Here is a 230,686-nt window from a genome sequence, read left to right on the forward strand (position 1 = left end):
CCGCCGCGGTGTCGTTCCCGGGTGCTTCGGGTGATTCCGGTGATTCGAGGGATGCGGCCGTCAGTCGCCGAACTCCGCGAGCCCCGCGACCAGCTCCGCCCCGCGCGCCGGCACGTGCACGGCGGGCGCGGTCAGCGAGAACGGCGCGGTGGGCAGCGGCTTCGTGGTGTGCGGCGTGGTCCACGACACGTCGATCCGCGCACAGTCGCCGCGCAGCTGGGCGAGCGACTCGGGCTCGGCCTTCGGCGGCAGGTAGGAACGGACGGGATCGGGCATTCGGGACTCCTTGAAGCGGGGCTCCCAGCCTAAAACGCACGCAGCGTGACCACACCCTCTACTCATTGGTAGTTTTCCGGGCTCCCGGTACCGTGGGCTGGCCTGCCTTCCGGCGGCACCCAGATCCCTCACCAGGAGCCCACACCGTGCGCATCGCCGTAACGGGGTCCATCGCGACCGACCACCTGATGACGTTCCCCGGCCGCTTCGCCGACCAGCTCCTCCCGGAAGAGCTGCACCGCGTCTCGCTGTCCTTCCTCGTCGACACGCTCGACATAAGGCGTGGCGGCTGCGCCCCGAACATCTGCTTCGGCATGGGCTGCCTCGGTCTCAACCCGATCCTGGTGGGCGCGGCGGGCGCGGACTTCACCGACTACCGCTCCTGGCTCGACCGGCACCGCGTCGACACCCATTCGGTGCACATCTCCGAGACGCATCACACGGCGCGGTTCCTCTGCACCACGGACGAGGACCACAACCAGATCGCGTCCTTCTACACCGGCGCGATGAGCGAGGCCCGCGAGATCGAACTGCGCCCGGTCGTCGAGCGGACCGGTGGCATCGACCTGGTGGTCATCGCCGCGAACGACCCCGAGGCGATGCTGCGGCACAGCGAGGAGTGCCGCGAGCGCGGCTACACGTTCGCCGCCGACCCCTCGCAGCAGCTCGCGCGCATGGGCAAGTACGACATCCGCAGCCTGGTCGACGGTGCCGCGTACCTGTTCACCAACGAGTACGAGGCCGCCCTCATCGAGGAGAAGACCGGCTGGTCCGCGGAGGAGATCCTGGACCGGGTCGGCATCCGCGTCACCACGCTCGGCCCGCGCGGCGTGCGCATCGACCGGCGCGACGATGAGCCGATCGTCGTCGCCTGCCCCGAGGAGCGCAGGAAGGCCGACCCGACGGGCGTCGGCGACGCCTTCCGGGCCGGCTTCCTGGCGGGTCTGTCGTGGGGCATCGGCCTGGAGCGCTCGGCGCAGGTCGGCTGCATGCTCGCGACGCTGGTCATCGAGACGGTCGGCACCCAGGAGTACGTGCTGCGCCGCGACCCGTTCCTGGAGCGCTTCGCCAAGGCGTACGGGCACGAGGCGGCCGACGAGGTCGGCGCGCACCTGAAGGTCTGATCAGAAGCGTCTGATCACGCACGCCGGACGAGGTAGGCGGTCCCGCCTGCCTCGTTCGGCGTCTCCCCGAGGTACGCGTTGCCGGTCATGTCGCACCAGGCCGGGACGTCGAGCCGCGCGGCCTCGTCGTCGGACAGCACCGCGACCACCGCGCCGTGCGGCACCTCGCCGATGCGCTTGGCCAGTTCGATGACCGGGATGGGGCAGCGGCGGCCGAGCGCGTCGACGACCAGGGCGGGGGGTTCCGCGGGGCCGGCCGCCTCGTCGTCCGGCTTGTCCTCCGCGACGGCCTCGGGCGCGGGCGCGGCGGCCTGCTCGGCCCCGGCAGCCCTCCCCGTCCCCGTCACCGCGCGCAGGTCCGCGACGATCCCCGGCAGCACCGCGAGGAACCGGTCGACCTCCGCCGCGGGGGTGCCCTGCGGCAGCGACACGCGCACGTTGCCCTGCGTCAACACGCCCATGGCCGCCAGCACATGACTGGGTGTCAGCGTCGAGGACGTGCACGAGGAGCCCGACGACACGGCGAAGCCGGCCCGGTCGAGCGCGGTGAGCAGCGCCTCGCCGTCGACGTACAGGCACGAGAAGGTCACCACGTGGGGGAGCCGGCGGACGGGGTCGCCCACCACCTCGACGTCGGGAACCACCTCGGGGACCCGCGCGCGGATCCGGTCGACCAGCCCGGACAGCCGGCGGTTCTCCTCGTCGTCGCCGGTGGCCACCGCGCCCAGCGCGACCGCTGCCGCCACGATCGCCGGCACGTTCACGAATCCGGGCACGCGCCGCGACTCGCGCTCGTCGTACGGCAGCGGCGAGCGGTAGCGGGTGCCCTTGCGCACCACGAGCACGCCGACGCCGGCCGGCCCGCCCCACTTGTGCGCGCTCGCGGCGAGCGCCGACCAGCCGTCCGGGACCGGCACCCGGCCGACCGACTGCGCCGCGTCGACGACGAGCGGAACGCCGCGCGCGGCGCACAGTTCGGCCGCCTCGGCGACGGGCTGGAGCGTTCCCACTTCATGGTTGGCGCTCTGCAGCGCGACCGCCGCGGTGTCGTCCCGCAGATCGGCCGCGAGCGCGTCGAGGTCGATCCGGCCCGATCGGTCCACCACCGTCCGGGTGATTTCCCCGCCGTGGGCCTCGTGGAGTTCGGCGGCGTGCAGGACGGACGAGTGCTCGACCGCGCTCACCACGACGTGCCGGCCGACCCGGCGGCGCGCGTCCACCGTTCCGAGCAGTGCCAGTTGCGCCGCCTGGGTGCCCGACCCGGTGAACGCCACCTCGTCCGGGCGCGCCCCGAGCACCGTCGCGACCGTCTCACGTGCGGCGTCGAGCAACAGGCGGGCGCGGCGGCCGTCGTGGTACTGCCGCGCGGGATCCGCCCAGCCCTCCTCCAAAGCACTGAGGAAAGCCGCGCGTGCGGCGGGGTGCAGGGGCTCCGCGGAGGCCGCGTCGAAGTACGCCATAAGGGGACGGTAGTCCGCTGTGAGCGGCGGTGGAGAACCGGCGGTTTCACTCGATCGGACGGCGCGTCACATTCCTTCTCTCCGCCACACCGGACCTCGGCGCGCGACCCGAATACCGCTCCAGTAGGGTTGCCCCGCAGAAACATCCAAACCTGCCTGTGCGACGGACAAGCGGGGGGCGAAGTTCCCCCTCAGACCGACGTTATGGGCGAGACATCGGGAAGGCGCTACGTGAGTCCCTACGGCTCCGACCGCTCGCCGCGGCGCTGGATGCGGCGCAGGGTGCCGCAGCTGCTGGCTCTGGGCCTCGTCACCGCGACCGCCACCGGCTGCTCCGTCGACTCCAAGGATCTGCCCAGACTGGGTCTGCCGTCTCCTGCCACCGAGCAGGGGCACCGCGTACTCGCCCTCTGGCAGGGCTCCTGGATTGCAGCACTCATCGTCGGCGCTGTGGTGTGGGGGCTCATCCTGTGGAGCGTCGTGTTCCACCGGCGCAGTCGAACGAAGCAGGAGATCCCGCCGCAGACCCGGTACAACCTCCCTCTCGAGGTTCTGTACACGGTTATCCCCGGCATCATCATCGCGGTCTTCTTCTACTTCACCGCGCGCGACGAGACCAAGCTTCAGGCGACCACCCCGAAGACGGACCCGGCTTTCGCCTCGGTCAACGTCATCGAGGTCGTCGGCTACCAGTGGAACTGGGCGTTCAACTACAAGGACGGCGCGCTGAACTCGGCCGGTCCGGTCTACGAGTCCGGCACGCCCGCCAGGATGCCGACGCTTTGGCTGCCTCAGGGCCAGAAGGTGCAGTTCCTGCTGAACTCGCCCGACGTGATCCACTCGTTCTGGGTGCCGGCGTTCCTCTACAAGCAGGACATCATCCCCGGCAAGACCAACAAGTTCGAGATCACGCCCCAGGTTCTGGGCGAGTACGACGGCAGGTGCGCGGAGCTGTGCGGCGCGGACCATTCCCGCATGCTCTTCAAGGTGAAGATCGTCACCCCCGAGGAGTACCAGAGGCACCTCGCGGAGCTGAAGGCAATCGGCAACACCGGGGGCGTTCGCAGCACGGTCAACATGCCCGCCACGGTGGAGCACACTCCGGGAAGTGAAAAGTGACGATCCTCAACGAGCCACAGAGCGTGGCCGCGGGCGCGTCGGGGGTGCGTCGCAAGGCTCCCGGCAACGCCGTCGTCAAGTGGATGACCACCACTGACCACAAGACCATCGGCAGCCTGTACCTCATCACCTCGTTCGTCTTCTTCTGCATCGGCGGCATCCTGGCGCTCTTCATGCGCGCCGAGCTGGCCCGTCCGGGTACGCAGATCATGTCGAACGAGCAGTTCAACCAGGCGTTCACGATGCACGGCACGATCATGCTGCTGATGTTCGCGACGCCGCTGTTCGCCGGTTTCACGAACTGGATCATGCCGCTGCAGATCGGCGCGCCCGACGTGGCGTTCCCGCGGCTGAACATGTTCGCCTACTGGCTCTACCTGTTCGGCTCGATCATCGCGGTCGCCGGCTTCATCACCCCGCAGGGTGCCGCCGACTTCGGCTGGTTCGCGTACTCGCCGCTGTCGGACTCGGTCCGCTCGCCGGGTGTGGGCGCCGACATGTGGATCATGGGCCTGGCGATGTCCGGCTTCGGCACCATCCTCGGTGCGGTCAACTTCATCACGACGATCATCGCGATGCGGGCGCCCGGCCTGACGATGTTCCGGATGTCGATCTTCTGCTGGAACGTCCTGCTGACCTCGATCCTGGTCCTGCTGGCGTTCCCGGTCCTCGCCGCCGCGCTCTTCGCGCTGGAGGCCGACCGCAAGTTCGGCACACACATCTTCGATCCGGCCAACGGCGGACCGATCCTGTGGCAACACCTCTTCTGGTTCTTCGGCCATCCAGAGGTGTACATCATCGCGCTGCCGTTCTTCGGCATCGTCTCCGAGGTCATCCCGGTCTTCGCCCGCAAGCCGATGTTCGGCTACAAGGGCCTGATCGGCGCGACCATCGCGATCGCGGGCCTCTCGGTCACCGTGTGGGCGCACCACATGTTCGTGACCGGCTCGGTGATGCTGCCGTTCTTCTCGTTCATGACGTTCCTGATCGCGGTGCCCACCGGTGTGAAGTTCTTCAACTGGATCGGCACCATGTGGCGCGGCTCGCTCTCCTTCGAGACGCCGATGCTGTGGACGGTCGGCTTCCTCGTCACGTTCGTGTTCGGCGGTCTGACCGGCGTCATCCTGGCCTCGCCGCCGCTCGACTTCCACGTGTCCGACTCGTACTTCGTGGTGGCGCACTTCCACTACGTCGTCTTCGGCACGGTCGTCTTCGCGATGTTCGCCGGCTTCCACTTCTGGTGGCCGAAGTTCACCGGCAAGATGCTCGACGAGCGGCTCGGCAAGATCACCTTCTGGACGCTGTTCACCGGCTTCCACACGACGTTCCTGGTGCAGCACTGGCTCGGCGCGGAGGGCATGCCCCGCCGCTACGCCGACTACCTCGCCTCGGACGGCTTCACCACGCTGAACATGGTGTCGACGATCGGCTCGTTCCTGCTGGGCCTGTCGATCCTGCCGTTCATCTACAACGTGTGGAAGACGCACAAGTACGGCAAGAAGGTCACCGTCGACGACCCGTGGGGCTACGGCCGCTCGCTCGAGTGGGCGACCTCCTGCCCGCCGCCGCGGCACAACTTCACCTCGATGCCGCGCATCCGCTCGGAATCCCCGGCGTTCGACCTGCACCACCCGGAGATCGCCGCGCTGGACTACCTCGGTGACGACAAGCACGCCGTCACGGCGGGCAAGGACGGTGAGCGGTGAAGTTCACCGGAGCGCTGATGACGCTGGTGGCGATCTTCCTGCTGCCGGTGACCATCATCTACTGGGTCCTCTCCGAGGACCCGACCGGAACCACGGCGCTGGCCCTGGCCTTCGGTCTGTCGATCATGATCGGCTACTACCTCTGGTTCACCGCGCGGCGCAGCGACCTGATGCCGTCGGACAACGAAGAGGGCGACATCGCGGACGACGCGGGCGAGCTGGGCTTCTTCAGCCCGCACAGCTGGTCCCCGCTGATGCTCGCGTGCGGTGGCGGTCTGATGTTCCTGGGCATCATCTTCGGCTGGTGGCTGTGCTACTTCGCGGCCCCGCTCGTCGTCGTCGCCCTGTTCTTCTGGGTCTTCGAGTACTACCGGGGCGAGAACCAGAACCAGTGACCCCGGCGTCCGGAGTCACCGCGCGGTCCGCGCGCCGGTAGCGAACGGACCGCAGCACAACCTGCACGATGCCGCGAGGCCGGCCACCCGAACGGGTGGCCGGCCTCGTGCATTCGCGTCATTGTTGGACTTATCGGTCGTGATCAGGGTGAGTGACGCGGCCGATCAGGGTCCGGATCCCCGGAGTTGTCACCGTTGTGTGACTGTCTCCGAAATCCGGAACCCCCGCGCGCTGAGGGGGCGTCATGCACAGCGCATACGGTTCGCAGCAGGACTGCGTAAGCGGAAGAGGGAGGGATTCGCGTGCCCCGCATATCTGGAGCATCGCGTACGGGGGCCGCCAGGCTGACCGCAGGACTGCTCGTGGTGCCCCTGGCACTACTGACGGCGTGTTCCTCCGGGGGTGGAAAGTCCGACCCCAAGCCCACGGGCAACGGCATATCCGCCGACCCGGCCGGCGGGGGCGGCAAGAACAAGGGCGGCGGCGCACCGGCCGTCCTGGCGGTACAGCCCGCTGACGGCGCCAAGTCGGTGGAGACCGAGGGCACGCTGTCGGTCGCCGTGACCGGCGGCAAGGTCACCTCGGTGACGGTCACCGACGACAAGGGCAAGGCCGTCGAGGGCGCCACGTCGTCCGACGGCGCCAAGTGGACCCCGAAGACCGCGCTCGCCAACGGCACCAAGTACACGGTGGCCGCGAAGGCGGCCAACGCCGAAGGCGCCGAGGTCAGCACCAACAGCAGCTTCACCACGGTGTCCGCGGGCAAGACCTACGAGTACTCGTACCGGCCGGACTCCGACGACGGCGACAAGCTCGGCGTCGGCACGATCATCTCGCTCAAGTTCAACAAGTCCGTCAAGGACAAGGCGGCGGTCGAGAAGCACCTCAGCGTCACCGCCGAGCCGGCCGTCGAGGGCTCGTGGTCGTGGATCACCGACTACGACGGCAGCGACCGCGTCGACTTCCGGCCCAAGGAGTACTGGAAGCCCGGCACCAAGGTGACCTGGAAGGCCGACCTGTCCGGCGTGAAGTCGGCGGACGGCACCTACGGCACCCAGAACCGGTCGGGCTCCTTCACCGTCAGCGACTCGCTGGTCGCCACGGCGGACCTGACCTCCAAGCAGATGACCATCAAGAAGAACGGCGAGGTCGTCGACACGCTGCCCATCTCCGCCGGCAGCGCGGACAACCCGACCTGGACCGGCACCATGGTGGTCCTGGACAAGGTCGACGGCATCGACATGAACTCCGAGACCGTGGGCCTCGGCGACGCGTACAACATGAAGAACGTGCGCTACGCCGTGCACCTGACCACGTCCGGCACCTACGTGCACGCCGCGCCGTGGAACGACGGCAAGTTCGGCAAGGTCAACGGAAGCCACGGCTGCATCGGCATGAGCACGACCAACGCCGGGACGTTCTTCAACATGGTGCACACCGGCGACGTCGTCGAGATCGTCAACGGGAGCGAGAAGAAGGTCAAGGCCGGCAACGGGTACGGCGGCTGGAGCCTGGACTGGGACACCTGGGTGAAGGGCAGCGCGCTGTCCGGCTCGGGTGCGTCGGCGGCGCCCGCCCAGTGAGTGCCGCGGCCTAGCGTTCGAACCCGGCGTCCGAGCGGCGCGACGCGCACGCATTAGTGTGATTTTTGTTCTCGAATGGACGCACCCGGCGGCCGTTCCGGATCACCCGGATGAGACTGGACCAGCAGGTCCAAGATCGTCCACCCTGATCCGGGAGGTGCCGGGTGCGTCGCATATCGGTTTCCCCAGGCCGCCAAGGCGCTCTGCGCCCCGCCGTGTTCGCCTTCGCTGCGATGGTGATCCTCGGCGCGTGCGGCGAGGACTCGGGCGGTGCGGCAAGGCCCACCGTCAGCAGCGCGCGGTTCGTCATGACCCCGCAGGACGGGAACGACGCGGTCGCCCCGGAAAGCGTCGTCACGGTCGGCTCCGGCGGCGGCAAGCTCGCCGAGGTCGTGCTCGTCGCCGGCGACGGCAGCACCGCGTCCGGGAGGATGAGCCCCGGCGGCGCGTCGTGGTACACCGACAAGCCGCTCAGGTACGGCACCAAGTACACCCTCAAGGCGTCCGCCGTGGACGTCTACGGGCTCACGACGAGCACCAGCGAGACCTTCACCACCCTCACGCCCGCGACCATCGTCAGCGCCGAGAAGGTGACCCCCGAGAAGGGCGCCACGGTCGGCGTGGGGATGCCCGTCTCGGTCGAGTTCGACCACGCCGTCAAGGACGTCGCGGTACGCGCCGCGGTCGAGCGGCGGCTGCGGCTGACCTCCTCGACCCCGGTCGAGGGCGCGTGGGGCTGGGTCGACGACAAGACCGTGCGCTTCCGCCCCAAGGACTACTGGCCCACCGGCACCAAGGTCAGCGTCGCCACCGACCTGTACGGGCTGCCGATGGGGGACGGCGCGTACGGCGGAACCGGCGGCGGCGTCTCGGACTTCGTGATCGGCCCCGCGGTCATGACCACCGTGGACTCCGCCGCCCACCAGATGACCGTCACCCGCAACGGCGAGCTCCTGCGCACGGTGCCGGTCACCACCGGCAAGCCGGGCTTCACGACGCGGTCGGGTACCAAGGTGATCCTCGGCAAGGAGGAGCACGTCCTGATGGACGGCACCACCGTGGGTATCGCCGAGGGCAGTTCCGATGCCTACCGGCTCGACGTCTACTGGGCCACCCGGGTGACATGGAGCGGCGAGTACCTGCACGCCGCGCCGTGGTCCGTGGGCTCCCAGGGCGTCGCCAACGTCAGCCACGGCTGCGTCGGGATGAGCACCGAGAACGCGCAGTGGTACTACGGCGTGGTCACCGTCGGGGACGTGGTCAACGTCATCAACACCGACAGCAGCAAGACCATGGAGCCGATCGGCAACGGCTACGGCGAGTGGAACCTCTCGTGGGACGAGTGGCTGAAGGACAGCGCCGCGGGCGCGGTCACGGCGGCGAAGCCGGTCTGATCGACGACGAGTGAGGCCCCACACCCGGCCGGAAGGGGGACTTCGGCCGGGCGGGGGGCCTCGGACTCACGCGTGCGGGGACGGGCTACTGCACGCTTGCCGCGCGTGTGACGGCGCTCTGGAAGAACTCGGGTGTCAGCCCGGATGTGATCAGGTCGCCGTGGCTCTGCTGGTAGAAGAAGGTGACGATGGTGTTCCCCGAGCGGCCGAACGCGACGACCTCGTTGTACCAGGGGTCGGTCCAGCGAACCCCCCAGACCTGCACCGTGTCCGTCACGGAGATCTTGGTGACCTGAGCACCGTTCATGTTCCCGGCGTCCGCGAGCCCCTTGTTCGCGAGCAGGGAGGCGGCGAACTTCGCCATCGCGGCCTTGGCCTCCTCCTCCGACGCGACGGGGACGATCTTCTCGACGAAGTGCCCGCCGCCCGCGGCCTCGGAGAAGTGGTACACCGTGCTCAGGACCGACGTGTCCCCTGGAAGGTCGAGCGTCTCCGCCGTCTTGATGTCGGGGTGGAGCCGGTTCACGAAAGGCGTGGCGAAGCGCGGGAGGAACGTCCCGCTCCCGGTCCCGTTCAGCGTGTCCGCGCGGGTGACCACAGAACCCGCGGCGTCCGGGGCCTGGGTCCACGTCGCGCCGTCGAGCTTCGGCAGGTCCGCCAGTCCGAGCACACGCGGGGAAAGCGGGAGCTTCACGGGATCGGGCTCGCGGAAGTCGCAGGGCCTGCTGCCGTCGGGTCGGGGTGTGCACGACATCTTCGGCTCCGGCAGCGTCGGCAGTGCGCCCGGAACCGACGGCGACACCGAAACCGTCGGGCTGCCGGACGCGGTGGACGCCCGCTGGGCGGAGCCGTCCGGGCTGCCGAGGACCGCGATGGTCGAGGCGATGACGGCTACCGCGGCGACAGCCGCGGCGGCGGCCGTCACCTTCCGGCGGGTGGTGATGCGGCGGCCTCGGGCGCGGGCGTCGTCGGCCCGGCCGATCCGGACGGCCGGTTCTATGTCGTCGGCGAGGCCTTTGAGCAGGCGGTCGAGATCGTCGGTCATGAGGTGACTCCTCCAGGAGTACGGAAACTGGTCGCTGAAGGGGCGGAGGAGGCCTCGGTCTCCGCCGGGTCGGCCAACAGCTCTGCGAGGGCCTGCCGGGCCCGGTGCAGCCGGGTCCGTACCGCGCCGGTGGAGCAGCCCAGTTCGCGGGCCACGGTCTCGGCGGGCAGGTCGTAGACGTGGAACAGGACGACGGTCCGCCGCTGGTCCTTGGGGAGGCGCTGGAGGGCCGCCACGAGGGCGACGTGGTCGGGTCCGAGTTCGGGTACCGCGTCGGAGCGTTCGGAGCGTCTGTGGGCCAGCAGGCGGTTTCTCGCCTTGCGCCACGAACTCACCGCCATGCGCTGCGCGACGACCCGGACCCACGCGGCGGGATCGCCGCCCGCGGTGACCCGGCCCCAGCGGATCCAGGCCCTGGCGTACGCCTCCTGGACCGCGTCCTCCGCGTCCGACAAGCTGCCGGTCAGCGCGTACACCGCGGCGACCATGCGGCGCGCCGTCGCGGCGTAGAACGCGTCGAACTCCGCCTTCGCGTCGTCCCCTCGGGGTATCCCCTCGGGACGCCCGTCTTCCTGCTGCTCCCTCATGCTGTGGCCTGTCCCCGATCGGTGATGTGTGCGTGTCGACGTCTTGTGCACGCCGGGCGGGGCGGCGGTGTTACCGGTCCACGCGGGAAAACGCGGAGGGCCCCGCCGGACGAATCCGGCGGGGCCCTGCGTTCGCTGATGTGGCGTCAGCTTGGGGTGCGGTTCAGGTCAGTGGTGACCGTGGCCGCTGGTGATCTCCTTGAACTCCTCGGCCGTCGGCTTCTCGATCTGCTCGGCGAAGTAGAACTTCGACAGGCGGACCCGGAGCTTCTGGCCCGGCTTGAGCTTGCGCGCGACGCCGTTCTCGTCGACGGCGGGCGGCAGCTCGGCCGGCGCGGGCTGCTCGTGCGCGGTGAGGACGTGCAGCTTCTCGGCGTCCAGCGGCTCGTGGATCTCGATGAACTCGCCGTGCGGGAGCTTCTTGATGATGCCGGTCTCGCGACCGTGCAGCACCTTGTCGCGGTCGCGGCGCTGCAGCGCCATCGCGATCCGGCGGGCCACCACGAAGGCGAGCACCGGGGCGACGAAGAACAGCACGCGCATCGTCCACGTGATCGAGTTGATCGACAGGTGGAAGTGGGTCGCGATGATGTCGTTGCCACCGGCGATCCACAGCACCAGGTACATCGCGATCCACGCGGCGCCGAAGCCGGTGCGGACCGGGACGTTGCGCGGGCGGTCCAGGATGTGGTGCTCGCGCTTGTCACCGGTGACCCAGGCCTCGAGCCAGGGGTAGGCGGCGATGAACGTGAACATCACGCCCGGCACGACCAGCGACGGGATCAGGACGTTCCAGCTGATCGTGTGGCCCCACAGGTTGGTCTCCCAGTTCGGCATGATGCGCAGGGAGCCTTCGAGGAAGCCGATGTACCAGTCGGGTTGTGAACCCGCCGTGATCTGGTCCGGCGTGTAGGGGCCGTACGACCAGATCGGGTTGATCTGGACCAGGCCGCCCAGCAGCGCGGTGATGCCGAACACGATGAAGAAGAAGCCGCCCGCCTTCGCGGTGTAGACCGGCAGCAGCGGCAGGCCCACGACGTTCTTCTCGGTCTTGCCGGCGCCCGGCCACTGCGTGTGCTTCTGGTAGAAGACCAGCGCCAGGTGGACGGTCACCAGGGCGACCATGATCGCCGGGACCAGCAGCACGTGGATCGTGAACAGGCGCGGCACGATGTCGTGCCCCGGGAACTGCCCGCCGAACAGGAAGAACTGCAGGTAGGTGCCGACCAGCGGGATCGCGAGGACGACGCCTTCCGCGATGCGCAGACCGGTGCCGGACAGCAGGTCGTCGGGCAGCGAGTAGCCGGTGAAGCCGTTGACCATCGCGAGCACGAGCAGGAGGAACCCGAACAGCCAGTTCATCTCGCGCGGCTTGCGGAACGCACCCGTGAAGAAGATGCGGAACATGTGGACGAACAGCGAGGAGACGAAGATCAGCGCCGCCCAGTGGTGGATCTGCCTTATCGCCAGACCACCGCGGATGTCGAAGCTGATGTCCAGCGTCGACGCGTACGCCTCGGACATGTGGATGCCCTGCAGCGGCACGTACGAGCCGGAGTAGACGACCTCTTCCATGCTCGGCTTGAAGAACAGCGTCAGCCAGACGCCGGTCAGCAGGATGATGATGAAGCTGTAGAGCGCAACTTCACCGAGCATGAACGACCAGTGGTCGGGGAAGACCTTGCGCAGGTTCTTCTTCGCGACGCCGTAGAAGCCCAGGCGCTCGTCGAAGTAGTCGGCGGTCTTGGTGGCGGCGTTGTCCGGGATCGGCCCGGTCGCCGCGGAGTCCGCGTGCGTCGATGCCATCAGCCACGCTCCCAGAAGCTCGGTCCGACCGGCTCGGCGAAGTCGCCGATGGCCTCGAGGAAGCCGGTCTTCTCGTTCACCGTGATCTTCAGCTGCGGCAGCGAGCGCGCCGCCGGGCCGAACACCACGGCACCGTCATCGGCCAGGTCGAAGGTCGACTGGTGGCACGGGCACAGCAGGTGGTGCGTCTGCTGCTCGTACAGGCCGATCGGGCAGCCCACGTGGGTGCAGATCTTCGAGTACGCCACGACACCGTTGTACGACCACTCGAGCTGCTTCTTGGACTTGATCTCGTCCGGCTCGAGGCGGATGAGGAGGATCGCCGCCTTGCCGATCTCCTCGAGGTAGTCGTGGTTGTCGACGTTCAGGCCCTCGGGCTTGGCCATCACGAGCGAACCCTTGACGATGTGCTCGGGGCGCAGCGGCTTGTTCGTGTTCTCGTTGATGATGAGCGTGCGGCCGTTCTTGCCGTTCTTGCCCCACCACGTGTGGCGCAGCGCGACGCTCGGCAGCGGGCCGAGGTCACGCAGCAGCACCACGCCGGACAGCGGGACCAGCGCCATCGCGCCGATCATCGTGCGGCGGATCATCGAGCGGCGGCCGAAGCCGGACTCGGCGGCACCGCGCTGGAACTCGCGGATCGCGCCCTCGCGGTCCGCGGGGTCCGACTTGAACTCGTGCCGCTCCTGGACGATCTCCTCGTCCGTCATCAGCGTGCGGGCCCAGTGGATCGCGCCCGCACCGATGCAGAACAGCGCGACACCGAGGGTGCAGCCCAACGCCAGGTTGAGCGCGCCGATCTTCCCGAAGAAGAAGATGTCGATGATCTTGTACTTGTCGATGCTCACGTACGACGCGATGAAGCCGATCGTCGCGAGCATCGAGATCACGAACAGCAGGGACACCTGACGTTCGGCGCGCCGGGCGGCCTTCTCGTCGATGTCGGTGACGCGCGGCTCGTGGGCCGGCAGTCCGGGGTCGGCGAACGGGTCGAGAGCCCCGGCCGGAGAGTGCGGCTCCGGCAGCTTCTCTTCTGACATGTCCTGGTGGCTACTCACTTGGTCCTGGCCTTGGGGGTACGGGCGGCGATCCAGATGGTGACAGCGATCACCAGGCCCAGCCCGATGGTCCACACGAAGAGGCCCTCGGACACCGGGCCGAGGCGGCCCAGACCGAGACCGCCCGGGTTCGGCTCGTCCTTCGTCACACCGGTGATGTAGGTGACGATGTTCTTCTTCTGCTCGGGCGGCATGATCGCGTCCGGGAACGACGGCATGTTCTGCGGGCCGGTCAGCATGGCCTCGTAGATGTGCTTCGGGTCGACGTCCTTCAGCGGCGGGGCGAACTTGCCCTCGGGCAGCGCGCCGCCCTCACCGGAGAAGTTGTGGCACTGCGAGCAGTTCGTCCGGAAGAGCTCGCCGCCTTCCTGGATGTTCCCGTTGAGCGCGTACTCGTCCCGGTTCGGCACGGACGGGCCGGCCCCGAGGGACGCGACGAACGCCGCGATCTGGTCGGCCTGCGCCTGCGTGTAGGCGGTGGGCTTGCGGGGCGCCTGCGGGCCCTGCTGCTGCATCGGCATACGGCCGGTCATGACCTGGAAGTCGACCGCTGCGGCACCGACGCCGATCAGCGACGGGCCGTCGCTCGTGCCCTGGCCGGCCTGGCCGTGGCAGGAGGAACAGCCGCTCAGGAACAGCTTCTTGCCCTCTTCGACGGCAAGGGAGGACGGCGCGTCTTCGGCCTGGGCCGACTTGGCGGGCGCAAACGCGGCGTACAGCCCCCCGGTCGCCGCGAGCGCGAAGAGTAGGACGACGATCGCCGCCAGGGGGTGGCGCCGTCGTGCGGAGAGCTTCTTCACCAAAAACCTCGGTTGGTTTCGTCGTTCTTGTCGAGTGGGACCGGCTAGGCGCTACTTGATGAGGTAGATCGTGGCGAAAAGCCCGATCCACACCACGTCGACGAAGTGCCAGTAGTACGAGACGACGATCGCGCTCGTGGCCTGCTCGTGGGTGAAGCGCTTGGCCGCGTAGGTCCGCCCGAGCACGAACAGGAAGGCGATGAGCCCGCCCGTCACGTGCATGCCGTGGAAGCCGGTGGTCATGTAGAAGACCGAGCCGTAGGCCCGCGACGAGAGCGTCAGGCCTTCCTTGACCAGCTCGGTGTACTCGTACACCTGACCACCGATGAAGATCGCGCCCATGATGAACGTGATCACGAACCACATGCGCAGCTTCTTGACGTCGCCGCGTTCGGCCGCGAAGACGCCCAGCTGGCAGGTCGCGGAGGAGAGCACCAGCACTGTGGTGTTCACCGAGGAGAACGGGACGTTCAAGAGCTCGGTGCTCTGATCCCATACCTCGGGTCCTTGGACCGATCGGATCGTGAAGTACATCGCGAAGAGGGCCGCGAAGAACATCAGCTCCGACGCCAACCAGACGATCGTGCCGATGCTGACCAAGTTGGGACGGTCGACCGCCCCATGGGGTGCATGCCCGGTTTCTACTGCAGTTGCTGTCGCCACGGCCGCCATTATTGCGGTCGCCGGATCGGGCCGCGCTTCGGGGGGCATCCTTCGGTGAACGTGTCTAAGCCCGGGTGGTGTTCCCGACTCCCCGGATTCGGCCGAACGAGGTTGGCAAGGCCTTGCGCGGTCCGCCGCTCTGACGGCGTTTCAGGTGAAGACGCACAGGTCCAAGGGGGTACAGGGGGAATTCCCCGACCGGATCAGGAGCCTTCCCCGAGTGCCGCCGCGGAATTGTCCGTGGCTTTAGCGGCGGTACGCGCTACGCGTTCGAGTGAATCTCCCGGGGCACCCGGCCCGCTTCGCCCGAACGAGGGACGGTACGGCGCCGCGGCGGCGGCCCGGTACCGTCGCGGCATGGTCATGTCGGGCATCAGCCGCCTGTTCCGCCGCGCCCGTCCCGAGCCCGAGGCGCCGCTCGTCGACGACGGCTCGCTCGTCGTGCTCGGCGAGAGCTTCGACCCGGCGCGCGCCGACTCGGCGGTGCTCGCCGAGCTCGCGGCGGCCGGCCGGCCGGTCGAGGGGCGCCGGCTGATCCTGCGTCATGTCCTGCGGCTTCCGGACGCGGCGGCCGCCGACGAGGCCGCCCGGCTGCTCGCGCCCGACGGCTGGACGGTCGCGGCCGGACCGGACGGCGTCACGCACGCCGACCGCGTACAAGAGGTCACCGCGCTCGAACTGGCCCGCGAACGGACCCGCATGGCCGGGCTCGCGCAGCGGCTCGGCGGCGACGCCGAGGGCTGGCGGCTGCTCGGGCGCCCCTGAACCCTCTGCGGCGGGCGTCCCCCGCTGTCCGCGCGCGTTCCGGGCCGCCGTTCCACCCCGGTTCACCCCGCCGGTGTGATCGTCTGGTATGTCGGACCCCCGCCAAGAGGGGTAGCATCCGCGATGTTGTTACGCGGATCACAAGCGGGCTCCGCGACCGGCGGCCCGGACGACCTTGGACAGGTGGCAATGGCGCACAGCGGCGACACCATGACCGTCCTCGTGTACAGCGATGACCGCAACACCCGTCAGAAGGTCACGCTGGCGCTCGGGCGGCGGCCCGCCGCGGACCTGCCGCGCATCGAGTACATCGAGTGCGCGACCGAGCCCGCGGTCGTCGACCGCCTGGACCGCCAGAGCGCCCGGATCGACCTGGTGATCCTGGACGGCGAGGCGACCCCGGCCGGCGGCATGGGCGTGTGCCGGCAGCTCAAGGACGAGATCTACGAGTGCCCGCCGGTGCTGGTGCTCGTCGGCCGGCCGCAGGACGCGTGGCTCGCCACGTGGTGCCGCGCCGACGCGGTGGTCTCCCACCCGCTCGACCCGGTCGCCCTCGCCGCCTCCGCGGCGGGGCTGCTGCGGCGCCGCGCGGCCCACGCGCCGGTGGCCTGACGTTCCTCTTTGTTGCTGTCCGCCGTCGGGGTGGCGGCTCGGTTTCCCGGGCTGCCCATCCCTCGGACGGACGGGAATCCGTTTGCTCGCCGCGGCTACGCTGAGTCCGACCTGATCGGACACGTCACGCGGGAGCGGACCTATGAGTGCCTCGGCCTCGGCAGCGGTGGACAGCACCAACCCCGGGCAGGGCCGGTCCTGGCCCGACGTCCTGACGGCACTGATGCGCGGGGATGACCTCGACGCGTCCACCACCGCGTGGGCGATGGACCGCATCATGACCGGTGAGGCCACTCCGGTGCAGATCGCCGCCTTCGTGGTCGCGCTGCGCGCCAAGGGCGAGACGGTCGAAGAGGTCACCGGTCTGGTCGACGCCATGTACTCGCACGCGGTCACCATCGAGGTGCCCGGGCCGATCGTCGACATCGTCGGCACCGGTGGCGACCGGGCCCGCACCGTCAACATCTCCACGATGTCCGCGATGGTGGTGGCCGGTACCGGCGCCACCGTGGTCAAGCACGGCAACCGCGCGGCGTCGTCCGCGAGCGGTGCGGCCGACGTCCTGGAGGCGCTCGGCGTCTCGCTGGACCTGACGCCCGAACAGGTGGTGCGCACCGCGGTCGAGGCCGGGGTGACGCTGTGCTTCGCGCAGCGCTTCCACCCCGCGCTGCGGCACGCCGCGCAGGCCCGCCGCGAGCTGGGCGTGCAGACCACGTTCAACATCCTCGGCCCACTCACCAACCCGGCGCGCGCGCCGCACACCGCGATCGGCGTCGCGGACGCGCGGATGGCGCCGCTGATGGCCGGCGTGCTGGCCCGGCGCGGCACGTCCGCGCTGGTCTTCCGCGGCGACGACGGGCTCGACGAGCTGACCATCACCACCACTTCGAAGGTGTGGGTGGTGCGCGACGGCGAGGTCCGCGAAGACCGCGTCGACCCGCGGGACTTCGGCATCGAGCAGCAGCCGATCGAAGCGCTGCGCGGCGGCGACGCGGCGTACAACGCCGAGGTCGCGCGGCGGCTGCTGGCCGGCGAGCGCGGCGCGGTGCGCGACGCCGTCCTGCTGAACTCGGCGGCCGCGCTGGTGGCGCTGGGCCCCGGCGAGGGCCCGCTGGCGGACCAGCTCGCGGCCGGCATCGCGCGGGCGGCGGACGCGATCGACTCCGGCAAGGCGCAGGCGGTGCTGGAGCGCTGGGTCGAGACCACGCGCTCGTTCGGCTGACCGCACGCGGCCGCGCGTCTCGGCAGAGGGGACGTCGGCGTCTCGTTTCCTGAGACGCCGAATATCCGTGTTGAGAGACGCGCGGCCGTGCGGTAATAATTCCTTCCAGGTCACGAGTGACAGCGTTCAGGCCCCGGCTTGCTGTCCGGCAACCCTCCTCCGCGGTGGGGTGCCCCGGGTGATGACCAGGCCGGACCCAACAGGTGCTCCGGCAAGCGCGGACCTCACCTTCGCCACGGCATCCGGGGTCCCTGTCCCTGGAGGACCGTCGCCTTGACCGCTGTCGCTTTCGCCGATTCGTCGCTTTCGTCCGTTTCTGCGGTGTCCGCCGCCCACCCGGACGGCCCGCTCGCCGTGGTCGGCGGCGACGTCCGCGTCCCGCTCGTCACCGGCGGCGACGTCGAGTACGCGGCCCTCGACTACGCCGCCAGCGCCCCGTGTCTCCAGCGGGTGTGGGACGACGTCTCCGCCTACCTGCCCTACTACGGCAGCGTGCACCGCGGCGCCGGCTACCTCTCGCAGCTGTCCACCGACCTGTACGAGGCCAGCCGCAGGACCGTCGCCGAGTACGTCGGCGCGCGCGAAGACGACCTCGTGCTGTTCACCCGCGGCACCACCGACTCCCTCAACCTGCTCGCCGCCGCGCTCCCGGCCGGCACCGCGGTGTTCGTCTTCGAGACCGAGCACCACGCCGCGCTGCTGCCCTGGCGGCGTACCGCCGACGTCACGCAGCTGCCCGCGCCCGACAGCCCCGCCGCCGCGGTCGCCGCCCTGGACGCCGCGCTCGCCGCCGCACCCGCCGACGGGCCGCGCCTCGTCTGCGTCACCGGCGCCTCCAACGTCACCGGCGAGCTGTTCCCGGTCCGCGAACTCGCCGCCACCGCGCACCGGCACGGCGCGCGCATCGTGCTCGACGCCGCGCAGCTCGCGCCGCACCACCCCGTGTCGCTCACCGGGCTCGACGTCGACTGGATCGCCTTCTCCGGGCACAAGCTGTACGCGCCGTTCGGCGCCGGTGTGCTGGCCGGGCGCGCCGACTGGCTCGGCGCCGCGGAGCCGTACCTCGCGGGCGGCGGCGCCAGCAAGAGCGTGACGGGCGACGGCGTCGAGTGGAACGGCGGCCCGGCGCGGCACGAGGCCGGTTCGCCCAACGTCATCGGCGCCTACGCCATCGCGTCCGCCTGCCGCGCGCTCACCGAGGCCGGGCCCGACGCGCTCGCGGCCCGCGAGAACGCGCTGCTGAGCCGGCTGCGGACCGGCCTCGCGGAGATCCCGCAGGTGCGCACGCTCGACCTGTTCGGCCCCGACTCGGAGCGGGTCTCCGTCGTGTCGTTCGTCGTCGACGGCTGGAACAGCTCGCGGTTCGCCGCGGCGCTGTCCGCGGAGTACGGCATCGGCGTGCGGGACGGGCTGTTCTGCGCGCACCCGCTCGTGCGGCGGCTGCTCGGGGGCAGGGACGACGCTCCGACCGAGTGCGGGGCGCCGGACGCGCCCGCGGGGGAGCAGAACCTCAACGCGATCCGGGTCAGTTTCGGTGTCGGCACGCCCGACGAGCACATCGACCGGTTCGTCGCCGCGGTGCGCGAACTGGTCGCGCGCGGCGCACAGTGGACCTACCGCACCGACGGCGGGCGTTGCGTGCCCGAGTCCGACCCGCGCGGCCCGGCCGCGTTGGCGGGGCTGCGCTGAGCGGGGCCGGGCCCGCCGCGTGCGGGCCCTGAGCCGACGTCGGACGCGGACGTCAGATGCCGTCGTCGAGGCCGATCGCGAACGCCGCCTCCAGGTCGTGCTTGGAGTAGGTGCGGAACGCGATGTGCGTCTCCGTGTGGATCACGCCCGGGACCTTGTTGAGCCGGCCGGGGATCACGTCGGCCAACTCGTCGTGCTCGCGCACCCGCACCATCGCCACCAGGTCGAACTCGCCGGTCACCGAGTACACCTCGCTGACCGCGTCGATCGCGGTGATCGCCTCGGCGATCTCCGGGATGCGGTCGACGGCTGCCTTGACGTGCACGATGGCGGTGATCACAGCGGCGGCCTCTCATGGCTGGGAGCGAGGGGACGAGCCTATCCCGCGCCGGTCACGGGGGTGGGGCCGACGGTGGCGTGCGCGGGGGCAGCGTCGCGGGCGGCGGGATGACCGGTGCCGGCGGCAGCGTGTGCACGTGCGGCTCGACGCGCTGGAGCGGCTCCCTCGCACGGCTGCCGTCGGGGTAGGGCACGGGACGGCCCCGGTAGAGCGCCCACGCGTACACGAACCCGGCCGCGAAGCCCACGAGGTGCGCCGAGTAGGCGACATTGGCGTCGCCGCTCACGCCCAGGCCCTGGAAGTACAGCCACTGCAGCACGAAGTAGAAGCCCAGCACCGCCCACGCCGGGAAGCGCAGCGGGAGGAACAGCAGCAGCGGCACCAGGCTCGTCACGCGCGCCTTCGGATACAGGTACAGGTACGCGCCCAGCACCGCCGCGATCGCGCCGGACGCGCCGACGAGCGGCTGTACCGAACCGGGGTTGAGCAGCGCGAAGCCGTACGTGGCCAGATAGCCCGCGGCCAGGTAGAACAGCGCGAAATGCCCGTGGCCCATGCGGTCCTCGACGTTGTTGCCGAAGACATAGAGGTAGAGCATGTTGCCGATCAGGTGCATCCAGCCGCCGTGCATGAACATCGCGAAGAGCACGGAGAGCGCCGGGATCTTGTCCTTGTCCGGTTTGACGCGGCAGTGCACCGGTCCGCGGTCGGTCGACACGACCGCCGGAGGGGCGACGATGGGGCCGCCGCCGACCAGTTCGCGCGGGACGGCGCCGTACTCGTAGTAGTAGCGGTTCTCCGCGCACACGCGCGCCTCGGGACTGCTGTATCCGTTGCCGCCGAAGCCGGAGAGCGGGCTCACGAGGAAGATCACGACGTTGAGCACGATCAGGGCGTACGTGACCACCGGCGTCCGGCGAACCGGATTGTGGTCGTGCACCGGAATGAGCATGTCCTTATCGTCATGTCATGTCCGGTATGTTGCGGGGCAAGCGGGTGGGCCGATCGGGGTCAGACCGCCTCAGGTTCACTCGGATGGCCGGTGCATTGAAGCAGCCCCGACAGATCGTGCACGCCCGCGCGACGCAGGCGCGCGATGAGGGCGCGCAGGATGTGCGCGGTCGCGCGGGCGTCCGCCACCGCACGGTGCGTCGACGGGGCCGGTGCCTCGAACGCGCGTGCCAGCGTGGCGAGTTTGTAGTCGCTGACCTCGCCCCGCGACACCAGGGCGCGGGCCAGCGCCAATGTGTCCACCACGACCAGGTGCGGCCACGGCTCACCGCAGCCCGCGCACGCCGCGCGCAGGAAGCCGATGTCGAACGGCGCGTTGTGCGCGACCAGCACCGCGTCCCGCGCGAAGTCGCGGAACGCGGGCAGGACATCGCGCAGCGGCGGGGCGTCCGCCACCATCGCGTCCGAAATCCCCGTCAGCGCTGTGATGAACGCGGGAACCGGCACTCCCGGCGCGACCAGCGTCGCGAACTCGCCCAGAACATCCGTGCCGCGCAGCCGCACCGCGGCGATCTCCGTGATCCGGTCCGTCTCCGGCGACAGGCCCGTCGTCTCCAGGTCCACCACCACGAACACCTCGTCGTCCAACGACGCGCCGCGGTCCCACCGGGCGGACGCGTTTCGCGCCGCGAGCGCCGGAACGGTACTGTCCCGCGCGGGTACGCCGGTCGACGGCGGAGCCGCGCCACGCGACCCGATATGCGTAACGGGCTGTGGCACCGAAGGGCCGGGCACCTGACTGCTCATGCAACGGACGGTACGGATCCGCCCTGACACGGGCGCGGGCGCCCCCTCCCGACGGGATGGCGCGCACCCTGAGGCGAAGTCCGAGAGAGGAACGTGCATGTCGGTACCGGCACCCACCGAGGCGACCCGCTGGCGCTGCTCGCTGTGCGGCAACCTGACGCGGTTCGACGTGACGCGGACCACGCGCGCCAAGGAGTTCGTCCACTTCGACCTCTCGGGCGAGTCCCGGGTCGACGAGCGTGAGGTGCTCGAGGACACCATCGAGTCGGTCCGCTGCCGCTGGTGCAACGCGTCCGACTCGGTGCAGCTGGTCCCGCGCCCGGACGCCGAGGACACCGGCGAGACGTCCGGCTGACGACGCGCACAAGGACGGGGCGGGGAGCGGGGCGACCTCGGTCACCGGTAGGCGGGCTCGCGCGGATATGGCGGTTTTGGGTGGCGTAGACCGCCGAGGCACGGCACTCTGGCGAGCCTGACCTGTCCGTCCCGTACTTGTGCATCGGTTCGGCATCGGCGCGGGGAGGCGTGTCCACCCCTCGCGGCGGGCAGGCCATGATCAGGAGCACACACAAGCCGGCCCGGGGCGGGGAGACCGGGCGGAGACGAACCGGAGGACCAGTGGGCGAGTCGGACACACGCGCGGAACCGGGCCACCTCGCCCGCGACCCCGCCACGTCCGCCACCGACCCGACGTGGCCCGCCGCGCCGTCGAAGCCGACCCCGTCGGCGTGGCCCGCCACGGGCACCGCGGCCCCGGCCTTCGGCCACGTGTCGGTCAACGGCACCCCTGCATCCGGTGCATCCGGCGCGTCGGGTCCGTCCGGTGCGTCCGGCGGGCCCGCGGACGGCCGACCCGAGAGCGAACGGGAATCCGCCGAGGAGCAACGCCCCGCCTCTGACGCCCCCTCAGCGAACGGCGGCCAGGCGAACGGCGGCCAGGCGCACGGCGGCGCGTCCGAAGGCGACAAGGCCGCGGACGGCGGAAAGCCGGCGGACTCCGGCACGCCCGACGGCGCCGGGCCGCAGGGCGACGGCGCGGGCCGGGAGCGCCGTGCAGCGCCCGCCGGCGCGTCCGGGTCGGAGGGCGCCGAACCCGAGGTCTTCAAGGGGCCGCTCCCCGACGGCGTGCGGCAGCGGGTCATCGCGCTCGCGGCGGACGGGCTCGGCGCCATGACGGTGGATGAGATCCCGGTCCCGCTACGGCAGTTCGCCCGCTTCACCCCGTCCCGCCGGGCCAAGCTCGCGGCGACGCCGCTGGCCGGGGTGCTGGAGAACGACCCGGTGTTCCGGCAGCGCATAGCGGAGCGGCTGCGCCGGGGGCTGCCGGACCTGGCGGCGGCGTTGGAGAGCGGGCGGACGCCCGCCGCGGCGGACCCGCTGGACGTGGCCGCCGCCGCCTACCTGCTGCGCCCGCGCGGGTGGACGACCCTGCTGGACACCGCCGGCCGGGCCGCGGAGAAGGCGGCCCAGGACCGGGCCGGGGCCGAGGCCGCCGCCGTGGTGGACCGGCTCGAGTCGGAGCTCGGCGGTCTGCGCGCCTCGACCAAGGCCGAGCACGACAAGCTGCGCGCCGAGCTCGAGGAGGCCCGCAAGGAGGCCGAGCAACTGCGCCGGCAGGTCCGCGGGCTGCAGGGCGGCGCGAAGCACGCGGAGAAGGAGGCCAAGCGCGCCCAGGCCGAGTTGGCGACGGTGCGCGCCGAGGCGCAGGCGGCGATCGCGGCGGCCGACAAGGAGACCCGCCGGCTGCGCGGCCGGGTCGCCGAGGTCGAGTCGGCGTTGGAGGCGAGCAAGCGCGCGGCGCGCGAGGGCCGCAGCATGGAGGACACGCGCGTCCGGCTGCTGCTGGACACGGTGCTGGAGGCCGCGCAGGGGCTGCGCCGCGAGCTGGCGCTGCCGCCGGTCGGGATCCGGCCCGCGGACATGGTGGACGCGGTCGCGCCGGAGGCGTCCGGCACGAAGGACATCGCGCAGCGCGCCCTCGAGGGCGACGACCCGGCGATCCTGGACCAGTTGCTGTCGCTGCCGCAGGCGCACCTGGTGATCGACGGCTACAACGTGACCAAGACGGGCTATCCGTCGTTGGCGTTGTCGGAGCAGCGGGTGCGGCTCCTGGGCGGGCTCGCGGTCATCGCCGCGCAGACCGGCTGCGAGATCACCTGTGTGTTCGACGGCGCGAACCTGGACGCGCCGGTGCTGCTGGCCCCGCCGCGCGGGGTCCGGGTGCGGTTCAGCAAGGCGGGGGAGACCGCCGACGAGCTGATCCGCCGGCTGGTCAGGGCCGAGCCGCCCGGGCGTCCGGTGATCGTGGTCTCGTCCGACCGCGAGGTGGCGGACGGGGTGCGGCGGACCGGTGCGCGTCCGGTGCAGTCGTCGATGCTGCTGCGTCGGCTGGCCCGGGGCTGACCGTCCCGGATCGGGCGTCTGTGGTTGACATGTGACGTTGTGTCAGTGCCCGTCCCTACCGTGGTTTCCGTGAGCCCGACGGAACGCCCACGGAAGGGGTTGCACGACCATGCGGATCTGCTGCCGTGTGTGCCGCGCCCGAGGTCCGGCGTGTGCTGATTGTGCGGTCACCGCCATTCTTGATGAAAAATCGGACTTTTCTGGTTATTCGCCACGGTTCTCCGATTCCGGTGTCCCGGCCCCGTGCCGACACGCCGAACACGCCGGGGGATCCCCCGCAAAACGCCCCAGGTCGACCGATTCGGGGGATTCCGCGATCGTCCTGAATTCCGGAATTGCCAGGTGTGTCGACCTTGACGACGAGACCCTCGCCGCTCTCCAGGTGCTCGCCGAAGGCGGCCTCATTCCGCCCCTTCGGTACGACCCTGACCTGCGCGAAGGGCGAGCGGGGCCGCCCGCGCCCGAGCCGCGCGCGCCGACCGTCCAGCCACCCGCGCCGCGCGCGAAGCCGCCGAGAAAATATGAACAGATGGTAGCTCTCTGATCACGCCTCGTGGATCTCGACGGGTTAATCGGGGAGTCGCTCGTAAAAATTTGCGGATTGATTTGAACGGATCACGCGGAGGTCACTAATGTCTCGGGCTGAGTGCCCGCGACGTTGCTCGCCCAGCCAGGGCGACAGTGGGGACTACCGCCGAGTCCGGCGCGGTCGACGGGGGACCGGGTCGGAGCCGGGGAACCACATTCCCTGGGGTGAATCGGCGCGGCATGCCGCGCCGTAGGGCAACTTCCAGCCCGAACCCGTCAGCTCACCCGGTAGGCGGCCGGAGGAAGAAGGAGTTCGCCTGCGTGGCGTCCCACCGACGGCCCAAGAAGCCGAGCAAGACGCGCGTCGGCGTGATCACGGCCGCTGCGGCCGGTGTGGTCGCGCTGTCTCCGGGCGTGTCCGCCCACGCGGACCCGGCACTGTCCAAGGACCAGGTCAAGGCTCAGATCAATGAGCTGACCCACCAGGCGGAGATCGCCACCGAGGAACTCAACGGCTTCCAGGAGAAGACCGAGCAGCTCCAGGGGCAGGTCGCGCAGGTCCAGGAGCGGATCGCCGCCGAGCAGTCCGACCTCGTCGCGCTGCAGGGCACCATGGGCGCCATCGCCAGCGCGCAGTACCGCGGCGCCGGCATCGACCCCACGCTGCAGCTCATGCTCTCCGGCCAGCCGGACGAGTTCCTGCGCCAGGCGGCCGCGCTCGACCAGGTCTCCTCGCAGGAGGCCAACGCGATCCAGCAGATCCAGAGCAAGAAGCGGACTCTGGACCAGGAGCGCACCGAGGCCTCCCACAAGCTCGGCGAGCTCGAGCAGACCCGCAAGAACCTCTCCTCCAAGAAGGCGGAGGTCGAGCAGAAGCTGCAGAAGGCCCAGCAGCTGCTCAACACGCTGACCAAGGCCGAGCGCGACGCGATCCTCGCGGACGACGGCCACGGCGACAGCACCGACCGCGCCTCGCGCAACGACAACCGCCAGCCGAGCACGCCGACGACGCCGGACGCGCCGAAGACCGACGTCCCCGTCAGCGAGCGCGCCGCCGCGGCCGTCGCGGCCGCCGCCGCGCAGATCGGCAAGCCGTACGTCTACGGCGCGACCGGCCCCAGCTCCTTCGACTGCTCGGGCCTGACCGGTTGGGCCTGGCGCCAGGCCGGCGTCTCGCTGCCGCGCACCTCCCAGGCCCAGGCCGGCGCGGGCCGCGCGGTGTCGGTCGACGACATCCAGCCGGGCGACCTGGTCCTGTACTACAGCGGGTACACGCACGTCGCGATCTACGCCGGCGGTGGCCAGATAATCCACGCGCCCAAGCCGGGCACCAACGTGCGCTACGCGCCGCTGAAGTCGATGCCGATCGCCAAGGTCGTGCGCGTCTCCTGACGCGGCCGCGGGTCATCCCGCGCGTTGACTCCCCCGGCTCCGTGCCGGGGGAGCATTCCCCCGTGCGGCACACTCGGCGGGAAACCACCCTCCGGGTCTCGTACGATCGGTGAGTGGACGACCGGAGCCTGACGGTGCGACGGATCCCGCGGTGGCTCCTGGTGCTGGTCGCGTTGTGCGCGACGGTGCAGCTCGGAATCGCCCTGGGCGTCATCGGCCTGGGGTCGGACGGGTCGTCCCCGTCTCCCGCGAAGACCGCCGCCGCACCCGCGCCGCACGGAGCGGAATCCGGCCGTCCCGCCGCGCAGGGCCAGCGGCCCGACGCGCGCCGCGGTGAGATCACCCATTTGCTCGAGCGCCGCGCCGCAGCGGTACGGGCGCACGACAAGGCCGCCTATCTGGCCACGGTCGACCCGCGCGCGGCCGCGTTCCGGGACGCGCAGGCGGCCGTGTTCGACAACGCCGCGCAGGTCCCGTTCGGGGCGTTCGACTTCGAGCTGGTCACCCCCGACCCGTTCAGCCTCCCGTCGGCACGGCGCGCCGAGCTGGCCGCCGAACAGGTGTTCACCGCGCAGGTGGACGTGGCGTACCGGCTGACCGACTTCGACAACGCCCCGGTGCGCAGCAGCCAGTTCCTCACCTTCGTGCTGCGCGACGGCACCTGGTACGTGGCCGCCGACAGCGACGGCCGCCAGGCGGGCCTCAAGCCCGGCCTGCAGCTTTGGGACCTGGGCCCGGTGAACGTGCTGCAGGACAAGACCGGCATCGTGCTCGGCATCGGCAACAAGAACGACCTGAAGTCGTACCAGAAGGACGTCGAGACCGCGGTGCCCGACGTCGCCAAGGTGTGGGGCAGGGAGTGGGCCGGCAAGGCCGTCGTGGTCGTGCCGGGCAACCAGGAGCAGATGGCCCGCCTGCTGGGCGCCGAGCCGCAGAAGTACGCGCGGATCGCCGCGGTCACCACCGGCGAGCGCGGCGCCAGCACCGAGTCGGCGGCCGCCGACCGGGTCATCGTCAACCCCGACGCGTTCCGCGAACTCGGTCCGGTGGAGCGGCGCGTGGTGATGACCCACGAAATCACCCACGTGGCCAGCCGCGCCTTCACCCGCAACTGGACGCCCACGTGGCTGTCCGAGGGCTTCGCCGACTACGTCGGCTACCTCAACTCCGGCCAGACGATCCGCAGCGCGGCGCCCGAGCTGCGCCGCGACGTGCGGGACGGCCGGGTGCCGCAGACGCTGCCGTCCGACCAGCAGTTCGAGACGACGCAGGACGCGCTGCCGCAGGCGTACGAGATGGGCTGGCTCGCCTGCCGCATGGTCGCCGAGCGGTGGGGACAGGCGAAGCTGGTCGCGCTGTACCGCGAGGTGGGCGAGGCGCCGCCGGACGGCACCGGCGCGCCGGACCAGAACACCCGGATGACCGGCGCGTTCGTGCAGACCCTGGGGATCAGCCCGGACGAGTTCACCAAGGCCTGGGTGCAGTACGTCCGCGCACAGGTGAAGTAGCCTCCCGGAGGGCGGGAGGGGCCGGTCCACCCCGTCGTCGGCCGGAACGCTCCGGGCACTCGGGAGGGACCCCGCGGCATGACCGTTCAGAAGATCCTGGTGGTGTGCCTCGCGGTCACCGCCGTCGTGCTGGTCGCGGCCGTCGTGCTGACCACGCCGTGGCGCCCGCTGCCGCACGTGCCCGGCGGCTCGGTGGCGCCGGACGCGGCACGGGACTTCTCCGCCGCCGAGATCGCCCGCGGCCGCGCGCTCGCCGAGCAGGCCCGGCCGCCGGTCTACCTGTCGATGGCGCTGTCGCTGGTGGTGAGCCTGCTGCTCGGCCTGACCCCGATAGGCGCCCGCCTGGTGACCGCGGTGGCGCGCCCGTTCGGCGGGGGCTGGGTGTGGCAGGTACTGCTCGGCGGGCTGGTGCTGATGCTCGTAGGCCGCGCGGTGGCACTGCCGTTCGACGCCCGTCTCGAGGTCGTGCGGCGCAAGTACGGGCTGTCCGTGCAGTCGTGGGGCGACTGGTGGGTGGACGTCGCGAAGGGCTTCGGCATGTCGGCGGCCCTCGTCCTGCCGGTGCTGCTGGGGCTGTTCGCGCTCGTGCGGCACTGGCCGCGCGCCGCCTGGCCGGTCGCCGCGGGGGCGGGCGCGCTGCTGGTGGTCGCGGTGTCGTTCCTGTACCCGCTGCTCGTGGAGCCGGCGTTCAACAACTTCCACTCGATGCCGGAGGGCCCGCTGCGCACGTCGCTGCTGCAACTGGCCGAGAAGGACGGCGTGCCGGTCAAGGACGTGCTGGTCGCGGACGCGTCGCGGCGCACCACCGCGCTCAACGCCTACGTGTCGGGCTTCGGTTCGACCCGCCGCATCGTCGTGTACGACACCACGGTGAACACCGCCGACCAGCGCGAGATCGAGCTGATCACCGCGCACGAGCTCGGGCACGCCAAGCGGAACGACGTGCTGCACGGCACGCTGATCGGCGCCGCCGGGGTGGCCGCGGGGATCTGCGTCGTCGGGCTGCTGATGAACTGGAGTCCGCTGCTGCGCCGCGCGTCGGCGGACGGCGCGGGGGATCCGCGCGCGCTCGCGCTGCTGCTGGCGGTCGTGGCGGTCGTGACGACGCTGTCCGGGCCGGTTCAGATGCTCGTCAGCCGCCGCCTGGAGGCACGGGCGGACGTGCACGCGCTGGACCTCACGCGTGATCCGGACGCGTTCATCGCGATGCAGCGCCGACTCGCGCTGGCCAACAAGTCCAACCTCACCCCGAACCCGGTTCTCCAAGCGCTGTTCGGCTCGCATCCGTCGACGGCGGAACGGATCGCGCTGGCGCGGGACTGGGCGAAACTTCACGGGGTGCCGGAGGGGGCCAATCGGAAGCCCTGAAGGCCGCGGCGGCGCCGACCGGCTCGACGGCCGGCGGGTCGGCCGGTGCGTCGGCCTCGGCGGGGGTGCGCGGGGCGGTCGCGTGACGGATCGCGGGCCGTCCGGCGCGCCACAGCCGTACGGCCGACCACACGGCGGCGGCCACCAGCAGCGCGTTGCGCAGCAGCAGGACCGTGACCGCCTCCGGCTCCCCGGTGATGACCCAGCCGAACCACACCGGGAACTCCCACGTGGTCAGCGGCACCGCCAGCAGGATCAGCGCCGCCACCGGCCGCTGTGAGGTCTCCCGGCGGGTGAGGCACACCGCCGCGAGGCCGACGAGCCACACCAGGTACTGCGGGCTGAGCACGCGGCTGGTCACGACGAACAGCAGCACCGCGGTCAGCGCGGCGTCGAACTGCGTGGCGGGCGTCCACACGCGGGCCCTGATCCGCCACAGCAGCAGCCACATCAGGGCGAGCGCGCTGGCCGCGAGGCTCAGCCGCCCGACCAGCGACACCTGCGGGCCGAGGAACTCCATCGACCCGTAGTTGAAGCTCACCCGGCCCGACCAGCCGTAGAAGCGCGCGATGTGGAACGGCGTCGCGAACACCGACTCCACCTCGACGCCGCGGTCGCGCTGCGCGCTCAGGAAGTCGAACGCGCCGGGCATCGCCGCGGCGAAGCCGCACACCACGGCGGCGGCGCCGATCAGCGTCCACACGGCGAGTTCGAGGAACCGCCGCCCGCGCGGCGCGCCGACCAGCAGCAGCACCGGCCACACCTTCACGGCCGCCGCGACCCCCGTCAGCAGGCCGCCGGCCCACGGCCGCCGGGCCGACGCCAGCAGCGCGGCCACGGCGAGCGCGGTGACCAGCAGGTCGTAGCGGGACAGGATCATCGGGCCGAGCAGCGGTACGGCGGCCGTCCACAGGGCCGCGCCCCACAGCGAGCGGCCGCGCAGCAGGCACGCGAACGCGACGGCGTCCGACAGCAGCATCAGGGTGAAGAACGCGTGCGGGTAGGACATGGGCAGCAGACCGGGCAGCAGCAACACGCCCGCCGCACCCGGCGGGTACTGCCACATCACGTCCTCGATGGGGAACGTGCCGTCGCGCAGCACCTGGAACCAGGGCTCGTAGATGCCCGACACGTCCGTCTTCACGATCGGGTACGGGTCGTACAACACGTCGAGGGTCACCAGGAACAGCCAGCCGCGCGACACCAGCCACGCGGCGACGACGCTCCACCGGAGTTCCCGCCTGCCCATGCTCTCCTCGTCGCCGTCGTGCGTGCCACCGTACCGTCTGGAATCATCGGGGTCCGATGAAGAGCACCGCCAGGACCCTGATCGTCACCAACGACTTCCCGCCGCGTCCGGGCGGCATCCAGTCGTTCGTCCATTCGATGGCGCTGCGGCTGCCCGCGGACAGCGTGGTCGTCTACACCTCGTCGTGGAAGGACAACCGCGAGGTGCGGGCGTTCGACCGCGAACAGCCGTTCCCCGTGGTGCGGGACGCCACCAAGATGATGGTGCCCAATCCGTGGGTGTTCCGGCGCGCGAAGGACATCGCGCGCGCCGAAGGCTGCGACGCGGTGTGGTTCGGCGCGGCGGCGCCGCTCGGCCTCATGGGGGTCGGGCTGCGCGAGGCGGGTGTGCGCAGGCTGGTGGCCACGACGCACGGGCACGAGGCAGGCTGGGCGCAACTGCCAGGCTCCCGGCGGCTGCTGCGGCGGATCGGCGACAGCGTCGACACGCTCACCTACCTGGGTGAATACACGCGTTCGAAGATCGCGCCGGTGCTCAGCCCGGACGCCGCCGCGGCGATGGTGCAACTGCCGCCCGGCGTCGACGAGACGGTCTTCCGGCCCGGCGTCGGCGGCGCCGAGGTCCGCGCACGGCACGGGCTCGCCGACCGGCCGGTCGTGGTGTGCGTGTCGCGGCTCGTGAAGCGCAAGGGCCAGGACACGCTGATCCGCGCCATGCCGGCCGTCCTGCGCGAAGTGCCGGACGCCGCGCTGCTCGTCGTCGGCGGCGGGCCGTACCGGGGCGACCTGGAGAAGCTCGTCGACCAGGTCGGGGTGCGCAGGTCCGTCGTGTTCACCGGCGCCGTGCCGTGGGCCGAACTGCCCGCGCACCACGAGGCCGGCGACGTCTTCGCGATGCCGTGCCGGACCCGCCGCAAGGGGCTCGACGTCGAAGGCCTCGGCATCGTCTACCTGGAGGCGTCCGCGACCGGACGCCCGGTGGTCGCCGGCGACTCCGGCGGCGCGCCCGACGCGGTGCTGGACGGCGACACCGGCTACGTCGTCGACGGGCGCACCCCCGACCCCGTCGCGGCGCGCGTCTCCGAACTGCTGAGCGACCCGGTCAAGGCCGCCGCGATGGGCGAGCGCGGGCGGCGCTGGGTCGAGGAGGCGTGGCGCTGGGACCTGCTGGCCGGGCGGCTGCGCGGCCTGCTCGGGTACGACGGCTAGCGGCGCGGACGCGATTCCGCGCGCTCGTGCGGCGCGCCTCGGCCCGGAAAGGCCGAGGCCGGGCCGTCGCGGGGACGGCCCGGCCTTGTGGCGGGGTGCGCGGTGCGGTGGTCTCAGCCGGCGTAGATGTTCTCCACGTCGCCCGCGAAGTCTTTCATCACCAGGTTCCGCTTGAGCTTCAGCGACGGCGTCAGATGGCCGCTCTCCTCGCTGAAGTTGATCGTGAGGATGCGGAACTTCTTCACACCCTCGGCCTTCGACACGGCCTTGTTGCCCTCGTCGATCGCCTCCTGCACGGACGCGTTCAGGTCCGGGTCGTCGACCAGGTCGGCGACCGTCGCGTCAGCCGGCTTGCCGTGCTGCTCCTTCCAGCGTGGGAAGGTCTCCGGGTCGATCGTCACGAGCGCCGCCACGAACGGGCGGGCGTCGCCGACCACCATGCACTCGCTGATCAGCGAGTGGGCGCGGATGCGGTCCTCGATCACCGCCGGGGCGACGTTCTTGCCGCCCGCCGTCACCAGGATCTCCTTCTTGCGGCCGGTGACCGTCAGGTAGCCCTTGTCGCTCAGCTGGCCGAGGTCGCCGGTGCGGAACCAGCCGTCCTCGAAGGCGTCCGCCGTCGCCGCGTCGTTCTTCCAGTAGCCCTGGAAGACGTTGGCGCCCTTGAGCAGGATCTCGCCGTCGTCCGCGATCCGGATCGCCGAACCCGGGATCGGCACGCCGACGCTGCCGATGCCGACCGCCTTGGTCGGGTTGAGCGCGGTCGCCGCGGTCGACTCGGTGAGGCCGTAGCCCTCCAGGATGGTCAGGCCGATGCCCCGGTAGAAGTGGCCCAGCCGGGCGCCGAGCGGGGCGCCGCCGGACACCGAGAACTCGCAGCGGCCGCCGAGCGCGGCGCGCAGCTTGCCGTACACGAGCTTGTCGAACAGCGCGTGCTTGGCCTTGAGCACCAGGCCCGGGCCGCCCGCGTCCAGCGCCTCGCTGTAGGCGATCGCGGTGTCGGCGGCGGCCTTGAAGATCTTGCCCTTGCCGTCCGCCTCGGCCTTCGCCGTCGCGGTGTTGTAGACCTTCTCGAACACGCGCGGCACGGCGAGCACGAAGGTCGGCTTGAACTCGGCGAGTTCGGCGGTGAGCTGGCGGATGTCCGGACAGTGCCCGGTGCGCACCCGCGCCTGCATGCAGATGACGTGCAGCTCGCGGCCGAGCACGTGCGCCAGCGGCAGGAACAGCAGGCACGACGGGTCCTTGACGCTGAACAGGTCCTCGAGCAGCGCGATCAGGTTCGTCGTCGGCACGAAGAAGTTGCTGTGCGTCAGCACGCAGCCCTTCGGCCGGCCCGTGGTGCCCGACGTGTAGATCAGCGTCGCGATCGACTCGCCGGTCAGCGTCGCGCAGCGCTCCTCGACGGCGCTGTCCGGCAGCGCGGCGCCGGCCGCGGCGAGCACCGCCTCGGCGGTGCCGTCGTCCGCGCTTTCACCCTGCTCGATACGCCAAACGTGCTTCAGCTCGGACAGGTTGCCGCGCACCGACTCGAGGATCGCCTCGTGTGCGGCCGACTCGACGATGACCGCGGTGGCCTCGGAGTCGTTCAGTATCCACTCGACCTGCTCGGCGGACGACGTCTCGTAGATCGGCACGGTGACCGCGCCCGCGCACCAGATCGCGAAGTCGAAGAGGCACCACTCGTAGCGCGTGCGGGACATCAGGCCGACCCGGTCGCCCGGGCCCACGCCCGACGCGATGAGGCCCTTGGCCGCCGCGTACACCTCGACGAGGAACTCCGCCGAGGTCACGTCGCGCCAGCGCCCGTCGACCTTGCGCGACAGGACCGGGGCGTGCGGGGCCTCCGTCGCGTTGGTCCTGATGATGTCGGTCAGGTTGCCCTCGGCGGGTACCTCGGCCAAAGCCGGGACGCTGAACTCGCGCACGGACTGCTCCTCGTTGGCGGTTGCCAGTGGTCGGGCAGACGTTACTGGCAAGTAAGGTGCGAGTGACAGGGGTCGTGACAATCCTGTGCCATGCGTCACCTCACGCGGCGCCCGGCGGGCGCCGCCCCGTTTCGCCGTGCCCTCTATGTCGACTGTGCCCTCCGAGGGTATGGCACACGCCGACCCGCGTGCCCGCGCCGGTACGCTGCGGACATGCGGGTCCATGTGGTCAGTGACGTGCACGGAGAGGCCGGGGCGCTGGCCCGGGCCGGCGACGGTGCGGACGCCCTGGTGTGTCTGGGCGACCTCATCCTGTTCATCGACTACCACGACCTGACGCAGGGGATCTTCCCCGACCTGTTCGGGCGCGACAACGCGGTCCGGCTCGTCGAGCTGCGCACGGCCCGGCGCTTCGAGGAGGCCCGGGACTTCTCCCGGTCGCTGTGGGCGTCCCTCGACACCGACCCGCAGACCGCGATCGAGACCGCGGTGCGGCGGCAGTACGCCGACCTGTTCGCGGCGTTCCCCGACCCCACCTATCTGACGTACGGCAACGTCGACCTCCCCGCGCTGTGGAAGGACTACGTGCGCGACGGCGTGACCGTCCTCGACGGCGCGACCGTCGACATAGGCGGACGCCGGTTCGGGTTCGTCGGAGGCGGGCTCAGGACCCCGATGCACACGCCCTACGAGATCTCCGACGAGGAGTACGCCGCCAAGGTGGCCGCGCTCGGCAAGGTCGACGTGCTGTGCTGCCACATCCCGCCGGCCGTCCCCGAGCTCACCTACGACGTCGTCGCGCGGCGCTTCGAGCGCGGCAGCGAGGCCGTGCTGGAGGCCATCCGCGCCACCCAGCCGGACTACGCGCTGTTCGGGCACGTCCACCAGCCGCTGGCCCGGCGGATGCGGATCGGGCGGACGGAATGCGTCAACGTCGGGCACTTCCAGGCGACCGGGAAGCCGTTCGTGCTGGCCTGGTAGCCGACGCGATAGCCTTCCAGGGACCGCAGCGCCCCCCGACCGGGGCGGCGTGCGAGTTGACGGCTTCCGGAGGGCTGCTGGCGATGGCGGAACGGACCAGATCGACCATCACGATCGACGCCACCCCGGCCGAGGTGATGACCGTGATCGCGGGCTTCGCCAAGTACCCGGACTGGACCGGCGAGGTCAAGGAGGCCGAGGTCCTCGAGGAGGACGAGGCCATCGGCCGCGGCACCCGCGTGCGGTTCCTCCTGGACGCCGGCGCGATCAAGGACGAGCACGTGCTCGCCTACACGTGGGACGGCGACACCGAGGTGCGCTGGACGCTCGTGACCAGCCAGATGCTCAAGTCGCTCGACGGGTCCTACTCGCTGCGGCCGCTCGCGACGGGCACCGAGGTCACCTACGAGCTGCGCGTCGACGTGAAGATCCCGATGCTCGGGATGATCAAGCGCAAGGCGGAGAAGGTCATCATCGACCGCGCGCTCTCCGGCCTGAAGAAGCGCGTCGAACAGCGCCCCGGCGGTGCGGCCGCCTCCGACAAGACCCTCTGAGCGGGATGACACGCGTCCTCCTCGTCACCGGCCCCGGCGGCGCCGGCCGCACCACCGTGGCCGCGGCCACAGCAGCCGCAGCCGCCCGAGACGGCCAGACCGTCCTCCTCCTGGCCGCCGACGGCACAGCCGACGCCGACACGGTCCTGGCCGTCGAACTGACCGGCGACCCGGTCGAGGTGTGGGACGCGACCTCCGACGAGCCCGGGGACGACGCCCCGGACACCCAAACGCCCGGCGCCACCGCCGCACAAGAAGCGGATCGGCGCGGCGTGGACGCTTCGCTTGACGACGACCCCGGTGGCGGGGGACAGGGAGACACCGGTTCCACGGGCGCGTCGGCTGACGGCGCGGCGCCCCGTGGCGGTTCGGGGCGTTCCGCTGGCCGGACGCGCGGTGGCGACGGGCCGGGCTACGCCGGTTCCGCGGGCGCGGACGCCGCACGTGAGGCGGGTCGGCGCGGTGTGGACGCTTCGCTTGATGACGGCCCCGATGGCGAGGGGCAGGGAGACACCGGTTCCGCAGGCGCGGCGGCCGGCGAGCCCGGGGTGTTCTTTGCTGCGCGGGTGGCCGTGCAGGAGGAGTTCGAGCGGGAGTTTCTGCTCGTGCAGGAGCAGTTGCGTGGCCTGCTTGCGCTCGTCGGGGTCGACCCGCTGGATGCGGAGGAGATCACTGCGGTGCCCGGGGCCGCGGATGCGTTGGCGTTGCGGGCGTTGGCGCGGCATGCCGGGTCGGGGGAGTGGGACCTGATCGTCGTCGACCTTCCGCCGGTCGACCGTACTGCGCTCGCGTTGGCGCTGCCTGAGTCGCTTGCGCGTTATCTCGACCGGCTGCTGCCCGTCGAGCGGCAGGCCGCGCGGTCGTTGCGGCCCGTGCTCGCGGCGGTCGCCGGGCTGCCGATGCCCGACGAGTGGGTGTACGACACCGCGCGGCGCGTCATCGCCGAGCTCGACGCCATCCGGGCCGTCGTCGACGGGCCGGACACCGCCGTGCGCCTCGTCACCCGGGCGGGGACCGTCGCGGCCGCCGCCGACCGCCGGGCCGCGTCCGCGCTCGCGTTGTACGGCAGGCGGGTCGACGACGTCGTCGTCAACGGCGGGCATTTCGGCGGGGAGGTGCCGCCCGAGCGGGTCGCCGCGCTGGGGGAGCTGTTCCCGTCGGCGGCCGTCACCGCCGTTCCCGCGCTGGACACCGAGCCGGTCGGGCTCGCGGCGCTGCTCGCGTTCGCGGCCGCGCTGCCGCCGACCGGCGAAGGCGGCGCACGTCCGGCCGACGGGTTCGCGGTGGAGCAGGACGGCGACCGGCTGATCCTCGTCGTGCCGCTGCCCGGCGCCGACCGCGGCGACCTGGACCTGCTGCGGCGCGGCGACGAACTGGTCGTGACCGTCGGCGCGTACCGTCGGCTGATCCCGCTGCCGTCCGCGCTGCGGCGCTGCACGATCGAGGGCGCGGGGCTGCGCGCCGGCACGCTGCGGGTGCGGTTCGTCCCTGATCCGGCCGTGTGGATGCGGACATGACCGCCCGCCGAAAGGGCAGGCTGCCTGCACAGTTCGCACAACCGGTCGACCGCGCGGGAGAATGCGGCGGGTGGAGCCTTCGATGAAGACGACGGACGGTGCCGACGACGCGTGGGCGGCGGTCGCCGACCCGCTCCCGGGCGCGCGTGAGGACGCCGACGGGCCGCGCGGTGAGCGCGGTGAGCGTGCGGGCGCCGAGCCCCCGCCGTCCGACGGGCCGCGTCCCGATCCCGCCGACCGGCTCGCCGAGGAGGCGCGGAAGCTCGCCGAGGCGCTGGCCGGGCAGGCCGCCGTGCTGCGCGGCCGGGTCGTCGAGCCGTTGGTGCGCAAGCATCCCGAGGCCGCCGCGCACCTGGGCGCGGCCGGGTACGAGCTGAAGGCCGCGTACCGCGCGTTCGTCGCCGACAAGGAACGGCGCTGGGCGTCGCGCGCGGCGCGGGCCGAACGCGTGGACCTCGACGACGACTGATCCGCCGCCGCGCCCGCGGGGCTCCACCGCTCCACCGAACTCACCGAGGAAGACATGGGACTGACGATCGGCGTCGACATCGGCGGCACCAAGATCCTGGCGGGTGTCGTCGACGCCGCGGGCGTGGTCCTGGACCGCGTGAAGGTGCCGACCCCGAAGGACCCCGCCGCGGTGGCCGAGGCCATCGGGGACGTGGTCCGGCACCTGTGCCAGGACCGCGCGGGCGCCGTCGAGGCGGTCGGGCTGGGCGCGGCCGGGTTCATCGCGGCGGACCGGGCGACGGTCATGTTCTCCGCGAACGTGTCGGCGTGGGTCGACGAGCCGCTGCGCGACCGGATCCAGGCGCTGGTCGGGCTGCCGGTCGTGGTCGAGAACGACGCCAACGCGGCGGCGTGGGCCGAGGTGCGGTTCGGTGCGGCCGCGGGGCACGACGACGTGGTGTGCCTGACCGTCGGCACGGGCATCGGCGGGGCGATCGTCCAGAACGGCGAGCTGGTCCGCGGCCGGTACGGCATCGCGGGCGAGCCGGGCCACATGCGGGTCGTCCCGGACGGTCTGCCGTGCGGCTGCGGCAACTTCGGCTGCTGGGAGCAGTACGCGAGCGGCAACGCGCTCACCCGCTTCGCCCGTGAACGCGCCGCGGGAGAGCCGCAGGCCGCGGAGAAGCTGCTGGCCTTCGGCGACGGCACGGCCGAGGGCGTGCGCGGCCCGCACGTCACCCAGGCGGCGCGCCTGGGCGACCCGGTGGCGCTGGCCGCGTTCCGCGACGTCGGCGAGTGGCTCGGCCAGGGCATGGCCGACCTGGCCGCCCTCCTCGACCCGAGCGCCTTCGTCCTAGGCGGCGGTGTCTCCGAGGCCGGCGACCTCCTGCTCGCCCCGGCGCTGGCCGCGTACCAGCGCGTGCTGACCCGCGGCCACCGCCCGGCCGCCGACGTCTTGGTCGCCAGCATGGGCCCGGAAGCCGGCCTGGTGGGCGCCGCCGACCTGGCCCGCCGCTGATCTCCGTACCCCGTTGTCCCGCAGGCCGGGCGACGGGGAACACCGTGACTCCGTAGCCGTCCGGTGAACGGTTAATGGTCTGGCACTTAACCTTTGTAAAGATCGGGTTAAGTCCCGCCGGATCCCCTCTGTGCGCCTTGTGGACGCGTGACCGCGCGCCGTAGAACTGCGGCCATCCACAGACGCTTTCGGAGGGGACCACGCATGAGGGCACGCGTTCGGGCCGGGTTGGCCGCGGGGATCGCGATCGCGGGGATGCTGCCGATGACGGCGGCGACCGCCGCGCCGACGGGGCACCCTGACCGCGGCTGCCCCACGTTGGACGCGAGCCTGCCGTGGTACGGCGAGAACCGGGCCGCGCTCCAGGCGTTCATCGACGACGCGGGGCGCTGCGGCGCGGGCCACCGGCACGGACCGCGCCCGCTCGCGCTGTTCGACTGGGACAACACCGTCGTCAAGAACGACGTCGGCGACGCCACGACGTTCTGGCTGCTGCGCCACGACAAGGTCCAGCAGCCGCCGGCCAAGGACTGGACGCGCACCAGCCCGTACCTGACCCAGGCGGCGGCGGCCGCGCTGTCGGCGGCGTGCGGCACCGCGACCCCGGCCGGCGAGGGCCTGCCGACCGGCACCGACACGCGCTGCGCCGACGAGATCCTGTCGGTGTACTCCAACGGCGCCACGACCGGCGGAGCGGTCGCGTTCGACGGCTACGACCACCGCCGCATGGAGCCCGCGTACGCCTGGGCCAACCAGCTGCTGGCCGGCTACACCGAGCGCCAGGTCCGCGAGTTCGCGGCCGCCGCCCGCGCCGAGAACCTCGCCGCGCCCGTCGACGCCACGCAGCAGGTCGGCACCCACCAGGTCGCCGGCTGGGTGCGCTACTACGACCAACAGCGGGACCTGATAGGTACGTTGCGCCGGGCCGGCTTCGACGTGCGGATCATCACCGCGTCCCCGGAGACCGTCGTCCAGGTGTGGGCCACGTCGCTCGGCTTCGACCCGGACGAGGTGGTCGGCATCGAGGCGCGCACCCGGCACGGCAAGCGCACGTACGACATCCCCGGCTGCGGCGGCACCGGCGACAACTCGGTGATCACCTACTCGGACGGCAAGCGCTGCTTTATCAACCAGGACGTCCTGGGGATCCGCGGCGCCAAGGCCAACCAGCAGCAACCGGCCGACCGGCGGCAGAAGTTCGCGGCGGGCGACTCCGACACGGACGCCACCTTCGTGCGCGACGCGACCGGGCTGCGGCTCGCCGTCAACCGCAACAAGACCGAGCTGATGTGCCGCGCGTACGCGAACGACGACGGCAAGTGGCTGGTGAACCCGATGTTCATCGAGCCCAAGGGCAAGAAGAGCTCGCCGTACCCCTGCTCGACCGCGGGCTACGTCAACCCCGACGGCAGCAAGGCGCCGCTGCGCGACGACGCCGGCAACATCGTGCCGGACCAGCTGGACACGGTCCACGGCTGAGCACGCACAGCCGTCGGCTGCGGAGAACGACGAAGGGGACCGGCGCTCGGGGCCGGTCCCCTTCGGGGTTCCACAGGTATGGCGGACGCGTCGGCGGGAGCCGGTCAGACCACCGCGCCGTCGTCCGGGTCGTCCTCGTCGTGGTCGCGCCGCAGCCGCGACACGAGCGCGACGAAGCCGCCGCCGCACACCGCGACGGCCATGAACGTCGTCCACTCGCCGATCGGCCGACCCAGCAGCACCGCGCCGACCAGGAACAACGGCCCGCCGAGCAGCGCCAGCCAGGCCGTCTTGGTGGCGAGGTCCGTCTTGGGGAGCGGCGGCGGGGGCGGCGGCACGAAGTGCGCCTCGGGGTCCTCGTCGAGCTCGTCCGGTTCCCCGTCCTCGGGGCGGCCCTCGTCGGGCGTCCAGTCGCGCGGGCCCGGCGTGGTCACGCCGATGCGGAACGACCCGTCGCCGGGGCGGATGATGCCACTGCCCGGGGTCCCGCGGCCCTTGCCGGTCCTGGTCGTGCCGTCGACGTCCTCGGCGACCGGCCAGCGCGGCACCGGGTCGCTGACCTCGGCGTCGAAGCCGGCGACGATCTGCGCCCAGACCTCGTCCTCGTCGGGCTCGGCGGCGGGCGAGGCGGCCGGCTTCACCGTCGCGGTCGCCCCGTCGCCGGCCGCGCCGGACTCCGCGGCGGTGTCCGCGGGGGCCTCGGCCGGCTCGGCGGCCGCCTTCGGGGGCACGGCCTCGGCGCGCCGCTCGCGCAGCAGCGCCCGGGCGCGCGAGGTCGCCGCCGCGTCCACCCACAGGCGGAGCAGGTCGGGTTCCTCGTCCAGCGGCGTCACATAGGCCGCCACGCCCTCGGTCCGCAGCACGGCGAGCATGTCGTCGGCGAACCCGGGTTCGAGGTCGGTCAGGGGCTTGTACGACTCCGCGTCGAGCCCGTTGCCGCGTCCTGGCACTCTCAGTCCTTCGCGTCGTCCTTGGCGTCGTCGCCGTCCTTACCGTCGAACGCGGCAACACGGCGTACGAATTCCAGGCTTCCGGTGAAGATGCGCTCGGCGTCGTGGTCCAGCGTGGCCACGTGGTAACTGTCCGGCAGCAACTCCGCGGTCACATCGGTCGACGATATGCGCGCGAGGACGGTCTCCGAGTTGGCCGGCGCGACCACGTGGTCCTGCGGGCTGCGGAACAGCAGCACCGGCTGGGTGATCTGCGGCAGGTCCCCCTGCACCACCGGCCACGCCTTCACGAGCGAGTGCAGCGGCTTGAGCGGCGTCCGCGAGTACGCGAGCTCGACGACGCCCTCCTTGCGGATGTCCGAGCCGATCCCGGCGACCGACTTGGCCAGGTGCTTCAGGACCGGCAGCGCCTTCAGCCGCGGGTCGTCCGCGTGCACCGACGGGTTGACCAGCACGAGGCCCGCGACCTGGTCGCCGCGCAGCTCGGCGAGCCGCAGCGCTAGCGTGCCGCCCATCGACAGGCCGCCGACGAAGACCGTCTCGCAGCGTTCGCGCAGCGCGTCGAACGCGCGCTCGACCTCGGCGTACCAGTCCTGCCACGTGGTGAGCGCCATGTCCTGCCAGCGGGTGCCGTGCCCCGGCAGCAGCGGCAGCGACACCGTCAGCCCGGCCGCCGCGAGGTGCTCGGCCCACGGCCGCATCGACTGCGGCGTGCCGGTGAAACCGTGACTCAGCAGAAATCCGACGGGGCCTCCGTCATGCTGGTACGGCTCGGCGCCAGGCAGGATCGACACCGGGCGGCTCCTTCCACATCCTCATGGCGCTCTGTCGGCGGTGGGCTCATCGGGGCCGGGCCCAGGGGAATGTTCCCATGGGTGCGCGCACCCCGTACAGCCGCGTACGCCCGCCCAGGCGACTCGCGAGTAGCCATGCTCTAAGGTTCGAGTCGGTTGAAGAGGAGGCCACGGTTGTTCTACCGGCTGATGAAGGCCATCATCGCCCCGCTGCTCCGGTTGTTCTTCCGCCCCACGGTGGAGGGTAAGGAGCACGTTCCGGACCGCGGGCCGGCGATCCTTGCGAGCAACCACCTGTCGTTCTCGGACTCCTTCTTCCTGCCCGCGATGCTGCCGCGTCGCGTCACGTTCCTGGCGAAGATGGACTACTTCACGGGGCGGGGCGTCAAGGGCCGGCTGACCGCGGCCTTCTTCAAGGGCGTGGGGCAGCTGCCCGTGGACCGCACCGGCGGCAGCGCGAGCGAGGCCGCGCTCAACGCCGGGCTGAAGGTGCTCAAGCACGACCAGCTGCTGGGCATCTACCCGGAGGGCACCCGCTCGCCCGACGGCCGGCTGTACCGCGGCAAGACCGGTATCGCGCGCATGGCGCTGGAGTCCGGCGCCCCGGTCATCCCCGTCGTCATGATCGACACCGAGAAGATCCAGCCGCCCGGCAAGGTCATCCCCAAGGTGATGCGGGTCGGCATCAAGATCGGCGAGCCCCTCGACTTCTCGCGCTACGAGGGCATGGAGGACGACCGGTTCATCCTGCGCTCGATCACCGACGAGATCATGTACGCCCTGATGGAGCTGTCCGGCCAGGAGTACGTGGACGTCTACGCGGCCGACGCGAAAAAGGCCGTCGCCGAGGCGCGCAAGCAGATCGCCGCCGCGGAGAAGGCCGAGAAGGCCGAGAAGACCGAGAAGACCGAGAAGACCGAGAAGGCGGAGAAGGCGGAGAAGGCCGCCCACAAGGGCGGGGACAAGGCCGACGACAAGGCCGAGAAGAAGGACGACACCTCTGCCTGAGGCCGCCGCCCGCCCCCTACCATCGACGCGCGGCGAAGCCGCACCGGGCGGACGAGGGGAAAGCATGTCGGTCGAGCAACCGCTGTGGCGCGCGCTGGCGGTCTTCCGCCTCCTCGCCCTCGGCTACGCGATCGTGCAGTACGTCGGCGTCGCCGACCAGTACCGCTACCCGCTCGGCGGCTGGATGGTCATGGGGACCCTCACGCTGTGGACCGCGTACACCATGTACGCGTTCGAGAAGCCCGAGCTGCGCGGCTGGCCGCTGCTCGGCGCGGACATAGCGATCGCGGTCGGCAGCGTCCTGGCGACCCGCTGGCTCGACGACATCGCCCGCGTCGACGCGGGCAAGATGACGCTCCCCACCGTGTGGTCGTCCGCCCCCGTGCTGGCCTGGTCGATCTTCGGCGGCTGGCGCACCGGCGCGGTCGCCGCGCTCGTCACCGGCGGCGCCAACATCGCCGAACGCGGCGAGATGACGCAGAGCAACCTGCACAACATCGTGCTCCTTATGCTCGCCGCGACCGCCATCGGCTACGTCGTCGAACTCGCCCGGGCCAGCGAGCGCGCGCTCGCCCGCGCCCTCCAACTCGAGGCCGCCACACGGGAACGCGAACGGCTCGCCCGCGACATCCACGACAGCGTGCTCCAGGTGCTCGCCCTCGTGCAGCGGCGCGGCGCCGAGATCGGCGGCGAGGCGGCCGAACTCGGCCGGCTCGCCGGCGAACAGGAGGCGGCGCTCCGCCAGTTGGTGTCCGACGCACCGGCCGAGCTGGACGAACTCGACCTGCCCGGCTCGGGCGTCGGCGCCGAACCGGCCCGTGCCGACGTCCGCACGCTGCTCGGCCGCCTGGCGGGTTCGCGGGTCAGCGTCGCGTCCCCGGGCACACCCGTGCTGCTGCCCACGCCGGTCGCGCGCGAGCTCGTCGCGGCGGCGTCGGCGGCGCTCGACAACGTGTGGCGGCACGCGGGCGAGGACGCGCGCGCGTGGATCCTGCTCGAGGACGAGCCCGACGAGATCATCGTGAGCGTCCGCGACGACGGCCCCGGCATTCCGCCCGGTCGCCTCGAAGAAGCGCGCTCCGCGGGGCGGTTGGGTGTCTCGCAGTCCATCGAGGGCCGGCTCCGGGACGTCGGCGGCACCGCCGTCCTGACCTCCATCCCGGGTCAGGGCACCGAGGTCGAACTGCGCCTGCCCCGGCAGGCCGTCGCCGCCGAGCATGCGTAACCGTCGCGGGCCGAACCGTCACGCAGGGTGCCGTGCCGGGGCCCGCGACGCCGGTCGGGGACGGCCCCGACGGCCGTCCGCGAACCCGCGCTGACCTCGGCGGACGGGCGAAACAGTCGACCCGGTTCCGTCGTTCGCGCTCTGTTACGGTGTGGCCATGGCAGCGCAGCCCCAAGGACCCGCGGACCGGCTCGTCCTCGGCCTGGCGTGGCACGGCGCGATCGCCAACACCCGGATGCGCGCGGCCCTCGGCCTCACCGGGCTCATGCCCCGGCACGTCATGACGCTCCGCTGGCTCGCCGACGGACCGGTCAGCCAGAAGGAGCTGATCGAGCGCCTCGAGGTCGACCCGAGCGTCCTCGTCGCACTGCTCAACGACCTCGAGGACGGCGGGCTCCTCCAGCGCCGCCGCGACCCCGCCGACCGGCGCCGGCACATCGTCGAGATCACCGACTCCGGGCGCGCCGCGCTGGACACCACCGACGCCGCGCTCGACGAGCTCGAGGCCGAGCTGTTCGCGGACCTGACCGCGAGCGATCTGGCCGCGTTGCGGCGCATCCTCGGGCGGCTGCGCAGCTCCGCCGAGCACTTCGAGTGCCAGGAGGGCTGACGCCCGGTCGGGCGGCCGCGGTCAGGTGAGCGGGCGGCGTCCCGCGAAGCCCAGGTCCTGGCGGTGGTACCACGCCAGCGCGCGGTCCCCTTCGAGCCAGCACAGGTGGACCGGCGCGCCGTCCACCTCGGACGGGAAGTCGACCAGCAGCGGCGCGAACCCCTTGAGTTCGGCGCCGGTCGACTGCACCCGCGTCATCAGCTCGTCGAGCCGCGCGTGCATGCCCTTGAGCTCCGGCAGTCCGCCGTGCGGCGTCGGCCCGTCGGCGTGCGGCAGATCGGCGGCCAGCTCCGTGGCGGTCGCGCGCAGCGCGACGATCTCGTCGAGGACCGGCAGCAGGTCGGCGAGGGTGTCACGGGCCTCGTCGATCGTGAACAGGGGCATGGGGCCAGCTTGTCACGTACAAGGAGGGGCGAGCGCGAAGCGCTCTCGAATCGACAAGGCTGGGAGCGAAGCGACGCGAATATGGGTGGTGGGGGGAGACGGGTGGGCGGTGGGGGGCGACGGGTGGGCGAGCGCCAAGCGCCTGGGTGGCAGGCGGGCCCTTCCGCTAAGTTCTGTCCCGGCGCGGCAACGCGTCTGACGATGCATCAGCCGGCGGGCGCCGCCGGCCAGGACGGACGACACGGACCAGCCGGACCGGCTGTGGAGGACCCCCGATGACCGAGACCGCACCGGAGACCACCCCGATCCGCGTACTCGTCGTCGACGACCACCCGATGTGGCGCGACTCCGTCGCCCGCGACCTCGCCGAGGCCGGCTACGACGTCGTCGCGACCGCGGGCGACGGGCCCGAGGCGATCCGGCGGGCCCGCGCGACCGCGCCGAACGTCGTCGTCCTCGACCTCAACCTGCCGAAGCTCAGCGGCGACGAGGTCGCGCGCGAACTCGTCAAGAACGACCCGACGGTGCGCATCCTCGTGCTGTCCGCGAGCGGCGAGCAGGAGGACGTGCTCGAAGCCGTCAAGGCCGGCGCGACCGGGTACCTCGTCAAGTCCGCCAGCGCCGCCGAGCTGCTGGACGCGGTCGCCCGCACCGCGCAGGGCGACGCCGTCTTCACGCCCGGCCTCGCGGGCCTGGTGCTCGGCGAGTTCCGGCGCATCGCCACCACGCCCGCCGCGACCGGCTCGCGCGAACCGGCCGCGCCGCGGCTGACCGACCGCGAGACCGAAGTGCTGCGGCTGGTCGCGAAGGGCCTGTCGTACAAGCAGATCGCCGAACGGCTCGTGCTGTCGCACCGCACCGTGCAGAACCACGTGCAGAACACGCTCAACAAACTGCAGCTGCACAACCGGGTCGAGCTGGTGCGGTACGCGATCGAGCGCGGCCTCGACGACTGACGTTCCGACGCCGGACAGGCCGGACAGGCCGGACGTCCGACGCCTGACCTCCGCTTCGCCTACAGCACCCAGCCCTTGGCCTTCTCCACCGCCATCCGCCACCGCGCATAGGCGCCGTCGTCGCGCGGGCCGGGCTCGAAGCGGGCGTCCAGCTGCCAGGTGGCGGCGAGTTCGTCCGTCCCCGACCACACGCCGGTGCCCAGCCCGGCCAGGAAGGCCGCGCCGAGCGCGGTGGTCTCGCTGACCTTCGGGCGCTCGACGGTGACGCCGAGCTGGTCGGCCTGCATACGGCACAGCAGGCCGTTCTCCGACGCGCCGCCGTCCACCTTCAGGGTGTGCAGGTCGAGGGCCGCGTCGGAGGTCATCACGTCGACGACGTCCCGCACTTCGAACGCGATGGCCTCCAGCGTCGCCCGCACCAGGTGCGCGCGGGTGGTGCCGCGCGTGATGCCGAGGATCGTGCCGCGCGCGCTCGGATCCCAGTCCGGCGCGCCCAGCCCGGTCAGCGCCGGCACGAACACCACGCCGCCGGAGTCCGGAACCGTGCGCGCGATCGGCTCGGTCTCGGCGGCCGCGCCGATCACGCCGAGGCCGTCGCGCAGCCACTGGACCGCGGCGCCGGTGACGAAGATCGAGCCCTCCAGCGCGTACGTCAGGGAGCCGTCGGGCCCGCCCCACGCCACGGTCGTCAGCAGGCCCGCCGACGAACGCACCGGCGTGTCACCGGTGTTGATGAGCACGAACGAGCCCGTGCCGTAGGTGCACTTCACGTCGCCGGGCTCGTGGCACGCCTGCCCGAACAGCGCCGCCTGCTGGTCGCCCGCGATGCCCGCGATCGGCAGCGTCAGGCCCAGGAACGCCACGGGATCGGTGTGCCCGACGACGCCGTACGACGGAACCACCTGCGGCAGCGCGTCCATCGGCACGCCGAACAGGTCGCACAGCTCGGCCGACCAGCGGCCTTCGGTGATGTCGAACAGCAGCGTGCGCGACGCGTTCGACGCGTCGGTGACATGCGTGCGGCCGGCCGTCAGCCGCGCGATCAGGTACGCGTCGACCGTCCCGAGCGCCACCCGGCCCGACTCCACCTCGCGCCACACCGCCTTGTCGTGGCGGGCCAGCCAGGCCAGCTTCGTCGCGGTGAAGTACGGGTCGAGGCGCAGCCCGGTGAGCTCCGCGACGCGCGGCTCGTGGCCCGCTTCGGCCAACTCGGCGCAGACACCGGCCGAGCGCCGGTCCTGCCACACGATCGCCCGGCGCGGCGACGCGAGCGTGCGCCGGTCCCACAGCACCGCCGTCTCGCGCTGGTTGGTGATGCCCACCGCCGTCGGCGTCTCGGGCGCCCCGGCCAACGCCTCGCGGCACGCCTGCAACGCGGCCTGCCAGATCTCCTCCGGCTGGTGCTCGACCAGGCCCGGCTCCGGGAAGTGCTGCTGGAACTCCTGGTAGCCCCGGGACACCACACCGCCGTCCTCGGCGACGACGAGGGCGGTCACCCCGGTGGTACCGGCATCGATCGCAAGGACACTCATGGGACGAGACTTTATGCGGTGGCGGTCCACCCGAACGAGGTCCTCCGAACGGGTTGTTGCGAGGGCGGGGCAGGCGGGGCCGGAGAGGTAGCGTGGAGCACGGGCGTACCGGATAAAGATCCATACGTCCGATCCCGTCTCGGCAGGCGAAGGGAAGCTCGATGCGCGTCGGAGTGCTGACCGGTGGGGGCGACTGCCCCGGTCTCAACGCGGTGATCCGGGCCGTGGTCCGCAAGGGCGTCGCGGACTACGGGTACGACTTCGTCGGATTCCGGGACGGCTGGCGAGGCCCGCTCGAGGCCGACACCCAGACGCTCGACGTCCAGGCGGTGCGCGGCATCCTGCCGCGCGGCGGCACCATCCTCGGTTCGTCCCGCACCAACCCGATGAAGATCGACGGAGGTGTCGACCGGATCCGCGAGAACCTCGCGAAGCTCGAGGTCGACGCGCTCGTCGCGATCGGCGGCGAGGACACGCTCGGCGTGGCCACGCGGCTGTACGAGCACGGCGTGCAGGTCGTCGGCGTCCCCAAGACGATCGACAACGACCTCGGCGCGACCGACTACACCTTCGGCTTCGACACCGCGGTCAACATCGCGACGGAGGCCATCGACCGGCTGCACACCACCGCCGAGTCGCACCGCCGCGTGCTCATCGTCGAGGTGATGGGGCGGCACGCCGGCTGGATCGCCATCCACTCCGGGATGGCGGGCGGCGCCAACGTCATCCTCATCCCCGAGCAGCAGTTCGACATCGAGCAGGTCTGCGGGTGGGTGGAGAGCCGGTTCCGCACCAACTACGCGCCGATCGTCGTGGTCGCCGAAGGGGCCGTCCCCAAGGAGGGCCAGATGGTCACCAAGGACGCCACCCTGGACGCGTTCGGGCACGTCAAGCTGTCCGGCATCGGCGACTGGCTGGCCTCCGAGATCGAGCGCCGCACCGGCCACGAGGCCCGCACCACCGTCCTCGGCCACGTGCAGCGCGGCGGCACCCCGACGGCGTTCGACCGCTGGCTGGCGACCCGGTTCGGGTTCCACGCCATCGACGCGGTGCACGAGGGCGAGTGGGGGAAGATGGTCGCCCTGCGCGGGACGGACATCGTCACGGTCGACCTGCGGGACGCGACGCGCGAGCTGAAGACCGTTCCGCCGGCGCTGTACGACGAGGCGAAGACCCTGTTCGGCTGAGCCGCTTCGGCCCGGCGCGAGCCGTCGGGCCGACGACCGCCTCAGCCGGTCCGAGCCGCCGGGCGTACGGCGCACCATCGCCCGGCGGCCCGGACCGTCGTGACCACGCCGCACGTGTGAACTCTCGCGCGGGGCGGGCGCCGTGCCGCTCGTGGAGCGCTGTCGGTGGTGTACTGGACGGCATGGATCAGCTCGACGCATTCGACGAGGCCATGCGGGAATTCGACAGCCGGGTCCGGCTGGTCGAGCGCGGCCAGTGGGACCTCGGCACACCGTGCGCCGAGTGGTCCGTCCGCGACCTCGTGAACCACGTGACCGGCGAACACCTGTGGGCGCCCTTCCTGTTCGACGGCGCGACGCTGGAGGACGTCGGCGACCGCTTCGACGGCGACGTCCTCGGCAACCACGCGGCCGACACCTGGGCCCGCGCCGCCGCCGCCTCCCGGGAGGCCTTCCACGCCCCGGGCGCCCTCGACCGCCGGGTCCACACCAGCATGGGCCTGATCCCGGCGGCCGACTACGCCTGGCAGATGATCGGCGACCTGGCCGTCCACGGCTGGGACCTCGCCCGGGGCATCGACGTGAACGACCGGATCGACCCCCAACTCGCCCAGACCCTCTACGACTACATGTCCCCGCACGTGCAGAGCTGGCAGGGCAGCGGCGTCTTCGCCGCCCCGGTCGAGGTCCCCGACGACGCCCCGGCCCAGGACCGCCTGGTCGCGCTGCTGGGCCGGCGGCCGTAGGGCGGCGTCACGCCTTCACAGCGCCGCCAGGAGCTCGCGGAGGATCCCCAGGCCGTTCCTCGTGAGCACGGACTCCGGGTGGAACTGGAGTCCGGCCACGCGGAGCGACTTCGAGCGCATGGCGTGGATCTGCCCGGTGCCCTCGGCGCTGCTGAACTCGAGGCCGAACGGCGCGCGGTCCGGGGCCACGGCGGCGAACGTGTTGTAGAAGCCGACCTGTTCGTCGCGGCCGAACAGGTCGATCGTGAGCTGCTTGCCCTGGTACGGGCTGTCCTTGCGGGTCAGGCCGAGGCCGAGTTCGGCGGCGATCAGCTGGTGGCCCAGGCACACGCCGAGCATCGGGCCGCCCGCGTCCAGTCGCCGCCGGACGGCCGCGCCCATCGTGCGCATCTTGCGGTCGAGGACGTGCCGCGGGTCTCCGGGACCCGGGCCGACGAGCAGCAGGTCGGCCTCGGTGACCTGGCGGGCGGAGACGTCGTCGTACGCGCGCACGCTCACGTCCAGCCCGAGCGTGCGCAGCAGGTGGGCGAGCATCGCGGTGAAGGTGTCCTCGCCGTCGATCATCAGCACCCGGCGGTTCGCCAGCTCCGGCGCGCGCAGAGCCTGGTCGTCGCGCGCCGTCATCCAGAACGGCGACAGGTCCGCGTTGCGGGCGGCGAGGAGCTGCGCCACCTCGGGGTCGTCGGCGAGGCGCACGGGGACGCCGGCCGCGGCGGTGCGGACGGAGGAGGGCACCACGCCGAGCGCGGCCAGGACGCCCGCGGCCTTCGCGTGCGTCTCGGCGACCTCGCTCGCCGGGTCCGAGTGCCGGACGAGGGTGGCGCCGGCCGGAACGCGCAGGGCGCCGTCCGGGGTGAGGTAGACCGTGCGGATCAGGATCGGCGCGTCGAGGGTGCGCCGGCCGTCGGCGTCGCGGCCCATGAGCGCGACGACGCCCGAGTAGTAGCCGCGCCCGGTCGGCTCGTGGCGGCGGATGACGCGGCAGGCGTTCTCGAGCGGGGATCCCGTGACGGTCGGGGCGAACATCGTCCCGCGCAGGACGGCCCGCACGTCGAGGCTCGACCGCCCGCGCAGCACGTACTCGGTGTGCGCGAGGTGCCCCATCTCCTTCAGGTACGGGCCCAGGACCCGGCCGCCGAGGTCGCAGACCTCGCTCATCATCTTCAGTTCCTCGTCGACGACCATGAACAGCTCGTCGACCTCCTTGCCGTCCCGCAGGAACGCGAGCAGCCCGTCCCGGTCGGGCCCGTCGGCCGGGTAGCGGTACGTGCCGCTGATCGGGTTCATGGCGACCTCGCCGCCGATCGCGCTGACGTGCCGCTCCGGGCTGGCGCCGACCAGGGTCAGGTCGCCGGTGTGGATCAGGTACGTCCAGTAGGCGCCGGTCTCGCGGGTGAGCAGCCGGCGCAGCAGCGTGCCGGCGGTCGCGGGGGAGTAGTCCTCGATCCGGTCGCGGTAGTCGCGGCGGACCACGAAGTTCGCGCCCTCGCCGCGGCCGATCTCGTCGGCGATGACGCGCTCGACGATGCCGGCGTAGGTCGTGTCGTCGACGTCGAAGCCGCCGCCGGCGAGCGCGACCGGGGTGTCGGGCAGCGCGGCGAGGACCTCGTCCAGCGGCAGCTCGTGCCGGGCGGTGACCTGCAGGCAGCGCAGCGGCGTGCCGTCGTCGTACGCCTCGAAGCCGCGCTCGCGGATCTGCCGGTACGGGACGAGGGCCAGCACGTCGAGCTCGTCGCGCCCGGTGGCGGTCGCGTCGGGAAGCGGGATGCCGTCGAGCGTGTCGGCGTCGGTGACGGTGCCGAAGAGCAGGTCGAGCGCGTCCCGGCCCTCGCGCCTGATCAGCGCGAACGGCGGAGGCGCGGCGGAGAACAGTGGCGCGAGCAGTGCGGCGGTCTCGGCGGCGACGTCAGCGGTGCGCGCGGTGCCGGTCGGGTCCTGCGGGTTCACGGGGTGTCCCATCGGGGTCGGGGACGGTCCCGCCCGCCTGGGCTCCGCTCCCGCGTCCACCGGATCCCCCCGGGACGCAAAAACGGCCGCCCATCGGGCGGCCGTCGGATCGAGGTCTAGAGATCGCGAGCTGAGGCGGCCACCGCGGAGCGGGGCCACCACCAGGAACTGAGCCGGGGTGCGATCATGGGGTCACTGTAGCGGGCCGGTCACCCGTGGGAAAGCACCGTGCCCAGCGGCGCGGCGCCCACCCATAAAAGTCCGAGGTCCGAGACCTGCGTCTCGCTCTACGGTCAGCGAGCAAAACTCCTTGCCCGATTGTTTAACCTGGGCTCGTGACAGCGAACGACATCGACACCTGGCGATCCCTCCCGGCGGCGCAGCAGCCCGAGTGGCCGGACTCGGAGGCCCTGCGCGACGTGCTCGCGGACCTCGCGTCCTATCCGCCGCTCGTGTTCGCCGGCGAGTGCGACCAGCTGAGGGGCCGGCTGGCCTCGGTCGCGCGCGGCGAGGCGTTCCTGCTCCAGGGCGGCGACTGCGCGGAGACGTTCATCGGCAACACCGCCGACGCGATCCGGAACAAGCTCAAGACGCTGCTCCAGATGGCCGTCGTGCTGACGTATGCCGCGTCCGTGCCGGTCGTCAAGGTGGGCCGCATGGCCGGCCAGTACTCCAAGCCGCGCTCGCAGCCGGTGGAGACCCGGGACGGCGTCACCCTGCCGACGTACCGCGGCGACGCGGTCAACGACCTGGCGTTCACCCCCGAGGCCCGGATCCCGGACCCGGAGCGCCTCAAGCGCATGTACCACTCGTCGTCCGCGACGCTGAACCTGGTGCGCGCGTTCACCACCGGCGGTTACGCCGACCTGCGCCAGGTGCACGCTTGGAACCAGGACTTCGTGGCGCTGTCCCCGTCGGGCGAGCGCTACGAGCGGCTGGCCTCCGAGATCGACGGCGCGCTGCGCTTCATGCACGCGTGCGGCGTCGACCCGGAGGAGTTCCGCACGGTCGAGTTCTTCGCGTCGCACGAGGCGCTGATCCTGGACTACGAGAGCGCGCTGACCCGCGTCGACTCGCGGACCGGTGACCTGTACGACGTCTCGGGCCACATGGTGTGGATCGGCGAGCGCACCCGGCAGCTGGACGGCGCGCACGTCGAGTTCGCGTCCCGGATCCGCAACCCGATCGGCGTGAAGCTCGGCCCGACGACGTCGCCCGAGGACGCGCTCGCGCTGATCGACAAGGTCGACCCGAACCGTGAGCCGGGCCGCCTGACGTTCATCATCCGCATGGGCGCGGGCAAGGTGCGCGACGCGCTGCCCGCGCTGGTGGAGAAGGTCACGGCGTCCGGCGCGCAGGTCGCGTGGGTGTGCGACCCGATGCACGGCAACACCTTCGAGGCGTCCAGCGGGCACAAGACCCGCCGCTTCGACGACGTGCTCGACGAGGTCAAGGGCTTCTTCGAGGTGCACCGCGCGCTCGGCACCCACCCGGGCGGCATCCACGTCGAGCTGACCGGCGACGACGTGACCGAGTGCGTGGGCGGCGGCGACGAGATCTTCGTCGACGACCTGCACCAGCGGTACGAGACGGCATGCGACCCGCGGCTCAACCGCAGCCAGTCGCTCGACCTCGCGTTCCTCGTCGCGGAGATGTACCGGGGCCACTGAGGCCTCCGCCCCGACGCCTGGGACGGTCCGGAACCGTCCGCGGCGGCGCGGCCGACAGCCAGGGGGCGCACGCGATCATCGCGTGCGCCCCTTCGCCGTTTTCGGATGGCAGGCTAGGCCCGTGATTGATCTGCGAAGCGATACCGTCACCCGTCCCACCCCCGCGATGCGGGCCGCGATGGCGGACGCCGAGGTGGGGGACGACGTCTACGGCGAGGACCCGACCGTCCGCGCGCTCGAGGACAAGGTCGCGGGCCTGTTCGGAGGACGGCACGCGGGGCTGTTCACGCCCACCGGGGTGATGGCGAACCAGATCGCGGTCCGGCTGCTGGTCGCGCCCGGCGAGGAGCTGGTGCTGGACGCCGACGCGCACATCGTGGCGCACGAGGACGGCGCCGCGGCCTGGCACGGCGGTGTCCAGACCCGCACGACGCTGAGCCCGCGCGGCCTGCTGCGGCCGGACGACGTGGCCCGGCTGATCCGCGCCGGCGACCAGTACACGGTCGGCACCAAGGCGATCGCCGTCGAGCAGACCCACAACCGCGGCGGCGGTTCCGTCTACCCGCTGGAGCAGCTGCGGGCCGTACGGGAGTTGGCCGACGCCGCCGATGTCGCGGTGCACTGCGACGGCGCGCGCATCTGGCACGCGCACATCGCGACGGGCACGCCGTTTGCGGAGTACGGCGCGCTGTTCGACACCATGGCGGTGTGCCTGTCCAAGGGCCTGGGCGCGCCGGCCGGATCGGTCGTGCTGATCCCCGCCGAGCGGATGCCCGAGGCGCGCCGCATGCGGCACCGCATGGGCGGCGCGATGCGGCAGGCCGGCATCCTCGCGGCCGGCGGCCTGTACGCGCTGGACCGGCACATCGGACGCCTGGCCGAGGACCACGCGCACGCGCGGCTGATCGCCGACCGGCTGACCGAGGACGGCCTGGACGTCGTCGAGCCCGAGACGAACCTCGTCCTGGTACGCCTTCCCGAGTCCGGCCCGGCGGCCGTCGAGGTCGCCGCGCGGTGCCGCGAGGCGGGCGTGCTGGTCTCGGCGTTCGGGCCGCGGCTGATCCGCATGGTGACGCACATGGACGTCGACGTGTCGGCGTGCGCCAAGGCCGCCGAGGTGCTGGCCGGGGCCGCGCGGTGACCTCCTCCTTCCGGCGGCCGCGCACAGCGGCTGCGTTTCTTGCCCTGCTCGCCGTCCTGGCGACCGGCTGCTCCGGCGGCGGCTCCGGTTCGGACGATGCCGACAAGCCCGGCGCCGGGGCGCCCGCCCACAACGGCAACTCGTCCGTCCCGTCCGACGGTTCGCCCGCGGCATCGGGCACGGCCCCGGCGTCCGCCTCGTCGAGCCCGGCCCCAGCCGGCGCGATAGGCGCGTGGACCCCGAACGTGCGCACGCTGCCCCTGGGCCCCGACGGTCTGCCGCCGGTGTTCACCAACGGCCCGCGCGACAAGCCGCGCGTCGCGCTGACCTTCGACAGCGACATGACCGCCGGCATGCAGGACCGGCTGCGCACCGGCAAGACCGCGTCGTACGACAACACGGCGCTGCTGGCGGACCTGCGGCGGCTGAAGGTGCCCGCGACGTTCTTCATGACCGGGCTGTGGATCGACACGTATCCGCAGGAGGCGCGCGGGATCGCGACCGACCCGCTGTTCGAGGTGGCCAGCCACTCGCTCACGCACCGCGGCTTCGCGGGGACCTGCTACGGGCTCGGGCACGTCCCGACCGGCGAGATGGCCGCCGAGGTGCGGGCGCCGTTCGAGCGGCTGAGGGCGGTGCAGGGCGCGCACACGGTGCCGTACTTCCGCTTCCCGGGCGGCTGCTACGACAAGGAGGCGCTCAAGGCGATCGCCCCGACCGGCGTCACGCCGATCCAGTGGGACGTCATCAGCACCGACGCGGACGGCACGACGGGCGACAAGATCGCCGCGACGGTGCTGGCGCAGGCCAAGAACGGGTCGGTGGTGGTCATGCACAACTCGCTGGGGCCGGCCGCGCATACCGGCGATGCGATCGTGAAGATCGTCGAGGGGCTGCGCGCGAAGGGCTTCGAGGTGGTCCGGGTGTCGGACCTGGTGGGTGCGGCGGCGGGCCGCTAGGCGGCCGACTCCTCGGTGCGGACCACGGTGAGCGGGACGCCGATCATCGGCGTGGGCGCGACCACGGCCGCGTCGTCGCACGCCGTGGCGCCGATGGGGGCGGCGGCGGGGCGGTCGGCGCGGCATATGCGGCCGCAGCGCTTGGTGCAGCCGTCGCACGCGCGGGTGTCGTCCCGGGGGATCATCGCGGAGATCGTCTTCACGCAGCGACCGCAGTCGGTGCCCGCACCGCACGAGGCGGCGATCTCGCGCATGCTGCGCGCGCCGCCCTCTATCTGGGCGCTGACCTGACCGTCGGTCACGCCGAAGCAGATACACACGTACACGGAACGTCCCCCAAGGGTGAGGTCACTAAGGTAAGGGTAACCTCACCCTCGGCGGGAAGTGAAGAGAGGCCTGCGTCACGTGGCCGGAAGCCGCCCTCGTGCGGCCCTCGTGTCAGCTCTCCGGTTGCTCGATCAGGCTCGCGATGTAGAGCGGCTCGCCGAGCTTCTTCAGCAGGTCGAGCTGGGTCTCCAGGTAGTCGACGTGCCCTTCCTCGTCGGCCAGGATGTCCTCGAACAGGTTGGCCGAGGTCGCGTCGCCCTTCTCGCGCATGAGCAGGATCCCGCCACGAAGCCGCTCGATGGCCTCCATCTCGACCGCCATGTCCGCGCGGAACATCTCCTCCAGCGTCTGGCCGATCCGCAGGGCGTTCAGCCGCTGGTAGTTCGGCAGGCCCTCCAGGAAGAGGATCCGGTCGGTGAGCTTCTCGGCGTGCTTCATCTCGTCGAAGGACTCGTGCCGGGTGTAGCTCGCGAGCTTCGTGTAGCCCCAGTGCTCCTGCAGCTTGGCGTGCAGGAAGTACTGGTTGATGGCGGTGAGCTCGGCCGTGAGCTGCTCGTTGAGGAGTTCGAGGATCTGCGGGTCGCCGTGCATCGCGATGCGCCTTCCGACTTGGTGGCGGCGGGGATCCGTGAGGTACGTGGGGCGCACGTGATCACGGTTATGTGAATGCTGTCACTCCGAGGCCCGGAATTTCCACGAAGGGAAGCCTTGCCTTGCAATGCGTCGTGTACGCCGTTTATCCGGAAATGATCGGTTCGGTGGTCCCGGACGGCCGGGACGGGGCCCGGTCATGACCCGCCTCGCGGGGATGGGACGATAGACACCATGGACCCCCGACTGCCCCCTGGCCAGCGTCTGCAACGCGGTTGGCCGGTCCTGCACTACGGCCCGGTCCCCCGCTTCCGCCCGGACACCTGGGACTTCCGGGTGTTCGGCGCCACCGCGTCCGGCGACAAGCAGTCCTGGAACCACGAGGAGTTCTCCGCGCTGCCGCGCAGCACCGTGGTCGCCGACTTCCACTGCGTCACCAAGTTCAGCATGCTGAACAACGAGTGGGGCGGCGTGTCCGCCGAGACCGTCCTTGAACTCGCGCCGCCCGCGCCCGAGGTCACGCACGTGATGGTGTGGGCCGAGTACGGCTTCAGCTCCAACCTGCGCATCGGCGACTTCGCGACCGAGCGCACCATCTTCGCCACCCACCACGAAGGCGAGCCGCTGACCGCGGAACACGGCTTCCCGGTGCGGTTGATCGTCCCCCACCTGTACGCGTGGAAGGGCCCCAAGTGGGTCCGCGGCATCGAGTACATGGTCGCCGACAAGCGCGGCTTCTGGGAGGAGCGCGGCTACCACAACATCGGCGACCCCTGGCAGGAGCAGCGCTACTCCTACCAGGAACAGGCCGGCGAGGGCCCCGACCTCACGTAGTCGGGACCCGCCGCGATCCGGGCCGGGGCCCGGCTCAGAACACGTTTATCGTCACCTTCGACCCGCGCGGCGCCATGTTGTTGCCGCCCGGGCTCATGCTGGTCACCTTCTTCGGCCCCAGCGGGAACACGGTGTTGACGCTCACCTGGAAGCCCGCGTCGGTCAGCGTGCGCTTCGCGTCGTCCTCGCTCATGCCGTCGACCTTGGGCACCAGCACCAGGTCCGGGCCCTTCGACATCACCACGGTGATGACGGTGCCCGGGTAGACCGTGCCGGTCGCCGGGTTCTGGCTCGCGACCCGTCCGGCCGGGGCGTCGTTGGAGAACACCGGGACCGGGTCGACGTTGACGCCGAGCTGCCACTGGGCCAGCGTGTCGCGCGCCTCCTGCTCGGTCAGCCCGACCAGGCTCGGCACGGGGACCGGCGTGCCCTTGCTGACGATCAGGTCCACCGTCGACCCGGGCGACACGGACGTGCCGACCGTCGGCGTCGTGGACGCCACCTGCCCGACCGGCAGCGAACTGTCCTGCTGCGACACCTTGCCGACCACCAGGCCCGCGTCGGTGACCGCCTTCCTGGCCTGGTCCACCGGCAGCCCGGCCAGCGGCGGCACGGTCCGGCGCTCGGGGCCCAGCGAGATCTTCAGGGTCACCGTCGCGCCCTTGTCGAGGCTGCGCCCCGCGCCCGGGTCGGAGGAGATGACGCCGTCGCGCGGCACCGTCTCGCTGTACTCCTCCTGGAAGCGCACCTTGAGGCCCTTGGACTCGACCTTCTTCTGCGCCTCGGCCCTGGCGAGGCTGACCACCGTCGGCACGCTCACCGAGCGGTTCGCGCCCAACTGCCAGGCGGTGATGCCGATCGCCGCGGCGAGCACCACCACGACGAGGAACGCGAGCATGCCGCGCGACGGGCCGCGGCGGCGCGCGGCGCCCTTGCCGGGCGGCTCGCCCGGGCCGTCGTAGTAGCCGTGGTCGTCGTACGCGCCGCCGTCGTCGTTGTAGCCCGCGTGCAGGTGCTCGTCGAGCACCGACTCGGTGGGCAGCCCCAACGGGCCGATGTTCAGCGGGACTTCGACCTCGCGCGTGGGCAGGAACAGCTCGCCTTCCAGCGGCGTGTCGTCGTGCCGCGGCGGGGGCGGGAGGACCCGCTCGGCCGCGCCGAAGTCCAGTTCGGCGTCGGTCATCTCGTGCTGGCGGATCTGCCGGACCATCGCCAGCAACTGCTCCGCGTCCGGCGGGCGGTGGAACGGGTCGCGGGCGGTCGACCGCGCGATCAGCGTGTCCAGCGCGCGCGACAGGCCGGGCACGGCGCGCGACGGCGGCGGCACGTCCTCGTGCACGTGCTTGTAGATGATCTCGACGGCCGAGCGGCCCTGGTAGGGCTGACGGCCCGTCAGCATCTCGTAGAGCAGGATCCCGGCCGCGTACACGTCCGACGTCGGCGACGCCGCGCCGCGTTCGATCTGCTCCGGAGCCAGGTACGCCACGGTGCCGACCAGCACCTTGCCGGTGGCCGCCGACGCGGCCGTCGCGGTGGCCCGGGCCAGCCCGAAGTCGGCGACCTTGATGCCGCCGTCGTCCGAGATCAGCACGTTCTCCGGCTTCACGTCGCGGTGCACGAAGCCCGCGCGGTGCGCCGCGCCGAGCGCCGCGAGTGTCGGCTCCAGCACGCCGAACGCCTCACGGGGCGTCAGCGTGCCGAGGTCCTGCAGCAGTTCGCGCAGGGTTCGGCCCTCGACGTACTCCATCGCCAGGAACACGACGTCGCCGTCGTGTCCCTGGTCGAACACACCGACCACATTCGGGTGCGAGAGCCGCGCCGCGGCCTTGGCCTCCCGGATGAAGCGGTCGGTGAAGGACGCGTCGGCGGCCATCGCCGGGTGCATCACCTTGACCGCGACCGTGCGGTCCAGACGCGTGTCCAGAGCACGGTAAACGGTGGCCATGCCGCCCGCGGCGATCCGGGACTCCACCCGGTAACGGCCGTCGAGCAAGCGCCCGACGAGCGGGTCGTCCATCGTCATGTCCACGCCTGGGATTTTACGGTCACCCTGGCAGTGACGGGTCACACCGCCGTTCGGTTCCGGCCGCTGACCTGCAGTCAGATGCCGGAAACCCCGGCGCGGCGCGGCCCTTACGCCGTCAGAAAGCGGGGATTTCGGCGAGCCCGTCGGTCGGCGACGACGCCTCCGCGTAGTGCCGGCGCGGGATCCGCCCGGCACGGTAAGCGAGTCGCCCCGCCTCGACCGCGTGCCGCATCCCGGCGGCCATCAGCGCGGGATCCTGGGCGCGCGTCACGGCCGACGCGAGCATCACCGCGGCGCAGCCGAGCTCCATCGCGAGCGCCGCGTCGGACGCCGTGCCGAGGCCCGCGTCCAGCACCACCGGCACCGTCGCCTGCTCGGTGATCAGCCGGATGTTGTGCGGGTTGCGGATGCCGAGGCCCGACCCGATCGGCGAGCCGAGCGGCATCACCGCGGCGCAGCCGACCTGTTCGAGGCGGCGCGCGACCACCGGGTCGTCGTTCGTGTACGCGAGGACCGTGAAGCCGTCGTCGACCAGCCGCTCGGCGGCGTCCAGCAGCTCGACGGTGTCGGGCAGCAGCGTGCGCTCGTCGGCGACGACCTCCAGCTTCACCCAGTCCGTCTCGAGCGCCTCCCGGGCGAGCCGCGCGGTCAGCACGGCCTCGCCCGACGTGTAGCAGCCCGCGGTGTTCGGCAGCGGGCGGATGCCGAGCCGGCGCAGCAGGTCGAGCACCGAGCCGCTGGTGCTCGGGTTGAGGCGGCGCATGGCGACGGTGGTCATCTCGGTGCCGGAGGCCACCAGGGCGGCCTCCAGGATCTCCAGGCTCGGCGCGCCGCCGGTGCCGGTGATCAGGCGCGACGAGAACACCTCGCCGCCGAGTTCGAGCCGGTCGGTGCCCAGCTCGGCCACCGCCGAGGAGAGCGCTCCGGCGGTCGGGGTCGCGGTCGTGTCGGTCACGCGGATCATCCTCCCTGCACCGCGGTCAGCACCTCGACGCGGTCCCCGTCGGCGAGCACGGTGGTCGGCCACGCGCTGCGCGGCACGACGTCCTCGTTGACCGCGACGGCGACGCCCTTGAGCGCGGACGTCATCGTCGCCACGAGCGCGGCGACGGTGGTGCCGACGGCGAGCGTGCGGGGCTCGCCGTTGACGGACACGGCGTGGGTCGGCTGTACGGTCACGCGTACGACACCTCCTTGCTGGCGGTACTGCTGGCGGTTCCGCCGTCGGGGCGGTGCGCGGTGTTCGGGGCGGTGAAGCGCAGCGGGCCCCACGGCCGGACGACGTCGGGCACGGTGCCCTCGGCGAGCAGCTCGGCGACCGCGTCCGCGGTCACCGGGGTCAGCAGCACGCCGTGCCGGTAGTGGCCGGTCGCCACGACCAGGCCGTCCAGCGCGGAGGCGCCGACCACGGGGGCGTTGTCGGGGCTCCCGGGGCGCAGGCCGGCGTACGTCTCGACGAGCGGCAGCTCGGTGATGCCGGGCACCAGCTCGTGGGCGTCGCGCAGGAGCTCGTAGACGCCGCCGGCGGTGACCTCGGTGTCGGACAGGTCGTGCTCGGTGGCACCCACCACGAGCTCGCCGTCGGCGCGCGGCACCAGGTACATGCTGCCGCCCTTGACCACGCCGCGGACGTTGCGGGACAGGAAGGGCGCGTAGGCGCCGGGTATGCGCAGCCGCAGGATCTCGCCCTTGACGGGGCGGATCGGCGGCAGCACTCCCGGCGGCAGCCCGGGCAGTTCGTCCGAGCGGCAGCCGGCCGCGAGGACGACCTGGCCGGCGGACAGCGTGCGGCCGTCCGCGAGCCGTACGCCGGTCGCGCGGTCGCCGGCGACGAGCAGCTCGGCGGCCCGCTCGCGCACCAGCGTGACGCCGGGCGTGCGGTCGAGCGCCGCGAGCAGCGCCGCGACGAGCCGCCGGTTGTCGATCTGGTGGTCGCCGTCGACGTGCAGGCCGCCCGCGACCTGCGGCGACAGCATCGGCTCGAGGCGGCGGCACTCCCGGCTGGTCAGCCACTCGGAGGCCAAGCCGAGCCGGGCCTGGAAGGCGTGCAGGTCCTTGAGCACCGCGCGGTCGTCGGCGTCGAGCGCGACCGCGAGGGTGCCGCACGCGCGGTAACCGGACGGCAGGCCGGAAGCCTCCTCCAGCTCGGCCGCGAACGCGGGGTAGCGGTCGGCGGAGTCCATGTTGAGGCGCAGCAGGGCCTCTTCGCCGTACTGCAGCTCGGAGACCGGTGTGAGCATGCCGGCGGCGGCGTGCGACGCGCCGGTGCCGGGCGCGGGGTCGACGACCGTGACGGTGAGCCCGCGCCGCGCCGCACGCCACGCGATCGACAGGCCGATGACGCCGCCGCCGATCACGACGGCGTCGGCGGCGCGGGCGGGGTCCGCCGCGCCCGGCGGCCGGGCGGGGCTGGTGGCAGCCATGGGTGGGAACACACTCCCTTGCGCCGGTATGACCCGGATCAGGTTCGGACGGTCGGGGGCTCCCTAGCCCCCCTCTCAGCCCGGTCACACCAGGCTCCCGTGAGGACACCAACCCTACCCCGGTCGATTTGGCGCTTCTCTTGGCGAATCGTCCGAAGGGTGCGGGGCGCCCGTCGTCCCCGGCTCACGTGATCCTTGCCTCAATCAAACTCTTGGATGATGGCGCGGCACGTGTAGCGCCCTAAGGTTCCGCACCATGGAGAACGTGCTTGTCGTGGGTGCCGGCATGGCCGGCCTGCAGACCGTCGTCCAGCTCCGCGAGCAGGGCTACACCGGGCGCCTCACGCTGCTCGGGGCCGAGCCGCACGCGCCGTACGACCGGCCGCCGCTGTCCAAGGACGTCCTCGTCGGCAAGACCGACGACACCGCGTTCGAGGCCGACTTCGCGGCCATGGACGTCCAGACGATCTTCGGTCGCACCGCGACCGGGCTGCGCCTGAACAAGGGCACCGAAGGCAACGGCGAAGGCGGCGAGGTCGACACCGACGCCGGACCCGTGCCGTTCGACCGGCTGGTCATCGCCACCGGCTCGCGCGTTGTGAACCTGCCCGGCGCCGACGAGGTGCCCGGCGTGCACACGCTGCGCACCATCGACGACGCCCGCGCGCTGCGCGCCGCGCTGGTGCCCGGCGCGCACGTCGTCGTCGTGGGCGCCGGCTGGATCGGCGCGGAGGTCGCCTCGTCCGCCGCGGCGCTCGGCTGCCGGGTCACCGTCGTCGAGGCGCTGCACGCCCCGCTCGCCGGCGCGTTCCCCGACGAGATCGGCGCCCGGTTCGTGCCCTGGTACGCCGAGGCCGGCGTCGAACTGCTGCTCGACGCCCGCGTCGACCGCCTCGAACCCGGCGCGGTCCACCTCACCGACGGGCGCCGGCTGCCCGCCGACGCCATCGTCGTCGGCATCGGCGTCCGCCCCGAGACCGGCTGGCTCGCCGACTCCGGCGTCGACCTCGACCCGCGCGGCTGCGTCGTGGTCGACGACCACCTGCACACCTCCGCGCCCGGCGTGTACGCCGTGGGCGACTGCACCGTCTTCGACTCCGCGCGCTACGCCGCCCGCCTGCACGTCGAGCACTGGGACAACGCCCTCCAGGCGCCGCGCACAGTGGCCGCCAACCTGCTCGGCGGCGACGCGGCGTACGACCCGGTCCCGTACTTCTGGTCGGACCAGTTCGGCCGCATGGTGCAGTACGTCGGCCACCACCCGGTCGGCGAGGACCTGGTCATACGCGGCCCGGGCGAGGACGGGAAGTGGACCGCGGGATGGTTCCGCGGCGACGCCCTCGTCGCGCTGCTCACCGTCGCCCGCCCGCGCGACCTGGCGCAGGGCCGCAAGCTGGTCACCACCGGCGCGCCGGTCGACCGGGCGAAGTTCGCCGACATCGACGTCCAGCTCAAGGACGCCGGGCGCTGAGCCGGGACGGCTCGGCCCGCGCCGCCGCCCCGGCGGCATGGCGCGGGCCGATCCGCCGAGGTCGGTCCGTTCTCCTATCCTTGGTGCCGTGAGCGAGACCGACACCCCGATCGAAAAACTCATCGACGCCTGGCTGACCCTCCCCGACATCGCCGAGATGTTCGGCGTCGAGGTGACCCGGGTCCGCCAACTGCTCAAGGAACGCCAGCTCCTCGCGGTGCGCCGAGGCGAGAACAACAGCCTCCAGGTGCCCGCCGCGTTCATCCAGAACAACGCGACCGTGAAGGGCCTGGCCGGCACCATCACGGTGCTGACCGACGCGGGCTTCTCGGACACCGAGATGCTCGAGTGGCTCTTCACCGCCGACGACTCGCTGCCCGGCACGCCCGTGGAGGCGCTGCGAGGCAACCGCAAGACCGAGGTCCGGCGGCGCGCCCAGGCGCTGGCGGTATGAGCGCACCCGATCCGCGCGCGGCCCTCGCGGCCGCCCGCCTCTACCTGTGCACCGACGCCCGTGAGAAGCAGGGCGACCTGCCGGAGTTCCTCGACGCGGTGCTGGCCGCCGGCGTCGACATCGTGCAGCTGCGGCAGAAGGGCCTGGAGGCCAAGCAGGAGCTCGAGGCCCTCCAGGTGTTCGCCGACGCGGCACGGCGGCACGGGCGGCTGCTCGCCGTCAACGACCGCGCGGACGTCGCACACGCGGCAGGGTCCGACGTCCTGCACCTCGGTCAGGACGACCTGCCGGTGCCGCACGCCCGCGCGATCATCGGCGACTCCGTCGTCATCGGGCGCTCCACGCACGCGGAGTCCGAGGTCGACGCGGCACTGACCGAGCCCGGCGTCGACTACTTCTGCACCGGCCCGGTGTGGCCGACGCCGACCAAGCCCGGGCGGCACGCGCCCGGCCTGGACCTCGTCCGGTACACGGCCGCCAAGCGGCCCGAGCGGCCGTGGTTCGCGATCGGCGGCATCGACCTCAAGAACGTCGACGAGGTCCTCGACGCGGGCGCGACGCGGGTCGTCGTCGTCCGGGCGATCACCGAAGCGGACGACCCGGCGGACACCACCGCGCAGTTCGTGCGGAGGCTCAGCCAGGGGTGAGCCGCCCTGACGGGCGGCCGCGGGACGAACCGCGGCAGACCTGAAACGACGGACGGCGCGCGGCCCACGACGGGCCGCGCGCCGTTGCCGTTCCGGCGCGGGCATCCGTGCCACCATCCGGACTATGTCGGATATGTCGCGCAAGAGCCGCCTGGCGCTCGCGGGCGGACTGCTGGCGGTCCTCGTCGCCGTCGCCCTCGCGCTCGGACTGACGCGGGGCGGCGACGACGGGACGAGCGCGCCGGGGACCGGGACGCGGGCGGCGTCCGCGACGGCGGTCCCGGGGGCGACCGGCGACGCACAGGCGCTCGTCTCGGTGCCGCCCGGGATGGCCGCCGTCACGGCCGACCAACTGCCGGCGGAGGCCCGCCGGACCCTGCGGCTGATCGACGCGGGCGGGCCGTACCCGTACCGCCAGGACGGCGCCGTCTTCGCCAACCGCGAAGGACGGCTGCCGAAGCAGAAGTCCGGCTACTACCACGAGTACACGGTCGAGACGCCGGGCTCGCCCGACCGGGGCGCGCGGCGCGTCATCACCGGGCGGCCGGGGGAGCGGTACTACACGGCGGACCACTACGCGACGTTCCGGGTGATCGTCCCGTGATCCGCCGCTGGCACGAGGTGCGGAACGCGACACCGTGGACGTCCGGGCTGCTGCCGGGCGACCTGGCCGACGTGCCCTACGCGGCGCCCGGCGAACGGCTGCGGGCCTCCGCCGAGGCGCACGGGTGGGCGTATGCGCGGCTCGACCTGGCCGGCGTGACCGACAAGGCCGGGTTCATGGACGCCTGCGCACGCGACCTCCGCCTGCCGGGCTACTTCGGGCGCAACTGGGACGCGCTGTGGGACTGCCTGACCGACCCCGGGCTGCTGCCGGAGCCCGGGCGGCGGCTGCTCGTCGTCCACGGCTGGCACCGGTTCGCCGAACACGACCCCGACGCGTGGGCGGCGGCCCGGAACGTCCTGCGCGAAACCGCCGAGCACTGGCGGGACACGGCGACACCATTGGTGGTGCTGGTCCGGACCTGACGGACGTGGGGCCGGTCTCGTCCACGAATGGTCGTCACCCGTCCGCCGAGTGACCGAGATGCGGCGAAATGTGCGCCATCCGGGTGGACACCGGTGTGATTGGTTCGCGTCGCGCGCCGGGCCCCGGACGCACCGTCGCCAACTGGCCAGACTGCGAATCATGAACAGCTCCGTGGAGCGCCGCCCGGCCGGTGCGGCCTACGACAGTGTCCTGCTCGCCTCGACCACCCCGCGCACCGACGCGATCGTCCCGGCGCCGCGGCCCGTCCGACAGGACGACACCGCCGACCCGGCGACCGACGGCGACGACGGCGACAGCGGCCCGGAGGGCGACCAACCCGACACCGCGGGAGGCACGGCGGGCGGGTCCGCGCCGACCCCGCTGGTGCCACCACCGCGCGGGCGAGTGGCCAGGAGGGACCGCCCGACCGAGGGCCCGGATCCGACCGTGGAACCAGGCCCGACTGTGGAACCAGGCCCGACCGCGGAACCAGGCCCGACCGTGGAACCAGGTCCGGCGACGGAACCAGGCCAGGCGACGGAACCAGATCCGACCGTGGACCCAGGTCTCGCGGAGAACGCCGCAGCGGGGGAGAAGATCGCGCCGAGCAGGACCGATTCCACGCCCGCACTGCCGCAGGTCGGTTCCCCGCCCGAGCCGACCCGCACTGGCTCCGTGCCCACGCGGCCCCGCGACACCGACCCCAACGGGCTGTTCGGGCCGCTCGTTGTGCTCGGGATCTTCCTGACCGCCCTGCTGCTCATCGGGCGTTTCCCCCCGGACGCCCTGCGCCCTGTCGCCGCCGACACCGGCCGCCCACCGCGCGAACCGGCCGCCCCGACGGCACCGGACATCCCGGCCTACGCCGCCGCGCCGCCGCCCCGCCGCGAGCCCCCGGCCAGGCCCCAGCAGCCGCAGGCACGCACGGGAGCGGCCGAGACGGCACACCAGGCCACACGCGAGGTCGACGACACCAGCCCCACAACCGCCCAAGCCGCCGCCCCCCGCCCGACCCCGGGCCGCCCGCACCGGCCCACAGCGGCGAACGCCGCCACCCCGAGCCCTCACGCGGCCCTGCCGACGCCAGGCGCACCCGCGCGCCGCCCCGTGCCGGCCCCAATCGGCTACGGCACCGCCCCACCCGACTGGGCTGTCGCAGGCCTCCACCGCCCGAACATCGCACCCCCGCCACTGGCCCCACCCAGCCCCGCCCCCGAACTCCCACCCCAGCCCGCCGAACCCATCCGCCGCCCCCCACCCCGCCCAGGCCCCCACAGCGGCTGGCCCTACGGAACCCCGCCCCCGGACCGGTACTGACGGCGCGCCAGCCCGGCACCGCCCGAACAAGGCCCCGAACCACCGGCGCCGCCACGCCTCCGTGTGCCCGTCAACCTCGCCCGTCTTGATCGGCTACGCGCCCCACCCGCTCAGGGCCTGCTTGGGATCTTGCCCGCGTCGTGCCGCCTGGCTCCGTCGGCCGGACCTTGCCCCGGGCCCCGTCCTCGGAGCCGGCGGCCTCGCCCCGCCCTCCACGGGCAGCCCGCGGCCCTCAGCGGTGCTGATGCGTCAGGCCGAGCCCGCGATCAGGTCGGACCAGAAGGGCACCGTCGAGGGTGGCGGTGTCGTCGGGGCTTCGGTGTTCGTCAGGTCGGTCCGTAGGTAGTCCGACAGGGAGCCGTGAATGACCGTCACCTCGGTGCGGCGGATCGCCAGGACCGGGTGGCCTGGCCCGGCCGGGGCGGCGGGGAGGTAGTGGTTGGCGTGGAGGGGGACCAGGGTCGGGGCCTTGGCCAGGTGCCAGCGGGCCGACTTCAGGGCGTGCCTCAGTTGGGCCGGACGGGGGCCCCAAGCGGTCGGCCAGAAGGCGGCGTGTTCGACGTCGAAGAGCACGCCGGCCGCTGGCAGCGACAGCTGGGCCTTGAGCTTCGCCGCTCCGCCGTCGCGCCAGTCCGGCCAGCCGGCGCCGAGCGGCAGCGCGCCGGTGAGGAGCTCGCGGTGGTCGGGCGCGAAGCGGAAGCCGTACGCGTCCTCGACGGCGGCAAGTTCGGCCGCGGTCAGCCCGGGCCCGTAGGGCACGGCACCCGCGTCGAGCAGGGCCCGTACGTCGAAGGCGGTGCCGTCCGGCATCGTGCGGCTCAGACGCGTCGGACGGTCGCGGCCTCGACGAGGCCGTACAGGACCGCCTTGGCCTCGTCGGTGATCGGCGCCGCGGCCAGCGCCTGGATCGCGCTCTCCGTCAGCGCGTCGATCATCGACTCGACCTCGGCCAGCGCCCCGGTGTCCTCGATGACCGCCCGCAGTTCCTTGACGCCCGCGTCGTCCAGCGCGGGGTCGCCGACGAGCTCGTCGAGCAGCCGGGTCTGCGTCGGGCCGCTCCGCTCGGCGGCGAGGGCCAGCAGCACGGTGCGCTTGCCCTCCCGCAGGTCGTCGCCCGCCGGCTTGCCCGTCTCCGCGGGGTCGCCGAAGACGCCCAGCACGTCGTCGCGCAGCTGGAACGCCTCGCCCAGCGGCAGCCCGTACGCGGAGTACGCGGCGAGCAGTTCGGGCCCGCCCCCGGCGAGCGCCGCGCCGACGTGCAGCGGCCGTTCGATGGTGTACTTCGCGGACTTGTAGCGGATGACCCGCCGCGACCGCTCGACGGAGCCGCCGCCCATGGCCTGCTCCAGCACGTCGAGGTACTGGCCGGCCATGACCTCGGTGCGCATCACGTCGAACAGCGGCTTCGCGGCGGCGAGCAGCACCGGGTCGACGCCGCTGCCCGAGAACATCTCGTCGGACCACGTCAGGCACAGGTCGCCGAGCAGCAGCGCGGCGGCGGAGCCGAAGCCCTCGCCGTCGCCGTGCCACGCCGAGGCCCCGTGCAGCGCTTCGAAGCGGCGGTGCACGGCGGGCTTGCCGCGGCGGGTGTCGCTGCGGTCCATCAGGTCGTCGTGGATGAGCGCGCTGGCCTGCAGCAGTTCGAGCGAGGTGGCGGCGCGTACGGCCGCGTCACCCGCGGGGCCGTCGTCGACGCCGCCCGCGCCGCGCCAGCCCCAGTAGCAGAACCCGGGTCGCAGGCGCTTGCCGCCGTCGAGGAGGAAGTCGCGCAGCGCCTCGGTGACGGGCGCCATGCCGGTGCCGACGTCGGAGAGCACGTCGGCCTGCCGGTCCATGAACGCGGTGAGCGCCTGGTTGACCCGGCCGCGCAGGCCGTCCCGGTCGAGCGGGTGCACGGCGTCGGGTGCGGGGGGCTGGGCGGCCGCGGCGGAGGCCGGGGAGGAGGTCACGACGGGTCGTCTTCCTTAAGGCGAGGGGCCCAAGCAGGGTAACCGGGCGGCGGGCCTGCCGCTGTCCTCAGGTCGCCTGGGAGTGTGGGGCCGGTCACGGAGGCCCGGCGGATTGCGCCGAATGGCCGCCCAAGTAGCAAGATCGGTGTCTCGCGGAGCGGACAATGCCTCCTCAGCCCGGGGTACGCCCAGTAACCTGCCGTTATGTCTCTAGGAGTCGCCACGCCCCGGAACTCGGGAGGGCCGCTGGGTCCGGCACGCGCGCAGGCCATTCGCGATCTTCTCGCGAACGGCAGGCGGACGTTCTCGTTCGAGTTCTTCCCGCCCAAGACCGAAGTGGGCGAGCGGCACCTCTGGGACGCGCTGCGCCGTGTCGAGGCGCTCGGCCCCTCCTTCGTCTCGGTCACCTATGGCGCGGGCGGCTCCAACCGCGACCGCACGGTCAACATCACCGAGCGCATCGCCACCGAGACCACGCTGACCCCGGTGGGCCACTTCACCGCCGTCGGCCACTCGATCGCCGAGCTGCGCAACATCATCGGCCAGTACGCCGACGCGGGCGTCCGCAACGTCCTGGCGCTGCGCGGCGACCCGCCGGGCAACCCGCAGGGCGAGTGGGTCGCGCACCCGCAGGGCTTCACGTACGCCGAGGAGCTGGTGCGCCTGCTCAAGGAGTCGGGCGACTTCTGCGTGGGCGTGGCCGCGTTCCCCGAGATGCACCCGCGCTCGACCAACTGGGACGACGACATCCGGCACTTCGTGCGCAAGTGCCGCGCGGGCGCGGACTACGCGATCACCCAGATGTTCTTCCACGTCGAGGACTACCTGCGGCTGCGCGACCGGGTCGCGGCGGCCGGCTGCGACGTGCCGATCATCCCGGAGATCATGCCGGTCACGAACGTCGGCCAGATCGAGCGCTTCGCGCAGCTGAGCAACGCCGACTTCCCGGCCGGGCTCGCCGACCGTGTGCGTGCCGTGGCCGACGACCCGGCGGCGGTCCAGGAGGTCGGCATCGAGTACGGCACCGAGATGGGCGAGCGCCTGCTCGCCGAGGGCGCCCCGGGGCTGCACTTCATCACGCTCAACAAGTCGATCGCGACGCTGCGCATCTACGAGAACCTCGGCCTGCGCGACCGCGAGCGCTGAGCCCGCCACGACCCCGGAATCCGCCGCCGCACGCTGGACGGAGGGGCCCCGCATCCCGTTAGGGTGAGGGGCCTTCATCCGTTCGAGGGAAGGGCACGCCCGTGCAGGTCGGCATGATCGTGCTGTATGTGCTTTTCGTCCCGGTCGGGCTGTGGCTGCTCACCGAGACGATGTGGCAGCACGGTGCGCCGTTCCGGTACCGCGTGCTGGCGGTCATCGGCTTCGCCGGCGTGGTCTTCGGGGTCGCGCTGGGGAACGGCATCGTGTCGGCGGCGGGCGGATTCGTCTTCGTCGTCGGGCAGTTCCTGGTGACGCGGTACGTGCGCAGCGGCTACTACCACGGCTGGACGGTGAGCTTCGGCCGCAAGAAGGTCGCGAAGCGGGGCCGCCGGCGGAGCGCCGAGAAGGCCGTGCCCGAGCAGGCCGCGTTCGCGGCCGCGGACACGTACACCGCCGACGCGTACACCGCGGACGGGTTCCCGGACGAGTACGCGCCGGACGCGCAGGGCTTCGCGGCGGCGGTCGCGCCGGGCCACGGCGAGGGCGTCGAACCGGTGTTCGCCGACGGTGCCACGCAGGCCTACCACCCCGACTACGGCCAACCGGTCTTCGCCGACGGCCCCGCGGACACGTACGCCTCCGCCGCGCAGGCGCAGGGCTACGACGAGGCCGACCCCAACGCGTCGGGTTACGCCTGGGCGACCAGCGCCGAGGGCTACGCGTACCCCGACACCGGTCAGTACGCGTACCAGCCGGACCTCGGGCAGCCTGGGCAGCCGGGCGAACAGCACACGGCGACCGGACGGTTCGAGGCCGCCGCCGACTACACCCCGCCCGAGACCGGGTTCGTTGGCGACTACGGGCCCCCCGGCGGCTACCAGGCGCCGCCGATGCCGCAGCAGCCGCCGACCGCGTACTTCGCCCAGCCGGTGGCAGGCGGCCCCGACGGGGAGCAGGCCGAGGACGTGTCGCTCTACGCCCGTCCGACCAACTCGGCCACGAGCGCCGCGCCCATCCCGGCGCCGATGAGCCCGCCCCCCGGGTGGGCCGAGGCCCCCACCGAGTACAGCCCCGGCACCGGCGAGCGGTTGGGCTGACCGCCCGCGACCGGCGACGCGAAGACGGCGCCGCCGGGCACGCCGGTCGCCCGCTCCAGGTCGGCGGGGGTACGCAGTTCGCACCAGCGCAGCCGGTCGGTGACCGGCAGGCCGCGGCGCGCGAGCAGGTCCAGCACGATGTCCTGGAAAGACGTGCGTACACCCGGCGCGTCCCAGTCGACCCGGCCTCGTCCGGTGCCGTGTGCGGGGACGCGCACCTGCACCGTCCACGCCGTGGCGCCTTCGGGGGCGGCGTCGCTCGGGGCGTACAGGCACAGCGTCGGGTCCGCGGGCGGCTTGGCGTCCGTGGCGAACAGCGCCTCGGCCTCGGCGGCGGGGTCGTCGGGGAACAGCAGGGTGCGGTAGGGCCGACCGGCGTCGTCCGGTGCGGCGTCGAGCGCGAGGTGCAGCTCGACGACCCCGGACGCCGACGGGTATCCGCCCTCCTCGCGGGGGCGGTCCATGACCACGACGTCCGCGTCGATCCTGCTCACCTCGGCGCCGTGGCCCGGGCCCGCCAGCAGCACGCCGTCCACGGCGCCGGCCGCGGTCGACACGTCCGCGACCTCGGTGTCGGGCAGGAACTTCACGCCCAGGTCCACGCAGCGCTCGTGGAGCACCTCGGCGATGCGGTGCACTCCGCCGCGCACCGTCCACAGGCCGAACGTCTGTTCCAGGTACGGCAGCACCGCAACGGTCGCGGGCGCGCGCCGCGGGTCCAGGCCCGCGTCGACGGCGTACCGCTCGGCGAACGCGCGCAGCCGCGGGTCGCGCAGATAGGCGCGGGCGAGCGGACGCAGCGTGCGCCAGGGCATCGTGGTGCGGAAGTCCTTCAGCCCGCCCGCCGCACGGCGCGGCTTGGCCGGCTCCGACGGGACCTCGAAGAACGCGGTGCGCATGACGCCCCACATCGCGGCCCCGCGGTCCATCAGACGGTTCCAGTCCGCCCCCGACCCGGCCCCGAACGCCCCGTCGAACGCCGCGGCGGCCCCGGCCCGCGTGGCGTTGGGCAGCTCGAGGACGGTGTCGCCGCGGTCGTACACGCAGCGCGTCGTCGGGTCGACGGGCACCAGGTCGACGCAGTCCTCCAGCGCCGCCCCGGTCTTCAGGAACAGATCGCGGTACACAGCAGGCAACGTGAACGCCCCGGGACCGGACGTGAACGTGAACCCGTCCCGAGAGACCGCCCCGAGCATGCCCCCTGAGCCCGCCCCGGATTCGCACACCGTCACGTCATGCCGCTTGCGCGCCAATCGCGCCGCGACCGCGAGACCACCCATACCTGCACCGACGACAACGATTCGAGCCACGTCGAACGAGCGTACTTGACGAGGAGAGGCCCGCCACGCCGTGCGCGCCGAGGCCGGACCGTCGCGCGCCCCCCCCGGGCCCGTCAGTCCTTCGGGGGCTTGGCCTTGCCGTACACCCAGGTGTCGAACAGCGGGCCCAGCGGCTTGCCGCTCACGTGTTCCGCCAGGGCGCGTAGGTCGGCTGTTTCGACCACGCCGTGCTTGTGGTCGGAGAGCCAGGTCCGGACGATCGTGAAGAACGCCTCGTCGCCGACCGCCTCGCGGAGCTTCTGGAGGGCCATCGCGCCGCGCTCGTAGACCGGGGGGCCCGAGACGTTCTTCGGGGAGCCGGGGGCGCCGGGTGGGAAGGCCCATACGCCCTGGCCGGCCGGGCCCGAGCGGTCGTAGCTCGTCTCGAAGCTCGTCCGGGTGCTCGGGCCGCCGTGGTCCTCGGCCCACAGCCATTCGGTGTAGGTCGCGAAGCCCTCGTTGAGCCACATGTCGTTCCAGGTGCGCGGCGTCACCGAGTCGCCGAACCACTGGTGGGACATCTCGTGGACGACGGTGTCCGGCTCGGGCGCCGTCTCGAAGAACGGCCTGGTCTGGGTCTCGAGCGCGTAGCCCAGGTCCGGCAGGTGGCCGACCACGGCGCCGGTGGACGCGAAGGGGTAGGGCCCGAACCTCCGGTCCGCCCACGCCAGCATCGCGTCGACGGTCGCGGGGATCGCGTTCGTGCGGTCGGACTCCTCCTCCGGGTCGACCGCGTAGTACGCCGGCACGCCCGCCGCGGTGTCCTCGCTCACCCGGAACCGGCCGATCGCCACCATCGCCAGGTAGCTCGCCATGGGCTCGGGGCTGTTCCAGTGGAACGACTCGCGCCCGTCGTGGACGGCGTGGTCGACGAGCTTCCCGTTGGACACGGCGGTCAGACCCTGCGGCACGGTGACGGTGATGTCGTACCCGGCCTTGTCGTACGGCGCGTGGTTGCCCGGGAACCAGCCGGGCGCCCCGGCGGGTTCGCCGAGCGCGACGGCCCCGTCATCCGTCTTCATCCAGCCCTCGTGCGAGCCGTCCGGGTCGGTGATGGTCTTCGGCACGCCGCTGTACGCGATCCGCGCCGTGAACGCCCGCCCGGCCGGGATCGGCGCCGCGGGCGTCACGGTCAGCTTGTCGTCGTCGCGCCGGGTCCGGGCGGGGGCGCCGTCGACGGTGACGTCCTGCACGTCCATGGCGTGGAAGTCGAGCGTGAACGCGTCGAGCTCGGCGGTCGCCTGGATCGCGAGCGTGGCCGTGCCGGTCAGCCGGTTGCCCTGCGGCGTCCAGTCGAGCGCGAGCGTGTAGTCCTGCACGTCGTAGCCCGGGTTGCCGAGCGCGGGGAACAGCGGGTCGGAGGCGTCGCCGCCCGCGGCCTCGCTCGCACCGCTCGCGCCCGCACCCGCACCCGCACCCGCGGCGGAGGGCCGGGTCAGCGGCCGCTCCGGGGCCGAGGACGACGTGCACCCGGACACGAGCGCGAGCACCGCCGCGGCGGCGACGACGCGGAGGGCGGACGGGCGGGCGGCGCGGTGCGCGGGCAGCGGCATGCCGTGATGATGTCGTGCCGGTCCCGGACGTGTCTCGGGTACCCCGGTCTCGTGTCGGCATGTCGCGGTGGCCCGCGCGGCCGAGGATCGCCGGTCGACAAGGTCGTCCGTGCGCCGCGCCGTCCCCGTATGCCGGGCGCGTCCCCGCGTCGCGCCGCCCCGTGCGCCGGGCCTGTCAGCCCCGTTCCGCCGCCCCTCGGCAGCGCCACCGCAGCACCGCGAGCTGCTGCATCGCCTCCACGCGCCGCGCCAGTGCGCGCTTCTCGTCGGGATCGAGCCATTCCCGGCCGACGCCCGCCGTCACGGTGAACGCCTGTGCGCGGTGGTCGTCGACGGCGTCCACGGTGATCTCCACGCACGCGTAGTCCGGATCGGCGGACATCGGGTCGGCGGCGACGCGGGCCGTGCCCCGGGCGGTGAACGCGGTGTCGTCCTCCGCCAGGAACAGCATCGCGACGCGGGGGCTGGCGCGCAGCCGGGCGAGCGAGTCGCGGGTACGGCGCAGGGTCAGCAGGATCGTCTGGTCGCCGGCGCGGACCGGCGCCGAGACGGGGACGGCGTGCGGTCCTTCGTCCGGCCCGCCGCCCGTCGTGGCGAGGACCGCGACGGTCTGCCGCGGCCACGTCGGCAGCACCGGCGGTGCCGACGGCGTCTCGGGTGCGGCGGCTGCGGCTGCGGCTGCGGCAGGGGACGGGGCGGGCGGTGTCGTGTTCCGGCTCATCTGTCCGAACTCCTCGGGAGGGACGGGCCGTCGCGGACCGGACCAGGACGGGCCCGGTCCGCGACGGCAACGGCATTCAGTGGTGGGCGTGTTCCGGCGCGGTCTCGGTGAACCGCGGTGGTGCGGAAGGCGCGTCGGCCTCGGGGCGCCCGGGGCGCCAGACCCGCGGACCGAGGTCCAGCGAGAGGGCGGGGATCAGCAGGCTGCGCACCAGGAAGGTGTCGAGCAGGACGCCGACCGCCACCAACAGCCCCTGTTGCAGCGCGCCGACCGTCGGGACGACCGCGAGGACCGAGAACGTCGCGGCCAGCACCAGCCCGGCCGACGTGATCACGCCGCCCGTCACGGTCAGCGCCGTCAGCACGCCCTCGCGGTGCCCGCGCAGGGCGACCTCCTCCTTGGCGCGCGTCATCAGGAAGATCGTGTAGTCGACGCCGAGCGCCACTAGGAAGAGGAAGCCGAACAGCAGCAACCCCCGGTCGATGTGCGGGTATCCGAGCGCGTGGAACAGCAGCACGGCCGCGCCGACCGCCGAGCCGTACGACAGCACGACCGACAGCAGCAGCATCACCGGCGCGACCAGCGCCCGCAGCAGCGCCACGAGCATCAGCAGCACGACGACCAGGATGAGCGGGATGAGCAGGGCTTCCTCGTCGCCCTGCGCGTTGGAGGTGTCCAGCGCGACGGCGCTCTGCCCGCCGACCACCGGATCGCCCGGCACGCCGCGCAGGGCGTCGCGGATCCGCTCGACCGTGTGCCGTGCGGTGCCGCTGTCGGGGGCCGCGTCGAGGACGACCGCGAGGTGCGTCCAGCCTTGTGAACTCCGTTCCACCGTAGCCTCGTTCACGCCGTGGACCTGATCGAGCGAGGCCTTGGCCGCCGCGGCGCCCGTGTCGCGCACGTACACGTCGGCGGGCGCGGACGAACCGGCGGGGAAGTGCGCCGACAGCAGCCGCTGCCCGGCGACGGAGTCGACGTCCTTGGTGAACATCTCGGCCTGCGTCTGCCCGGTGCGGACGCCGAACAGGCCCAGCAGCAGCGCCGCCAGCACCGCGACGGCCGCCAGCCACACCGCGCGCGGCCGCCGCCCGACGAGGCCCGCGACCCGTCCCCAGGCCGAGCGCCGCACCGGCTCCCGCGCCGACCCGGCGGCCGCGTCCGGCTCGTGCCTCGGCACGAACGGCCAGAACACCCAACGCCCGAGGACCACCAGCAGCGTGGGCAGCAGCGACGTCATCGCGAGGAACACCACGACCACGCCGACCGCGACCACCGGGCCGAGCCCGCGCGTCGAGTTCATGCTGCCGAACACCAGGCACAGCGTCGCCAGCGCGACCGTCGCCGCCGACGCGGCGAGCGCCGGCAGGCAGCGGGCGACCGCGTACGCCATCGCCTCGTGCCGGTCGGCGTGCCGCCGCAGTTCCTCGCGGTAGCGCGCGACGAGCAGCAGCGCGTAGTCGGTGCCGACGCCCATGACGAGTACGATCAGCACGTACGCGCTCTGTCCGTCGACCACCAGGCCCGCGTACTTCGCCAGCAGGTACACGACGCCGCTCGCGACCTGGCTGCCCAGGGCGACGGCCAGCAGCGGCACCAGCCACAACACGGGGCTGCGGTACGTCACCAGCAGGAGCAGCGCGACGAGGCCGAGCGTGGCGCCGAGAAGCGCGCCGTCCATGCCGGAGTAGACGTCGATGAAGTCGGCGATGTCGCCGGCCTCGCCGGTGATGCGGACCTCGAGGCCGGGCGGCGCGCCGTGCCGCGCGGTCTCGCGCAGGTCGTCGACACTGTCACCGAGCACCGTGTTGTCGCTCGTGTCGGTGCGCAGCGACACCGACACGTAGACGGCCTTGCGGTCGTCCGACAGGACGGCGGGGCCCGTGTCGCCGACCGCGACCCCGTTGGCGCGCAGGGCGCCGCGGTCGGCCTCGACCTTGGCCAGGTCGGCGTCGGTGAGCCCGGTGTCGCGGGCGTACACGACGACCGCGGTGCTGGTGTCCTTCTCGGCGAAGTGCCGTTCCGCGACGTCGATCGCGCGGGTCGACTGCGCGTCGGCGGGCAGCCAGGTCTGCGGGTCGTTGTCCTGGACCTCGCCCAACTTGGCGGCGAGCGACCCGCCGACGGCGATGAGCAGCACCCACAGGGCGAGCACGGCCCATTTCGAGCGGCGCCCGGCGACCACGGCGGCGTAGCGGGCCGCCACCCGGCGGGTGGGGCCCTCCGGTGGGCCGGGGAGGGCGGGGGAGTGCGAAGACATGGGGACCTCGGAATCGGGAGCAGGGCGTGGGAAACCCGGCGCGCCGCCCCGAACGTCCGTGGCGGCCGCGTGGGTTGGCGGCTTGCCGACGACGCTACGGAGCGGCGCGCGTACCTGGCTTCTCGATTCCTGACCGGTCCCGACCGGGGCGCCGTGTGCGGGAACGCCGACGGCCCCGGTCGTCGGACCGGGGCCGTTGGGAGTCCGCTATGCGGTGGTACAGGTGGTACAGGTGGTGCGGGTGGTGCCGCGGACGGTGCGGCTCAGAGGTCGAACTCGGTCGGCTGGATGCCGAGCGCGAAGCACGCCTCCCGCACGACCGCGCGCTCCTGCGGGTCGAAGTTGCCGTCGGCGCCGCCGATGACGATGCCGATCTGGATGACCGCGCGCGCCTCGTCCGGCTTCTTCTTGGCCTTGGCGACCTCCTGCATGACCTGCACCTTGCCGAGCTGGTAATCGGAGGCGAGCTGGTTCGCGTACGCGTAGAAGCGGCGCTGCAGGTCGTCCTTGTCGAAGTTCTGCAGGACCTCGTTGCTCCCGATCAGCTGCGCGACCTTCTGCTGCTCGGCCGAGTCGATCGAGCCGTCGGCGGCGGCGACGAGCGCGCAGATCGCCATGCTCGCGTCGCGGAACGCGCCGCTCTTCAGGTCGTTCTTCTTCGCGACCAGCTGTGTCTGCATGCTCTGCGCGGACTGCTTGAACCTGTCCCAGAGGGCCATGGATGTGTCTCCTGAAGTCGCTACATAGCCGGTACGCCGCCTTAATCTACAGAATCGTAGATAAAAGCGGCGCAAGTGCGGTTCCGGTCGGATTCGGGTCGGATTCCGCGCGGATTCCGGTCGGGTTCCGTCAGGGGGTCCTGGTCAGACGTCGACCCCGAAGTCGCGCGCGATGCCCGCGAGGCCCGACGCGTAGCCCTGGCCGACCGCGCGGAACTTCCACTCGGAGCCGTTCCGGTACAGCTCGCCGAAGATCATGGCGGTCTCCGTCGACGCGTCCTCGGTCAGGTCGTAGCGGGCCAGCTCGGCGCCGCCGACCCGGTCGACGACGCGGATGTACGCGTTGCGGACCTGGCCGAACGACTGGCCGCGCACGTCCGCGTCGTGGATCGACACGGGGAAGACGATGCGCTCGATGTCCTGCGGTATGGCGGCCAGTTCGACGTTGACCACCTCGTCGTCACCCTCGCCCTCACCGGTCAGGTTGTCGCCGGTGTGCTGCACCGAACCGTCCGGGCTGGTTAGGTTGTTGTAGAAGACGAAGTGCAGGTCCGACGGCACGCGGCCGGTCGCGCTCAGCAGCAGCGCGCTGGCGTCGAGGTCGAAGTCCGCGCCGGACGTGGCGCGCACGTCCCACCCGAGGCCTACGGCCACCGACGACAGACCCGGGGCGGCCTTGGACAGAGAGACGTTTCCGCCCTTGGCAAGGGTGACTCCCACAGTGCTTCCTTCCCGCAATGACCCGGCAGTTTCCGGCGCGCGCCGCCGAATCTACCGGACTGTAGAAGTAGGCGTCCCACCCGTTCTCACAACGCCGTTGCCGCTTTGAGGATCACGAACAGCGCGATCGTGGCGTTCGACGCGGACACCACCGACACCGTCGTGCCGGCCGCCGCGACCAGCGCCGCGAGACCCGCCCGCGAACGCGGCGCGGGCCACCCCGCGTCCGGCGTCGGACCGAGCAACGCGGCCACGCGGCGCGGCACCGGCCCCGGTGTGGCGGCGAACGCCGGGAGCCCGTGCGGGCCGCCGAACCGGTGCCCGCCGCGTGTTCCGGCCGTGGGCGCGCGGCGCGCGGCCAGCGCGGCCTTGCCGACCGCGTGCGCCGTCGTACGGCGGTCGCCGACCGCGGCCGCGGCCTCCTCGTCCGCCCAACGCTCCACGGTGTAGGCGATCGCGGTGTGCAGCGGCCGCAGGAACGGCTGTGCGGCGGCCGCGAGTCGCGCGACGAGTAGATAGCGGTGGTGATGGCCTGTCAGATGGGCGCGCTCGTGCGCGATCAGCGCGCGGCGTTCGTCCGCCGTCAGGCAGGCCAGCATGCCGGTCGACACCACGATGCGGCGCGGTGCGCCGGGCAGCGCGTACGCGTACGCGACGTCGTCGGGCAGGATCGCGACCTCGCCGGCGCGTGCCAGCCCCTCGGTCGCCGCGCGGGCCCGCCGCCGCACACGCGTCTCGCGCGCGAGCACCGCGCCGGTCGCGACCACGACCGCGGCCAGGCCGGCGATCGCCATCGTGCCGAACAGCCTTACGTGCGGCACCGCTTCGCGGACCTCCGGGTCGGCCCAGCCGTCCGGCAGGGGATTGCCCGGCACCTGCGCGGTGCCGACGACCATGAGCAGCGCCAGGCAGAGCGTGCTGCACGCCGCCAGCACCGCGCTGACCGCGGTCAGCAGCAGCGTCGCGCGGCGCGGGTGCAGGTGGTCGGTCGCGAGGCGGGCCACCGGCAGCGCGGTGAGCGGCAGGACGAACGGCAGATACACCGCGACGTGCACGTTCAGCCCCCTGCGCGGCCGAGGAGTTCGCGCAGCGTCGCCTCGTCCTCGGCCGACAGGTCGGACACGAAGCTGGCGAGGACCGCGGCCCGGTCGCTCTCGCGGTCCAGCACCTGGCGCATGCGGCGGGCCGCGAGGCCGGCCTCGTCGGCGACCGGGCGGTAGGCGTACGAGCGGCCGCGGCGGGTGCGCGAGAGCAGGCCCTTGTCGTGCAGCCGCGACATGATCGTCACCACGGTGCTGTAGGCGAGACCGGCGCCGAGCGCGTCCTGCACCTCGGTCGCGGTCCGTGCCCCGTCCGCGACCCACAGCAGCGCGAGGACCTCGGCCTCCAGCTCGCCCGGCCCGCGCCGCGCGCGGTGCCGACTGTCCGTCATTTCGCCTCCCCGGCCGCATCGATCGCCCCTCATCGTGCTCACAGCGGGGCGGTTCGGCAACGCCGGGTCACGAGCGCCATCCCGATGATGAAATTATTCATTCAAGATCTTGCTGCATGTTGATCTGTATGCCAGATTCGGCGGTCTACCAATCCGCGGGGAGGCTCAGACACATGCCGGTCCAGAACACCTCAGGGGAACGCCTCGCGATGGAGAGACGCACCATCGAGGTCATCCCCGACGCCGAACGGCACGGGACGCCGCGCAGCCAGTTCACGCTGTGGTTCGGCGCCAACATGCAGATCACCGCGATCGTCGACGGTGCGCTGTCGGTCGTCTTCGGCGCCGACGCGCTGTGGGCGATACCCGCGCTGCTCATCGGCAACGTGCTCGGCGGGATCGTCATGGCGCTGCACTCCGCGCAGGGGCCGCGCCTCGGCGTACCGCAGATGATCTCCAGCCGCGCGCAGTTCGGCGTCTACGGCGCGGTCCTGCCGCTGCTGCTCGTCATCCTGATGTACCTCGGGTTCGCCGCGACGGGCAGCGTCCTCGCCGGGCAGGCGGTGTGCGAGATGCTGCACATCGACAACACGAACGTCGGCATCCTGATCTTCGGCGCGCTGACCGCTGTCGTCGCCGTCACCGGATACCGGCTCATCCACATCGCCGGCCGCATCGCGACCGTCATCGGCGTGCTCGGCCTCGGCTACCTGCTGGTCCGCGTGTTCACGCAGTACGACGTCGGCGCGCACGTCGGCAGCAAGGGCTTCGAGGCCGCGACCTTCCTCCTCGCCGTCGGCCTCGGCGCCGGATGGCAGCTCACCTTCGGCCCGTACGTCGCCGACTACTCCCGCTACCTGCCGCGCGAGACCAGCACCCGCGCGACGTTCTGGTCGACGTTCGCCGGATCGGTCATCGGATCGCAGTGGTCGATGACGCTCGGCGCGCTCACCGCGGCCGTCGCGGGCAAGGCGTTCCTGCCGGACCAGGTCGGCTTCCTGGGCGACCTGGCCGGGCCCGCGGTCCTCGCGTTCCTCATCTACCTCGTGATCGTGGTCGGCAAGCTGACGGTCAACTGCCTGAACGCGTACGGCGGTTTCATGTCGATCCTCACGACCGTGACGGCGTTCACCGGGCGTTCGCGCATCTCGGCCGCGGCCCGCGCGGCGTACATCGTCGGCTTCACCGCGGCGTCGGTGGCCATCGCGCTCGCCGCGAGCGACGACTTCCTGACCAACTTCAAGAACTTCGTGCTGCTGCTCCTGATGGTCTTCACGCCGTGGAGCGCCATCAACCTGGTCGACTACTACCTGATCTCGCGGGAGCGGGTGGACATCCCGGCGCTGTACGACCCGAACGGGCGCTACGGACGCTGGAACGTGACCGCGCTGACCTGCTACGTCGTCGGCGTGGCCGTGCAGATCCCGTTCCTGGCGACCAAGCTGTACACCGGCGCGATCACCAAGAAGCTCGACGGCGCGGACATCTCCTGGATCGTCGGCCTGGTGGTCACCTCGGCGCTGTACTGGGTGTGGGCGCGGCGGACGGCGAACCCTCCCGCGGAGACGATCCACCCGGCGGCCGCGGGGGAGAACGGCGAGCGGGCGACGGCGCTGGTCGGCTGACGCCGGGGCGCACGGCCCTTCAGTAGCCCTTCAGCAGTCCTTCAGCAGTCCTCATCAGCCCCTCAGCGGACGGGGGCGAGATCCGCCCACAGCGCGGCGGCGTCGGGTGTGAGCGGCAGGACCGCTCCGTCCGGCGCCGACGTGTCGTCCCACCACACGCCCTGGCCCGCGGTCAGGGGCCGCTCGGACGCCCCGGCGGCCCAGCTTCCGCGCAGCACGTACACCACCCCCGCGTGCCCGGCCGGCGGCGTAACGGGGCCGGTGGACCGGCCCACCCCGACGGTCCACCGGCCCCGACGCACCATCAGGTTGAGCACCCGGCAGGCACCGCCGGCCAGTTCGGCGTCGAGCGCGAGGTCACCGGAGAACGCGAACGGCTCGCCCGGCGCCACCGGGCGGTCGAACTCGCCGGGGCAGACCAGGCGTACGCCGTCGCCCTCCACCAGCGTGAACGTCCGGTCCACGCCGGGGAACGCGGAGAACGGGCCGTCCCGGTCGATGTCCGCGACACTCGCGCGCCACCCGAACTCCTCGGCGTCCGAAGGCCACGAGACGATCTCCCGGGTCGCGCCGCCGCCGTTGCGCCAGCGGCCCGCGGGCAGCGTCTCGACGTCGAAGTGGTGCATGTGCGGGCTCCTGCGGCGGTTCCGGTACGGGTGGTGGGGGTGAGGTCTGGTAGATCGTCGGGCCGGCGTCGGCGCGCCGCGCTCCGGCGGCGGCCGACCCCGCCTACGCGTCCCGCAGTTGCTCCGCCCGGAGCTCGACCGCGCTGATCAGGGCCTCGACCCGGGTGTGGAAGATCTGGTCGTGCGTCACCGCCGCCAGCTCCGCGCCCAGCGCGGTGATGTGCGGGAACTCCCGTGCGTCGACCCGGCGGTACTCGACGGTCCAGGCCGCGTCGTCGGAGGCCTGGGCGTCCGGCTCGAGCAGCAGGTACTCGGCGCGCTGGCCGACGAAGGCCAGCACCGAGTCGCCGAACATGCGGTAGTGGACGACCGCCTCGGCGCCCGACAGGCCCGCCTCGGTCACGGCGCCCAGAATCAGCTCGACGACGTGGAACTCGTTGGCGCGGCGGGTCGTCCGGCTCGTCATCGCGCCCGCGACCGCCGGGTACTTCAGCGCGACGGCGAGCGATCCGGCGGCCAGCGCCCGCAGCCGGTCCTTCCAGTCGAGACCGGGCGGGATGCTCGCCAGGACCTCGCCGAGCGAGCGGTCGAAGACCGACAGCAGCAGCTCGTCCTTGTCGCGGAAGTGCCGGTAGATCGCGGTCGGGTCGGCACCCAGCTCCTCGCCGAGCCGCCGGATGGTGAACGCGTCGGCGCTGCCGCGCGCCGCGATGCGCAGGCTCGCCTCGATGATGGCGTCCGGCGTCAGCTGGGCGCCTGCGCGTTTGCTGCGGACCGGGGCCGCGGGTGTCTTCGACATGGTCCGGCCAGTGTATCGATCCGGCGGGGCGAGGGCGCATCACTGTTGACATCAATGATGCGCTGGAGTTCACTCCTGTTCACACACCACCGTGCGGCCACCGCGCGGCCACCGTGATCCACCCCGTGCCACCCGCGTTCGCCATCGAACCGCCCCGCGCACACCGGCCTTTCGACCCCGAGGACGCCTCGTGCACAGCTCCCCGCCCCTGGCCGACACCGTCTTCGTCGGCGGCCGGGTTTTCACCGCCGCCCCCGCCGCGGACGCCCCGATCGACGCCGGCGTCGCCGTCACGGCGGGCCGCGTCACCGCGGTCGGCCCCGACGCCGAGATCAGCGCCCTCGTCGGACCCGGCACCGAGGTCGTCGACCTCGCCGGCGGCCTGCTGATCCCCGGATTCCAGGACGCCCACGTGCACCCGGTCGTGGCCGGCGTCCAGCTGCTGCGCTGCGACCTGTCCGGCCAGCGTTCGATCGACGGCTACCTCGCCACGATCGCCGCCTACGCCGCCGCGCACCCCGACGCCGACTGGATCTGCGGCGGCGGCTGGTCGATGGACGTGTTCCCCGGCGGAACGCCGACCCGCGGCATGCTCGACGCGATCGTCCCCGACCGGCCCGTGCTGCTCACCAACCGCGACGGCCACGGCGCCTGGGCGAACACGCGCGCGTTCGAACGCGCCGGCGTCGACGCGAACACCCCCGACCCCGTCGACGGCCGCGTCGAACGCGAGCCCGACGGCTACCCCGCCGGCACCCTCCAGGAGGGCGCCGTCGAGCTGGTCGCCGACCACGTCCCGATCGCCACCCCCGAAGAGGCCTACCAGGGCCTGCTGCTCGGCCAGGAGTACCTGCACTCGCTCGGGATCACCGCGTGGCAGGACGCCATGATCGGCGCCTTCCCCGGCAACCCCGACAACTTCGACGTCTACCTGCGCGCCGCGAGCGCCGAGACGCTCACCGCACGCGTCGTCGGCGCGCTGTGGTGGGACCGCGAACGCGGCCTCGAGCAGATCCCCGACATCGAGGAACGCCGCCGCGTCGGCCGCGTCGGCCGGTTCAACGCCACCACCGTCAAGATCATGCAGGACGGCATCGCGGAGAACTTCACCGCCGCCATGCTCGAGCCCTACCTGACCAAGTGCGGCTGCGCCACCGCCAATTCGGGCCTGAGCTTCGTCGACCCCGAGCTCCTGACCAAGGCCGTCTGCACGCTCGACGGGCTCGGCTTCCAGATCCACTTCCACGCACTCGGTGACCGCGCCGTCCGCGAGGCCCTCGACGCGCTGGCCGCCGCCCGCGCGGCGAACGGCCCCACCGGCGGCCGCCACCACCTCGCCCACCTCCAGGTCGTCAACCCCGACGACATCCCGCGGTTCGCCGAACTCGACGCCTCCGCCAACATCCAGCCGCTGTGGGCCGCCCACGAACCGCAGATGGACGACCTGACCATCCCCTTCCTCGGCCCCGAACGCGCCCGTCAGCAGTACCCGTTCGGCGACCTGCTGCGCGCCGGCGCCCGCATCGTCGCGGGCAGCGACTGGTCGGTGAGCAGCCCCAACCCGCTGTGGGGCATCCACGTCGCCGTCAACCGCGCCGTGCCGAGCGAGGCCCCCGGCACCCCGCGCAAGGGCGGCCCCGCCGCGCCGTTCCTGCCCGAACAGGCACTCACGCTGGCGCAGGCGCTCACCGCGTACACCGCCCACAGCGCCTGGATCAACCACCTCGACGAGCTGACCGGAACCGTCGAGCCCGGCAAGTTCGCCGACCTCGCGGTACTCGACCGCGACCCCTTCGCCGGCCCTGCCGACGAGATCGGCGCGACCCGCGTGCGCCGCACCTACGTCGAGGGCCGCCTGGTCGCGAGCAACGACTGACCGGTTCCCCCGGCCCGCTAACCGGGCCTCACGCGCCGAACCCCCGGCACAGCGCGATCGTCACGTCGTCGTGCACCTTCCCCCGATAGGTGCCGGGGGCCGTAGCCCGCTCCGCCTCCCGAACCGCCCGAACCGCGGCGCCCGGCCCTTCCGCCTCGACGAGATCCATGAGCCGCCCCCACGTCCACCCGTAACGCTCCACGAGCCGGGACACCCCATCGGTCATGAGCGCCACCCGCCGGACGTCGGCCGCCTCCAGGCACCCGGTGAGGGCCTGCTCGGCGGCCTCGACCTTCGTACTCGCGACCCAAAACCCCCCAGGCTGATTGCGGCTGCGACAAAGGTCCTCCTGCGTGTACCCAGGCAGATGCGACGTCGCATCATCCACAACAACCTGGACCTTCCCGTCGACGGTCTCGACGGCAATGGGCGAGTCACACAGCACGAGGTACTCGACGCTCTCCCCCCGCTGCCGCAACATCGCGACCGTGCTGGACGGACTGTTCGGATGCGCCAGATCACACGTCGCCTCATGCAAGGCACAAACGCCTTCAATGGCCCCCGCCAAGACCGCCCGCAGCGACGCGCCCCCCTCACTCACCATCCCCGCAGCCAACCGAACCCCAAGCCGCCCGACCAACCACGGCACCCCGTGCACACACCCGGACTCACTCAGCTGCGTGGCCCCATCCAGCACCACCACAAACCGTTCCCCCGCAACCACAAAGTCATCGTTCACACCCCCCGGCATCGCCTCACTGATGTACGTGACCTGCACGAGGACGTCCTACCTACTAGACAACAGCAACCCAGGCAGCCACCCCGCGACCACCCGCCCTACCTGTTCCACACCCCCGCCGCCCCCGAACCCACCCCGCACGGGTGCGTACCGCTGACTGGCCGCGCAGGGGCATGCGCACATTCGGCGTTCGAAGTCGCGCGCTACACGTGGCAAGGCAAGGGGTCGCGACCGCTTCCCGCCGCCGTCGATGAACAGGTGAGTCCTGCCCGGCCCAATGCCCACTCGAAAACCCGAGCGGCGCCGGCACGTCCGTGGGCCGATGGGTAGCCAGTCGGCCCCCTCTGAACAAAGGCAAGGGGCCCGAGACCGCCCCCCGGTCTCGGGCCCCGCCTTCCCGTGCCCGCTCCCCACGGCTGCACGGGCCCACCCCCCAGTGGGTCGTCGATGTGTTTGACTCGCGGACCCCCCAGAGGGTTGTGCTCCTCGGGATTTTTTTCTGGAGATTCTCGGGAGGGCGGGGAGGGTGTCCGAGTTGCTTGCTTTGGTGGTGGTTTTGAGGGGGCGTGTACTCATGGAGCGGGGTGGGGTGGGGGTTATCTACTCGGGTTGCTTTCTGAGTACCTGTACGGATACCCGGGCGGCGGGGGACCGGCAGAGTTGTGGGCAACGGGGGAGCGCGCCGGCCGCGGGGGGCGGGTGGGGCGTGAACCGGGGGGAACGGGGATTGGCGCCTCCTCTGGGGGGAGGTGGCGCCGCGGTAGTGCACGGGGGTACGGGGACCAGGTCCCCGGCCGGCGCTCACGGGGGAGCGGTGGTCGGGGGCCTTGCAAGAAGCGCCTGGCGGCATCCGGGCGTCGTGCAGCATCGGCACCGCCGACACGGGGCGGCGGTTCGGATGCCGTTGTCACCACCGTCACGGGGGTGGTGGTGACGACGAAACGGACCTGCTCCCACGGGGGGAGCAGGTCCGTTTGCCGTTGTGCGGGGTCAGTCGGTGACGAGGGAGTGGAGGGTCTCGTCGTCGCGGGCGACGACGGCGTGGCCGTCGTCGGCGGTGATGATGGGGCGCTGGATGAGGGACGGGTTGTCCGCGAGGGCGGTGATCCACTGTTCGCGGTCGTCGGCGGTGCGGCCCCAGGCGCTCAGGCCGAGGTCCTTGGCGGCGGGCTCGGCGGTGCGGGTGATGTCCCACGGTTCCAGGCCGAGGCGGGTCAGGACGGCGCGGATCTCGTCGGCGTTCGGCGGGTCCTCGAGGTAGCGGCGCAGGGTGTACGTGACGCCGGCCTCGTCGAGGAAGGCGGTCGCGGTGCGGCACTTCGAACAGCGCGGGTTGAGCCAGATCTCCATGGCGGCAGCTTAGGGGAGTGGCGTCGACGGCTTGGGGGAAAGCCCAGGTCAGCGCAGGTTTGGCGGGGGTGTCAGTGGCCCGTGGCAGCGTGGATGTCGGCAAGGAGCCCGTCCGGCGTCCGTTCGAACAGTGATCGAACACGGTGGGATCGCGGCATAACGGCGACTCGCGCCATATGACGTTGACGGTGCCGTTGCCGAGAGGTTTACTGGCTGCATCGTTCGAACTTGAGTTCGATCAACAGGGGGCCGGTCACAGGACCGACCGGCGCGGACTCAGGGGAGACCGGCGGAAACCGACCCCGGTCGGAGGTGCGAGGGGAAGCGCATCTCCGGCCGGGGCACCGCACCGAAGGAGAGGCCCATGGCACGTCGTCACATCGACCCGGTGGAGGTGCTGCGAAGCGGCGGGGAACCCGCGCGCTTCCTGTGGCACGACCGGCTGTACGTGGTACGGGAAGTGCTTGACCACTGGGTGGAGAACGAAGAGTGGTGGCAGGCCGGAGCCGCCCCCGGGAGCGCCGCGCGGCGCAACAGGCTCGAGGCGGCCGGCTACGGAGGCGCCACGGCGAACAACACGAACAACACGAACGCCATGGGGATCGGCATGGCGCACACCACGAACGCGGCGGGGGCCACGGCCACCGCCACCCTGCCCGCCGCCGAGCGCGAGGTCTGGCGGGTCGAGGCCAGCGCCGGCCGCTGCGCGCCGCTCGGTGTGTTCGACCTGCGGCTCGACCCCGCCGGATCCTGGACCCTCGCCCGGACCCTGGACTGAGGGGCGGCGATGACGGCCATGTCCACTGAACGGGCGACCGGCGGAGCCGCGGGCTGGAGCCGGGACGCCCGGGACCTCCCGCGTCCCCCGATACCCCGCGCCCCCGTGCGTTGGACGAGCGCGCCGCCCGGCGCCCTCGACCTGCTCGCCCACGCCCGACGCGCCCTTGCCGAGGCCGCCGAAGCCAGCGCGCCCAACGAGCGGTTCGCCGCCGCGCACCTCGCGGCGCTGCGTACCACAGCCGCCGTTCTCGCCGCGCGGGCCAGGCCCGAAGAGGAGAAGCCCGGACGCCGTCGTCCGCCGCGCAGCGCGTGGCAGCTGCTGCCCCAGGTGGCCCCGGAACTCACCGAGTGGGCGGCCTACTTCGCGAGCGGCGCCCGCAAGCGCGCGGCCGCCGAGGCCGGGCTGCCGAACGCGGTCACCGCCCGCGAGGCGGACGACCTGGTCCGTGATGTGGAGGTGTTCATCAGGCTCGTCGTACGGCTGTTGGGGCTGCCGCCGGTGACCGTGGTCCCGCCGCAGGCGGGCTGAGCCCGGGCTCGACCCGGCCGAAGCCGGGCCGAACCCGCCGATAGAGAACCCGCCGCACCCCACTCGTCCAGCACCACGCACCGCCCACGCCCCCGCAAAGCACCGCCCACGCCCCCCACAGAGCACCCCATGACCCCTCCGTTCCCCCACCTGCACGTCGCCTCGGGGTACTCGATGCGGTACGGCGCGTCCCATCCGCAGGCCCTCGTCGAGCGCGCCGCCGACGAGGGCATGGACATCCTCGCGCTGACCGACCGCGACGGTGTCTACGGCGCCGTCGCGTTCGTGAAGGCGTGCGGCAAGGCCGGCATCCGCCCGGTGCTCGGCGCGGACCTGGCGGTGGCGCCGGATCCCGTCGCGCCCGGTTCGGCCCCGGGCCGCGCGTCCGCGCAGCACGCCGCCCCGTACCCGGCCGGGCAGACCGGGCCCACCGTCCCCTCCACCCGCCGCAAGTCCCCCGCCCGCGGCGGCGCGTTCGTCGACCCGCGCCTGCCGCGGGTGACGATCCTCGCCCGCGGCCGGGCCGGCTGGGCCGCGCTGTGCCGCCTGGTCAGCGCCGCGCACGCGCGCGGCCGGGACGCCGCACCGCCGGGATCGGGCCGCCGCCCGGTGCCGGCGGTCACGCTCGCCGACCTGTCCGAGCACGCGCACAACGCGGCCGCCGCCGGTGGCGCGCTGGTCGTCCTCGCGGGCCCCGACTCGGAGGTCGGCCGCGCGTCCGCCGCCCGCCGCGACACCCACGCCGTGCGCCTGCTGTCGGCGTACCGCGCCGCGCTGCCGCCCGGTTCGCTGTACGTCGAGCTGGTCAGCCATCTGGGCCCGGCCGCGAGCCCGCTGTCGGCGACGTCGGCGGCGCGCCTGCTCACGCTCGCCGACGACCACCGGGTCCCGGCCGTCCTGACCAACGCCGTCCGCTACGTCGACCGCGCCGAGGCCCCGGTCGCGGACGTCCTGGACGCCGCCCGCCGCCTCGTCCCGCTCGGCCACCGCCACCTGGACCGGGTCGGCACCGAGGGCCACCTGAAGTCGACGCTGGACATGGTCCGGGTGGCCGCCGAGATCACCGTGCAGGCCGGCCGGGGCACGGCCGCCGCGCTGCTGGCCCGCACGCGCGGGCTCGCCGAGTCGCTGGTCCTGGACCCGCGCGAGGACCTGGGCATCGGCAAGGTGTTCTATCCGGAGCCGGAAGTGCTGGGCGTCCCGTCGAGCGAGGCCGCGGCCGAGCTCAGGAGCCGCTGCGAGGCCGGCCTCGGGCTGCGCGGCATCGCCCCGACCGGCGAGGCGCTGACCCGCCTGGACGACGAACTCGCCCTGATCGGCCGCCTCAAGCTGCCGTCGTACTTCCTGACCGTGGCGGGCGTCGTCGACCTGATCCGCGGCATGGGCGTGCGCTGCGCGGCGCGCGGTTCGGGCGCGGGCAGCCTGGTGAACCACCTGATCGGCATCTCGGGCGTGAACCCGCTGCGGTACGGGCTGATCATGGAGCGCTTCGTGTCGGACCGCCGCCAGGCGCTCCCCGACATCGACGTCGACGTCGAGTCGGCGCGCCGCACCGACGTCTACGAGCGGATCCTCGAGGTGTTCGGCGCAGAGCGCTGCGCCATGGTGTCGATGACCGAGACGTACCGCGCCCGCCACGCCATCCGCGACGTCGGCGCCGCGCTCGGCCTGCCGCCGGGCGAGATCGACGCGGTGGCCAAGGCGTTCCCGCACATCCGGGCCCGTGACGTGCGGGCGGCGCTGCGCGACCTGCCGGAGCTGCGCGCGTCCGGCATCACCGAGGCGAACTTCGGGATGCTGCTGACGCTCGCGGAACGCCTCGACAAACTGCCGCGCCACCTCGCGCTGCACCCGTGCGGCGTGCTGCTGTCCGACACCAGCCTGCTGGACCGCACGCCGGTCGAGACGAGCGCGCAGGACTTCCCGATGAGCCAGTTCGGCAAGGACGACGTCGAGGACCTGGGGCTGCTCAAGCTGGACGTGCTCGGCGTGCGCATGCAGTCCGCGATGGCGCACGCGCTCGACGAGGTCGAGCGCACCGGCGGCGGCCGCGTCGACCTGGACGCGGTGCCGTTCGACGACCCGGAGACGTTCGAGCTGATCCGCTCGACCCGCACGCTCGGCTGCTTCCAGATCGAGTCGCCCGGGCAGCGGGAGCTGGTCGGCAAGTTCGCGCCCGAGACGTTCGACGACCTGATCATCGACATCTCGCTGTTCCGGCCCGGCCCGGTCAAGAGCGACATGGTCACCCCGTTCCTCAACGCCCGCCAGGGCTGGACGTCGCGCGACGTCATCCACCCCGACCTGTCGGACGCGCTCGCCGAGACCGAGGGCGTCGTGGTCTTCCACGAGCAGGTCATCCGCATCATCGCGACCATGACCGGCTGCGACTTCGCGCGCGCCGACGTCGCCCGCCGCGCGCTCGGCAGCGTCGACGGGCAGACGCAGGTCCGCGACTGGTTCTGCTACGAGGCCGACCGGCGCGGCTACGACCGGGCGACCGTCACCCGGGTGTGGGAGGTCCTCAAGGCGTTCGCGTCGTTCGGGTTCTGCAAGGCGCACGCGGCGGCCTTCGCGGTGCCCACCTACCAGTCGGCGTGGCTGAAGGCGCACCACACGGCGGCGTTCGCGGCGGGCGTGCTCACCCACGACCCGGGCATGTACCCCAAGCGGCTGATCCTGGACGACGCACGCCAGTTCGGCGTCCCCGTGCTCGGCGTCGACGTCAACGTCTCGGACGCCGTCTACCGGGTGGAGCGCGCGCCCGACGGCAGGCCCGGCATCCGCATCGCGCTCGCCGAGGTCAAGGGCATCAGCGAGGACGAGGTGGAACGCATCGTCCAGGCCCGGCCGTACACGTCGCTCGCCGACTTCTGGCACCGCACGGGCACGTCCCGGCCGGTCACCGAACGGCTGGTCCTGGTCGGCGGGTTCGACGCGGTGCACCACATCGGGAACGGCGCCGGCTCCGGAGGCGGCCCGGGGGCGGGCCCGACGCGCCGCGACCTGCTGCTGCAGATCGACGACCTGGACCGCTACGGCCGCGAGGCCGCCCCCGCGAAGGCCCGCGGCACCCGCGGCGGCCACGACACGCAGCTCGCCCTCGGCCTCGTCGACCACGAGGCACCCGAGACCACGGGGCTGCCGGAGATGACGCCCGCCGAACGCGTCCAGGCCGAACTGGAGATCCTCGGCATGGACGCCGACCAGCACGTCGTCGGCTTCTACACCGACTTCCTCGACGCCCTCGGCGTCACCCGCTCCCGCGACCTGCTGCACCGCCGCGCGCGCAGCGAAATCCTCGTCGCGGGCGTCAAGGTCGCCACCCAGACCCCGCCGGTGCGGTCCGGGCGGCGCGTCGTGTTCCTCACCCTCGACGACGCCACCGGACCGGTCGACGCCACGTTCTTCGAGGACGCGCAGGGCCCCTACGCCGCCACGCTGTTCCACTCGTGGCTGCTGGTCGTGCGCGGCGTCCTGCGGCGCACCGGCCCGCGCGGCGTGTCGCTGCGCGCGACCGGCTGCTGGGAGATGGGCGCGCTGTACGAGGCGTGGCGCGAGGGCGGCCTCGACGCCGTCCACGCGCTGATGGGCACCGCGGGCGGCCCGGCGAGCGAGGACGCCGTGCAGGGGGCGGCGGCCAGCCGGTCGACCCGGCCGGTCGTGCACCGGGTGCTGGTGCATCCGAGCGGGTTCAAGGTGTCGCCGTACGCCGACCTGCGCCCGCCGGGCACACCGACCAAGGACGCGCCGCGCAAGCTGTGGCACGCGAGCCCGGGGAGCTCGGGATGACCGCGGCGACGAGGCGGGAGGTCCCGCGCGGCGGCCGGAACGGCATCGTCCGGTCCGCGCCGCACGTGGTCGGTCGCGCGCGCCGAAACGTTCTAGGGTGGAGCCCCGGGCAGACGACAGGAGGCTCCCCTTGTCCGACCAGATGCGACGCCGCAGTTCGATGCGTACCGCCGTGGTGTGGCAGGTGCTGCGCGCCGCGCTGGACCGCCGGGCGGCGGCGGCCGGGCGGGACGTGCTCGACGTCCTGGACACCGGCGGCGGCACCGGCAACTTCGCCGTGCCCCTCGCGCGGCTCGGCCACCGCGTCACCGTCGTCGACCCCAGCCCCGACGCGCTCGCCGCGCTCGAACGACGCGCGGCGGAGGCCGGCGTCACCGAGCTGGTCAAGGCCTACCAGGGCGACACGCAGACGCTGTTCGACGTCGTCGACCGGGACGGCGCCGACATCGTGCTGTGCCACGGCGTCCTCGAGGTCGTCGACGAGCCGGCCGAGGCCCTCGGCACCGTCGCGGACGCGCTGCGCCCCGGCGGCACCCTCAGCCTGCTCGCGGCCAACCGCACCGGCGCCGTGCTGGCCCGCGCGCTGGCCGGGCACTTCGCCCAGGCCGCCGCGGCACTGGCCGACCCGGCCGCGCTGCCGCGCCGGTTCACCGTCGACGAGCTCACCGGGATACTGGCCGAGGTCGGCCTCAAGGCGGGCCCTGTGCACGCCGTCCGCGTGTTCTCCGACCTGGTCCCGGGCGTCCTCGTCGACGACCCCGCCTCGTTCGACGCCCTGCTGGACCTGGAGAAGGCCGCGGCCGAGCTCCCCGAGTACCGCTCGCTGGCGACGCAGATCCACCTGCTCGCCGAGAAGTGACGCGGGCGGGGCACGGGCCTGTGGACAACGGAAAGCACGCGACGCGGGCGTTCTGCTAAACCCCCAAGGTGGGGGCCTGCGGAACCGGTCGGATGATCACACCGGGCCCCGTCCTGCCGAGCGGCGGGTGGTCGCATGACCTCCGCCGCCTACCGGCCCGAGCCCGAGCGCGGACCCGTCCCTGCCCCCGCCCACGGCGAGGCCGGACCCGCCCCCGCCCGCGACGGGGCCGGCCCGTCCGACGACCGCACGGCCGCACCCGTCCCCACCGTCCTGCACGTCGACATGGACGCCTTCTACGCGTCCGTCGAGATCCGCCGTCGTCCCGAGCTGCGCGGGCGACCCGTCGTCGTCGGGTCGCCCGGGCCGCGCGGGGTGGTGCTGTCGGCGACGCACGACGTGCGCGCGTACGGCGTCCACGCCGGCCAGCCCGTCGGCCGGGCCCGGCGGCTGTGCCCGCAGGCGTCCTTCGTCGCGCCCGACCACGACGAGTACGCCCGCGTGTCCGGCAACGTCATGGAGTACCTGCGCACCCTCACCCCGGTCGTCGAACCGCTGTCGCTCGACGAGGCGTTCCTCGACCTGTCCGGCGCGCTGCGCCGCTTGGGCCGCGACCCGGCGCGGATCGGCGCGGACATCCGGGCGCGGGTCGCCGACGAGCAGGGCATCACGTGCTCGGTCGGCGTCGCGTCCACCAAGTTCGTCGCCAAGCTCGCGGGCGCCACCGTCAAACCGGACGGCCTGCGCGTGGTCCGCGACGACGAGGTGATCGCGTTCCTCCACCCGCTCCCGGTCGACCGGCTGTGGGGCGTCGGCGAGCGCACCGAGGCCGCCCTGACCCGCCTCGGCCTCTACACCGTGGGTGACATCGCCCACACCCCGCCCGCCACCTTGTGCCGCGCGCTCGGCCAGGCCGCCGGCCGCACCCTGTACGCGCTGGCCTGGGGCCGCGACGAGCGACCCGTCGTGCCGTCCGAGCCCGAGCGCAGCATCGGCACCGAGGAGACCTTCCCCGCCGACGTCGACGACCCCGACACGATCCGCCGCGCCCTCCTGCGTCTGTCCGGCCGCACCGGCGCCCGGCTGCGCGGCGCGGGCCTCGCCGGCCGCACCGTCACCGTCAAGCTGCGGTTCTCCGACTTCACCACGCTGACCAGGTCGAAGACGCTGCGCGAGGCGACGGACGTGGGCCGGGAGATCTACACCGCGGCGTGCGCGCTGCACGCCGCGCTCGGCCTCGAACGGGCCCGCCTCCGCCTGGTCGGGGTCCGCGTCGAACACCTCGTGCCCGGCGACCGGCCGCGCCAGCTGCTGCTGGGCGAACGGGAGACCGGATGGGCCGAGGTCGAGCGCGCCGCGGACGCCGTACGGGACCGCTTCGGCGGCCACGCCCTGGCCCCGGCCAGCCTGCTGCCGGGCACCCCCGCGGCCCCGCCGCCGCGTCCGCCGCGAACCGGCCGCTGAACGCGGGAACCCCCGGCCCGTCCCGAGCGTCAGCCCATGTGGGAACGGGCCTGGGCGCATATCATCCTTGCAAGGCGGTCGGCTGCCGGCCGCCGCACTCCAGCCCGGTCCCGCGTGCGGTCTGATCACAAATGACATGACCGCGCCACGGACAGGGAATGCATGGGGAAGGTGGGGGCCGTCGCCAACGGAACCGTCACCCGCGGCATCGAGTCGACAAGGCGGCACATCGGCCGGGTCGTCTTTCGCGGGTGGGTTTCACGATGACGGTTAGCTGCCTATCCTGAAAGGGCCGCACCGGTCGCCTCGCGGCCGACGAAGGAGGACGCCGTGCCGCTCTCAGAGCACGAGCAGCGTTTGCTCGAGCAGATGGAGCGAGCGCTGTACGCCGAAGATCCCAAGTTCGCGACAGCGCTTGAGGGTGCCGGCATGCGCACGCATACCCGGCGTCGGACAGGCTGGGCGATCGCAGGCTTCGTCGTCGGCCTCGTTCTGCTCATGACCGGCGTCATGCTGCCGGCCATCTGGATCAGTGTCGTCGGCTTCCTGCTGATGCTCACCGGTGCCGTGCTCGCGGTCACCGGCTGGCGCCGCTCGCCCGCGCAGGCGGCGGACGCCGGGCAGCGCCAGGGCGGCCGCGCGCCGCGACCGCGCCGCGCCAAGATGATGAACCGCATCGAGGACCGCTGGCGCCGCCGCCGCGACGAACAGGGCTGAACCGCCCCACCGCAGACCACAGCCGAGGTGCCCGCCGACAGCGGGCGCCTCGGCTTTTGCGCGGGCTCAGTTCGTGCGGGTGTTGTCCAGGTGGTGGCCCAGGTAGCCGACGTGGATGCGGCCGGTCGCGCCGGCGGCGTCGTCGTGGAAGTGCATGCGCGGGGCCGGGTTGCCGATACCGCGCAGCTTGATGTGGGCCTCCATGAACACCGCCTCGTCCGCACACACCTCGGCGGGCACCGGGAACGTGCGGGCCTTGCGGAACTTCGCCCGGCCGGCGACCGCGTCCGACTCCTTCATGGCGAACTTCTTCGGCGACAACGCGTACGCCCCGTGCGGAGGATTCCGGCACCAGTCGCGGAACCCGCCGCGGAAGCCGTTCGACGAACGGGCCGCGGCGTAGGCGTTCAACGCCCGCAACGCGTCCCAGGCGGCGGCGGCCCAGACCCGGGTGTGGCCCGGCTCGGCCTTGTCCAGCAACGCGGCGCCGGCGTCCAACGCGTCCGGCAGACACACATGCGGCAACTCGCCGCGGGCGCGCAGCAGGACGTCGGCCAGGCACTCGGGTATCCAGACCGCGTCGTACGACGGAACGGCGGCACCCGCGCACACCTCCGCCAGCAGCCCGTCGAGCCGACGCACCCGCTCCTCGGCCCGACGAGCCTCTTCGGCCAGTTCCTCGTACTGCAGCACCAACAGGTCGTAGTCGTCCCGCAACCGGGCCAACTCCGCGGCCAGCAGCTCGGAATCCGACTCCTCCTCGGCCCCTCGCCGCTCCGGCCCCAACCGCCCGACGATCGCCCGAAGTTCCGGCACCAGCCCCGCCAACGAAGCGACAGCCTCGGGCACCCGCCCCAACGCCTGCAGCCCCGCCTGCACGTCCGTCCCGGCCAACAACGCCACCACCTGCCGCGCAACCGGCCCGGCGAGCGCCTCAACGAGCTCGCCCTCCCCGACGAGCGAGCCGACGACACGGGGGAGGTCGGTGCCGCCCTGACTGTCCGGCTGCCCGACGGGGCAGGCCCGCCCAACGCTGGTCCCGTGGCCATCGGTCGCCGCGTCAGACGCGACCACCCCGGTGCGGGACGAGTCAGAGCCGAACACAACGCTGGACGAGACCGGGGCGGCCGAGGTGAGGTCAGTTGTGCGGGTGCTGACCGCCACGGGTCCCGGGCAGTCCGACGAGGACGTCGCGCGCAGGGACCCCTCGACGCACTCCTCGCCCTCCGCGCCGGACGCGGCAAGAGCGGCCGAGGTGAGGTCCCGTGTGGGGGCGCCGGCAGCCACGCTTTGCTGACGGTGCGTCGAAGTGCCCGCATCCGGGGCGCGGGCTGACGAGCCGCCGCCGGGCACGGCCGCGTTGCGCGGGTGGTCTGCGGTGGGGGTGGTGTGCGGCGCATCGCCGGTGGCGGCCCTCGTCGTGCCGCTGGGCGCGGGTAACCCGGCGCGGGCAGGGACCGAGTCGGTGCGTCCTGGTACCGCCACGCTTCGCGGGCGGTTTGCGGTGGAGTCTGCTTCCCACGAACCGCTGTCGGCCGCCTCGACGCCTGGCGCTCCGCCCGCATGTGTGGGGGCGGGCCGAGTCGGCGCGTGGGCTGACGGGCCGCTGTGTGGCACGGAACCCGGCGCCGTCGCGTTGCCCGGGCGGCCCCTGTGGGACGTATTGCTGGTGCACGTTTCGTCGGTGGTGGTCCCCGTCGCGCTGCTGGGTGCGGGTGACCCGGCGCCGGCGGGGGGCGCGTCGGTGTGGCCTGGAACCGCCACGCTTTGCGGGCGGTTCGTGGTGGATTCCCCGTCCCGTGAACTGTCGGGGCAGGCGTTTGGGGGCCGGTCGGGGGCTGGGGTCGGTGGCCTGGGTGGGGGTGGCGGGGCGTTCGGGGTGGGGCGGCGGAGGGTGCAGGGGGTGGGGATGGTGCGGCGGGGGCCGTCGGGGGCGGTGGCTTGGGACCAGTCGAGGCCTTGGTCGAGGATCTGGGGGACGAGGCGGAGGCCTTGGCGGATGTCGGTGGGGAGGGGGCGGCGGACGCCGTCGCCCATGACGCCGGTGACGACGACGTCGAGGGCGCGTGGGCCGAGGTCGCGGAGGGCGGAGCCGCTGCGGACCGGGTGGCGTTGGGGGTAGTCCTCGGTGGTCGGGCTGAGGTCTGCCAGGTAGGTGCGGAGGGCACCGCCGTAGACGGCGAAGCCGGGGCCCAGGGCGCGGTTCATGCGTTCCTGGGTCGGCTTGTCGCAGAGGCGGGCGATGATCGCGGCGCCGGCGGTGGTGTGGGCGAGGCGGGTGGCGAGGCGTCCTGGGAGGGAGGGTTCGCGTTCGTCGACGCTGAGGACGACGACGGGCACGCGGCGGCGCGGGTCGAGGAGCCAGCCGAGGAGTTCGTCGACGCGGTCGACGCCGACCTCGACCGGGCCGGCCTCGAGGGGGATGGCCCCGTCGAAGGCCCGTTCCGCGCCGAGGAGGCCGGACACGACGTCGGCGGCCCGCTGCGGGCCGGGGCCTTCGGGGGCCGGTCCGTCGACGGTGACGGCGGCCCATGCCGTGCCGGCGGGGGTGCCCGGTCCCCACAGCGCGGCGACCCGGGTCGGCCCGGAACCGACATACGCCTGCGCGGTGTAGCGGCCGCACGAGGGCCCGTCCCGCAGTACGACGGTCAGGCCCGCCGTGCCGCCCGCCGGGTCGTCGAGCACGGTTTCGACGACCGGCGACCCGTCGTCGTCCACCGCGCACGCCGCGGTGAAGCTGCGGCGCAGCGCGCGCCCGAGGTGCTCGCCGGAGCCGTGGAACACGGCTTGGTAGACGCGGGCCACGGCACATCCCCCCGACGGTGAGGCTTGCGGACCACCTTCGCTGGCTTGCCTTCTGGTTACGGTACGGGGATCACGCCCAAGCGGTGAGTGACTTCGCCAATCAGATGTACCGGGGAGGGCGGGGTTGTGGACAGGCACAACCGCCGGATTGCTTTCGGATTCGACCGGAAACGACCGGACGGGTGGATATAAGAAAGCCGATGCGCGACCGTGCGGACAGCACGGCCGCGCATCGGCGCGACGTCCCGGGGCCGGGCGAACCGGCCGCGACGTCTCCGGGCCGGGCGAACCGGCCCGGTCCGTCCTACACCCCGCTGGTCTCCCGTTCCCGATCGTCGGTCCCGTTGCCGGCGTCCCCGTCGGCGTCGAGGCGTCGTCCGCTGCGCAGCCGGTCCAGCGGCCCGTCGTCGCGGCGGCGGAACGTCGAGGCCGGCAGGAACGTCGCCCGGAACCGGGTGCCGCGCGGCGAAGCCGCCAGCATCGCGGTCCGCGCGGTGCGCACGTCCTCGGCCAGGCCCATGGTGCGCTGCGGCGCCTCGGGCGCGTACAGCACCTGTTCGGCGGCGAGCGCGATCCGTTCGAGGGCCTCGGAGAAGTAGACCCCGTCGGTGGGGAACTCCTCCGCGAGCCGCGCCGCCAACTGGCGCGGCGTCTCGGACGGTTCGATCCGGACGCCGAGGTCGCGCGCGGTGTCCAGGGTCTCCGTCCACGCGCCCAGGACCGCGTCGCCGGGGTCCCTGCCGCCGCCGCCGTCGGCGACGTCCCGGCTGAGCGCCCCGAGTCTGCGTTGTCGTACGTGCCGTCGGGCGAGCATGGGTGCCGCGAGGATCAGCAGCACCACGAGGGTGACGCCGGCACCGATGAGGGTGCCGGTCAGCCAGCCGCCGCCGTCGTCGCTCTTCGCGGGCGCGGCGCTCGCGCTCGGCTTGGCGCTGTCGCACTCGTCGAGGCGGCACTGCGTGGGCCGGGGCGCGGCGGACGGCGCGGTGGTGCTGGGCGCGGTGCTCGGCGCCTGCGTCGTCGGGACCGCGGTGGGCACGTTCTGGGTGTACGCCGGGCCGGTGCCGCGGGACGGCGTCGGCTCGAACCGCACCCAGCCGGTGCCCGCGAAGTACAGCTCGGGCCAGGCGTGCGCGTCGCGGCTGCCGACCTTGTAGCTGCCGTCGGCCTGCTGGGTGCCCGGCACGAACCCGACGGCGACCCGGGACGGGATGCCGAGGATGCGCGCCATGATCGCCATCGTGGACGCGAACTGCTCGCAGTAGCCGACCTTCTGGTCCATGAAGTTGTCGATCGCGTTCGCGCCGTTGCCCGCCGGGATCTTGGTGTCGTAGCGGAACTCGCCCGACTCCGCGAACCACTTCTGCAGCCGCGCGGCCTGCTCGAACGGCGAGCCGACGCCCGCCTTCTCCTTGGTCTTCGTGCTGAGCGAGTACCGGAGCTCGGGCGGCACCTCCTTGTAGCGGTTCAGTTCGGGCGGCACCGGACCGGCGTTGCGCAGCTGCTCCTCGGTCGGCTTCACGTCCAGGCTGACGACGTCGTAGCGCTGGCCCGCCACGGTCTGCTTGTTGTCGCCCAGCAGCAACCGGCCCTCGTTCTCGTACCGCCAGCGGCCCTTCACCTTGACCTCGCTGGCGGCCCAGGGCAGCGGCAGCGAGTTCTGCGGGTAGTTCTTGCCGGCCCGGATCTCGCTGACCACGCGGTCGGCCTTCACCCCGGGGGTGAGTCCGACGGGCGCCGGCAGCGGGGTGGTGACCTTGGTGAGCGGCTGCTCGGACGGCTGCCAGCTGTTGCCGTCGAAGGTGTCCAGCGCCGCGATGCGCAGGTAGAAGGTGTTCGGCTGGGGGGCGTTGGTGGTGTAGGTGAGCAGCTGCGCGTTCTGCGGGTTGTTCAGCTCGTTCTTGAGCGTCACCACGGGGTTGATGGTGGTGATGCGGTCCGAGCCGTCGCCGTTGTCGCGGTCCACCAGCCGGTTCGCGGTCATCGGCACGACGGCGGGGATGAGCACCGCGACGGCGAGGGTGGCCAGGGCGATGCGTCCGCCGCCGCGCGCCCAGGGCCGCTGCATGGACGTCCGCGATGCCTGGGCTCCGGCGGGGGCGAGTGGTCGGCCCCAGCGCAGCAGCCGTTCGCGGCCCTCGGCGAGCAGCAGTACGACGTACGCCAGGCCGGACAGCAGGAACACCGTCCAGCCCAGGCCGGACTCGGCGAGCGCGGCCGGGACGCTGTACAGCGCGAGCAGCGGAAGCCCCGCGGGCGCGGCCTGCGCGTAGGTCACGGCCACGGTGTCGACCAGCACCGCGACCGTGGCGACCACGGTCACCAGGATCGCCGCGATGCCCGGCGTCGCCGGCGCGGGCGGCGCGAAGCCGCGGATGTCGACGCCGCCCGCGTGCAGCAGGTCGCCGTACGCGCGGATCGACGCCGGCGTCGGCAGTGGCCCGGACTCGCCGGGCACCAGCACCAGCAGCAGATAGGGGATCAGCACCACCAGCTGGATGGTCCCGATGAACGGCCGCGGCACCGCCATTCGGCGCACCGCCTCGCCGGTCGCCGCGACCAGCAGGATCGCGCCGAGCGCTTTGGCGATCCACGAGCCGCCGTGCACCAGCGGCAGCAGCGACGACGACGTGAGCGTCGTCGCGAACGCGGCGGCCACGGCCATCCTGAGCCGCCCGGTCATGCGCGGGCCTCCGTTCCCGTGTGCGGCGCGCCGTGCGAGGAGGCGTACGCCCCGCCGCGCACCGCCGAGTCGGTTCCGCGCCCGGCGCCGCGCCACAGGTCGGGCAGGCGGGTCGCGGCACTCGCCGACAGCACCCGCCATCCGGCCTGGCGCAGCATCCCGACGGCGACGTCGTGCGGCAGGACGCCGGGCACCTTCGCGGTGTCCCACGCCGTCGTGTCGAGCACGACCGCCAGGCCGCGCCCGGTCCCGTTGCGGGCCCGCGCCAGGCGGCGGGTGTCGTCCTCGGTCAGGTTCGCGAGCACGGCGACCGCCATGCCCTCGCCGCCGGGCTGCCGCATCGCGGCCTCCGCGCCGTCGAGGCCGGTCTTGACCCGGGCTTCGACGACCGCCAGCGCGTCCAGCAGGAAGCTCTCCGTCTCGGCGGGCGCCACGCGCATGCCCTCCGGCGCGCCCGCGAGCAGCTCCCCGTCGGAACCCAGCAGACGCGTGGTGTAGCCGCGGCGGCACAGGTGCACGCCGATCGACGCGGCCGTGGAGACCGCCCACTCGAACGACGAGCTGGGGCCCTCACCGCGGTGCGCCGTGAGCCGCGTGTCCAGCAGCAGCGTCGCCTGGTTCTGCCACGACTGCTCCTCGCGGCGCACCATCAGCTCGCCCCGCCGCGCGGTCGACCGCCAGTGCACCCGGCGCACGTCGTCGCCGTGCCGGTACTCGCGCGGCAGCACGTCCTCCTCGCCGGACGACGCCAGGCTGCGCGCGTTGCCGTCGCCGTAGCCGCTCCACTCGCCGCCCAGGTCGACGGCCGGGAGCTGCTGAACGATCGGCGTGACCACCAGCGTGTCGCGCGCGGCGAACGAGCGCGTCAGCTCGCACATGCCGAACGGGTCGGCGAGCCGCAGCCGCAGCGGGCCCACCGAGAACTTGCCGCGCAGGTCCGAGCGGACCCGGTACGCGACCTGCCGGTAGCCGTGCGGCTCGATGCGGTCCAGCACGAAGCGCGGACGCGAGCCCAGCACGTACGGCACGTGGTCCTCGAGCATCAGCAGCCCGGTGGGGATGCGCGACACGTTCGCGACCCGGAGCCGGATCTGCGCCTCGCTCCCTGCCGCGACCCGGCCCGGGTCGAGCGCGCGGGTGCTGGTGACCAGGTGGCGGGTGCGCGCGACGACCAGCACGGCGACCAAGGGCAGCGCGGCGAGCAGGAAGCCCACCCGCAGCAGGTCGCGCTGGCCGAGCACGAGCGCGCAGATGGCGGCCGCGATGCCCGCCGCGAGGAAGGAACGTCCCCGGGTGGTCAGCCCGGACAGTGCGGTGCGCACCTCAGCGCGCCGGTCCGTGGCCATTGCCGTAGAAGGGGCCGGTCGGGGCGCCGCCGTAGTGCCCGCTCTGGTCCGGGTAGGGCTGCTGCTGCGGCTGGTGCTGCTGCGGCTGCGCGTACGGGGCGGGGTGGCCGCCGTATCCGGGCTGCGCGGCGTATCCGGGCTGGGGCGCCTGCATCGTCGGCTGCCGCGGGGCGGGCGCGGCGGCCCGGACCGGGTTCGGCACCGGGGCCGGCGCGGGGCGGGCCGCGGCCTGCTGCTGCGGCCGGCCGTCCTGGCCGCCGGGGACCGGGACGAGGCGCACCAGGTCGAGCACGACCTGCTCCACGCTGCGCCGCGACATCTGCGCCTCGGCGGTCGGCAGCAGGCGGTGCGCGAGCACCGGGACGGCCAGCGCCTGCAGGTCGTCCGGCAGCACGTAGTTGCGGTTGTCGAGTGCGGCGGCGGCGCGGGCCGCGCGTATGAGGTGCAGCGTGGCGCGGGGCGACGCGCCGAGCCGCAGCTCCGCCGAGTTGCGGGTCGCGTTGACCAGGTCGACCGCGTAGCGCGCGACACCGGGGGAGACGTGCACCTCGCGCACCGCCTCGATGAGCTTGACGATGTCGCGGGCGTCCGCGACCGGGTCGAGCGAGTCCAGCGGCGAGCCGGTGCCGTGCACGCCGAGCATCTCCAGCTCGGCCTCGGGCGACGGGTAGCCCATCGACACGCGCGCCATAAAGCGGTCCCGCTGCGCCTCGGGCAGCGGGTAGGTGCCTTCCATCTCCACCGGGTTCTGGGTGGCGATGACCATGAACGGGCTCTGCAGCTCGTACGTCGTTCCGTCGACGGTGACCTGGCGCTCGGCCATGCACTCCAGGAGCGCCGACTGCGTCTTCGGCGACGCGCGGTTGATCTCGTCGCCGACCACGATGTTGGCGAAGATCGCGCCCGGCTTGAATTCGAACTCGCGGCGCTCCTGGTCGTACACACTCACGCCGGTGATGTCCGACGGCAGCAGGTCCGGCGTGAACTGCACGCGCCGCACCGAACAGTCGACCGAGCGGGCCAGCGACTTGGCCAACATCGTCTTGCCCACGCCCGGCACGTCCTCGACCAGGAGGTGGCCCTCGGCGAGCAGCACGGTCAGTGCGAGCCGAACCACCTCGGGCTTGCCTTCGATCACGCTCTCCATAGCCCCCCGGATGCGCGTGGCGGTGGCCACCAGCTCCTTGAGACCGGCCTGATCGTTGAACGTCGACACCCGTGCCCTCCCTGCCCATTGACGGCCCGCCCGACGGACGTGGCCACAAGGCCGATTGTCACAGGTGTGCGGCCGTCCGTGTCACCCAGGAGAGTGATCGTTTTCGGACGGCTCGCACAACGTGACACGGCTCCGCGGGATAGGAGTCTCACGCGCCGCCGTTTGGTTGCAGTCGATCTTGACCGGGTCCGCGCGAATCGGATTGACGCCCGTGCGGCACCCGCGCGTCGGGGGCGCACGCCGCCGGCCGCGCACGCCCTCCACTTCGCTCCACCCCCTCCGACCTGCGGTTTTGTGACCCGTGGGGGGCGTGTGGCGGGTCCGCAAAGGGTTGACCGTGGGGTTTGGTGGAGTAGAGTGGCGGGAAATGGGGCCGTGAGAAGCTCGACGGCGCGGAGGTGCTCGTGTTCCTGGGCACTTACGAGCCCCGATTGGACGAGAAGGGTCGGCTGATCCTTCCGGCGAAGTTCCGTGACGAGTTGGCGGAGGGCCTAGTGATCACCAAGGGGCAGGAGCACTGCCTCTATGTGTGGCCCGTGCCCGAGTTCGAACGGATCACCGAGCAGCTGCGCGCGGCCCCGCTCGCGTCCAAGGCGCACCGGGACTACATGCGCGTGTTCTTCGCCGGCGCTTCCGACGAGGTACCGGACAAGCAGGGGCGGATCCTCGTCCCCCCGGCCCTGCGCGCGTACGCGGGCCTGGAACGCGAGTGCGTCGTCATCGGAGCGGGCGCCCGGGTCGAGATCTGGGACGCCGAGGCGTGGCGCGTCTACCTGGAGGCCCAGGAGGACTCGTTCGCCGAGCTGTCCGAGGAGGTGCTGTCCTGACGGACGTGCCGTGAGGTCTCCACCCGCTCCGAGCTTTCTGGCGCTCCTTCCCCGGTGCCAGACGGTCACTTCCCCAGACGAGCGGGCGGGGACCTGGCGGCACGTACGTGCCGGACGCACCCGGCCTGCCGGACCCGAGCCCCGGTCCATGGCAGGCTGTCTGCTTCCGCGGCGCACCCGCCGCGCGCACCACCCGCCGCGCGCCCGCGGCAGCACGAAAGGGTCGAGATGAACGCGACCGCGGCCCCGCCCCCCGCGAACCCCGGCGGCGACCCCCGGGGCACCGACCCGGAGGCCGACGGGGAAACGCACGCGCACGTCCCGGTCCTGCTCGACCGCTGCGTCAACCTGCTCGCCCCCGCCCTCGACGGCAAGCCCGGCGCCGTCGTCGTCGACGCCACCCTCGGCATGGGCGGCCACAGCGAAGCCCTCCTGCGGCGCTTCCCCGAGGCCCGGCTCATCGGCCTCGACCGCGACCCCGAGGCGCTCGCCCGCTCCGGGCGGCGGCTCGCCCCGTTCGGCGACCGCGCCACCCTCGTGCACGCCGTCTACGACGAGCTCCCCGACGTGCTGCGCCGGCTCGGGATCCGGCGCATCGACGGGATCCTGTTCGACCTCGGCGTTTCGTCCCTCCAACTCGACGAGGCCGGACGCGGGTTCGCGTACGCCCAGGACGCCCCCCTCGACATGCGGATGGACCCGACGCGGGGCGTCACCGCGGCCGAGGTCCTCAACACCTACCCGGCCGCCGACCTCGCCCGGATCCTCCGCGTCTACGGCGAGGAGCGGTTCGCGCGGAAGATCGCCGACACCGTCGTACGGGAGCGCGAACGCGAGCCGTTCACCGACAGCGCGCGGCTCGTCGACCTGGTGCGCAACGCCATCCCGGCGGCGACCCGACGCACCGGCGGCAACCCCGCCAAGCGCACCTTCCAGGCGCTGCGGATCGAGGTCAACCAGGAACTCGCCGTCCTGGAACGCGCGCTGCCCGCGGCGATCGCGGCCCTCGCGGTCGGCGGCCGCATCGTCGTGCTGTCGTACCACTCGCTGGAAGACCGCATGACCAAGCGGGCCATCGCCGCCGGCGCGACCAGCAAGGCCCCGCCGGACCTCCCGATTGTGCCCGTCGAGCTCCAGCCCACCCTCAAGGTCCTGACCCGCGCCAGCGAGGGCGCGACCGAGGCCGAGATCGCCGAGAACCCGCGCGCGGCGTCGGCCCGGCTCCGGGCGGCCGAACGCGTACGGGAGGACTCGTGACCGCAGCCCCCGCCGGCCGCAAGCCGCCGGTGTCGCGCACGCCGTTCGTGCTGCTGATGGTCCTGCTCCTCGGCGGCGGCCTGCTCGGCCTCCTGCTGCTCAACACCGCGCTGAACCAGGGCTCGTTCGACGACTCCCGGCTCAAGAAGCAGAACAGCAAGCTCTCCGACGAGGAAGAGGCCCTGCGCCGCGAGCTCGAACAGCTCTCCGCCCCCGGCGAACTGGCCCGCAAGGCCCAGGAACTCGGCATGATCCCCGGCGGCAACCCGGTCTTCCTCGACCCGGTCACCGGCGACGTCCAAGGCAGCGCCAAGCCGGCCTCCCCGAGACCGTCCCCGACCCCGACCGCCCCCGCGACCCTCCCGGTCGCACCCCCACCCGCCACCCCCGTGGCACCCTCGGCCACCACGCCGCCCCCGCGCTGACCCCAAAGACCGCCGGCCCACCGAAGCCGGCACCACGGCCGCTCACCGGCCCCGAGCCCGGGGCGGGGCCGGCGAGCGGACGGGGGCGAACCCCCCGCGCCGAGGAGGCCCGATGCCCAACGAGCCCCGACGAACGAACGGCCCACACCGGGCGTGGTCGCCGACGTGCGGTAGCCGCTGCCGACAGCCCCGCCGGCGCTGCACGCGGCGACGTTCACAGGCGTTGGCTGTGTGCTTGTCGGTCGGGTTCGCGGTCCGGTGGTCGGGTGCTGATGCGGCGTCGGATGTCCGGGGTTGCGGTGGAGGCGGTCGTGACCGTTGGCGGGTGGCGTGCGTCGTGCATGGGGGTGCCGGTGCGGTCGGTGGCCGCATGAGCACTGTCGGTGCGGGCGGGGCGGCACGGAGGGGTTGCGTGCGGCTTTGCCTGCCCGTCGACGGCGCGTCGGGCGGGCGGTGCGGCGTTGGTGCGCGAGGGTGGATGGCGTTTTTCCGGTTCGGGACGTGGTGCGGAAGGTGGCCTCGGGGTGTCGGGTAGTCGGGACGGTGGAGACGACTCGCGCGAGCGGCCGCCTGCGCGCGGGGGGTCGGGCGGGCGGGAGCCGTCCGGGCGTCGTGATCCGGGTGAGCGTGAGCGTGGTCGGGTCGAGCGGGGTTCTGCCAGCGGCGCTTCGGACGGCCGGGTTCGGCGTCCGGGGCCCGGCTCGGGGTCGGACTCCGGCGCGCGGTCCGGTCCCGGTGCGGGTGATGACCGGCGTGTTCGGCGGCCTGAGGCGTCCGGTGAGTCTCCGCGTGGTCGGGGTGGGGCGGACAGGGCTTCGGGGTCGCGGGGTGAGGGTTCCGCCGGTGGGCGTGGGGCGCGGCGTGGGGGAGTCGGTGGGGCTGGGGGCGGAGTAGGGCGTCCTGCGGCCGGGGAGTCGTCGCGGCGGGGGAGTGGCGGTGACCGGGGTGCGGGTTCGCGTGGTGAGCGGGTTCGTGGGGCGGATGACGGGGCGTCGGGAGGCGTGCGTCGACCGGCTGGTGGGGGTGCGGCGCGGCGCGATGACCGGCGGGTCGGGTCGGGGGACGGGGCCGGGCGGGCGTCTGGTGGTCGTGGGGCGGCCGATGGCGCGGTGCGGCGTTCCGGGACGGGTGGGCAGGGCGACGGGCGGGCGGTGCGTCGGCCCGGTGTCGGCTCGTCCGGCGACGGCCGGGTGGTGCGCAGGCCGGGTGGTGGGGCGTCGGGTGAGCCCCGTGCGGTGCGCGTGCCTGGCGTCGGTTCGGCCGGTGGGCGGGGGGTGCGGGATTCCGAGGGGGGTTCCGGTGGGGCGCCTCGGGTGCGGCGGGCGTATGGGGCGGAGCGGCCGGTCGGGGACGAGGCCGTGCGTCGGCCTGCCGCGCGGCCCGGGGCTCGGGCGCGGTTGACGTCCGAGGCGGCTGACGCCGAACGTCCCGGGGTGCGCCGGGCGTTCCGGGAGGCGGTCGCCCGGCCGCCGCGGGAGGTGCGTCGGGGGCCCGTGCGGGTGCGCACGCTCAGGCTCGGGGATCCGAAGCGCCGTCTGCGGTTCGGGCTGATCGGGCTGGGCGTCGTGCTGACGTTGTTCGTCGGGCGGATCATCCAGCTGCAGGCGCTCGACGCGTCCGCGTACGCCGCTGATGCGAACAGTCTGCGGACCCAGACCGTGCGGCTGCCCGCCGAGCGCGGCGCGATCGTCGACGCGAACGGCATCACGCTGGCGTCCTCGGTCGACGCGTTCGACATCACCGCCGACCCGGCGCAGGTGCAGAAGTACAACCCGTCGGCGACCGCCGCCGCGCTCGCGCCGATCGTCGGCGGGGACCCGGTCAAGATCGAGGAGCTGCTCCGCAAGCCGGACTCGCGCTACGTCGTGGTCGCCAGGCAGGTCGACCCGGCGGTGTGGACGAACGTCAAGCAGACCCAGAAGGACCTGTCGGCCCAGAAGCGCAACGACCTCGTCGGCATCTACGCCGCGCCGCACAGCAAGCGCGTGTACCCGGCCGGCTCGGTCGGGTCGAACCTCGTCGGGTTCGTGAACGCGACGGACCACGGCGGCGGCGGCCTTGAGTCCGCGCTCGACAAGCAGCTCGCGGGCCGCGACGGCAAGGTGACGTTCGAGAACTCGCTGGGCCGCCAGGTGCCGACGGCCGGCCGCAAGGGCGAGGACGCGGTCGCGGGCGACACCGTCCAGTTGACGATCGACCGCAACATCCAGTGGTACGCCGAGCAGATGATCTCGCAGAAGGTCGCCGAGGCCGGCGCCGAGTCGGGCACGGTCGTGGTGCAGGACGTGCACTCCGGCGAGATCCTCGCGATGGCGACCAGCCCCGGCTTCGACCCGAACAACCTGTCGGCGGCGAATCCGGCGAACCTGGGCAACCGGGCGATGCAGGAGGCGTACGAGCCGGGTTCGACGAGCAAGGTCATGACGATGGCGGCGGTCATCCAGGAGGGCAAGGCCGTTCCGGAGACGCAGGTCGTGGTGCCGGGCGCGCTGCCGCGTTCGGACACGGTCTTCCACGACGACGTCGACCACGGCACGTGGCGTCTGACGCTCAACGGCGTGCTGGCGAAGTCGAGCAACATCGGCACGATCCTGGCCGCGGAGCACCTCGGCGACACGCAGCCGGCCGCGAACGCCAAGCTGTACGAGTACCTGCAGAAGTTCGGCATCGGCTCGAAGAGCGGGATCAACTTCCCCGGCGAGACCGCGGGTCTGCTGGACCCGCCGCAGAAGTGGAGCGGCTCGCAGCAGTACACGATCCCGTTCGGCCAGGGCCTGTCCCTGAACTCGCTGCAGGCGACGTCGGTGTACCAGACGATCGCGAACGGTGGCGTGCGGATCGCGCCCACGCTGGTCAAGGCGACGCGGGACGCCGACGGCAAGGTCAAGCCGACCGCGCCGCCCGCCCGCACCGAGGTGGTCAGCGCGCAGACGGCGCGGATAGTGGCCGACATGATGGAGTCGGTCGTCGCCGACGACGAGGGCACCGGCAACAAGGCGCAGATCCCGGGCTACCGCGTCGCGGGCAAGACCGGTACGGCCAATAGGGCGGACCCGAAGCTCGGCGGCTACAACGGCTACACCTCGTCGTTCATCGGCTTCGCGCCTGCGGACAACCCGCAGATCGTGGTGTCGGTGACGATCCAGGCGCCGACGAACGGCAAGTGGGGCGGCACGCTGTGCGCCCCGGTGTTCAAGGACGTCATGTCGTTCGCGCTGGAGACCCGCAAGGTCCCGCCGACCGGCACGAAGTCGCCGGAGATCCCGGTGGAGTGGAAGCCGTGACGGTCCGCGGACCGGCGCGGGACGCGCGGCGAACCCCGAGGTGGGGGCGTCGCTTCACAGTGCGGGAACAGAACCATCGGAAGGGCGGTCGGCGTGCTTCGAGCACCCGGAAAAGCAGGTAGCCTCACGGCCGTGTCTGGTCTTCCCCGTCGTCCCGCCCGGGTCCGCCCCCGGCCGCTGTCCGATCTGTACGCGCTGCTCGGCCTGGCCGCCGGGGCCTCCGAGGCGGAGGTGACCGGGGTCACGCACGACTCCCGGGCGGTACGCCCGGGTGACCTGTACGCGGCTCTGCCGGGTTCGCGCGCGCACGGCGCCGCGTTCGCGCAGCAGGCCGCGGACCTGGGCGCGGTCGCGGTGCTGACGGACCCGGACGGCGCCGAGCGGGCCGGGGCGACGGGCCTTCCGGTGCTGGTGGTGCCGGAGCCGCGGGCCCGGCTCGGCGAGGTGGCGGCCGCGGTCTACGGCCATCCGGCCGACGCGCTGCTGCTCGTAGGAGTGACAGGCACCAACGGCAAGACGACGACGGCGTACCTGCTGGACGGCGGTCTGCGCGCGGCCGGGCACCGCACCGGCCTGGTCGGCACGGTCGAGACGCGGATCGGCGACCTGGTGGAGTCGAGCGCGATGACGACGCCGGAGGCGCCCGACCTGCAGGCGCTGTTCGCGGCGATGGCCGAGCACGGTGTGACGGCTGCGTCGATGGAGGTGTCCAGCCACGCGCTGGCGATGGGCCGGGTCGACGGCACGGTGTTCGACGTCGCGCTGTTCACCAACCTGTCGCAGGACCACCTGGACTTCCACGGGTCGATGGAGGAGTACTTCGCGGCGAAGGCCGACCTGTTCACGCCGCGCCGCGCGCGGCTGGGCGTGGTCGACGTCGACGACGCGTACGGCCGTCGGCTCGCGGCGACCGCGGGCATCCCCGTGGTGACGGTGTCGCCGTCCGGCCGCGAGCCGGCGGACTGGCACGCCGAGCACGTCGAGCTGGGCCCGGACGGCAGCCGGTTCCGCATGGTCGGCCCGAACGGCGCGAAGGCAGAGGCCGCGGTGCGGCTGCCCGGCCCGTACAACGTCGCCAACGCGATGCTCGCGATCCTCGCGCAGGTCGCCGTGGGCGTGCCGCTGGACACCGCGGTCGCGGGCGTCGCCGCGGTGCCCGGTGTGCCGGGCCGCATGGAACACGTCGACGAGGGCGCCCCGTTCACCACGGTCGTGGACTTCGCGCACACGCCCGACGCGGTGGAGACCGCGCTGCACGCGCTGCGCGAGGTGACTGCCAACCGGCTGTTCGTCGTGCTCGGCTGCGGCGGCGACCGCGACCGCGGCAAACGCCCGCTGATGGGTGCGGCCGCCGTGCGGCTCGCCGACGTCGCCGTGCTGACCAGCGACAACCCGCGTTCCGAGGACCCGCTGGCGATCCTCGACGAGATGCTCGGCGGCGCCCGCACGGTCGCCGCGCCGCACGGCGAGCTGGTCGTCGAGCCGGACCGCGCCAAGGCGATCGCGTGGGCGGTCGACCACGCCGAACCGGGCGACGTCGTGGTGGTCGCGGGCAAGGGCCACGAGCAGGGCCAGAAGATCGGCGCCGAGGTGCGGCCGTTCGACGACCGCGTCGAGGTCCGCGCGGCACTGCGCCGCCGGCTCGCCGCCGAGGGCGGACCCACCGCGCGGGCCGGGGCGGTCGACGCCGGGTCCGCGGCCGGTGGGAGGATCGACGTCGCCGAACCGACCACCGAGCCCGCGGCGTACCACGGCGCGGAGGACCGCGCCGCAGCGCCGTCCGAGGAGACCGATCAGTGATTGCCACGACTCTCGCCGACGCCGCTGAGGCCGTCGGCGGGCGGCTTGCCGGGGGTGCGGACCCCGCCGCGACGATCACCGGAGAGGTGGTCGTCGATTCGCGCAAGGTCGCGCCGGGCGCGTTGTTCGTCGCGGTGGCCGGCGAACACGCCGACGGCCACGACTTCGCCGAGGCCGCGGTGCGCGACGGAGCCGTCGCGGTGCTGGCGACCCGTGAGACCGGCACGCCCGCGATCGTCGTGGACGACGTCGTCGAGGCGCTGGGCCGGCTGGCGCGCGCGGTGACCGACCGGCTGACCGCGACCACCGTTGTGGGCATCACCGGTTCGTCCGGCAAGACCAGCACGAAGGACCTGATCGCGCAGGTGCTGGCGCACGCCGGCACCACCATCGCGCCGCCCGGTTCGTTCAACAACGAGATCGGTCTGCCGCTGACCGCGCTGTCCGCCGACCAGGACACCCGGCACCTGGTGCTGGAGATGGGCGCGCGCGGCGTCGGCCACATCGCGTACCTGTGCGGCGTCGTGCCGCCGCGGATCGGTGTCGTGCTGAACGTCGGCACCGCGCACCTGGGCGAGTTCGGCGACCGCGCCACCATCGCCAAGGCGAAGGGCGAACTCGTCGAGGCGCTGCCCGCCGACGGCCTCGCCGTGCTCAACGGCGACGACCCGCTCGTGCGCGCCATGGCCGAACGCACGTCCGCCCGCGTGGTGTTCGTCGGCGAGGGTGCGAATGCGGACATTCGTGCCGAGGATGTACGTCTCGACGACCAGGGCCGGGCAAGCTTCACCCTGCGCACACCGGACGGCGATGCACCGGTGATCTTGCGCCTGTACGGTGAGCACCACGTGGCCAACGCGCTCGCCTGCGCGGCGGTGGCACGCGAGCTGGGGATGAGCGCCGTACAGATCGCGGCCGCGCTCGGCGAGGCCGGGCCGGTGTCGCGCTGGCGGATGGAAGTGACCGAACGCGCCGACGGCGTGACCGTGGTCAACGACGCGTACAACGCGAATCCCGACTCGATGCGTGCCGCGCTCAAGGCGCTGGCCGCGATGGCCCACGGCCGCCGTACCTGGGCGGTGCTGGGCGAGATGCGCGAACTGGGCGACGCCTCACTGGCCGAGCACGACGCGATCGGCCGCCTCGTGGTGCGGCTGAACATCGGCCGGCTGGTGGCGGTAGGGGGCAGGGAGGCCGCGTGGATGGACATTGCGGCGAAGAACGAGGGTTCTTGGGGTGAGGAGTCGGTGTTGGTACCCGACACGCAGGCGGCCGTCGACCTGCTGCGGTCCGAGCTTCGCGCGGGCGACATCGTGCTGGTGAAGGCTTCGCGCGGTGCGGCGTTGGAGCACGTCGCGTTCGCCCTGACCGACGATGCCGCGGTCGCGGCGGAGACCGGTGATGCCACGGCGGTCGCCGGGGAGGTGCGCCGGTGAGGGCGGTTCTGCTCTCCGGTGGAATCGCCCTGGTGCTGTCGCTCATCGGCACGCCGCTCGCGATTCGCATCCTGGTCAAGCGCGGCTACGGCCAGCTGATCCGGGACGACGGCCCGCAGGGCCACCACAGCAAACGCGGCACCCCGACGATGGGCGGCGCGGTCATCATCCTGGCCGCCCTGATCGGGTACGCCGGCGCAAAGGCGCTGACGCTGGAGAGGCCCAGCGCGTCCGCCGTGCTGGTGCTGTACCTGATGGCCGGCCTCGGGCTGGTCGGCTTCGTCGACGACTTCATCAAGATCGTCAAGCAGCGCAGCCTGGGCCTGCGGGCCAAGGCCAAGCTCGCGGGGCAGTCGTTCGTCGGCATCTCGTTCGCGATCCTCGCGCTGCAGTTCCAGGACTCGCGCGGCAACAGCCCCGCGTCGACGCACCTGTCCTTCGTCACGGACACCGCGCTCAACCTGACCCCGGTGTTCTTCGTGATCTGGGCGTACATCCTGATCGCGGGCCACTCCAACGGCGTGAACCTCACCGACGGCCTCGACGGTCTGGCGACCGGCGCCTCGGTGATCGTGTTCGGCGCGTACACCTTCATCGGCGTGTGGCAGCACGGCCAGAGCTGCGCGTACATCGGCTCGGCGAACTCCGCCTGCTACGAGGTGCGCGACCCGCTCGACCTGGCCATCGTGGCCGCCGCGATGATGGGCTCGTGTTTCGGGTTCCTGTGGTGGAACACGTCGCCGGCCAAGATCTTCATGGGCGACACCGGTTCGCTGGCGCTCGGCGGCGCGCTCGCCGGCCTGGCCATCTGCACCCGCACCGAGCTGCTGTCCGCACTGCTCGGCGGCCTGTTCCTGATCATCTCGCTGTCCGTGATCATCCAGGTCGGGTTCTTCAAGATGACCCGCAAACGTGTCTTCCGCATGGCGCCGCTGCAACACCACTTCGAGCTGAAAGGCTGGCCCGAAGTCCTCATCGTGGTGCGGTTCTGGATCATCGCCGGCCTGTGCGTGATCCTGGGCATCGGGATCTTCTACGCGGGATGGGTGACCGGCAAGTGACGCACGACCCGGCGGTGCGCCCCGACGGCCGCGACCTCGGCGGCTTCCGCGACGACACGGCGCCGTGGGGCGACCTCACGGTGTGCGTCGCGGGCGCCGGGGTGTCCGGCAGGTCCGTCGTGCGCGCACTGCGCGGGTACGGCACCACGCTGGTGGTGGTCGACGGCTCCGACGACACGCGGGCCCGCGCCAACGCCGCCGAACTCGAGGAGCTCGGCGCGACCGTGCGCCTCGGCGACGCGGACACGCTTCCCGACGGCGTCGACGTCGTGGTCACCTCGCCCGGCTGGCGCCCGGACGCGCCGCTGTTCGGGGCGGCCGCCAAGGCCGGCGTCCCCGTGTGGGGCGACGTCGAACTCGCGTGGCGGCTGCGGCCGCGCGAGGGCGCGGCCCCGTGGCTCGCCATCACCGGCACCAACGGCAAGACCACCACCGTCCGGATGCTGGCGAGCATCCTCGAGGCGGCGGGACTGCGCACCGAGGCGGTCGGCAACGTCGGGACGCCGGTGCTCGACGCCGTGGTGGCCCGCGACGCGGACGGCGGGCCCGCGCACGACGTGCTCGCCCTCGAACTGTCCAGCTTCCAGCTGCACTGGCTGGAGCGGTGGACCGAGGAGGGCCCGGGCCGGCTCGCGCCGCGCATGCGCGCCGCCGCCGTCCTCAACGTCGCGCCGGACCACCTCGACTGGCACGGCTCCGCGGAGGCGTACGCCGCCGACAAGGGCAGGATCTTCGAGGGCGCCGAGCTCGCCTGCGTCTACAACACCGCCGACCCCGAGACCGAGCGGCTGGTCCGCGAGGCCGAGGTCACCGACGGCTGCCGCGCCATCGGGTTCGGGCTCGGCGCGCCGGGGCCGAGCGGCCTCGGCGTCGTCGAGGACCTGCTGGTCGACCGGGCGTTCGTGGCGGACACCCGCAAGCAGGCCGTCGAACTGGCGCAGGTCGCCGACGTGGTGCCCACCGCGCCCCACAACGTCGCCAACGCGCTCGCCGCCGCCGCGCTCGCCCGCGCGCACGGCGTCACGGTGACCGCGGTCCGCGAGGGCCTGCGCGCGTTCCGGCCGGACGCGCACCGCATCGCGCACGTCGCGACCGTGGACGGCGTCGACTACGTCGACGACTCCAAGGCCACCAACGGGCACGCCGCGGCCGCGTCGCTCGCCGCGTACCCGTCGATCGTGTGGGTCGCCGGCGGGCTCGCCAAGGGCGCCGAGTTCGACGGCCTGGTGTCCGGCGCCCGCGAGCACCTGCGCGCGGCCGTCCTCATCGGCCAGGACCGCGCTGTGATCCGCGACGCACTGGAGCGACACGCCCCGGATGTCCCGGTCATCGAGGTCGACGCGACCGACACTGGGGCAATGGAAACCGTGGTGCGCAAGGCGGCGGAACTGGCCCGTCCGGGGGACACCGTGCTCCTCGCCCCGGCGTGTGCCTCGATGGACATGTTCGCGAACTACGGCGCGCGCGGCGACGCGTTCGCCGCGGCGGTGCACGGGCTCCTCGGCGACGCCTCCTGAGCCGGCCCGCCATGCCCGGTGGAACCAAGCAGACCGCCAAGCCCGCCGCCTGGTGGGGCAAGGCCCGCGCGGCGGCCGTGCCCTCCGCGCGGGACGCACCCGTACGGCAGAGCCCGGGCGGCGCCCGCCCGGGCCGCACCGGCCGCAGCCGGGTCGCGCGCGACGTCAGACGGGCCTTCAACCGCCCCCTGACGTCGTACTACCTGCTGCTCGGCTCGGGCCTGCTGCTGTCGGTGCTCGGCCTGGTCATGGTGCTGTCCGCGTCCCAGATCTTCTCGCGGGTCACCTACGGCGACTTCAGCGCCGTGTTCCTCAAGCAGGCCGTCGCCGTCGGCATCGGCCTGCCGCTCATGTGGATCGGCGCACGCCTCCCGGTCCGCGCGTACCGCATGCTCGCCTACCCGCTGCTGCTCGGCGCGGTCGGCCTGCTGTGCCTGGTCCTCGTGCCGGGCATCGGCATGGAGGTCAACGGCAACCGCAACTGGATCGCCCTCGGCGGCCCCTTCCAGCTGCAGCCGTCCGAGTTCGCCAAGCTCGGCCTCGTGCTGTGGGGCGCCGACCTGCTGGCCCGCAAGCAGAAGCTGCTCGGCCAGTGGCGCCACCTGTTCATCCCGCTGTTCCCCGGCGCGCTGCTGGTGCTCGGCCTGGTGATGATGGGCGGCGACATGGGCACCGCGATGATCCTCACGGTCGTCGTGCTCGCGCTGCTGTGGGTCGCCGGGGCGCCCGGGCGGCTCTTCGTCCTCGCGCTGTCCACGGCCGCCGTCCTGGCCACCGTCTTCATCGTCGTGAAGCCGCACCGGGCGGCCCGCTTCGCGTCGTTCCTCGACCCGTTCTCCGATCCGCAGGGCAGCACGCTGCAGGCCGCGCACGGCATTTACGCGCTGTCCACCGGCGGTCTCTTCGGCAGCGGAATCGGAACCAGCTATGAGAAATGGGGCACCCTGCCCGAGGCCCACACCGACTTCATCTTCGCGGTGATCGGCGAGGAACTGGGCCTGGTGGGGACGCTGTCGGTACTCACCCTCTTCGCGGCCCTAGGCTATGCGGGTATCCGCGTCGCCGGCCGCACGAGGGACCCCTTCGTGAGGCTGGCCGCGGGGGGCGCCACCGCGTGGATCATGGCCCAGGCCACGATCAACATCGGTGCGGTGCTCGGTCTCCTGCCGATCGCCGGTGTGCCCCTGCCGTTGGTGTCCTACGGAGGCTCCGCCTTGCTTCCGACCATGTTCGCCGTGGGCATGCTGCTCTCGTTCGCCCGTACCGAACCGGGAGCGGCCAAACAGCTCGCTGCGCAGGGTCCTGGGGCGGTCCGCCGTGCGTTCGCGCGGATCCTGCCGCGCAGGGAGCGGTGAATCAGGTGCATGTCGTCCTCGCCGGCGGTGGAACCGCCGGGCACATCGAGCCGGCCCTCGCCCTCGCGGATGCGCTGAGGCGGGAGAACCCCGATGTGGGCATCACCGCGCTGGGCACGTCCAAGGGCCTGGAGACGAAGCTCGTCCCCGCCCGCGGCTACGAGCTCGCGCTGATCCCCGCGGTGCCGTTGCCGCGCAAGCCGACGCCCGAGCTGATGACCGTGCCCGGACGGCTGCGCGGCACCATCCGCGAGGCCGCGGCGGTCCTGGAGCGCACCCGCGCCTCAGTGTTGGTCGGTTTCGGCGGATATGTGGCACTGCCGGGCTACCTCGCCGCCAAGCGCGCCGGCGTCCCCATCGTCGTGCACGAGGCCAACGCGCGCCCCGGCCTGGCGAACAAGATCGGCGCCCGCTACACGCACTACGTCGCGGTCAGCACGCCCGACAGCAAGCTGCGCAACGCCCGCTACATCGGCATCCCGCTGCGCCGTGCCATCGCCACGCTCGACCGCGACGCGGAGCGGCAGAAGGCGCGCGCCGCCTTCGGCCTCGACCCGATGCGCCCGACGCTGCTGGTGTTCGGCGGCTCGCAGGGCGCCCGGCGGCTCAACGAGACGCTGGCCGGCACGGCCGAGCGCCTGCTGTCCGCCGGCGTGCAGGTGCTGCACGCCGCGGGGCCGAACAACGAGCTGACGATCACACCGCCGCCCGGCGCGCCGCCGTACGTCGTGGTGCCGTACCTGGAGAGGATGGACCTCGCCTACGCGGCGGCCGACATGGTGCTGTGCCGGGCCGGCGCGATGACCTGCGCCGAGCTGTCGGCGGTCGGACTCCCGGCGGCGTACGTGCCGCTGCCGATCGGCAACGGCGAACAGCGGCTCAACGCGCAGCCGGTGGTCAAGGCGGGCGGCGGGCTCCTGGTCGACGACGCCGACCTGACCCCGGACTGGATCGCGTCCAACGTGGTGCCGGTCCTGACCGAGCCGCGCCGGCTGTACGACATGGGCCGCGCGGCCGCCGAGTTCGGCCGCCGCGACGCCGACGACGCCCTGGTGCGCATGGTGCACGAGGCCATCGCGGCGGCGCGTAGCTGAGCCTCGCCCTGGCCCGACACGGAGGAGAACCGCGGCACGTGAACGTCCGTCAGGCACCCGCCGAGCGGCGGCCGGCCGCGGGAGGGCCGGGCCGACCCCGTCGGCCCGGCCGCCCCGGCGGCACCCCGCGGCCCGGCACGCCCCGTGCCCCGCGGCGCCGTTGGACGAACGTGTGGCCGCTGGTCGCGGTCGTGGCGCTGGTCGTGGTCGGGGGCGGCGCGTGGGCGACCGTCATGTACTCCTCGCTGCTCGACGCCCGGTCGGTCTCGGTGCGCGGCACCAACGTGCTGACGCCGCAACAGATCAAGGACGCGGCGCGCGTTCCCGTCGGGAAGCCACTCGCGCGCGTCGACCTCGACGCCGTCCGCCGCAGGGTCGCGGCGATCCCTCGGGTGGCGAAGGTGACCGTCGAGCGGGACTGGCCGCACACCGTGAAGATCCGCGTGACGGAACGTCAAGTAGCCGCGGTCATGCCGGAATCGGGGCGTTTCGCGGAGATCGACACAACCGGCGTACGGTTCGGTACGGTGGACGCGGCACCCGAACGGGTGCCGGTGATCAAGGCGGACCCCGCGACGGTGGACCAACAGACGCTGCGCGGCGTGGTCGAGGTCATCGGCGCACTGCCGGAGGCCGTCGCCCCCAGGGTCCGCGACATCACGGCGCGGACCCGGGACGACATCGTCATCACCTTGGACGACGGGGTGTTGGTGATGTGGGGTGGGGCGGGGGAGTCCCCGCGCAAAGCCCAGGTTCTCGTCGCACTGATGAAGCACAAGGCGAAGGTCTACGACGTCAGCGTCCCTGAGGCGCCCGCGACTCGGAACGCGCCGTTGTGAGACCCGTTCGTCTGTGTTCGCGTCCGTGCGATAAAAACACAGGGCAAAAAGTAGGGGGGAAGGCTCGGCGTGTTCGTTGAACCGGACGGTCCGGGCACCTAGTGTCCTGCGTAGCCCCAGGTTGACGGCGGTTTCGAGCAAGCGCAGGCCTAACTCTATACCTGAGGGTGAGGGTTCGGGGGCTCTCCGAGAGCCGGGTCCCGGCACTTCCCCTTGTCGGCAATGTCGGCACGTTCCAAGCACGCGGCGTGGCGATCGGAATCGAGGCGAGAGGCCTTCGGCGTGGCAGCACCCCAGAACTACCTCGCAGTCATCAAAGTCGTAGGCATCGGCGGCGGCGGTGTCAACGCCATCAACCGCATGATCGAGGTCGGTCTCAAGGGCGTCGAGTTCATCGCGATCAACACCGACGCCCAGGCGCTGCTGATGAGCGACGCCGACGTCAAGCTCGACGTGGGCCGTGAGTTGACCCGCGGTCTCGGCGCCGGCGCGAACCCCGAGGTCGGCCGCAAGGCCGCCGAGGACCACCGCGAAGAGATCGAAGAGGTCCTCAAGGGCGCCGACATGGTCTTCGTGACCGCGGGCGAGGGCGGCGGAACCGGCACCGGCGGCGCGCCCGTCGTGGCCAACATCGCCCGCAACCTCGGCGCGCTCACCATCGGCGTGGTCACCCGCCCCTTCACCTTCGAGGGCCGGCGCCGCGCCAACCAGGCCGAGGACGGCATCGCGAGCCTGCGCGACGAGGTCGACACCCTCATCGTCATCCCCAACGACCGGCTGCTGTCGATCTCCGACCGCCAGGTCAGTGTGCTCGACGCGTTCCGCTCCGCCGACCAGGTGCTGCTGTCCGGTGTCCAGGGCATCACCGACCTGATCACCACGCCGGGCCTCATCAACCTCGACTTCGCGGACGTCAAGTCCGTGATGTCCGAGGCCGGTTCGGCGCTCATGGGGATCGGCTCGGCGCGCGGCGACGACCGCGCGGTGGCGGCGGCCGAGATGGCCATCTCCAGCCCGCTGCTCGAGGCGTCGATCGACGGCGCGCGCGGCGTCCTGCTGTCCATCTCCGGCGGCTCGGACCTCGGCCTGTTCGAGATCAACGAGGCGGCCCAGCTGGTCAGCGAGGCCGCGCACCCCGAGGCCAACATCATCTTCGGCGCCGTCATCGACGACGCGCTCGGCGACGAGGTGCGGGTCACCGTCATCGCCGCGGGCTTCGACGGCGGCCAGCCGCCGTCGAAGAGCGAGTTGGGCAAGCTGGCCGCGCGCGCCCCCGAGCCCCAGCCGCGCCCCGAGCCGCAGCGCGGTCCCGCGCCCGGCGGCCAGAGCGTGCTCGGCCCGGTCGACAGCCCGTCGAGCCAGTACCCGCCGGCGCCGCGCACCCCGCTGGTGCCGGAGCCGGTCCGCGAGGACATCGACCTGGACGTCCCGCCGTTCATGAAGTGACCGTTCCGCGCCGGGTCCGCCGTTCGGGTGAACGGGGGCCCGGCGCGGTCGTGTTCGGCCCACGGCCGTCCCACCGGCCCACGCCCTGTTCCAAGCGCCGTCCCACGTCCCGTCCCAAGCCCCGTCCCACCGCCCTTCGGGAGTCCCCGTGTTCAGCCTGCGATCCGAGGTCGACGGCGTCCGGTTCGCCTTCACCGACCGGTGGGGCGGGGCCGGCGCGGCGCCGTACGAGGAGCTCAACCTCGGCGGGCACGTGGGCGACGACCCGGCCGTGGTGCGGGAGAACCGGGCGCGCACGGCGCGCGAACTGGGCGTGGACCCGGCGCGCGTGGTGTGGATGAACCAGGTGCACGGCCGCGACGTCGAGGTGGTCGACGGGCCGTGGCCCGGCGAGGCGCCCGAGGCGGACGCCGTCGTCACCCGAACGCCGGGCCTCGCTCTGGCGGTTCTCGTCGCGGACTGCACGCCGGTGCTGCTCGCCGACCCGGTCGCCGGTGTCGTCGCGGCGGCGCACGCGGGGCGTCCGGGGTTGGCGGCGGGCGTCGTTCCCGCGACCGTCGAGGCGATGGTGCGGCTCGGCGCCCGGCCCGAACGGATCGCCGCCAAGACCGGGCCCGCGGTGTGCGGTCCCTGCTACGAAGTGCCCGAGGCGATGTGCGAGGACGTCGCGTCCCGCGTCCCCGCCGCCCGTTCGCGGACGCGCGAAGGCACCGCCGCACTCGACATCGTCGCCGGTGTGTGGGCCCAACTCGCCGACAAGGGCGTGCCCTTCGGTGAGAAATCGCACATCTGCACGCGCGAGTCGGCCGACCACTTCTCCTACCGGCGGGACGGCAAGACCGGCCGAATCGCGGGCTATGTCCTGCTCGGCGCCGCCCCGTCCGGGACCCGCTGACCGGGCCCGCGCGCGACTCCGGGACGATGGGCACATGAGTTCGGAACCCGCGGACCACACCCTGACCGACCGTCGGGACGAGTTGGCCGCGAACCTCAAGGACGTCCGCGCCCGCATCGACGCCGCGTGCGACGCGGCCGGCCGCGCACGCGACGCGGTGACCCTGATCGTGGTCACCAAGACCTATCCCGCAAGCGACGTCCGGCTGCTCGCCGGGCTCGGCGTGCGGGAGGTCGGCGAGAACCGCGACCAGGAGGCCGCACCTAAGGCCGCCGCGACCGCGGACCTCGACCTGACCTGGCACTACGTCGGCCAGTTGCAGACCAACAAGGCGCGCTCGGTGGCGGGTTACGCGGATGTCGTGCACTCCGTCGACCGGTCCCGACTGGTCGACGCGCTGTCCTCCGGCGCCGTCCGGCACGGCCGCGACCTGACCTGTCTCCTGCAGGTGAGCCTCGACGGCGACACCGCCCGCGGCGGCGCGTTGCCCGCCGACGTGCCCGCGCTCGCCGACGCCGTCGTCGCCGCACCGGGTCTGCGCCTCGGCGGTTTGATGGCAGTTGCCCCACTCCACGGGGAACCCGCGCGTGCGTTCGAGGCGTTGGCGGAAATGTCAACCCGCCTGCGCGAAGCGCATCCGACTGCCACGATGGTCTCGGCGGGGATGAGCAACGACCTCGAGCAGGCCGTCGAGGCCGGAGCGACACATGTGCGCATCGGTACTGCGGTACTCGGCGTCAGGCGTTCGCTCCGGTAGCGTCGCCATGAAGTGGATCGCACGACTCACGGTGACCCACAGCCGATCCACCATGGAGGACCCTGACTATGGCCGGCGCGATGCGCAAGATGGCGGTCTACCTCGGCCTCGTGGAGGACGATGTCTACGAGTACGACGACTACGATGAGGACGACATCGGCCAGGACGGCCGAGCCGACCGCGACCGCGCCGCCGAACAGCCGCAACAGCGGGTTCCCGAGCGTCGCGAGGAGCGCCGCGAGGAGCCGCCGCGCGAGCGGCGCGACGAGGTGTCCCGTTCCGTCCCCGCCCTGCACGTCGAGCGTGGTCTCGACGAGCACCGGGCGACCGTGTCCGCCATGCCCGACCGCCGCCCTGAGAGCAGTGCACCGGTGACCGTACACAAAGTCGTCAGCGAGCGTGAGCCGTACCGCATCACGACGCTCCACCCCCGCACCTACAACGAAGCACGTACGATCGGTGAGCACTTCCGCGAAGGAACACCGGTCATCATGAACCTGACGGAGATGGAGGACACCGATGCGAAGCGACTTGTCGACTTCGCCGCGGGCCTCGTCTTCGGTCTGCACGGCAGCATCGAGCGGGTGACCCAGAAAGTCTTCCTGCTGTCGCCTGCTAACGTCGACGTGACAGCAGAGGACAAGGCCCGCATCGCCGAGGGCGGGTTCTTCAACCAGAGCTGAGTCTCCGGTTGGTCAGAGGGGTGCGAGCACTGAGGAGAGGAACCGGATCTTCCGGGAACGCGTATGAGGGGGCAGGGGTATGAGCGTGGCGGGCGAGGTCTTGACCATCGTCCTGTACTGCTTTCTGGTCCTGCTGTTCTTCCGCTTGGTGATGGACTACGTGTTCCAGTTCGCACGGTCGTACGAGCCCCGAGGGGTCATGGTCGTCCTCTTGGAGGCGACCTACTCCGTCACGGATCCGCCGCTCAAGCTGCTGCGCAGGTTCATTCCTCCCCTGCGCCTCGGGGGCGTAGCGCTCGACCTGTCCTTCTTCGTACTGATCATCATCGTCTACATCCTGATCTCCGTCGTGGGCAGGCTGTAAGCGGTACGGTCTGTCCGGATGCCGACGATCACGTTGAGGTGAAGAAATGCCGTTGACCCCCGAGGACGTGCGTAACAAGCAGTTCACGACCGTCCGTCTCCGCGAGGGCTATGACGAGGACGAGGTCGATGCGTTCCTCGACGAGGTCGAGGCGGAGCTGACCCGCCTGCTTCGCGAGAACGAAGACCTGCGTGCCAAGCTCGCCGCCGCGACGCGCGCCGCCGCGCAGAGCCAGCAACAGGCGGCGCAGCAGCGGAAGGAACGTGAACGGCCCGACGCACCGGTGCCGGCCGCCATATCCGGGCCCACCCCTGTTCCCCCGCCGCCGCAGCAGCAGCAGCAAATGGGCGGGCCGCAGCAGATGCACGGCGGCCCGACGCAGATGCTGCCGCAGCAGGGTGGGATGCAGCCGCAGGGCCAGCTCGGCGGCCCGCCGCAGCTCGGCCCCGGTGGAATGCCCGGCCAGCCGCAGCTCGGTGGTCCGCAGCAGCACCAGCTTCCCGGCGGTCAGATGCAGGGCGGCCAGATGCAGGGCGGTCCGATGCAGGGTGGCCAGATGCAGGGCGGCCAGATGCAGGGCCAGCAGATGCAGGGCCAGCAGATGCAGGGCGGCCAGATGCAGGGTGGCCAGATGCAGGGCGGCCAGTTCCCCGGTCAGCAGATGCAGCAGCACCAGCTCCCCGGCGGCCAGATGCAGCAGCACCCGATGCAGCAGCAGGGCCAGCTCGGCGGCCCGCCGCAGCTCGGTGCCGCCCCGCAGCTCGGCGGTGCCCCGCAGCAGCTCGGCAACCCGGGCGGCGACAGCGCGGCCCGCGTGCTCGCGCTCGCGCAGCAGACCGCGGACCAGGCGATCGCCGAGGCGCGCTCCGAGGCCAACAAGATCGTGGGCGAGGCGCGTACGCGTGCCGAGGGCATGGAGCGCGACGCGCGTTCCAAGGCCGACGCGTTGGAGCGGGACGCGCAGGAGAAGCACCGCGTGGCGATGGGCTCGCTGGAGAGCGCCCGCGCGACGCTGGAGCGCAAGGTCGACGACCTGCGTGCCTTCGAGCGCGAGTACCGCACGCGCCTGAAGTCGTACCTCGACAGCCAGCTGCGCCAGCTGGAGTCCCAGGCGGACGACTCGCTCGCCCCGCCGCGGACCCCCGCGACCGCGTCGCTGCCGCCGGCCATGTCGTCCGCGCCGGTTCCGGCGTCGATGACCCCGGCCATGACGCCGTCGATCGGCCAGCAGATGGCGCCCGCCATGAGCCAGCAGATGACGCCGCAGATGGCCCCGGTCCGGCCGCAGGCGCCGCAGCCGCAGCCGATGCAGCAAGCCGCGCCGATGCGTGGCTTCCTCATCGACGAGGACGGCGACAACTGACCTGACGCTGGGTCAGCATCCGCACAGACGCGGCGGGGGGCGCGCCCCCCCCCCGGGGGCGGGGCGCGGCGCGGCGGGGGTTTGGGGCCCGCGCGAGCAATCCCCTAACGGGGGGGACAGAACCCCCACGGCGGCCCCGGGCCCCGCCCCCCCCCCGGGGGGCGGGGCCGGGCCGCGTCGGCGTTTTCCGGCCATCTCGATCTATCCCTTAACGGGCGGAAAAGGATCATCAACCGCCAAAAAAGGATCAACAGCCCATATCTTGCCCCCACTTCGTGTCCCCAGTAGCGTCCGCAGAGCGCGGGCAACGGGGGAGATGCCGCGCATCACACGACCTGAGGGGGGTACACAGTCATGCCTGCACCCGGTCACCAGCACGACGACTCCGGGCGTCGGGGGGCGCCCGCGGGGAACCCGGGACACGGACCGCAGGGCGGCCACGGCCACGGCCGGCCGCCGGGCCAGCAGGGCGCCAAGCCCGCAACTCCGCTGACCCAGGCGCTCAACGCCGCGGTCGTCGTCCCGCCGCCGAACCAGGACGCGGAACTCGCGAACGCGACGAAGGGGCTGATCGAAGCCTTACCCAAGGACTTCACCGTCGACGACCCCGACCGCAAGCTGCCCGCGTGGAGCCTCGCGGAGTACCAGTTCCTGACCGGCGACGCGCCCGCGACCGTCAACCCGAGCCTGTGGCGCAACGCCAAGCTCAACATGAACGTCGGGCTGTACCGCGTCGTCGAGAACCACGTCTACCAGGTCCGCGGCGTCGACCTGTCGAACATCAGCTTCCTCGAGAACCCCGGCAACAAGAAGGAGGTCGTGGTCCTCGACCCGCTGGTCAGCGCCGAGACCGCGGCCGCCGCGCTCGAGCTCTACCGCAAGCACCGCGGCGCGGACCGCCGGGTCGTGGCGGTGATCTACAGCCACTCGCACGTCGACCACTACGGCGGCGCACGCGGCCTGTTCGGCCCCTCCGGCCCTGAAGCGGACGTGAGGTTCATCGCGCCGAGCGGCTTCCTCGAGCACGCCGTCAGCGAGAACGTCTACGCCGGCACCGCGATGGCCCGCCGCGCGCTGTTCATGTACGGACTGACCATCCCCAAGTCCGCCACCGGCCAGGTCGACGCGGGCCTCGGCAAGACCACCTCGACCGGCACCGTGGGGCTGATCGCCCCGACGGAGACCGTCGGCACCGACCCCGGCGACCTGATCAAGCCCGGGCAGCTCACCAAGGTCGGCCCGGTGAACCTGGTCTTCCAGCTCACGCCGGGCACCGAGGCGCCGTCCGAGATGAACTTCTACCTCCCGGACTGCCAGTCGCTGTGCATGGCGGAGAACGCGACGCCGACGCTGCACAACCTCTACAGCCTGCGCGGCGCCCAGGTGCGCGACGCCAAGGCGTGGTCCGACTACCTCAACGAGACCATCGGGCTGTACGGGACGAGCGCCACGTCGCTGTTCGCCAGCCACTTCTGGCCCCGCTGGAAGCAGAACGGCAACGAGATCGTCGACTTCCTCACCCACCAGGCCGACCTGTACCGCTACCTCCACGACCAGACGCTCCGCGTCACCAACAGCGGACGGACCCTCCTCGAGGCCGCCGAGGACCTCGACGCGCTTCTGCCGCCGAGCCTCGCGGACCAGTGGTACAACCACGGCTACTACGGCACCACGAACCACGACATCAAGGCCGTGTACCAGCGCTACATCGGCTGGTTCGACGGCAACCCCGCCCACCTGCACGGGCTCCCGCCCGCGGAGGTCGGCGCCCGGTACGTGAAGGCCATGAAGGGCCGCACCCAGGTGATGCTGGCCGCCCAGGAGGCATACGACAACGCGACGAGCCCGGACGACTACCGGTGGGCCGCCGAACTCCTCAGCCACCTCGTGTTCAGCGAGCCCTCGTACATGCCGGCCCGCGAGCTGGAGGCGGACATCCTCGAACAGCTCGGCTACCAGGCCGAGTCGGGCCCTTGGCGCAACTTCTACCTGGCCGGCGCCGAGGAACTGCGCTACCGGCCGGTGGAGGACGCGCCGGAGTACATCAACGAGATCCCCGCCGACGTCATCACGGCCATGCCGGTCGACATGGTCTGCGACTACCTCGGTATCCGCCTCAACGGCCCGCAGGTCAAGGACCAGCCGATGACGATGGGCTTCAAGATCCTCGACGGGCTCAAGAACGACCCGCCCGACATCACCGTCCAGCTGCGCAACAGTGTCCTGGTGTACACCCCGTCGGCGCCGGCCACCGCGACCGCCCGCTACAAGATCACGCGCACGGGGTTCAACGACCTCGTGACCGACGCCATGACGCCGGAGGCGCTCGAACGCAACGGCATGCTGTGGGTCCTGGAGGGCAGCATCAACACCCTCGACACGTTCGTGGGCCTCCTCGTCAAGTTCAACGAGGACTTCGGCATCACCACACCCTAGGAACGCGCCCCGGGCCCGGTCCCCGCATCAGCGGGGGCCGGGTCGTCGCGTCTCGGCTTCGTCAAAGTCTTGACGGAAATGCTGGCCGGAATTCGTATGACGTGCTTAAAGTGGCCCGTTATGACCGCCATAGCCACCAGCACTCGGGCTGCGGTGCGTGACGAGCTCACGCACCCGGGTCACGCGTCGCTGGTCGGGAGCGCGCCGCTGATGTCGCGACGGGCCCGCAGGCCGCGGCTGAAACAGGTGCGCTCGTGACCGCCCCGATCGGTGTCCTCCGGTTCGGCGCGGACGGACGCCTGCTGAGCGCCTGCGCCGGGGCCGTGGCGCTGTGCCAGGCGATAGACCCCCGCGAGCCGCGCGGGGCCGCGACGCCGTACGGTTTCGCGCTCCCCGTCGCCGCGACCATGGTCGTCGCCCGGGCCCGCGCCCACGCGGCCGGCCGCGCGGCGGCCCCGCCCAGCATCCGGCTGCGCACGAGCGCCGGCACCGAGCTCCGGCTGTACGCGTCCTGCGCCCGCACCGACGACGGCAGGCCGGGCGCCACGACCCTCGTCGTCCAGCGCCACGTCGACGGACCCGGCACCGGCGCGGTCGACGGCGGCGTCCCGGTCGCGGGGATCGTCGAACAGCACTATCCCGGCACGCACCACCCCGCGACGCACCGCCGCGCGGGCTGCCTGCCCTTCTGAGACGGGCCGAGGCCCGCCCCCCACGTGGGGAACGGGCCTCGACGGGCGCGAAGACCGCTTACGCGACCTTGCGGAGCCAGAAGCGCAGCCCCAGACCCTCGTCCTGGTGCAGCGTCAACTCCTCGTCCTCCGGGGCGCCCTCGGCGAACTGCAGGGCCAGCACCTCCTCGGCGATCTGCGGCCCGTGGGCCAGCAGCGCCGACTGGGTGTGCTCGTTCTCGTCGGCGCTCCACCACACCACGATGCGGTCGGCGACGTCGAAGCCCGAGTTCTTGCGGGCCTCCTGGATCAGCCGGATCGCCTCGCGGGCGGTGCCGGCGAGCCGCAGCTCGTCGGTCAGGTGCAGGTCGAGGGCGACCGTCGCCCCCGACTCGCTCGCGACCGCCCAGCCCTCGCGCGGGGTCTCGGTGATGATGACCTCGTCCGGGGTGACCTCGATGTCGGCCCCGTCCAGGACCACCGTCGCCTTACCGGCGGTCTTCAGCGCCGCGGACAGCGCCTCGGCGTCGGCGGCGGCGATCGCTCCGGCGACCTTCGGGGTCTCCTTCGCGAACCGCTTGCCGAGCGCGCGGAAGTTGCCCTTCGCGCTGTACTCGACCAGGTCGCCGCCCGCCTCCGACAGCGACGCGAGCGAGACGACGTTGAGCTCCTCGGCGATCTGCGCGCGCAGTTCGTCCGTCAGCCCGTCCCAGCCCTGCGCGCCGATCAGCGCGCGGCCGAGCGGCTGCCGGATCTTCACGCCCGAGTCGGCGCGCGTCGCGCGGCCCAGCTCGACCAGCCGCCGCACGAGCGCCATCTGCGCCGACAGGTCCCTGTCGATCAGCGCGGTGTCCGCCACCGGCCACTCCGACAGGTGCACGGACTCCGGCGCGTCGGCGGTGACCGGCCGCACGATGTCCTGCCACACCCGCTCGGTGATGAACGGCACCAGCGGCGCCATCAGCCGCGTCACCGTCTCCAGCGCGGTGTGCAGCGTCGCCAGCGCGGCCGTGTCACCGTTCCAGAACCGGCGGCGGGAACGCCGCACGTACCAGTTCGACAGGTCGTCGACGAACGCCGACAGCACCTTGCCGGCCCGCTGCGTGTCGAACGCCTCCAGCGCCGCGTCGACGTCCGCCACCAGCTGGTTCAGCTCGGACAGCAGCCACTTGTCCAGCAGCGGCCGGGCGGCCGGCGCCGGGTCGTCGACGGACGGCGTCCAGCCGGACGTCCGCGCGTACAGCGCCTGGAAGCTCACGCTGTTCCAGTAGGTCAGCAGCGTCTTGCGCACCACCTCCTGGATCGTGCCGTGCCCGACGCGCCGCGCCGCCCACGGGGAGCCGCCGGCCGCCATGAACCAGCGCACCGCGTCGGCGCCGTGCTGGTCCATCAGCGGGATCGGCTGGAGGATGTTGCCCAGGTGCTTGGACATCTTGCGGCCGTCCTCGGCCAGGATGTGGCCGAGGCAGACGACGTTCTCGTACGAGTTGCGGTCGAACACCAGGGTGCCGACGGCCATCAGCGTGTAGAACCAGCCGCGCGTCTGGTCGATCGCCTCGCTGATGAACTGCGCCGGGTAGGCCTGCTCGAAGACCTCCCGGTTGCGGTACGGGTAGCCCCACTGCGCGAACGGCATCGCGCCCGAGTCGTACCAGGCGTCGATGACCTCGGGCACGCGCTCGGCGGTCGCGCCGCAGACGCCGTCGCCGGCCTTGCCCGGGCACGCGAACGTGACCTCGTCGATGAACGGCCGGTGCGGGTCGAGCCCGGACAGGTCGCGCCCGGTCAGCTCCGACAGCTCCGCCAGCGAGCCGACGCAGGACAGGTGCCCCTCGGCGCACCGCCAGATCGGCAGCGGGGTGCCCCAGTACCGGTTGCGGGACAGCGCCCAGTCGATGTTGTTGTTCAGCCAGTCGCCGTAGCGGCCGTGCTTGATCGTGCCCGGGTACCAGTTGGTGCGCTCGTTCTCGCGCAGCAGCGCGTCCTTGACCGCGGTCGTGCGGATGTACCAGGACGGCTGCGCGTAGTAGATGAGCGCGGTGTGGCAGCGCCAGCAGTGCGGGTAGGTGTGCTCGTACTCCATGTGCCGGAACAGCAGGCCGCGGTCGCGCAGGTCGGCGACCAGGGCCTCGTCGGCCTTCTTGAAGAACACCCCGCCGACCAGGCCGACCTCGGGCTCGAAGGTGCCGTCGGTGCGGACCGGGTTGACGACCGGCAGGTCGTACGGGCGCACCGCCGCGAGGTCCTCCGCGCCGAACGCCGGCGCGGCGTGCACGATGCCCGTGCCGTCCTCGGTCGTGACGTACTCGGCCAGCACGACGAAGTTCGCGCCCTCGAGCTCGACCAGCTCGAACGGCCGCCGGTACGCCCAGCGCTCCATGTCCCGCCCGGTGAACGACTCGCCGGTTGCCGCCCAGCCCTCGCCGAGGGCCTTCTCGACCAGCGCCTCGGCGACGACGACGGGGCGCTCGCCCTGCTTGGCGGCGACGACGTACGTGACGTCGGGGTGCACCACGGCCGCGGTGTTGGACACCAGCGTCCACGGCGTGGTCGTCCACACCAGCAGGTCGGCGCGGTCGGCGACCGGGCCCGAGGTCAGCGGGAAGCGCACGTACACCGACGGGTCGACGACCGTCTCGTAGCCCTGCGCCAGTTCGTGGTCCGACAGGCCGGTGCCGCAGCGCGGACACCACGGCGCGACGCGGTAGTCCTGCACGAGCAGGCCCTTGTCGAAGATCTGCTTGAGCGACCACCACACCGACTCGACGTACTCGGGGTCCATCGTCCGGTACGCCTGGCCCAGGTCGACCCAGTAGCCCATGCGGGTGGTGAGCTCGGCGAACGCGTCCACGTGCCGCAGCACGGAGTCGCGGCACTTCGCGTTGAACTCCGCGATGCCGTACGCCTCGATGTCCTGCTTGCCGGAGAAGCCCAGCTCCTTCTCGACGGCGAGCTCGACCGGAAGGCCGTGGCAGTCCCAGCCGGCCTTGCGGCGGACGAAGTGGCCCTTCATCGTCTTGAAGCGCGGGAACACGTCCTTGAAGACGCGGGCCTCGATGTGGTGCGCGCCGGGCATGCCGTTGCCGGTCGGCGGGCCCTCGTAGAACACCCACGGGTCGCCGTCGGCGGTGCGCTCCAGGCTGCGGTCGAAGATGCTGTTGGCCTGCCAGAACGCGAGGACCTCGTGTTCCATGGCGGGCAGATCGACCTGCGCCGGTACCGGGCGGTACATACGTCTTCCTTCCGCGGGCTCTTGACTCAGCTGCCGGCGAAGGGACGAGGCGCGTGCCCCGCGGTACCACCCTTCTTGGCCGCCACCCGCGTACGCGGGACCCGGCGGCCCTCTCGAGGTCGGCGAGGGTCGGTTCTACCCGGCGCCCCCGAGGCACACGGCCTGGGGCTCCGATCTTCCGACGGCTCCGGGGTGATCTTCGGACCGCGCTCGCCTCCGGGCTCACACCGTCCCCGGATCGCTCGCGGCTGCGTACGGACCTACTCGTCCCCATCGACGCTTTCTCGCTCGCGGGAATTCTACGGCCCCCGGGCCGGGTGCCGCCCCCGGGTTTCGCGACGCCGGTGCGGCGGGCGGCATCATGGCCGCATGGCTTCCCCCGAGCAGAGCGCCGCGGCACGCCGGATCGCGATCCGGGTGAAGCCCGGGGCGTCCCGTACCGCCGTCGGGGGGACGCACGGCGAGGCGCTCGTGGTCGCGGTGGCCGCGCGGGCGGTCGACGGCAAGGCGACCGAGGCCGCGCTCCGCGCGCTGGCCGACGCGCTGGGCGTGCGCCGCCGCAGGCTGACCCTGGTGACCGGGGCGACGAGCCGCGACAAGGTGGTCGAGCTGGCCGAGCCGCCGGCCGACCTGGACGCGGTTCTGACGCGGCTGCGCGGGTAGCACCTCACCGGCGGCCCCACGGCCGCCCCGCTCTGCCCGGCCCGCGGGTGGCTACGCGCTGTACACCGCGAGTCCACGAGTGCCTAACGAGACGTACGGCATCCGGTAACGAAGCGGACACGCACAACAGGGATAGTCACGCCCGGTTCTGGGCACAACCGACTTACGTTGCGGACGCCGACCTGCCGAATCCCGGTTTCCGCAGCGCGCCCCGGTTGTCCGGGGCGAGGGGCGGGCGTAAGCTTCCCAGCTGTTTTGTGGTGTATGTGAAGCATGTGAACTATGTCGGAAATGACCCTACGGAACGAGGGGGCCGTGACCATGGCGGACAGCGGCAAGGCGGCCGGAGGACGGGCCCGCAGCGCGACGACGGCCAGGTCCACCAAGACCGCGGGAAGCGCCGCAGCGCCCGGCGGGCCGACCACCAGGTCGACCACCCGCTCCGCGGCGCGCACCAGCGCGTCGGGGAACAAGGCCAAGGCGGCGACCCCGACCAGGACCGCGACCGTGACCGCGCTGGCTCCGCCGCCCGGCGGCATCCACGCGCCCGACATCTACCCGGTCCGGCCCGGCGAGGATCCGTGGACCGAGGAAGAGCTTCGCGAGCTGCGCGAGGGCCTGATCGACGAGGTCGCCAGGCTCAACAGCGAGATCCAGTACGCCGAACACGAGATCGCCGACATGCTGCGCGACTCCGGTGACGGTGCCGGCGACGACCAGGCCGACACCGGGACCAAGAACTTCGAGCGCGAGCACGAGATGGCCCTGACCAACCAGACCCGTGGCATGCTGAGCCAGTCCGAGCGGGCCCTGCGCAGGCTCGCCGACGGCACGTACGGTGCCTGCGAGTCGTGCGGATCCCCCATCGGGAAGGCCCGCCTGCAGGTCTTCCCTCGTGCGACCCTGTGTGTCACCTGTAAGCAGCGCGAGGAACGCCGATAACCGCCGGGCCGCCCCCGGGCCGGCGCGCCGCGCCCTAGGAGTGGAGCCCGCCATCGGCACCGGAGCGGAACGACGGGACGCGAACGCATCCCTCGTCGACAAGGACAGCACCACGGACGGCACCGACGGCACCGCGGGTTCCCAGGAGCCCGCCGAGCGCGGCGACGACGGCGCGGCGGACACCACCGCCGCGCCGTCGGCGCGCCCGCCCCACCGCCGGGTCGCGGTGCTGCTCGGCGTCGCCGCGTTCGCCTTCGCGCTCGACCTGGTCAGCAAGTTCCTGGTGGTCGCCCACCTCGAGGGCCAGCCGCCGATCGACCTCCTCGGGGACTGGCTGCAGTTCCGCGGCACCCGCAACCCGGGCGCCGCGTTCGGCATGGGCCAGGCGTACACGATCGTCTTCACGGTCATCGCGGCCGCAGTGATCGTGGTCATCCTGCGACTGTCCCGGCGGCTCTACAGCCTGCCGTGGGCGGTCGCGCTCGGGCTGCTGCTCGGCGGCGCGCTCGGCAACCTGACCGACCGGGTCTTCCGCTCGCCGGGCTTCCTCCGCGGCCACGTCGTCGACTTCGTCGCGCCCAAGCACTTCGCGGTGTTCAACCTCGCCGACTCGGCGATCGTGGTCGGCGGCTGCCTCATCGTGCTGCTGTCGTTCCTCGGGCTGCAGCCCGACGGCACCCGCGACGGCGAGGGCGACGGGCCGGACACCGCCGGCGGCGAGGGCACCGACGGCGCCTCCTCCGAGGGCGACGGGACCCGCTGATCCCCGCACCCGGCATACTCGTGAGGTGACCTCCTCCACCGGCGCCCCCGAGATCCGCACCCTGCCCGTACCCGACGGCCTCGAAGGCGAGCGCGTCGACGCCGCCCTGGCGCGCATGCTGGGCCTGTCCCGCACGCGCGCCGCCGAGCTCGCCGCCGACGGCAAGGTGCTGCTCGACGGGCGCGCCGCCGGGAAGTCCGACCGGGTCACCGGCGGGTCGTGGCTCGAGGTGGAGATGCCGGCGCCGGCCGCGCCCGTGCAGGTCGTCGCGGAGCCGGTGCCCGGCATGAACGTGGTCCACGACGACGACCACATCGTCGTCGTCGACAAGCCGCTCGGCGTCGCCGCGCACCCCAGCCCCGGATGGCAGGGCACCACCGTGGTCGGCGGTCTGGCCGCCGCCGGATACCGGATCTCGACGTCGGGCGCTTCCGAGCGCCAGGGCGTCGTGCACCGCCTCGACGCCGGCACCAGCGGCCTCATGGTGGTCGCCAAGTCCGAGCTCGCGTACAGCCTGCTGAAGCAGCAGTTCCGCGACCGCACCGTCGACAAGCGCTACCACGCGCTCGTGCAGGGCCACCTCGACCCGCTGTCCGGCACCGTCGACGCCCCCATCGACCGGCACCCCAAGCACGACTGGAAGTGGGCGGTCGTCGCCAGCGGCAAGCCGAGCGTCACGCACTACGACACCGTCGAGGCGTTCCGCGCCGCCAGCCTCCTGTCGATCAAGCTGGAGACCGGGCGCACCCACCAGATCCGCGTCCACATGTCGTCGCTGCGCCACCCGTGCGTCGGCGACATGATGTACGGCGCCGACCCGACGCTCGCGAAGCGCCTCGGCGTCGAACGGCAGTGGCTGCACGCCGTGCACCTCGGCTTCGAACACCCGGCGACCGGCGAGTGGGTCGAGTTCGACAGCGGCTACCCGGACGACCTGGCCCGCGCGCTGGACCGGGTGTCGGACGGGCACTGAGCCCGCGCGCCCCAAGCAGCCGGTGAGCCGCCGGTGAGCCGCCGGTCCTGAGGAACCCGCCGGGCGGCGCCGCCGGCACGCGCACCCTCGCGCCTCCTACGGATCGGGCCGGGGGCGTCGTACCGTGTCTCCGCCGCGTCGTCCCGGTGCTGGTGGGAGCCTCATGGATCAGCTCACCGTCCTGTTCCTGCTGTTCCTCCTGACACTCGTCGCGATGCCGCTCGCCGAACGGCTGCGGCTGCCCTACCCGGTCGTCATCACCGTCGGCGGGCTGCTGCTGGCCGTGCTGCCCGGGGTGTCGGCGCTGCGGCTCAACCCCGATCTGCTGCTGCCGCTGCTCCTGCCGCCGCTGCTGCACACGGCCGGCTGGCGGACCAGCTGGCGCGAGTTCGTGGTGAACGCCAAGGCGATCCTGCTGCTGGCCGTCGCATTGGTGTTCGTGACGACGGCGGCCGTCGCGTACGTCGCCCGCCTGGTGGTCCCGGACCTGCCCGTCGCGGCCGCGGTGGCGCTCGGCGCGCTCGTCGCGCCGCCGGACCCGGTCGCGGCGTCCGCCGTCGCGGCGACCATGAGACTGCCCCGCCGGCTGGTGTCGATCCTGGAGAGCGAGGGGCTGTTCAACGACGTGACCGCGGTCGTCCTGTACCAGGTCGCGGTCGCGGCGGCGGTCACCGGCTCGTTCTCCGCGCCCGAGGCCGCGGGGAAGTTCGTGCTCTCGGCGGTGGTCGCGTGCGCGGTCGGCTGGGGTGTCTCGCTCGTCGCGCGCTACGGCTTCCAGTGGCTCGGCGACCCCCGGCTGCGGGTGCTGGGCTCGCTGCTGCTGCCGTTCGTGGCGTACATCGGCTCGGACGAACTCGGCGGCTCCGGCGTGCTCGCGGTGATCGTCAACGTGCTGATCCTGCGCGAGCACGGCTTCGAGGCGGACGAGGCGATCGGGCGGCTGACCGGCGGCGTGTTCTGGGCGGTCGTCGAACTGATGGTCACGGGCCTGACGTTCGGCATCATCGGCCTCGAACTGCGGGCGGTGCTGGAGGCGCTCGGGGGCGACACGGCGGACGTCCTGGCCGAGGCCGCGGCGGTGGTCGCCACGGTCGTCGTGGTGCGCGGCGTGTGGCTGTTCCCGGCCGCGCTGGCGGCGCGGCGCCGCAACCGGCGCGCGCTGGATCCGAACGACCCCGACGTCGAGGACCTCGCGCCGGTCGGGCCGCGCGAGACCGCGGTGCTGTGGTGGGCCGGCATGCGCGGCGTGGCCACGGTCGCGCTCGTGCTGGCACTGCCGACCAGCACGGACGCGGGCACCCCGTTCCCGGCGCGGGACCGGCTGATCGTCATCGCGTTCGCGGTCGTCATGGTGACCCTGGTGGTCCAGGGCATGACGCTGGCGCCGCTGGTCAAGCTGCTGGACGTGCGCGAGTCCGAGGACGCCGCGGGGGAGGAGGAGGCCCGGCTCCGGGTGCGCGCCGCCAAGGCGTCGTTGCGCCGGTTGAAGGAGCTGGCCGCGAACGACGAGCTGCCGGACGAGCTCGTGGACGCGCTGCGGGCCCGGCAGCAGGCGGTGATCGCGCGGGTCAAGCCGGACGCCTACGAGGAGGAGGCCCGGCAGGCGCTCGCCGAACGTCGGCAGCGCAAGGCGGAGTTCAGCCGGATCGAGGAGGAGCTGAACGAGGCGGCCCGCGAGGAGCTGAAGACGGCCCGCGGCGAGCCCGGGGCGGACCCGGTGCTCGTCGACCGCTGCCTGCGCCGCATCGACCTGCGGCACCTGTCCTGACCCGGCGCGCGGGCCGCGCCGCCGGGGTTTTGGCGCCGTGCCGTCCGCCGGGGATCATGGAGGGTCCCCGCACCGTCCCGGCAACCGAAGGATCCCCGTGGCCCGCATCGTCCTCTTCCACTCGGTCTACGGGCCGCGTCCCGCCGTCCACGCCGCCGCCGAGCGGCTGCGCGCCGCCGGGCACGAGGTGACCGTCCCCGACCTGTACGACGGGCGCGTGGTGGACGACATCGAGGAGGGTTTCGAGATCCGCGAGGAGATCGGCAACGAGGAGCTGCTGCGCCGCGCGGTCGCGGCGGTCGCGCCGCTGGGCCGGGGCCTGGTCTACTCCGGGTTCTCGATGGGGTCGTCGATCGCGCAGACCGTCGCGCTGGGCGACGAGTACGCGGCGGGCCTGCTGATGTTCCACGGCACGTCCAACCTGCAGGACGACGCGGCCACCGAGATCTCCGTCCAGCTGCACGTCGCCGAGCCGGACGTGTACGAGACCGACGACTGGCTGAACGCCTGGTACCTGCGGATGCTCGCGGCCGGCGCCGACGTCGAGGTGTTCCGCTACCAGGGCGCGGGCCACCTCTACACGGACCCCGACCTGCCGGACTACGACGCCGAGGCCGCCGAGCGGACGTGGGCCGTCGCGCTGGCGTTCTTGGAGGAGCTGGACGCGGCGTCCTGACTCCGGGTGACGCGATGTGACCGGGGCAACACGCGAACTCGGCGATTTGTTGATTTTGCTGGGCGATTCGGGCATCTCCGTGTGACCATTTATCCGTGCTCGGATGGGATGAGTTCTGGGAGCTGATCGACCTGCTCGGCGGTCGCGCGGACGATGACGCCTGCGAGCGGCTGACCGAGGTGCTGGCGACCCGGTCGAAATCGGCGATCATCGCGTTCGCCGACCTGCTGGCCGAGGCGCTCTACCGGCTCGACCGCGCGGATCTCGCGGCCCTGCCCTACATCGACGTGACGGACCGCCAGGGCGTCCCGGTACCCATGTCCTCGGACGGGTTCCTGTACGCCCGCTGCGGCGTCGTCGCGGCCGGCCGTGAGGCCTACACGCACGTGCTCGGCGACCCGAGCGACTTCTGCCGCTACACGGCCGCCGAGTACGACGGCGAGGCGCTGCTGTACGTCGCCGAGGACGCCTGGGAGGAGCTGACCGGGCGTCCGTGGGACCACGAGGAGCCGTACGACTACGAGACCGGCTCGAACCCCGAGGGCTGGCCGGGTCTCGCGATGCGCTGAGCCGACGCGCGCCGGATGCGGCGGCCGGTCAGCGCCGGGTCAGGTCGACCGGCGCCTTCGGCTGCGCCGGAACGGCGAGCGCGTCCCCCGGGGAAGCCGAGCCGCCCGCGCCGCGGTCCCCGCGCTTGGCGAGCTCCACGAACCGCTTGGGCGCCTGCGGCTCGCCCGTCTGGTCGACGGCGGGGTGCCCGCGGTGCTCGTCCTCGGCCCCGTAGTCCGGCCCCTGGGGCGCGGTGGAGGTGGAGATGCGCGGCAGCGCGTAGGGGTGCTTGCGGCGCAGGAAGTCCAGCAGCTTCTCGCGGACCTCGCAGCGCAGCGTCCACACGTCGTCGGCGTCCCGGGCCGTGACCACCGCGCGCACGACGATGGTCGACGGCGTGGTGTCGGTGACGTACAGGCTCCAGCCCTGCTGGTCCCACAGGCCCGAGCCCTTGAGGATCCGGTGCAGTTCGTCGCGCAGCTCGCCGATCGGGGTGGCGTGGTCGAGGTGCAGGTACACCGTGCCGGTCATGCGCATGTCGGTGCGCGACCAGTTCTCGAACGGGCGGCCGGTGAAGTACGAGACCGGCATGACGATGCGCCGCTGGTCCCAGGTGTTCACCACCAGGTAGGTGAGGGTGATCTCCTCGACCGTGCCCATCTCCTTGTTGACCACGACCGAGTCGCCGATGCGCACCATGTCGCTGAACGCGATCTGCAGGCCCGCGAACAGGTTCGCCAGCGTCGACTGCGCGGCGAGACCGGCGACGACGCCGATGAGGCCCGCGGAGGCGAGCAGGCTGGTGCCGATCGTGCGCATGGCCGGGAACGTCATGATCATCGCGGCGATGGCGATGACCCCGACGACCGCCGCGGCCACCCGCCGGATGAGGTCGATCTGGGTGCGCACGCGGCGCACCCGGCCGGCGTCGGTGGCGACCGCCGCGTAGCGCTCGAACGACGTGTTCACCAACACGTTCGCGGCGTGGATCGCGAGCCACGCGCACGAGCCGATGACCGCCAGGACGAGGATGTGCCGCACGCTGCCCCGGGTGTGCTCGGGCAGGTCCGCGGCGGGCTCGGCGGTCAGCAGGAGCACTGTGGCGAGTGTCACGACACAGGACGCCCGCGAGCGGCGCAGCATCGGCCACAACGGGCCTGAGCTGGGTCTGCGCGTCTGTACCTCGCGGGCGACCTTCGCCAGCAGCCAGGATATGACTCCGGTGAGGACGAGCACCGCGACCAGAACGATCAGTGGGCGCAGGAACTCCCAGACGTCCACGGTTGCCGCACACCCCTTCGACTCGATTCGGGAACCCGTAAAGCTAGTCACCCATACGAGTGGAGTCCAACGGGCATACCGCCGTTGCCGGGTGCTTTCGGCCTCTTTCAGGCATCGCCGATCGGATGGCCGAGCCTTCGAGCCAGCCGTTCCGTCGTGACCTAGACTCGGACCCCATGCACGCGTTACAAGGCCAGGCCCGGACGGATTCCGACCGGGCCTAAAGGGCTTGTGACCTGCAGGTTCAGCGACAATTGACAACTCGGGAGGACGCCGCCGTGGCCGACTCGTTCGTTCATCTCCACGTCCACACCGAGTACTCCATGCTGGACGGCGCGGCGCGTCTCAAGGAGATGTTCAAGGAGTGCCAGGAACAGGGCATGACGGCCGTGGCGATGACCGACCACGGCAACATGTTCGGGGCGTACGAGTTCTACTCGCAGGCCAAGGCGGCCGGCGTCACCCCGGTCATCGGCATCGAGGCGTACGTCGCTCCTGAGGCCCGCGGACTGACCAAGCGCGTGCTGTGGGGCACCCCCGCGCAGAAGAAGGACGACGTCTCGGCGTCCGGCGCGTACACCCACAAGACGATCTGGGCGCGGAACAGGACCGGCCTGCACAACCTCTTCAAGCTCACCTCGCGGTCGTACGCCGAGGGCTACCTCGTGAAGTGGCCGCGGATGGACGCGGAGATCATCGCCGAGCACGCCGAGGGCCTCATGGCGACGACCGGCTGCCCGTCCGGCGAGGTGCAGACCCGGCTGCGGCTCGGCCAGTTCGACAAGGCCCTCGAAGCGGCCGCGAAGTACCGGGACATCTTCGGCCCGGAGAACTACTTCCTCGAGATCATGGACCACGGGCTCGACATCGAGACCCGGGTGCGGCAGGGCCTGATCGACGTCGGGAAGAAGCTGAACATCCCGCCGCTGGTGACCAACGACTCGCACTACACGCGGGAGAGCGACGCCGAGGCGCACGACCTGCTGCTGTGCATCCAGACCGGCAAGAACCTCTCCGACCCGGACCGGTTCCGGTTCGACGGCACCGGCTACTTCCTCAAGTCGGCCGCGCAGATGTACGGCCAGGACTCCTCCGACGTGTGGCAGGAGGGCTGCCGCAACACGCTCGTGGTCGCCGAGCGCGTCGACACGACGGACATGTTCCAGGAGCGGAACCTGCTCCCGAAGTTCGACGTGCCGGAGGGCATGACCGAGTCCTCGTTCTTCGAGGCCGAGGTGTGGCGCGGCATGGACTGGCGCTTCCCGGACGGCTACGACGACGAGCACCGCACGCAGGCCGACTACGAGATCAAGATGATCCAGAAGATGGGCTTCCCGGCCTACTTCCTGGTCGTCGCCGACTTCATCATGTGGGCCAAGAACAACGGCGTGGCGGTCGGCCCGGGCCGTGGCTCCGCGGCCGGCTCGCTGGTCGCGTACGCGATGGGCATCACCGACCTCGACCCCATCCCGCACGGCCTGATCTTCGAGCGCTTCCTCAACCCCGAGCGCATCTCGATGCCCGACATCGACATCGACTTCGACGAACGCGGGCGCGGCGACGTCATCCGGTACGTGACCGAAAAGTACGGCTCCGACAAGGTGGCGATGATCGTCACCTTCGGCACCATCAAGGCGAAGGCGGCCATCAAGGACGCCAGCCGCGTCCTGGGCTACCCGTACGCGATGGGCGACCGCATCACCAAGGCGATGCCCGCCGACGTCATGGGCAAGGGCATCCCGCTGTCGGGCATCACCGACTCCTCGCACCCGCGCTACAACGAGGCGGGCGAGGTGCGCGGCATGTACGAGAACGAGGCGGACGTCCGCAAGGTCATCGACACCGCGCGCGGCATCGAGGGCCTGATCCGCCAGCCCGGCGTGCACGCGGCCGGCGTGATCATGTCCGCCGAACCGCTCACCGACAACATCCCGGTGTGGACCCGGCACTCCGACGGCACCGTGATCACGCAGTTCGACTACCCCACGTGCGAAGGCCTCGGCCTTCTCAAGATGGACTTCCTCGGCCTGCGCAACCTCACGATCATGGACGACGCCGTCAAGGCGATCGAGAAGAACAAGGGTCTCAAGCTCGACCTGCTCGCGCTGCCGCTGGACGACAAGCCGACCTACGAGCTGCTGGCCCGCGGCGACACGCTCGGCGTCTTCCAGCTGGACGGTGGCCCCATGCGGTCGCTGCTGCGCCTGATGCGCCCCGACAACTTCGAGGACATCTCCGCGGTGCTCGCGCTGTACCGGCCGGGTCCGATGGGCGTCAACTCGCACAACAACTACGCGCTCCGGAAGAACGGCCAGCAGGACATCACGCCGATCCACAAGGAGCTCGAGGAGCCCCTGAAGGAGATCCTGGAGCCGACCTACGGCCTGATCGTCTACCAGGAGCAGGTGCAGCGCGCCGCGCAGATCCTCGCCGGCTACTCGCTCGGCGCGGCGGACAACCTGCGCCGCGCGATGGGCAAGAAGAAGAAGGAGATCCTCGACAAGGAGTTCATCCCCTTCCAGAAGGGCTGCCGGGAGCACGGGTACTCCGACGAGGCGATCCAGACGGTGTGGGACGTCCTGGTGCCGTTCGCGGGCTACGCGTTCAACAAGGCGCACTCCGCCGCGTACGGCCTGATCTCCTACTGGACCGCCTACCTCAAGGCCAACTACGCGGCCGAGTACATGTCGGGCCTGCTCACCTCGGTGCGCGACGACAAGGACAAGTCGGCGATCTACCTGAACGAGTGCCGGCGCATGGGCATCAAGGTGCTGCCGCCGGACGTCAACGAGTCGGACGCCGACTTCACCCCACAGGGTGACACGCAGGCCCGGTTCGGCCTGTCCGCGGTCCGCAACGTCGGCGCGAACGTCGTCGAGTCGATCGCGCAGACCCGCCGGGCCAAGGGCAAGTTCGAGTCGTTCCCGGACTTCCTCGACAAGGTCGAGGCGGTGGTCTGCAACAAGCGGACCGTGGAATCGCTGATCAAGGCCGGCGCGTTCGACTCGCTCGGGCACACCCGCAAGGGGCTGACCGAGAAGTACGAAGGCATGATCGACGCCGTCGTCGCGGTCAAGCGCAAGGAGTCCGAGGGCCAGTTCGACCTGTTCGGCGGCGGCGACGACTCGGACGGCCCGGCGTTCGGGCTCGACGTGGAGTTCTCCACCGACGAGTGGGAGAAGACCTTCCTGCTCGCCAACGAGCGCGAGATGCTCGGCCTGTACGTCTCGGACCACCCGCTGTTCGGCATCGAGCACGTGCTGGAGTCCAAGGCGGACTGCATGATCGCCGCGCTGACCGGCGACGAGCGGCCCGACGGCGCGATCGTCACGATCGGCGGCATCATCTCCGGCCTGCAGCGCAAGATGACCAAGCAGGGCAACCCCTGGGCGATCGCGACGGTCGAGGACCTCGCGGGCGCCATCGACTGCATGTTCTTCCCCAACAGCTACGCCCTGGTGTCGACACAACTGGTCGAGGACGCGGTGGTGTTCGTCAAGGGCCGGCTCGACAAGCGGGAGGACGTGCCGCGCCTCGTGGCGATGGAGCTCATCGTCCCGGACATGTCGGAGCTGGACGCGTCGCAGCCGCTCGTCATCCACCTGCCGACCGCACGCATCGCGCCACCGCTGGTCGCCAAGCTCAAGGACGTGCTGCGGCACCACCAGGGCAACACCGAGGTGCGGCTCAAGCTGCACTCGCCGCAGAAGACCACGTTGATGCGCCTGGACGCGCGGCTGTCGGTCAATCCGACCCCCGCGCTGAAGGGCGACCTCAAGGCGCTGCTCGGTCCCGGCTGCCTGGCCTGAACCCACACGCCGGGCGCCTGGTCCGCGGCGCCCGGCGCCTAGGCCGTACGTACCAAGTTCGCCAAACGGCATATTTCTATCCCGTCAAACACCGGATGCGTGAACTCCCGGGCACGTAGAGTCGTTCTTCCCTATGTGGTCGCACGGCCGGGTGCGGCCATCAAGGCCCCGGGCGATCCGCCCGGGGGGAAACGGGGATACGACCATGACCAACGGCCGACAACACGCACACCCCTCCGATCAGCAGCCCGCGCCACCGGCGCCGGACCTGCGGACCGAACGGCCCGATCCGCGGCCCGGCAAGAACGGCTGACCCGGGCGCGGTCCGCACGACTTGCGTAGGCGGACCGCGGCGCACGGGGCGTGCGACGATGGGGGGCGGCTCTTTCGGGGGACGTACAGGCCGCCCCCTTTCCCACGCCCGTCGTCCCGGGACCCGGTCCCGGGATTCGGCTCGGAGGACACGCGACACATGGCCGGATGGTCGAGGCTCGGCCGCGCCGGCCTGGCCGCCGCGCGCGGTGGCAACAGGCTCAGGGCAGCGGCCCGCGAGGCCGAGCGCCGTGACGCGAAGGGCGCGACGGGCGCGACGGGTGCGCCCGGGCCCGATGCCGACGCGTCGGACGTGGACACCAGCCTGACGGCGGCGCAGGCCGCGCTGCTCCTGCGCTACATCGCCGGCCGGCTCGTCCTCGGGCGGCTGGAGCTGGTGTTCCTCCTCAAGTACGTGCTGGCGGCGCTGGGCGTCCTGCTGCTGTTCGGCGGCGCCACCGTCCCGCTCGGCGTCGTGCTGCTGGTCCTCTTCGCGGTCGCGGCCCTCGTCCAGTGGATGATCAGCGCGTCCGTCGGACGACTCGCCGCGTTCAAGCGGCTGTCCCACGCCGAGGGCGCGCTCATGGACGCCACCACCGTGTGGTGGCCCAACCTCAAGCGCGAGCTGGTGCGCGTCGGCCTCCCGACCCGCCCGTGGGCGCTGCTCAAACTGGCTCTCGCGTTCGCGGCCCGGCGGCTGCCCGCCGACCAGGACCGCGCGATGCGCGACATCCGGTGGCGCGGCGCGGTGCTGCCCCGCGAACAGTGGGTCAGGGCCCGGCAGGTGCTGGCCAGGGCCGCGGCACGGGAGACGGAGCGGGCCCCGTAGAGTTTTGGGGCACGGATTTTGTCCCTGCCACACCGGCAGCATCCGAGGTATCCCTGACGACCCAGGGGCACAAGAGGCCAGGAGAGACACAGCGTGGCCATTGTCGGCGCGACCGCCGCCGCCGCTCCGGACGCGGCGGCATCCCGCGTGTCCGCGCGGACGTGCTACCGGGTCGCCGGGCTCACCAAGACGTACCGCACCGGGCGCCGGCGGGCCCGCGTCGAGGTACGCGCCAACGACGCGATCGACCTGGACGTCCGGCGCGGCGAGATCTTCGGGCTGCTCGGCCCCAACGGCGCCGGCAAGTCGACGCTCGTGCGCCAGCTCACCGGCCTGCTGCGGCCCGACGCGGGAACCGTCGAGCTGCTCGGCCACGACCTCGTCAAGCGGCCCGACGCGGCCGCCCGGCTGGTCGCCTACCTCGGCCAGGACTCCGGCGCGCTGGACGAGCTGACCGTCGGCTTGGCGGTCGAGACCACCGCGCGGCTGCGCGCCCTCGACCCCGCCGCGGCGCGCGCCGCCCGCGACGCCGTCATCGAGGAGCTCGGCCTCGGCGAGCTGGCCGAGCGCCCGCTCAAGAAGCTCTCCGGCGGGCAGCGCCGGCTCGCCTGCGTCGCGGCCGCACTGGTAGGCGACCGCCCGGTGCTGGTGCTCGACGAGCCGACCACCGGCATGGACCCGGTGGCGCGCCGCGCCGTGTGGTCGGCGATCGACCGGCGGCGCGCGGAGCACGGCACCACCGTGGTGCTGGTCACCCACAACGTCATCGAGGCCGAGACCGTGCTCGACCGGGTCGCGGTGCTCGACGAGGGCCGGGTCATCGCGTGCGACACCCCCGGCGGGCTCAAGGCGCTGGTCGGCGACGAGGTGCGGCTCGACCTGGTGTGGCGGACCGACCCGCCGCAGGACGACCCCGCGGTCGCCCGGCTCGCCTGCGAGGCGGTCCGCACGGGGCGGCGCTGGACCACGAGGATGGACCCGGGCACCGCGCGCGAGCTGCTGGCCGCGGTGACGTCGGGGCCGGCGTTCGACACGCTGGACGACTTCACGCTGTCGACGCCGAGCCTGGAGGACGTGTACCTGGCGCTGGGCGGACGGCACGAAGGGCTGGTCAAGGGATGAGCGGGGGAGCGGCGGGCCGCGCCGTCGTCGTGCGCGGCCGCGGTGCGGGCCGTGGTGCCGGGGAGGCGGGCGCGTGAGTCAGACCCTCGGGCGTTCCTCGGCCGCCGGGAGCGACGCCGAGCCGCTGGCGGCGGCGACGCCGCTGTGGGCCGGGCTCGCCGCCGTGTACCGGGCGCAGCTGTCGCGGGTGCGCGTCTCGCGCGTGCCGCTGCTGTTCGTCGCGGTCTTCCAGTCCGTCGGGATCATGATCCTGATGCGCGGCGTCGTCGACACCGGCTCCGACAGCGCGCGTGAGGCGGTCGTCGCAGGCTCCAGCGTGCTGGTCGTGGCGTTTGTGGCACTGAACCTGCTCGCCCAGCACTTCGGGGCGCTGCGGGCCGCCAACGCGCTCGACTACTACCTGACGCTGCCGGTGCGCCCCGCCGCCGTGGTGCTGGGCATCGCCGCGGCGTACGCCTCGTTCACGCTGCCCGGCGCGGTCGTGACGGCCGTCATCGGCGCGCTGATGTTCCAGCTGCCGCTGGCCAACCTGTGGGCACTGCTGCTGGTCGTACCGCTGTCCGGGGCCGCGCTGGCCGGTGTCGGGGCGGTCTGCGGGCTGCTCTCGCCGCGCCAGGAACTCGCGACGCTGCTCGGACAGTTGGGCATGTCGGCGGCGCTGCTGCTCGGCATCATCCCGGCGGACCGCATGCCGATGGTCGTCGAGTGGGGCCGCGACGTGCTGCCGTCCTCGTACGGGGTCGACGCGTTCATCGCCACCTACGGCACCCCGGACTGGGCGGCGTTCGGCGCGGACCTCGCGGTGTGCGCCGCGGTCGGTGTCGCGATGCTGAGCCTCGCGACCTGGGCGTTCCGGCGCACCGCGCGGGGCTGACCGGCCCGGCTCAGGCCCCCCCGACCGCACCTCCGACACCCCGCCGGGATCCGGCAACCCGACGACGAGCATGGGACGCTGACTGTATGACGTCGCCCTGGCAGTTCGACCAGAACCCTGCCGCAGCCGCTGCCGGTGACCCCGACGGCCCCGTCGGCGGTCCGCCGCAGCAGCCCGGTCCGGCGCCCGCCGGCGGGCCCGCGGCCTGGTGGAAGGCCGGCAAGGGCGACATCCTGGCGGGCCTCGTGGTCCTGGCCGTGTGCCTCGTCGCCGCGGTCGCGGCCGGCGCCGTCTGGCACGCGCTCGCGCCGGACATGCCGCGCGTCGTCGTCAACCACAACGTGTACGACACCCCGCAGACCCCGGTCGAGGGCGAGGTCGCGCGCGACGGCTGGTTCGCGGTCGTCGGCGTGGTGACCGGTCTGCTGATCGCCGCGGCGGTGTTCTGGAAGGGCCGCAGGCACGGCATCGGCGTCGCGGTCGCTCTGGGCCTCGGCGGGCTGCTGGGCTCGTACGTCGCGTACAAGGTCGGCGCGGCGCTGGGCCCCGACACGTTCGGCGACCAGCTCAAGTCGCTCGACGGCCGGCACGACTTCGACGAACCGCTGCGGATCCAGGCGATGGGCGTGCTGTACCTGTGGCCGATGGCGTCGCTGGTGCTCTACATCTTCCTGTACGCGGCGTTCGGGCCGCGCGACGCCGCGCAGAAGCAGCTGGGCGGCTGGCCGCCCCGCGGATACGCGCAGCAGCCCGGGACCCCGCAGCCGGGACCGTGGCAGTTCCCGGGGGCGGGGCAGCCGGGGCCGCAGCAGAACGGCGGCTTGCCGGGCGGCACTCGGCCCGGGGCCGGACCGGGCCACGGCGAGGACGCGCCGCCCGCGGCGGGCGACGGCCCCGATCTGACGAAGCGCGCCGAGTAGCGCCTTCGCCGGGCCCGCGGCGCTCGCGTCAGGCCCTGCCGATCGCCGCGGTCACCGCGCCCGTCATCCGTACGAGGTCGGCCGCCGCCAGTTCGATCTCCAGGCCGCGGCGGCCCGCCGACACGAACACCGTCGGGTGTGTCAGCGCGCTCGCGTCGACCACCGTCGCCAGGCGGCGCTTCTGCCCCAGCGGGCTGATGCCGCCCACGACGTAGCCCGTAGCGCGTTCCGCCGCCGCCGGGTCGGCCATCGCCGCCTTCTTGCCGCCGACCGCCGCGGCGAGCGCCTTCAGGTCGAGCTTGCCGGCGACCGGCACCACGCCGACCGTGAGGGCGCCGTCGACGTCCGCCAGCAGCGTCTTGAAGACCCGCTCGGCCGGCACGCCGAGCGCCGCGGCCGCCTCCTCGCCGTACGACGCCGCGTCCGGGTCGTGCGTGTACGCGTGCACGGTGTACGCGGCCCCGTCCCGGGTCAGCGCCACCGTCGCCGGCGTGCCCTTGCCGCCCTGCCCGGCCTTGCCCTTCGCCACGGAGGATTCCTTCTTCTGCGTCCGCTTCGTCTGCTTCGTCTGTTGCGTCCGCGCTAGTTCGGTTCGACGCCCTGCTTGACCAGCTCCACCGCGGGGAGCGACCGCAGGTGCGCCAGCAGCGCGTTCTCGCGCCGCAGCAGGCGCAGCTCGCCGCGCAGCCGCGCCGTCGCGTCGGGGGCCTCCAGCAGGTCCTGCTTGTCCGGCAGGTCCAGCACCATGGCGGCGGCCACCAGGTAGGACAGCACACCCGGGTCGTCCGGCAGCTCCGGCATCTCGACCGCGCTGCGGCCCTGCGTGCCCAGCAGCCGCCGCTGGTACTCGGCGAACGCACGGGCGACCGCGAGCCCGAGGGCCTGCGCGTTGTCGCCCTTCGGCTCCTCGACGGGCTCGACCTCGCCGACCAGGTACGGGCCCGAGTCGTCGACCGAGAGCAGGCGGAACCGCGCGGCGCCCGTGGCCACCACGTCGAACCGGCCGTCGGCGTGCGGCCGGATGGACGCCACCTCGGCGGTGCAGCCGACCGCGTACACGGCCTCCGCCGCGTCGACCGGGAGCTCGCCGACCTCGCGGCCGGTCCGCAGCGCGACCACGCCGAACCGGCGCTCGCCCTCCGGCAGCGCGATCAGGTCGCGGGCCAGGCGGCGGTAGCGCTCCTCGAAGATGTTCAGGGGCAGGACAAGACCCGGATACAGCACCGAGTTGAGGGGGAACAGCGGGAGCCGGTCGGTCACGGGACCAAAGCCTATCGGCGTCCACGGCGCGGTTTCGGCTGAGTTTCACCAACCTGGGGCCGGTGCGCGGGCAGGTGCCTCCCACCCGCGCGGGGCGTGTCCGTCACGCGCGGTTGAGCACCCGGGTCGCGCCGGCCGCCGCCGCACCCGCCAGCACCCACCCGAGCACCACGAGCGTGTACGCCACCCATTGCGCCCAGCCGCCCGGATCCCACGCGTTCTCCTGCCCGAACGACACCACCGGGAGCAGCAGGTCCAGCGTGTAGAAGAAGGCGTTCCAGTGCGGTGCCTCGTCCGCCTTGAGCGGGCTCGGCCGGTCGACCGAGAACGCCGCCGTGCCGACCGCGATCAGCGCGAGCAGCCAGCAACAGGGCCCGGGTGGGGCGGTAGCCGTACCCGATCGCGACGTCCTGCACGACGCCCCACACCCGGCCCGGCCAGCGCAGTGTCTCGCGGTTGCGGCGCTGCTTGGCGAGCAGCACGCCGCGGGCGTCCTCGTCCTGGCCGGACGCGCGGAAGGCCGCCGCCAGCTGCTCGTACGGCTGCGGCTCGTACTCCGGCGTCGCGTCCGCCAGCCAGGCCAGGCGCTCGCGCAACGGAATCGGCTGCGAGGTGCGCAGCACGGCGTAGGTCATCCCGCCGATCGACGTCCGGCCCCGGCCGGGCCACGTGCCGGGCACGTCGGTCAGCGACCCCAACTGCGCGCCGCTCAGCAGGATCCGCCCCACTGGACGCGGTGCGATGTCCAGGTGCAGCGTGCGGGCCTGCACACGCCACATCGCCAGGGCCTCGTCCGGGTCCTCGAGCATGTGGGCGTTGCTGAACACGCAGCCGTCGCCTATGCGCGCGTCGTTGAGCCGGATCGACCCGGTCGCGTGGAAGCGGTCGCTCATGTGCAGCGACTGCTCGACGAACATCGCGGCGCCGTCGAACGCGAGATGGCGGTAGCCGCGGCTGTCCAGCCCCTCGGGGGCGTCGAGCCGCGCCCCGAAGAACGTCGCCCGGCCGCCGATCCGGGCGCTGCGCAGGCTCACCGTGCCGCTCGCGTGGAACCCGTTGTGCGCGCTCAGGTCGCGCTCCACCTGCAACCCGTCGCCCGAGACCGACCGGCCGTCCCGAAGCCGCCCGATCCGCGAGCCGTGCAGCACCAGGTCGGTGCCGATCCGCGCGTCGATGAGCACGACGCCGTCCGCCACCCGCGTCGTCGTCAGGCACAGGTCCCCGTCGGTGCGCAGCCGCCGGGCCCGCACGGCCGCGACCACGCACCCGATGAGCCGCACCGTGCCGGCCACCGCGTCGTTGAGGATGAGCCGGCCTTCCAACCGGCAGCCGCGCAGGTCCACGTACGCGTCGACCCGCGTCCCGCGCAGCACAAGGTCGCCGACCACCCGCGCCCCGACGAGCTCCAACGCCGGCATCCGCCCCGGCTCCGGCTCCGGCCCGTTCACCAGCAGCCGTGCCAACACCTCGGCCCGCACCGTCCGTTCGGGCCCCCAGTCGGCCCCGAGCCCCTCCGCCGGCAACGGCCAGTCCAGCGAGAACCCGAGCCCGCCGCCCTGGAAGTCGCACGGCTCCCCGCGCCGGTACGCCTCCCAGACCCGCCGCTCGGCGTCCGTCAGATCCCCCGGGATCCCGGTCATGCGCGCCCCCGTGTGTCCGTGCCCACTCCCGGACGGCATTGTGCCGTGTGACGCACGAGTCCGGCGTGCCCCGTGGGGCGGGTGTGCTCTCGCCGCCGCCCGCGTCTCAGCACCCGACACGCCGCAGCCCGGATCCAGGCCCCTCCCTACACTGGGACAGGTGATCTCCCGTATTGATCTGCGCGGCGCCGCCGGGCGGGCTGTCCTGGACAGCCCCGCGGCCCTGCGCGACGTGATGCCTCGTGCCGAGTTCGACGTCGAGGCGGCCCTGGAGAAGGTCCGCCCGATCTGCGACGACGTACGCCATCGCGGGGTCGAGGCGCTGATCGAGATCACGGAGCGCTTCGACGGGGTCCGCCTCACCGACATCCGCGTGCCCGCGGACGCCATCGCCACGGCGCTCGTCGAGCTCGACCCGAAGGTGCGGGCCGCGCTCGAGGAGACCATCCGCCGCGCCCGGATCGTGCACCGCGACCAGCGGCGCACCGACGTGACCACGCAGGTCGCGCCCGGCGGCACCGTCACCGAGCGGTGGGTGCCGGTCGAGCGGGTCGGCCTGTACGTGCCGGGCGGCTTGGCCGTCTACCCGTCGTCCGTCGTCATGAACGTGGTGCCCGCCCAGGAGGCCGGCGTCGCGTCGCTGGCCGTCGCGTCCCCGCCGCAGCGCGAGTTCGGCGGCCTGCCGCACCCGACCATCCTGGCCGCGTGTGCGCTGCTCGGCGTCGACGAGGTCTACTCCGTCGGCGGCGCCCAGGCGATCGCGATGTTCGCGTACGGCGCCGGCGCCTGCGCGCCCGTCAACCTCGTCACCGGCCCCGGCAACATCTACGTCGCGTCCGCCAAGCGCCTCCTCAAGGGCCGCATCGGCATCGACTCCGAGGCCGGCCCCACCGAGATCGCGGTGCTCGCCGACGCCACCGCCGACCCCGTGCACGTCGCCTCCGACCTGATCAGCCAGGCCGAGCACGACACCCTCGCGGCGTCCGTCCTGGTCACCGACTCCGAGGAACTGGCCGACGCGGTCGACGCCGAGCTCAAGGCCCAGGTCGCCGCGACCAAGCACACCGAGCGCGTCACCACCGCGCTGTCGGGCCGGCAGTCCGGCACCGTCCTGGTCGACTCGGTCGACGACGGCCTCAAGGTCGTCGACGCGTACGCCGCCGAGCACCTGGAGATCCAGACCGCCGACGCGGCCGCCGTCGCCGCGCGCGTCCGCAACGCCGGCGCGATCTTCGTCGGCGCCTACGCGCCCGTCTCCCTCGGCGACTACTGCGCCGGCTCCAACCACGTGCTGCCCACCGGCGGCTGCGCGTGCCACAGCTCCGGCCTGTCCGTGCAGTCCTTCCTGCGCGGCATCCACGTCGTCGACTACACCCGCGACGCGCTCGCCGAGGTCGCCCACCACGTCGTGACGCTCGCCGAGGCGGAGGACCTGCCGGGCCACGGCGCGGCCGTCAAGGCCCGATTCGGCTGGAGTGTGCCCCAGTGACGCAGATCGACGACCTGCCCGTCCGCGACGAACTCCGCGGCCAGTCGCCCTACGGCGCCCCGCAGCTCAACGTGCCGGTGCTGCTCAACACCAACGAGAACCCGTACCCGCTGCCCGACGCGCTCGTCGACCGCATCGCCGAACGCGTCGCCGACGCCGCCCGCGAGCTCAACCGCTACCCCGACCGGGACGCCGTCGAGCTGCGCACCCGGCTGGCCGCGTACCTGTCCGAGACCGGCGGCGTGACGCTCGCCACCGGCAACGTGTGGGCGGCCAACGGCTCCAACGAGATCATCCAGCAGCTGCTGCAGGCCTTCGGCGGCCCCGGCCGCAGCGCCATCGGCTTCGACCCGTCGTACTCGATGCACGCGCTGATCGCCCGCGGCACCGGCACCGCCTGGATCTCGGGCCCGCGCCGCGACGACTACTCCGTCGACGTCGAGGCGGCCGTCGCCGCCATCGCCGAGCACCGGCCCAACGTGGTCTTCCTGTGCTCGCCGAACAACCCCACCGGCACCGCGCTCGACGGCTCCGTCGTCGAAGCCGTGTACGACGCCGCGCAGGCCGCCCGGCCCTCGCTCGTCATCGTCGACGAGGCGTACGTCGAGTTCTCGCACCACGCCTCGCTCCTGACGCTGCTCGACGGCCGGCCGAACCTCGTCGTCACGCGCACCATGTCCAAGGCCTTCGGCGCCGCGGGCCTCCGGCTCGGCTACCTCGCCGCCGACCCGGCCGTCGTCGACGCGGTGCAGCTGGTCCGACTGCCGTACCACCTCTCGGCGGTCACCCAGGCGACCGCGATCGCGTGCCTGGAGCACACCGAAACGCTGCTCGGCTACGTCGCCGAACTCAAGGCGCAGCGCGACCGCCTCGTCGCCGAACTGCGCGGCATGGGCTGCGAGGTCACCGAGTCCGACGCGAACTTCGTCCAGTTCGGACGCTTCGAGGACACGCACGCGGTGTGGCAGGCCGTCCTCGACCACGGGGTCCTCATCCGCGACAACGGCGTGCCGGGGATGCTGCGGGTCACCGCGGGGACCGACGCCGAGAACACCGCGTTCCTCGACGCGATGCGCGCCGTACTGAAGGAGATCGCTTAATGGCTCGGATCGGCCGCGTCGAGCGCGCCACCAAGGAGACGTCCGTCCTCGTCGAGGTGAACCTCGACGGAACCGGGCGGGTCGACGTCACGACGGGCGTCGGGTTCTTCGACCACATGCTCGACCAGCTCGGCAAGCACGGTCTGTTCGACCTCACCGTCAAGACCGACGGCGACCTGCACATCGACTCCCACCACACCATCGAGGACACCGCCCTCGCCCTCGGCGCCGCCTTCAAGCAGGCCCTCGGCGACAAGGCCGGCATCCGCCGTTTCGCCAACGCCTCCGTCCCGCTGGACGAGGCCCTCGCCCAGGTCACGGTCGACCTGTCGGGCCGCCCCTACCTCGTGCACAGCGAGCCGGAGGGCATGGCGCCGATGATCGGCACCGCCTACGACACGACCCTGACGAGGCACATACTCGAGTCGTTCGTGGCCCAGGCGCAGATCTGCCTCCACGTGCACGTCCCCTACGGCCGCAACGCCCACCACATCGTCGAGGCCCAGTTCAAGGCCCTGGCCCGCGCCCTGTCCGACGCCTGCGTGATCGACCCCCGCCGCGCGGGCGTGATCCCGTCCACGAAGGGCGCGCTGTAAGGATGGGCCAGTCGTACCAGCACATCCTGGTGCGGGCGCCGGTCGAGGACGTGCTCCGCGATGTGCGACCCGACGACGAGGGCTGGGTGTTCCCGTTGCCGGGCGGCTCCACCGTGCTGTTCATGGACGAGCGCGAGCAGAACCTCGACGAGGAGGCGGCCCGGCTCAGCGCGGCAGGCGGCCCGGACACCATGACCGTCGGGGTGATCACCTCCGACCGGTTGCTCATGAACGTCTACAGCAACGGCGAACTCGTTCACGAGTACGACTCGGAACCGCACACCGACCGGCCGATGGAGCCGGACGCGATGCTCGTCCTCCGCTACACGGACGACGGCACCGAGGTCGACTGGGACGCAATCCCGACGATCGGCGCGGACCCGGACTGGTTCCTGCCGTTCGGCGTCGCGAACGCCGACCGCGACACCCTCGTCGACGCGCTGACCAAGCGCTCCCTGTCCGCGGAGGGACAACACGCCCACCTGTTGTTCGCGCTCGGCCTACCGGACGCGATCATGACCGGCGGCCACTACATCAAGTACGGCATCGAGATCGGAAACCCCCACGAGTACGAGCGGCTCGCCGACGCGATCGCGTTCGGCGACGCCCCTCCGATCCCCGAGCCAGTCCCCGAGCCCGAGTTCAGGCCGTGGCGGCTCACTACCCCATCCGAACTACACGAAGGCACCCCATGAGCGGCGGTTCCGTAGCATTCATCGCCGTCGGGTTGTTTCTCGCCGGCGGGGTCATCTCGTTCGTCAAGCAGGGCGTGTCGAAGAGTGTCGTCGCGGTGCTGGGTATCGGTGCGGTGTTGTGCATCGCCGCCGGTCTGCTGCGCCTCTAAGCCGTACCGAGTCAGGGACTACGTCATGAAGAAGGTCGTCATCCTCGACTACGGGTCGGGGAACCTCCGGTCGGCCGAGCGCGCGGTGGCGCGGCTCGGGGTGGAGGTCGAGGTCACCGCCGACTACGAGCGCGCGCTCAACGCGGACGGGCTGGTCGTGCCCGGCGTCGGGGCGTTCGCGGCGTGCATGGCCGGGCTGAAGGCGGTGCGCGGGGAGCGGATCGTGGACCGGCGGCTGGCCGGCGGGCAGCCGGTGCTGGGGATCTGCGTCGGGATGCAGATCCTGTTCGAGCGCGGTGTCGAGCACGGGGTGGAGACCGCCGGGTGCGACGAGTGGCCGGGCACCGTGGAGCGGCTCGAGGCGCCGGTGGTTCCGCACATGGGGTGGAACACGGTCGACGCGCCCGAGGACACCGTGCTGTTCAAGGGGATCGACGCGGACACCCGGTTCTACTTCGTGCACTCGTACGGTGTCCGCAAGTGGGAGATGGAGCCGTCCGACGCCATCGCGCCGCCGCTCGTCACCTGGACGACGCACGGCTCGCCCTTCATCTCGGCCGTCGAGAACGGCTACCTGTCCGCCACCCAGTTCCACCCCGAGAAGTCCGGCGACGCCGGGGCCGAGGTGCTCCGCAACTGGCTTGCCACCCTCTGACCACTCCGAAGGACCGTTGAGACATGAGCGAGACCCGTCGCCTCGAACTGCTGCCCGCCGTCGACGTCGCCGACGGCCAGGCCGTCCGCCTCGTGCAGGGTGAGGCGGGTTCCGAGACCTCGTACGGCGACCCCCTGGCCGCCGCGCTGGCGTGGCAGAACGCGGGCGCCGAGTGGGTCCACCTGGTGGACCTGGACGCCGCGTTCGGCCGCGGCTCGAACCGTGAGCTGCTCGCGGACGTGATCGGCAAGCTGGACGTGCAGGTCGAGCTGTCCGGTGGCATCCGCGACGACGCCTCCCTGGAGGCCGCGCTCGCGACCGGCTGCCGCCGCGTGAACCTGGGCACCGCGGCGCTGGAGAGCCCGGACTGGGTGCGTTCGGCGATCGCCCGGCACGGCGACAAGATCGCGGTGGGCCTGGACGTGCGCGGCACGACGCTGGCCGGCCGCGGCTGGACGCGCGAGGGTGGCGAGCTGTTCGAGGTGCTGGCCCGCCTGGACGCGGACGGTTGCGCCCGCTACGTGGTCACCGACGTCAACAAGGACGGCACGCTGACCGGCCCGAACCTGCAGCTGCTGCGCGACGTGTGCGCCGCGACCGACCGCCCCGTGGTGGCGAGCGGTGGCGTGTCGTCGCTGGACGACCTGCGCGCCATCGCCGAGCTGGTGCCGCTGGGCGTCGAGGGTTCGATCGTCGGGAAGGCGCTGTACGCCCAGGCGTTCACCCTCGAAGAGGCCTTGGAGGCGGTGTCCCGATGACGGGTTCGGCGCAGTCGGTGGAGCGGATCTCCTCGGGCGGTCCGTACGAGGACGTGGTCGGCTACTCGCGCGCGGTCGCCGCCGGCGACTTCGTGCTGGTGTCCGGGTGCACGAGCATCGTCGACGGTGTGCTGGTCGGCGAGGGCGACCCCTACGAGCAGGCGCTGGCCGCGTTCCGGGTCGCCGAGCAGGCGCTGAAGCAGCTCGGCCTGTCGCGCGCGGACGTGGTCCGCACGCGCATGTACCTCACGCACGCCCGTGACGCGGACGCGGTCGGGCGGGCGCACAAGGAGATGTTCGACGCGGCCCGCCCGGCCACGACGATGCTCGTGGTGGCCGGCCTGGTCGACTCGCGCATGCTGGTCGAGGTCGAGGTCGACGCCTACAGGGGGGCCAAGTGAGCCTCGCCGTACGGGTGATCCCGTGCCTGGACGTGGACGCCGGGCGCGTGGTCAAGGGCGTCAACTTCCAGAACCTGCGGGACGCCGGGGACCCGGTGGAGATGGCCCGCGTGTACGACGCCGAGGGCGCCGACGAGCTGGTCTTCCTCGACATCACGGCCTCGTCGGGCAGCCGCGAGACCACCTACGACGTGGTGCGCCGCACCGCCGAGCAGGTGTTCATCCCGCTGACGGTCGGCGGCGGCGTGCGCAGCGTGCAGGACGTCGACAAGCTGCTGCGCGCGGGCGCGGACAAGGTCGGCGTGAACACCGCCGCGATCGCCCGGCCCGAGCTGATCGCCGAGATCGCCGACCGGTTCGGCGCTCAGGTGCTGGTGCTGTCGGTGGACGCGCGCCGCTGCCCCGAGGGCGTGTCGACCGACTCGGGCTTCGAGGTGACGACGCACGGCGGCCGCCAGGGCACCGGCATCGACGCCGTGGCGTGGGCCGCTCGCGCGGCGGAGCTGGGTGCGGGGGAGATCCTGCTCAACTCGATGGACGCGGACGGCACGAAGGACGGCTACGACCTGGACATGACCCGTCAGGTGCGCGCCGCGGTGTCCGTCCCGGTGATCGCGTCGGGCGGCGCCGGCGCGCTGGAGCACTTCGCGCCGGCCGTCGAGGCGGGCGCGGACGCGGTGCTCGCGGCGAGTGTGTTCCACTTCGGCGACCTGCGGATCCCGCAGGTCAAGGACGAGCTGAAGGCCGCCGGATACCCGGTGCGGTGACGCGGCTTCCGGACACCACCTGACCGGCGCGTTTCGGGGACTCCCGGAGTGCGCCGGTCGGCGTTTGCGACGACGCTGGTCGCATGAACGATCTCGGAGAGTTCGGCGGCGGTCTCGACAGCCAGTCGCCCGTCCTGGTGGTCACGACGAACGAGGCGCCGGGCTACCGCGTCGACCGGGTGATCGGCGAGATCTTCGGACTGACGGTGCGGTCCCGGCACATCGGCAGCCAGATGGGCGCGGGCCTGAAGTCGCTCGTCGGCGGCGAGCTGCGGGGCCTGACCAAGACGCTGGTGGAGAGCCGCAACGAGGCCATGAACCGGCTGATCGAGCAGGCGCGGGCGCGCGGCGCTAACGGCGTGCTGATGATGCGGTTCGACGTGACGGACGCGGCGGGCAACGGCACCGAGGTGTGCGCGTACGGCACGGCCGTCGTGCTGAGCCGCTCCGCGTAGCCGTGGCGGACCGGCCCGGTTCGGCTCGTACCGGTCTAGGCGTCCAGGTAGTTCGTGGCGAGCATCGCGAAGAGCGCGACGGCCACGAGCACGCGGTAGACCGCGAAGCCCTTGATGGTGTGCTTGGACACGAACTTGAGCAGCCAGGCGACCGAGGCGTAGGCGACGACGAACGACACCGCGGTGCCGACGACGAGGGATACGAGCTTGGTGTCGCCGCCGGTAGCGTCCTTGAGCTCGTAGAGCCCCGCGCCGGTGAGTGCCGGGATGGACAGGAAGAACGACAGCCGGGTGGCGGCGACGCGGTCGAGGCCGCGCAGCAGCGCGGTGGAGATCGTCGCTCCGGACCGCGAGAAGCCGGGGAACAGCAGCGCGAGGATCTGCGAACTGCCCACCCACATGGCGTCCTTGAGGGTGACCTCTTCCTCGCCGCGGCGGCGGGCCCGGTTGCTGCCGCCGCCCGAGGCCTCGGCGTACCACATGACGACCGACCCGGCGATGAGCGAGCCGGCGACCACCCACAGGCTGGCCAGCGGGCCGTCGATGAGCTTCTTCGCGGCGAGGCCGACGACGACGATGGGTATCGTCGCGAAGATGATCCACCACGCGAACTTGTAGTCGCGTTCCTCGCGGCGGTCCTTGTGGATCAGGCCGCCGAACCACGCGCCGACGATCCGGGCGATGTCCTTGAAGAAGTAGACGAGGACGGCCGCGATCGCGCCGACCTGGATGACGGCGGTGAAGCCGACCACCGACTTGTCGTCGACGTCGATGCCGAGGATGCCCTCGAAGATCTTCAGGTGCCCGGTGGAGGAGACCGGCAGGAACTCCGTGAGGCCTTCGACGACGCCCAGAATGACCGCGTCCAGGACGCCGATGCTCGAACTCACTGAAGGACGTCTCCTCGACGGACTGATGGATGACCGATGGATCCTTCCAAAGCCCGGTGAACGGAGCAAGGCGGCGAGGTCAAAGGTCTGCCAGGTGGATCCGAAGCGAAAATTGCGAAAGAGTTATTGCGAAAGATATTTTTCGGATCTAGTCTCGGGGCGTGCCGAACTTCCACGAATCCCCGTTCACGCGTGATGCGGAGGCCCTCAAGGTCTTCACCCATCCGCTGCGCGTGCGGATCTTCCGGCTCGTGTACAGCGAGGGCCCGCTGACCGCGTCCGCGCTCGCCCCGATGGTCGACGCGACGCCGTCGCTGGTCAGCTACCACCTGCGGACGCTCGCGAAATACGGCTACATCGGCGAGGACCCCGAGGCGTCGACCGACGGGCGGGAGCGGTACTGGCGCGCGTTGAAGGACCTGCGCTTCACCACCGCCGACTTCGCCGACGACCCCGCCGGCGCCGAGGCCGCCTTCACCGTGGCCGGCGTGCTGCAAGCCGACTCGACCCGGATGTTCCGGGAGGCCATGGCGAGGTTGCGCGACATGAGCCCCCCGTGGCAGGACGCCGCTTTCGGCGCGCACCCCACGCTCCGCCTCACCGCCGCGGAACTCCAGAGCCTGTTCGAGGACTTGATCGAGGTCGTCGACCGCTACCGGGACCGCCCGGAGAGCACCGAGGACGGCGAGCCGCGTGAGCGCGTCCTCCTCCAGATGCTCGGCTTCCCGTACCAGCCGTGAACCCTCCTCCACCGCCCCGCGAGGTGACCGTGAACCGCCCGTCACGCACCACCGCACAGCCCGCGCCCACCGCCCACGAGGCACCCACCGCCCCCAAACCCCGCCGCGGCCCCGGACCGGCCGTCGTGCGCTGGCTGTTCGCGTTCGGGGCGTCGATCATCGGCGACCAGATCTGGTTCCTCGCCCTGTCGTGGAGCGCCGTCGAGCAGGCCGGCGCCGCCGCCGCGGGCGTCGTGGTGACGCTTGGGACGCTGCCGCGCGCCGCGCTGATGCTGCCCGGCGGCGCGATAGCCGACCGGTTCGGGGCCCGCCGCATCGTCATCGGCAGCGACCTCGTCCGCTGCGTGACGATGGCCGTGGCCGCCGCGCTGCTCGTCTTCGCGTCCCCCGGGATCGGCCTCCTCGCCGCCGTGGCACTGCTGTTCGGCGCGGTCGACGCCCTGTTCATGCCGGCCGTCGGCGCGCTGCCCGCCACCCTCACCACCCGCGACCAGTTCGCCCGCGTCCAGGGGCTGCGCAGCCTCGTCACCCGCATCGCGTCCATCGCCTCCGCCCCGGCCGGCGGCATCGCGCTGGCCCAGGGCGGCGCCGGCACCGCGCTCACCGTCAGCGCCGTGCTGTTCGGCGGCTCGCTCGTGCTGCTGTGGCGGCTCCGGCCGGTGGCGACGGAACCCGTCGCCACCTCGGACGCCGCACCGGAGCCGGGCGACGAGCGCGGCGAGGACAGCACGGCAGGGGAGCCCCACGAGGCCGCCGGCACCGAGGGCCACGGCATCCGCGCGGGCCTGCGCTACGTGTGGTCGGTCCCCGTCCTCAAGTGCCTCGTCCTCATCGGCCTGATCTCCGAGCTCGGCTTCAGCGCCCCCATGAACCTCGGCCTCGCGCTGCTGTCCCAGGACCGCGGCTGGGGCCCGGGCGGCCTCGGCCTGCTGCTCGGCGCATGGGGTGTGGGCGCGGTCGCCACCGGCCTGGTGCTGTCGGTCCGCGGCCACGTGCCGCACGCCGGCCGCGTGCTGATCGCCTGCTTCGCGGTCGGCGGGGTCGGCACGGCCGTCATGGGCTACGCCCCGAACCTCGCGGTGGCCGTCGCCGGCTCCGTCGTGCTCGGCCTCGCCAGCGGGTTCGTCGGCACCGTCGCGGGGGCGCTGCTGCAGACCACCGCGGAGACCCGCATGCTCGGCCGCGTCGTCGCGCTCCAGATGCTCTGCGCGGTCGGCGTCATCCCGATGAGCTACCCGCTCGCCGGCCTGCTCGCCGGAGCGGCGGGCCCGGCCGCCGTGTTCGGGGTGGGCGCGGTGCTCGGGCTCGTGGCGGCGGTCGCCGCCACGCTCGCCCCGGCGCTGCGCCGTGCGGAGCTGCCCCGGCCCGACACCGCGTGACCGGGCCGGGGCGGCGCCTCACAGCCCGGTCGGCGCCTCGCGCAGCTTCCGCACCGCGTCCTCGTCGCCCTCGACGGTGACCAGCGCCTGGTCCTTGCGCCCGTACACGAACAGCAGCAGCTCCGCGGGCGGGCCCGCCACCGTCACCACCGGCTCGCCCTTGCGGACCCGCGTCGGCTTCGCCTCGTCGGCGGTGTCGGTGCGGCGCAGCTCGACCCCGACCGGCACCTTGCGCAGCATCAGGCGCGCGCCGGCCCGGACCCGCTTCCACAGGAACTCGGTCAGGCCCGGTTCGAGGTCGCGCGGTTTGAAGTCGGGCCGCGCCCGGCGCACGTCCTCGAGGTGGACGAAGTACTCCATGGTGTTGGCCGCCGCGTCGACGCCCGGTATCCCGAACAGCGACAGTCGCGGGGGGCCGGTGCGCACCAGGTGCACCAGCTCGTCGTACGGCTGGGCGGCCTTCGCCAGCCGGACCTTGTCGGTGTACCCGGCCAGCGGCTTGAACATGATCCCGGGCGACGAGTCGGGCCGTCGCTCGCGGACCACCAGGTGCGCGGCCAGGTCGCGCGTCGTCCAGCCCGCGCACAGCGTGGGGGCGTCGGGGCCGACCTGGGCGAGGAGGTCGGCGAGCGCGGCGCGTTCCGTACGGGCGTAGGAAGCCATGCGCGCATCGTTCCGGCGCCCGCCGCCCAGGTCAAGGCTCGCGCCGTGGCGCCCGCCACGGCCGAGCGTTCCCGGCCACACCGGGCGCGCAGGAGAGGGGCGGGAGAGGGGCGGGAGCGAAGCGACCGGGAGGAGGCGGGAGCGAAGCGACCTCGAATATGGGCGGTGGGGGCGACGGGTGGGCGGTGGGGGCGACGGGCGGGTCAGACCCCGGCGTTGACGTCCTGGTGCGCGCTCATCCAGCGCAGCACGTCCGGCAGCAGCGCGACCCACGTCTTGAAGTTGTGCCCGCCGGTCGGCAGCACCAGCTGGTCGGCCTTGGTCGGGGCCTTCACCTTCTTGAGGAAGTCCTGCGTGTCCCCGTAGTTCTCCTCGTCGAGGCTGGTGGTCAGCAGCAGGTTGACCGGCGGCGGCGCGACGTTGTCCAGCCGCCACATCAGGTCCTGGCTGTTGCGGAACTCCTTGCTGCCGCCGTACAGGTCGCCGGTGTCGCCGTCCTTGGGCGCGCCGTACGAGCCGGACAGCGACGCCCCGGCGCCGATCCGGTCCGAGTTGAGCATGGCCAGCTTCAGCGAGCAGTAGCCGCCCGTCGAGTCGCCCATCATTCCCCACGCCTTGCTGCCGGGCGCGACGCGGAAGTTCGTGCGGATCGCCTCGGGCAGGTCCTGGCTGAAGAAGGTGCCGGACTGGGGGCCCGCGGGCACGTCGGTGCACTCGGTGTCGCGGCCGGACGTCTGGGACGGGCGCAGCATGACGTAGATGGTCGGCTGGACGCGCCCGGCGTTGATCTCGTTGGCCGCGATCTTCGGCAGGTTCAGACGGGTGATCAGGTTGCGCGCGTCACCCGGATAGCCGGTCAGCACGACCGACACGGGGAACCTGCGGTCCTTGAACTGCGGCTGGAAGTACTGCGGCGGCAGGTACACGAAGCCGCTCGTGTCCAGGCCGCTGCGCCGGCCGATGACGTCGATGCCGACGATCTGGCCGGCCGCCTCCGGGTTGCCGCCGTTGGGGACGTCGACCGACTCGGTCCCCTTGAGGTTGATCAGCTTGACCGGGCCGTCGCCGCCCGCGCCCGCGTGCAGCTTGGGCTTGCCGGTCTTGCCGAGCAGGTCGTCCCACGACGTGTAGAAGAGGTAGTACCGGTTGCCGACGACGCCCAGCAGCGCGAGCAGCACCACCTGGGTGAGCGCGAGTGCCGATATTCGGCCCAGCACGGGACGCCATCCGCGCCCGGCGAGCTTCGGCCACAGCCACACGACCGCGACCAGCAGTCCGATGGCCAGCAGCCCCAAGACGCCGATGAGGCTCCTGCTGGTCAGTCCCACGTGTCCTGTCCCCTGTGATCAATGAATCGGATTTTTCGGGGCAGAACGTCATCAACCCGCGTTGATCTATTGTGCCCTCGCGTAACCACAACGCATCCCGTAGGGGGGTTGGTTGCACCGCCATCTGGCGTACGCCACCCGGTGCCGGGGAATGCGCGCGGGCTGGTCACACTTGTGAACACCAGATGACACAGCTGTTCTGCGGCCCCGAAAGCGAGCCTGTGTGACCCAGCAGTCCGGCCAGAAGACCGACAGGGACGTGCTCATACGCGGTATGCGCGTGCTGGGCGTCGCCATTCGCGAGGAACCGCGCATCTTCGCGGCCGCCGTCGGCGCCAGCGCCCTGTACGGCGCCACCACCGTCGCGTCCGCCCTCATCCTCGGCCAGGTCACCGACCGCGTGATCGTCCCGGCGTTCCGCGACGGCGAGACCACCGCCGGCGCGTTGACCGCGGCCTTCCTGGTGATCTTCGGCATCGCCGTCCTCAAGGCGCTCAGCATCGTCGGCCGACGGCTGTGGGCCGGCGTCATGCAGTACCGCCTCCAAGCCACCTACCGGCGCCGCGTCACCCGCCAGTACCTGCGCCTGCCGCTGGCGTGGCACCACCGGCACCCCACCGGCGCGCTGCTGTCCAACGCGAACGCCGACGTCGAGGCCGCGTGGTACCCGATCGCGCCGCTGCCCATGGCCACCGGCGTCGTCGTCATGCTGGTGCTCGCCGCGGCCGCGATGCTCGCCACCGACTGGGCGCTCGCGCTGGTCGGCTTCGTCATCTTCCCCGCGATCTTCTTCCTCAACGTCGCCTACCAGCGTCGCCAGGGCCCGCTCGCGATGCGCGCGCAGGAACTGCGCGCCGACGTCAGCGCGATCGCCCACGAGAGCTTCGACGGCGCCCTGGTCGTCAAGACGCTCGGCCGCGAGAGCGAGGAGACCGCGCGCTTCGAGGCCGTCTCGCGCGAACTCGCCGAGGCCAACATCGCCGTCGGCCGGGTCCGCGCGGTGTTCGACCCGCTCCTGGAAGCGCTGCCGAACCTCGGCGTGCTGCTGGTGCTGCTGGCCGGCAGCGTCCGGATCTCCAACGGCGACCTCGAGGCCGGCGAACTCATCCAGGTCGCCTACCTGTTCACCCTCCTGGCCTTCCCGGTGCGGGCGATCGGCTGGCTGCTCGGCGACATGCCGCGCGCCATCGTCGGCTACGACCGCGTCCGGCACGTCCTGGACGCCGAGGGCGAGTCCGTCTACGGCGGGACCGTCGCCGACAAGACCGGGGCCGCCGGGCTGCAGGCCCGCGCCGTCCGGTTCGGCTACGTCGACGGCGCGGACGTCCTCAAGGACGTCACCTTCGACGTCGAGCCCGGCCGCACCGTCGCGGTCGTCGGCCCGACCGGGTCCGGCAAGTCCACGCTCGTGTCGCTGCTGGTCCGGCTCGTCGACCCGGCGAGCGGCGAGATCCTGCTGGACGGGACCGACCTGCGCGACTTCGCGCGCGGCGGCGTCGCCGCGTCCGCCGCTCTGGTGCCGCAGCAGGCCTTCCTGTTCGACGACACCGTGCGCGACAACATCACCCTCGGCATCGACGCCACCGACGAGGAGGTCCGCGCGGCGCTGCGCATCGCCCAGGCCGAGGACTTCGTCGACCGGCTTCCCCACGGCCTCGACACCAAGGTCGGCGAACGCGGCACCAGCCTCTCCGGCGGCCAGCGCCAGCGCGTCGCGCTCGCCCGCGCGCTCGTGCGCCGGCCCCGACTGCTGGTGATGGACGACGCGACGTCGGCCGTCGACCCGCGCGTCGAGGCGGCCATCCTCGCCGGACTCCGCAGCGGCGCCGACGCGCCGTCGACGGTGGTCGTCGTCGCCTACCGCAAGGCCACCATCGCGCTCGCCGACGAGGTCGTCTACATCGAGGACGGCCGCGTCGCCGCGCGCGGCACCCACACCGAACTGATCGACGGCTCGGTCGGGTACCGCCGCCTGGTCAACGCCTACGAGCGCGCTGCACGAGACCGCGAGCAGGACGCCGCCGCGCAGGACGCCCTGCAGGACGCCCACGAGGACGAGGAGGTCTCCGCGTGACCGTCGCAACCGCCCCGCCCGAGGCACCGGCCAAGACCGCCGACCCGCAGATCACCGAGCGCGAGTCCGGCTGGGCCGTGCTGCGCCGCGGGCTCGCGCTGTCGCCGGAGTTCACCCAGGGCCTCGCGGTCACGCTGCTGCTGGCCGCCCTCGCGACCGCCGGGCGCATCGTCGTGCCGCTGGCCGTCCAGCAGACCATCGACCACGGGCTGCGCGGCGACGACGGGCCCGACCTCGCCGTGGTCCGCTGGATGGTGATCGTCGCGGCGGCGGCCGTCATCGGCACGGCCGTCGCGTCGTACCTGATGAACGTGCGCGTCTACAACGCCAGCGAGCGCGGCCTCGTCACGCTGCGGGTGCGCGCGTTCCGGCACGTCCACGACCTGTCCACGCTGCACCAGCAGAGCGAGCGGCGCGGTTCGCTGGTCTCCCGCGTGACCGGCGACGTCGACACCATCACGCGGTTCATCCAGCAGGGCGGCCTGATGGTCATCATCAGCGCCGGACAGCTGGTCGTCGTCACCGCGCTGATGCTCGCCTACTCGTGGCAGCTCACGCTGCTGGTCTGGGCGTGCTTCGCACCGTTGTTCTTCACCCTCAAGGCGTTCCAGAAGCGCGTCGCCGCCGCGGCCGACGCCGTGCGCGTGCACACCGGCCGCATGCTCGGCGCCATCGCCGAACCCGTCGTCGGCGCCGCGGTCGTGCGCGCGCACAGCATCGAGGACCGCACCGCCGCCCGCATCGACGAGGCCATCGACGGGCACCGCGCGGCGCAGACCCGGGCGCAGACGCTCGTCGCGCTCACCTTCCCGATGGGCGAGGTCGCGGTCGGCGTCGCGAACGCGCTCGTGGTCGTCGTCGGCGTGCTGCTGGGCGTCGACAACCAGCTCACGCTCGGCGAACTCGTCGCGTTCCTCTTCCTCGTCACGCTGTTCGTCATGCCGGTGCAGTTCGGTGTCGAGGTGCTCAACGAGGCGCAGAACGCGCTCGCGGGGTGGCGCCGCGTGCTGGAGATCCTGGACGCCGAACCCGACATCGCCGACCCGGGGGAGGCCGGTACGGACCTGCCCCGCGGCCCCGTCGAGGTGCGGTTCGACCACGTCGACTACGCCTACCCCGACGGCCCGCGTGTGCTGCACGACGTCGACGTCACGCTGCACGCCCGTACCCGCGTCGCCGTCGTCGGCGAGACCGGGTCCGGCAAGACCACCTTCGCCAAGCTGCTCACCCGCATCGTCGACCCCGACGCCGGCCGGGTCCTGCTCGACGGGATCCCGCTCACCGGCGTGCGGTTCGCGTCGCTGCGCTCGCGCGTGGTGATGGTGCCGCAGGACGGCTTCCTGTTCGACGCGACCGTGCGCGACAACGTCCGCTACGGCCGCCCCGACGCCGACGACGAGGCGCTCGTCGCCGCGTTCGCCGACCTCGGGCTCGGCGACTGGCTCGGCCAGCTCCCGCTCGGCCTGGACACGCCGGTCGGCCAGCGCGGCGAGTCGCTGTCCGCCGGGGAACGCCAACTGGTCGCGCTCGCCCGCGCGTACATCGCCGACCCCGACCTGCTCGTGCTCGACGAGGCGACGTCCGCCGTCGACCCCGCCACCGAGGTCCGCATCCAGCGCGCGCTCGACGGCCTGACCCGCGGCCGCACCGCGGTGTTCATCGCGCACCGCATGTCCACCGCCGAATCCGCCGACGAGATCCTGGTGTTCGACCGCGGCCGGCTCGTCGAAAGGGGTCCGCACAGCGAACTCGTGCACGCGGGCGGGGCGTACGGGCGGCTGCACGCGTCGTGGGCGGCGCAGCAGAAGGCGCGCGGCTGACCGCTCCGGACGACACGCGAGGGGCCGGTCCCGAACGGGACCGGCCCCTCGTCGTGCGGCGCGCCGTTTACTTCTTCAGCGGCGCCGTGAGCTGCTTGCCGTCCTGGTAGTACCGGACCATGCACTGGACCTCGCGGTCGCCGCTGTTCCAGGTCTCCTGCGACGGATAGATGAAGTCGGGCCCCATCTGGTCGCCGTCCGGCTGCTTCGCCAGGACCGGGCGGACCGTGTCGTCGCACAGCGTGCCGGCCGCCTGCCGGGTCGCGTCCTCGCCCGCCCACGCGCCGTCCGGCAGGAAGAGGTTCCGCACGTGCTCGGCGTCGTGCGGCGAGGTGCACGACACCTTCCGCACGTCCTGCGTCCCGGGCGGGAACACCACGCAGTCGCCGGGGGTCATGCTGATCTTCTGCACCGTGTCGGCACCGGTGTCGGTGGGGCCCGGCGACGTCGCGGGACGGCTGGTGGTCGGGCTGGCCGACCGGGTCGTCGGCGACGAGCTCGGCGACGACGGCGAGCCGCTCGTCGACGGCCCGCCCGTGGTCGGCGTGTTGGTGGGCGTGTGGCTGCTCTTGGCCTCGTTGCCCTTGCCGCCGCCGAGACTCGTCACCAGGACGATGACGACGACCGCCACGACCGCGGCGGCGCCGACGATCCACGCGATCGCCTTGCCGTTGCCCCCGCCGCCGTTCGGAGGGCTGGGCGGGTAGCCGCCGGGCGGGCCGCCGAACCCGCCCGGACCGCTGCCGTACCCGCCCGAGCCCGGGCCGCCGCCCGGATAGCCCCCGCTGGGGCCGCCCGGATAGCCGCCGCCGTACTGGCCTCCGCCGTAGGGGCCGGCCGCACCCGGCGGCGGCGGGGGGCCGCTCGCACCGCCCGGATAGCCTCCGCCGTACCCAGGACCCTGTGTCGGCTCCTGTGGCCATCCCGATCCCGGGTACTGCGGACTGCTCATGCCGGCCCCTCCCAAACGTCAGCCGAGCTTCTTCGTGATCTTCGCGTCGCTCTGGTCGCTCACGAGGCAGGTGGCCTCGCGGTCGCCGAAGGTCCAGCCGTCGGACTGCGGGTACCAGTACTGCAGCGTGTACTTGGTCCGGTCCGTCTCCTTGGCCACCGTGCTCCGCAGCAGGGCCGAGCACTGCGAGTCGACCTGGTTCTCGATGTCCGTCTTCGACGGGTAGGTGGTGCCGGTCAGGTTGAAGTTCTTGAGCACCTGCATGTCGTGCGGCGTCGTGCACGCGACCTTGTCGACGTTCCCCGTGAGCGAGTCGTAGTTGATGCACTCGCCGGCCGCGACCTTGACGCTCTCCACCTGGTTCGGGCCGGTCGTCGTGGACGTCGGCGGCCGCGAGGTGGCCGTGCTGCTGCGCGTCGACGGGGCCGACGTGGTGCGGCTGGACGACGAGGTCGGCGTCGGCGTCGACGACGACGGGCCGTCGGTCGCGGTCAGCGTCGGCGACTTCGACGAGTTGGCGTTGTTCTTGTCGTCCTTGTTACCCCCCACCAGCAGCACCAGGGCGACGATGATGCCGCCTATCACCACCACGGCTCCGACGACCGTCAGGATCAACGGTCCCCGTCCCCCACCCTGCGGCGGTCCGGCCGGTCCGGGGAAGCCCCCGCCGCCGTACCCGCCGCCTCCGTAGCCGCCCCCGGGGTACTGCGGGCCGCCCGGGTACTGCGAGCCGCCGCCGGGCGGGCCGCTCGGGTACTGCGGTGCGCCGTACGACCCTCCTGAATACCCACCCGGGTACGTCGGTTGGTTCCCGTAGCCCGTGTCGGGCTGTTGTCCATAGCCGGGCGGGTAGCCCCCCTGCCCCGGCGGCGGCGGCATCGTCATGCGCAAAGCTTGCCTGATCGGGTGAACCTCCCGCGCGGGAGGTTCCCTCAAACAAGGTTTTACGCAATCATTCCGCGCCCACACGTCCGCCGGCCGGGCCGCGGACACCCCCGTCCACCCCGGCGCTGCCGGAAACCGACCCCGGCCGGTCTGCGAGAATGCCGGTCATGACCGGTGCCGCATCCGAACCCGTCCGCCCGACCGACCTCGACCCGGCCGTCGCCGCCCGTCTCAAGCGCGACGAGCACGGCCTCGTCGCCGCCGTCGCGCAGCAGTACGACACCGGCGAGGTCCTCATGGTCGGCTGGATGGACGACGAGGCCCTGCACCGCACCCTCACCACCGGCCGCTGCACCTACTGGAGCCGCAGCCGCAAGGAGTACTGGGTCAAGGGCGACACCTCCGGCCACACGCAGCGCGTCGTCTCCGTCGCCCTCGACTGCGACGGCGACGCCGTCCTGGTCAAGGTCGACCAGGCGGGCGCCGCGTGCCACACCGGCGACCGCACGTGCTTCGACGCCGACCAGCTGGCCGTCACCTTTCCGCCCGCCGAACCGTCCTGAACCGTACGAGCGCCCACCGCGTCCCGGGAGACCCCGCACCATGACCACCGGCACCGTCACCCCCGACCTCGAAGCGTTCCGCGGGCTCGCCCGGGACCTTCGCGTCATCCCCGTGACCCGGCGCTTCCTCGCCGACGGTGACACCCCGGTCGGGCTCTACCGCAAGCTCGCGGCGGAACGCCCCGGCACGTTCCTGCTGGAGTCCGCGGAGAACGGCCGCACGTGGTCGCGCTACTCGTTCGTCGGCGTCCGCAGCCGCGCCACCCTCACCGAGTCCGGCGGCGCGGCCCGCTGGCTCGGCGAACCGCCCGCCGGCATCCCACGCGAGGGCGACCCGCTCGAGGTCCTGCGCGCCACCGTCGAGGCCCTGCACACCCCGCACGACATCCCCGGCCTGCCGGACCTGCCGCCGCTGCACGGCGGCATGGTCGGCTACCTCGGCTACGACATCGTCCGCCGCCTCGAGCGGCTCCCCGAGCACGCCCGCGACGACCTGCGCGTGCCCGAGCTGATGATGATGCTCGCGACCGACCTCGCCGTCCTCGACCACGCCGACGGCACGGTGCTGCTCATCGCCAACGCGATCAACTGGAACGGCCTGGAGTCCGGCGTCGACGAGGCCTACCGCGACGCCGTCGCCCGGCTCGACGCGATGACCGCCGACCTGGCGCGGCCCGCCGACGGCACCGCGTCGTACGTCCAGGAGGGCGTCGAGCCGCGCTGGACCAGCCCGTGGGGCGGCGCCGACTACCGCAAGGCGGTCGACGCGGCCAAGGAGGAGATCCGGGCGGGCGAGGCCTTCCAGATCGTCCTGTCGCAGCGCTTCGAGATGACCACGCCGGCGAGCGCGCTGGACATCTACCGGGTGCTGCGCACCACCAACCCCAGCCCGTACATGTACCTGTTCCGGCTGCCCGGCCCCGACGGCGGCGCCGAAGGCGGCTTCGACATCGTCGGCTCCAGCCCCGAGGCGCTCGTGAAGGTCACCTCCGGGCGCGCGATGCTCCACCCCATCGCCGGCACCCGCCCGCGCGGCGCCACCCCGGAGGAGGACGCGGACCTCGCGGCCGAGCTGCTGGCCGACCCCAAGGAACGCGCCGAGCACCTGATGCTCGTCGACCTCGGGCGCAACGACCTCGGACGGGTGTGCGCGCCGGGCAGCGTCGAGGTCGTCGACTTCATGGCCATCGAGCGCTACAGCCACGTCATGCACATCGTCTCGACCGTCGTCGGCGAACTCGGCGAGGGGCGCACGGCGCTCGACGTCCTCACCGCGTGCTTCCCGGCGGGCACGCTGTCCGGCGCGCCCAAGCCGCGCGCGATGGAGATCATCGAGGAGTTCGAGCCCACCCGCCGCGGGCTGTACGGCGGCTGCGTCGGCTACGTCGACTTCGCCGGCGACCTCGACACCGCCATCGCCATCCGCACCGCGCTCATCCGCGACGGCGTCGCCTACGTCCAGGCGGGCGCGGGCGTGGTCGCCGACTCGGACCCGGTGGGCGAGGACACGGAATGCCGCAACAAGGCCGCGGCGGTGCTCCGCGCGATCGCCAAGGCCGCGACGCTGGAGGCCGCCCGATGAGCGAGGGACGCAGCGAGAACGCCGCCGCCATAGCGGCGGAGCCGGAGGCCGGGGCCTCCACGGCCGCCGCCGCCGTGACCCGCGCGGCCGCCGACCCCGCGCGGTCGAAGGCGCGCCGCGAGATGGGCGTCGCCCTGCTGCTGGTCCTCGCCGGAGCGGGCCTCACGCTCGCACTCGGCGGACGGGTGTGGGCCGAAGGCGCGGCGTCGGTGCACGGCACGCGGATCGCCGTCGAGGCGACCGCGACCACGGTCAACAAGGCGCCGTTCGCGCTCGCGCTGTTCGGGCTCGCGGGAGGGCTCGCGACGTTCGCCACCCGCGGGCGGTGGCGCGTCGTCGTCGGCGTCGCGCTCGCGCTCGGCGGCGCGGGCATCGTGGCGGCGGCGCTGGCCGGCGCGTCCGACCGGTCCGCGGTCGACGCCGAGGCGGCGTCGAAGGCCGCCGTCGAAGGGGTCCGGGCGATCGACGTGACGCACACCGTCTGGCCGTGGTTCACCGCCGCCGCCGGCGTGCTCATGCTGGTCGGAGGCCTGCTGGTCGCGTTGCGCGGCCGCACGTGGCCCGGCATGTCGAGCCGCTACGAGGCACCGGGCGGCCAGGAGCACAAGCGCGTCAAGCCCACCACGTCGGCCGATCTGTGGAACGCGCTGGACCGTGGAGAGGACCCCACGCGCTGACCCACTCGGCGGAGCGGGGACAATGGAGTCTTCGGGCCCGCCGACCACCGGCGCAGCCCGTCACCACGGATGTATCAAGGAGCAACGATGTCGCAGGGCGTTGACCACGGGAACACTCCCGCCGCCTGGACCCTCACCATCCTCGCGCTGATCGGGTCGACCATCTCCGGCGTCGCGGTGATCGCCGCCAACCAGATCCTGTTCTGGGCCGGCATCGGCGTCATCGTCGTGGGTGTCATCGCCGGCCAGGCCATGCGGATGGCCGGCATGGGCACCGCCCCGGCCCGCCGCTGACCCGTCGACGCGTCACCGGCCCCCGCCGCGCCGCCCCCGAGGCGTGAGCGCGGCGGAAGGTCCGGCCGAGCTCGGCCACCGAGCCCGCGCCGCCCCGTACTTGGGGCGACGCGGGCTCCCGCGCGTGAGGACTCGTGTGGGGCCACCACAGCCACGGGCCCGCGCCGCCTCCGCCGTGCGCCGGTCCCGGCGTCCGCGCCGCCTCGCGGCCGTGCGCTCAGCAGGTGCCGCCGCGCGCCCGTGCGTCCGGTGGTCGTGGCTCGCGCCGCCTCCCCATCGGGCCCGGCCCCGGTGTTCCGAACTCGTCCCAAGAGCTCACCTCAGCCGCATCCCACCTGCCGGTATCGCTACTGTGGGCCTGCGGTTCGGGCCGGTGGCGGTTCGGGCCGGGGACCGGTGCGCGGGGGCCGAGGTGTCGTTCCGTGGCAGCGGGTGGGCGCGGAAGGGACCGCTAGTACATGACTCAGGGCTATCCGCCCCCGCCGCAGGACGGCGGGAAGCCGGGGTGGGGGACACCGCCGCCCACCCCGTTCGGGCCCAACCCGGGGTTCGGCAACACGTCGCCGTACGGGTTTCCCACCGCCTCGCCGCCGCCTTCCTTCGGCCCGCCCACCCGGCCCCCGGCGCCGCCGTTGCCGCCGCCCGACAACTACCTTGCCTGGGCCGTCCTGGCGACCGTCTTCTGCTGCTTCCTGGCCGGCATCCCCGCGCTGCTCGCGGCCACGTCGGTCAACGAGCGCTGGCTGCGCGGCGACCAGGCCGGCGCCAACGAGGCGTCGCTGCGGGCCCGCAACTGGACGATCGGCGCGGTGCTGCTCGGCGTCATCTTCTGGACCACATGGATGGTCGGCGTGTTCGTGCTGGGCTGGAAGGAAACCCTCGGCGACCTGTGAGCCCCCCGTCGCTCCGTGAGTCAGGATGGACGGCGTGACCGCACCCCGCGCCGCGGACGACCCCGCGCCCCCCGCCTGGACCGCCGTCGCCGCGCAGCCCGACCCCCGGCTGTCCCGCCGCCTGATTGCCCCCGTCGGATCGCTGCTGCTGGCGGGCGCCGCCACGGTGTACATCGGCACGGTCGACCCGAACCGGCCGGGCCACTATCCGACCTGTCCGTTCCTGTGGCTGACCGGCCGGTTCTGCCCCGGCTGCGGTGGTCTGCGGTGCGTCAACGCGCTCGCGCACGGCGACCTGCCGGCCGCCGTCGGCTTCAACGTCCTGGCCGTGGCGCTGGCCCCGCTGGTGATCACGATCTGGCTGCGCTGGGCGGTGCGTTCGGCCCGCGGGACGGTGCGCCGGACCGCCGCCGACCCCCGCCTGCTGCGCGCGCTGCTCGTGGTGATCGGGGTCTTCTGGGTGGTCCGGAACCTGCCGTTCGGTGCGGCCCTCGCGCCCTGACCTGCCCCGACCGGGGGCTCACAGGTCGCCGAGGGGCAGGCGCGGCGGCCCGTCCCGCACGGCGGACCTCGGGAACGCGGGGCCCGTGCGACGCCGTATGCTGCCCCCGTTGTCGCATCCGGCCGGGCGACCGGCAGGCGGGACGCTGGGGACTTCGGCGGGCCGATACCATCGAAGGGTCGGAACCTTCGGACCGCGAGGTTCGTTGGGGACGCCCGGCCCGGGACGACCGGGCCGACCACTCCAGTCCGTCGTCCGCGACGTGGGGCTGAGACGAGGGGAAGCAAAGCGTGAGCATGCTCGACGAGATCATCGACGGTGTTACTGCCGACCTCGCCGAGCGACAGGCCCGCGTATCCCTTGACGAAATCAAGGAGCTTGCGGCCGCCGCGCCCCCCGCCAAGGACGCGCTCGGCGCACTGCGCGCCGGCGGCGTCTCCGTCATCGCCGAGGTCAAGCGGTCCAGCCCGTCCAAGGGCGCACTCGCCGCGATCGCCGACCCCGCGGGCCTGGCCGCCGACTACGAGGCCGGCGGCGCCGCCGTCATCAGCGTCCTCACCGAGCAGCGCCGCTTCGGCGGCTCCCTCGACGACCTCGACGCCGTCCGCGCCCGGGTCGACATCCCGGTGCTGCGCAAGGACTTCATCGTCACCAGCTACCAGCTGTGGGAGGCCCGCGCGCACGGCGCCGACCTCGCCCTGCTGATCGTCGCCGCGCTCGACCAGAACGCGCTGGTGTCCCTCATCGAGCGCGCCAAGTCGATCGGGCTCACGCCCCTCGTCGAGGTGCACGACGAGGAGGAGACCGAGCGCGCGCTGGAGGCCGGCGCGCAGATCATCGGTGTCAACGCGCGCAACCTGAAGACCCTCGAGGTCGACCGGAACAACTTCTCCCGCGTCGCGCCGCTGATCCCCGACACCGTGGTGCGGATCGCCGAGTCCGGCGTCCGCGGCCCGCACGACCTGATCGCGTACGCCAACGCCGGCGCCGACGCGGTGCTGGTCGGCGAGTCGCTCGTCACCGGCCGCGACCCGCGCAGCAGCGTCGCCGACCTCGTCGCCGCGGGCGCGCACCCCGCGCTGCGCCACGGGCGGAGCTGAGCCGACCGTGAACTGCCGTGACCTGGTGGGGCGCTTCGCCCGGGGCGCCAAGCCCCGTGGCTGCCGCGCCCCCGCGCGCCGCGTGCTCGGGCGCCGGGTCCGGTTCGTCATCGGCTGCGAGCCCGGCCAGGTCCCGGGAAGGCGATGGCGTCACCGCTGACCCTTCGTCAGCCGTGACCATGCCGCCGTCCGCCGTGTCGGACGGTGGTTCCGCCACCTCTCCCAAGAGGATCACCCCATGTCTACCGAAGCTTTTTCGGCTGCCTCCGAGCAGCCGGACCCCTCCGGACACTTCGGCGTCTTCGGCGGGCGGTTCCTGCCCGAGGCGCTGATCGCCGCGCTCGACGAGCTCACCGCGGCGTACGAGAAGGCGAAGACGGACCCGGCGTTCCACGCCGAGTTCAACGCGCTGCTCAAGGACTACGCCGGCCGCCCGAGCATCATCACCGAGGTGCCGCGCTTCGCCGAGCACGCGGGCGGCGCCCGCGTCATCCTCAAGCGCGAGGACCTCAACCACACCGGCTCGCACAAGATCAACAACGTGCTCGGCCAGGCGCTGCTCACCAAGCGCATGGGCAAGACGCGCGTCATCGCCGAGACCGGCGCCGGCCAGCACGGCGTCGCGACCGCCACCGCGTGCGCGCTGCTCGGCCTCGAGTGCGTCGTCTACATGGGCGAGGTCGACACCCAGCGGCAGGCGCTGAACGTCGCCCGCATGCGCGTGCTCGGCGCCCAGGTCATTCCGGTCGCCATCGGCTCGCGCACCCTCAAGGACGCCATCAACGAGGCGCTCCGCGACTGGGTCACCAACGTCGACACCACGCACTACCTGCTCGGCACCGCGGCCGGCGCGCACCCGTTCCCCGCGATGGTCCGCGACTTCGTCCGCATCGTCGGCGTCGAGGCCCGCCGGCAGGTGCTCGACCTCACCGGCAAGCTGCCCGACGCCGTCGCGGCGTGCGTCGGCGGCGGGTCGAACGCTATCGGCATCTTCCACCCGTTCATCGGCGACCCCGGCGTCAAGCTGTACGGCTTCGAGGCCGGCGGCGACGGCGTCGAGACCGGCCGCCACGCGGCGTCCATCACCGGCGGCGCCGTCGGCGTGCTGCACGGCGCCCGCACCTACCTCCTGCAGGACGAGTACGGCCAGACCCTGGAGAGCCACTCCATCTCCGCGGGCCTGGACTACCCGGCCGTCGGCCCCGAGCACGCGTGGCTGCACGCCACCGGGCGCGCCGAGTACCGCCCCGTCAACGACGACGCGGCCATGGAGGCGTTCCGCCTGCTGTGCCGCACCGAGGGCATCATCCCGGCCATCGAGTCGGCGCACGCCCTCGCGGGCGCCATCGAGATCGGCAAGGAGCTCGGCCCGGACGCGACCATCCTGGTCAGCCTGTCCGGGCGCGGCGACAAGGACATGCACACCGCCGCGCGCTACTTCGACCTGTTCGACGCCGACGTCCGCGAGGAGGACCAGCAGTGAGCGAGCGAAGCGAGCTCATCAACAAGAGGGGTGCGTCGGGCGAATGCGGCGCCGAGCGCAGCGAGGTGCTGGCATGAGCCGTCTTTCGGAGGTCCTTGCGGCCGCCCGTGCCGAGAACCGTGCCGCGCTGATCGGCTACCTGCCGGCCGGCTACCCGAGCGTCGAAGGCTCGGCGGCCGCCGCCCGCGCCATGGTCGAGGGCGGGTGCGACGTCATCGAGATCGGCCTGCCCTACTCCGACCCGCAGATGGACGGGCCGGTCATCCAGCGCGCCGTCGAGCACGCGCTCGCGCACGGCACCAACACCCACCACGTCATCGCGAACGCCCGCGCGGTCGCCGAGACCGGTGCCGCCGCGCTGGTCATGACGTACTGGAACCCGATCGAGCGCTACGGCGTCGAGCGCTTCGCCGAAGAGCTCGCCGCGGCCGGCGGGGCCGGGGTCATCACCCCGGACCTCATCCCCGACGAGGCGGCCGACTGGATCGCGGCGACCGACAAGCACGGCCTCGACCGGGTGTTCCTGGTCGCGCCGTCGTCGACCGACGCGCGCATCAAGCTCACCGCGGACGCGGCCGGCGGGTTCGTGTACGCGGCGTCCACCATGGGCATCACCGGCACCCGCACGACCGTGGGCAACCGCGCCGCCGAGCTGGTCGCCCGCACCCGCGAGGCCACCGACCTGCCGATCTGCGTCGGCCTCGGGGTGTCCAACGGGGCGCAGGCCGCCGAGATCGCCGCCTTCGCGGACGGCGTCATCGTCGGCTCGGCGTTCGTGCGCGCGCTGCTCGACGCCCCCGACGAGCAGGCCGGCCTGGACGCGGTCCGCGCCCTCGCCGCCGAGCTCGCGCAGGGGGTCCGCGCGGGGCGCTGACTCCGACTGGAAATTTGGACATAGCGCCATAGATGGCAAGATGGCGGGCGGTCGTCGCATACCTGCGATGGCCGCCCGTCGCCGTTTGACCGCAACGAGTTACTCCGTACGAGGAACCTCGCGACCTCCAAAACGGTTAAACAAGGGCACCCGTCCGTCCGCCCCGGAGGTCACACGAATGAACGCGGCGATCGCCGCCCGCCCCGCCGGCGGCTCCACCGTCCGCAGAGCGCTGCCCTGGATCGGCCTCGTGGTCCGGCTCGGCCTGGCCGCCGTGTGGACCTTCGCCGGCTGGGAGAAGGCCACCAACCCCGCGCAGGCCGCACAGGCCGTGCGCGCGTTCGACGTCCTGCCGGAGAGCCTCGTCGAACCCGTCGGGTACGCGCTGCCCTACCTCGAGCTCGGCCTCGCCGCACTCCTGATCATCGGACTCGGCACCCGGATCGTCGCGGGCATCTCCGCGCTCCTCCTGCTGGTCTTCATCGCCGGCATCAGCCAGGCGTGGGCCCGCGGCCTCGCCATCGACTGCGGCTGCTTCGGCGGCGGCGGGCCGATCGCGCCCGACCAGACCAAGTACCTGCAGGAGATCCTGCGCGACATCGGCTTCCTCGCCATGGCGGGCTGGCTGCTGTTCTTCCCGCGCACCAGGTTCTCCGCCGACGCGTGGCTGGCCATAGAGGACGACGACACCCACTGATCTCCCGACCGACCGACAGACCGCTCGACCGATAGACGGTGAACACAGCTGATGAGCAAGAAGAACGACGACGCCAAGCGCTCCGCACGGGAACGCATGCAGGTCGAACGGGAACGCCAGCGCGCCGCGGACAAGCGCAAGCGGGCCCTGATCGTCGGCGGCTCGGTCGTCGCCGTGCTCGCCGTCGCGGCGACCATCGGCGTCATCGTCGGCACGAACAAGTCGAACAGCAGCAACACGAGCTGGTCCTCGGTCAGTGACAAGCCGCTCAAGCTGCCGACAGGCATGACGAGCACCGTCGTGCCCTACGGCAGCAACCCGAACGCGCCCGTCCTCACGGTCTACGAGGACTTCCGCTGCCCGATCTGCGACCAGGTCGAGGGCAAGCTCGGCGCCACCATGCAGCAGATGGCCGACGCGGGACAGATCCGGATCGACTACCACATCGCGTCGTTCCTGGACAAGAACCTCGGCGGCAACGGCTCCAAGTACGCCGCCAACGCCGCCGCGTGCGCCCAGGACGCCGGGAAGTTCAAGGCGTTCCACGACGTGCTCTACGCCAACCAGCCCGACGAGACCAACGACAAGTTCGGCAAGAACTCCTACCTGCTGGAGCTGGCGGGCAAGGTCGACGGCTTGCGCAGCCCCACCTTCGACGCGTGCGTCAACGACCTGACCTACGCCCCGTGGGTGAAGGCCTCCCAGGAGGACTTCAACAACGCCAAGGTCGCGGGCCAGAAGGTCACCGGCACCCCGACGATCGCCCTGAACGACCAGAAGGTGCAGTACGTCGCGAACAACCAGGTCATGAGCCCGGACGCCTTCAAGGCCCAGCTCGAGGGCATCATCGCCCAGACCCCGAAGTCCTGACGCAGCCCACCCTCCCCGCGGGGCGGTCGCGCCGGCACACCCGCCGCCGCGCCCGCCCCGCGGGCGGGTGGCCGCCCGCCGCTCGGCGGGCGCCGCGGGGGCGGGGTTCCGGACGACCGCCGTTCCCCGTCGGCGGCCGCGGCAGGGTACCGTCGTCCCTGCCATGGACCTCGCATACATCCCCAGCCCGTCCCGCGGTGTCGTGCACCTCGGGCCGCTGCCGCTGCGCGGCTACGCGCTCTGCATCATCCTCGGCGTCATCCTGGCCATCTGGCTGGGCGAGCGCCGGTGGGTCGCCCGGGGCGGCCGCCGTGGGACGGTCGGTGACATCGCCGTCTGGGCGGTGCCGTTCGGCCTGCTCGGCGGGCGCCTGTACCACGTCATCACGACGCCGGGGCCGTACTTCGGGTCCGACGGCGACCCGATCAAGGCGTTCGAGGTCTGGAAGGGCGGCCTGGGCATCTGGGGCGCGATCTTCCTCGGCGGCGTCGGGGCGTGGATCGCCTGCCGCAGGCGCGGGATCCCGCTGCCGGCCATGGCGGACGCGCTGGCGCCCGGCATCGTGCTCGCGCAGGCGGTCGGCCGCTGGGGCAACTGGTTCAACCAGGAGCTGTACGGCAAGGCCACCGACGTCCCCTGGGCGCTCAAGATCGACGCGGCCCACAGCCCGACGGGCGAGGCCGGGACGTTCCACCCGACCTTCCTGTACGAGTCGGTGTGGTGCGTCGGCGTCGCCGCGCTGGTGATCTGGGCGGACCGGCGCTTCAAGCTGGGCCACGGCCGCGCCTTCGCGCTCTACGTCGCCGCGTACACGGTCGGCCGGTTCTGGTTCGAGTACCTGCGCATCGACGAGGCCGAGCACGTCCTCGGCATGCGCCTGAACAACTGGACGTCGATCCTGGTCTTCGCCGGTGCCGTCGCCTACATCGTCGTCTCGGCGAAGAAGCGCCCCGGCCGCGAGGACCCCGCGACGCTCAAGGGCACCCGCCCGTACGACGACGAGGACGACGAGGGCGACGAGAACGGCGGGGACGTCGGCCGGCCCGCGGCCGAGGAGACGGACGAGCCGGTCGCCGCCGCCGAGGACCGCGACACCGAGGGCGGCGACGCCAAGGACGGCGGGTCCGAGGACGACGCCGGGGCCAAGGGCCCGACGGCCACCAGGGTCGCCGGCGTCGAGACCGCCTGACCGCCCCGACGCCCACCCTTCACGCAGATCCGCCGCGGCGGCCCGGAACATCCGGGCCGCCGCGCGTGTTCTGACCCCTTGGCCGACTGTCCGGCCGTCCGATTTACGTCTCTGCCAGGCCGCTGACCAGCGGGTTCGGCCAGCCTCACCTTGCTGGTGGGGCGGGTGCGCCGCGCGGTAGCGTCGTGGGGACGCGAGCACCCGAGGAGGACCCAGACGTGACCGAGACCGGCGGCATAGGCGGCACGGCGGCGTCCGGGACCCTCCGCGCGGAGGTCGAGGCGACACCCGACGGGACGGCTGCGGACGCGCTCGTGAAGGGCGCGCTCGTCGAGCCCCAGTCCGAGCCCCGGTCCGAGCCCGAGCCCGAGATCGACCACACCCACCGCGACATCGCGGGCGGATGGCTGCGCCCCGCCGTGTTCGGCGCCATGGACGGCCTGGTCTCGAACTTCGCGCTGATCGCGGGCGTGGCCGGCAGCGACGCCGCCGCCAAGACGATCGCGATCACGGGACTCGCCGGACTGGCGGGCGGCGCGTTCTCGATGGCGGCGGGGGAGTACACCTCGGTCGCCTCGCAGTCCGAGCTGGCCCGCGCCGAGGTCGAGATCGAGCGCCTGGAGCTGGTGCGCGCGCCGGAGGCCGAGCGCCGCGAGCTGGCCGAGCTGTACATCGCGCGCGGCCTGGACGAGGACCTGGCGCACCAGGTGGCGACGCAGCTGTCGCGCGACCCGGAGCTGGCGCTGGAGGTGCACGCCCGCGAGGAGCTCGGCGTGGACCCGCACGACCTGCCGTCGCCGTGGCTGGCCGCGGGCTCGTCGTTCGTGTTCTTCGCGCTGGGCGCGATCCTGCCGCTGCTGCCGTACCTGCTGGGCGCGACGGCGTTGTGGCCGGCGCTGGCGCTGACCGCGGCGGGCCTGTTCGGGGCCGGCGCGGTGGTGTCGCGGGTGACGGCGAAGCCGTGGTGGTTCGGCGGGCTGCGGCAGCTTCTGCTGGGCGGTGCCGCAGGCGGTCTGACGTACCTGCTGGGCATGGCGATCGGTCAGGGGATCGGCTAGCCGTTCCGGCGGGTCGGCGCGGCCGTCGGCCGCGTCGCGAACACCCTTGTCGCGTCGTTCACTTGGCGGGACCGTGTCGGTGCGTTTTTCGAAACTTTTCTGTCATCGGACACCTTCACCCTGAAAACGATCACCTTCGGTACCGCGGATCGACCGTTTCGGTAACAGGGTGGCCGGGAATGACCCAGGGGCGCGGCGGCGGAGATGGCTGCGGACTTGGGCATCGGCCCCGAGAATCACCCGCGATGTCCGAATGGCGAGACAACGGTGTCTTGTGTTTCGGATGCCACAACTGATCGTGTAACCTGCACGAAACCGCAGAGGGCCAACGTCGTCCCTGTTGCGCACCACACGCCACGACGACGACGGGAGCGCCCATGCCTCCTGCTGCATCCTCCACCCCTCGCCAGGGTCCGCTGTTCTCCGCGATCCCGGCCGCCCAGGGACTCTACGACCCGCGCAACGAGCACGACGCGTGCGGTGTCGGTTTCGTCGCCACGCTCACCGGCGAGCCCAGCCACGACATCGTCCAGCAGGCCCTCACCGTGCTCCGCAACATGGAGCACCGCGGCGCGACCGGCGCCGAACCGGACACCGGCGACGGCGCCGGCATCCTCACCCAGCTCCCGGACGAGTTCTTCCGCGCGGTCTCCGGCGTCGAGCTCCCCGCCGCCGGCGCCTACGCCGCGGGCATCGCGTTCCTCCCCGACGACGACGTCCACGCGGGCCGCGCCAAGTCCTCCATCGAGCGGATCGCCGCCGAGGAGGGCCTGAAGGTCCTCGGCTGGCGCGACGTGCCGACCACCCCCGAGCTGGTCGGCACCACCGCGCGCGCCACCATGCCGCGCTTCGCGCAGGTCTTCGTCGCGGACGCCACGGGCACCCGCGCCGGCCTCGAGCTGGACCGCCTCGCCTTCTGCCTCCGCAAGCGCGCCGAGCGCGAGGTCGAGGTCTACTTCGCCTCGCTGTCGTGCCGCACGATCATCTACAAGGGCATGCTGACCACCGGTCAGCTCGAGCCGTTCTTCCCGGACCTGTCGGACCGGCGCTTCGCGTCGGCGATCGGCCTGGTGCACTCGCGCTTCTCCACCAACACGTTCCCGGCGTGGCCGCTGGCCCACCCGTACCGGTTCATCGCCCACAACGGCGAGATCAACACCGTGATGGGCAACCGGAACTGGATGGCCGCGCGCGAGTCGATGATCGCGACGGACCTGATCCCCGGCGACCTGTCCCGGCTCTTCCCGATCTGCACGCCGGGCGCGTCGGACTCCGCGTCGTTCGACGAGGTGCTCGAGCTGCTGCATCTCGGCGGCCGCACCCTCCCGCACGCCGTCCTGATGATGATCCCGGAGGCGTGGGAGAACCACGCCACGATGGACCCGGCCCGTCGGGACTTCTACCGCTTCCACGGCACCGTCATGGAGCCGTGGGACGGCCCCGCGTGCGTCACCTTCACCGACGGCGAGCTGATCGGCGCGGTCCTCGACCGCAACGGCCTTCGCCCGTCGCGCTACTGGGTCACCGACGACGGCCTGGTCGTGCTGTCGTCCGAGGTCGGTGTGCTCGACATCGACCCGGCGAGGATCGTCCGCAAGGGCCGCCTGCAGCCGGGCCGCATGTTCCTGGTCGACACCACGTCGCACCGCATCGTCGAGGACGACGAGATCAAGTCCGGGCTGGCCGCCGAACACCCGTACGGCGACTGGCTGCACGCCGGCCTGATCAACCTCGAGGACCTGCCCGAGCGCGAGCACGTCGTGCACACGCACGCGTCCGTCACACGCCGCCAGCAGACCTTCGGCTACACCGAGGAAGAACTCCGCGTCATCCTCGCGCCGATGGCCCGCGCCGGCGGCGAGCCGCTCGGCTCGATGGGCACCGACAGCCCGATCGCCGCGCTGTCCGAGAAGCCGCGCCTGCTGTTCGACTACTTCGTGCAGCTGTTCGCGCAGGTCACCAACCCGCCGCTGGACGCCATCCGCGAGGAACTGGTCACCTCCCTCGGCTCGTTCGTCGGCCCCGAGGCCAACCTCCTCGACCCGACGCCGGCCGCGTGCCGCAACGTCGTGCTGCCGTTCCCGGTCATCGACAACGACGAGCTCGCCAAGCTCATCCACATCAACGCCGACGGCGACATGCCCGGCCTCAAGGCCGCCACGATCTCCGGCCTGTACCCGGTCGACGGCGGCGGCGACGCGCTGCGCAAGCGCATCGAGGAGATCCGCACCGAGGCGACCACCGCCATCGCGAACGGCGCGCGCATCATCGTGCTGTCCGACCGGCACTCGGACGCCGAGCACGCGCCGATCCCCTCGCTGCTGCTCACCAGCGCCGTGCACCACCACCTGATCCGCACCAAGACCCGCACCCAGGTCGGCCTCATCGTCGAGGCCGGCGACGTGCGCGAGGTCCACCACGTCGCCCTGCTCATCGGCTACGGCGCCGCGGCGGTCAACCCGTACCTGGCCATGGAGTCGGTCGAGGACCTGGTGCGCGAGGGCGTGTTCCTCCAGGACATCGCCCCCGAGAAGGCCATCCGGAACCTCATCAAGGCGCTCGGCAAGGGCGTCCTGAAGGTCATGTCGAAGATGGGCATCTCCACGGTGTCCTCGTACCGGGGCGCGCAGGTCTTCGAGGCGATCGGCCTCGCGGACGGCGTCGTCGCCGAGTACTTCTCCGGCACCACCAGCAAGCTCGGCGGCGTCGACCTCGACGTGATCGCCCAGGAGGTCGGGCAGCGGCACGCCAAGGCGTACCCGCCCAGCGGCATCGCGCCGTCGCACCGCCGCCTCGAGATCGGCGGCGAGTACCAGTGGCGCCGCGAGGGCGAGCCGCACCTGTTCGACCCGGAGACGGTCTTCCGCCTCCAGCACTCCACCCGCACCCGCCGCTACGACATCTTCAAGAAGTACACGCAGCGGGTCGACGAGCAGTCCGAGCGCCTGATGACGCTGCGCGGCCTGTTCCGGTTCAAGGACGGTACCCGCGAGCCGATCTCGATCGACGAGGTCGAGCCCGTCAGCGAGATCGTCAAGCGGTTCTCCACCGGCGCGATGTCCTACGGCTCCATCTCGATGGAGGCGCACCAGACCCTCGCGATCGCGATGAACCGCCTCGGCGGCAAGTCCAACACCGGTGAGGGCGGCGAGGACCCGGAGCGCCTGTACGACCCCGAGCGCCGCTCGGCGATCAAGCAGGTCGCGTCCGGCCGGTTCGGCGTCACCTCCGAGTACCTCGTCAACGCCGACGACATCCAGATCAAGATGGCGCAGGGCGCCAAGCCCGGCGAGGGCGGCCAGCTGCCCGGCCACAAGGTCTACCCGTGGGTCGCGAAGACGCGGCACTCGACGCCCGGCGTCGGCCTCATCTCGCCGCCGCCGCACCACGACATCTACTCGATCGAAGACCTCGCGCAGCTCATCCACGACCTGAAGAACGCCAACCCGCAGGCGCGCGTCCACGTGAAGCTCGTCGCGGAGGTCGGCGTCGGCACGGTCGCGGCGGGCGTCAGCAAGGCGCACGCGGACGTCGTGCTCATCTCGGGCCACGACGGCGGCACCGGCGCCTCCCCGCTGACCTCGCTCAAGCACGCGGGCGGACCGTGGGAGCTCGGCCTCGCCGAGACCCAGCAGACGCTGCTGCTCAACGGCCTGCGCGACCGCATCGTCGTGCAGACCGACGGCCAGCTGAAGACCGGCCGCGACGTCGTCATCGCGGCGCTGCTCGGCGCCGAGGAGTACGGCTTCGCGACCGCCCCGCTGGTGGTCTCGGGCTGCATCATGATGCGCGTCTGCCACCTGGACACCTGCCCGGTCGGCGTCGCCACGCAGAACCCCGAACTGCGCTCGCGGTTCTCCGGCAAGGCCGAGTTCGTCGTCAACTTCTTCGAGTTCATCGCCGAAGAGGTCCGCGAACACTTGGCCGCGCTCGGCTTCCGCACCCTCGAAGAGGCCGTCGGCCACGCCGAACTCCTCGACACCACCGCGGCCGTCGAGCACTGGAAGGCGGCCGGCCTGGACCTGGCGCCGCTGTTCCACGTGCCCGCGCTGCCCGAGGGCGCCGCGCTCACCTGCACCACGGCCCAGGACCACGGCCTGGCCAAGGCGCTCGACAACCAGCTCATCGAGCTGGCCGCCGACGCGCTGGACAACGGCGAGCCGGTCCGCATCCAGCTGCCCGTGCAGAACATCAACCGCACGGTCGGCACGATGCTCGGCCACGAGGTCACCAAGCGGTACCGCGGCGCGGGTCTGCCGGACGACACGATCGACATCACCCTCACCGGCTCGGCGGGCCAGTCGTTCGGCGCCTTCGTGCCGCGCGGCATCACGCTGCGCCTCGAGGGCGACGGCAACGACTACGTCGGCAAGGGCCTGTCCGGCGGGCGCGTCATCGTCCGCCCGGCGCGCACCGCGACGTTCGCCGCCGAGGACAACGTCATCGCCGGCAACACCATCGCCTACGGCGCGACCGGCGGCGAGATCCTCATCCGCGGCCGGGTCGGCGAGCGCTTCTGCGTCCGCAACTCCGGTGCCACGGTGGTCTCGGAGGGCGTGGGCGACCACGGCTGCGAGTACATGACCGGCGGCCTCGCGGTCGTCCTCGGCTCGACCGGGCGCAACTTCGCGGCCGGTATGTCCGGCGGCGTCGCGTACCTGCTCGACCCGAACGCCGACAACGTCAACACCGAGCTCGCCGACCTGGAAGAGCTCGACGACGCCGACCGGCAGCAGCTGCACGACGTTGTGCGGCGGCACTTCGAGGAGACGGGCTCCGCGGTCGCGGAGGCGCTCCTCGCGGACTGGGACACCGCGTCCCGGCGCTTCGGCAAGATCATGCCGAGGGACTACAAGGCAGTGCTCGCCGCCAAGGACGCCGCCGAGCAGGCCGGACTCTCCGAGTCCGAGACCGTCCAGAAGATGATGGAGGCGGCACATGGCTGACCCGAAGGGCTTCCTCACCACCCCCCAGCAGCTGGGCACCCGACGCCCCGTCGACGTGCGCCTGCGTGACTGGAAGGAGGTGTACGAGGAGCGCACCCTGCTCCCCATCATCACCAAGCAGGCCGGCCGCTGCATGGACTGCGGCATCCCGTTCTGCCACAACGGCTGTCCGCTGGGGAACCTCATCCCCGAGTGGAACGACCTGACCTGGCGCGAGGACTGGGAAGGTGCCGCCGAGCGGCTGCACGCGACCAACAACTTCCCGGAGTTCACCGGGCGGCTGTGCCCCGCGCCGTGCGAGGCCGCGTGCGTCCTGGGCATCAACCAGCCCGCGGTCACCATCAAGAACGTCGAGGTGTCGATCATCGACCGGGCGTGGGACGACGGCAACGTCGCCCCGCAGCCGCCCGAGCGGCTGTCCGGCAAGACCGTCGCGGTCATCGGCTCGGGCCCGGCGGGCCTGGCCGTCGCGCAGCAGCTGACCCGCGCCGGCCACACCGTGGCGGTGTACGAGCGCGCCGACCGCATCGGCGGCCTGCTGCGCTACGGCATCCCCGAGTTCAAGATGGAGAAGCGCCACATCAACCGCCGCATCGAGCAGATGCGCGCGGAGGGCACCAAGTTCTACACCGGTATGCAGATCGGTACCGACGTCGACGGCGCGAAGCTGCGCCGCCGCTACGACGCGGTCGTGGTCGCGGCCGGCGCCACCGCGTGGCGCGAACTGCCGGTGCAGGGGCGCGAGCTGGGCGGCATCCACCAGGCGATGGAGTACCTGCCGTACGCCAACAAGGTGCAGGAGGGCGACCTGGTCGCCTCGCCCATCGACGTGGCCGGCAAGCACGTGGTCATCATCGGCGGCGGCGACACCGGCGCGGACTGCCTGGGCACCGCCCACCGGCAGGGCGCGGCGTCGGTGACGCAGCTGGAGATCATGCCGCGGCCGCCGGAGGAGCGCCCCGACGCGCAGCCGTGGCCGACGTACCCGATGACCTACCGGGTCGCGAGCGCCCACGAGGAGGGCGGCGAGCGCGTCTACGCCGTCAGCACGAAGGAGTTCGTGGCGGGCGAGGACGGCCGCGTCAAGGCGCTGCGCCTCGTCGAGGTCGAGTTCGTCGACGGCAAGCTCACCGAACTCCCGGGCTCCGAGCGGGAGATCCCGGCGGACTTCGTCTTCCTGGCGATGGGCTTCATCGGCACCGACCGGGCCAACGGGCTCATCGAGCAGCTGGGCGTCGAGCTGGACGAGCGCGGCAACATCGCCCGCGACGGCCGGTTCGCGACCACCGTCGACGGCGTGTTCGTGGCCGGCGACGCGGGCCGCGGGCAGTCGCTCATCGTGTGGGCGATCGCCGAGGGCCGCTCGTGCGCGGCCGAGGTCGACCAGTGGCTGACCGGCAGCACCAACCTGCCGCGCCCGATCAAGCCCACCGACCGGCAGCTGCTGGTCTGACGCACGACCGGCGCGCGCCGGGCGGACCCTCATCCGCCCGGCACGCGCCGCCGCACCACCGCCGGCCGCAATGCCGGCCCCATACGCAGAACCAATCAGGGCCCCCGCGTCGTTATTGACGGCACGGGGGCCTTGTGCATGAGAATTTCCCCCGCCGTTCAACAAAATGTTGACCGGCATTTAGCGGCAAACCGGACACCGCCCACTCGTTACTTTCCGGTAGGAACTAGGGTTGACCCATGCGTCGAGCGAAGATTGTCTGCACCCTGGGCCCAGCCACCAACAGCTACGAGCAGATCCGCACGCTCGTGGACGCAGGCATGGACGTAGCCCGCTTCAACCTCAGCCACGGCACCTACGCCGACCATGAGGAGCGCTACCACCGGGTGCGCAAGGCCTCCGACGAGTCCGGCCGCAGCGTCGGCATCCTGATGGACCTGCAGGGCCCGAAGATCCGCCTCGGCAACTTCGCCGAGGGCCCCGTGCTGCTCGAGCGCGGCGACGAGTTCACCATCACCACCGACGAGGTCCCGGGCGACCGCCACGAGGTCTCCACGACCTACAAGGGCCTCCCCGGCGACGTCGGCAAGGGCGAGCGCATCCTGGTCGACGACGGCCGCGTCACGCTCGAGGTGACCGACGTGGAGGGCCCGCGGGTCCACACGATGGTCATCGAGGGCGGCATGGTCTCCGACCACAAGGGCCTCAACCTGCCGGGCGTCGCGGTCAGCGTCCCGGCGCTGTCCGAGAAGGACATCGAGGACCTGCGCTGGGCGCTGCGGATGCGCTGCGACATGGTCGCGCTGTCCTTCGTGCGCAACGCTAAGGACGTCGAGGACGTCCACCGCGTCATGGACGAGGTCGGCTACCGCGTCCCGGTCATCGCCAAGATCGAGAAGCCGCAGGCGGTCGCCAACCTCGAGGAGATCGTCGAGGCGTTCGACGCGGTCATGGTCGCCCGCGGCGACCTCGGTGTCGAGATGCCGCTCGAGCAGGTGCCGATCGTCCAGAAGCGCTGCATCACGCTGGCCCGCGCGAACGCCAAGCCGGTCATCGTCGCGACGCAGATGCTGGACTCGATGATCAACGCGTCCCGGCCGACCCGCGCCGAGGCGTCCGACGTCGCCAACGCGGTGCTCGACGGCACCGACGCGGTGATGCTGTCCGGCGAGACCTCGGTCGGCAAGTACCCGATCGAGACGGTCAAGACGATGGCGCGCATCATCTGCGCCGCCGAGGAGTCCTCGGCGCTGCAGGAGGAGCTGCGCTCGCTGCCCGACCCGCGCACGCAGGGCGGCGTCATCGCGTCGGCGGCCGCCGAGATCGGCGAACGGCTGGGCGCCAAGTACCTGGTGGCGTTCACGCAGAGCGGCGACACCGCGCGCCGGCTGTCCCGCTACCGCCCGATGATCCCGACGCTGGCCTTCACCCCCGAGCAGTCGGTGCGCAGCCAGCTGTCGCTGACGTGGGGCGTGGAGACCTTCCTCGGCGAGCTGTGCGAGCACACCGACGAGATGGTGCGCCAGGTGGACGCGTCGCTGCTCAACATCGGCCGGTGCAAGCCGGGCGACGTGGTGATCATCACGGCGGGCTCGCCGCCGGGTGTGCCCGGGTCGACGAACATGATCCGCGTGCACCACATAGGAGAAATGCTCACCAAGTAAGGCGCGGTGCCGTGACTTGGTGCAGGACGACGGCCGGAGGGGCCGGGGCCACGTGTCCCGGCCCCTCCGCCCGTTCCGGGGCCGCATCACCCGGACGGCGGTACGGGGCGGTGGCCTGCGGAAACGCCGACGGCCCGCGCCGTGGCGCGGGCCGTCGGGAGTGTCGCTGCGGTGCCGGAAGCGGGATTCGAACCCGCACGCCCTTGCGGGCAGAGGTGTTTGAGACCTCCGTGTCTGCCGTTCCACCATTCCGGCGCGGCCTCGGGAGGCACCCTCGGGGGTGTCCGTCGGCCGGTCGCGCGGGTCGCCCTGCGCGAGGCTCACCATACCGCCTCTGGGTACCCTTCTGCCTGCAGGTATCGCCCGACCTAGGAGTGCTGTGACGTCACCCGCCAACACGCCCGCCGACGCGTCCGAGGCCTCGGTCATCCGTGTGGTGATCGCGGAGGACGAGGCGCTGATCCGCCTCGACCTCAAGGAGATGCTGGAGGAGGAGGGCTACCGTGTCGTCGGTGAGGCCGGCGACGGGGCGGCTGCGGTGCGGCTGGTCGAGGAGCACCGTCCGGACCTGGTGATCCTGGACGTCAAGATGCCGATCCTGGACGGTATTTCGGCCGCTGAGCAGATTGCCGGCGCGCGGCTCGCGCCGGTGCTGATGCTGACCGCGTTCTCGCAGCGGGAACTCGTCGAACGGGCCCGGGACGCGGGCGCGATGGCCTATCTCGTGAAGCCTTTCACGAAGGGTGACCTCGTTCCGGCAATCGAGATGGCGGTTTCGAGGTTTACCGAACTCGCGGCCCTGGAACGCGAGGTCGTGGACCTGACGCAGCGTCTGGAAACCCGGAAGCTGGTCGATCGGGCCAAGTCGGTGCTCCAGGAGCGGTACGGGCTGTCCGAACCCGAGGCCTTCCGCTGGATCCAGAAGACGTCGATGGACCGCCGGCTGTCGATGCGCGCCGTGGCCGAGGTCGTCGTCTCCGGGGGCGAAGTGGGAGAGTAGGCCCCGTTTTTCGCGCGTAGACCCCCAATCGCCCGCCCCAATCTGTCCGGATTGGGGCGGGTTTTTCGTGTTTAGCAGACTCGCGGGAAGTTTGCTGGCGATCTGAGGTTCTCCTGAGGTTCCGGTTTCCCTCCCATGACGTTTGATTACGGGCGCATCACATCTCATCCCCTGGACTCCCGCGCCCTCGGTTCCGACAGCTACATTTCGGCGCACCGCGCGAAGAAGTCGCGGTCGCTGGAGATATTCCGGTTCATCGGTTCACGTCAGACACTCAAGGGGTTGGGCTGTGCTGAAGCGAAGCATGATCAAAATCGCGCTGCCCGTGGTGGCATCGGCACTAGTGCTGAGCGCTTGCGGTAGCGACGACAAGAAGGACGACAGCAAGGGCAGCAGCTCCGCGCCCGGTGGTGGCGGCGGCGACAAGCCGACCTACACGATCGGCTTCCAGGCCGGCCTCTCCGGTGAGAACTCGGCTCTCGGCCTCAACGAGAAGAAGGGCGCCGAGCTGGCGGTCGAGCAGGCCAACGCCAGCGGCGCCCTGCCGTTCACGCTGAAGTTCACGACCTCGGACGACGAGGCGTCGGAGACCAAGTCGGTCGCCGCGGCCCAGAAGCTGATCGACGACAAGAACGTCGTCGTCGTGGTCGGCCCCGCGTTCTCCGGCCCGACGCAGGCCGCGTCGCCGAACTACGCCAAGGCCAAGCTTGCGACGCTCAGCCCGTCCGCGACCCGGGTGAGCCTGACGGACCCGAAGAACAACTTCACCGCCTTCCTTCGCGGCACGCCGAACGACAGCGCGCAGGGCGGCGGCATGGCGATGTACTTCAGCCAGAAGCTGCACCTCAAGAACGTCATGATCGTCAACGACAAGACCCCCTACGGTGAGGGTCTCGCGGCGGTCGCCAAGGACGGTCTGACCAAGGCCGGCGTCCAGGTCCAGAGCGAGTCGGCGCCGCAGAAGACGCCGGACTACACGTCGCTCGCGACCAAGGTCAAGAACTCCGGCGCCGACGGCCTCATCTACGCGGGCTACTACGACGACGCCGCGCCGTTCGCCAAGAAGCTCAAGGAAGCCGGCGTCACGATCCCGATGATCTCGGGTGACGGCACCAAGGACGACAAGTTCGTCGACAACGCCAAGGACGCCGCCGAGAACTGGCTGCTGACCTGCCCGTGCATGGACGCGAGCAAGGAAGCCAAGACCGCCAAGTTCGTGACGGACTACAAGGCCAAGTACAAGGAGGACCCGGGCGCCTACTCGGCCGAGTCCTACGACCTGGCGAACTTCGCGATCGAGCAGATGAAGACCTTCTCGGACCCGAAGTCCATCACCCGCGAGGCGCTGCTCGGCAAGCTGAAGGCGGCCACCTACACCGGTCTGACCAAGACCTTCAAGTTCGACCAGAACGGTGAGTACGTGGGCGAGGACATCTTCCTGTACACCGTCAAGGGCGGGAAGATCGAGTACACCGGCAACATCAAGGAGCTCTCCAAGAGCTGACGCTCGGACTCGCCGGACGTGAGACACCAAGCGGCCCGGGTTCTTCCCGAGGGTGGGGGAGGGCCCGGGCCGTTCCTGTCCTGATCCGGATCGCGACGACGTAAGTCCGAGTCCTTCTCCCGTACCGCACCGTCCATGTACGGTCGGGCCGTTCGCCGCCCACAAGGCGCCCGCGAACGCCCGCCGGAAGCTCCCGCTGAGGAAACTCGCGTATGACTGTCCAGGAATTCTGGGACTACCTGATCCCAGGTATTGCGCTCGGCGCCCTGTACGCCGTCATCGCCATCGGCTACACGATGGTGTACGGCGTGCTCCAACTGATCAACTTCGCGCACAGCGAGGTGTTCATGGTCGGCGGTTTCGCCGTCCTGATGGTGTTCACCAAGATCGATTTCAACGACCCGTCGGTCGGCATGTCGGTCCTGCTTGTGCTGCTCGGCTTCGCCACCGCCGGATTCGCCGGCGCGGGTACCGCGTTCGCCCTGGAAAAGGTCGCGTACAGACCGCTCAGAAAACGTAACGCACCCCGACTCGCGTTCCTCATCAGCGCGATCGGCGCGTCGTTCCTGCTGTCGAACCTCGCGGGCAAGCTGTTCGGCCGCAACAACCACAGCCTCACCATCCCGTTCGAGAACAAAAAAGTGTTCACCGTGATGAACGCGCAGGTGACGGTGCTTCAGGTGCTGATCGTCTGCTCCGCGGTGATCATGATGATCGGCCTCGACCTGCTGGTGAACCGCACCAAGATGGGCGCCGGCATCCGCGCCGTCGCGCAGGACGCCGAGACCGCGGGTCTCATGGGCGTCGACATCGACAAGGTCATCTCGCGGACCTTCATCGTCGGCGGACTCCTCGGCGGCATCGCCGGGTTCCTGTTCGCGATGAACTCGTCGGTCGGCTACACGATGGGCTTCTTCCCGGGCATCACCGCCTTCGCCGCGGCCGTCGTCGGCGGCATCGGCAACGTGCGCGGCGCCATGCTCGGCGGTCTGCTGCTCGGCCTCGTGGAGAGCTTCTCGTCGCCGCTGTTCGGCGAGGAGTGGCGCTATGTCTCGGCGTTCGTCGTCCTGATCCTGGTGCTGATGTTCCGCCCGACCGGCATCCTCGGGGAACGTCTGGGGAGGACCGCATGAGCACGATCACCCGCCCCGAAGCGGACGAGCGCGACATGGTCGTCATGGACCTCGCCAAGCTCCGCCGCGTCCCGTGGTACCGGCAGCCGCGCTGGACCCGGCTGTTCGGCATGGTGCTGGCCGCCGCGCTGCTCGCCCTGGCGACCGGCCCCAACGCGAGCACCGACGACATCTTCTTCTCGGTCAACGAGTCGATGACCGACGGTGTCCGCCTCCCGGTCTGCATCGCCCTCATGGTGGCCTTCTGGGCCTTCTTCGAGTTCGTGCCCAAGGCCCCGGTGGAACGCGCGAAGGCCACCGCCAGGGCGAACACCGTTGACATGCCCGCCTGGCAGAACACCAAGAAGGCGTTCGACAAGACCCCGGTCAAGCTCGGCGCCCTCGCCGTCGTCGTGGTGGTCCTCGCGGTCCTGCCGCTGTTCATCTCGACCCGCTGGAACCAGGTCCTCGTCGGCAACGTCGCGGTCTACGTCCTGCTGGCGATCGGCCTCAACGTCGTGGTCGGCTGGGCCGGCCTGCTGGACCTCGGCTTCATCGCGTTCTTCGCGATCGGCGCGTACTCGACGGCGTTCTGGACGGGTTCGCTGCCCACCAAGCCGCCGGTCGAGCTCAACCCGTTCCTGGCCATGCCGATCGCGGTGGTGACCTGCCTCATCGCGGGCGTGCTGCTCGGCGCCCCGACGCTGCGGCTGCGCGGCGACTACCTGGCGATCGTGACGCTCGGCTTCCACGAGATCGTCTACCTGATCGCCAACAACGCCAACGGCTTCAGCGGCGGTTCGGGCGGCGCGACGAACATCCCGCACCCGAGCGTCCACCTCGGCTTCCTCGACTACGAGTGGGAGCTCGACCCCAAGCCGTACTGGTGGCTGATCATGGGCATGGCGGCGGTCGTCGTGTTCCTGTTCATCCGCCTCGAGCACTCGCGGGTCGGCCGGGCCTGGACCGCCATCCGCGAGGACGAGATCGCGGCGGCCGCCAACGGCGTCAACACCGTCAAGTACAAGCTGATGGCGTTCGCGATCGGCGCGTCGACGTCCGGCCTGGCCGGCGGGGTCTACGCCTCCAAGACCGGCTTCATCTCGCCGGAGAGCTTCAAGCTGATGTTCTCCGTGCTGGTGCTCGCCTACGTCATCTTCGGCGGCATGGGCTCCATCTGGGGCGTCATGGTCGGCACCGCGCTCCTCGCGTGGCTGCCCGAGTACCTGAAGGACTGGGTCGACGAGAACGACCGCATCACCTACCTCGGCGCGCTGCTCGTCATCATGATGATCTACCGCCCGCAGGGCCTCATCCCTTCCCGTCGGCGCAAGCGTGAGCTGACACTGGCCAAGGAAGGCATCGGGGACGCCGACGCCATGACCGAACCGGCCGGCGGGAGGATCGCGTGAGCACCACGTCCATGACCAAGGAGACGACGCCGCAGACCACCGACGCGGTCGTCACAGCGCGGGGGTTGACCCTGCGCTTCGGCGGCCTGGTGTGTCTCAACGACGTCGACCTCACCCTCAACCGGGGCGAGATCCTCGCGGTCATCGGCCCCAACGGGGCCGGCAAGACCTCGCTGTTCAACTCGCTGACCGGCGTGTACGTGCCGCAGGAGGGCCGCATCACGCTGTCCGCCGACGGCGGCGAGCAGAACCTGCTCGGCCGCAAGCCGCACGTCGTCAACCGGCTCGGCGTCGCCCGCACGTTCCAGAACATCCGCCTGTTCGGCGCGCTCACCGCGCTCGAGAACGTGAAGATCGCCGCCGAGACCCGGCAGAAGTCCGGCCCGGTCGGCATCATGCTCGGCATGCCGTGGGCGCGCCGCAACGAGCGCGCCAGCGACCGCCGCTCGCACGAGCTGCTCGACTTCGTCGGCATGGCCGACAAGCTCAACGAGCTTGCCGCGTCGCTCAGTTACGGCGACCAGCGACGCCTGGAGATCGCCCGCGCGCTCGCGACCGACCCCCAGGTGCTGCTCCTCGACGAGCCGGCGGCCGGCACCAACCCGACCGAGAAGCTCGAACTCGCCGAGCTGATCAAGCACATCAACCGCGAACTCGGCATCAGCGTGCTGCTGATCGAACACGACATGCGCCTGGTCATGTCCGTGGCCGACCGCGTGACCGTGCTCAACTTCGGAAAGGTGATCGCCTCCGGCACGCCTGCCGAGGTCCAGCACAACCCCGCGGTGGTCGAGGCGTACCTGGGAGCCTCCGACGAGGAAGCCGTTCCGGGCGAGGAGGACAAGTGAGCACGATCGAGACGCCCGAGGTGAACGGGCTGACGCAGCCGGCGGCCGCGAAGCCGCCGGTGACCCCGCTGCTCGAACTCCACGAGATGCACGTCTACTACGGCGCCATCCAGGCGCTGAAGGGCATCAACGTCACGGTCGGCGAGGGCGAGATCGTCACGCTGCTCGGCGCCAACGGCGCGGGCAAGACCACGACGCTGCGCACCATCTCGGGCCTGCTGAGCCCGCGCAGCGGCGAGGTCCGGCTCAACGGCGAGCGCATCGACGGCATCCCGCCGCACCACGTGGTGGCGCTCGGCATCGGGCAGAGCCCCGAGGGCCGCCGGGTGTTCCCGCGCATGACGGTGCTGGAGAACCTCCAGATGGGCGCGTACCGCTTCAAGTCCGTGCCGAAGGCCGAACTCGAGCGCGTGTACGAGCTGTTCCCGCGCCTGCACGAGCGCCGCTCGCAGCAGGCGGGCACGCTGTCCGGCGGCGAGCAGCAGATGCTCGCCATCGGCCGCGCGCTGATGGGCCGGCCGCGCGTCCTGCTCCTCGACGAGCCGTCGATGGGCCTGGCGCCGCTGATCGTCGCCCAGATCTTCTCGATCATCAAGGAGATCAACGCGCAGGGCACCACGGTGCTCCTGGTCGAGCAGAACGCCGCGCAGGCGCTCAAGCTGTCCGACCGCGCGTACGTGCTGGAGACCGGCAGCGTGATGATGTCCGGCACGGCCGGCGAACTGCTCGCGGACCCGCGGGTCCGCGAGGCGTACCTCGGCGAGGGCGCGGGCGCCTGACGCCCGGGCACACGCACGGTACGCGCTGAGCACGACGAAGGCCCCACCGGTCGCCCGGCGGGGCCTTCGTCGTGCCACCCGGCGCGGCCGGGTCAGGGCTTCCACTGGTGGGCCGGCAGCGGCACTTCGACCGTCGGCAGGTCCGCCGTGCCCTTCAGCCGGATCGCGGTGGGCTGGGTGTCCGCGGCGATGTCGTACCAGTACTCCAGCACGACGATGTTGTGCGCGCCGACGGGCTGCAGCCCGATCTGCCGGCGGATCAGCATGGACTGGTTGTCCGGGGCCGCCGTCGCGCCGTTCGCCAGGACCAGTTGCTGCGTGGTGCTGTCGACGTTGACGCTGGTCGTCTGGTCGTTGCGGATCTGGACGCCGACCCGGCATATCTGGCCCTGCTCGGCGAAGTGCTCCGCGTGCGTCCCGGTGATGAACGACATCCCGCAGCGCAGCGTCAGCACGGTGAGTTCGACGTTGCCGCTGCGCTGCGGCGCCGCGCCGACCGCGATGTCGCCCTCGACCATGCCCGGCACGGCCGGTGCGGCGGGCGGCGGAGGGGGTTTCGGCTTCTCGTGCTCGGGCCACCGCGCGGCGGCGACCCCGGCCGCCGCGCCGCCGCCGAGCAGGAGCCCGAAGACGGCGGCGAGGACGACGCCGGGCCGGGCTCTGGGCCCCGGTGCCTCCTGGTCCTCGGCGCCGGGTGCCGGCCTGCCGTGGGGCCTCTCCGGTTCGCCGCCGGGTGTTTCCGTGGTGCGCTGCTCGTCACTCATTCCGACCGGTCCTCCCGCTGGACGCGCGTAGTGCAGGCACGTGCGCAGTACGCTACGGGCCGCACGACGCGCGTGTCAGCAGTCGGAGACCGGTCCGCTACAGGGAATTCCGGCCCGCGGGGCCGCGAACCCGCCCGGTCAGGCGGAGCGGCGGATCATGCAGCTCAGCCGCGACGTGCACACGCGCTTGCCCGCCTCGTCGGTGATGACGATCTCGTACGTCGCGAGCGTGCGGCCGAGGTGGATCGGCGTGGCCACACCGGTGACCAGGCCCGAGGTGGCCGAGCGGTGGTGGGTCGCGCTGATCTCGATGCCGACCGCGATGGCGTCCGGCCCGGCGTGCATCGCGGAGCCGATCGAGCCCAGCGTCTCGGCGAGGACGCACGACGCACCGCCGTGCAGCAGCCCGTACGGCTGGATGTTGCCCTCGACCGGCATGGTGGCGACCAGGCGCTCGACGGAGGCCTCCTGGACGACGATGCCCATCTTCGTGCCCAGCGTCTCACCGACAGTGTTCGTGCCGAACAGCTTGACCAGCTCGTCGACGGGGATGGGGAACTCGACGTGCGGCATCGTGCTCATGGTGGTGCTGCTCCTCTGCGTGACGGACTCGTTCGGCCACGCGAGGGGGGTGACATGACCGTATGTGTCGGTTCACCAGCCTAGGATCTGTCCGTGGCTTCCACTGACGCACCCCAGGCTTCTGTACGCACCGGCACCCGCCCGCGGCTTCTGCTGCTCGACGGGCACTCCTTGGCCTACCGCGCGTTCTACGCGCTCAAGGAGGCCACGATGTCGACGGCGACCGGGCAGCCGACGCAGGCGGTGTTCGGGTTCGCCTCGATGTTGGCCAACGTGCTGCGCGACGAGGCGCCGACCCACCTAGGCGTGGCGTTCGACGTGTCGCGGCAGTCGTTCCGCACCGACCGCTTCCCGGAGTACAAGGCGAACCGCTCGGCGACGCCGGACGAGTTCAAGGGCCAGGTCGAGCTGATCATCGAACTGCTCGACGCGATGGGCGTGCGCACCATGCGGGTCGAGGGCTTCGAGGCCGACGACGTCATCGCCACGGTGTCCACGCAGGCCGCCGAGGAGGGCTACGAGGTCCTCATCCTGACCGGGGACCGCGACTCGCTGCAGCTCGTCACGCCGGACGTCACGGTGCTCTACCCGATGATGGGCGTCAGCAAGCTGCACCGGTTCACGCCGCAGGCCGTCGAGGAGAAGTACCAGCTGACGCCGCAGCAGTACCCGGACTTCGCGGCGCTGCGCGGCGACCCCTCCGACAACCTGCCCGGCATCCCCGGGGTCGGCGAGAAGACCGCCGCCAAGTGGATCCGCGAGTTCGGCTCGTTCCAGGAGCTGGTCGAGCGCGCCGACGAGGTGAAGGGCAAGGCCGGCGAGAACTTCCGCGCCCACCTCGAGGCGGTCCGGCTCAACCGCGAGCTGACCGAACTGGTCCGGGACGTACCGCTGGAGGTCGGACCGGCCGACCTGGAGCGGACGCCGTTCGACCGGTCCGCCGTCGAACAGGTGCTGGACGCACTGGAGTTCCGCGCCAACAACTTCCGCGACCGGCTGTGGGCGGTCGACCCGGGCCTGGCCACGGCCGGCGGGGAAGCCGAAGGGGCCGTCGTCGAGGACGGCTTCGAACTGGACACCACCGTCCTGGAGACCGGCGCGCTGGGCGACTGGCTGGCCGAGCACGCGGCGGGCACCGGGCGCACCGGCCTGGCGGTGGACGGCACATGGGGACGCGGCACCGGCACGGTCGCGGGCGTCGCGTTCGCGGCGGCCGACGGCACCGCGGCCTTCGTCGACGCGTCGGCGCTGGACGAGGCCGACGACGCGGCGCTCGCGGCGTGGCTCGCGGACCCCGAGCGGGAGAAGGCCGTCCACGACGCCAAGGGGCCGATGCTGGCCCTCAAGGCGCACGGCTGGGACCTGGCGGGCGTCACGTCCGACACGGCGCTCGGCGCCTACCTGGTGCTGCCCGGGCAGCGCTCGTTCGCCCTGGAGACCCTCACGCAGCGCTTCCTCGGCCGCGAGCTGAAGGTCGACGAGGCCTCCGACAGCGGCCAGTTGGCGCTCGACATGTCGGGCGAGGACGACGCCGAGGCGGCGCGCGGCGAGGCGCTCATGCTCGCCGCCCGCGCGGTGGTCGACGTCGCCGCCGAGCTCGACGAGCAGCTGGAGAGCCGCGGCGCGCTCAAGCTGCTCCAGGACATGGAGCTGCCGCTGCTGACCGTGCTGGCACGCATGGAGCGGGTCGGCATCGCCGCCGACCGCGACCACCTCGACCGGCTGGAGGCGCAGTTCGGCGCGGCCGTCAAGCAGGCCACCGAGCAGGCGCACGGCGCGGTCGGGCGGGACTTCAACCTCGGCTCGCCGAAGCAGCTGCAGGAGATCCTGTTCGGCGAGCTCAACCTGCCGAAGACCAAGAAGATCAAGACCGGCTACACCACCGACGCCGACGCGCTGGTGTGGCTCGCCACCCAGCCCGGCATCCCCGAGCCCGCGCAGGACCTGCTGACCGCGCTGCTGCGGCACCGCGACCAGAGCAAGCTGCGCGTCACGGTCGAAGGGCTGATCAAGACCGTCACCGAGGACGGGCGGATCCACACGACGTTCCACCAGACCGTCGCCGCGACGGGCCGGCTGTCGTCGTCCGACCCGAACCTCCAGAACATCCCGATCCGCACCGACGAAGGGCGGCAGATCCGCAGCTCCTTCGTCGTGGGCGACGGCTACGAGGGCCTGCTGACCGCGGACTACAGCCAGATCGAGCTGCGCATCATGGCGCACCTGAGCGGCGACGAGGCGCTGATCGACGCGTTCGCGTCCGGCGAGGACCTCCACAACACCGTCGCCTCGGCGGTGTTCGAGGTGCCGCGCGACCGGGTCGACGCCGAGATGCGCCGCAAGATCAAGGCGATGTCGTACGGACTGGCCTACGGGCTCTCGGCGTTCGGGCTGTCGCAGCAGCTCGACATCACGCCCGAGGAAGCCCGCAAGCTGATGGCGAACTACTTCGAGCGGTTCGGCGGCGTGCGCGACTACCTGCGCGCCGTCGTCGACGAGGCCCGCCAGACCGGCTACACCGAGACGGTGTTCGGCCGCCGCCGCTACCTGCCGGACCTCACCAGCGACAACCGGCAGCGCCGCGAGATGGCCGAGCGCATGGCGCTCAACGCGCCGATCCAGGGCAGTGCGGCGGACATCGTCAAGGTCGCCATGCTGGGCGTCGACAAGGCTCTGACGGACGGCGGGTTCGGCTCGCGGATACTGCTCCAGGTCCACGACGAACTCGTGCTCGAGATCGCGCCGGGGGAGCGCGCCGCGGTCGAGGCGCTGGTGCGGCGCGAGATGGCGGGGGCGTACCCGCTGCGTGCTCCGCTGGACGTCTCGGTCGGCTTCGGCGCGACGTGGGAGGACGCCGGGCACTGACCGGGATCCCGTTGCCGTGCGCGGGCCCCGCACCACCCGGTTCGCAGGGTGGCGCGGGGCCCGTGTCGTGTGGGGCGGCACGACTGTCCGGCGACAAATGCCGCAGACCCTGCGAAACGCCGCCGTGGGGCTAGAGCGGTGGCCAAACCTGACGTAGTTTCATCTCCGCTCGTCGTCAGCCTGGTTCGGCTCCGCCCGGAAACCGGAGGCGGCGCGCGGACATGCAGCCAGCCAGGCGAAGGGGGCGGTTCGTGGACGAGGCCGAACAGGGGCCCGGTCCGCGGGATCAGGCGATACCGCGGCAGCCGGGGGCGGCCGGCGGGAACGCGGACTGGACCCGGAACCTGACCACGATCGCGGTGGTGGCATCGCCGCCGACGGCGGAGCCGCCGGAGGCCGCGACCGGGGTCGAGACCGACATCGAGCCCGTGGCCGCGCCCGCGCGTGACGTCGAGCCGGAGCCGGAGCCGGCGGCCGCGCCTGAGCTCGAAACCGGGCTCGAGCCCGCAGCCGAGCCGGAGCCCGAGCCTGAACCTGAGGTCACGGCCGAACTCGAGCCGGAACCCGAGCCCGACGCGGCCGTGGAGCCCGAGGCCGAGTCGGAGCCCGCCGAACCGGAGGCCGAGCCCGAAACCGAGCCCCAGGTCGCGCCCGAGGCCGAGCCCGTCGCGGTCGAGGCGGCCGCCGAGGCGCCCACCGCGGTCATCCCGCGCACCGGCGCGCGGGACGGCGACGAACTCGACTCGTGGGTCGCCTCGCTCGGCGCGACGCCGAAGGAACTGGCCGCCAAGGCGGACGACGACGCCGCGCCCGCGGCCGAGACCGACGAGGACGGCGCCGAGGGCGGCGGCGGCGCGCAGACCGTCCCCGCCCGCCGCCGGTACATCAACCCGTGGTTCGGCGGCGCGGCCGTCGTCGCGCTGCTGCTGGCCGCCGCCACGGCCGTGAACAACCCGTTCACGATGGCGACCTCCGAGCGGGTGCCCGTCTCCGACGTGGCGCGCATGTCGGACCCGGAACCGCCCAGCAGCCTGGGCCCGGTGGACGGCGGCGCCCCGCGCGTCTACGACCTGCCGCCGGTGCAGCCCGCGGCCGCGCCGGGCGCGCCCTCGTCGGCCGTGCCGACGACCGCGGTGGCGACCGGCCCCATCCGGGTCCCGGCGCCGCAGACGGTGGGCGGGGGAGGCATCCCGCAGATCGTGCTCGCGGCGTACCAGCAGGCGGCCACGACGATGGCGTCCGCCAACACGAAGTGCAAGCTGCCGTGGGAACTCCTGGCCGGCATCGGCCGCGTCGAGTCCTCGCACGCCAACAACGGCCAGGTGGACACCACCGGCCGGGCGCTCACGCCGATCCTCGGCCCGCGCCTGGACGGCAGTGGCTCGACCAAGGCCATCAAGGACACCGACAAGGGCGTCCTCGACCTGGACACCGAGTACGACCGCGCGGTCGGCCCGATGCAGTTCATCCCGTCCACCTGGAAGGCGTACGAGAAGGACGGCAACAAGGACGGCAAGGCGGACCCGCAGAACGTCTTCGACGCCGCCCTGACGGCGGGCCGCTACCTGTGCGCGGGCAACCGCGACCTGACCGACCCGGCGTCGCTGGACGCGGCGATCCTGAGCTACAACCAGTCGACCGACTACCTGCGCACGGTCAAGGCGTGGATGCAGTACTACCAGAACGGCGGTCGCCCGAACCCGGCCGCGACGACGCCCGCGGGCGGCAAGACGACCGCCACGGGCGGAAGCCCGTCGAAGTCCGGGACGAAGTCACCGTCGAAATCCGGCGGCTGACCGTCCGTCACGGCGCGCTCGAGGGCGCGCTCGGGGGCCGATAACAGCAACGCGTTCTCGTTCGCCGCCCTCCGGGAATCGCCCGGAGGGCGTGTCGGCGTGTCGACGAATATGCAGATGAAGCTGGCATATTGTGCCAACCGTACGTTCGCAACATCTGTTGTTCGGGAAAAATCTGAAACGTGTTCTCATTCGCGCCCTTCCTTGCTACCGTGCCGTCTCCGTGAGCGCAAAGGAGAGTTTTTGATGCGTGCCTTCGCCGCGGTCCTCATCGGTCTGGTGCTCGCCGCCGGCGCCGCGTACCTGCTGACCACTTTCGCGGTACCGGAGCCCAAGGCGATCGACAAGCCGCTCCAGGTGACCCAGGTCCCCGCGAAGCCCTGAAGACCGCATTTCCCGCACGACCGCAACCTGTAGTTCGTTCCATCGGCAAGGGGACATTCTCGATGCGTCGTAGGTCCAGCCTGGTCCTCCTGACCCTGGCGGTGTTCTGCGTGGCGCTCGCGCCACTGCTGCGCGAATACGCCTTTCCGCGGCTTGTCGCGAAGGCGCTCAACAGCGACCAGGCCTACAAGGTGATGGTCCTCGAGGCCGACAACGCGACGCTTTTCGGCGCGCCCGAAGGCGACGGCAAGGCCAAGGCGTACATCATCCAAACGGTGAAGCCCAACCCCGACGAGGCCACGGGCCAGTCGGTGGTGTGGGACATGAACCTCGCCATGGTCGACAGCACCGGCAAGGTCGTCACCCAGATTCCCGAGCGCTACGTCTTCGACGCCGTCTCGCAGGCCCCCAAGAACTGCTGCGGTGAGCAGATCGACGGCAAGCCCGTCGCGCACACCGGAATCCAGTACAAGTGGCCGTTCTTCGTCCAGAAGCGCGGTTACAACTACTACGACGCGCAGGCGCACACCGCCGCGACGATCGATTACAAGGGCACCGAGAACTTCAACGGGCTCGAGGTCTACCGCTTCGAGCAGAGCGTTCCGTGGACCAAGGTCCCCGTGCCCAGCCAACTGCCCGGCGGCCTCACCCCCGAGAGCGTCGAACAGGCCGGCATGGAGCGCTGGTACACCACCGTGCGCACCTTCTGGGTCGAGCCCGTCACCGGCGCCCCCGTCTACGCGGAGGAGAAGCACCGGGAGGAGATGCGGACGCCCAACCCGGACGACCCCGCGCACCCGGGCGTCCTCGTCGTGTTCGACGGGCACGTGAAGATGCTCCCCGCGTGGTCCAACGCGCTCATCGCGGACGCCAAGGACCAGCGCGCTCAGATGCTCCTCATCCACGACCAGCTGCCGCTGGGCCTCGTCGTGGTCGGCGTCGTGCTCTTCCTCGTCGCGCTCCTCCTGGAGTTCCTCGGCCGGCGCAAGAAGGCCGACCCGGCGACGGGCGGCGGCACCCGGGGCGACGACGCGTCGCCGTCCGGGCCCGGCGGAAGCGGTAACGAGGGCACGGCCGGGCGCGAGCCCGTGGCGGTCGGAGCGTCCGGCGGCGGGGCGGGCGCGAACGCGGCCGAGACCGCCGTCCTGCCCCGCGTCGCCGACTCGCCGCCACTGAGCGGGGTCACCTCAGAGTCGGCCGCGGTCGCGGCGGACGCCCCCGCGCCGGCCAGCAACGGCAAGACCCCGGCGACCGCGTTCCCGGACCGACCCACGTCGCCGCCTCCGGCGAGCTGACCCAGCCCCCGGTCCGACGGCGCCCCGCCGTCCATGAACCCGGCCTGCCGCCCTGGTATGAGGGCGGCGGGCCGTGTCTGTTACCCGGCCGTGTCCGTAAGGAGCGCGCGGGCTTTCAGCGCACCCATTCGCTCCGGTACGCCGCCCAGTCCTCGTCCGTCGCCGCGAAGTCCACGTACAGCGCCACCCCGAACGCCCGCCGGTCCGGCTCCGCCGACAGGCCGAGCCGCACCGCCCGGGCCGCCGTCGCCACCCGCTCCGCGTCCTCGTGGTGCCCGACGGTGTCGTCGTGGAAGAACGGCAGGCCGATCAGCAGATCGACGTCCGGCGGCGTGCGGTCGAGCGCGAGGCGGGTCTGGCGGACGACATAGCCGCCGAACAGCCCGCGGGTGGGCATCCAGGTGTCGTACGCCATCACCGCGACCTGGTCGACGCGCGACGCGACCTCGCCGAAGTAGCCGGGCGACCACCACTTCGTACGCTGCACGCCGGCGGTCCGCGCCAGCGCGACCAGGTTCCCGGCCGGTTCGATCTGGTGCGCCGCGACCGACAGCACCTTTCCGCGCGCGTGCGTGAGCGCACGTGCGCGGGTCAGGACGTCGAGGTAGTCGCGGTCGCCGTCGGGCATCGGCTCCAGGTCGAAGTGGACGCCGTCGAACCCGGCCTCCACGGCCTGCCCCGCGGACGCCACCACACGGTCCCGCCGCGCCCCGTCGCGCAGGTCGAGCCGACCGGGCCCGACCACGTCGCCCAGCCAGGCCTGCACCCGCGTGCCGGGGAGGGCGGCGTGCAGCGCGTCGACCATCCGCCGCGCCTCCGGATACCGGGCGGGATCCAGGCTCCCGTCGTGCGCCAGCGGTCCCGCGTGGACGTACAGGTCCCGCACCCCGGTCCCGCGCAGGCGCTCGGCCAGTGCCGCAACGTCGACCGCCCCCTTGCGGCCGTCCACCCACGCGTGCCCCAGCCACAACGCGTCCCGCCCCCGCGACCGCGCCGACTCGGCGGGCGACCCGGTGTACTCCAGCCGCAACCAGGTCAGCGACCCGATCGTGACGACGAGCACGGCCACGACGAACGACGAGGTGACGGCGATTCCGACGCGCACCAGCCGCCGGAGCCGCGGGCGCGGCGGTACGCGTGGGGCGTCGGATGCCTCTGGGACCCCGGCGTCGACAGGGCCGGACGGGTCGGGTGTGGTCACCCGCGCATCCTGCCGGACCCGCGCCGCCCGCGCACCGGACGCCCGGGCGGGGTCAGTCCTTGTCGCAGACGAAGATCGCCGTGCCCGGCAGCTTCCGGCCACGCGTCGGGCTCCAGCCGCCCCACACCTGGGTCAGGGCCTCCGGCCACTCCGGTTCGATCAGGTCGACGATGCGGAAACCGGCCGCGGCGGCCTCGCGGACGCGCATGCCGAGGGTGCGGTGGTGCTCGACGTAGGTCGCGTGGCCGTCCTCGTCCTCCTCGACGTAGGGCGTGATGTCGAAGTAGGAGTACGCCGCGGTCAGCCCGCCCTCGCCCGGGTCGTCCGGGAACGCCCAGCGGATCGGGTGGGTCAGCGAGAAGACCCAGCGCCCGCCGGGCTTGAGGACGCGGTGGACCTCGCGCATGATCTTGGCGCCCTCGGGGCTGAACGGCAGGGCGCCGTAGGCCGAGAAGGCGGTGTCGAAGGACTCGTCGGCGAACGGCAGGGCCGCCGCGTCCGCCTGGATCACCGGGACGTCCAGCCCGACCGCCGCGTCGATGCGCCGTGAGTGCTGGAGCTGGCGGTAGGAGAGGTCCAGCGCCACCGGGTACGCGCCGCGGGCGGCCAGGTTGCGGGCGCACTGGGCCGCGCCGGCGCCGACCTCGAGGATCCGGCGGCCCTCGACGTCGCCGAGGAGTTGCGCGTCCTGCTCGTCGAGCCCTTCCGGGCCCCACACGAACCGCGCGTCGCCGAGGAAGTCGCCGTGCTCCGCCTGGTACTCGTCGGCGTTCGCGTCCCACCACGAGCGCCCGGCCCGGACGCTCTCCGCCGGACCGACCTCGCGCCGTCCGACACCGCCCGCGGCGTCGCCGCCGGCCTCCCACGGGTCGTCGTCGAAGGAGGCCGCCGACCAGGGTTCGCTCATATGACTTGCCTCACACGCTGTTGTTCAGGGTCGGCGTACGTTATCGTGCGCGCGTGCGGAGATGGCCTGGCGGCCGGTCCGCGGCGGCCTCGGCGCGTCGCGGCGGTGTCCGCCCCTCAACCCGCGCGTTGACCGCGCCTGGGCGGCCCCGTATGCTGCAAGTTGCGCCGCGGGCCTGCGTGAACTCAGACGGAGCAGGTCGCGCTCACCTTTGTCGTTCCGTTCCGCCAGCTCAATTGCTGTCGGTGTCCGACAGGGCGAAACCGGGTCCTGGAGCGTGGTTTTACCGACGACTTCTGTCCGTACCGGAGCCCTTTCCCACATGACGAGCAGCACCGAGGCCCCTCGCACCACCCCGCAGGTGGCGGTCAACGACATCGGTTCCGAGGAAGCTTTCCTCGCCGCAATCGACGAGACGATCAAGTACTTCAACGACGGCGACATCGTGGATGGCGTGATCGTCAAGGTCGACCGGGACGAGGTCCTGCTCGACATCGGTTACAAGACCGAAGGCGTCATCCCCTCCCGCGAGCTGTCCATCAAGCACGACGTGGACCCGCACGAGGTTGTCGCGGTCGGCGACAACATCGAGGCCCTCGTCCTCCAGAAGGAGGACAAGGAAGGCCGCCTGATCCTCTCGAAGAAGCGTGCGCAGTACGAGCGCGCGTGGGGCACCATCGAGAAGATCAAGGAAGAGGACGGCATCGTCACCGGTACCGTCATCGAGGTCGTCAAGGGTGGTCTCATCCTCGACATCGGCCTCCGCGGCTTCCTCCCGGCCTCGCTGGTCGAGATGCGTCGTGTGCGCGACCTCCAGCCGTACGTCGGCAAGGAGCTCGAGGCCAAGATCATCGAGCTGGACAAGAACCGCAACAACGTGGTCCTGTCCCGCCGTGCCTGGCTCGAGCAGACCCAGTCGGAGGTGCGCCAGACCTTCCTCACGACCCTGCAGAAGGGTCAGGTCCGCTCCGGCGTCGTCTCCTCGATCGTCAACTTCGGTGCGTTCGTGGACCTGGGCGGCGTGGACGGCCTCGTGCACGTCTCCGAGCTGTCCTGGAAGCACATCGACCACCCGTCCGAGGTCGTCGAGGTCGGCCAGGAGGTCACGGTCGAGGTCCTGGACGTCGACATGGACCGCGAGCGCGTCTCCCTGTCGCTGAAGGCGACCCAGGAAGACCCGTGGCAGCAGTTCGCCCGCACCCACCAGATCGGCCAGGTCGTTCCGGGCAAGGTCACCAAGCTGGTGCCGTTCGGTGCGTTCGTCCGCGTCGACGAGGGCATCGAGGGCCTGGTCCACATCTCCGAGCTGGCCGAGCGCCACGTCGAGATCCCGGAGCAGGTCGTCCAGGTCGGCGACGAGATCTTCGTCAAGGTCATCGACATCGACCTCGAGCGTCGCCGCATCAGCCTGTCGCTGAAGCAGGCCAACGAGGCGTTCGGCGCGGACCCGGCCGAGGCCGAGTTCGACCCGACCCTCTACGGCATGGCCGCGACGTACGACGACGCGGGCAACTACATCTACCCCGAGGGCTTCGACCCGGAGACCAACGACTGGCTCGAGGGCTACGACAAGCAGCGCGAGGAGTGGGAGCGGCAGTACGCCGAGGCCCAGACGCGCTTCGAGTCGCACCAGCAGCAGGTCGTCAAGGCCCGCGAGGCCGAGGCCGAGGCGGCTGTCGAGAGCGGTGCCGGCGGCGGCTCGTACTCCTCGGCTCCGGCCGAGGCCCCGCAGGGTGGCGGCGCGCTGGCCTCCGACGAGGCGCTCGCCGCGCTCCGCGAGAAGCTGGCGGGCGGCCAGAGCTGACGCTCTGACCCTCCGGTAGTGCAGTAGTTCCGGGCCTGTCCGTCAGGTCGAGTCCGGTGGTTCGTTCAGAAGGCCCCGCCCCCGAGGCGGGGCCTTCTGGCGTTTCCCCCTCCGTCCCCCCTCCGTCCCGGTCCCCCCGCCGCCCGGTCTTCCCCGGTCCGGGCGGCGCCGGTTCTCCCCGACGGGGTGGTGCCCCGTAGGCGTGGGCGGCTACACCGGATGCCACACCGGATCACTCGAACGAGGGATCAAGGCCGGTGTCCCGCCTGCCGATCTGGGCCTGGTCGAAGCCCAGCGGCGGGGCGGGGCGCGCCACTAGGGTTCTCGCGTGTACCTGTCCTCCAGTCGCAGCCAGGACACCGCGACCGGGGTCCGCCGGGACAGGGCGCGGGCCGCCGGCGGCGTGGTCACCGCCAACGTCGTGGCGCTCGGGCTGGTCAGCCTCGTCACGGACATATCGTCCGAGATGGTCACCGCCGTCATGCCGGTCTACCTGGTGGCCGGACTCGGGCTGTCGATACTGCAGTTCGGCTTCCTCGACGGCCTCTACCAGGGCGTCACGGTCTTCCTCCGGCTGGCCGGCGGGCACATCGCCGACCGGTTCGCGGCGCGCAAGAAGGTCGCCGCGGTCGGCTACGGGGTGTCCGCGGTCAGCAAGCTCGGCTTCCCGCTGATCGGCGCGTCCGTGCCGGGCATCGGCACGCTGCTGGCGGTCGACCGCGCGGGCAAGGGCCTGCGGACCGCGCCGCGCGACGCGCTGATCTCGCTGTCCAGCACACCGGAGTCGCAGGGCAAGGCGTTCGGCGTGCACCGCGCGCTTGACACCGTCGGGGCGTTCACCGGGCCGTTCATCGCGTTCCTGATCCTGTCGGCGGTCGCGACCGCGTACGACGCGGTGTTCGTGGTGAGCTTCTGCGTCGGCGCGGTCGGGCTGCTGATGCTGCTGCTGTTCGTCCGCGACCGGCCGAGCCCCGCGTCCGAGCGGAAGGCCGCGTCGACGCGGGCCGGGCTGCGGCTGCTGCGCGACGCCCCGTTCCGCCGGCTGTGCGGGTGCGCGCTGCTGCTCGGCGCGGCGACCGTCAGCGACGCGTTCGTCTTCCTGGTCCTTCAACGCCGCCTCGACCTCGCGGGCCACTGGTTCCCGCTGCTGCCGCTCGGCACGGCGGGCGTGTACCTGCTGCTGGCCCTGCCGATGGGCCTGGTCGCGGACCGCGTCGGACGCCGCACGGTCTTCCTGCTCGGGCATGTGGCGCTCGGCGGGGTGTACGCGCTGCTCGCCGGCCCGGTCGGCGGACTCGCGCTGCTCGCGGGCGTGTTCGTGCTGCACGGCACGTTCTACGCGATGACCGACGGCGTACTGATGGCCGCCGCGGGCGCGGGGCTGCCCGCTCCGCTGCGCACCAGCGGGCTCGCGGTACTGCAGACCGGCCAGGCGGCGGGGAAGTTCGTGTCGTCCGTCGCGTTCGGGTGGGCGTGGACCCGCTGGGGGCCCGAACGGGCGGTGATGTGGTCGGGTGCGGCACTGGCGGTGGCCTTCGCGGTCAGCGCCGCGGTGATGGGAGGGGCGCGCGCACGTGCACGATGGGGACGCTGAACCGGTAGGGGCGCTGTTCACCCGGAGGCGGGTCCTCGCCTTCGTCCTGGCGCTGGTGGTGCTGGCCGGGCTGGGCGTCGCGTACACCGTCCACGCTATAGAGCGCGAGGACAAGAAGAAGTACGGCGGCAACGGCACCGCGCCCGGCCCCGTGCCGCTGAGCCTGCAGGGCCCGCCGCGGTTGCTGTTCCGCAGCACCGAGTCCGGGCCCGGCTACGGACACGTCGCGGCCGTCGACGCGGCGGCTCCCGGCGGGGCCCGCCAGGTCGCGGACCGCACGTGCGACCGCCTCTACGCGGCGGCCGGCCGCGCGCTGTGCCTGATCGTCGACCGCGGCGTCATCTCCCGCAACTACGCGCTGGTCCTCGACGACCAACTGCGCGAGGTGCGGCGCGTCGAGCTCGCCGGCACCCCGAACCGCGCACGGCTGTCCGCGTCCGGCCGGATGGCCTCGTGGACGGTTTTCGTCTACGGCGACTCGTACGCCGCGACGTCGTTCTCCACCCGCACCTCGGTCCTGGACACCCGGTCCGGTGAACTCGTGCAGAGCCTGGAGGACTTCGCGGTGACCAAGGACGGCGCCGACGTGCGCACGCCCGACCGGAACTTCTGGGGCGTCACCTTCACCGCCGACGACAACACCTTCTACGCGACCATGTCGACCGGCGGCCCGCCGCACACCTACCTGGTCCGCGGCGACCTGAAGGCCCGCACGATGACGGTGCTGCGCGAGAACGTCGAGTGCCCGTCGCTGTCACCGGACGGCACCCGGCTGGTGTTCAAGAAGAAGGTCTCCAACGACGGGCGCAACCCGTGGCGTTTGTACGTGCTCGACCTCGCGTCCGGCACCGAGACCGCGTTGGCCGAGACGCGCGGCGTGGACGACCAGGCGGTGTGGCTCGACGACCACACCGTCGCCTACGGACTGCCCACCGGCGCGGGCGCGGGGTCCGACGTGTGGTCGGTCCCGGCCGACGGATCGGGTGCCGCGACGCGGTTGGTCGCGGGCGCGTTCTCCCCGGCGCCGCTGCGGTGACCACGCCCGAACCGGCCCGCCACACACGGCCCATGGGCGCGCACAGGCCTCGGGAATGCCACAGTTGTGTCACGAACGGGTGGTTTAGCCGTTCGCCCGCCGCTCCGCCGACCGGCCTCTGACCTGCGTGGACGGTACACGGAACGACCGTCGGGCGGACCCGGGGCACGGCCCGGTGAGGGCTCACCTGGGCGAAGCGGGGCCCCGCCGTTCGTCTAGGCTGAGGGCTTTGGCGCCGGGTGCCGAGCTGTCCGCCGCCGCGGACGCAGTGCATCCGGTGACCGGGCCGGACCGACAACCGACGGACGACGACTCGGGGGCCGCCGGGCCCAATGCCGTCGCGACATGTGGGAATGAGGATTCGCATGGCCTCTGGTGGGCTTCCGGCCACCGGCCAGGTATTGAGCATCGTCACCGGTACGGATGTGGCCCTGTACCGGCACGTACGCGGACGGACCGGGCATCCGACGATCCAGAGGGCGAGCAAGGCCCTCTCTTTTGTGGGCGAGCACGGCGGGCTCTTCCTCGCGACCGGCCTGGTCGGTGCCGCCGTCGACCGTGAGCGGCGCGGCCAGTGGCTGCGCGCGACCGCGACGATCGCGACCGCGCACGCCGCGAGCATGGCCCTGAAGCGGGTCGTGCGCCGCCCCCGCCCGAACTTCGAGGGGCTCGAGCCGCTGGTGCGCACCGCCGGCCGGCACAGCTTCCCGTCCTCGCACTCCGTCTCCGCGGCGGCCTCGGTCGTCGCGTTCCGCGGCCTGGTGCCGGCCCGGGTCACCGTGCCGGCCGCGGTCGCCATGGGCTTCTCCCGGCTCGTCGTCGGCGTCCACTACCCGACCGACGTCCTCGGTGGCGCGGCGATGGGCGTGGCCGCCGCCCGCGTGGGCCGGTCCTGGTCCGAGCGGTCCGTACCGAAATCCACGAAGGGGCGCTGAGCCGTGAGCACGTCCGAGATCGAGGCAGTGCCGCAGCAGAGCGGCGTCGGCACCGTCGAGGCGCCGCCGCGTCCGCCCCGGGGCGGGCTGCTCGGCGGGCTGGTCAAGCTCGCGCGCCCCAAGCAGTGGGTGAAGAACGTCCTGGTGTTCGCGGCGCCGTTGGCCGCCGGGAAGATCAACCACTGGGACGTCCTGCGCCAGTGCGTCTTCATCTTCGTGATCTTCAGCATCGCGGCGTCGGCGATCTACTACGTCAACGACGCGTTCGACGTGGAGTCCGACCGGCAGCACCCGAAGAAGAAGTACCGGCCGATCGCGTCCGGCGTCGTCCCGGTCAAGCTGGCCTGGGTGCTCGGCCCGGTGCTCGCGGTCGTCGCGGTCGGGCTGTCGTTCCTGCTGTGCAACGCCGGCACCGCGCTGATCGTCGGCCTGTACGTCGTGCTGCACGTGCTCTACAGCTTCGCGTTCAAGCACGTCCAGGTCCTCGACCTGATGATGGTCGCCTCCGGCTTCCTGTTCCGCGCCATGGTCGGCGGCGTCGCCGCCGACATCCCGCTGTCCCGCTGGTTCCTGCTGACCGCCGGCTTCGGCTCGCTGTTCATGGTCGCCGGCAAGCGGTACTCGGAGATGGTGCTGATGGGCGAGGAGGCCGCCAAGACCCGCGCGTCGCTGGCCAACTACTCCATCACCTACCTGCGCTTCGTGTGGCAGATGTCGGTCGCGGTCACCGTGCTGACCTACAGCCTGTGGGCGTTCGACATCCCGCGCGGCGGCTCGACGCTGGCCTGGCAGCAGCTCTCGCTGGTCCCGTTCGGGTTCGTCCTGCTGCGGTACGCCGTTTACGTGGACGCAGGAACCGCGGGTGCCCCCGAGGACGTTGTGCTGAAGGACAAGGTCATCGTCGGACTCGGGTTCGCGTGGCTGCTCATGTTCGTCCTGGGAGTTTTCCATGTCTGACGGCCCCTCGGCCGAGCTCTTCCCCGCCGCGCGCCGCAAGGCGCTGACCGGTTGGGGCCGCACCTCGCCGACCTTCGCGGACGTCGTCGTGCCGATGACCCGCGAGCAGGTCGCGGCCGCCGTGCAGCGGCGCACCGAGCGGGGTGTGATCGCCCGCGGCCTGGGCCGCTCGTACGGCGACCCCGCGCAGAACGGCGGCGGCCTCGTCCTCGACATGAGCGGCATGAACCGCGTGCTCGACGCCGACCTCGAGACCGGTGTCGTCACCGTCGAGGCCGGGGTCAGCCTCGACCGCCTCATTGAACTGTTCGTGCCGTTCGGGTTCTTCGTGCCCGTCACCCCCGGCACGCGGCAGGTCACCGTCGGCGGCGCGATCGGCGCCGACGTGCACGGCAAGAACCACCACGCCGACGGCAGCTTCTGCGACCACGTCCTGTCCATGGACCTGCTGCTCGCCGACGGCACCGTCCGCACCGTCACCCCCGAGGACGACCCGGAGCTGTTCTGGGCCACCGCGGGCGGCATGGGCCTGACCGGCATCGTGCTCTCGGCGGTCGTCCGCCTGATCCCGATCGAGACCTCGCTCGTGTCCGTCGACACCGACCGCACGCGCGACCTCGACGAGATCATGGCGCTGATGGCCGAGACCGACGAGAAGTACCGCTACACCGTCGCGTGGCTCGACTGCCTGGCCAAGGGCCGCAACCTCGGCCGCTCGGTGCTCACCTGCGGCGAGTTCGCCCGCCTGGAGGACCTGCCGGCGAAGAAGCGCGCGAAGCCGCTGCACTTCAAGAGCGGCAGCCTGGTGACCGTCCCCGACCTGGTGCCGGGGCGTCTGCCGAACAAGTTCACCATGGGCCTGTTCAACGAGCTGTGGTACCGCAAGGCGCCCCAGCACAAGGTCGGCCAGCTCCAGGGCATCTCGCCGTTCTTCCACCCGCTGGACGCCGTCCAGGAGTGGAACCGCGCGTACGGGAAGACCGGCTTCCTCCAGTACCAGTTCGTCGTCCCGTTCGAGAACGAGGACGCGATGCGCACGATCGTGAAGACGATCAGCGACGCGGGCGCCCCGTCCTCGCTGACCGTCCTCAAGCGGTTCGGCCCCGGCAACCGCGGCTTCCTGTCGTTCCCCAAGCCGGGCTGGACGCTCACGCTGGACTTCCCGACCAACACCCCCGGGCTGTCCGCGCTGCTGCGCCGCCTCGACGAGATCGTGCTGTCCAACGACGGCCGCTTCTACCTCGCCAAGGACTCCCGCATGGACCCCTCCGACCTGGCGGCGATGTACCCGCGGCTCGAGGAGTTCCGCGCGGTCCGCGCCAAGGTCGACCCGGACGGCGTGTTCGTCTCCGACCAGGCCCGCCGGCTCGGGCTCGCCTGAGACCGCCCGCCCGAACCCCACGTTGTGAAGGAAGCACGGTGAAAGACGCTTTGGGCGCACCGCAGTCCCTGCTGATCCTCGGCGGCACGTCCGAGATCGCGCTCCACACCGCCCGCAAGCTCGTCGACGACCGGGTCCGCCGGGTCGTCCTGGCCGGCCGTCCGTCCGAGGGCCTCGACCGGGCGGCCGACGAGCTGCGCGGGCGCGGCGCCGAGGTCGAGGTCGTCGGCTTCGACGCGGCCGAGCCCGACACCCACGAGAAAGTGATCGACGGGGTGTTCGCCGACGGCGACATCGACGTCGTGCTGCTGGCCTTCGGCGTGCTCGGCGACCAGGAGGCCGACGAGCAGGACCCGGTCGCGGCCGCCAAGGTCGCCCAGGTCAACTACGTCGGCGGCGTCTCCGCGGGCCTCGCCTCGGTCAAGGCGCTGCGCCGGCAGGGCCACGGCTCGCTCGCGGTGATCTCGTCCGTCGCCGCGGAGCGCGCCCGCAAGGCCAACTTCATCTACGGCTCGTCCAAGGCCGGCCTCGACGCCTTCGCGCAGGGCCTGGCGGACAAGACGCACGGCACCGGCGTGCACGTCATGGTCGTGCGCCCCGGCTTCGTGAAGACGAAGATGACGCAGGGCATGCCCGACGGGCCGATGGCCACGACGCCGGACGTCGTCGCCGACGGCATCATCAAGGGCCTGCGCAAGGGCTCGACGACCATCTGGGTCCCGGGCCAGCTGCGGTTCGTGTTCTCGGCGCTGCGGCACGTGCCGCGGCCGATCTTCCGGAAGCTCCCGATCTGACCGACGGGCTCGACTCCGCGAGACGCTGAACGGGCGGTCCCCCTCCAGGGGGGCCGCCCGTTCGTGTGTTCCGGGGACGGGGGCTCAGGGCCGGACGCCGACGTCCTCGGGGCGGGCCGCGGTCGCGAGGAGGTTGTCCGGGGTCGGCGGCGGAAGCGGCTTCGCCGGGTGCTTCACGGCGGCCGGGCCCTCGGCGAACGCGCGCAGGACGGTCTCGGTCATGCGCTCCAGCGCGGCGCGGCTCGTCGGGTCGACCGGCATCTCGTGGCACTGGCCGCGGAGTTGGCACGGCCAGTAGGTCGTCCCGCCCGAGAACACGCCCGCGCCCGACGCGGCCGTGTAGTACGACATCGTGCCCATCGCGGCCTGCGGGCCGACCCTGAGCGGGGCCGCGGCGATCACGGCCAGGCCCGGCGGGGAGTCGGCGGCGTCCGGCACGGCGACGTCGTACTCGCCGCCGAGCGAGTTCGCCAGCACCTGGCCGTCCCGCAACCCCGTGCCGGCGAAGATCCACGACGCCGCGTCGAGGACCCGGAACGAACCCACCACGCCCAGCCCGCCCCACGTCGCCCCGACGAGGCGGTGCTCACCGCGGTCCAGCGGCGACTCCCGCCAGGTGACGGTCGCCTGCTGCGGGTCGTCCTTCGCGAGCGGGTCCTCGTCGAGCTTGCGGTAGACGGCCATGCGCCGGTCGGGACCCGCCGCCGACGGCTCCAGACGGGCGTGCCAGTAAACGGTGTTCGCGCCGAAGAACGCGATGTTCACGCCCCGGTCGCGGGCGGCCTCCGCGGCGTCGTACATGCGGCGCGTCCAGTACTCGTCGTGGCCGCCGACGACCAGCGCCTTGTGCCGCAGCAGTTGCGACGGCCTGCGGTCCACGTCGACGTCCGTCACGTATCCGACGTCCAGGCCGGTGCGCTCCATCGCCTGCACCATCGGGATGTCGTACCAGAACGGCACCAGGTAACCGCTGCCGGTGTACGGGCGTTCGAAGCTCGCCACCCGCGCCCGGTCGCTGCGCGCGCCGCTGGTGTCCTTGGGGCCGCTGTAGAGGCCGTACGCGCCGAACGTGTTGTACGCCTGCGCGGTCAGGTTCGCCGCCTGGAACAGCAGCGGCGCCGAGCCCGCGTCGTCGCGCACCGTCAGCTGGATGCCGTACGCGCTGCCCGCCGGATTGCGCACGACCAGCAGGTAGTAGCCCGGCGGCCACTCCTCGGTCACCGGAAACTCCAGCGACACCGGCCAGTTCGTCTCCACGGTGTACGTCGGCGCCGCGGCCTTCGGCTTCGGCCGCTCCATGCTCGGCACCGGGCCCGACGACCACACCAGCCGCCCGCCGGTGCCGCCGTACCAGCCCATCCGGTACGCCGACACCGTGCCCGGGCCCGGGCCCGTCAGGCGCAGCCGGACCGTGTCGCCGCACGCCACGCTGTCGCTGTCGACGAACCCCATCAGGTCCGCGCCCCACCGCTCCGGAACCCGCCAATCACCGGTGCCCGGACGCCTGTTCTCGTCGGCGACCCACCCGGCCGGGAGCCGCTTGCGGGCACACGGCGCGGTCGCCGGCCCGCCGCGGTCCTCCGGCATCACGCCTCGGCTCACCGGACGGTCGGCCGTTTCCGGCGAGGACGGCACGGGCCCTGTCCTCGCCGCGGGCGCGGGCGCGGCGGCGCGCGAAGGCACGTCGTCGCACGCCGGTAACGCGCAGAGCAGAACGGCGAACAGCACGGTCGCGAGCCGGGTGCGGGCCATGGGTCCTCGATCAGGCGGGCGGTCAGGCGGGGCACGAGTACCCCCGAGATCGGACGGACCAACACGCTATACGTATGACAGGGCGGAGCCGCCCAAGTCGGACGCAGACCAGCCCGAGGAGGGACGACCCGCCCCCGGCGCACTACGCTGCGTGCCATGGCCATGGTCAACGTGGGGCTCACCGGCGGCATCGGCTCCGGCAAGAGCGAGGTGTCGCGACGGCTCGCCGCGTACGGCGCCGTCGTCATCGACTCCGACCTGATCGCGCGCGAGGTCGTCGAACCCGGAACGCCGGGGCTGGCGGCGGTCGTCGCCGAGTTCGGGCCCGACGTCCTGGCCGCCGACGGCACCCTCGACCGGCCCAAGCTCGGAACCCTCGTCTTCGGCGACCCCGCCCGGCTCGCGGCGCTGAACGCCATCGTCCACCCCCTGGTGGGCGCCCGCGCCGCGGAGCTGACGGCCTCGGCGGGCGAGGACGCGGTCCTCGTGAACGACGTACCGCTGCTCGCCGAGAACCACCTCGAGAAGCTGTACGACCTGGTCGTGGTCGTCGACGCGTCCCCGGAGACCCAGCTCGACCGCCTCGTGCGTTTCCGCGGCATGACCGAACACGACGCCCGCGCCCGCATGGCCGCCCAGGCCACCCGCGCCGACCGCCTCGCGATAGCCGACGTCGTCATCGACAACGACGGACCGATCGAGGCGCTGGAACCCCAGCTGCGGGCGCTCTGGACCCGCCTGACGGACAACGCGCCGAAGACGACCTGACGCGAGGCCGAACCCCGCCCCGCGCCGGACGCGAGGGGCGGGCATGCACGACGAGACAACCGGCCGCGCCGACGATCCGACCGCAACAACGGACTCCGGCGACCCGGTCGCCCACCGACGCCCCCCGCACCAGACGGTGAACGCTCCCACACCCCACGAGCGCGCCCCAGACACCGCTCCACCGCCCCCTGAACGCCCTCCAGCCGCGCCGCAGCGGCACCACGAGCCGCCGACTGCGGGAATGGTCCTCCCGCCCCCGAGAAGCCACCCCAACGCCGCCGCGACGGAGAACGACGCGACGGCACAGCCTGACGCGACGGCTGCGGACGCGCCTGCGGAACGGGTCGACGCCGACGCGGTTCGTGCTGACCACGCCCTGACCCAGCCCGCCGATGCGGGGCCCGAGGCACCGGCTGAAGCCGCCCCGGCTTCCGTCGGTCGGGGGTGGCGGCGCTTTGCCGGTGTGGCTGCGCCGGCCGCGCGCGGGGTCGGCGGGTGGGTCGCCGGCGGCCACGGCGGCTCCGTCGGTGCGGACGACGACGCGACGGCTGCGGACGCGCCTGCGGAACGGGTCGACCCCAACGTCCCCGCCGACCGCGCCCGACCCCAGCCCGCCGAAGCAGGATCCGCGGCCCCGCCAGCCGAACCCGCCCCGGCCCCCCCTGGTCGGCGGTGGCTGCGCTGTGTCGACGTGGCTGTGCGCGTGGTCGGCGGGCGGGGTGCCCGGGGGCGCGGCAGCTCTGTTGGCGTGGGGGAGGACTCCACCGCGCGGGCCGGGGTGTTCGCGGAGTCGTGGGTCGGACCGGGGCCTGCTGGTGTTCGAGCCCGTCGGTGGTTGTTGTCCATTGCCCATGTGCCGCAAAGGGCCGCGGCCCGTCCGACTGCTCAGGGTGTCGTCGGTGAGTCGGCTAACTGGTCGACCCGCTCCGCTCGTCGGCGGTGGGTGGGGGTCGGAGTCCATCTCGTCTGGCCGTCGCTGCTCGCCACCTGGCTCACCTACTCCGTCGGGCGGTACGGGTTCGCGCCGATGGACCAAGGGTTCACGCAAGCGCTCTCGTGGCGGATCCTGCACGGGCAGGTGCCGCACGCGGACTTCTTCTCTCCTCGGCCCGCCGGGTCGGCGGTGTTCCATCTCGTCGACTTCGTTCTGCCGGGGCCGCTCATGCTGGTCCAAGCCTGGGTCGCGTGCCTGGAGTTCGTTGGTTCGGCGGTGGCTCTGGCCGTGCTCGCGACCGGGCGGGGGGTTGTTCGGTTCGGGCCGTTGCTCGTCGGGTGTGTGGCGGCGGCTGCGATGGTCGATCTGCATATGTGGCCTGCCATGACGTGGCACACCACGGACGGGATCTTCTTCGCGTCGGTCGGCTGGGCTCTCGTCGATCGGGGCCGCCGTAGGACGGCCGTGCGGCGGAGCGGGCTGGTCGTCGCCGGGTGTGCCGTCGTGTGCAAGCAGAGTTTCGCGCCCGTGCCGCTGGTCGCCGCTGCGTTGCTGTTGTCGGGGCCGGATCGGCGTGCCCGGGTTCGGGAGCTGCCGCTCCTCGCCGGGGTGCCCGTCGCGTACGTCGTGTGGGTCGTGCTCGGCGGCGGTGCGGCCGAGCTGCCGGATCAGCTGCTCGGGGCCGACGGGGTCTGGGGTGAGCGGCTGCTGACGATGCTGCCCGACATGTTGCGGGGCACTCCGCAGGAGGCCCGATGGGCGGTGCTGTACGGCCTGGCGCTCGTCGGGTGGGTGCTCGCCCGGCGCCTCCCCACAGTCCCGCGGTGGGCCGACCTCGGGGCGCGTGCCGTGGCCTCGGTGGCGGTCGTCGGGGAGCTCGCACAGGCGAGCATGAGTTTCGACCGGGTCCTCTACTCCTGCCTGCTGTGGTGGATGCTCCTGGCCGCCGCCGTCGCGGACGCCCTCGTCCGGCGCCGGCCGCCCGTCCGGGCGCTGCCGGTGCTCGCGCTCGGGTGGATGGCCGCGTTGTCGTACGGCTACGACGTGCCCGCGCTGGTCGGCGGCTCGCTGGCCCTGACGCTCCTGGTCGTGCTGTGGCGGGACGTGCCACCGCCGATCCGTCCCGGAGGGCTCCGACGCACGGGCGTGCTCGTCGTCGCCGGGGCGCTCGTCGCGTCCGCCGGCGCCGTCAAGCTGATCCACGTCCGCGACACCTACGGCTACCTCGACGGCGGCCGTCCAGGCCTGACCCACGGCATGGGCGCGGTCTCGTCGGACCTGCGGGGCATCCGCACCACCGAGGGCGACCTGCGGTACATGGCGCAGATCCGCGACTGCGTCGCGGCGCGGCCCGCGAGCCGGGTCGCGGTGCTGCCGGACGCCGCCGCGGCGTATCCGCTGTTCCGCCTGGACAACCCGTTCCCGATGGACTGGCTGTACGTCAAGGAGGTCACCAACCCCGAGGCCCGCAAGCTCATGGTCAAGAGGGCCAAGGAGCTCGACCGCGAGGGCGACTACCTGGTGCTGTTCTCGACGCTGGACGTGCGGTTCCTGGCGAAGCCCGGCTACGTGCCCGACCTGGTGCGCCCCGACCAGCCCATCCGGCACTGGTCGCGCATCGAGGTGCTGGTGCGCCGTGAGCTGCACGGGGAGGTGTTCGGGTGCGGGTCCTTCGTCGCGGTGTGGGCCCCCGGGCGCTGACCGCGCCGCGGATCGCCGCCGTTTGTCGGAGCGAAGCCGTACGGTGGTCGCGTGCGACCCATTACGGACCTCGAACGCAAGGTGGCGCCCTTCCAGGTCGTCAGCCCCTACCAGCCCAACGGTGACCAGCCGAAAGCCATCGACGACCTGGAGCGGCGGATCAGCGCCGACGAGAAGGACGTCGTGCTGCTCGGCGCGACCGGTACGGGCAAGTCGGCCACCACGGCCTGGATGATCGAGCGGCTGCAGCGCCCGACGCTGGTGATGGCGCCGAACAAGACGCTGGCCGCGCAGCTGGCGAACGAGTTCCGCGAGCTGCTGCCGAACAACGCGGTCGAGTACTTCGTGTCGTACTACGACTACTACCAGCCCGAGGCGTACATCGCGCAGACGGACACCTACATCGAGAAGGACTCCTCGATCAACGAGGAGGTCGAGCGGCTGCGCCACTCGACGACCAACTCGCTGCTGACCCGCCGCGACGTCATCGTGGTCGCGTCGGTGTCGTGCATCTACGGCCTCGGTACGCCGCAGGAGTACGTCGACCGCATGGTGCAGCTCAAGGTCGGCCAGGAGTTCGACCGCGACGCGCTGCTGCGCAAGTTCGTCGACATCCAGTACACGCGCAACGACGTCGCGTTCACCCGCGGCACGTTCCGGGTGCGCGGCGACACCATCGAGATCTTCCCGGTGTACGAGGAACTCGCGGTGCGCATCGAGATGTTCGGCGACGAGATCGAGTCGCTGATGACGCTGCACCCGTTGACGGGCGAGGTCGTCACCAACGACCAGGAGCTGTACGTCTTCCCAGCCACCCACTACGTCGCCGGCCCCGAGCGCATGGAACGCGCGATCACCGGCATCGAGAAGGAGCTGACCGAGCAGCTGGCTCTGTTCGAGCGGCAGGGCAAGCTGCTGGAGGCGCAGCGGCTGCGCATGCGCACCACGTACGACATCGAGATGATGCGCCAGATCGGCACGTGCTCGGGCATCGAGAACTACTCACGGCACATCGACGGCCGCGAGGCCGGCAGCGCGCCGAACACGCTGCTGGACTACTTCCCCGAGGACTTCCTGCTGGTCATCGACGAGTCGCACCAGACCGTCCCGCAGATCGGCGCGATGTACGAGGGCGACGCGTCCCGCAAGCGCAACCTGGTCGACCACGGCTTCCGGCTGCCGTCCGCGATCGACAACCGCCCGCTGAAGTGGGAGGAGTTCCTCGAGCGGATCGGCCAGACCGTCTACCTGTCGGCGACCCCGGGCCCGTACGAGCTGTCCCGCGGCGACGGCGTCGTCGAGCAGGTCATCCGCCCGACGGGCCTGATCGACCCCGAGGTCGTGGTGAAGCCGACCGAGGGCCAGATCGACGACCTGGTGCACGAGATCCGCACCCGTGCCGAGCGCGACGAGCGCGTGCTGGTCACCACGCTGACCAAGAAGATGTCGGAGGACCTGACCGACTACCTGCTCGAACTCGGCATCCGCGTGCGGTACCTGCACAGCGACATCGACACGCTGCGCCGTATCGAGCTGCTGCGTGAACTGCGGCTGGGCGAGTTCGACGTGCTGGTCGGCATCAACCTGCTGCGCGAGGGCCTGGACCTGCCCGAGGTGTCGCTGGTCGCGATCCTCGACGCGGACAAGGAGGGCTTCCTCCGCTCGGGCACCTCGCTCATCCAGACGATCGGCCGTGCGGCACGCAACGTGTCCGGCCAGGTGCACATGTACGCGGACCGGATCACGCCGTCGATGGAGAAGGCCATCGACGAGACGAACCGGCGCCGCGAGAAGCAGATCGCGTACAACACCGAGCACGGCATCGACCCGCAGCCGCTGCGCAAGAAGATCGTCGACATCCTCGACATGATCGCGCGCGAGGACGCGGACACCGTCGAACTGATGAGTGGTGCGAAGGGTCGCACCAAGGCGCCGGTGCCGACGCGCGGCAAGGACCTGCCGGACGCGAAGGACATGCCGGCCGCCGATCTCACCGACCTGATCACGCAGCTGACCGAGCAGATGCACGCGGCCGCGGCCGAGCTCCAGTTCGAGCTCGCGGCACGGCTGCGCGACGAGGTCGGCGAACTGAAGAAGGAGCTGCGCGGCATGAAGGCCGCCGGTATGGCCTGACGGGGCGGTCGCACGCCCTATCAGGCGAACCCGTGGAGAACAGAGGGAACGACCCGCTGTATCGAAACGTCATGAACGATAGGTTCGTCACGGATAGGACCTCGGCCGATTCCTTCAGCGGGAACTCCGGCTGGGCACTACGCTGCGGGCGCGAGCCGCGTGCAGCGGAACAAAGCATTTTGTGAGGGGAGACATCACAGTGTCCGTCAACATGGTCAAGGGTCAGCGCCTGTCGCTCGAAAAGCAGGGCGGCGGCCAGCTCACCCTGGTCCGGATGGGCCTGGGCTGGGACGCGGTGAAGAAGAAGGGCCTGTTCGGCAGCCGCGAGCGGGACATCGACCTGGACGCCTCGTGCGTGCTGTTCGCCGACCAGCAGCCGGTCGACGCCGTGTACTTCGGCCACCTTCGCAGCGACGACGGCTCGGTCCAGCACACCGGTGACAACCTGACGGGTGCCGGCGACGGCGACGACGAGTCGATCATCGTCGACCTGACCCGTGTCCCGGTGCACGTGACCCAGATCATCTTCACCGTGAACTCGTTCCAGGGCCAGACCTTCCAGGAGGTCGAGAACGCGTTCTGCCGCATCGTCGACGAGACCAACGGCCAGGAGCTGGCCCGTTACACGCTCTCCGGCGGTGGCCCGAACAACGCCCAGATCATGGCGAAGCTGTACCGCCACGGCGACGGCTGGAAGATGAGCGCCATCGGTGAGCCGGCCAACGGCCGCACCTTCACCGAGCTCATGCCGGCGCTCGCCGCGCACCTGTAAGACCGAACACGCCGGACCGCCCCTTCGTGCGTAGGGGCCGGTCCGGCACCGATTTTCGAAGCGGGCCGGGGCCACGTCAGGGACATCCGACGGCCCCGGCTCGTGCGGTTCCGTCCCTCGGGGGGCGGGGAGGGGAACGCACCATGACCACCGAACTCGTCCGGGGACAAAACCTGCCGCTGCCGGCGTCGCAGGTCGTGGTCGAGATGACCGCGCAATGCCCGGTCGAACTCGTCGCCGTGCTGCTCGACGCGGACCTGAAGGTGCGCGACGACGCCGACGTGCTCCAGCGCGACGGGGGTTCGGCGCCCGGCGTGACGCTCCGGCCCCGCGCCGTCGAGGTCGACCTGACGGCGCTGCCGGACGCCGTCGAGCGGGTCATGGTCACGGCGACGATCGAGGGCAGCGGCGTGGACCGCTTCGGCGCGGTCGCCGCCCCGGTCGCCACCGTCACCTCCGGGGGCACCCCGGTCGCCACGTTCACCATCGGCGACCTGCACACCGAGCGGGCCCTGCAGGCGGTCGAGATCTACCGGCGCCAGGGCGCCTGGAAGGTCCGCGCCGTCGGCCAGGGCTACGAGGGCGGCCTCGACGTCCTGCTGCGTGACATGGGCGTCCAGCTGCGTGCCCCGATCGTGGACCGTGCGCGCACGCTGCTCGCCGGCCCCGGCGGCGCCCCGCACACCGCGGCCAACGCCCCGACGCCGCAGCCGGCCGCCGCCGAGCAGCCCGCGGACACCGCGTCGCCGTTCGCCGGTTCCGCGCCGCGCCCGCAGCCGACCGCCGGGATGAGCGACGCGCAGCGCGAGGCGGCCGCCCTGGAGGCCCGCCGCCGCGTCGAGCGCCTCTACGAGCAGGTCTGGGGCATCTTCGAGGACGCCGCCCGGTCCGCCGCCTCGTACCGCTCCTCGGTCGAGTACGCCGACAACCGCCTCGACAACGAGCTCGCCGACGTGCTCGGCGACCCGGCCGCGCGCACGTCGCAGGCCGGTCTCGCGGCGCAGGACGCGGCACGCGCCAAGCACCGCGACCTGGTCGAGCGGGCGCGTGCCGGACTCGACAAGGACGCCGCGCAACTGAGCGCCGAGGTGGCGCAGTTGGAGCCGCAGCTGCCGCCGGAGCTGGCGCGCTGGGACTCCCCGGCGTGGGCCGCGTGGAGCGCCCCCGAGGACGTCGCGCTCGCGGTGCGCCTGGGCGACTTGCACCTGCCGGAGAACCCGCAGCTGCGCATCCCGATGGTGCTGCGCCTGCCGATGGAGCGCGGCCTGTGGATCGACAGCGGCGCCACCGGCCTGGACGGCGACTCGGTGTCGCGCGGCCCGGAGCAGGTCCGCGCGCGGGCGTCGGAGCTCGCGGCGACGCTGGTCGCGCGCATGCTCTCGGCGTTCCCGGTCGGCGACCTCAAGCTGCACATCGTCGACCCGGAGGGCAAGGGCGCCGCGGCCGGCCCGTTCGCGCCGCTGGGCGCCACCGGCCTGCTGGTCGGCCCGCCCGCGACGACGGCGCCGGAGATCACCGCGCTGATGTCGCGGCTCATGGACCGCGTCGAGCTGGCGCGCATGGCGATCGAGAGCGGCGCGACCGACGCGCTGCCCGAGCACATCGACTTCAGCCGCCAGCTGCTGGTGGTGCACGGCTTCCCGTACGGCTTCGACGACCGCACCGTGACGCAGCTGCGGCACCTGGTCGAGGAGGGCGGCCGGGTCGGCGTGCACGTCATCGTCGTCGGCGGCCGTGAGGACGCCGCGTCGTTCGGCCCGCTGCTCGACCCGCTGTGGCGCGCGATGCTGCGTCTGACGCCGATCCCCGAGGACCACATCGCCGACCCGTGGGTGCACCACTCGTGGACCTACACGCCCGACCTGCCGTCCGACGGCACGGGCGTGACGCAGACTCTGCTGTCCTGGGTGGCGTCCAGCGCGGCCGGCGGGAGCTGACCTCCGCCCCGCTCCGACCGAAGGAATGCGCCCGGAGCGGGTGCGAAGCATCCCTTACGAGTGGAACCGGCCCGATCCGCCCAACCGCCGGGCCGGTTCTCACTAGGGTGTCCATGGCCGCTGACGGACGACCCTTGGAGTACCTGCCCGTGTTCTCGTATGCAGGCGTGCCCGGACCCCGTAGTGCGGCCGGGGCGCCCCGGCCGATCGACACGCCTGCCGGGCGGGTCGGCGCGATCGCCGTCCGCGACCTGGAGTTCGCGGTGGTGGACCTGGAGACGACGGGCTTCTCGCCGGGACGCGGCGACCGCATCGTCGAGATCGGCGTGGTCCGGATCGCGGGCGACGGGCGGGTGCTGCGCGAGTGGACGACGCTGGTGGACCCGGGGCGCGGCGTCGGCGCGACGCAGGTGCACCGGATCACCGAGGCTGACGTCGCGGGCGCCCCTCGGTTCGTCGACATCGCGGGGGAGCTGGCCGGGCTGCTGGCCGGCGCGGTGGTGGTCGCGCACAACGCGGCGTTCGAACAGCGGTTCCTGGAGGCGGAGTTCGCGGCGGCCGGGGTGGCCATGCCGATGGTGCCGGCACTGTGCACGATGCGCCTGGCGAAGGCCACCGCGCTGCCGGTCGCGGACAGCAAGCTCGGCACCTGCTGCGCCTATTTCGGCCTGGAGTTCCCCGACGCGCACGCGGCGCTCGCGGACGCGCGCGTGACGGCGCGGCTGCTGCCGCTGCTGCTGCGCGAGGCGGGCGCCGCCGCGCTGACGCTGGCGGTGCCGCCCGCGCGGGCGCCGGAGTACCCGGCGTACACGGGGGTGCTGCGCCCGCGGCGCGGCTTCGAGGCGGACCCGGCGCGCGGCCTCGGGAAAACCATGTAAAGGTAAAGATCGACTTGGTTATCCCTTTACCTTCTGGCATGCTGGGCGGGGTACCCGTCAGCGTGCCCGGAAGCGACCTCCGGCATCGACGACGCACCCTGCCACGTCCGCCGGAGGCCCTGTGGATATTTCCCTCACCACCTGGATCGTGACGATCGTGGTCCTGCTGGCCCTGGTCGGCGTGGACCTGCTCATCAACCGCAAGCCGCACGAGGTGACCCTCAAGGAAGCCGCGCTGTGGGGCGTCTTCTGGGTCGCCCTCGCCGTGCTGTTCGGCGTCGGACTGTGGGTCGTCTCGGGGGCGGAGCCGGCCGGCGAGTTCTTCGCGGGCTTCATCACCGAGAAGTCGCTCAGCGTCGACAACCTGTTCGTGTTCGTCCTGATCATGGGCAAGTTCGCGGTCCCCGCGCAGTACCAGCAGCGGGTGCTGCTCGTCGGCGTGCTGCTCGCGCTCGTGCTGCGCGGCGTGTTCATCGGCCTCGGCGCCGCCGCGGTCGCCGCGTTCTCGTGGGTGTTCTTCATCTTCGGCGCGTTCCTCATCTGGACCGCGTGGAAGCTGGTCAAGGAGGCCCAGTCCGACGAGGAGGAGGAGTTCGAGGAGAACGCCGTCCTCCGGTGGGTCGAGAAGGTCGCGCCGACCACGAAGGACTACCGCGGCACCAAGCTGGTCGTGAGGGAGAACGGCAAGCGGCTCGTCACACCGATGCTGATCGTCATGATCGCGATCGGCACCACCGACGTGCTGTTCGCGCTCGACTCGATCCCGGCGATCTTCGGCCTCACGCAGGAGCCGTACATCGTCTTCACCGCGAACGCGTTCGCGCTGATGGGCCTGCGCCAGCTGTACTTCCTCATCGGCGGGCTGCTGAAGAAGCTGGTCTACCTGTCGTACGGGCTGTCGATCATCCTCGGCTTCATCGGCGTCAAGCTGGTCCTGGAGGCGCTGCACGGCCAGGGCGTGCACGTGCCGGAGATCGGGATCCCCGCGTCGCTGGGCTTCATCGTCGTCACGCTGGCGGTTACGACCGTGCTGAGCCTGCGCAAGTCGAAGAAGGACGCCGAGCTCGCCGCCGCGGCCGAGCGCGAGGCGCGGGACGCGACGGACGAGCCGAGCCGCACCGGCTGACCCGGCGGGCACGACGCGGCAAAACGGCGGTGGGGGGGGGCCCGCCCGGGCCCCCCCCCCCCCCGCCCCGGGGGGGGGGGGGCCCCCCGGGGGGGCCCCCCCCACCGCCGTTCGCGTGTCCGTCGAGCCCGGGCGCCTACCAGCCGCGCTCGCGCCACTCCGCCAGGCTCGGCCGCTCCGCGCCCAGCGTGGTGTCGTTGCCGTGCCCCGGGTACACCCAGGTCTCGTCCGGCAGCCGCCCGAAGAGCTTCTCCTCGACGCCGCCGAGCAGCGACTGGAAGGCTTCCGGGTCGTCGAACGTGTTGCCGACCCCGCCCGGGAACAGGCAGTCGCCGGTGAACAGGTGCGGGTGGCCCTGCGGGTCGTCGTAGACCAGGGCGATGCTGCCCGGCGTGTGCCCGACGAGGTGGATCGCGGTCAGCGGGACGTCGCCGACCGTGACGGTGTCCCCGTCGTCCAGGAGCCGGTCGGTCGGCACCGGGACGCCCTCGGCGTCGAACCGCCCGGCCAGCGTCTCGGCGCCCGTCGCCGCCACGACCTCGGCCAGCGCCTGCCAGTGGTCGGCGTGCCGGTGCGTGGTCACCACCTGCCGGATGCCGTCCGCGCCGATGAGCGTGAGCAGTGTGCCCGCGTCGTTGGCCGCGTCGATCAGCAGCTGCTCGCCGGTCGCGCGGCAGCGCAGGAGGTAGCAGTCGTTGTCGTAGGGCCCGACCGCGACCTTCGTGATGATCAGATGCGCCAGCTCGCGGACCGCCGGCGAGCCGCCGACCTTCACCGCGCCGTGATACGTCGTCATAGGGCCATCCTCCCGCCAGGGCGGGTCTACATCCAGGCGGGAAGCGGCGGCAGCGCGCCGGGGGGGTCCATCGTCAGGCCGTCGCCGCCCGTACGGCCGATCAGCCACGCCAGCAGCGTGCGCCGCGGGCCCGACACGACCGCCAGCGGGGCGGCCTCCTCGGGGCCTATCGCCAGGCGCCGACCGCTGTCCTCGTCGTGCAGCAGCAGCGGCACGGTGTCCGGACGGCCGCGGAACGACGCCGCGGCGTCCAACAGTTCACGGGTCGCGAAGTCGCCCGGCCAGTGCGCCGGCGTCCAGCCCGCGTTGAGGTCGACGTGGTGGATGTAGAGCTCACGGATGCGCTTGTACGGCAGCTGGAGCGCCGCGAACTCGCGCCCGTCCCGCCCGGCCACCTTCGCGCCCCACGCCGCGTACGACAGCGAGGCCAGCGCGTGTTCGAGCCGCTCCGACGCGGCCTGGAGGTCGGCCACGATCTCGGCGCCGGGGCGCTGCGCGCCCTGCTCGATCGCGGCGTCGCGCGCCCCGCCCGGCGGGTACATGGGTGTGACCACGCCGGTCGCCGCCCAGTGCGCCAGGTTGGCGAGCCCGTCGGCGTTGCGGGCGAGGTGGGTGAGCACGTGCGCACGCGACCAGCCGGGCAGGCCCGACGGGCCGGCCATGCGCTCCGGGGTCAGGCGCTCCGCGGTGTCCACCACCTGCGCGGTGGCGGTGGCCATCTCGTCGACGAGGGCGGCGGGGTCGAACCCGTCCGTGGTCAAGCATGCCTCCCGAGAACCCCGCGCACGCCGTCCGGCACGCGCTCCGCACGCTCAGACCGTATCTGCTGGCGGGCCCGTGGGGCGACCTGCTTGAGACACTTCTAGATCATCGTCCAGTGACATTGTCGAGTGCGGCGCGGTCACAGATCCGTCCCACGATCGAGTGAATCGGTGGGGCGTCCGGCGCATTTTCGAATGCGTGTGCGATAACCTGGGGGTCGCGATCGGGGAACAAACGCCGCCGCCGAGCGGCTTACGATTGCCGGGGGACCAGACCAGTCTGACCGGGATCGAGCGGTTCTCATCCAGCGCTCGTACCACCCAAGCCGAGCTGTCGAAGGGTTTCGATTCTCCAGTGGCCGACCGTCTCATCGTTCGTGGCGCGCGCGAGCATAACCTCAAGGACGTCTCCCTCGACCTCCCCCGCGACGCGCTCATCGTGTTCACCGGGCTGTCCGGCTCCGGCAAGTCGTCCCTGGCGTTCGACACGATCTTCGCCGAGGGGCAGCGCCGCTACGTCGAGTCGCTGTCGTCGTACGCGCGGCAGTTCCTCGGCCAGATGGACAAGCCCGACGTCGACTTCATCGAGGGCCTGTCGCCGGCGGTCTCCATCGACCAGAAGTCGACCAACCGGAACCCGCGCTCGACGGTCGGCACCATCACCGAGGTCTACGACTACCTGCGCCTGCTCTTCGCGCGCATCGGCCACCCGCACTGCCCGGTCTGCGCCCGTCCCATCGCCCGGCAGAGCCCGCAGCAGGTCGTCGACCGCGTGCTCGAGCTCGACGAGGGCACCCGCTTCCAGGTGCTCGCCCCGGTCGTGCGCGAGCGCAAGGGCGAGTTCGTCGACCTGTTCGCGCAGCTCCAGTCGCAGGGCTACAGCCGCGCCCGGGTCGACGGCCAGGTCGTCCAGCTCACCGACGCCCCCAAGCTGAAGAAGCAGGAGAAGCACACCATCGAGGTGGTCGTCGACCGCCTCGCGGTGAAGTCCTCCGCCAAGCGCCGGCTCACCGACTCCGTCGAGACCGCGCTGCGGCTCGGCAACGGCATGGTCGTGCTCGACTTCGTCGACCTGCCCGAGGACGACGAGAACCGCGAGCGGATGTACTCCGAGCACCTCTACTGCCCGTACGACGACCTGTCGTTCGAGGAGCTGGAGCCGCGCTCGTTCTCCTTCAACTCGCCCTTCGGCGCGTGCCCCGACTGCACCGGCATCGGCACCCGCATGGAGGTCGACCCCGAGCTGATCGTCCCCGACCCGGAGAAGACCCTCGACGAGGGCGCGCTCGCCCCGTGGTCGAGCGGTCACGCCAGCGAGTACTTCGGGCGGCTGATCGAGGCGCTCGCCGAGGCGCTGAACTTCCGCACCGACGTGCCGTGGGCCGGGCTGCCCGTGCGCGCCCGCAACGCGCTGCTCAACGGCCACCGGACGCAGATCGAGGTGCGCTACAAGAACCGGTACGGCCGCGAACGCGCGTACACCACCGCGTTCGAGGGCGCGATCCCGTTCGTCGTGCGCCGGCACTCCGAGGCCGAGTCCGACAGCAGCCGCGAGCGCTTCGAGGGCTACATGCGGCAGGTGCCGTGCCCGACCTGCGAGGGCACCCGGCTCAAGCCGATCGTGCTCGCCGTCACCGTCGCCGGGAAGTCGATCGCCGACGTCTCGGCCATGTCGATCAGCGACTGCGCCGAGTTCCTGGGCGCCATCCGGCTGACCGCGCGCGAGAAGAAGATCGCCGAGCGGGTCCTCAAGGAGGTCAACGAGCGGCTGCGCTTCCTCGTCGACGTCGGCCTGGACTACCTCTCGCTCAACCGCGCCGCCGGCACGCTGTCCGGCGGCGAGGCGCAGCGCATCCGCCTCGCGACGCAGATCGGCTCCGGCCTGGTCGGCGTGCTGTACGTGCTCGACGAGCCGTCCATCGGCCTGCACCAGCGCGACAACCACCGGCTCATCGAGACCCTGGTCCGGCTGCGCGACATGGGCAACACGCTCATCGTCGTCGAGCACGACGAGGACACCATCCGGGTCGCCGACTGGGTCGTCGACATCGGCCCCGGCGCCGGCGAGCACGGCGGCAAGGTCGTGCACTCCGGCACGTACAAGGACCTGCTGAAGAACAAGCAGTCGCAGACCGGCGCCTACCTGTCGGGCCGCAAGCAGATCACCACCCCGACCGAGCGCCGCGTGGTCGACAAGAAGCGCCGCCTGGTGGTGCACGGCGCGCGCGAGCACAACCTGCGCGACGTCACCGTCGGCTTCCCGCTGGGCACCTTCACCGCCGTCACCGGCGTGTCCGGGTCCGGCAAGTCGACGCTGGTCAACGACATCCTCTACACGCACCTCGCGCGCGAGCTCAACGGCGCCCGCTCGGTGCCGGGCCGGCACACCCGGATCACCGGCACCGACCTGGTGGACAAGGTCGTGCACGTCGACCAGGGCCCGATCGGCCGCACCCCGCGCTCGAACCCCGCCACCTACACCGGCGTGTTCGACCACGTGCGCAAGCTGTTCGCCGAGACGCAGGAGGCGAAGGTCCGCGGCTACCTGCCCGGCCGGTTCTCCTTCAACGTCAAGGGCGGCCGCTGCGAGAACTGCGCGGGTGACGGCACCATCAAGATCGAGATGAACTTCCTGCCGGACGTGTACGTCCCGTGCGAGGTGTGCCACGGAGCGCGCTACAACCGCGAGACGCTCGAGGTGCACTTCAAGGGCAAGAACATCTCCGAGGTCCTCGACATGCCGATCGAGGAGGCGCTCGACTTCTTCGAGGCCGTCCCCGCGATCGCCCGGCACCTGAGGACGCTCAACGACGTCGGCCTCGGGTACGTGCGGCTCGGCCAGCCCGCGACCACGCTGTCCGGCGGCGAGGCGCAGCGCGTCAAGCTCGCCAGCGAGCTCCAGCGCCGCTCCACCGGCCGCACCGTGTACGTCCTCGACGAGCCCACCACCGGCCTGCACTTCGAGGACATCCGGCGGCTGCTCGGGGTGCTCACCACGCTGGTCGACAAGGGCAACACCGTCCTCGTCATCGAGCACAACCTGGATGTCATCAAGACCGCCGACTGGATCGTCGACCTCGGCCCCGAGGGCGGCAGCGGCGGCGGCATGGTGATCGCCGAGGGCACCCCCGAGGAGGTCGCGGAGATCGCGGAGAGCCACACCGGCAAGTTCCTCCGCGAGATCCTCGCCGACCGGCTCTGAGTACGACGCACACGAGGCACAACGCACGACACACGCGGGACGGGTGCCCGGCCGGAGGTGGGATCATGAACCCCGGCCAGGCACCCGCACGCGTCAGGGAGAAGCGCATGACCCAGCCCACCCCGTCCACCCCCGACCGCCGCACCGTCCTGCGGGGCGTGGCCGCGGCCGGCGCCGTCGGCGCGGCCGGCGTCGCGCTCAGCGCGTGCAGCAAGGCCAGCTACGGCGGCGAGAAGGCGGCCGGCGACCAGGCCGGCGCCAAGGGCCCGGTCACCGTCGGCAAGGCCCCCACCGTGGCGGTCGGCGCGGGTAAGGTCTTCGACGACTCGCGGGTCGTCGTGACGCAGCCCACCAAGGACGTCTACAAGGCGTTCGACGCCCGTTGTCCCCATCAGGGCTGCCTGGTCAACAAGGTCGAGCAGGGTGTCATCAAGTGCCCGTGCCACGGCAGCCAGTTCTCCGTCACCGACGGCTCGGTGATCCGCGGCCCGGCCGCCAGCGGGCTGCCCGAGCTGCCGGCCAAGGTGGTCGACGGCGACATCGTCGTCGGCTGACCGTTCCGTCCGCAGACCCGACGAACCCCCGAGGTGGCAGATGGCCGACCCGGCAACGTACCGCCCGAAGCCGGGCGAGATCCCGACCGGTCCCGGGGTGTACCGCTTCCGGGACGTGCACGGGCGGGTCGTGTACGTCGGCAAGGCCAAGAACCTGCGGCAGCGGCTCTCGTCGTACTTCCAGGACCTCGCGGGCCTGCACCCGCGGACGCAGACGATGGTCACGACGGCCGCTTCCGTGGAGTGGACGGTCGTCGGCACCGAGGTCGAGGCGCTCCAGCTCGAGTACTCCTGGATCAAGGAGTTCGACCCGCGGTTCAACGTCAAGTACCGCGACGACAAGAGCTACCCGAGCCTCGCGGTCACCCTCAACGAGGAGTTCCCGCGCGTCCAGGTGATGCGCGGGCCCAAGCGCAAGGGCGTGCGCTACTTCGGCCCGTACGGGCACGCGTGGGCCATCCGCGAGACCGTCGACCTGCTGCTGCGCGTCTTCCCGGTGCGCACGTGCAGCAACGGCGTGTTCAAGGCCGCCAAGCAGTCCGGCCGGCCCTGCCTGCTCGGCTACATCGACAAGTGCTCGGCCCCGTGCGTCGGCCGCGTCGACGCCGAGCGGCACCGTGAACTGGCCGAGGAGTTCTGCGACTTCATGGCCGGCCAGACCGGCCCGTACCTGCGCCGCCTGGAACGCGAGATGAAGCAGGCCGCGGCGGAGATGGAGTACGAGAAGGCCGCCCGGCTGCGCGACGACATAGCGGCGCTGACACGCGCGATGGAGAAGAACGCCATCGTGCTCGGCGACGGCACCGACGCCGACGTGATCGCCCTGGCCGACGACGAACTCGAGGCCGCGGTGCAGATCTTCCACGTCCGCGACGGCCGTGTGCGCGGCCAGCGAGGCTGGGTCGTCGACAAGGTCGAGGACGTCACCCCCGGCGACCTCGTCGAGCACTTCCTCCAGCAGATCTACGGCGACCAGAGCGGCGACGCGGTGCCCCGCGAGGTGCTCGTCCCTGCGCTGCCGCCCGAGGCCGCGGCGGTCGCCGAGTGGCTCTCCGGCCTGCGCGGCTCGCGCGTGGACCTGCGCGTCCCGCAACGCGGCGACAAGAAGGCGCTGCAGGAGACCGTGCTGCGCAACGCCCAGCAGTCCCTCGTGCTGCACAAGACCCGCCGCGCCGGCGACCTGACCACGCGCTCGCTCGCGCTCCAGGAGATCGCCGACGCGCTCGGCCTGGACACCGCGCCGCTGCGCATCGAGTGCTTCGACATCTCGCACCTCCAGGGCACCGAGGTGGTCGCCTCAATGGTGGTCTTCGAGGACGGCCTGCCGCGCAAGAGCGAGTACCGCACCTTCGCGATCAAGTCGTTCGAGGGCCAGGACGACGTGCGGTCCATGCACGAGGTGCTGACCCGGCGCTTCAAGCACTACCTGGCCGAGCGCGCGAAGACCGGCGAGCCCGAGCTGGCCGGCGTCGACGAGGCGGAGGGGCCGTCCGGGCCGATCGACCCGGAGACCGGCAAGCCGAAGCGCTTCGCGTACCCGCCGCAGCTGGTCGTCGTCGACGGCGGCCAGCCGCAGGTCGCGGCCGCCAAGCGGGCGCTGGACGAGCTCGGCGTCGACGACGTCGCCGTGTGCGGCCTGGCGAAGAAGCTGGAGGAGGTGTGGCTGCCCGGCGAGGACGACCCCGTCGTGCTGCCGCGCAGCAGCGAGGCGCTGTACCTGATGCAGCGGGTCCGCGACGAGGCGCACCGCTTCGCCATCACCTTCCACCGCAGGAAGCGCTCGAAGGCGATGACCGCGAGCGCGCTGGACAGCGTGCCGGGCCTCGGCGAGACCCGCCGCAAGGCGCTGCTCGACCACTTCGGGTCGCTGCGCAAGCTCAAGGCGGCGACCGTCGAGCAGGTCATGGAGGTGCCCGGAGTGGGGCGCCGCACCGCGGAGAGCGTGCTCGCCGCGCTCGCCGCGAAGGCGCCGAAGATCGCGGTCAACACCGCGACGGGAGAGATCACCACGGACGCTCCGGATGAGATCGTGGAACCGGATCGTTCTGGATGAACGTGACCCGAGCAAACCGAGTGTCGGTGTGAGTGTGGGTGGAGGACCAGTGAGACAGCGCGGCGTCGCCCGGAGGCAACCATGAGTGACGCGGCCAGTACCGACGCGGCCGGAGAGTCCGTCGAGGCGGTCGACCAGGTCCCCGGCATCCCCGAGCTGGTGATCATCTCCGGCATGTCCGGGGCCGGCCGGTCGACCGCGGCGAAGGGCCTGGAGGACCTGGGCTGGTTCGTCGTCGACAACCTGCCGCCGTCGCTGATCCCGGCGATGGTGGACCTCGGCGCGCGCACGCAGGGGGCCGTGGCGCGCATTGCGGTCGTGGTCGACGTGCGCGGCCGGACCTTCTTCGACGACCTGCGCGAGGCGCTCGACCAGCTCGAGACCGCCGCCGTCGTGCGGCGCATCGTGTTCCTCGAGGCCGCCGACGACGCGCTCGTGCGCCGCTTCGAGAACGTCCGCCGCCCGCACCCGCTGCAGGGCGACGGCCGCATCGTCGACGGCATCGCCGCCGAGCGCGCGCTGCTCACCGAGCTGCGCGGCCAGGCGGACCTCGTCATCGACACCACGAACCTCAACGTGCACGAGCTGCGGGCCAAGATGGACGCCCAGTTCGCGGGGTCCAGCGAGCCGCGGCTCAAGGCCACCGTGATGTCGTTCGGGTTCAAGTACGGCCTGCCGGTCGACGCCGACCTCGTCGTCGACTGCCGGTTCCTGCCCAACCCGCACTGGATCCCCGAGCTGCGCCCGTTCACCGGCACCGACGAGCCCGTCGCGCGCTACGTCTTCGACCAGCCCGGTGCCAAGGAGTTCCTGGACGGCTACACGGAGCTGCTGCGCATCATCACCGAGGGCTACCGTCGTGAGGGCAAGCGCTACCTGACGCTCGCCGTCGGCTGCACGGGCGGCAAGCACCGCAGTGTGGCGATGGCGGAGCGGCTGGCCAAGCGCATGCAGGAGGACGGCGTGGAGGCCGTTGTGGTGCACCGCGACAAGGGCCGGGAGTAGTGACGCGAGTTGATGGCCTCGTGAACAACGGATACGAGCACGCCCGGCACACCGGCCCCAAGGTCGTCGCGCTCGGCGGCGGCCACGGCCTGCACGCCTCCCTGTCCGCGCTGCGCCGGCTCACCGACGACCTGACCGCGGTGGTCACGGTCGCCGACGACGGCGGCTCGAGCGGTCGGCTGCGGCGCGACCTCGGCGTGCTGCCGCCCGGCGATTTGCGCATGGCGCTGGCCGCGCTGTGCGGCGACGACGAGTGGGGCAACACGTGGAGCAGGGTGATCCAGCACCGGTTCCGCTGCGAGGGCGACCTCAACGGCCACGCGGTGGGCAACCTGCTGATCGTCGCGCTGTGGGAGCTGCTGGACGACGACCCGGTGTCCGCGCTGCAGTGGATGGGCCGACTGCTCGGCGCGCACGGCAGTGTGCTCCCGATGTCGGCGGTGCCGCTGGACATCGAGGCGGACGTGCGCGGCCACGACCGCCTCGCGCCGGCCGCGGTGACGACGGTGCGCGGCCAGCACGCGCTGGCCAAGACGCCCGGCGAGGTGCTCGGCATGCGGCTGCTGCCGGAGGACCCGCCGGCGGTGCCGGAGGCGGTCGCCGCCGTGCGGGACGCCGACTGGATCGTGCTCGGTCCGGGATCGTGGTTCACCAGCGTGCTGCCGCACCTGCTGGTGCCCGAGCTCGCCGCCGCGCTGGTGGAGACGCGGGCCCGCAAGGTGCTGGCGCTCAACCTGGCGCCGCAGCCGGGGGAGACCGACGGCTTCTCGCCCGCGCGGCACCTGGAGGTGCTCGCCGAGCACGCGCCGGGGCTGACGTTCGACCTGGTGCTCGGCGACAGCGACCTCGTGGACGACGTCGACGGGCTCGCGAAGGCCGCCGCGCAGCTCGGCGGGCAGGTGCTGCTCACCCCCGTCGCGGTCGGGGACGGCACACCGCGACACGATCCGGGTCGGCTGGCCGCCGCCTACGGCCGGATCTTCGTTGATCGTGAAAGGATCGCGCCATGGCGATGACGGCAGCAGTGAAAGACGAGCTCAGTCGGCTCCCGGTGACGCGGTCGTGCTGTCGCAAGGCGGAGGTCTCGGCCCTTCTGCGGTTCGCTGGAGGCCTGCACCTGGTCGGCGGACGGATCGTCGTCGAGGCGGAGCTGGACACCGGGGCCGCGGCGCGGCGTGTGCGCAAGGACATCCTGGAGGTGTACGGGCACCAGTCCGAGCTCCTCGTGGTGTCGGCCGGCGGCCTGCGCAAGACCAGCCGGTACGT

196 protein-coding genes, 1 tRNA gene, 3 pseudogenes and 3 riboswitches (1 of these 203 cut by a window edge) are annotated in these 230,686 nt (G+C 72.2%); of the genes and pseudogenes, 140 read left to right on the plus strand and 60 right to left on the minus strand.

All coding sequences use genetic code 11. The features are described 5' to 3' along the window. Positions 1–60: 60 nt before the first annotated feature. Complete coding sequence (locus QI554_RS08025) at positions 61–276, minus strand: hypothetical protein (RefSeq protein ID WP_281467457.1); 216 nt, start codon at positions 274–276, stop codon at positions 61–63. A gap of 146 nt (positions 277–422) precedes the next feature. Here QI554_RS08025 and QI554_RS08030 point away from each other — a divergent pair, with 146 nt between their 5' ends. Continuing rightward, positions 423–1,400, plus strand: a complete 978-nt coding sequence (locus QI554_RS08030) for a carbohydrate kinase family protein (protein ID WP_281467459.1) — start codon at positions 423–425, stop codon at positions 1,398–1,400. 14 nt (positions 1,401–1,414) lie between these two features. Here the strand turns inward: QI554_RS08030 and QI554_RS08035 are convergent, their stop codons facing one another. Then, entirely contained in the window at positions 1,415–2,860 is a 1,446-nt protein-coding gene (locus tag QI554_RS08035) for a cysteine desulfurase/sulfurtransferase TusA family protein (RefSeq protein ID WP_281467462.1), read from the minus strand. A gap of 231 nt (positions 2,861–3,091) precedes the next feature. Here QI554_RS08035 and ctaC point away from each other — a divergent pair, with 231 nt between their 5' ends. From ctaC to QI554_RS08060, 5 genes are all read left to right on the plus strand, one after another. Then, positions 3,092–3,979, plus strand: coding sequence for an aa3-type cytochrome oxidase subunit II (gene ctaC, locus QI554_RS08040; protein ID WP_281467880.1), 888 nt, complete (start codon positions 3,092–3,094; stop codon positions 3,977–3,979). Next, complete coding sequence (gene ctaD, locus QI554_RS08045; protein ID WP_281467463.1) at positions 3,976–5,685, plus strand: aa3-type cytochrome oxidase subunit I; 1,710 nt, start codon at positions 3,976–3,978, stop codon at positions 5,683–5,685. Before ctaC ends, ctaD begins: the two co-directional genes overlap by 4 nt. Next, the gene (locus QI554_RS08050; protein WP_281467465.1) at positions 5,682–6,080 is read left to right on the plus strand and encodes a cytochrome c oxidase subunit 4; all 399 of its coding nucleotides are present in this window, start codon (positions 5,682–5,684) and stop codon (positions 6,078–6,080) included. Before ctaD ends, QI554_RS08050 begins: the two co-directional genes overlap by 4 nt. 303 nt (positions 6,081–6,383) lie before the next feature. Then, positions 6,384–7,664, plus strand: coding sequence for a L,D-transpeptidase (locus QI554_RS08055; RefSeq protein WP_281467467.1), 1,281 nt, complete (start codon positions 6,384–6,386; stop codon positions 7,662–7,664). 215 nt (positions 7,665–7,879) lie between these two features. Further along, on the plus strand, positions 7,880–9,058 hold the full coding sequence (locus QI554_RS08060; protein WP_281467469.1) for a L,D-transpeptidase: 1,179 nt from the start codon (positions 7,880–7,882) through the stop codon (positions 9,056–9,058). 85 nt (positions 9,059–9,143) lie between these two features. Here the strand turns inward: QI554_RS08060 and QI554_RS08065 are convergent, their stop codons facing one another. The 6 genes from QI554_RS08065 to ctaE all read right to left on the minus strand — a co-directional run bounded on the left by QI554_RS08065 (position 9,144) and on the right by ctaE (position 15,026). Then, a complete protein-coding gene (locus tag QI554_RS08065) occupies positions 9,144–10,103 on the minus strand; it encodes a hypothetical protein (protein ID WP_281467471.1) in 960 nt (319 codons plus the stop codon). Then, a complete protein-coding gene (locus QI554_RS08070; RefSeq protein WP_281467474.1) occupies positions 10,100–10,690 on the minus strand; it encodes a SigE family RNA polymerase sigma factor in 591 nt (196 codons plus the stop codon). The genes QI554_RS08065 and QI554_RS08070 overlap by 4 nt, the downstream gene beginning before the upstream one ends. Before the next feature lie 168 nt (positions 10,691–10,858). Beyond that, on the minus strand, positions 10,859–12,499 hold the full coding sequence (qcrB, locus tag QI554_RS08075) for a cytochrome bc1 complex cytochrome b subunit (protein ID WP_425527942.1): 1,641 nt from the start codon (positions 12,497–12,499) through the stop codon (positions 10,859–10,861). Beyond that, positions 12,496–13,536 carry a cytochrome bc1 complex Rieske iron-sulfur subunit gene (gene qcrA, locus QI554_RS08080; RefSeq protein ID WP_281467478.1) on the minus strand — a complete coding sequence of 347 codons (1,041 nt, stop codon included), beginning with the start codon at positions 13,534–13,536 and terminating at the stop codon, positions 12,496–12,498. The genes qcrB and qcrA overlap by 4 nt, the downstream gene beginning before the upstream one ends. A 14-nt stretch (positions 13,537–13,550) precedes the next feature. Beyond that, on the minus strand, positions 13,551–14,354 hold the full coding sequence (gene qcrC, locus QI554_RS08085) for a cytochrome bc1 complex diheme cytochrome c subunit (RefSeq protein WP_281467480.1): 804 nt from the start codon (positions 14,352–14,354) through the stop codon (positions 13,551–13,553). A gap of 51 nt (positions 14,355–14,405) precedes the next feature. Next, a complete protein-coding gene (gene ctaE / locus QI554_RS08090) occupies positions 14,406–15,026 on the minus strand; it encodes an aa3-type cytochrome oxidase subunit III (RefSeq protein WP_281467482.1) in 621 nt (206 codons plus the stop codon). A 348-nt stretch (positions 15,027–15,374) separates the two neighbouring features. Here ctaE and QI554_RS08095 point away from each other — a divergent pair, with 348 nt between their 5' ends. From QI554_RS08095 to QI554_RS08110, 4 genes are all read left to right on the plus strand, one after another. Continuing rightward, on the plus strand, positions 15,375–15,782 hold the full coding sequence (locus tag QI554_RS08095; RefSeq protein ID WP_281467484.1) for a hypothetical protein: 408 nt from the start codon (positions 15,375–15,377) through the stop codon (positions 15,780–15,782). Positions 15,783–15,971: 189 nt separating this feature from the next. After that, on the plus strand, positions 15,972–16,394 hold the full coding sequence (locus QI554_RS08100; protein ID WP_281467882.1) for a response regulator: 423 nt from the start codon (positions 15,972–15,974) through the stop codon (positions 16,392–16,394). A 142-nt stretch (positions 16,395–16,536) separates the two neighbouring features. Further along, positions 16,537–17,616: an anthranilate phosphoribosyltransferase gene (gene trpD / locus QI554_RS08105; protein ID WP_281467486.1), complete on the plus strand. Its 1,080-nt coding sequence runs from the start codon at positions 16,537–16,539 to the stop codon at positions 17,614–17,616. A 108-nt stretch (positions 17,617–17,724) separates the two neighbouring features. Further along, positions 17,725–17,840, plus strand: a riboswitch (SAM riboswitch). A 97-nt stretch (positions 17,841–17,937) separates the two neighbouring features. Further along, positions 17,938–19,305 (plus strand): aminotransferase class V-fold PLP-dependent enzyme, encoded by a 1,368-nt coding sequence (locus tag QI554_RS08110; protein ID WP_281467885.1) that lies wholly within the window; start codon positions 17,938–17,940, stop codon positions 19,303–19,305. 52 nt (positions 19,306–19,357) lie between these two features. Here QI554_RS08110 and QI554_RS08115 read toward each other — a convergent pair whose 3' ends face one another. The 3 genes from QI554_RS08115 to QI554_RS08125 are packed head-to-tail and all read right to left on the minus strand — an operon-like array spanning position 19,358 to position 21,244. Further along, the gene (locus QI554_RS08115; protein WP_281467488.1) at positions 19,358–19,645 is read right to left on the minus strand and encodes an Lrp/AsnC family transcriptional regulator; all 288 of its coding nucleotides are present in this window, start codon (positions 19,643–19,645) and stop codon (positions 19,358–19,360) included. Positions 19,646–19,697: 52 nt separating this feature from the next. Further along, the gene (locus QI554_RS08120) at positions 19,698–20,597 is read right to left on the minus strand and encodes a rhomboid family intramembrane serine protease (protein WP_281467490.1); all 900 of its coding nucleotides are present in this window, start codon (positions 20,595–20,597) and stop codon (positions 19,698–19,700) included. A 59-nt stretch (positions 20,598–20,656) separates the two neighbouring features. Continuing rightward, the gene (locus QI554_RS08125; RefSeq protein ID WP_281467492.1) at positions 20,657–21,244 is read right to left on the minus strand and encodes an exonuclease domain-containing protein; all 588 of its coding nucleotides are present in this window, start codon (positions 21,242–21,244) and stop codon (positions 20,657–20,659) included. 256 nt (positions 21,245–21,500) lie between these two features. Here QI554_RS08125 and QI554_RS08130 point away from each other — a divergent pair, with 256 nt between their 5' ends. The 5 genes and pseudogenes from QI554_RS08130 to QI554_RS08150 form a co-directional block, all read left to right on the plus strand. Next, positions 21,501–21,758, plus strand: a complete 258-nt coding sequence (locus QI554_RS08130) for a hypothetical protein (RefSeq protein WP_281467495.1) — start codon at positions 21,501–21,503, stop codon at positions 21,756–21,758. A gap of 263 nt (positions 21,759–22,021) precedes the next feature. After that, positions 22,022–23,806 carry an NYN domain-containing protein gene (locus QI554_RS08135; RefSeq protein WP_281467497.1) on the plus strand — a complete coding sequence of 595 codons (1,785 nt, stop codon included), beginning with the start codon at positions 22,022–22,024 and terminating at the stop codon, positions 23,804–23,806. Positions 23,807–24,488: 682 nt separating this feature from the next. Further along, a riboswitch (cyclic di-AMP (ydaO/yuaA leader) is annotated at positions 24,489–24,645 on the plus strand. 10 nt (positions 24,646–24,655) lie between these two features. Further along, a complete protein-coding gene (locus QI554_RS08140) occupies positions 24,656–25,726 on the plus strand; it encodes a C40 family peptidase (RefSeq protein ID WP_281467500.1) in 1,071 nt (356 codons plus the stop codon). Positions 25,727–25,839: 113 nt separating this feature from the next. Continuing rightward, positions 25,840–27,234, plus strand: coding sequence for a hypothetical protein (locus tag QI554_RS08145; RefSeq protein ID WP_281467502.1), 1,395 nt, complete (start codon positions 25,840–25,842; stop codon positions 27,232–27,234). 285 nt (positions 27,235–27,519) lie between these two features. After that, a pseudogene (locus tag QI554_RS08150) lies at positions 27,520–28,497 on the plus strand (M48 family metallopeptidase); the annotation flags it as partial. Here the strand turns inward: QI554_RS08150 and QI554_RS43535 are convergent. Further along, positions 28,478–29,851 carry a glycosyltransferase 87 family protein gene (locus tag QI554_RS43535; RefSeq protein WP_425527933.1) on the minus strand — a complete coding sequence of 458 codons (1,374 nt, stop codon included), beginning with the start codon at positions 29,849–29,851 and terminating at the stop codon, positions 28,478–28,480. The pseudogene QI554_RS08150 and the gene QI554_RS43535 overlap by 20 nt on opposite strands. A 56-nt stretch (positions 29,852–29,907) precedes the next feature. Here QI554_RS43535 and QI554_RS08160 point away from each other — a divergent pair, with 56 nt between their 5' ends. After that, entirely contained in the window at positions 29,908–31,059 is a 1,152-nt protein-coding gene (locus QI554_RS08160; RefSeq protein ID WP_281467507.1) for a glycosyltransferase family 4 protein, read from the plus strand. A gap of 113 nt (positions 31,060–31,172) precedes the next feature. On the opposite strand, the gene QI554_RS08165 is transcribed toward QI554_RS08160, so the two are convergent. After that, positions 31,173–32,987 carry an AMP-dependent synthetase/ligase gene (locus QI554_RS08165; RefSeq protein ID WP_281467509.1) on the minus strand — a complete coding sequence of 605 codons (1,815 nt, stop codon included), beginning with the start codon at positions 32,985–32,987 and terminating at the stop codon, positions 31,173–31,175. 213 nt (positions 32,988–33,200) lie between these two features. On the opposite strand from QI554_RS08165, the gene QI554_RS08170 reads away from it, so the two are divergent. From QI554_RS08170 to QI554_RS08195, 6 genes are all read left to right on the plus strand, one after another. Next, the gene (locus QI554_RS08170) at positions 33,201–33,968 is read left to right on the plus strand and encodes a metallophosphoesterase family protein (protein ID WP_281467511.1); all 768 of its coding nucleotides are present in this window, start codon (positions 33,201–33,203) and stop codon (positions 33,966–33,968) included. An 83-nt stretch (positions 33,969–34,051) separates the two neighbouring features. Continuing rightward, positions 34,052–34,522 carry an SRPBCC family protein gene (locus QI554_RS08175; RefSeq protein WP_281467886.1) on the plus strand — a complete coding sequence of 157 codons (471 nt, stop codon included), beginning with the start codon at positions 34,052–34,054 and terminating at the stop codon, positions 34,520–34,522. A gap of 5 nt (positions 34,523–34,527) precedes the next feature. Next, positions 34,528–36,039, plus strand: a complete 1,512-nt coding sequence (locus QI554_RS08180) for an ArsA family ATPase (RefSeq protein ID WP_281467513.1) — start codon at positions 34,528–34,530, stop codon at positions 36,037–36,039. An 82-nt stretch (positions 36,040–36,121) separates the two neighbouring features. Next, complete coding sequence (locus QI554_RS08185) at positions 36,122–36,508, plus strand: DUF5304 family protein (protein ID WP_281467515.1); 387 nt, start codon at positions 36,122–36,124, stop codon at positions 36,506–36,508. A 54-nt stretch (positions 36,509–36,562) separates the two neighbouring features. After that, entirely contained in the window at positions 36,563–37,507 is a 945-nt protein-coding gene (locus QI554_RS08190; RefSeq protein ID WP_281467517.1) for an ROK family glucokinase, read from the plus strand. Positions 37,508–37,711: 204 nt separating this feature from the next. Next, positions 37,712–38,986, plus strand: coding sequence for an HAD family hydrolase (locus tag QI554_RS08195; RefSeq protein ID WP_281467518.1), 1,275 nt, complete (start codon positions 37,712–37,714; stop codon positions 38,984–38,986). Positions 38,987–39,090: 104 nt separating this feature from the next. On the opposite strand, the gene QI554_RS08200 is transcribed toward QI554_RS08195, so the two are convergent. Next, the gene (locus tag QI554_RS08200) at positions 39,091–39,936 is read right to left on the minus strand and encodes an LPXTG cell wall anchor domain-containing protein (protein ID WP_281467520.1); all 846 of its coding nucleotides are present in this window, start codon (positions 39,934–39,936) and stop codon (positions 39,091–39,093) included. A gap of 2 nt (positions 39,937–39,938) precedes the next feature. Further along, entirely contained in the window at positions 39,939–40,730 is a 792-nt protein-coding gene (locus QI554_RS08205; protein ID WP_281467522.1) for an alpha/beta hydrolase, read from the minus strand. A gap of 174 nt (positions 40,731–40,904) precedes the next feature. Between QI554_RS08205 and QI554_RS08210 the strand changes: the two genes are divergently transcribed. From QI554_RS08210 to QI554_RS08220, 3 genes are all read left to right on the plus strand, one after another. Continuing rightward, positions 40,905–41,738, plus strand: a complete 834-nt coding sequence (locus tag QI554_RS08210) for a lysophospholipid acyltransferase family protein (RefSeq protein WP_425527934.1) — start codon at positions 40,905–40,907, stop codon at positions 41,736–41,738. Between the two features lie 64 nt (positions 41,739–41,802). Then, positions 41,803–42,963, plus strand: coding sequence for a MacS family sensor histidine kinase (gene macS / locus QI554_RS08215; protein WP_281467523.1), 1,161 nt, complete (start codon positions 41,803–41,805; stop codon positions 42,961–42,963). A 157-nt stretch (positions 42,964–43,120) separates the two neighbouring features. Next, the gene (locus QI554_RS08220) at positions 43,121–43,573 is read left to right on the plus strand and encodes a MarR family winged helix-turn-helix transcriptional regulator (protein ID WP_281467525.1); all 453 of its coding nucleotides are present in this window, start codon (positions 43,121–43,123) and stop codon (positions 43,571–43,573) included. A gap of 21 nt (positions 43,574–43,594) precedes the next feature. Here the strand turns inward: QI554_RS08220 and QI554_RS08225 are convergent, their stop codons facing one another. Further along, positions 43,595–43,957, minus strand: a complete 363-nt coding sequence (locus QI554_RS08225; protein WP_281467528.1) for a DUF2203 domain-containing protein — start codon at positions 43,955–43,957, stop codon at positions 43,595–43,597. 275 nt (positions 43,958–44,232) lie between these two features. Here QI554_RS08225 and QI554_RS08230 point away from each other — a divergent pair, with 275 nt between their 5' ends. After that, entirely contained in the window at positions 44,233–44,913 is a 681-nt protein-coding gene (locus QI554_RS08230) for a response regulator (protein ID WP_281467529.1), read from the plus strand. A gap of 59 nt (positions 44,914–44,972) precedes the next feature. Here QI554_RS08230 and glpK read toward each other — a convergent pair whose 3' ends face one another. Then, on the minus strand, positions 44,973–46,445 hold the full coding sequence (gene glpK, locus QI554_RS08235) for a glycerol kinase GlpK (protein WP_281467531.1): 1,473 nt from the start codon (positions 46,443–46,445) through the stop codon (positions 44,973–44,975). A gap of 161 nt (positions 46,446–46,606) precedes the next feature. On the opposite strand from glpK, the gene QI554_RS08240 reads away from it, so the two are divergent. Together QI554_RS08240 and QI554_RS08245 are read left to right on the plus strand one after the other, a co-directional pair. Next, a complete protein-coding gene (locus QI554_RS08240; protein ID WP_281467533.1) occupies positions 46,607–47,632 on the plus strand; it encodes a 6-phosphofructokinase in 1,026 nt (341 codons plus the stop codon). A 182-nt stretch (positions 47,633–47,814) separates the two neighbouring features. Further along, complete coding sequence (locus tag QI554_RS08245; protein WP_281467535.1) at positions 47,815–48,378, plus strand: TIGR03086 family metal-binding protein; 564 nt, start codon at positions 47,815–47,817, stop codon at positions 48,376–48,378. A 15-nt stretch (positions 48,379–48,393) separates the two neighbouring features. Here QI554_RS08245 and QI554_RS08250 read toward each other — a convergent pair whose 3' ends face one another. Continuing rightward, the gene (locus QI554_RS08250; RefSeq protein ID WP_425527935.1) at positions 48,394–50,337 is read right to left on the minus strand and encodes an anthranilate synthase family protein; all 1,944 of its coding nucleotides are present in this window, start codon (positions 50,335–50,337) and stop codon (positions 48,394–48,396) included. Between the two features lie 323 nt (positions 50,338–50,660). Between QI554_RS08250 and QI554_RS08255 the strand changes: the two genes are divergently transcribed. The 3 genes from QI554_RS08255 to QI554_RS08265 all read left to right on the plus strand — a co-directional run bounded on the left by QI554_RS08255 (position 50,661) and on the right by QI554_RS08265 (position 54,095). Then, positions 50,661–51,995, plus strand: a complete 1,335-nt coding sequence (locus QI554_RS08255; protein WP_281467539.1) for a class II 3-deoxy-7-phosphoheptulonate synthase — start codon at positions 50,661–50,663, stop codon at positions 51,993–51,995. Positions 51,996–52,116: 121 nt separating this feature from the next. Next, on the plus strand, positions 52,117–53,136 hold the full coding sequence (locus tag QI554_RS08260) for a threonine aldolase family protein (RefSeq protein ID WP_281467540.1): 1,020 nt from the start codon (positions 52,117–52,119) through the stop codon (positions 53,134–53,136). Further along, the gene (locus QI554_RS08265; protein ID WP_281467543.1) at positions 53,133–54,095 is read left to right on the plus strand and encodes a polysaccharide deacetylase family protein; all 963 of its coding nucleotides are present in this window, start codon (positions 53,133–53,135) and stop codon (positions 54,093–54,095) included. The genes QI554_RS08260 and QI554_RS08265 overlap by 4 nt, the downstream gene beginning before the upstream one ends. Here QI554_RS08265 and QI554_RS08270 read toward each other — a convergent pair. Both QI554_RS08270 and bfr read right to left on the minus strand, forming a co-directional pair. Further along, on the minus strand, positions 54,092–54,397 hold the full coding sequence (locus QI554_RS08270) for a (2Fe-2S)-binding protein (RefSeq protein ID WP_425527936.1): 306 nt from the start codon (positions 54,395–54,397) through the stop codon (positions 54,092–54,094). The two genes, QI554_RS08265 and QI554_RS08270, sit on opposite strands and share 4 nt — an antisense overlap. A 136-nt stretch (positions 54,398–54,533) precedes the next feature. Further along, positions 54,534–55,013, minus strand: coding sequence for a bacterioferritin (gene bfr, locus QI554_RS08275; protein WP_281467546.1), 480 nt, complete (start codon positions 55,011–55,013; stop codon positions 54,534–54,536). Between the two features lie 234 nt (positions 55,014–55,247). Between bfr and QI554_RS08280 the strand changes: the two genes are divergently transcribed. Continuing rightward, the gene (locus QI554_RS08280; RefSeq protein ID WP_281467548.1) at positions 55,248–55,847 is read left to right on the plus strand and encodes a sulfite oxidase-like oxidoreductase; all 600 of its coding nucleotides are present in this window, start codon (positions 55,248–55,250) and stop codon (positions 55,845–55,847) included. Positions 55,848–55,881: 34 nt separating this feature from the next. Here QI554_RS08280 and pknB read toward each other — a convergent pair whose 3' ends face one another. The 4 genes from pknB to thiO form a co-directional block, all read right to left on the minus strand. After that, positions 55,882–57,870 carry a Stk1 family PASTA domain-containing Ser/Thr kinase gene (gene pknB / locus QI554_RS08285; RefSeq protein WP_281467891.1) on the minus strand — a complete coding sequence of 663 codons (1,989 nt, stop codon included), beginning with the start codon at positions 57,868–57,870 and terminating at the stop codon, positions 55,882–55,884. A 118-nt stretch (positions 57,871–57,988) separates the two neighbouring features. After that, positions 57,989–58,771 (minus strand): thiazole synthase, encoded by a 783-nt coding sequence (locus tag QI554_RS08290; protein WP_281467893.1) that lies wholly within the window; start codon positions 58,769–58,771, stop codon positions 57,989–57,991. 62 nt (positions 58,772–58,833) lie between these two features. After that, on the minus strand, positions 58,834–59,052 hold the full coding sequence (gene thiS, locus QI554_RS08295; protein ID WP_281467550.1) for a sulfur carrier protein ThiS: 219 nt from the start codon (positions 59,050–59,052) through the stop codon (positions 58,834–58,836). Next, entirely contained in the window at positions 59,049–60,296 is a 1,248-nt protein-coding gene (thiO, locus tag QI554_RS08300) for a glycine oxidase ThiO (RefSeq protein WP_281467552.1), read from the minus strand. Before thiO ends, thiS begins: the two co-directional genes overlap by 4 nt. Then, positions 60,294–60,407, minus strand: a riboswitch (TPP riboswitch). (Overlaps the previous gene by 3 nt.) A 145-nt stretch (positions 60,408–60,552) precedes the next feature. Here thiO and QI554_RS08305 point away from each other — a divergent pair. From QI554_RS08305 to QI554_RS08330, 6 genes are all read left to right on the plus strand, one after another. Next, a complete protein-coding gene (locus tag QI554_RS08305; protein WP_281467554.1) occupies positions 60,553–61,767 on the plus strand; it encodes an NAD(P)/FAD-dependent oxidoreductase in 1,215 nt (404 codons plus the stop codon). Positions 61,768–61,855: 88 nt separating this feature from the next. Further along, on the plus strand, positions 61,856–62,221 hold the full coding sequence (locus QI554_RS08310; protein ID WP_281467556.1) for an Rv2175c family DNA-binding protein: 366 nt from the start codon (positions 61,856–61,858) through the stop codon (positions 62,219–62,221). Then, the gene (gene thiE / locus QI554_RS08315) at positions 62,218–62,868 is read left to right on the plus strand and encodes a thiamine phosphate synthase (RefSeq protein ID WP_281467558.1); all 651 of its coding nucleotides are present in this window, start codon (positions 62,218–62,220) and stop codon (positions 62,866–62,868) included. The genes QI554_RS08310 and thiE overlap by 4 nt, the downstream gene beginning before the upstream one ends. Before the next feature lie 124 nt (positions 62,869–62,992). Further along, positions 62,993–63,472, plus strand: coding sequence for a guanyl-specific ribonuclease (locus QI554_RS08320; RefSeq protein ID WP_425527937.1), 480 nt, complete (start codon positions 62,993–62,995; stop codon positions 63,470–63,472). Next, a complete protein-coding gene (locus tag QI554_RS08325) occupies positions 63,469–63,897 on the plus strand; it encodes a barstar family protein (protein ID WP_281467560.1) in 429 nt (142 codons plus the stop codon). The genes QI554_RS08320 and QI554_RS08325 overlap by 4 nt, the downstream gene beginning before the upstream one ends. Before the next feature lie 160 nt (positions 63,898–64,057). Next, on the plus strand, positions 64,058–65,215 hold the full coding sequence (locus QI554_RS08330) for a hypothetical protein (RefSeq protein WP_281467562.1): 1,158 nt from the start codon (positions 64,058–64,060) through the stop codon (positions 65,213–65,215). 249 nt (positions 65,216–65,464) lie between these two features. On the opposite strand, the gene QI554_RS08335 is transcribed toward QI554_RS08330, so the two are convergent. Next, positions 65,465–66,025: a hypothetical protein gene (locus tag QI554_RS08335; RefSeq protein ID WP_281467564.1), complete on the minus strand. Its 561-nt coding sequence runs from the start codon at positions 66,023–66,025 to the stop codon at positions 65,465–65,467. Positions 66,026–66,033: 8 nt separating this feature from the next. Next, the gene (locus tag QI554_RS08340) at positions 66,034–67,164 is read right to left on the minus strand and encodes a polyprenyl synthetase family protein (RefSeq protein WP_281467566.1); all 1,131 of its coding nucleotides are present in this window, start codon (positions 67,162–67,164) and stop codon (positions 66,034–66,036) included. Between the two features lie 204 nt (positions 67,165–67,368). Between QI554_RS08340 and metF the strand changes: the two genes are divergently transcribed. Both metF and QI554_RS08350 read left to right on the plus strand, forming a co-directional pair. Further along, positions 67,369–68,310 carry a methylenetetrahydrofolate reductase [NAD(P)H] gene (gene metF, locus QI554_RS08345; RefSeq protein ID WP_281467568.1) on the plus strand — a complete coding sequence of 314 codons (942 nt, stop codon included), beginning with the start codon at positions 67,369–67,371 and terminating at the stop codon, positions 68,308–68,310. A 101-nt stretch (positions 68,311–68,411) separates the two neighbouring features. Further along, positions 68,412–69,407, plus strand: a complete 996-nt coding sequence (locus tag QI554_RS08350) for a hypothetical protein (protein WP_281467569.1) — start codon at positions 68,412–68,414, stop codon at positions 69,405–69,407. A 476-nt stretch (positions 69,408–69,883) separates the two neighbouring features. Here QI554_RS08350 and QI554_RS08355 read toward each other — a convergent pair. The 8 genes and pseudogenes from QI554_RS08355 to QI554_RS08390 all read right to left on the minus strand — a co-directional run. Then, a pseudogene (locus tag QI554_RS08355) lies at positions 69,884–70,717 on the minus strand (phytoene desaturase family protein); the annotation flags it as partial. Between the two features lie 83 nt (positions 70,718–70,800). Beyond that, positions 70,801–72,279, minus strand: a complete 1,479-nt coding sequence (locus QI554_RS08360; protein ID WP_281467572.1) for a M1 family metallopeptidase — start codon at positions 72,277–72,279, stop codon at positions 70,801–70,803. Between the two features lie 175 nt (positions 72,280–72,454). Then, positions 72,455–73,000, minus strand: a complete 546-nt coding sequence (locus tag QI554_RS08365) for a pyridoxamine 5'-phosphate oxidase family protein (RefSeq protein WP_281467574.1) — start codon at positions 72,998–73,000, stop codon at positions 72,455–72,457. 76 nt (positions 73,001–73,076) lie between these two features. Then, entirely contained in the window at positions 73,077–75,257 is a 2,181-nt protein-coding gene (locus QI554_RS08370; protein ID WP_281467576.1) for an MMPL family transporter, read from the minus strand. Between the two features lie 263 nt (positions 75,258–75,520). Continuing rightward, positions 75,521–75,976 carry a tellurite resistance TerB family protein gene (locus tag QI554_RS08375; protein ID WP_281467578.1) on the minus strand — a complete coding sequence of 152 codons (456 nt, stop codon included), beginning with the start codon at positions 75,974–75,976 and terminating at the stop codon, positions 75,521–75,523. Positions 75,977–76,120: 144 nt separating this feature from the next. Beyond that, on the minus strand, positions 76,121–76,696 hold the full coding sequence (locus tag QI554_RS08380; protein ID WP_281467580.1) for a TerD family protein: 576 nt from the start codon (positions 76,694–76,696) through the stop codon (positions 76,121–76,123). 86 nt (positions 76,697–76,782) lie between these two features. Then, positions 76,783–77,751, minus strand: coding sequence for a M56 family metallopeptidase (locus QI554_RS08385; RefSeq protein WP_281467582.1), 969 nt, complete (start codon positions 77,749–77,751; stop codon positions 76,783–76,785). A 2-nt stretch (positions 77,752–77,753) separates the two neighbouring features. Continuing rightward, on the minus strand, positions 77,754–78,128 hold the full coding sequence (locus tag QI554_RS08390) for a BlaI/MecI/CopY family transcriptional regulator (RefSeq protein ID WP_281467584.1): 375 nt from the start codon (positions 78,126–78,128) through the stop codon (positions 77,754–77,756). A 173-nt stretch (positions 78,129–78,301) separates the two neighbouring features. Between QI554_RS08390 and QI554_RS08395 the strand changes: the two genes are divergently transcribed. Beyond that, positions 78,302–79,753: a purine-cytosine permease family protein gene (locus QI554_RS08395; protein WP_281467586.1), complete on the plus strand. Its 1,452-nt coding sequence runs from the start codon at positions 78,302–78,304 to the stop codon at positions 79,751–79,753. A gap of 62 nt (positions 79,754–79,815) precedes the next feature. On the opposite strand, the gene QI554_RS08400 is transcribed toward QI554_RS08395, so the two are convergent. Beyond that, positions 79,816–80,379, minus strand: coding sequence for a HutD/Ves family protein (locus QI554_RS08400; RefSeq protein ID WP_281467588.1), 564 nt, complete (start codon positions 80,377–80,379; stop codon positions 79,816–79,818). A 103-nt stretch (positions 80,380–80,482) separates the two neighbouring features. Then, a complete protein-coding gene (locus QI554_RS08405) occupies positions 80,483–81,178 on the minus strand; it encodes a TetR/AcrR family transcriptional regulator (protein ID WP_281467591.1) in 696 nt (231 codons plus the stop codon). 190 nt (positions 81,179–81,368) lie between these two features. On the opposite strand from QI554_RS08405, the gene QI554_RS08410 reads away from it, so the two are divergent. Next, the gene (locus QI554_RS08410; protein WP_281467592.1) at positions 81,369–83,054 is read left to right on the plus strand and encodes an amidohydrolase; all 1,686 of its coding nucleotides are present in this window, start codon (positions 81,369–81,371) and stop codon (positions 83,052–83,054) included. A 28-nt stretch (positions 83,055–83,082) separates the two neighbouring features. Here the strand turns inward: QI554_RS08410 and QI554_RS08415 are convergent, their stop codons facing one another. Beyond that, positions 83,083–83,832, minus strand: a complete 750-nt coding sequence (locus QI554_RS08415; protein ID WP_281467594.1) for a protein phosphatase 2C domain-containing protein — start codon at positions 83,830–83,832, stop codon at positions 83,083–83,085. Between the two features lie 951 nt (positions 83,833–84,783). Next, complete coding sequence (locus QI554_RS08420; RefSeq protein ID WP_281467596.1) at positions 84,784–85,143, minus strand: arsenate reductase family protein; 360 nt, start codon at positions 85,141–85,143, stop codon at positions 84,784–84,786. A gap of 364 nt (positions 85,144–85,507) precedes the next feature. Here QI554_RS08420 and QI554_RS08425 point away from each other — a divergent pair, with 364 nt between their 5' ends. The 6 genes from QI554_RS08425 to QI554_RS08450 all read left to right on the plus strand — a co-directional run bounded on the left by QI554_RS08425 (position 85,508) and on the right by QI554_RS08450 (position 93,284). Next, a complete protein-coding gene (locus tag QI554_RS08425) occupies positions 85,508–85,921 on the plus strand; it encodes a DUF6504 family protein (RefSeq protein ID WP_281467598.1) in 414 nt (137 codons plus the stop codon). Positions 85,922–85,939: 18 nt separating this feature from the next. Continuing rightward, positions 85,940–86,452 carry an SAV_6107 family HEPN domain-containing protein gene (locus QI554_RS08430; RefSeq protein WP_281467600.1) on the plus strand — a complete coding sequence of 171 codons (513 nt, stop codon included), beginning with the start codon at positions 85,940–85,942 and terminating at the stop codon, positions 86,450–86,452. Positions 86,453–86,581: 129 nt separating this feature from the next. Next, positions 86,582–90,244 carry a DNA polymerase III subunit alpha gene (locus tag QI554_RS08435; protein ID WP_281467602.1) on the plus strand — a complete coding sequence of 1,221 codons (3,663 nt, stop codon included), beginning with the start codon at positions 86,582–86,584 and terminating at the stop codon, positions 90,242–90,244. A 130-nt stretch (positions 90,245–90,374) separates the two neighbouring features. Next, on the plus strand, positions 90,375–91,103 hold the full coding sequence (locus QI554_RS08440) for a methyltransferase domain-containing protein (protein WP_281467603.1): 729 nt from the start codon (positions 90,375–90,377) through the stop codon (positions 91,101–91,103). A 135-nt stretch (positions 91,104–91,238) separates the two neighbouring features. Next, entirely contained in the window at positions 91,239–92,567 is a 1,329-nt protein-coding gene (dinB, locus tag QI554_RS08445; protein ID WP_281467605.1) for a DNA polymerase IV, read from the plus strand. A 330-nt stretch (positions 92,568–92,897) separates the two neighbouring features. Continuing rightward, positions 92,898–93,284: a DUF3040 domain-containing protein gene (locus QI554_RS08450; RefSeq protein WP_281467607.1), complete on the plus strand. Its 387-nt coding sequence runs from the start codon at positions 92,898–92,900 to the stop codon at positions 93,282–93,284. A 66-nt stretch (positions 93,285–93,350) separates the two neighbouring features. On the opposite strand, the gene QI554_RS08455 is transcribed toward QI554_RS08450, so the two are convergent. The 4 genes from QI554_RS08455 to QI554_RS08470 all read right to left on the minus strand — a co-directional run bounded on the left by QI554_RS08455 (position 93,351) and on the right by QI554_RS08470 (position 101,334). Then, on the minus strand, positions 93,351–96,089 hold the full coding sequence (locus QI554_RS08455; RefSeq protein WP_281467608.1) for a hypothetical protein: 2,739 nt from the start codon (positions 96,087–96,089) through the stop codon (positions 93,351–93,353). 304 nt (positions 96,090–96,393) lie between these two features. Further along, a complete protein-coding gene (locus QI554_RS08460) occupies positions 96,394–98,772 on the minus strand; it encodes a transglutaminase TgpA family protein (protein ID WP_281467610.1) in 2,379 nt (792 codons plus the stop codon). After that, a complete protein-coding gene (locus QI554_RS08465) occupies positions 98,769–100,118 on the minus strand; it encodes a DUF58 domain-containing protein (RefSeq protein ID WP_281467612.1) in 1,350 nt (449 codons plus the stop codon). Before QI554_RS08465 ends, QI554_RS08460 begins: the two co-directional genes overlap by 4 nt. Next, positions 100,096–101,334, minus strand: a complete 1,239-nt coding sequence (locus QI554_RS08470) for an AAA family ATPase (protein ID WP_281467614.1) — start codon at positions 101,332–101,334, stop codon at positions 100,096–100,098. The genes QI554_RS08465 and QI554_RS08470 overlap by 23 nt, the downstream gene beginning before the upstream one ends. Before the next feature lie 404 nt (positions 101,335–101,738). Here QI554_RS08470 and mraZ point away from each other — a divergent pair, with 404 nt between their 5' ends. The 19 genes from mraZ (at position 101,739) to QI554_RS08565 (ending at position 124,865) form a co-directional block, all read left to right on the plus strand. Next, positions 101,739–102,161: a division/cell wall cluster transcriptional repressor MraZ gene (mraZ, locus tag QI554_RS08475; RefSeq protein ID WP_281467616.1), complete on the plus strand. Its 423-nt coding sequence runs from the start codon at positions 101,739–101,741 to the stop codon at positions 102,159–102,161. A gap of 228 nt (positions 102,162–102,389) precedes the next feature. Next, a complete protein-coding gene (gene rsmH / locus QI554_RS08480; protein WP_281467618.1) occupies positions 102,390–103,418 on the plus strand; it encodes a 16S rRNA (cytosine(1402)-N(4))-methyltransferase RsmH in 1,029 nt (342 codons plus the stop codon). After that, complete coding sequence (gene ftsL, locus QI554_RS08485) at positions 103,415–103,843, plus strand: cell division protein FtsL (RefSeq protein ID WP_281467620.1); 429 nt, start codon at positions 103,415–103,417, stop codon at positions 103,841–103,843. Before rsmH ends, ftsL begins: the two co-directional genes overlap by 4 nt. A gap of 1,493 nt (positions 103,844–105,336) precedes the next feature. After that, complete coding sequence (locus QI554_RS08490) at positions 105,337–107,127, plus strand: peptidoglycan D,D-transpeptidase FtsI family protein (protein WP_281467622.1); 1,791 nt, start codon at positions 105,337–105,339, stop codon at positions 107,125–107,127. Positions 107,128–107,259: 132 nt separating this feature from the next. Further along, positions 107,260–108,927: a UDP-N-acetylmuramoyl-L-alanyl-D-glutamate--2,6-diaminopimelate ligase gene (locus QI554_RS08495; RefSeq protein ID WP_281467624.1), complete on the plus strand. Its 1,668-nt coding sequence runs from the start codon at positions 107,260–107,262 to the stop codon at positions 108,925–108,927. Continuing rightward, the gene (locus QI554_RS08500; RefSeq protein WP_281467625.1) at positions 108,924–110,363 is read left to right on the plus strand and encodes a UDP-N-acetylmuramoyl-tripeptide--D-alanyl-D-alanine ligase; all 1,440 of its coding nucleotides are present in this window, start codon (positions 108,924–108,926) and stop codon (positions 110,361–110,363) included. The genes QI554_RS08495 and QI554_RS08500 overlap by 4 nt, the downstream gene beginning before the upstream one ends. Further along, positions 110,360–111,424, plus strand: a complete 1,065-nt coding sequence (gene mraY, locus QI554_RS08505; RefSeq protein ID WP_281467627.1) for a phospho-N-acetylmuramoyl-pentapeptide-transferase — start codon at positions 110,360–110,362, stop codon at positions 111,422–111,424. The genes QI554_RS08500 and mraY overlap by 4 nt, the downstream gene beginning before the upstream one ends. Beyond that, positions 111,406–112,941 carry a UDP-N-acetylmuramoyl-L-alanine--D-glutamate ligase gene (murD, locus tag QI554_RS08510; RefSeq protein WP_281467629.1) on the plus strand — a complete coding sequence of 512 codons (1,536 nt, stop codon included), beginning with the start codon at positions 111,406–111,408 and terminating at the stop codon, positions 112,939–112,941. The genes mraY and murD overlap by 19 nt, the downstream gene beginning before the upstream one ends. Positions 112,942–112,952: 11 nt before the next feature. Continuing rightward, entirely contained in the window at positions 112,953–114,296 is a 1,344-nt protein-coding gene (ftsW, locus tag QI554_RS08515; RefSeq protein ID WP_281467631.1) for a putative lipid II flippase FtsW, read from the plus strand. A 5-nt stretch (positions 114,297–114,301) separates the two neighbouring features. After that, entirely contained in the window at positions 114,302–115,390 is a 1,089-nt protein-coding gene (murG, locus tag QI554_RS08520) for an undecaprenyldiphospho-muramoylpentapeptide beta-N-acetylglucosaminyltransferase (RefSeq protein ID WP_281467897.1), read from the plus strand. A gap of 38 nt (positions 115,391–115,428) precedes the next feature. Beyond that, a complete protein-coding gene (locus QI554_RS08525; protein WP_281467633.1) occupies positions 115,429–116,229 on the plus strand; it encodes a cell division protein FtsQ/DivIB in 801 nt (266 codons plus the stop codon). A gap of 282 nt (positions 116,230–116,511) precedes the next feature. After that, positions 116,512–117,675 carry a cell division protein FtsZ gene (ftsZ, locus tag QI554_RS08530; RefSeq protein ID WP_281467635.1) on the plus strand — a complete coding sequence of 388 codons (1,164 nt, stop codon included), beginning with the start codon at positions 116,512–116,514 and terminating at the stop codon, positions 117,673–117,675. Between the two features lie 148 nt (positions 117,676–117,823). Continuing rightward, complete coding sequence (gene pgeF / locus QI554_RS08535; protein ID WP_281467637.1) at positions 117,824–118,570, plus strand: peptidoglycan editing factor PgeF; 747 nt, start codon at positions 117,824–117,826, stop codon at positions 118,568–118,570. A 61-nt stretch (positions 118,571–118,631) separates the two neighbouring features. Next, entirely contained in the window at positions 118,632–119,327 is a 696-nt protein-coding gene (locus QI554_RS08540; RefSeq protein WP_281467898.1) for a YggS family pyridoxal phosphate-dependent enzyme, read from the plus strand. 68 nt (positions 119,328–119,395) lie between these two features. Further along, entirely contained in the window at positions 119,396–120,010 is a 615-nt protein-coding gene (locus tag QI554_RS08545; protein WP_281467640.1) for a cell division protein SepF, read from the plus strand. A 79-nt stretch (positions 120,011–120,089) separates the two neighbouring features. Continuing rightward, positions 120,090–120,374: a YggT family protein gene (locus tag QI554_RS08550; protein ID WP_281467642.1), complete on the plus strand. Its 285-nt coding sequence runs from the start codon at positions 120,090–120,092 to the stop codon at positions 120,372–120,374. 46 nt (positions 120,375–120,420) lie between these two features. Further along, complete coding sequence (locus tag QI554_RS08555) at positions 120,421–121,737, plus strand: DivIVA domain-containing protein (RefSeq protein ID WP_281467644.1); 1,317 nt, start codon at positions 120,421–120,423, stop codon at positions 121,735–121,737. A 354-nt stretch (positions 121,738–122,091) separates the two neighbouring features. Next, the gene (locus QI554_RS08560; protein WP_281467645.1) at positions 122,092–124,173 is read left to right on the plus strand and encodes an alkyl/aryl-sulfatase; all 2,082 of its coding nucleotides are present in this window, start codon (positions 122,092–122,094) and stop codon (positions 124,171–124,173) included. Positions 124,174–124,427: 254 nt separating this feature from the next. Continuing rightward, on the plus strand, positions 124,428–124,865 hold the full coding sequence (locus tag QI554_RS08565; RefSeq protein WP_281467648.1) for a hypothetical protein: 438 nt from the start codon (positions 124,428–124,430) through the stop codon (positions 124,863–124,865). 58 nt (positions 124,866–124,923) lie between these two features. Here QI554_RS08565 and ileS read toward each other — a convergent pair whose 3' ends face one another. Next, a complete protein-coding gene (gene ileS, locus QI554_RS08570) occupies positions 124,924–128,076 on the minus strand; it encodes an isoleucine--tRNA ligase (protein WP_281467650.1) in 3,153 nt (1,050 codons plus the stop codon). A gap of 369 nt (positions 128,077–128,445) precedes the next feature. On the opposite strand from ileS, the gene QI554_RS08575 reads away from it, so the two are divergent. The 7 genes and pseudogenes from QI554_RS08575 (at position 128,446) to QI554_RS08605 (ending at position 134,430) form a co-directional block, all read left to right on the plus strand. Beyond that, a complete protein-coding gene (locus QI554_RS08575; protein WP_281467652.1) occupies positions 128,446–128,739 on the plus strand; it encodes a DUF167 domain-containing protein in 294 nt (97 codons plus the stop codon). 321 nt (positions 128,740–129,060) lie between these two features. After that, on the plus strand, positions 129,061–129,681 hold the full coding sequence (locus QI554_RS08580; RefSeq protein WP_281467899.1) for a TraR/DksA family transcriptional regulator: 621 nt from the start codon (positions 129,061–129,063) through the stop codon (positions 129,679–129,681). A 40-nt stretch (positions 129,682–129,721) separates the two neighbouring features. Beyond that, positions 129,722–130,360: pseudogene (gene lspA, locus QI554_RS08585) on the plus strand (signal peptidase II); the annotation flags it as partial. Positions 130,361–130,469: 109 nt separating this feature from the next. Next, complete coding sequence (locus QI554_RS08590; protein ID WP_281467656.1) at positions 130,470–131,417, plus strand: RluA family pseudouridine synthase; 948 nt, start codon at positions 130,470–130,472, stop codon at positions 131,415–131,417. Between the two features lie 163 nt (positions 131,418–131,580). Next, a complete protein-coding gene (locus QI554_RS08595; RefSeq protein WP_281467658.1) occupies positions 131,581–133,185 on the plus strand; it encodes a Na+/H+ antiporter in 1,605 nt (534 codons plus the stop codon). A gap of 97 nt (positions 133,186–133,282) precedes the next feature. Next, the gene (locus tag QI554_RS08600) at positions 133,283–133,861 is read left to right on the plus strand and encodes a dienelactone hydrolase family protein (RefSeq protein WP_281467660.1); all 579 of its coding nucleotides are present in this window, start codon (positions 133,283–133,285) and stop codon (positions 133,859–133,861) included. Positions 133,862–133,956: 95 nt separating this feature from the next. After that, complete coding sequence (locus tag QI554_RS08605) at positions 133,957–134,430, plus strand: DUF4240 domain-containing protein (protein ID WP_281467662.1); 474 nt, start codon at positions 133,957–133,959, stop codon at positions 134,428–134,430. 28 nt (positions 134,431–134,458) lie between these two features. On the opposite strand, the gene QI554_RS08610 is transcribed toward QI554_RS08605, so the two are convergent. After that, positions 134,459–135,691, minus strand: coding sequence for a mechanosensitive ion channel family protein (locus QI554_RS08610; protein ID WP_281467664.1), 1,233 nt, complete (start codon positions 135,689–135,691; stop codon positions 134,459–134,461). A gap of 323 nt (positions 135,692–136,014) precedes the next feature. Here QI554_RS08610 and dnaE point away from each other — a divergent pair, with 323 nt between their 5' ends. The 5 genes from dnaE (at position 136,015) to QI554_RS08635 (ending at position 143,557) form a co-directional block, all read left to right on the plus strand. Beyond that, entirely contained in the window at positions 136,015–139,500 is a 3,486-nt protein-coding gene (dnaE, locus tag QI554_RS08615; RefSeq protein ID WP_425527943.1) for a DNA polymerase III subunit alpha, read from the plus strand. A gap of 472 nt (positions 139,501–139,972) precedes the next feature. Beyond that, entirely contained in the window at positions 139,973–140,641 is a 669-nt protein-coding gene (locus QI554_RS08620; protein ID WP_281467668.1) for a hypothetical protein, read from the plus strand. Between the two features lie 147 nt (positions 140,642–140,788). Then, complete coding sequence (locus QI554_RS08625; protein WP_281467901.1) at positions 140,789–141,763, plus strand: ABC transporter ATP-binding protein; 975 nt, start codon at positions 140,789–140,791, stop codon at positions 141,761–141,763. Between the two features lie 73 nt (positions 141,764–141,836). Further along, positions 141,837–142,637 (plus strand): ABC transporter permease, encoded by an 801-nt coding sequence (locus QI554_RS08630; protein ID WP_425527938.1) that lies wholly within the window; start codon positions 141,837–141,839, stop codon positions 142,635–142,637. A gap of 86 nt (positions 142,638–142,723) precedes the next feature. Then, entirely contained in the window at positions 142,724–143,557 is an 834-nt protein-coding gene (locus QI554_RS08635; protein WP_281467670.1) for a hypothetical protein, read from the plus strand. Positions 143,558–143,585: 28 nt separating this feature from the next. On the opposite strand, the gene ybaK is transcribed toward QI554_RS08635, so the two are convergent. Genes ybaK through QI554_RS08650 form a run of 3 tightly spaced genes read right to left on the minus strand, consistent with a single transcriptional unit; the run spans position 143,586 to position 146,457 of the window. After that, entirely contained in the window at positions 143,586–144,086 is a 501-nt protein-coding gene (ybaK, locus tag QI554_RS08640; RefSeq protein WP_281467672.1) for a Cys-tRNA(Pro) deacylase, read from the minus strand. 53 nt (positions 144,087–144,139) lie between these two features. Next, positions 144,140–144,817, minus strand: a complete 678-nt coding sequence (locus QI554_RS08645) for an LON peptidase substrate-binding domain-containing protein (protein ID WP_281467674.1) — start codon at positions 144,815–144,817, stop codon at positions 144,140–144,142. Positions 144,818–144,828: 11 nt separating this feature from the next. Beyond that, the gene (locus tag QI554_RS08650; RefSeq protein WP_281467676.1) at positions 144,829–146,457 is read right to left on the minus strand and encodes an oxidoreductase; all 1,629 of its coding nucleotides are present in this window, start codon (positions 146,455–146,457) and stop codon (positions 144,829–144,831) included. A gap of 160 nt (positions 146,458–146,617) precedes the next feature. On the opposite strand from QI554_RS08650, the gene hisD reads away from it, so the two are divergent. From hisD to QI554_RS08700, 10 genes are all read left to right on the plus strand, one after another. Then, positions 146,618–147,946 carry a histidinol dehydrogenase gene (gene hisD / locus QI554_RS08655; protein ID WP_281467678.1) on the plus strand — a complete coding sequence of 443 codons (1,329 nt, stop codon included), beginning with the start codon at positions 146,618–146,620 and terminating at the stop codon, positions 147,944–147,946. Then, positions 147,943–149,046: a histidinol-phosphate transaminase gene (locus QI554_RS08660; protein ID WP_281467680.1), complete on the plus strand. Its 1,104-nt coding sequence runs from the start codon at positions 147,943–147,945 to the stop codon at positions 149,044–149,046. The genes hisD and QI554_RS08660 overlap by 4 nt, the downstream gene beginning before the upstream one ends. After that, entirely contained in the window at positions 149,046–149,642 is a 597-nt protein-coding gene (gene hisB, locus QI554_RS08665; protein WP_281467682.1) for an imidazoleglycerol-phosphate dehydratase HisB, read from the plus strand. The genes QI554_RS08660 and hisB overlap by 1 nt, the downstream gene beginning before the upstream one ends. A 2-nt stretch (positions 149,643–149,644) precedes the next feature. Beyond that, positions 149,645–150,337: a hypothetical protein gene (locus QI554_RS08670; protein WP_281467683.1), complete on the plus strand. Its 693-nt coding sequence runs from the start codon at positions 149,645–149,647 to the stop codon at positions 150,335–150,337. Next, complete coding sequence (locus QI554_RS08675; RefSeq protein WP_281467686.1) at positions 150,334–150,486, plus strand: hypothetical protein; 153 nt, start codon at positions 150,334–150,336, stop codon at positions 150,484–150,486. The genes QI554_RS08670 and QI554_RS08675 overlap by 4 nt, the downstream gene beginning before the upstream one ends. A gap of 25 nt (positions 150,487–150,511) precedes the next feature. Further along, positions 150,512–151,141, plus strand: a complete 630-nt coding sequence (gene hisH, locus QI554_RS08680; RefSeq protein WP_281467688.1) for an imidazole glycerol phosphate synthase subunit HisH — start codon at positions 150,512–150,514, stop codon at positions 151,139–151,141. A gap of 23 nt (positions 151,142–151,164) precedes the next feature. Then, a complete protein-coding gene (priA, locus tag QI554_RS08685) occupies positions 151,165–151,899 on the plus strand; it encodes a bifunctional 1-(5-phosphoribosyl)-5-((5-phosphoribosylamino)methylideneamino)imidazole-4-carboxamide isomerase/phosphoribosylanthranilate isomerase PriA (RefSeq protein WP_281467690.1) in 735 nt (244 codons plus the stop codon). Continuing rightward, positions 151,896–152,300, plus strand: coding sequence for a RidA family protein (locus QI554_RS08690; protein WP_281467692.1), 405 nt, complete (start codon positions 151,896–151,898; stop codon positions 152,298–152,300). The genes priA and QI554_RS08690 overlap by 4 nt, the downstream gene beginning before the upstream one ends. Beyond that, a complete protein-coding gene (hisF, locus tag QI554_RS08695; RefSeq protein WP_281467694.1) occupies positions 152,297–153,067 on the plus strand; it encodes an imidazole glycerol phosphate synthase subunit HisF in 771 nt (256 codons plus the stop codon). The genes QI554_RS08690 and hisF overlap by 4 nt, the downstream gene beginning before the upstream one ends. An 83-nt stretch (positions 153,068–153,150) precedes the next feature. Next, positions 153,151–153,522 (plus strand): YbjQ family protein, encoded by a 372-nt coding sequence (locus tag QI554_RS08700; RefSeq protein ID WP_281467696.1) that lies wholly within the window; start codon positions 153,151–153,153, stop codon positions 153,520–153,522. 35 nt (positions 153,523–153,557) lie between these two features. Here QI554_RS08700 and QI554_RS08705 read toward each other — a convergent pair whose 3' ends face one another. Beyond that, positions 153,558–154,412, minus strand: coding sequence for an undecaprenyl-diphosphate phosphatase (locus tag QI554_RS08705; protein ID WP_281467697.1), 855 nt, complete (start codon positions 154,410–154,412; stop codon positions 153,558–153,560). A gap of 161 nt (positions 154,413–154,573) precedes the next feature. Here QI554_RS08705 and QI554_RS08710 point away from each other — a divergent pair, with 161 nt between their 5' ends. Both QI554_RS08710 and QI554_RS08715 read left to right on the plus strand, forming a co-directional pair. Beyond that, a complete protein-coding gene (locus tag QI554_RS08710) occupies positions 154,574–155,152 on the plus strand; it encodes an ArsR/SmtB family transcription factor (RefSeq protein WP_281467699.1) in 579 nt (192 codons plus the stop codon). A gap of 29 nt (positions 155,153–155,181) precedes the next feature. Further along, the gene (locus tag QI554_RS08715) at positions 155,182–156,531 is read left to right on the plus strand and encodes an MFS transporter (RefSeq protein ID WP_281467701.1); all 1,350 of its coding nucleotides are present in this window, start codon (positions 155,182–155,184) and stop codon (positions 156,529–156,531) included. Between the two features lie 18 nt (positions 156,532–156,549). Here QI554_RS08715 and QI554_RS08720 read toward each other — a convergent pair whose 3' ends face one another. Next, positions 156,550–157,194: a TIGR03085 family metal-binding protein gene (locus QI554_RS08720; protein WP_281467703.1), complete on the minus strand. Its 645-nt coding sequence runs from the start codon at positions 157,192–157,194 to the stop codon at positions 156,550–156,552. A gap of 203 nt (positions 157,195–157,397) precedes the next feature. Continuing rightward, positions 157,398–158,522 carry an alpha/beta hydrolase gene (locus QI554_RS08725; protein ID WP_281467705.1) on the minus strand — a complete coding sequence of 375 codons (1,125 nt, stop codon included), beginning with the start codon at positions 158,520–158,522 and terminating at the stop codon, positions 157,398–157,400. 223 nt (positions 158,523–158,745) lie between these two features. Between QI554_RS08725 and QI554_RS08730 the strand changes: the two genes are divergently transcribed. After that, positions 158,746–160,596, plus strand: a complete 1,851-nt coding sequence (locus QI554_RS08730; protein WP_281467708.1) for an ABC transporter ATP-binding protein — start codon at positions 158,746–158,748, stop codon at positions 160,594–160,596. Next, positions 160,593–162,416 carry an ABC transporter ATP-binding protein gene (locus QI554_RS08735; RefSeq protein WP_281467710.1) on the plus strand — a complete coding sequence of 608 codons (1,824 nt, stop codon included), beginning with the start codon at positions 160,593–160,595 and terminating at the stop codon, positions 162,414–162,416. Before QI554_RS08730 ends, QI554_RS08735 begins: the two co-directional genes overlap by 4 nt. A gap of 67 nt (positions 162,417–162,483) precedes the next feature. Here QI554_RS08735 and QI554_RS08740 read toward each other — a convergent pair whose 3' ends face one another. Both QI554_RS08740 and QI554_RS08745 read right to left on the minus strand, forming a co-directional pair. Next, entirely contained in the window at positions 162,484–163,368 is an 885-nt protein-coding gene (locus QI554_RS08740) for a septum formation family protein (protein WP_281467712.1), read from the minus strand. Positions 163,369–163,386: 18 nt separating this feature from the next. After that, positions 163,387–164,253, minus strand: coding sequence for a septum formation family protein (locus QI554_RS08745; protein WP_281467714.1), 867 nt, complete (start codon positions 164,251–164,253; stop codon positions 163,387–163,389). Between the two features lie 167 nt (positions 164,254–164,420). Between QI554_RS08745 and hisI the strand changes: the two genes are divergently transcribed. The 17 genes from hisI (at position 164,421) to pyk (ending at position 184,098) form a co-directional block, all read left to right on the plus strand. Then, positions 164,421–164,816, plus strand: a complete 396-nt coding sequence (gene hisI, locus QI554_RS08750) for a phosphoribosyl-AMP cyclohydrolase (protein WP_281467716.1) — start codon at positions 164,421–164,423, stop codon at positions 164,814–164,816. A gap of 40 nt (positions 164,817–164,856) precedes the next feature. Then, positions 164,857–166,398 (plus strand): anthranilate synthase component I, encoded by a 1,542-nt coding sequence (locus QI554_RS08755; RefSeq protein ID WP_281467718.1) that lies wholly within the window; start codon positions 164,857–164,859, stop codon positions 166,396–166,398. Further along, positions 166,395–167,075: a TIGR02234 family membrane protein gene (locus QI554_RS08760; protein WP_281467719.1), complete on the plus strand. Its 681-nt coding sequence runs from the start codon at positions 166,395–166,397 to the stop codon at positions 167,073–167,075. The genes QI554_RS08755 and QI554_RS08760 overlap by 4 nt, the downstream gene beginning before the upstream one ends. A gap of 87 nt (positions 167,076–167,162) precedes the next feature. Then, complete coding sequence (locus QI554_RS08765; RefSeq protein WP_281467721.1) at positions 167,163–167,369, plus strand: HGxxPAAW family protein; 207 nt, start codon at positions 167,163–167,165, stop codon at positions 167,367–167,369. Positions 167,370–167,827: 458 nt separating this feature from the next. Continuing rightward, on the plus strand, positions 167,828–168,262 hold the full coding sequence (locus QI554_RS08770; protein ID WP_281467723.1) for a CD225/dispanin family protein: 435 nt from the start codon (positions 167,828–167,830) through the stop codon (positions 168,260–168,262). 34 nt (positions 168,263–168,296) lie between these two features. Then, entirely contained in the window at positions 168,297–168,764 is a 468-nt protein-coding gene (locus tag QI554_RS08775) for a DUF2752 domain-containing protein (RefSeq protein WP_343230770.1), read from the plus strand. A gap of 290 nt (positions 168,765–169,054) precedes the next feature. Then, positions 169,055–169,864 carry an indole-3-glycerol phosphate synthase TrpC gene (gene trpC / locus QI554_RS08780; RefSeq protein ID WP_281467725.1) on the plus strand — a complete coding sequence of 270 codons (810 nt, stop codon included), beginning with the start codon at positions 169,055–169,057 and terminating at the stop codon, positions 169,862–169,864. An 82-nt stretch (positions 169,865–169,946) separates the two neighbouring features. Further along, the gene (locus tag QI554_RS43540; protein ID WP_425527944.1) at positions 169,947–170,024 is read left to right on the plus strand and encodes a hypothetical protein; all 78 of its coding nucleotides are present in this window, start codon (positions 169,947–169,949) and stop codon (positions 170,022–170,024) included. 78 nt (positions 170,025–170,102) lie between these two features. Continuing rightward, positions 170,103–171,347: a tryptophan synthase subunit beta gene (trpB, locus tag QI554_RS08785; protein WP_281467727.1), complete on the plus strand. Its 1,245-nt coding sequence runs from the start codon at positions 170,103–170,105 to the stop codon at positions 171,345–171,347. A gap of 73 nt (positions 171,348–171,420) precedes the next feature. Continuing rightward, a complete protein-coding gene (gene trpA, locus QI554_RS08790) occupies positions 171,421–172,221 on the plus strand; it encodes a tryptophan synthase subunit alpha (protein WP_281467729.1) in 801 nt (266 codons plus the stop codon). 178 nt (positions 172,222–172,399) lie between these two features. Then, positions 172,400–172,918, plus strand: a complete 519-nt coding sequence (locus tag QI554_RS08795) for a MauE/DoxX family redox-associated membrane protein (protein WP_281467731.1) — start codon at positions 172,400–172,402, stop codon at positions 172,916–172,918. Between the two features lie 51 nt (positions 172,919–172,969). Further along, positions 172,970–173,788, plus strand: coding sequence for a DsbA family protein (locus tag QI554_RS08800; RefSeq protein WP_281467733.1), 819 nt, complete (start codon positions 172,970–172,972; stop codon positions 173,786–173,788). A 163-nt stretch (positions 173,789–173,951) separates the two neighbouring features. Further along, positions 173,952–174,977 carry a prolipoprotein diacylglyceryl transferase gene (lgt, locus tag QI554_RS08805; protein ID WP_281467735.1) on the plus strand — a complete coding sequence of 342 codons (1,026 nt, stop codon included), beginning with the start codon at positions 173,952–173,954 and terminating at the stop codon, positions 174,975–174,977. Positions 174,978–175,291: 314 nt separating this feature from the next. Next, on the plus strand, positions 175,292–176,035 hold the full coding sequence (locus tag QI554_RS08810; RefSeq protein ID WP_425527945.1) for a VIT1/CCC1 transporter family protein: 744 nt from the start codon (positions 175,292–175,294) through the stop codon (positions 176,033–176,035). Positions 176,036–176,412: 377 nt separating this feature from the next. After that, a complete protein-coding gene (gene gltB, locus QI554_RS08815; RefSeq protein WP_281467737.1) occupies positions 176,413–180,981 on the plus strand; it encodes a glutamate synthase large subunit in 4,569 nt (1,522 codons plus the stop codon). Then, positions 180,974–182,434 (plus strand): glutamate synthase subunit beta, encoded by a 1,461-nt coding sequence (locus QI554_RS08820; RefSeq protein WP_281467739.1) that lies wholly within the window; start codon positions 180,974–180,976, stop codon positions 182,432–182,434. Before gltB ends, QI554_RS08820 begins: the two co-directional genes overlap by 8 nt. A 239-nt stretch (positions 182,435–182,673) precedes the next feature. Then, entirely contained in the window at positions 182,674–184,098 is a 1,425-nt protein-coding gene (gene pyk / locus QI554_RS08825) for a pyruvate kinase (RefSeq protein ID WP_281467741.1), read from the plus strand. Between the two features lie 172 nt (positions 184,099–184,270). Here the strand turns inward: pyk and QI554_RS08830 are convergent. Further along, positions 184,271–184,353, minus strand: a tRNA-Leu gene (locus QI554_RS08830). 124 nt (positions 184,354–184,477) lie between these two features. Between QI554_RS08830 and QI554_RS08835 the strand changes: the two genes are divergently transcribed. The 6 genes from QI554_RS08835 to QI554_RS08860 all read left to right on the plus strand — a co-directional run bounded on the left by QI554_RS08835 (position 184,478) and on the right by QI554_RS08860 (position 190,753). Next, on the plus strand, positions 184,478–185,098 hold the full coding sequence (locus QI554_RS08835; protein ID WP_281467744.1) for an ANTAR domain-containing response regulator: 621 nt from the start codon (positions 184,478–184,480) through the stop codon (positions 185,096–185,098). 289 nt (positions 185,099–185,387) lie between these two features. Then, a complete protein-coding gene (locus QI554_RS08840; RefSeq protein ID WP_281467746.1) occupies positions 185,388–186,602 on the plus strand; it encodes a branched-chain amino acid ABC transporter substrate-binding protein in 1,215 nt (404 codons plus the stop codon). Between the two features lie 212 nt (positions 186,603–186,814). After that, positions 186,815–187,735 (plus strand): branched-chain amino acid ABC transporter permease, encoded by a 921-nt coding sequence (locus QI554_RS08845; protein ID WP_281467748.1) that lies wholly within the window; start codon positions 186,815–186,817, stop codon positions 187,733–187,735. Next, the gene (locus QI554_RS08850; protein ID WP_281467750.1) at positions 187,732–189,126 is read left to right on the plus strand and encodes a branched-chain amino acid ABC transporter permease; all 1,395 of its coding nucleotides are present in this window, start codon (positions 187,732–187,734) and stop codon (positions 189,124–189,126) included. The genes QI554_RS08845 and QI554_RS08850 overlap by 4 nt, the downstream gene beginning before the upstream one ends. Further along, positions 189,123–189,974 (plus strand): ABC transporter ATP-binding protein, encoded by an 852-nt coding sequence (locus QI554_RS08855; protein WP_425527939.1) that lies wholly within the window; start codon positions 189,123–189,125, stop codon positions 189,972–189,974. The genes QI554_RS08850 and QI554_RS08855 overlap by 4 nt, the downstream gene beginning before the upstream one ends. 86 nt (positions 189,975–190,060) lie before the next feature. After that, positions 190,061–190,753, plus strand: a complete 693-nt coding sequence (locus QI554_RS08860) for an ABC transporter ATP-binding protein (protein WP_281467911.1) — start codon at positions 190,061–190,063, stop codon at positions 190,751–190,753. A gap of 92 nt (positions 190,754–190,845) precedes the next feature. Here QI554_RS08860 and QI554_RS08865 read toward each other — a convergent pair whose 3' ends face one another. Together QI554_RS08865 and QI554_RS08870 are read right to left on the minus strand one after the other, a co-directional pair. Beyond that, positions 190,846–191,517 (minus strand): hypothetical protein, encoded by a 672-nt coding sequence (locus tag QI554_RS08865; RefSeq protein WP_281467752.1) that lies wholly within the window; start codon positions 191,515–191,517, stop codon positions 190,846–190,848. Positions 191,518–191,655: 138 nt separating this feature from the next. Then, positions 191,656–192,099, minus strand: a complete 444-nt coding sequence (locus QI554_RS08870; RefSeq protein WP_425527940.1) for a hotdog fold thioesterase — start codon at positions 192,097–192,099, stop codon at positions 191,656–191,658. 93 nt (positions 192,100–192,192) lie between these two features. Between QI554_RS08870 and polA the strand changes: the two genes are divergently transcribed. The 4 genes from polA to pgfA all read left to right on the plus strand — a co-directional run bounded on the left by polA (position 192,193) and on the right by pgfA (position 198,439). Next, positions 192,193–194,964: a DNA polymerase I gene (gene polA, locus QI554_RS08875; protein ID WP_281467754.1), complete on the plus strand. Its 2,772-nt coding sequence runs from the start codon at positions 192,193–192,195 to the stop codon at positions 194,962–194,964. A gap of 251 nt (positions 194,965–195,215) precedes the next feature. Beyond that, complete coding sequence (locus QI554_RS08880; protein ID WP_281467755.1) at positions 195,216–196,760, plus strand: lytic transglycosylase domain-containing protein; 1,545 nt, start codon at positions 195,216–195,218, stop codon at positions 196,758–196,760. 246 nt (positions 196,761–197,006) lie between these two features. Then, the gene (locus QI554_RS08885; RefSeq protein WP_281467757.1) at positions 197,007–197,144 is read left to right on the plus strand and encodes a hypothetical protein; all 138 of its coding nucleotides are present in this window, start codon (positions 197,007–197,009) and stop codon (positions 197,142–197,144) included. 62 nt (positions 197,145–197,206) lie between these two features. Next, a complete protein-coding gene (gene pgfA / locus QI554_RS08890) occupies positions 197,207–198,439 on the plus strand; it encodes a cell envelope lipid trafficking protein PgfA (RefSeq protein ID WP_281467759.1) in 1,233 nt (410 codons plus the stop codon). A gap of 115 nt (positions 198,440–198,554) precedes the next feature. On the opposite strand, the gene QI554_RS08895 is transcribed toward pgfA, so the two are convergent. Both QI554_RS08895 and QI554_RS08900 read right to left on the minus strand, forming a co-directional pair. After that, positions 198,555–199,640, minus strand: a complete 1,086-nt coding sequence (locus tag QI554_RS08895; RefSeq protein WP_281467761.1) for a glycoside hydrolase family 18 protein — start codon at positions 199,638–199,640, stop codon at positions 198,555–198,557. Between the two features lie 52 nt (positions 199,641–199,692). Next, positions 199,693–200,547: a class I SAM-dependent methyltransferase gene (locus QI554_RS08900; protein WP_281467763.1), complete on the minus strand. Its 855-nt coding sequence runs from the start codon at positions 200,545–200,547 to the stop codon at positions 199,693–199,695. A 322-nt stretch (positions 200,548–200,869) separates the two neighbouring features. Here QI554_RS08900 and rpsA point away from each other — a divergent pair, with 322 nt between their 5' ends. From rpsA to dprE2, 7 genes are all read left to right on the plus strand, one after another. Beyond that, the gene (gene rpsA, locus QI554_RS08905) at positions 200,870–202,351 is read left to right on the plus strand and encodes a 30S ribosomal protein S1 (protein ID WP_281467764.1); all 1,482 of its coding nucleotides are present in this window, start codon (positions 200,870–200,872) and stop codon (positions 202,349–202,351) included. Positions 202,352–202,679: 328 nt separating this feature from the next. Further along, a complete protein-coding gene (locus tag QI554_RS08910) occupies positions 202,680–203,945 on the plus strand; it encodes an MFS transporter (protein ID WP_281467766.1) in 1,266 nt (421 codons plus the stop codon). Next, a complete protein-coding gene (locus QI554_RS08915; protein WP_281467767.1) occupies positions 203,926–204,981 on the plus strand; it encodes a TolB family protein in 1,056 nt (351 codons plus the stop codon). Before QI554_RS08910 ends, QI554_RS08915 begins: the two co-directional genes overlap by 20 nt. A gap of 365 nt (positions 204,982–205,346) precedes the next feature. Further along, positions 205,347–205,916 carry a phosphatase PAP2 family protein gene (locus QI554_RS08920; RefSeq protein WP_281467769.1) on the plus strand — a complete coding sequence of 190 codons (570 nt, stop codon included), beginning with the start codon at positions 205,347–205,349 and terminating at the stop codon, positions 205,914–205,916. Positions 205,917–205,919: 3 nt separating this feature from the next. Beyond that, positions 205,920–206,873: a decaprenyl-phosphate phosphoribosyltransferase gene (locus QI554_RS08925; RefSeq protein WP_281467771.1), complete on the plus strand. Its 954-nt coding sequence runs from the start codon at positions 205,920–205,922 to the stop codon at positions 206,871–206,873. Further along, positions 206,866–208,254, plus strand: a complete 1,389-nt coding sequence (dprE1, locus tag QI554_RS08930; RefSeq protein WP_281467773.1) for a decaprenylphosphoryl-beta-D-ribose oxidase — start codon at positions 206,866–206,868, stop codon at positions 208,252–208,254. The genes QI554_RS08925 and dprE1 overlap by 8 nt, the downstream gene beginning before the upstream one ends. 38 nt (positions 208,255–208,292) lie before the next feature. Then, a complete protein-coding gene (gene dprE2 / locus QI554_RS08935; protein WP_281467775.1) occupies positions 208,293–209,048 on the plus strand; it encodes a decaprenylphospho-beta-D-erythro-pentofuranosid-2-ulose 2-reductase in 756 nt (251 codons plus the stop codon). An 84-nt stretch (positions 209,049–209,132) separates the two neighbouring features. On the opposite strand, the gene QI554_RS08940 is transcribed toward dprE2, so the two are convergent. Then, positions 209,133–210,800, minus strand: a complete 1,668-nt coding sequence (locus tag QI554_RS08940) for a N,N-dimethylformamidase beta subunit family domain-containing protein (protein ID WP_281467778.1) — start codon at positions 210,798–210,800, stop codon at positions 209,133–209,135. Between the two features lie 162 nt (positions 210,801–210,962). Here QI554_RS08940 and coaE point away from each other — a divergent pair, with 162 nt between their 5' ends. The 7 genes from coaE (at position 210,963) to QI554_RS08975 (ending at position 221,049) form a co-directional block, all read left to right on the plus strand. Continuing rightward, positions 210,963–211,568: a dephospho-CoA kinase gene (gene coaE / locus QI554_RS08945; protein WP_281467916.1), complete on the plus strand. Its 606-nt coding sequence runs from the start codon at positions 210,963–210,965 to the stop codon at positions 211,566–211,568. A gap of 943 nt (positions 211,569–212,511) precedes the next feature. After that, positions 212,512–214,203 carry a hypothetical protein gene (locus QI554_RS08950; protein WP_281467780.1) on the plus strand — a complete coding sequence of 564 codons (1,692 nt, stop codon included), beginning with the start codon at positions 212,512–212,514 and terminating at the stop codon, positions 214,201–214,203. Between the two features lie 51 nt (positions 214,204–214,254). Then, a complete protein-coding gene (uvrB, locus tag QI554_RS08955) occupies positions 214,255–216,336 on the plus strand; it encodes an excinuclease ABC subunit UvrB (protein WP_281467782.1) in 2,082 nt (693 codons plus the stop codon). A 199-nt stretch (positions 216,337–216,535) separates the two neighbouring features. Then, entirely contained in the window at positions 216,536–217,108 is a 573-nt protein-coding gene (locus QI554_RS08960) for a TerD family protein (RefSeq protein ID WP_281467784.1), read from the plus strand. A gap of 143 nt (positions 217,109–217,251) precedes the next feature. Beyond that, positions 217,252–219,045: a TerD family protein gene (locus tag QI554_RS08965; RefSeq protein ID WP_281467786.1), complete on the plus strand. Its 1,794-nt coding sequence runs from the start codon at positions 217,252–217,254 to the stop codon at positions 219,043–219,045. Between the two features lie 167 nt (positions 219,046–219,212). Beyond that, positions 219,213–219,923: a 3'-5' exonuclease gene (locus QI554_RS08970; protein WP_281467788.1), complete on the plus strand. Its 711-nt coding sequence runs from the start codon at positions 219,213–219,215 to the stop codon at positions 219,921–219,923. A gap of 121 nt (positions 219,924–220,044) precedes the next feature. Continuing rightward, positions 220,045–221,049: a TerC family protein gene (locus QI554_RS08975; RefSeq protein ID WP_281467810.1), complete on the plus strand. Its 1,005-nt coding sequence runs from the start codon at positions 220,045–220,047 to the stop codon at positions 221,047–221,049. 136 nt (positions 221,050–221,185) lie between these two features. Here QI554_RS08975 and QI554_RS08980 read toward each other — a convergent pair whose 3' ends face one another. Continuing rightward, complete coding sequence (locus QI554_RS08980; protein WP_281467811.1) at positions 221,186–221,845, minus strand: MBL fold metallo-hydrolase; 660 nt, start codon at positions 221,843–221,845, stop codon at positions 221,186–221,188. 26 nt (positions 221,846–221,871) lie between these two features. Next, entirely contained in the window at positions 221,872–222,606 is a 735-nt protein-coding gene (locus QI554_RS08985) for a maleylpyruvate isomerase family mycothiol-dependent enzyme (RefSeq protein ID WP_281467813.1), read from the minus strand. A 355-nt stretch (positions 222,607–222,961) separates the two neighbouring features. Between QI554_RS08985 and uvrA the strand changes: the two genes are divergently transcribed. The 6 genes from uvrA to whiA all read left to right on the plus strand — a co-directional run. Next, positions 222,962–225,808: an excinuclease ABC subunit UvrA gene (gene uvrA, locus QI554_RS08990; protein WP_281467815.1), complete on the plus strand. Its 2,847-nt coding sequence runs from the start codon at positions 222,962–222,964 to the stop codon at positions 225,806–225,808. Between the two features lie 107 nt (positions 225,809–225,915). Next, positions 225,916–226,362: a Rieske (2Fe-2S) protein gene (locus QI554_RS08995; RefSeq protein WP_281467817.1), complete on the plus strand. Its 447-nt coding sequence runs from the start codon at positions 225,916–225,918 to the stop codon at positions 226,360–226,362. A gap of 40 nt (positions 226,363–226,402) precedes the next feature. After that, complete coding sequence (uvrC, locus tag QI554_RS09000) at positions 226,403–228,415, plus strand: excinuclease ABC subunit UvrC (RefSeq protein ID WP_281467819.1); 2,013 nt, start codon at positions 226,403–226,405, stop codon at positions 228,413–228,415. An 81-nt stretch (positions 228,416–228,496) separates the two neighbouring features. After that, positions 228,497–229,420, plus strand: a complete 924-nt coding sequence (rapZ, locus tag QI554_RS09005) for an RNase adapter RapZ (RefSeq protein WP_281467821.1) — start codon at positions 228,497–228,499, stop codon at positions 229,418–229,420. A 20-nt stretch (positions 229,421–229,440) separates the two neighbouring features. After that, positions 229,441–230,436 carry a gluconeogenesis factor YvcK family protein gene (locus tag QI554_RS09010; RefSeq protein WP_281467823.1) on the plus strand — a complete coding sequence of 332 codons (996 nt, stop codon included), beginning with the start codon at positions 229,441–229,443 and terminating at the stop codon, positions 230,434–230,436. Continuing rightward, a protein-coding gene (gene whiA / locus QI554_RS09015; protein WP_281467825.1) for a DNA-binding protein WhiA crosses the window boundary here: on the plus strand, positions 230,427–230,686 show its 5' end (the start). Its footprint extends 721 nt past the window's final position; the window shows 260 of its 981 coding nt (coding positions 1–260); it begins with the start codon at positions 230,427–230,429; its stop codon lies off the right edge, out of view. The genes QI554_RS09010 and whiA overlap by 10 nt, the downstream gene beginning before the upstream one ends.

It is taken from the genome of Yinghuangia seranimata (assembly GCF_029953285.1).
GTDB lineage: Bacteria > Actinomycetota > Actinomycetes > Streptomycetales > Streptomycetaceae > Yinghuangia > Yinghuangia seranimata.

Excerpts from the sequence above, each read along its gene's own strand:
- QI554_RS08770 (WP_281467723.1), top strand. The coding sequence starts at position 167,828 with ATGACTCAGGGCTATCCGCCCCCGCCGCAGGACGGCGGGAAGCCGGGG.
- QI554_RS08360 (WP_281467572.1), bottom strand. The coding sequence starts at position 72,279 with ATGCCGCTGCCCGCGCACCGCGCCGCCCGCCCGTCCGCCCTCCGCGTC.
- coaE (WP_281467916.1), top strand. The coding sequence starts at position 210,963 with ATGGTCAACGTGGGGCTCACCGGCGGCATCGGCTCCGGCAAGAGCGAG.
- QI554_RS08230 (WP_281467529.1), top strand. The coding sequence starts at position 44,233 with ATGACCGAGACCGCACCGGAGACCACCCCGATCCGCGTACTCGTCGTC.
- QI554_RS08760 (WP_281467719.1), top strand. The coding sequence starts at position 166,395 with ATGAGCGAGGGACGCAGCGAGAACGCCGCCGCCATAGCGGCGGAGCCG.
- QI554_RS08980 (WP_281467811.1), bottom strand. The coding sequence starts at position 221,845 with ATGACGACGTATCACGGCGCGGTGAAGGTCGGCGGCTCGCCGGCGGTC.
- QI554_RS08280 (WP_281467548.1), top strand. The coding sequence starts at position 55,248 with ATGGACCCCCGACTGCCCCCTGGCCAGCGTCTGCAACGCGGTTGGCCG.
- QI554_RS08095 (WP_281467484.1), top strand. The coding sequence starts at position 15,375 with ATGGTCATGTCGGGCATCAGCCGCCTGTTCCGCCGCGCCCGTCCCGAG.
- bfr (WP_281467546.1), bottom strand. The coding sequence starts at position 55,013 with ATGCACGGCGACCCGCAGATCCTCGAACTCCTCAACGAGCAGCTCACG.
- glpK (WP_281467531.1), bottom strand. The coding sequence starts at position 46,445 with ATGAGTGTCCTTGCGATCGATGCCGGTACCACCGGGGTGACCGCCCTC.
- QI554_RS08940 (WP_281467778.1), bottom strand. The coding sequence starts at position 210,800 with ATGGCCCGCACCCGGCTCGCGACCGTGCTGTTCGCCGTTCTGCTCTGC.
- QI554_RS08690 (WP_281467692.1), top strand. The coding sequence starts at position 151,896 with ATGACGGGTTCGGCGCAGTCGGTGGAGCGGATCTCCTCGGGCGGTCCG.
- QI554_RS08065 (WP_281467471.1), bottom strand. The coding sequence starts at position 10,103 with ATGACCGACGATCTCGACCGCCTGCTCAAAGGCCTCGCCGACGACATA.
- QI554_RS08745 (WP_281467714.1), bottom strand. The coding sequence starts at position 164,253 with ATGACGATGCCGCCGCCGCCGGGGCAGGGGGGCTACCCGCCCGGCTAT.
- QI554_RS08395 (WP_281467586.1), top strand. The coding sequence starts at position 78,302 with ATGCCGGTCCAGAACACCTCAGGGGAACGCCTCGCGATGGAGAGACGC.
- QI554_RS08250 (WP_425527935.1), bottom strand. The coding sequence starts at position 50,337 with ATGGGACACCCCGTGAACCCGCAGGACCCGACCGGCACCGCGCGCACC.
- uvrC (WP_281467819.1), top strand. The coding sequence starts at position 226,403 with ATGGCCGACCCGGCAACGTACCGCCCGAAGCCGGGCGAGATCCCGACC.
- QI554_RS08390 (WP_281467584.1), bottom strand. The coding sequence starts at position 78,128 with ATGACGGACAGTCGGCACCGCGCGCGGCGCGGGCCGGGCGAGCTGGAG.
- rpsA (WP_281467764.1), top strand. The coding sequence starts at position 200,870 with ATGACGAGCAGCACCGAGGCCCCTCGCACCACCCCGCAGGTGGCGGTC.
- QI554_RS08320 (WP_425527937.1), top strand. The coding sequence starts at position 62,993 with ATGTCGGATATGTCGCGCAAGAGCCGCCTGGCGCTCGCGGGCGGACTG.
- QI554_RS08870 (WP_425527940.1), bottom strand. The coding sequence starts at position 192,099 with ATGAGCACGATGCCGCACGTCGAGTTCCCCATCCCCGTCGACGAGCTG.
- QI554_RS08120 (WP_281467490.1), bottom strand. The coding sequence starts at position 20,597 with ATGCTCATTCCGGTGCACGACCACAATCCGGTTCGCCGGACGCCGGTG.
- QI554_RS08860 (WP_281467911.1), top strand. The coding sequence starts at position 190,061 with ATGCACGTCTACTACGGCGCCATCCAGGCGCTGAAGGGCATCAACGTC.
- QI554_RS08700 (WP_281467696.1), top strand. The coding sequence starts at position 153,151 with ATGAACGATCTCGGAGAGTTCGGCGGCGGTCTCGACAGCCAGTCGCCC.
- QI554_RS08330 (WP_281467562.1), top strand. The coding sequence starts at position 64,058 with ATGAACAGCTCCGTGGAGCGCCGCCCGGCCGGTGCGGCCTACGACAGT.
- QI554_RS08865 (WP_281467752.1), bottom strand. The coding sequence starts at position 191,517 with ATGAGTGACGAGCAGCGCACCACGGAAACACCCGGCGGCGAACCGGAG.
- QI554_RS08635 (WP_281467670.1), top strand. The coding sequence starts at position 142,724 with ATGACGTCGCCCTGGCAGTTCGACCAGAACCCTGCCGCAGCCGCTGCC.
- QI554_RS08195 (WP_281467518.1), top strand. The coding sequence starts at position 37,712 with ATGAGGGCACGCGTTCGGGCCGGGTTGGCCGCGGGGATCGCGATCGCG.
- hisI (WP_281467716.1), top strand. The coding sequence starts at position 164,421 with ATGACCGGTGCCGCATCCGAACCCGTCCGCCCGACCGACCTCGACCCG.
- QI554_RS08175 (WP_281467886.1), top strand. The coding sequence starts at position 34,052 with ATGGCGGAACGGACCAGATCGACCATCACGATCGACGCCACCCCGGCC.
- metF (WP_281467568.1), top strand. The coding sequence starts at position 67,369 with ATGTCTCTAGGAGTCGCCACGCCCCGGAACTCGGGAGGGCCGCTGGGT.
- QI554_RS08550 (WP_281467642.1), top strand. The coding sequence starts at position 120,090 with ATGAGCGTGGCGGGCGAGGTCTTGACCATCGTCCTGTACTGCTTTCTG.
- QI554_RS08850 (WP_281467750.1), top strand. The coding sequence starts at position 187,732 with ATGAGCACGATCACCCGCCCCGAAGCGGACGAGCGCGACATGGTCGTC.
- rsmH (WP_281467618.1), top strand. The coding sequence starts at position 102,390 with ATGAACGCGACCGCGGCCCCGCCCCCCGCGAACCCCGGCGGCGACCCC.
- priA (WP_281467690.1), top strand. The coding sequence starts at position 151,165 with ATGAGCGAGACCCGTCGCCTCGAACTGCTGCCCGCCGTCGACGTCGCC.
- pyk (WP_281467741.1), top strand. The coding sequence starts at position 182,674 with ATGCGTCGAGCGAAGATTGTCTGCACCCTGGGCCCAGCCACCAACAGC.
- trpB (WP_281467727.1), top strand. The coding sequence starts at position 170,103 with ATGTCTACCGAAGCTTTTTCGGCTGCCTCCGAGCAGCCGGACCCCTCC.
- QI554_RS08575 (WP_281467652.1), top strand. The coding sequence starts at position 128,446 with ATGGCTTCCCCCGAGCAGAGCGCCGCGGCACGCCGGATCGCGATCCGG.
- QI554_RS08965 (WP_281467786.1), top strand. The coding sequence starts at position 217,252 with ATGACCACCGAACTCGTCCGGGGACAAAACCTGCCGCTGCCGGCGTCG.
- QI554_RS08170 (WP_281467511.1), top strand. The coding sequence starts at position 33,201 with ATGCGGGTCCATGTGGTCAGTGACGTGCACGGAGAGGCCGGGGCGCTG.
- gltB (WP_281467737.1), top strand. The coding sequence starts at position 176,413 with ATGCCTCCTGCTGCATCCTCCACCCCTCGCCAGGGTCCGCTGTTCTCC.
- ileS (WP_281467650.1), bottom strand. The coding sequence starts at position 128,076 with ATGTACCGCCCGGTACCGGCGCAGGTCGATCTGCCCGCCATGGAACAC.
- QI554_RS08820 (WP_281467739.1), top strand. The coding sequence starts at position 180,974 with ATGGCTGACCCGAAGGGCTTCCTCACCACCCCCCAGCAGCTGGGCACC.
- murD (WP_281467629.1), top strand. The coding sequence starts at position 111,406 with ATGGGTGACCGGCAAGTGACGCACGACCCGGCGGTGCGCCCCGACGGC.
- hisH (WP_281467688.1), top strand. The coding sequence starts at position 150,512 with ATGAAGAAGGTCGTCATCCTCGACTACGGGTCGGGGAACCTCCGGTCG.
- macS (WP_281467523.1), top strand. The coding sequence starts at position 41,803 with ATGTCGGTCGAGCAACCGCTGTGGCGCGCGCTGGCGGTCTTCCGCCTC.
- QI554_RS08365 (WP_281467574.1), bottom strand. The coding sequence starts at position 73,000 with ATGAGCCGGAACACGACACCGCCCGCCCCGTCCCCTGCCGCAGCCGCA.
- QI554_RS08670 (WP_281467683.1), top strand. The coding sequence starts at position 149,645 with ATGGGCCAGTCGTACCAGCACATCCTGGTGCGGGCGCCGGTCGAGGAC.
- QI554_RS08765 (WP_281467721.1), top strand. The coding sequence starts at position 167,163 with ATGTCGCAGGGCGTTGACCACGGGAACACTCCCGCCGCCTGGACCCTC.
- hisB (WP_281467682.1), top strand. The coding sequence starts at position 149,046 with ATGGCTCGGATCGGCCGCGTCGAGCGCGCCACCAAGGAGACGTCCGTC.
- QI554_RS08675 (WP_281467686.1), top strand. The coding sequence starts at position 150,334 with ATGAGCGGCGGTTCCGTAGCATTCATCGCCGTCGGGTTGTTTCTCGCC.
- dprE1 (WP_281467773.1), top strand. The coding sequence starts at position 206,866 with ATGTCTGACGGCCCCTCGGCCGAGCTCTTCCCCGCCGCGCGCCGCAAG.
- dnaE (WP_425527943.1), top strand. The coding sequence starts at position 136,015 with ATGCTGGACGGCGCGGCGCGTCTCAAGGAGATGTTCAAGGAGTGCCAG.
- QI554_RS08555 (WP_281467644.1), top strand. The coding sequence starts at position 120,421 with ATGCCGTTGACCCCCGAGGACGTGCGTAACAAGCAGTTCACGACCGTC.
- ftsW (WP_281467631.1), top strand. The coding sequence starts at position 112,953 with ATGCCCGGTGGAACCAAGCAGACCGCCAAGCCCGCCGCCTGGTGGGGC.
- QI554_RS08430 (WP_281467600.1), top strand. The coding sequence starts at position 85,940 with ATGTCCACTGAACGGGCGACCGGCGGAGCCGCGGGCTGGAGCCGGGAC.
- ctaE (WP_281467482.1), bottom strand. The coding sequence starts at position 15,026 with ATGGCGGCCGTGGCGACAGCAACTGCAGTAGAAACCGGGCATGCACCC.
- qcrA (WP_281467478.1), bottom strand. The coding sequence starts at position 13,536 with ATGTCAGAAGAGAAGCTGCCGGAGCCGCACTCTCCGGCCGGGGCTCTC.
- QI554_RS08225 (WP_281467528.1), bottom strand. The coding sequence starts at position 43,957 with ATGCCCCTGTTCACGATCGACGAGGCCCGTGACACCCTCGCCGACCTG.
- QI554_RS08160 (WP_281467507.1), top strand. The coding sequence starts at position 29,908 with ATGAAGAGCACCGCCAGGACCCTGATCGTCACCAACGACTTCCCGCCG.
- QI554_RS08920 (WP_281467769.1), top strand. The coding sequence starts at position 205,347 with ATGGCCTCTGGTGGGCTTCCGGCCACCGGCCAGGTATTGAGCATCGTC.
- QI554_RS08220 (WP_281467525.1), top strand. The coding sequence starts at position 43,121 with ATGGCAGCGCAGCCCCAAGGACCCGCGGACCGGCTCGTCCTCGGCCTG.
- QI554_RS08425 (WP_281467598.1), top strand. The coding sequence starts at position 85,508 with ATGGCACGTCGTCACATCGACCCGGTGGAGGTGCTGCGAAGCGGCGGG.
- QI554_RS08545 (WP_281467640.1), top strand. The coding sequence starts at position 119,396 with ATGGCCGGCGCGATGCGCAAGATGGCGGTCTACCTCGGCCTCGTGGAG.
- thiO (WP_281467552.1), bottom strand. The coding sequence starts at position 60,296 with ATGGCTGCCACCAGCCCCGCCCGGCCGCCGGGCGCGGCGGACCCCGCC.
- QI554_RS08130 (WP_281467495.1), top strand. The coding sequence starts at position 21,501 with ATGTCGGTACCGGCACCCACCGAGGCGACCCGCTGGCGCTGCTCGCTG.
- QI554_RS08400 (WP_281467588.1), bottom strand. The coding sequence starts at position 80,379 with ATGCACCACTTCGACGTCGAGACGCTGCCCGCGGGCCGCTGGCGCAAC.
- QI554_RS08465 (WP_281467612.1), bottom strand. The coding sequence starts at position 100,118 with ATGGCCACGGACCGGCGCGCTGAGGTGCGCACCGCACTGTCCGGGCTG.
- QI554_RS08035 (WP_281467462.1), bottom strand. The coding sequence starts at position 2,860 with ATGGCGTACTTCGACGCGGCCTCCGCGGAGCCCCTGCACCCCGCCGCA.
- QI554_RS43535 (WP_425527933.1), bottom strand. The coding sequence starts at position 29,851 with ATGGGCAGGCGGGAACTCCGGTGGAGCGTCGTCGCCGCGTGGCTGGTG.
- QI554_RS08900 (WP_281467763.1), bottom strand. The coding sequence starts at position 200,547 with ATGAGCGAACCCTGGTCGGCGGCCTCCTTCGACGACGACCCGTGGGAG.
- QI554_RS08190 (WP_281467517.1), top strand. The coding sequence starts at position 36,563 with ATGGGACTGACGATCGGCGTCGACATCGGCGGCACCAAGATCCTGGCG.
- rapZ (WP_281467821.1), top strand. The coding sequence starts at position 228,497 with ATGAGTGACGCGGCCAGTACCGACGCGGCCGGAGAGTCCGTCGAGGCG.
- QI554_RS08740 (WP_281467712.1), bottom strand. The coding sequence starts at position 163,368 with ATGAGCAGTCCGCAGTACCCGGGATCGGGATGGCCACAGGAGCCGACA.
- QI554_RS08070 (WP_281467474.1), bottom strand. The coding sequence starts at position 10,690 with ATGAGGGAGCAGCAGGAAGACGGGCGTCCCGAGGGGATACCCCGAGGG.
- QI554_RS08305 (WP_281467554.1), top strand. The coding sequence starts at position 60,553 with ATGGAGAACGTGCTTGTCGTGGGTGCCGGCATGGCCGGCCTGCAGACC.
- thiE (WP_281467558.1), top strand. The coding sequence starts at position 62,218 with ATGAGCGCACCCGATCCGCGCGCGGCCCTCGCGGCCGCCCGCCTCTAC.
- QI554_RS08580 (WP_281467899.1), top strand. The coding sequence starts at position 129,061 with ATGGCGGACAGCGGCAAGGCGGCCGGAGGACGGGCCCGCAGCGCGACG.
- QI554_RS08420 (WP_281467596.1), bottom strand. The coding sequence starts at position 85,143 with ATGGAGATCTGGCTCAACCCGCGCTGTTCGAAGTGCCGCACCGCGACC.
- trpA (WP_281467729.1), top strand. The coding sequence starts at position 171,421 with ATGAGCCGTCTTTCGGAGGTCCTTGCGGCCGCCCGTGCCGAGAACCGT.
- QI554_RS08460 (WP_281467610.1), bottom strand. The coding sequence starts at position 98,772 with ATGACCGGGCGGCTCAGGATGGCCGTGGCCGCCGCGTTCGCGACGACG.
- QI554_RS08755 (WP_281467718.1), top strand. The coding sequence starts at position 164,857 with ATGACCACCGGCACCGTCACCCCCGACCTCGAAGCGTTCCGCGGGCTC.
- QI554_RS08800 (WP_281467733.1), top strand. The coding sequence starts at position 172,970 with ATGAGCAAGAAGAACGACGACGCCAAGCGCTCCGCACGGGAACGCATG.
- lgt (WP_281467735.1), top strand. The coding sequence starts at position 173,952 with ATGGACCTCGCATACATCCCCAGCCCGTCCCGCGGTGTCGTGCACCTC.
- dinB (WP_281467605.1), top strand. The coding sequence starts at position 91,239 with ATGACCTCCGCCGCCTACCGGCCCGAGCCCGAGCGCGGACCCGTCCCT.
- QI554_RS08720 (WP_281467703.1), bottom strand. The coding sequence starts at position 157,194 with ATGGCTTCCTACGCCCGTACGGAACGCGCCGCGCTCGCCGACCTCCTC.
- QI554_RS08185 (WP_281467515.1), top strand. The coding sequence starts at position 36,122 with ATGAAGACGACGGACGGTGCCGACGACGCGTGGGCGGCGGTCGCCGAC.
- QI554_RS08370 (WP_281467576.1), bottom strand. The coding sequence starts at position 75,257 with ATGTCTTCGCACTCCCCCGCCCTCCCCGGCCCACCGGAGGGCCCCACC.
- QI554_RS08245 (WP_281467535.1), top strand. The coding sequence starts at position 47,815 with ATGGATCAGCTCGACGCATTCGACGAGGCCATGCGGGAATTCGACAGC.
- pknB (WP_281467891.1), bottom strand. The coding sequence starts at position 57,870 with ATGACGATGGACGACCCGCTCGTCGGGCGCTTGCTCGACGGCCGTTAC.
- QI554_RS08405 (WP_281467591.1), bottom strand. The coding sequence starts at position 81,178 with ATGTCGAAGACACCCGCGGCCCCGGTCCGCAGCAAACGCGCAGGCGCC.
- QI554_RS08240 (WP_281467533.1), top strand. The coding sequence starts at position 46,607 with ATGCGCGTCGGAGTGCTGACCGGTGGGGGCGACTGCCCCGGTCTCAAC.
- QI554_RS08435 (WP_281467602.1), top strand. The coding sequence starts at position 86,582 with ATGACCCCTCCGTTCCCCCACCTGCACGTCGCCTCGGGGTACTCGATG.
- QI554_RS08025 (WP_281467457.1), bottom strand. The coding sequence starts at position 276 with ATGCCCGATCCCGTCCGTTCCTACCTGCCGCCGAAGGCCGAGCCCGAG.
- QI554_RS08595 (WP_281467658.1), top strand. The coding sequence starts at position 131,581 with ATGGATCAGCTCACCGTCCTGTTCCTGCTGTTCCTCCTGACACTCGTC.
- QI554_RS08795 (WP_281467731.1), top strand. The coding sequence starts at position 172,400 with ATGAACGCGGCGATCGCCGCCCGCCCCGCCGGCGGCTCCACCGTCCGC.
- trpD (WP_281467486.1), top strand. The coding sequence starts at position 16,537 with ATGAGTGCCTCGGCCTCGGCAGCGGTGGACAGCACCAACCCCGGGCAG.
- QI554_RS08335 (WP_281467564.1), bottom strand. The coding sequence starts at position 66,025 with ATGCCGGACGGCACCGCCTTCGACGTACGGGCCCTGCTCGACGCGGGT.
- QI554_RS08885 (WP_281467757.1), top strand. The coding sequence starts at position 197,007 with ATGCGTGCCTTCGCCGCGGTCCTCATCGGTCTGGTGCTCGCCGCCGGC.
- QI554_RS08560 (WP_281467645.1), top strand. The coding sequence starts at position 122,092 with ATGCCTGCACCCGGTCACCAGCACGACGACTCCGGGCGTCGGGGGGCG.
- QI554_RS08620 (WP_281467668.1), top strand. The coding sequence starts at position 139,973 with ATGGCCGGATGGTCGAGGCTCGGCCGCGCCGGCCTGGCCGCCGCGCGC.
- QI554_RS08100 (WP_281467882.1), top strand. The coding sequence starts at position 15,972 with ATGGCGCACAGCGGCGACACCATGACCGTCCTCGTGTACAGCGATGAC.
- QI554_RS08180 (WP_281467513.1), top strand. The coding sequence starts at position 34,528 with ATGACACGCGTCCTCCTCGTCACCGGCCCCGGCGGCGCCGGCCGCACC.
- QI554_RS08845 (WP_281467748.1), top strand. The coding sequence starts at position 186,815 with ATGACTGTCCAGGAATTCTGGGACTACCTGATCCCAGGTATTGCGCTC.
- QI554_RS08375 (WP_281467578.1), bottom strand. The coding sequence starts at position 75,976 with ATGGCCCTCTGGGACAGGTTCAAGCAGTCCGCGCAGAGCATGCAGACA.
- pgfA (WP_281467759.1), top strand. The coding sequence starts at position 197,207 with ATGCGTCGTAGGTCCAGCCTGGTCCTCCTGACCCTGGCGGTGTTCTGC.
- QI554_RS08995 (WP_281467817.1), top strand. The coding sequence starts at position 225,916 with ATGACCCAGCCCACCCCGTCCACCCCCGACCGCCGCACCGTCCTGCGG.
- QI554_RS08650 (WP_281467676.1), bottom strand. The coding sequence starts at position 146,457 with ATGACCGGGATCCCGGGGGATCTGACGGACGCCGAGCGGCGGGTCTGG.